Source organism: Gloeobacter violaceus PCC 7421 (assembly GCF_000011385.1).
Taxonomy (GTDB): domain Bacteria; phylum Cyanobacteriota; class Cyanobacteriia; order Gloeobacterales; family Gloeobacteraceae; genus Gloeobacter; species Gloeobacter violaceus.
This window is the reverse complement of sequence record NC_005125.1, coordinates 2,714,057-2,944,742: the sequence shown is the minus strand read 5'-3', so window position 1 is coordinate 2,944,742 and position 230,686 is coordinate 2,714,057. Positions and strand designations below refer to the sequence as shown.

The following is a 230,686-nucleotide window of genomic DNA, read 5'->3' as shown; positions in this document are numbered from 1 at the left end:
CGAGGGTTTTACCGTTTCGGGAGGCTACCGCACCGACCTGTGGAACAGTCTGGTTTCGGAAGGTAGCAACGCCGATTTTGTCGGTTCCCAATCGAGCGGTCCATCCAGCCTGAGCGACAAAAACCACGAGGGCCATCCCGGCTATTTTATCGACCAAATTGCAGACGGTATCGACGACTGGCTGCCGAAGTACAAACCGGAGACAGTGCTGTTGCTCATCGGCACCAACGACATCGAAAAAAACAACGATCCTGGCGGTGCACCGGGTCGATTGAGCGCCCTTATCGACCAGATTTTCGCGTTGCGCTCCTCTGTGAAGCTCTATGTCGCTTCGATCCCGCCTGCCGACGATAGCGCTATCAATCAGCGGGTGCTCGATTACAACGCCGCGATCCCCGGCATCGTAAACGGCAAGATCACCCAGGGTAAAAAAGTCGTCTACGTGGACATCTACAATGCCCTGACCACCGCCGATCTGGCGGATACGGTGCACCCCGACGCCGAGGGCTACGCCAAGATCGCCGATCGCTGGTTCGAGACGCTGCGGGTTGCAAGCCTCGCAGGCAGCCCTAAAAGTGATTTCAGCGGCGACGGCCAATGGGACATTCTCTGGCGCAACGGTGCCAACGGCAGGAATACCGTCTGGCTGATGAATGGTTCGGCCCGCTCCGCAGTCGTGGAACTACCCGCCGTTTCAGATCCCAACTGGCGGTCGGTCGGGACGGCCGATTTCGACTTCGACGGCAAGCCCGACATTCTCTGGCGCAACACCAAAACCGGCGCCAACTCCATCTGGTTGATGAACGGCACGGAGTACCGCGCGGCTATTTCCCTGCCCACGGTGGGCGATCCGAAGTGGCAGATTGCCGGGGCGGCGGACTTCAACTTCGACGGCAAACCCGATATCCTCTGGCGCAATCAAGCCACCGGTGCCAATTCCGTCTGGTTGATGGACGGAGCGGTCTACCGAGCGGCCGTCACTTTACAGGCGGTCGCCGATCTGGGCTGGCAAATCGGTGGCACGGGCGACTTCGATGCCAACGCCACCCCGGACATCCTCTGGCGCAACACGGCCACTGGTGCTAATGCCATCTGGAAGATGAACGGCCTTGCTTTTTTGAGCAGCGTTTCTGTACCGTCGGTGGGCGATCTGGGCTGGCAAAGCGCCGGGGCGGGAGACTTCAGTGGCGACGGCAAACCCGACATCCTCTGGCGCAACACGGCCACCGGCAGCAACGCCCTGTGGCAGATGGACGGCACTGTCTTCATCCAATCCCTCCCGCTCGAAGCGGTGGGCGATCTAGCCTGGCAGATCGGAGGACCGCGGTAAGAAGGCAAGTACGCCCGAGTAGGGTGATTACACCGAAATCATCCCGATTCGCGGCCACCAGGCGGCGGCCTGGTGCAGAAGTTCATCAAGCCGCAGCAGAGCCTCAGAGATGTGCACAGTATACATAAACTTCAATCTGCCGCCAGTTGACCGCTGGCAGGCATCTTCATAAATAGGCGTAGCCAACCACTGGCAGCTTCAGCCTTCGAGCTTGAGCACGGCCATGAAGGCTTCCTGAGGCACGTCCACCGAGCCGATCGATTTCATGCGCTTTTTGCCTTTTTTCTGCTTTTCGAGCAGCTTTTTCTTGCGGCTGATGTCGCCGCCATAGCACTTGGCCAGCACGTTCTTGCGCAAAGGGGCGATGTTTTCGCGCGCCACCACCTTCGAGCCGATGGCGGCCTGGATCGGCACCTGAAATTGCTGGCGGGGGATCAGTTCTTTGAGTTTGGCGGTGAGTTGCCGGCCCACCTCGGGCGCTTTGTCGGCGTGGGTGATGCAGGAGAGCGAATCGACCGGCTCGCCGTTGAGCACGATGTCGAGGCGCACCAGGTTGCCCTCGCGGAAGCCGATCAGCTGGTACTCCATCGAGGCGTAACCGCGCGAGCGCGACTTCATCTGGTCGAAAAAGTCGGTGATCACTTCGGCCAGCGGAATTTCGTAGATGAGCGTGGTGCGCGTCGGCGTCAGGTAGCGCATGTCCTTGAAAATTCCCCGCCGCCCCTGGCTCAGCTCCATCAGCGTGCCCACGAACTCCTGGGGGGTAATCAGTTCGACTTTGACGTAAGGCTCTTCGATCGAGGTGCGCAATTGGGACGGGGGCAAGTCGGCGGGGTTCTGGACCTCCAGCACTGTGCCGTCGGTCTTGTTGACCCGGTAGACGACCGAGGGGGCGGTGGTGACCAGATCCAGGTCGTACTCTCGTTCCAGCCGCTCCTGCACCACCTCCATGTGCAGCAATCCCAAAAAGCCGCAGCGAAAGCCGAATCCCAGAGCTCCCGAACTCTCGGGCTCAAAGTGCAATGCCGCGTCGTTGAGGCTGAGTTTGTCGAGCGCCTCGCGCAGGTCTTCGAACTGGTCGGAGTCGGTGGGGTAGAGCCCGCAGAAGACCACCGGCATCGCCTCCTGATAGCCCGGCAAGGGCGTGGCGGCGGGGTTGGAGACCAAGGTGATCGTGTCGCCCACGCGGGCGTCCTGCACCAGCTTGATGGCGGCGGCGATATAGCCCACTTCACCCGCGTGCAGTTCATCCACCGGCACCTGAAAAGGCTTCAGCACGCCGATTTCGTCGATTTCAAATTCTTTGCCGGAGGCCATAAAGCGAATTTTGTTGCCCTTTTTGACCGAACCGCTCATCACCCGAAAGTAGACGATTACTCCCCGGTAGGCGTCGTAGTAGCTGTCGAATATCAGTGCCTGCAAAGGCTCGGCCACCGTGTCCGCGGGCGGCGGAATGCGGTGGACGATAGCTTCCAGGATGTCGTGGATGCCGATCCCTTCTTTGGCCGAGGCGCGAATCGCCCCGGTGCGCTCAAGACCAATGATTTCTTCGATCTCGTCGAGGACGCGCTCCGGCTCCGCCCCCGGCAGATCAATCTTGTTGAGCACCGGGATGATTTCGAGGTTGTTCTCAATCGCCAGATAGACGTTGGCCAGGGTCTGCGCTTCGACGCCCTGGCTTGCGTCCACTACCAGCAAAGCCCCTTCGCAGGCGGCGAGTGAGCGCGAGACCTCGTAGGTAAAGTCGACATGACCAGGGGTGTCGATGAGATTCAGAATGTACTTCTCGCCGTCATCGGCGACATACTCCATGCGGGCCGCCTGCAGCTTGATCGTGATGCCCCGCTCGCGCTCCAAGTCCATGTTGTCGAGGTACTGGGCGGTCATATTCCGGTCGCTCACGGTGCCTGTCACCTGCAACAGCCGATCGGCCAGGGTGGACTTGCCGTGGTCGATGTGGGCAATAATGCTGAAATTGCGAATCTGCGAAACGGGAACGGCGGTCATGGCAAGTCACAAAAGTTTAAATTCGTCTCAGGTTCAATCGTAGCTTCTGTTGCCGACTGTAGGAGCAGGGATACCCGTGCAGCCGGAACAGCCCATCTTCCACATTACCAGCCGCTCCCAGTGGGAGGCGGCCCGGGGCGAAGGCGTCTACCGTCCCCCAAGCCTGCAGAGCGAAGGCTTTATCCACTGCTGTCGGGCTGAGCAGTTGGCCGGGGTCCGCGAGCGCTACTTTCGAGGCCAGACAGCTCTGATGCTGCTCACCATCGACCCCAGCAAACTCACTGCCGCTGTGCGTGAGGAAGACGCCCACGGCCGCGGCGAGACATTTCCGCACCTCTACGGGCCGCTCAATCTCAACGCCGTTGTGGAAGTTTGTGACCTTCCGGCAGCTGACACCTGATACATCACTCGAACAATGTACGCAGCATTTTAAGGGCGACAAACAGTTGGTCGAGTTGCGCTTCGCTCAGGCCCATAAAGCGCGCCTTGAGGTGGGCGACATGGGCCGGGAATATCTGCTCGAACAGTTGCTCGCCCTCGGGGGTGAGGGCGACGGTAAAGCTGCGGCGATTACCCTCGGTAACGGCGCGCTTGACCAGTCCTTTTTCTTCGAGCCGGTCGATGATTCCCGTGAGCGTACCCTTGGTGATGAGCGTCTTTTCTCCCAATTTGTTCATGCTCATGCCGTCGGTGTTGCCGAGGGTGCTGATCACATCGAACTGGGGCGGCGTGAGGCCCACCGAGCGCACGTGCCGGGCCGAATAGTTCGAAAATGCCTGGTAGGCTCCGGCCAATTCGCGCAGGGTGGGCATGAAGTTTTCCTGAGCCGCTCGAATCGTCTTGGAGGAGGAGGGGGGCATGGCGACTACTCTCCTTACCCGTTCTGTTGGGAACAATCCTACCGGGATGGGGGACTTTCTAGCAGAAAGCGACCGAAACAGGCACTATGGGAACACCAGCCCGCGATTCGGCCATGTCACAGCAAAAGATCGAGGCCCTTGAGCAAGAAATCGCCCAGCTGCAGGCCGAGGCCGATACCCAGGCAGCTGCTGAACAGTACCTTAGAAGCCAGCTCGCCCAGGCCCTCAGGGCAGTGGAGTTGGCCAAAAAGCAGCTGATGCTCCTGGAGATGCAGCAGCTGGAGATCCAGTCACTGCGCAACCAGTTGAGTACCCTTGGCCATCAAGTCGAGTTTGCGCGCGAGCGCGAGGCGCGGCTCGAACAGCGTCTGCAGGCTACCGAGGAGGCACTCGCCCTGGCGCGCCGGCAGCGCACTGCCGCTGCAAGCCAGCCGACCCGCTACGGCGGCAACCCGAGTCTGCCGGCCTTTTTGCTCAAGCCGGTAGCGGCGGTGGCGGTGGGTGGCGATCAACCAAGTGCCGACTAGGTTTGTTTTTCTTTGATCGTCGGCAGCGGCGTCTGCCCGGCAGCGTTCGGCACGGTTTCCGGCGGGGCGGTCCAGCGCCGCCAGAGTACCAACAGCAGCGCCAGACTCACCGGTCCGACGACAATGCCGATGGTGCCGAAGGCAAGCAGACCGCCCAAGACCCCAAAGAACACCAGCAAGATGGGGATACCGGTACCCTGACTGATAAACAGCGGCTTAAGGAAGTTGTCGATGGTGCCCACCACCAGTGCACCCCAGAGAAACAGGGCGACCGCCTGCCAGGTTTGGCCATTCGCCGCCAGCCAGATAACGCAGGGAAACCAGACCACCGGGGTGGGAATCTGCAAAATCGACAACAACGCCGCGAGCACCCCCAAGATCAGGGCAATTTCGATCCCCGCCACCCAGAGCCCAAGCCCGGCGAGCAATCCCTGGGCTGCCCCGGTGAGCACCAGCCCGAGCACCACCGCCCGCACGGTCGCCCCGAGCGGATCGAGCAGCGAGACGAGCGGTTCGCCTCCAAGCTTTTCGAGCGCCTCTCGCGTCTGACGGACCAGGTCCAGACCGCTCAGGTATAGAAAAAACAGCGTGAAAATGGTCAGGCCCAGGGTTACCAGAGCGCCGCTAATCGCCTGGCCGAACCCCGCCAGCCAGGTGAGAATGCGCCCGGCCCCGGAGCGCAACCACTGCTGAACTTGCACCAGATCGACCTCGCGCAGCCAGTTCTGCAGTTGGCCGCCCACCACAGGCACCCGGGCGACGGTCCGGCCGAGGGCGGCGTAGCTCTCCTTGAGGGCCGCGAGACTCATCGAGCCGTCGGCCTGCACGGTCCGATACAGCTCGACGGCATCGCTGGCCAGACTCGCGGCGATCAGCACAACCGGCAAGATCACCGACAGCGACACCAGCAGCGTCATCGCGAGCGCGGCGTAGATGCTGCGCTTGTCGAGGATTTCGTAAACTTTCTGGTACAACGGCCAGCTCACCAGAGCCAGGATCGCCGCCCAGGCAATGGCCGGCAGAAACGGGCCGAGTACCAGGTACGCCACCCAGGCGAGCACACCCGCAACCACCAGCATGGCCCACTGCTGCCTTGTCACCACCGCCTCGCGCTCGTGTTGCCCTATCAGCCTAAGGATGCTCGCTGCAGTTTGCTTGTACCCGAAGAACGAGACCAGGCGCCTAACTGCGCATCCGCAGAGAGAATCACCGGACTTTCGCCGATTTTACTCCTCCTTGCCCCAGCCCATGGCACGGGCGACGGTGCCCATGTCCTTGTCGCCGCGCCCCGAGCAGTTGAGCACGACGATTTGCTCCGAATGCAGTTGGGAGGCGAGGATACCCAGGTAAGCAAAGGCATGGGCCGTCTCCAGGGCAGGGATGATTCCCTCGGTGGAGCACACCAGGGAGAGGGCCGCGAGCGCTTCGCTGTCGGTGACGCTGTAGTACTCGGCGCGGCCGATGTCTTTGAGATAGCTGTGCTCGGGGCCGACGCCCGGGTAATCGAGCCCGGCACTGAGGGAATGGGCTTCTTGCACCTGGCCCTGCTCGTCTTGAAGCACATAGCTCATCGCCCCGTGCAGGACCCCCGCCCGGCCGGCGGTGAGGGTGGCGGCGTGTTTGCCGGTCTCGATCCCTTCGCCCGCCGCCTCGATGCCCACCAGGCGCACCGCCCGTTCATCCAAAAAATCGTGAAATAGCCCGATGGCGTTGGAGCCGCCGCCTACGCAGGCAATCAGCACATCGGGCAGACGGCCAAGGCGCTCCAGGCACTGGACGCGGGTCTCGCGGCCAATCACCGCCTGGAATTCGCGCACCATCAAAGGGTACGGATGGGGACCGGCGGCGGAACCCAGGATGTAGTGGGTGGTTTCGACGTGGGTGACCCAGTCGCGGATCGCCTCGGAGGTGGCGTCTTTGAGGGTGCCCGTGCCCGCGGCCACCGGACGCACCTCGGCTCCCAACAGCTTCATGCGGTAGACGTTGAGCTTTTGGCGCTCGATGTCGTGCACACCCATATAGATAATGCACTCCAGGCCAAAGCGGGCACAGACCGTGGCCGTCGCCACCCCATGCTGACCGGCGCCGGTCTCGGCGATGATCCGGCGCTTGCCCATGCGCAACGCCAACAGTGCCTGTCCGAGGGCATTGTTGATCTTGTGGGCGCCGGTGTGGTTGAGATCTTCGCGCTTGAGAAAAATGCGCCCCCCGCCCCAGTGGGCGGTGAGGCGCTCGGCAAAATACAGCGGCGTCGGCCGGCCGACAAAGTCGCGCAGATGGCCCGCGAACTCGGCGAGAAATTGCGGATCGTGCCTATACTGATTGAACGCGGCTTCCAGTTGCGCCAGGGCGCTCATGAGCGTCTCGGGGACATACTGGCCGCCGAAGCGGCCGAAGCGGCCCCGACTGTCCGGCAGGGCGCCCAGGGGTTGAGGGGCAGTAAAAGTCACGGTCTGTATTGTAAAGGACACATTTAGAATATCGCAGAGTTTAGACTGCCGACCCATGCACCCGCCCGCCCGCGACGACTAGGATGTGCAGTGCAAGACGGTATCTATCCCTAGCTGCCGGACATAGCTGTCGAGCCGTGCCCAGAGAGCCTCTTTATGTACTACCTCGCCATCGGTAACCCGCAGAAGCTGGCCACGCCTCTGGCCGAGCGCTACCAGCAGGTTCCCGCCGGTTTGCTGCCGGTGGTGCGAGATCTCTCGCCGCACCAACCGCATCCGAGCCGCGAGGAACTGCCCGCCGCGGGCCGCCCTTACCAGCGGCTCAACGACTGGCGCTGGGCGGTACCGGAGGTGTTTACCTTTTTGGAAGGTGCCGGGGAGCCCTGCCTGCTGTTGAGCAACGCACCCCTCGACGATGACGGAGTGCCCTGGGGCCATCTGGCCGAGCACTGGCCGCAGGCAAGCGCTCTGCAGCAATTGGGTTGGCTTTCACAGATCGCCAAACTCTGGGATCCGTGTGTCGAGCAAAAGGTGGCTTCGTCGCTGCTGTTGCCCGCCAACATCGGGGTGCAGGGCTGGCAAATGCGGCTGTTCTACCTTAAGGCCGACGCCGATGCCCCTACCCTGCGGCAGCTGGCCGCTTGCTGGCGTACCCTCTCACCCTTGAGCGCGCCGCTCGCCTCCCTCGTCGGTGCCGTCGAGGCGGGCCAGGTGAGCCGGGCGGCGGATCTCGTCGAAGCGCTCGAATCGATGGCGCTCCTCACGGCCACCGGCCGGGTGACCCAGATGAGCGCCGCCACCGATGTCGGTCGGCGCCGCAAGAACAATGAAGATTGCTTTGCCCACGATCCTGCCGGGCGCTACGCGGTGGTCTGCGACGGCATGGGCGGCCACGAGGGCGGTGAGGTGGCCAGCCGCATGGCCACCGAGAGCCTCGAGAGAGACCTGGGTGCGCTGGCCGGTCAGGGTTTGACGCCCCGCGAGATCCGCTCCCGCCTGGCGGAGGCGCTCGGCAAAGCCAACGCCCGGCTCTGGGAAACCAACCAACAGCAGCGGCGCAACGGCACCGGCCGCATGGGCACCACGGTGGTGGCTTGCTACCAGGACGGTGCACTACTGCATGTCGCCCACGTGGGCGACAGCCGCATCTATCTGGTGAATCGCAAGCACTGCCAGCAGATCACTGTCGATCACGACCTCACCCAAAAAGAAATTTCCCGCGCCCGCACCACCAGCGCCGCCGCCGCCCTCATCCCTACAGGCGGCACCCTCACCCAGGCCCTGGGTTTGATGCCGGAAGGAACACTCCAACCGATGGTCCAGAGCTTTATCCTGCCTGAGGAGTGTCTGGTGCTGCTCTGCAGCGACGGCCTGTGCGACGGCGATCTGGTGGAGCGCTCCTGGAAGAGCGCCCTCAGGCCGCTACTCGATCGCGATCTGGCCCCGGCGGCCCCGGCCCTTATCGATCTGGCTCTGCGCGAACTGGGGCACGACAACATCACTTTTGTGCTTCTGCGCTACATGCCGGGGGCTGCCCGCGCCGCCGATTCGCCGCCCACCATTCCCCAGCGGCCCCGGCCGCAGACCCAGCAGATCCCCGCCGCCGTGGTCGATGCCGCGGCGGCCAGGGCGGCCACGGCCAGCTCGATTCCGGCTGCCCGTCCCACTCCGCCCACCGGACGCAACCCCTGGCTTCCCATCGCTGCTGTGGCAGGGATTATAGCGGTGGCCGCAGGCGCCTACCTGTTGCTTCCCCAGCCCGCCGTCCGCCGCGAAGCACCCACCTCCACCACGGAAAATTCCGCCGTCCGCCCGGTGCCCGTACCCGAGACGAGTACGCCCCCACCGACACTCCCTGCCGCGAGCGTTCCTGCCAAAACGCAGGCTGCGGCCGTCGCCGCTCCCCGGCCTACCGGCGGCCCGGCTCCCAAACCTGCAAAGCCGGGCCTCACCACGCCCCCACCGCCTCCGGCAACCAATCCCGAGACTAGAGTTCCTGAACAAATGCAGGGGCAAACCCGGCTCCCGCCCGATGCAAAAAAATCCGGTATCGTCGAGCAAGCCGACGGGCAACCGGAGACCAAAGCGTCCGCGCGCAAGAAGCGGCGGGCGCGCAAACTCCAAGAGGAGAACAATTCCGGCGGTCTGGTGTTGCCCAAGGCTTCCGTCGGTGCGCAACCGGAAGCGACGACTGTGGCTGACAAGATTGCTCCCCAACCGCCCATCCTGGAGCGCTCTCTAATCGCCCCGCCCGTGCAACCGACGCGCAGCGAACCGGTTCTGCTCCCACCCAACACTTCAAGCACGCCATAGACCGGGTGTCCATCGCATCGGTACCGCGGTGCAGAGGACGATAGGCCATGCACTACACTGGTAGATACGAGAATTCTTGACAGAATACTCGTAAACTCGATCACTACAAAACAAGGCAAATGTGAATTACCACATAGACGATACAACTCCCGACGGCCAGGAACTATCCTCCTGCCAGGCAACTTATGGAGTGAGCAACCTCTCAAAGCCGGGTAGGGTCACCCTGCCTAGTGGCGACTGTCCGATCGGCAGTTTGCTTGTCGTCTCCAACGTTCGAGGAGAGATGTGTTCCATCACCGTTTTGTCGGCGCAAAATGAATCCCTCGATTTCAATGGCTTGAAAATTGACGAAATAGAAATACAACCCGGCATAATAGCCACCTTTTGCAGACGTTACCAGCGGTGGCAGGCCACCATTTCAGCTCGCTGAGCGTAGCCTGAATCTCCCATTTGCCCTGGCTGATTTTCCATAGCCCGCTTGTATCCTAACGGGGTGCAAAGATAGTGACCGCCATGGTCTTGCAGCTGACGACAGCACCAATCAAGCTTGCTGGAATACCGGCAGTCAGGCTTAATGTTTATCCGAATAAATATGAATTAAAATAGTAGCAATACTGGTATTCGATCGTGACAAAACAAACATACAAGATCTCCCTGGTTTCTCCTTTGAGGCTGAGCAGTTCTTCCTTTGAGAATGCTCAGCACATGCTCGGCTTCGGCTATTCAACAGATGACGGATATTCTTGCCTGATTCTTGCCGAACTGGACGAAGATCCGGGCTTTCACACCGATGACACAATCGTCATTGACAATTTCAAAATCGAGGAACAGAGCTACAGAATCAGAGGCCGCGTCACCAAAAGGCAAAAGTGGTTACTAATGAGCGACAATCCTGAAGAGGTACCTGTGATCAGTACCCATATCCTGATGGAAGCAGAGGACAGGGACATCGCCGTCAAAATCGCTAGACTTTTCCGGGAAAAGCATCCTGGCATATTTGTCAACTGATACGTCTTGGCCCTGCAACTGGGCGCTTTGCACAGTTTGGGGCACCTTGAATCCGATCCCCATAAGGCTGTATCTGAACTTTTCTTGCATCTCTACAGCTCGCCCGGCAGAGGTGCGAAGCCCTGGCGCTGGATGTTTTCCGTCACCGTCACCGGCTCGACAAATTGCAGCAGGTAGTCCGGTCCCCCCGCCTTCGAGCCGACGCCCGAAAGGCGGAAGCCCCCGAAGGGCTGCCGGTCCACCAAAGCTGCGGTGATCTTGCGGTTGATGTACAGATTGCCCACTTCAAAGCGCTCGCGCGCTTCGGCAATGTGCCTCGGGCTGCGCGAGAAGAGGCCGCCGGTCAAAGCAAAGCTGGTGCCGTTGGCAATCTCGATGGCGTGCTCGAAGTCGCGGGCTTTGATGACGGCGAGCACCGGGCCGAAGATTTCTTCCTGGGCCAGTGACGATTGCGGATCGACGTCCGCGAAGATGGTCGGCCCGATAAAGTACCCCTCGCCCAGGTGAGAGACATCTACCTCCAACACCAGGCGATGGCGACCCTTGGCATCTTCGATGACGCCACGGATGCGCTCGCAGGCGTCGCGGGCAATCACCGGGCCGGTGTAGGTGGCGGGCTGTGCGGGATTGCCCACGATGAGCGAGCGGGTGGCCTGGACGAGCCGTTCGATAAAGACGTCGTAAATCCCTTCGAGCACAATCAGCCGCGAACAGGCCGAGCACTTCTGGCCGCTGTAGCCGAACGCCGATTGCACCACCCCCACGACCGCCTGGTCGAGATCCGCGTCGCTGTCGACGATGATCGCGTTCTTACCTCCCAACTCCGCAATCACCCGCTTGAGGTGGCGCTGACCCGGACGCACCATGCTCGCCTCGGCCAAAATCCGCTGACCGACCGCAAGCGAACCGGTGAAAGCAATCAAATGCACCTGCGGGTGCGCCACCAGCTTCGCTCCGACCACCTCGCCCCTGCCCGGCAGGTAGTTGACCACCCCGGCCGCAAAACCGGCTTGCTCGCACAGCCGCATCAGTTGAGCGGCCACAATCGATGACTGCTCGGCCGGTTTCATGATCACGGTATTGCCTGTGGCAAGCGCCGCGGTGGTCATGCCGGTGAGGATGGCGAGCGGAAAATTCCACGGAGCGATCACCGCCGCCACCCCCCGCGAGCGGTAGTGGTAGCCGTTGGTTTCGCCCGGCACGTCGCGGTGCTGGGCCTGGGCGGTGAGCTTGAGGATTTGCCGGCCGTAGTAGCGGCAGAAGTCGATCGCTTCTGAGACGTCGGCGTCGGATTCGCGCCAGGGTTTGCCGGTCTCGTAGACGATCCAGGCGGTGAGGGCGGAACGCTGTTGTTCCATCAGTTCGGCGAGGCGCCCAAGCAGTCGGGCGCGCGCTTCGGGGGTGGTTTTGCTCCAACTAAGCCAGGCGGTGTGGGCAACTTTGACCGCTTCGTCGGCCAATTCAGCGTCGGCAAGACCGAGCGCTCCCAGGACGGTCCCAGGTTCAGCCGGGTTGGGGACCGAGAGCGTGGGCAAACCTCTGCGCGCTTTACCTCCCACCACCGGCCAGTACGTCTGTCCAAAACAGGTGCGCACCTCGGCCAGCCCAGCCGCCAGCTTCTCGCGCTCCGCCGCCACCGCAAAATCTCGATCCGGTGCATTGACAAATTCGCTGCCCATCAGGCTCGGCGCCGCCTCGCCGCTCGCAGCGGGGGGGGCCAGTAACCGCACCACATCGCTGCCCGGACGCACACTCTGGCGCAAAAACGACGTGTTCGCCGTGTTCTCCAACAACCGGCGAATCAGATACGCCATCCCGGGCAACAGCTCTCCGTAGGGCGCGTACACCCGCAATCGCTCTCCCTGCTGCGCCACTCCCGCCTTGAGGTGGTCCGCCATCCCGTAGAGCATCTGCACTTCAAAGGCCCGGCGCGGTACCCGGTTCCGGCGAGCCAGGGCAATCGCCAAAGCCACCGTGCGGGCGTTGTGGCTGCCCACCGCGATGTGCACACTCCGATGATTCTCCATCAGCAGGTGCAGGACTTTTTCGTACTGCGCGTCGGTATCGGCCTTGCGGGTAAAGACCGGCACAGGCCAGCGCTGCTGGGCTGCGCGGATGACTTCGCCGTCCCAGTAGGCACCTTTGACCAGGCGCACAGTGACCGGATAGCCGCGTTCTTTTGACCAGGCGATGACATTGGCCGCATCGAGTTCGGCGGAGCGCAGGTACGCCTGCAGACAGATACCGGTGTCGATCCAATCGCGAAAATCCGCTTCGACCATGACCTCTTTAAAAATCTGCAAGATCAGGTCTTTGTGTTGGGATTGCTCCATGTCGATGTGCACGAAGGCGCCCAACTCCCGCGCCTTCCGCAAAATCGGCCGCAGGCGCGCCTTGACGTTGCGGCCTGTAGTGGCGGGGTCGATAGCGTCGAACTGGCTGTAGAGCGAGGTGAGTTTGAGGGCGAAATGCACCCGGGGCAGCAATTGTCCGTCCGCCCGGTCGATTTGGTCGATCACCGGCCAGCGCGATTGGGCGGCGTGCAGATCGCTCAGCAACTCCAAGTAGCGCCGCTGATACACCTCGGCTTCCGCCTCCGAGACCACCGCCTCACCGAGCAAGTCCAGCGAGACGGCCATGTTCTGAGAACGCAACTTCTCGATCGTCTTGACGGCGGTTTTGAGATTCTCGCCGCAGATAAAGCGGCGGGCCATCTGGCTGATGCCCTGGCGCAAGCCCAACGTCGCCACCGCCGCCGCCGGAGAACCCGGGTCGGCAAAATCGAGCGCCTTGGCCAGCGGCCCGGGCAGCTTCACCGACCCCAGGTACTCCTGCAGGTGGGAAGCCACCTCGCGATTGGTCTTGAGGGCAGGCAGGCAGTCGATAAAGCGAAACAGCTGCACGCGCAGCTCGTCGTCCGCCATCGCCCACTCCAGCAGCTTCTCGTCCCAAAAAGAACGCTCAAAAAATGAAAAACGACTCTGCTGGGGGGCAGCGAGCAGCGATTGGCCGATGCGCTGGGTTTCGGATTCGATCGGATCGACGGTGAGCACGCGAGTTTCCTGGAATGGCGGCAATTCCATGGTAATCAAGAAAAAAACTGATTCTAAATGTCCCGCCGCGCTTAAGATAGTCTCATCATTCGCAGTTGGTTGGCCTGGAGGAACCCGATGAACACGCTCATCAGCCTGCTTTTGCTCACGCTTATCATGTTGGCCGGTCCGGCGGTGATCGCCCTGTGGTACTTCCGGGGGCGTCAGGTCTAAGTCAACCGGTTGCAAACGGCTCACCAGGGGCGGTACCACCGGTACCGCCCCTGGTTTTTGGGTGCAGGTCGCGGGCTGCCGGGAGGATCCGGGGGTCTGCCCTCTCCCTAGTGCTCAGGGGCAGGCTGCTCCTTCGGGTAGATCCGTCCCGACAAGCGCACCTGCACAGTGGATATAGTTGGCGCTAAAGCCAGGTTGGCACTCAAGCAGGACAGTTTTCTATGGAATGGCTATCGGATCCGAACACGTGGATCAGTTTTCTCACCCTGGCGGTGCTGGAAATTGTTCTAGGTATCGATAACATCGTCTTTATCTCGATTCTGGCGAGCAAGCTGCCCAAAGAGCAGCAGGCGTCCGCCCGGCAAATCGGTCTGTTGCTGGCCCTCGGCTCGCGCATCCTGTTGCTCTTCTCGATCAGCTGGCTTGCCACCCTCACCCAACCGTTGTTCGGGCTATTGGGATTCGAATTTTCCGGGCGGGACCTGATTCTCATCGGCGGCGGTCTGTTTCTCATCGGCAAAGCCACCTTCGAAATTCACAACAAGCTCGAAGGGGAGGAGGAGCACGCCAAGGTGGGTCCGGCCGCCTCCTATGCTTCGGTGCTCATCCAGATCATGATCATCGATTTGGTATTCTCCCTCGACTCGGTGATTACGGCGGTGGGTCTGGCCGAGCGGCTGGAGGTGATGATCGCCGCGGTGGTGGTCGCAGTGCTCTTTATGCTCGCCTTCGTCAACATTATCAGCGACTTCGTCGATCGACATCCAACCATCAAGATGCTGGCGCTCGCCTTCCTGGTACTCATCGGCGTGAATTTGCTTGCCGACGGCTTTGGTCAGCACATCCCCAAGGGCTACACCTACTTCGCCATGGCCTTCTCGGTGGGGGTGGAAATGCTTAATTTGCGCCTGCGCGGCAAAGCGGCACCGCAGCCGGTGCAATTGCGCAATACCCCCCGCGACGAGAGCCGCCCGGCCGAAGCCGCCACCCCGGGTGGGGGCAGTGAGAAAGCACCGTAGACCATCGGCCCGTCAGACTCTCGCCCGTGCGTACCGTTCAGCTTAAAAGCAAAAATCGAACGGACATCACGTGAAAAGGTACCCCGGCCGTTTGGAGGAAGGCCGGGGTACAGATAAGGATCGCTTGCGTCTTTCGGTTACTGTTCTACCGAGAACTGCCGAAGAAGCGACGAGTCACATATCTAGAACCCTCGCGCAATGCCAGGGTCGCTAGATTGGACATCACCGAGGCGACAAGGGTGTTTTTGCCAGTTTTTTCTATTAATTCTTTCTCTCGTTCCGGCTGCTTGGTGCGCGCGCTCGACGGGGATGGTCCGCGCTCTTCGCGTTGCCACGCGGGTAGAGCCAAACCTGCTAAAACACCTGCAACCACGGCGATACCCGTGAACTGCAAGGGGTTACGATAAATCCATGACTTGACGTTCATATTTCTCCTCGACTGCGGCTGGATTTTTATGCCGGTGTTTGTGAACTGTCTGCCGGCATTTCCGGTTTTGAGAACATACGATCTTGCTTGGCTTTTTGATGCTGCATTTCGTTACCGACCTTCGTGCGTTGCAAGCAGGCGTATGCTTTACTTACCTTTTTGCGATGCGGGAGAGGAAATAACCGACGCCGAGTGCGATACCGATACTTGTAAGGGGTTGGCGTTTAATGACATCCTGAAACTGTTCCAGGAGCCTATCGACGCTGGTCCCTTGAAGCGCTTGCGCACCGCGGTTAAGCTGCTCGGAGACTTTCTCGGTGGCTTGTCCCACGTTTTCACTTGCCCCACGGCCGTAGTCTTCAACCTTCTGGGCCAGATTGCGGAGCTTATCCGAAGTATCGTTGAGCGCACCATCAAGTTTCTCTTTCGCCTGCGATTGCCTACTATCCTTGCTTTGCTCCGCATTGTCAACCACAGCGCTGCCTTCACCACTGTCGGGGTTGGACAGAGAAGGGTTGCCGTCGACGGACATTTCCTGACTTTCCATACAGATATTGTTGCTCCTTGCTGATCTACTTTCACATCGAGAATAGGCAACCACGGAGTCAATCACACACTTCCTTGGAAAGAGCCAAGGCATGTCCCAGGACATATCTTGAGGGGCCCTTGGTGGTTCCAAGCCGCGAAAACCGCTTGAGACGCGTTTCCCAGGCTGCTAATCGGCGGCAGACTAGACTGAAGCAGAATCCACTTCGCCGGCTTCAGGAATGTCAACGGTACCGACCCGCGCTTTACCTTCGACATCGAATCGCAGTTCTTCACGCTGCAGAGTCACCTCAATCTGCTTCTTCTCGATGGTGGTGTGCCACTCAATCGAGACTGCTTCTTTGAGGACTTTTCTAGTCTGATAGGAGACTTGCTCCTCGCTCAGGACAATCCGTACCACCTCCTCCACCGGCGCCACCGCACCCGATTCGGTCGTAGGACGGCGCTCAACCACCAGCTCCTCCCGCGTGACGGGAACCTCAATGGTCCTGAGCTCTGTAATCGTCTCCTTGCGCACCGTAATCTCGCCTAAATAAACTCTCTCCTTGCGGATAAAAGCCCGTTCTGTAAGCAGCTCCAAGCGCTCCTGCTTCGGTGAATCGGTCTCGATGAAGGGGGCTTCTGCAGCAGAAAAGGGCAACGGTGGCTGCGATACTGCTCTCGGCCCCGTATCCGCGCCGTTTCTCTCAAGAATGGCAAGTGCTTCTAGAACCCTGCCGCCGGAGCGTATCGTCACCAGTGAAGCTCCGGAGCGTACACCGCTCTCCAAGTGTTGCGCTTCCGCCTCCGAAAAACCGGTGCCGACCAAAGCGCCCAACAAACTGCCGCCGGCCGCTCCAAGACCCAACCCGGCAAACACGGAGGCCAGCAAACCTCCGGCGACCATCGGACCGACCCCCGGCACACTCAGAACACCGATACCGGCAAGCAGTCCCAACAATCCACCCAACACACCGCCGCCGACCGCGCCACCTGTGGCCGTGACTGTGGGCAGATCCTGAAATTGCTTAGAATCCGACGCGGCCGACTCACCAGGAAACGCCACACCGATCTGCTCCTCGCCAAAGCCGGCTTCTTGCAAATCTCTGACTGCCTGTTCGGCGGCTTCGCGCTTGGCGAACAAGCCGGCAATAAGCCGCTGACCCACCGCTTGCGACGACGGCAGTTGGACATCGCCGTAGCTTTTCGCTGCTTCATGATCTTCCAACGAAGTCATTTTCTTCTCGATTATGCGTAGAACAGCAGCGAGTCGCCGGGCGAAGGGCCTCCGCTGTGCCTGCTGCTGCCTACAGCGTCTACGGTTCAAGACCGCGCCAAGAGGCGCGGTCTTGATGCATAGGGTTATTTGGCAGGGGGAACACGCCGTTTTTCGCTGTCCATAATTACCTCACCCTCGGTGTCCGTGCGCAGCTCTTCGTGCCGGACGGTATCGGTGACCTGCTCGGTTTCCTGGACATCGCGCTTGCCGACGGTGACTTCCTCAGAAACCACGGCGCGCTTGTCGACGATGACCCGCTCCTCGCTGACGGGCACCCGGATGGTCTCACCAGAGCCGATTTCGCCGACGGCCGCTTCCCCATCCGTAACCGTGCGGCGCTCAATGACGACTTCCTCGTGCATGAGTGGCACCTCGACTGTTTGCGTTTCGGAGACGACTTCCTTGCGCAGGCGGATTTCGCCGCTCTTCACGCGCTCTTTGTTGACGCGCAGCACTTCCTTGAGCAGTTGAATGCGCTGAGGCGCCTCGGTAGTCGTGTCAACGGCCTGACGCTTCGCGTCGGGTACGGGGGCGGTGTCGCCCTGCAGGTCCAACTGGGCCGGGGAGGCACCGTTGCGCTTGAGAACCTCAAGAGCCTCCATCGCCTTGTTGCCGGCGCGCAGAAGTACGAGCACACCGCCGCCTTCAATGCGGTCTTGAAGTTCTTGGGCGTCGTCCGCATCGAGGCCCATTGCTACTAAGCGATCGTAGGCGTTTGGCGCTGCCTGGACACTCCCGCGTGCGGAAGTGTCCCCAAAAAAGCCGGCTATTGAATCAAAAAAGCCGCCTTCGTTGGCTTTTGCGCCCTGTGGCGCAAAAAACTGCTCGATCTGATTGCCTGCAAAACCGGCGGCCTGCAACTCCCGAACGGCCACATCCGCACTGCGGCGGTCGTTGAACAAGCCGGCAACCGTTGCGTTGGCGGTTGGGGGCAGATTGGCACTTTGCATGTTTTTACTCCGTAATGTCGTGGGCGAAATGTTTAGGGATGCAACCAATCCAGTGGGCAAAGCCACAAAAAAAGAGGGCACCAAGGGGAAAAGTTCATCCTGAACAACAGTCTTGCACTGAGGTGCAGCTATTTACCTCCTCCCTAGGATGGCCTTTGCAGCGACCCCTTTACCTCGATCGGCGGAGCATGTTCGCACAGCAAAAAATATCTATAGTTCGCTCTGCACACAATTGCGCCTGTGCCCTCCTTGTTTGTTCTGCCCGACGCACGTATCTCTATCAGCGATAAAGCTCGACAATTTCCATCAAGAGCGAACCGATGAATGCACGGTTAAATTTTGAGTGGATATATATAGATAAACATTTTGACATGCGGGAAGTGTCAATCAAGAGTTGTCTCCAAGTCCGATGAAATAACAGTAGCTACAGTTTTGATAGACTGTTGCTTTCCCTGCCGAAGCCGCTTCCATGCGGATCTGTGCGAGCGTCTCTGAGTGCAGGAATCCTCACGAACGAATTCAAGTTCTCCGGACTGTCCTTGCAAAGTTCACAGGTGAACGTATCACATCGGCTCCATTCGTATGGTCACGCTTAGACGATGTGAGGTGTCAGCAGTGCATCCTGACACCTCACACCTGGAACCTTCGCCCAGCCAGACTTGTTCATCCGGATTCGATATCAGGTCTGGGGACGGGGATTTGACCGTCAAGCTCAACGCCCACGTTCGTCGACGATACGGTTGTCTTTCGAACCGACAAAGGCGCCGCCGAGGGCGGCTCCCAGGCCGAGCAGCGCGCCGATCGCAAAGGACCAGCCGCCCCGCGCGGCATTGCCGGCGATGTCGCGGGCCTGATCGGCACTCACTTTGGGCAGTTGGTTCGGGATGTTGCGCCCTGCGCGGTCGGTGAGATCCGGGTTGGTGCCCAGCACACCCAAAGCTCCCGAGACGCCGCTCGCGAGCAAATACGATCCCAGAGCCAAAGTCGTGGCCCAGAGAATGGCGCCGTTGAGCAATGCACCGTTGCGGGTGATCGGACCGCTGGTGCGCGCAGTCACCCAGCCGCCGGCGAACAGCGAAGCGAACAGGCTCAAAATCGTCCAGATGCCGATGGCACTGCCGATGTCGTCGCTGCTGGAGCGGGGGGCGTCCGAGGTGGCGATGGCGCTCAATCCCAGGGCCGCGCCCAGCGAACTGAGCACCAATTGGGTGCCGATGGCCACCACCAGGCCGGCGACGATCGGCCCCCAGCGTACGCGGTCGTGATACTCGATCACCTGGGTGGTCACTGGCTGAGCAGGGACCACGCGACCGGGACCCGGTTGGTCAACATAACTCATGGTCGGTTTCCTCGAAATTGGGTATTGAGAGGCGTTAGGCAGGAGTGCGGAACGCTCCGATGTCCTGCCGGGCACCGATGTCCACACCGTTGGACCGTTTGTTCTGCAGAGTCGGCCGTCGGACCCCCGACAGCGATTGACATAAGTGGCTAAATTCAGCAAACGAGGCGAGCACTCGCGCCTGTGCTCCGCCATCCTACGGCCGATTTGAGACTTCCAATCTCTGCCACGAGTACGGCCGATGCTTCTGCCCATAGACATAGATCCGTGCAGCCATACGTCCCTGGATTACCCACAGAGGCAGTATCCGGCCAAGGGAAGCCGATGGTGAGAAAAGCCATGTCTTTCGCTTTCCACCGGTGCCGCTCACGGCTTGGCTTGCCGCTGGGCCTCGCCCCCAAGGGGCAGCACGACGGTGAAAGCGGCTCCTTTGCCTTCGCCTTCGCTCTCGGCCTGCACCGTGCCGCCGTGGGCTTCGACGATGTGGCGTACGATGAACAGGCCCAACCCCAAACCTTTTTGTTCGCGCGTGCTCTTGGTATCCGCCTGCCGGAAACGCTCGAACAGGTGCGGCAAAAATTCGGCGGGGATGCCCACGCCGGTATCGCTGATGGTGAGCCGGGCCATCCCCCCGCCCGACTCCAGCCGTACCTGAACCTGTCCTCCGGCCGGGGTGAACTTGACGGCATTGGTGAGTAGGTTCCACACCACCTGCTGCAGGCGGGTCGGATCGGCGCTGAGCGGGGCTGTCGTCCGCAGCTGTTCGAATAGCTGCACTTGTTTTTGTTCTGCCAGTCCACGCACCGCTTCGAGGGCGCAAACAACGATGGCGGCCAGCGTTATGGGCTGGGGGGCAATGCGCAAGGAACCGCGCATGATCCGCGAAACATCGAGCAGGTCGTCGATCAGTTGCGTCTGCAGCCGGGCATTGCGCTCGATGATCTCCAGGGCCTGATCGTGTTTGTCCGGGCCGACCTTCCCGCGCCGGAGCATCTGGGTCCAGCCGATGATCGGATTGAGCGGCGTGCGCAACTCGTGCCCGAGGATGGCCAAAAATTCGTCTTTGGTGCGGTTGGCGGCTTCGGCCGCCTCCCGGGCCTGCTCGGCGCGCTCGAGCAGTTGTTCGCGCTCAGCCTCCAGCTGCTTGCGCTCCTCGATGTCGGTCGCCGTGCCGAACCACTTGAGAATGCGGCCCTCCCCGTCCATTAACGGCATGGCCTGGTGGAGGTGCCAGCGGTAAGTTCCGTCCGTGCGCCGCATGCGTCCCTCGGCCCGATAGGCGGCGACGGCTTTGATCGCCGCTGTCCATTGCCGCCGCAAACCCGGCACGTCCTCCGGATGCACCACCGACTCCCAACCGGACTTTTTGACCTGTTCGAGGGTGAACCCGGTGTACTGGGACCACCGCCCGTTGACATCCAAAAGCGTCCCGCCGACATCGGCCGTCCACACCAGCTGCGGGATCGACTCGGCCAGCAGGCGGTAGCGCTGTTCGCTCCCGGCGAGCGCCTGCTCGATGCGCTTGCGTTCGGTGATATCCAGGGCGGTGCCGATAAAATCGACCGCCCGCCTGCTCCCCGCTTCTGTCTGCTCAAAGAACACCTGCCCGTTGGCTGAGACCCAGCGCTCGCTTCCGTTGGGCCAGACGATGCGGTAGTCGATTTCGAGGGTGCCCGCCGAGGCCGGATCGAGCGCCGCGTCGACCGCCTGGGACACGCGCTCCCGGTCGGCCGGGTGGATGCGCTCCATCGCCTGCGCCAGGGATAGTTGGAAAGTATCCTCCGGCTCGCCCCAGATTTCGCGCATCCGCTCGTCCATGGTGGCCACGCCGCTTGTCGGAACGAAGCGCCAGGTCCCGAGCCTTCCTACCCGGATGGCCAAGCGGGCGCGCTCCTCGGAGGCGTGCAACAGGCGGGCAGTCTCTCCGCGCAATCGCGAAAGTTCCAGATTGGCCTTCACCCGCCCCAACAATTCCCGAGCGGCAAACGGTTTGCTCAGATAATCGTCCGCTCCCCTTTCCAGGCCCGCGAGCGTGGCCTCCTCCCCGGCCCGTGCCGACAGGACAATCACCGGCAGTGCGCGGGTGCGCTCGTCCGTCCGCAAAGCGGCCAGCAGACCGAAGCCGTCGAGCCGGGGCATCATCACATCGGTGAGCACCAGATCCGGCATCCGGCGCTCGACAGCGGCCAGCGCCTCGACGCCGTCGCCGGCCAGAACGACCTCGTAGTGAGCTTTAAGCAAGTTCGCGATGTACGCCCGCATGTCGGCGTTGTCATCGACCACCAGGACGCACGGACGGGGAGTGTCGGGGGCTCGCTGCTCTGCGTCCGGGGCAAGATTCGGAGGTGGCGGGAGCCATTCTTCGTGCCATCCGCTGGTCCACTGCGCTGCCTCATCGGCGAAGATGTCGGCAGCGACGGCGGTGGAAGCGAGCCCTGGGGCCACCCCAATGCGATCGGCAGGCAGGTGGGCCGTTCCGGTGGGCAACCGCACGGTGAAGGTGCTGCCCCGGCCCGAAACGCTTTGCACCGAAACCTTGCCGCCGTGGATCTCGACCAGTTCGGCCACCAGGGCCAAACCGATGCCGGAACCTTCGTGGGAGCGCCCCGCCACCCCCGCCACCCGATGAAAGCGATCGAAGATGCGCGGCAACTCGTGGGCGGCAATGCCGACCCCGGTGTCTTCGAGCTCCAGGCACACTTCACCGGTTTGCTGGCGCAGCCGGACGGCGATTTGCCCCCGGAGGGTGAACTTGAAGGCGTTCGAGAGCAGGTTGAGGACGATTTTCTCCCACATGTCGCGATCGACATAGACCGCTTCTGCGAGCGGCGGGCAGTCGATCACCAGGCGCAGACCGGCCTTTTCGACGGCCGAGCGGAAGACCGAGACCAGTTGCGCCGTGAGGGAGGCCAGGTCGGTGGGCAGAAAATTCGCCTGGATCCGGCCGGCCTCGATGCGGCTGAAATCCAACAGCGTATTGACCAGCTTCAGGAGCCTCCTGCCGTTGCGCTGGGCCAGGGTCAATTGTTCGCGCGTCGGTGCCGAAATACCGTCGCCGGCCAGCACATCTTCCAGCGGTCCAAGCAGCAGCGATAGCGGCGTGCGGAACTCGTGGCTGACGTTGGAGAAAAAAACGGTCTTGGCGCGGTCGATCTCGGCGAGCGCCTCGGCCCTGCGGCACTCCGCCTCGTAAGCCCGGGCATTGGCCAGACCCGCGGCAATCTGACCGGTCAAAAGATCGACAAAGCCTGCGTACTCGGCGTCATAACGGCGGTACGGATTGAGTGCCGCGACCAGAAAGCCGGCCGGCCGCTCCTGGCCCTGGCTTTTGATCGGGACGACGCTCACCTGGTGCGGCGGCTTGTCCCACCCTCCGCTCGGCGGATTCCCGCCCAATTGCCCCTCGAAATCGTTCAGTAAAATGGGCGGCGCTCCCTCCCAAAGCTTATGGGCCGACCAGGGTCCGCCGTAGGTTGCAGGGTCGATGATCGGCCGCGCCCCCGGATGTTTGGCTTCTATGCCCGTGGCCGCCGCAAGCCGCGCCCGGCCGCCCGCGTCGCTGTCGAACAGGTACATCAGCGTAAAGGGCAGATCTTTTGAATACTTGCCCACCTGCCTCTGGACGGCGGCGAACACTTCCTCCTGGGTCTGCGTCGCGGCCAGATCCGAGGCCAACTCGCGCAAAAGCGCCATGCGGCGCTCGCCGATGACGCGCTCGGTCTCCTCGGTGACCACGCACAGCATGCCGGCGACCTCACCGGCTTCGTCGGCCAGCGGGCTATAGGAAAACGTGTGATAGGTCTCCTCCGGAAAGCCGCTGCGCTCCAAAAACAACAACAGCGCCTCGTCGTAAGTGGCTTCGCCCGTCTTGAGTACGGTTTCGATGCGCGGAGCGATATCGCGCCAGATTTCCTTCCAGACTTGCTGTGCGGGGTGGCCGAGCGCCCAGGGATGCTTGATGCCCAACGTCGGGCGGTAGGCATCGTTGTAGAAGAAAGTGAGCGGCTCCCCCCAGCCCATCCACATCGCGTAGCGCGACGTGAGCAAGATGCGCAGGGCTGTCTTGAGGCTCTGCGGCCAGTGATCGGGCGCTTCGAGGGGCGAGGCCGACCAGTCCTTCGCCCGCATCAGCGCGCCCATCTCTCCACCGCCGGACAGGCACCCGTGCGCGGGGTGGTGCCGGTCCTGTTGCTTGTCTTGGCTGGCAGACGATATTGAACTCGAATCGCTGCGGGTCCCGCGTCTTACCATGGACATGCCGGATTTTGTCTATAGACAGGATATCCGACGAGCCGGTGTGAATAGGCCGCCTGGCGGTTTTTCTACCCGAGGACATAGGACTGGAGGAGGACGCCCCGGGACGCCGGCGCCGGGTTATTCCCGGTGGCGGTGGCGGCAGCGCACGGTGAGCACGTCGGCCATCTTGCCCATCTGGGCGGCGACTTGATCGAGTTGCTGCTTGCCGGTGATGTCGATTTTGAGGTCTACGATCGCCGTCGAATTGGGGTAGGTGCTCACCCGGGCGTCGCGCACGTTGATGCGCTCGCTGGCGAGGCGATCGAGCAGATCCTTGAGCATACCGATGCGGTCGATCACTTCTACCTGGATCTCGACCGGGTAGGTGTGGGGGCGGCCCGGCTGGGTATAGCTGCGGTTCCAGGAAACGGGAATCAACTGGTCGGGGTCGACTTTGGTGGCGTTCGGGCAACCGTGGTGGTGGATGCTGATGCTGCGGTTGATGCGGGTGACGACGCCGATGATCGGTTCACCGGGCAGCGGGTTGCAACACTTGGCCAAATGGTAGGGTATCCCCTCGATGCCCAGGATCGGTTTGTCGCTCGGGGTGGGCATCCCGGCGCTCTTCTGGGTGGGCAGTTCGACCATTTCGGCCGGGGTGGAGGTCGGGGTGCTCTCCTGGAGCTTGTTGAGCACGCTGGCCTGCGTCACCTCGCCGTACCCGAGGGCGGCGAGCAAATCCTCGACGGTGGTGAAATTGAGTCTTTGGGCGACTTTGAGCATGCGGTCGGATTTGAGCAGGTTCTCGAGATTGCCCTTGCCCAGTTCGCGGGCGAGCATGTCGCGGCCCTGCTCGATGTTCTGCTCGCGGGTGGAGCGCTTGAACCACTGGCGGATGCGGTTTTTGGCCGAAGAAGTAACGACGAAATTGATCCAGTCGAGGCTCGGGTGGGAATTTTTGGACGTGAGAATCTCGACGATGTCGCCATTTTTGAGTTGCGAATCGAGCGGCACCATCCGGTCGTTGACTTTAGCACCCACGCAGCGGTTGCCCACCTCGGTGTGGATACGGTAGGCAAAATCGACGGGGGTACCGCCGCGCGGCAGTTCGACCACATCGCCTTTTGGGGTGAAGACGTAGACTTCTGAATAGAAGAGATCTTCTTTGATCGTCTCCAGGTATTCGCCCGCGTCTTTGAGATCGCTCTGCCAGTCGAGCAGTTGCCTGAGCCAGGTAAATTTTTCTTCCTGGCTCGCTACCACTACCGAGCCAGCCTCCTTGTATTTCCAGTGGGCGGCAATACCGTACTCAGCGATGCGGTGCATGTCCACCGTGCGGATCTGCACTTCGAGGGGCTTGCCCTCGGGGCCGACCACCGCCGTGTGCAGCGACTGGTAGCGGTTTGGTTTGGGCAGGCCGATGTAATCTTTGAAGCGACCGGGGATCGGGCGGAATTTGTTATGGACGATCGACAGCGCCCGGTAACATTCCTCTTGCTGCTCGACGATGATCCGCACCGCCGAGACATCATAAATTTCGTGAAATTCTTTTTGTTGGCGCTGCATCTTCTGGTAAATGCCCCACAGATGCTTCGGCCGACCGGTGATCTCGCCATGAATGTGCTGGCGGTCGATCTCGGCACGGATGGTCTGCACGACTTGATCGATAAATTGCTCGCGCTCGGCCCGCTTCTGGGAGACGAGCTTCTGCATGTGGCGATAGGCGTCGGGATCGAGGTACTTGAACGCGAGGTCTTCGAGTTCCCACTTAAAGCGCCAGATACCCAGGCGGTTAGCCAGGGGCGCGAAGATGTCCATCGTCTCCTGGGCGATGCGACGCTGCTTGTGGGTGGGCAGAAAATCGAGCGTCCGCATGTTGTGCAGGCGGTCGGCGAGCTTGACGACGATGACGCGGATATCCTGGGCCATCGCCAAAAACATGCGCCGGAAATTCTCGGCCTGGCGCTCTTCTTTGCTGTCGAAGGTAAATTTTGAGAGCTTGGTCACTCCTTCGACCAGGAGCCGCACCTGTTCGCCGAAAAGCTGTTCGAGGTCTTCGGAGGTGGTGGCGGTATCCTCGATGATGTCGTGCAAAAAACCCGCCGCCACCATCGCGCTGTCGGAACCCAATTCGCGCAGCATCCCCGCCACCTGCACCGGGTGGAGGATATAAGGTTCGCCCGAGGCGCGGTTTTGACCGGTGTGCAGGCGATAGGCAAAGTCGAAGGCGCGGGCGATCAGGCCGCGATCGAGGCTCACGGTGCGCGGTGTGGTCAGGCTCGTCTCGCTGTTGGCGGTGGTCCACTCCTGGGTGCCGTGCGGATGATCCAGGCAATCTTTGAGCCAGTCAGGAAGCTGGAGCGTTTCGAACTCGGCTGAGACCAGATGCATACCGCCCACCACCCCTTTTCTCACATTAATAAGAGACCAAAGCAACTGCCGAAGGACCCTCCGGCAGTTTCGCGCGCCCATTGAGAAAGGTTAGCTCTATGATAAATCCGAATCCCACAACTGTACCCCCGGCCCGCTCGACCAGTTGGGCGGCGGCGACGGCGGTCCCGCCGGTGGCCAGCAAATCGTCGACCACCAGCACGCGGCTGGGGGCCGCAAAGGCGTCCTGGTGGATTTCGAGGGCGTTCTTGCCGTATTCGAGGGTGTATTCCTCTTTAAATACTGCCGCCGGCAACTTGCCGGGTTTGCGCACCGGCACGAAGCCGCAGTCCAGTTTGATCGCCAGAGGCGTACCGAACATGAACCCCCGCGATTCGATGCCCACGACATAATCGGCACCGAGGGAGCCAGTCTGTTCCGCCAGACTGTCGATGGTGTAGCGCAGGGCCTTGGGTTCGTGCAGCAGCGTGGTGATGTCGCGAAAGAGAATGCCGGGTTCGGGAAAATCGGGGACGGTGCGGATGTAGTCTTTGAGGTCCATGGTGAACACGCCTCGGTTGTGGCCAATGGTAGCATCTGCGACACCTATGGCCTTCGCAGAGGGCCGTCGGTTATCCGATGGATCCGCCCTCGGCTTGCGACGAGAAAAAACGGCGCCGGCGGTTGAAACCGGCGCCGTCGATACCGACCAACAAGCAAAAAAATGGGCCGACGCGGCTTCGGGGGCGAAGTTTAGTACTCGTCCTCCGGCACCAGGCCGTTGTCGTATTCTTCGACAAAATCCCCCGCGCCCCAGTCTGCGCCGGTCTCATCCGATGCGTAGGCACCGTCGTCTGCGCCGGGGAGCGACCCGCCCCCTTCGGCTTCGCCCGCCCAGATGCCCGAACTGTCGCTGCCGTCCTGCTCGAAAGGATCTTCACGACCGCGCAATTCGTTCGCGACCATGCCCAGAGCGATGGGACCCGGGTTGAGGATACCCAGCGGGGTGGTCGCAGCTCCGAAGCCGATGAGCAAATCGGCCGGGTTGTTTTCGCCGATTCCGAATTCTTCGTTGATGGCCTGGCCGAACCCATCGAAGTGGCCGTCGCCTTTGTAGTCCTCGTCCTCACACTTTTCGGCGTCGAAGGAGCCTTCTTCGCTAAACAAACCCTGATTGCGGGTGCCCAGGATGTCGGTGGTCATATCCCCCAGTTCCTCGGCGACCGGCTCCAGGGCTCCCTTGGCAAATTCACCGACCACAGGAATCTTGCCGACCAGATCCGGAACGAAGTTGTCGATCAAGCTGCCGTCGTGGTCGGAATCAATTTCATCTTCAATGGCTCTTGCCGAGTGCGTGACGCTGTCGAGGGCTTTGTTACCCAGGCGCTCGGCAGAGTCCAGAGCGTTATCTAGCCATTCCATCGTTTTCTCCTTTTGATTGCAGTAAGTGACTGGACCCAACTGTCATCTGAAGAAGATTACGAACCGCCGATGGCGACAGACCCACCCTACTGGCGAACATTGCGCCGAAGCGCAAGGGCACTGGCCCACACAGCACAAAAGCGGAGAGGAAACTTCCTCTCCGCCGAGATTGCAACCCGTTCGGTCGTTCCGTTACTCCTCGTCACTGCCAAAAAAGTCGATTACCGAGCCCCAAGCATCTCCGGCGCAATCCGCAGCGGTCTGGCCTCTGCTTAAACTACGAACCACCCCATGCAGCAGATCGGCTGTGGGGAAATGCCCTTTTGTCGGCTGCGATCCGTTCGGCTACCTGCGGCGTACTCACCCAAGGAGCACCCTGTGAAGCCGTGCGCTCAATCCTTTGCCGTATCGGGAGTCTTGAATCTCTAGACCGGAAGGTGGAGCATAGATCGCACACGTTCGAAATGCTGTCAAAGCACTTTTTTCGACAAAGTCTCCACAAAAACCAAGCGTTTGCGAACGTGTCGGACCACCCATTCGAAGGGTGGTCTCTGTCGGCTGATTTTCACGCTGGATCGTTTCTTTTTGGAGCCTGGCCATGATCACGGCTATCGTTCAGTTTTCGCTACCCAGAGCGCTAACCCGCGCGGAGGTCAAAGACCTCTTTGCCCAGGTGGCGGGGCAGTTTCGCGGCGTGCCGGGATTGGTGCGCAAGTACTTTTTGCTCTCCGAAGACGGCACGACCGGCGGCGGGGTCTACCTGTGGGAGTCGCGTCAGGCGGCCGAGCGCTTTTATGCAGGCGGCCTGCTGCGCCAGATCGCCGAGCAGTACGGTTCTGAGCCGTCGGTGTTCTACTTCGAAAGCCCGGTCATTGTCGACAACACTGTCGCCGAGCCGGTGGCCGTCGGTTGAGCTTTGGTGTCCGCCGATCCAACCTTTGCCTGTGCCTAGGAGGAATCCATGATCGCATCCCCCCCGAATCGGGAAACGGCCGCGTATCTGCCCGGCCTCAAGACAGCCCTCGAATTTCCGCTGTTTGAAGCGCTATTTGGCCGCCGCGCCCGGCGCTTCTCCCTCGGTACCACCGAGCACAGCAGCGATATCACTGAAGTGGATCTAGACGCGATTCTGGAGATTCACAGAAGCCGCATCCGCAAGATCGCGGCCGGCCGCCTGCACCTGCGGGCCGCCGAGCCCTACATGGAAGGGCACAACACCTGGTGCGTCAACCGCCCGGGCACTCTGCTGCTCGTTCCGGTAGGCGATATTGCCCAGCACCTGATTGCCATCCTCTGCTTTCTGGTGCAAAACGGCTACGGCATCCACGACGACGTCAATCGCGAACAGATCCCGGGCCTGGAGCGCTTCAAGCATCTGGTGGATCTGGACAATCTTTTCCCGCTGACCTACATGGAGCAGTACTCGCTCACTGAGTGCACCGCCGAACTGTCGACCAGTTGCTACGCGGGGATGCTGATGCTGCAGGCGATGGGTCTGGGAGGCTGGATGTTCGACGGCATCGACCGCATGACGATGCTCGGCGCGAGCGGCAATCCGGAGGTGCCCGGCCTGGGGTTTCGCTACGACAGCGACCCGCACTGGTCGCTGCCCAATCCCACTGGACTTCCCGGCGTCTTCGAAGCTTTTTGCCCACCCCACTACCTGGACATGTCCGCCGCCGTCGAAGCCTTTGCCCGGCGCAAGTTCGGGCCGGGCGGTCCTTTCTGCGCCGCCACCCCCGGTCCCTGGAAAGAGTCGTCCCGCATCCGCACCAGTGCCGAAGTGCACAGCGCCGAATTCAAAGCCTGTGTCGCCTTGATGGCCCAGTACATCTTCGATCGCTTCGGCAAATTTCCCGGTACGGTGCCCTCGGTGTTCGTCCTCACCTACCTGCAGGCCCACCATCTGGATCTGGAATTTTACGACGCCCACTTCCAGACGGGGGCGTACCTCGAAACCCACGCCCGGCACATGGAACTGTGGCATCCGGAACACCGGAGCACACCTGGCTGACCGGGGCTTATCCTTTCCCCTTGGAGGTCGTTACCCCCATGCAACCCAAAACATCCACACTGCTTGCGCTGCTGACCACCTTGGGGTTGTCGGCGGCCATCCCGACGCTGGTGAGCCCGCTTGGAGCCCGCCAGCCCGGCCATCACGCCGCTTCCCACACCGAGGCCAAGAGCACAGCGCCGCTGTTCAACAAGCTCGGCAACTATCACCATCCCGTTTCCACCCGCAATCCCCAGGCCCAGCGCTACTTCGACCAGGGGCTGATCCTGGCCTACGGCTTCAACCACGCCGAGGCGGCCCGTTCCTTCAAAGAAGCGGCCCGACTCGATCCGAATTGTGCGATGTGCTACTGGGGCTGGGCCTACGTCCTCGGTCCCAACATCAACGCCCCGATGGCCCCCGAGGCCGTTCCCGAAGCCTGGCGGGCGGTCCGCAAAGCCGTTGCCCTCAGCAAGGGTGCAAGTGTCAGGGAGCGCGCCTACATCCAGGCGCTGGCCAAGCGCTACGCCTCGAAGCCCCCGCAGGACAGAAAGCCTTTGGATCTGGCCTACGCCCGGGCGATGGGCGAAGTGGCCCGGCGCTATCCCGCCGATCTGGACGCCGCCACCCTGTACGCGGAAGCGCTGATGGATACTTCCCCCTGGGACTACTGGCAACCGGACGGCCAACCAAAGCCGCAGGCCAGACAGATTATCGCCACCCTCGAATCGGTCCTGGAGCGCAAATCCGACCATCCCGGCGCCAACCACTTCTATATTCACGCCGTCGAGAAGCAGCGCCCGGAGCTGGGGGTGGCGGCGGCGGACCGGTTGATAACCCTGGTGCCGGGTGCCGGCCATCTGGTGCATATGGCTTCGCACATCTATATCCGGGTGGGCCGCTACCCCGATGCGGTGCTCTCCAACCAGCGCGCCATTGAGGCGGACGACGCCTACGTCGCTTCCTGCCACGCCCAGGGCATCTATCCGCTTTTGTACAGGCCCCACAACCACCACTTTTTGTGGTTTGCCGCCTCGATGAGCGGCCAGAGCACCGTGGCGATGGAGGCGGCTCGCTTCACCGCCCGGGTCGAGCCTAAACTGCTGCGCGCCCCGGATCTGGCGGGCGGCCTGCAGCACTTCTCGACCATCCCGACCTACACCGCCGTGCGCTTCGGCAAATGGGACGAAATTCTCGCCACTCCCGCCCCAGAGGCCGATCTCAAATATCCGACCGGCGTCTGGCATTACGCCCAGGGCAGGGCGCAACTGGCCAAGGGTCAATCCGAGCAGACTGCCCAGCACCTGGACAAGCTGCGCACGATTGCCGAGGATCCCGAACTGGAGAAGCTCAAAATCTGGAGCTTCAGCCCCACCGGCAGCTTGTTGAAGATTGCTTCCGAGGTGCTCGCAGGCGAGCTGGCGGCGGGCAAAGGCAACTACGACGAAGCCGTTTCCCACCTGCAAAAGGCTGTCCAGATGGAAGACGCCCTGGTCTACACTGAACCGGCCGAGTGGTACCAGCCCACTCGCCAGGCGCTTGCTTCGATTTTGCTGAGGGCAGGCCGCGCCGAAGAGGCCGAGCGGATCTACCGCGCGGATCTGAAGCTCTATCCCGACAACGGCTGGTCGCTGATGGGCCTCACCCAGAGCCTGCAGGCCCAGGGCAAGACCGCCGAAGCCCAATCGGCGCAGCAGCAATTCTCCAAAGCCTGGAAAACCGCCGATGTGACCCTGAGCACCTCCCAGTTTTGAGCAGAGGTCCGCAGATCTGGGGGCAGGGTCATTGATATCCAATCGGCTTAAACTATCAGGCCAGATGTCCGGAGCAATGGATTGATACCTGGTTTTGCACGACGATCTGTGGGTGCGAGAGGTGGAACCCCCTTCGGGTTCCCCTCTCGCGCTCTCCTCCTCCCCGCGTCGGGGGGCTGCCAGCCCCCCGACACCCCCCGGACTGGAGGGGGCTGGGTGGGGAACGAACTTTGGTGGGTGGGATGGGTTTACTCTTACAGGGCCTGCACGCGTTGCGTGGCGACTGCGGCAAAAGGACCTGGCGGTCGTTGTGCCACTCAAGGCTATCTAATCGTTGTGCTCGCCTCGGGCATCCCTAGCCGCCTCACACAACAATGGGGGTTGGTAGAATAATCTGGTCTGTTGATAGTGTTGCCCCCGTAGCTCAGGGGATAGAGCATCGGGTTCCTAACCTGTGTGCGATGGTTCGAGTCCATCCGGGGGCGCTTCACAAGCATTTTTACTCACTTACACATGCCAAATTAGTATATCTATTCTATTGTTCTAACATCCTTTTGGGAATACAGAGCATAGGTTTCGTGACATCTTCCTGCTACAAACTTGCTAAAGCGTCCGGTGCAGTACAGAGCACGCGGTTCGTGACATCTGCCCTTTGCCGACGCTTCAGAGAGTTCAGCGCAGGTTTCCCGCCGGAGCGGACTCCGTCGAGCGTTTTTTACCAGGTCGTGATGACCCACCGCCCTGGCAATGGCGAAGTTGCGGATGTTGATGGCGGCGTTGTGGTCCCGGTGGAGGCGGATGCCGCAGGCGCACTCGTGCCATCGATCCGAGAGCTGCTTGGGAACATCGCGATCACAACGGCTACACCGCAAAGTGGTACCGGCTGGGTTCACCGCAATCGTGCGCACGCCAGCGTTTGCAGCTTTGCGCGTCAGAATGGCGATAAATGTGCTCCAACCGGCGTCGTAGATGCTCTTGGCAAGGTTGGTCCTCGCCATATTCTGGACGGTCAGGTCTTCATGGGCGATCACCTCGCTGGTTCTGATCAGTTGCCAGGCAGTCTTGTAGTGAAAGTCTTTGCGCTGATTGACTACCTTCTGGTAGGCGCGGGAAAGTTTGCGGTTGGCCTTGCGGCGCGCGGACGAGCCTTTGCGCGTGCGCGATTGGCGCTTGTGCAGACGGGCAAGTCTGGCTTCGGCCCGGCGGTGAAAGTGAGGAATCTCGACTCTGTCGGCTTTGTCGGTAACCAGGAAAGATTCGAGGCCCAGATCGAAGCCCGTCGTATTCTGGACGGTCGGGGTGATGACCGGCTCGGCTGTGGAGGCGTCTTTGTTTTCCAGCACAAAGGCGATGTACCAGTGATCGGCTTTGCGGGTGATTGTGGCGGTCTTCACCGCAAAGTCCGGCGGTAGTGGCCGGTGCATCCAGATTTTTAAGCAACCCAGCTTCGGCAGACGGATGCGGTTGCCCTCCAGCCAGCCAGCCAGGATCTGCGGGTAGGTGAACGAGCGGTAGCGCGACTGACTCTTGAAGCGAGGACGGCCGGAGCGGTTGCCGGAGGTGTCGTTTTTGACGAACCGGTCGAAGGTCTTCTTGACCCGCCCGATGCAGTCCTGGAGTACCTGGGAATAGATCTGCGCGTATTCGGGAAAGCGCTTTTTGGTCTCCCTCAGATCGCGCTTCTGGCTTGAGTAATCCGGCGCATCGGCCGGGGTGGCAATGCTGCAGGAGCGGATAGAACAGGCGTTGAGCGAACAGCGGTGGTGCTCCATCCAGTCGAAGCGCTGCGCCAATCGGTAGTTGTACTGTTTGCATAGAAGCTGCAACCAGCGCTCCATCGATTCGCTCTGGGCAGCCGTTGGCTTCAGGCGGTATTGGTATGTCATGAGCATATGGACAAATTATCATATTGCCCTGTTTTTGTCAAAGCGGGGAAATCACCCTATATAAACGAAAGACTGAGGTGAGATCTCGTGTGTTTGAGGGAAGCGAATAGACTGATAATCCTAAACTGCTTGTTTGGAGAGTTTTGTGAGCGTCTTTCTGCCGGGTACGGAAGTGCAGGCCCGTGGGTTGCGCTGGGCAGTGGTGACGGCCGATAGCCTCGGCCCACAGACTCTCTATCGTCTGCGTGGGTTGGAAGGTGCGGTACTGGGGCAGGAGCTGGATCTGTTGTCGCCTTTTGAGGAGATCAACCCGATTGAGCGCGATTTGCGCCCGGATAAAGCAGCTCCCCTGCGCAATTGGCTGGTTTATCACCAGGCTTTTCTACTGGAGCAGGCCCTCGGGCCGAATGCCCTGCTCGCTGTTCAGCCCGGTCGCCTGCGCCTGGAACCCTACCAGCTGGTTCCCGTGCTGCGGGCTATCCGCATGAGCCGTGTGCGGCTGCTGCTGGCGGATGCGGTCGGCCTGGGGAAAACTGTTCAGGCGGGTCTGGTGATTACGGAACTGATGGCCCGGCGCATTGCTCATCGGATCCTCGTGGTCTGTCCGGCGGGACCGCTGCTGGAGCAATGGAAGGTGGAGATGTCCGAGCGCTTTGGTTTGCGCCTGGAAGTGATCGACAGGGCAAAGCTGGAGGAGGTGCGGCGGGGCGCGGAGCTGGGCGCCAACCCCTTCGATCACATCTCTTTGGGATTGGTCTCCATCGATTTTCTCAAGCAGGAGCGCATCCTGGACCAGTTGGAGCGGGCCAGCTACGACGTGGTCGTGATCGATGAAGCCCACCACTGCATGGACCTGGGTTCCAATGAGCGCGAGGACTCCCAGCGCCGCCGTCTGGCCGAAGTCCTGGCCCGGCAGTGTGACGCTTTTATCCTGGCCACCGCTACGCCCCACGACGGCAGTGACCGTTCTTTTGCATCGCTGTGTGAACTGCTGGACCCCTCGCTGGTCGATGGCCAAGGCAGCCTGCGCCCTGAACGGTACCGCGCCCATGTGGTGCGCAGGTTGAAAAGCCACATCAAAGATGCCAGTACCGGCCAACCGCTTTTCCGGGAGCGTCAGGTGAAACCCTGCCCGGTGATCCCGCTGCCCAACGCACACTCTCGATTTATCGAATTGCAACGGGCCTTGCTGGAACTACTCGCCCCTCAGTTGCGCCGGGCGTTTAAAAACCGCAACTACAGCGACGTGCTGGCCTTCATCGCGCTGCTGAAGCGCAGCGTCTCCTCAGTGGCCGCCTGCAAGCGGACGTTGAGTGTGGTTGCCGAGCGATTCCAGGCGTTCTTAAGTGAGGGCGTAGAAAACCAGGAGCGCCGCCGCCAGCGCCTCAGAACCCTGCGCGACTACAACCGCAAGCTGGAACGCTTCGGATCGCTGAGTGCTGAGGAAGAAGAGGCGCAGTCGCTCCTGGAGATGGAAGATCTGGCGGAGCAGCTCGCTAGCCTTGAGCGCGAGGTGCGCGGCGGTTCACGGGAAGTCGCCAAGTTCTCAAGTCTGGTCGAAGCGCTGGACAATCTGGTGCACCTGGCCGGCGAGGCCCTTGAGCAAGATCCGAAGCTGGACCAGTTCATCCAGGTCATCCAGGCGATTCGGGCGGAGGAGCCGAGAGCGAACGTGCTCGTCTACACCGAATACATCGATACCCAGCAGGCGGCGGTACGGGCTCTCAAGCAGGCAGGCTTTCGAGATGTTCTGACGATGAGCGGCGAGGACGACGAGAAAATGCGGACTGGGACGACGGAGCGCTTCCGCAGTGAGGACGGCCTCATTCTGGTGAGCACCGACGCGGCGGCGGAAGGGTTGAACTTGCACCAGCGCTGCCACCAGCTCATCCACCTGGAGTTGCCCTTCAACCCAAACCGCCTGGAGCAGCGCAACGGCCGCATCGATCGCTACGGGCAGCAGCACGATCCGATCGTTCGGTATCTTTTCTTGCGGGGGACTTTTGAGGAGCGGATTTTGCTGCGTCTCATCGTCAAATACGAAAAGCAGCGGGCACGATTGACGTTCGTGCCGAACACGCTGGGCTTGAACACCTCCACCGAGGCCGGGGAGATTCGGTTGCTCAAGGGATTGATGGACGAGGACACGCGCCTGTTCGAGGCGGAAGATACGCTCTTCGACTTGACGGAGGCCAAAGAAGACGAAGGCGCGGACGAGGCGACGCGCGAACTGCTGGAGGAAGTGGACCGCAGCTTGAAGAGCTTCGAGAAGGCGGCGCAGACCAACACCTGGCTGGGCAATCTCGGCATGAACGCCGGGGAAGACCTGGTCCGGGAGGCGAGCGAAGCGCGCGCGCTGGGCCATCGGGCGGGCACGGTCGATCTCGCCCAGTTCGTCGCGGATGCAGTACGGCTTGGCGGCGGCAGCGTACAACCGACTATCCACCCGGAGATCCAGCAGATTCGACTGCCGTCGGACTGGACTTACGGCCTCGACGATCTCCCCGGTTACGACGCCGCTTCCCGCACGTTGCGCCTGACTACCAACCTCGATCTGATGCGCGATCCGGCCGGTCTTCCGGTCGGTTTTCTCGGCCGCGCCCATCCGCTGGTGCGACGAGCCTTGGATCGGGTGCGCAACCTATCTTTCGGACAAGATATCCACGTCGGCCAAGACCCGCGGGTCAGTGCCGTAAAGGGGAAGGTGAGCGAGCCGACGCTGCTGTTTACCTTCCTGGGCCGGGTGTCCAGCGGTGCCGGGCGGGAGTTTGAGAGGGTTCTGGCGGTCTGTTCAACCGCCAAGAGTGAGCCGGAGTTTTATCAGACGGCCGAAGACTGGCTCCCACTGGCGGACCCCGGCCAAGCCATTAAAACGACCGATGTCTACAAAAATCACTTCGTAGGCTGGTTCACAGCTGCCCAGGGCAAGGCGCGACGTGTTGCCAGTGAAGGTTTTCAACCGATGGCCCAGGTTTTCTCCGGTCAGCAGCAGCAGGAGACGCAACAGGAGCAGGAGCGCCAGCAGAGCTGGTTTGAGCAGCGGGTGAGCGAAATCGTCCCGCAGTTGCAGCAGGCGAATTTATTTGCCCCCCTCCGAACGGCGGCATCGGCGGCATCTGTACCCGCAGATCCCAACTGGGGATCTATGAGCGAGCCGGTCGCAAAACTGGCGGCCTTCGCGGCGGACGGCACCCAGCTGCCCCGCTTACGCAGCGAGGCCGAAGGCGTGCTGCGCCTTTACCGGCAGCGGCTTGCGCTCATCGATGCCCGCGCTACTCTAGGTGAACCCGAGATGGTACTTCTGGGAGTGCTCATGATTGTTCCCGAGACCGCCCATGCCCATTGATTTTCTGCAGGAGTGCTCCTTTATCGGCCCCGCTCTGCCGGAACCGTTTGTGCGCTTCGAGTTGGAGAAGGAACTGAATAGGGAGAAGCTTCTCTCCAAAGCGACCGGGACCGAGGCACAGGCGCTGCGGGAGTTTTGGGACGGTTACCGGCGCAAGCTGCGCGAGTTGGTCGGCAAAAGCGGCGCCATTCGAATTCGCAACCAGGTGATCGATCCGCTCCTCCCCCGGTTGGGTTACGACCGGCTGGAGGCAGCGGAGCCGGTTCAGACGCGAGAAGGTCTGGAAGCGGGCGGTCATTTGTTGATCAGTGCCGATGGTTCTTCCAAGTTGCGGATCTGGACCACAGATCTCGACATCGACCTGGATGCGCCCGCAAAACGGGGTGCCGCCTACCGCTTCAGCCACCTGCGCATCGCTCAGCGTGTGCTGCTCGCCTGCAGTGAGCGGGTGGGGCTCTTGACCAACGGTGTTGAGCTGCGGCTGTTGCTCTCAGATCCGGCCCGGCCCGACTCGCAAGTGATTATCCCCATCGACGCAAACTGGAAGCGCAGCCGCGAGGTGCCCGATTCTTTGCGCTTGCTGCTAGCTCTCGCTTCACCGGCCGGGGTGAAAGCGGTACCCGGTCTGGTGGATAAGGCCCGCCTGCAGCAGGCGCGGGTGACCAAAGATCTGCGCAAGCAGGCCCGCGAGGCGGTCGAGCTATTCGTGCAGGAGGTGCTGGATCATCCGGCCAACCGAGAAAAGCTCAGTGAGTTTGCCGACCGAGCGCGGCTGGCGAAGGAGTTGTGGCGCGAAGGGCTGATCACGATCTATCGGCTGCTGTTCATCTTGAAGCTGGAATCGAGCGACGACCCGGCCCGGTCATTCTCGTTCGCTTCGACCAGCCTGTGGCGCAACAGCTTCTCGCCGAGTGTGGCCCTGGCACGGTATGTGCGGATGGCGCTGGATGAGGGTGCAGAGACAGGGCAACTCTTGGAGCGGGGACTACGCTCGCTGTTCAGGATGTTTGCCGAGGGCTTGCAGTGCACGGAGTTGAACATCCGGCCTCTGGGAGGGTCGTTGTTCGGGGCGCACGCAACCCCAATCCTCTCGGATTTGGCCTGGGGAGAACGGGCAGTTGCCTACCTGCTCGACCGATTGCTCTGGACTTTGAAGAAGGGAACGGTTGCCCGAGAGCGGGTTCACTACGGCCCCCTGGATGTCGAAGATTTGGGCCGCGTCTACGAAGCTCTACTCGAACTGGAGCCGGGAATTGCCGATGAGCCGATGTGCCGGTTGCGGCGGCAAAAGCTGGAGGTCGTCGTTCCGATTGACCAGGGAGAGAAATACCGTGTCACGGCAGCAGTGAAGAACGATTCTGAGGACGAGGCGGAGGAAGAGGACGCAGAGGAAAGCCAGGAGGAGGAGACTTCCGGGCGTGGCAAGAAAACTAAAGTCGAGTGGATCGAGGCGATTGCGCCGGGCCGGTTCTATCTGCGGGTGGGCCTTGGCCGCAAGGCGAGTGGTTCCTACTACACGCCCCATTCCTTTGTTCGATTTTTAGTGCAGGAGACTTTAGGACCACAGGTGGCAGAGCGCAGTCCACAAAGCGATCCGAAACCCCTGGAAATCTTGAAATTGAAAGTCTGCGACCCGGCAATGGGGTCTGGGCATTTTCTAGTGGAAGCCTGCCGATTCTTGGGTGAGAAGCTGTATGAAGCTTGCCGTCTATGCGATGAATTAGCGATGGCAGCGGAGAAGCGAGCAGAAAGTGCGGAGGATGAGCAGCAAAGAGAGGCTGCACTTGAGGGAGCGAAGCTGTTTCAGCAGCGGGTGGCAGATTTGCCCGATCCAAATGATGAGCTGTTGAAATATTTGCCGAGCAGAGCGCCAGAGGGTTTGGAAATAGGTTTATCCCAACGGAAGGCAGAAGCAATGTGTCGACGACTCATTGCTGTTCATTGCTTGTATGGTGTAGACAAGAATCCGCTAGCAGTCGAACTAGCAAAACTGTCATTGTGGATAGAATCTCACGCGGAAGGCTTACCACTAACATTTCTGGATCATCGTTTGGTATTAGGCGATTCGCTAGCAGGTCCATTTCTTAAAGATTTACTAAGGTATCCAGGCTCTCAAAAGCAAATGGATGATTTATTAAGTATTGGGTTAAAAGAAGGTTTTACTAAAGCATTGAGCAATGCGTTAAGGCATGTACATGACTTAGAAGAAAGTGTTGGTGCAACTTTATCTGAAATTGAGGCAAAGCAGGCAGCAAAGACAAGGTTGGATAAAGCTTTAGAGCCATTCATGATCGTTGCTGCAGCTTGGGCTGGTGGAGGAATGCTTAGCGGTCCAGAATGTGATGACTCAGCTTACGCACGGTTGGCACATGCGGTTGCGTCTACTTCCGCTCTTCCTGCCGACATAAACAAAGAAGAAAGGCTGATAAGAATGATTGCCAAGGGTATGGCAATGCAAGAAAATCTAACAACAATCGAGGAAGTTTTTCAGCAAAAACATATCGAGAAATTGCCACTAGCCCTACCTTTCGATCTTACCTTTGTAGAAGTATTCTTTCCTCATAGCAACTGCGACTATCGAAATGGCTTTGATGTCTTACTGGGCAATCCACCTTGGAGTAAAAGCAACTTAGAGCTACCTGAGTACATGGGTGCTGTTGACTTTCGCTTTTTGGAAGTCACTTCAAGTGATGAGCGCATAGATCTCGAAGAAAGTTACAAAGGCTCATCAGCTTGGAATGCCTGGCTGCTAGCATCTCTAGAAGAAGACAGGATGGGGAAAATAATAAGCCTACTTAATCCAGATGCACAAAGCGACTTAGTAGGCTTTGGTTCTGGACACGCTGATATTTTTGCGTCATTTGTTGATCGTTTATTCAGCCTACTTAGGGTAAACGGTCTATTTGCAATGGTTTTACCTAGTTCTCTTCATGTCAGTCAATCATTGAGGCAATTGAGGCGCAAACTGCTGAACAAAGCAGAAATCCTAAGCTATTTCTCGTTCGAGAATAAGTATTCACTCTTCGAAATACATAAGAGTTGGAAATTTACACCCGTCATAATAAGAAATTCTGAGCCCAAAGAAAAGAAAAGGTTTCCTGCACAATTCTATCTTCATGATGATTCATGGTTATTTTCTGCCAATAAAGATCCATATTATTATTTGTACGATCCTAATATAATCGAGGTCATGGACTCGGAAAGCTTAATATTCCAGGAGTACACTAGTGTATCCGACATGAAATGCGCGGAAACGATTTTTGGAAATTCTATTAGCTGGAAAAAATATTCGGAGAATACATACTGGTCAATACGAAGAGAGTTAAATGCTACGGATGATCGTTGGCGAATCGAGTACAGCAAACCTTGTGGTCGAACGTGGTCTAAAGAAGATGAAGCGCTGATCCATCATCAGCCGGGAACCATCCATCAGTATACAGATTTATGGACTGGAGCAAAAACGTTAACTATACCTTTCAATAATCTTTATGATCGTCCCCGGGTTTTGGAGCTATCCAGATACTTCAGAGCCGCTTATCGCATGTCTGCGCGTGCAACAGATGAACGAACTTCGATATTCACCATACTTACACCAGGCACTACTGCGACTAACTCGCTACCCATTGAGGGATGCCCTCAAAAGCGTCCCAACCGTCTCTCTTTAGGCGCTGTAGCTGTATGCAATTCTTTTGTCTTTGATTGGTATTTGCGTTTGAGAGTTGGTAGCAAAACAATCTCTAAGTTCATAATGGATAATACACCAATTAGTGATTTAGCATCACAGAATAATTTATGCGTTCATTCTTCTCTTCGACTCGTTAGCAACCACCCTGGCTATGAGACTCTCTGGCACGAACAAGTATGCGATGAATGGCGCGAGCCCAAGCCCCCGTTCACTTGGCCTGTCCTTGAATCTGACGACGAACGCTGGGAAGTCCGCTCAGCAATTGATGCTGTAGTAGCTGATGCCTATGGTCTCGAGCGCGAACAGTATGCCCACATTCTCTCTAGCTTCAGCCACAGAAGCTATCCAAAAGCTCCCAAACTTTGCCTTGCCAAGTTCGACGAACTGCAGGAAATCGGCTTGGGAGCGTTCACCAAAAAATACGACCCTTACTGGGACATCCCACTCAACGAGAACCTGCCTCAACCCGTTATAGACATACCCTTGCTAGATCCTGCAGATAGCGAGACCACCTCGAATCACAAGGTTCTTCAGATCCCGGGCATGGATTCTTACCAAGGGGACAGAAGATCAGCGCCAAGAGCGGCTGAGTCTGGAAAAGCACGTCGGAAAAATCCCAGAAAAACCTCCTGAGAAGTACCCATGTTCTACTACAAAGACACGCTGCAAAAAACTGGCCCGGAGCTATACATGAAGAATAACCGTGTACTACACTGGAAAACCACCGGCGAACAACGTAGAGGCTCTTGGGGAGTGAACCTGAACCTTTGTAAAGAGGAGTTCAGCTATGCATACGTCGATGCAGTCGTTGCAGCTACCGGGTACTCCATCGTGAGGGCATCGAGGCTTCTTGACAATCAAGGCATCGATATACAGATTGCGGCACCGGGCGTCCACGGCACCAAGCGCAATCCGCACCTCAACGCCCAGGTGAAGTGCACCTGGAACGCCACCCTCTCCCAAACCCATGTGGTGTACAACAAGCTTGCAGTCAAAAATTACGAGGAGTTGATCGATCCCAGGCAAACGATTCCTATCATCCTGATCCTCGTCCTGGTGCCTGACAACGACGATCCCAGTACATGGCTGCAACATTCTGAACAAGCACTGTGCATGAAACGCTGTGGCTACTGGGAATCTTTGCGCAACTGGCCATCCACTCAAAATAGTGACGAAATAACAGTCAGGCTCCCACGCACGAATGTCTTTGATATCAACGGTTTGAAAGGCATTATGTCCCGCATTGTACAGAATGGGCACCCATGAAAGCGGATATTCTGGACACCAAAGTTCTGCAGTCGGTGCAACCGCATCAGGTTGTTGCCTATCTCGGCAAGAAACACTGGCACGAGCAACGCCACTTCGGCGAGAGGGCGACTATCTGGGTTCTTGGAAACGGTTCTCCTGAACAGGCGTTCGAAGTGCTGGTGCCTACTGATCCTGAAGCCCGGGATTTTTCAGATCGAATCCACGATGTTCTGCAGACCCTTGCAATTGCCGAGAATCGCTCACAAGAAGAGATCTTATTTGACTTGGTAACTGTCTCGGTTGACGTCGTTCGTTTCCGTGCGAACCATCCATTCGCTGCTGAAGACGGAAGCCTTCCTCTAGAAGATGGCATTAATCTCCACAAGCACGCCAGGAATGCACTTGCCTACGCTGCCTGCTCTGCCGTTGAATCGAAGGCTTTCCACGACCGCAAACCTCAACAGGCAAGCCAATACATCCGCAGATTGCGACTGGCGCAGCCTCAGGAAGGAAGCTACATTCTGAATATTATCTCCCCACTATCTTCAGCTCCAAGAGAGCTTTCTGCATCCACAGCCCATGCTTCCGTTCATGAAGCTTTCGAAAGACGGGTGACCGAAAAATTGATGAGTGCCCTGGCTGCTGTCGAGGGAGCAGCCAAGCAGGTGCGCACCGCACAAGATGCAGAAATTTTCTGGAAGGTCGTTAGGGCGGGTGTCAGCGCCAACCTCTGCGACGCAATTCTCGGGCTCAATGAAAGTGCGGGAAATCAGGGTGTCGAAGTGTCGCTGAATTGGTCTGCTTCACTCCCGCGACCGGACGCACCTCAGAAGGTCCACCTTTCTCCAAGTCTCATGCCTGCGATTGAAGCGGCTGCGAATTTACTGCGCAAAGGCATCTATGAAGATTTTGAGGTGCGTGGAAGAGTCGTAAAGTTGCAGTTGCCGGAGAATGAAACCATCGGCACGGTGACTGTGGCTTGTATCGTCGACGATAGACGGAAAAACGTCAAAATCAGTCTTTCTCTTAAAGAATACGAACTTGCAATTCGTGCACACGGATCTGACGCCGAGGTCATCTGCAGGGGCAATCTCTTGAAGGAGGGCTCCTCATATGTACTGCAAAACCCTCGTGGATTCGCACTGGTTCCTGGTCGGTAGCTGCGGGCTACCAGCCGTGCGATCACCCGTCAGGCACTCAATTAATCCCGCCATAGAAAATGCAGTCAACAGCGGACGACGCTCTGCGACTGCCGGTACTCTTTGTAAGAATATGCTAAAGTTTTTGGACCTTCACCGGCCGGTTCGCTAAGAATTCCGGTACATATCATCACTGCCAGTGCTCTCAACCTGGCATCGAGGGAGAACAGTATGCCTGCAACCCTGTGGGAAACGTCCTTTACCGAAACCTTCCTGAACGAACTGCTCAATGTTCCCCAAACCATTCAGGACAGGGTCAAACGCACCATCAAGCTCCTCAAGCGAGATCCGGTATCCGCCAAGGGCAACATCAAAAGGCTCAAGGACTTCAAGAACAACGTCTACCGCATCCGACTGGGTGATTACCGGCTCATCTACAGCTTCGGAAGCGGCTGGATCAAGCTTCTGAGTATTCGCAAGCGAGATGAGAGCACCTACGAACTGGGTTTGCCGGAGTTTGAAGTGCCCGGCGCACCTCCCGACCCGGCCCTACTCGAACCCCAGGCAACCGATGAGCCGGTGCTTGTCCCTGTTTATATTCCCGAGGAGCCGGAGTCGCTGCCGCAAACCGTTACCAGAGAAAACCGAGTCACTACGTCCCTCCCCTTCGAGCTGACGCCGGAGTTGCTCAAGCAATGGCAGATTCCAGAGGAGGACTGGTCCGAGGTGCTGGCGGTGCGCACCTCCGAGCAGATTCTCGATCTCCCCCTGCCCAACAACCTGATCAGCCGCCTCCTCGATAATCTCTACCCCCGCCCCATTGAGGAAATTGCCGTTCAGCCGGAGTTTGTGCTGCAACAGCCGGAGGATCTGGAGCGCTTCGTCGAGGGCGACTTGATTGCTTTTTTGCTCAAGCTCGATCCTGAACAAGAGAAGCTGCGGGACTTCGGGAGCAGCGGCCCTATCCTCGTCAAAGGAGGACCGGGCACTGGCAAATCCACCCTTGCACTCTATCGAGTCAAGAAATTGCTCGATGCCGGCCATAGTCCAGTACTTTTTACGACCTACACCAACGCCCTGGTCAACTACTCCGCACAGCTGCTCGAACAACTACTCGGCCAGAATGCGGCGACGGCAGGCGCGGAGGTAAGCACCATCGACCGAATGGCTTACCAGTATTTCTCCCAGACCTACGGCAAACCCCACATTGTCGAAGATAACGAGGCAGTCGTCCTGCTCGAAGAGGCGCTCAAAACAACCGCGATCCCTGCCACCAATGCTTTTGACCGTGGCGTTCGCCTCGAAGTGCTCAAGCGGCTCGGGGTGCCTTACTTGTTGAGCGAGATCCGGACGATCATCGAAGCCTGGGAACTGACAACCCCTGAGCAGTACCTGGAGATCGAGCGGCGCGGTCGCGGTACACCCCTGAAGGCCAACATTCGAGAAGCAATCTGGGCTGTCTATCAAACCTGGAGCCAACTGCTCGCCCAAAAGAAGCTCATCACCTGGGAGCAACTGCACTCCAGGGCGAGGGATCTGGTCGAAAGCCTTCCCCAGCCTCCTTATCAGGCCGTCGTTGTCGACGAAGCGCAGGATCTGCCGCCGGTGAAATTGCGCTTCATGATGAGCCTGGCCACCTCGCCGGGAGGTGTCTACCTGACGGCGGACGCCTCCCAGTCGCTCTACCATCGCGGTTTCAGCTGGAAGCAGGTGCATGCCGACCTCAAGGTGGCGGGCAGAACGCTGCTGCTCAAGCGCAACTACCGCAACACCGAGGAAATCGCCGGTGCCTGCATCGCCATCCTTCAGAACAGCGAAGCCGGGGACGAAGAATGCCTCTACCAACATCCTTCCCCTCACCGTGGCGATGCGCCTACCATTTTGCTGTCCGACGACTTCGAAGGCCAGGTAAGCGCAATCCGCGAGTTCTTGATTGCAGCAGCCCAAAAGTTCCGCCTTCCCCTCCACGGCAGCGCCGTCCTCTGCCCGAGCAACCACATGGGTATGGCCATCGCCAAACAGCTCGATAGCCTCGACTTGAACGCCAAGTTCGTATCACGCCGAGAAATCGACATCCGCAAGCCCTACATTAAGGTGATGACCCTTCATTCAGCCAAGGGATTGGAATTTCCTTTTGTCGTCGTGGCAGGCTTCGACGAAGGCAATATCCCTTACCTGGATGCCTACATCCCCCCCGACGAGGTGCCCACCGTCCTCGACGAGCAGCGCCGACTCTTCTACGTCGGCTGCTCGCGGGCAATGCGGGCCTTGATGGTGTGCGGCTCCCGCTCGACGCCGTCGCGCTTCCTCGATAGTCTCGTTGCTCCTTACTGGTGCAGACAGGAACTGCTATGAAACTCAGAGACCTCTTACAAAAAGGCGATGCGGCTCTGACTTCGGCCAGCCATCTGATGGGACAGGGTCTCGTCGTTCTAGATTGCACCGGTGTAGAGGCGCTTACCGAGAAACAGCTCACCTTACTTTTTTCGGACATTCCAGAGGGCTGGGGCTTTCTGGAACTCGCGGAGGTTCTCGATTCAGCCACCCTCACCGGCGGATTCGCAGACCAACTTTCTCAGGAGATTGTCCGGCGCAATGGCTCTGCGAGCGAGCCCAAGACTGCTCCTCGCCCCGAAGCCCTGGAGCCGCCGGAAATAGCGCCTGCGATTGTCAAGCAATCGGTTTCCCGGGCAACCGTCCTTCACCCGATCCGCGCCCTCGATAAAGTGATCGCAGGGTACCGCGACTACCTGCTCACAGAATTCCGTGCAAAAGACCCTGCACTCAAGCAAGCTCTGGAGAAGGCACTCGATGAGCCGCTCTTTTTAGCCCAAGAACCGTTTTTTCAAGCCCATCGGCCGTTCAAAGACGGCCAACGCTGGCGTGAACTGCCCATCGACCAGAAACTGGCTCAGGTGATGGAGAAGCGTTCCAATAACAAACGCGCCTACCTGCACCAATCCGAGGGGATCGCTCACTTGTTGGGACCACAGGCATCGCCGTTGGTCGTCACCACGGGAACGGGGAGCGGCAAAAGCGAGACTTTCCTGCTGCCGGTCATCCAGAACGCCATCGAAGATGCCGTTCACTTTAAACAACCCGGACTGACGGCGATCCTCGTTTACCCGATGAACGCCCTGGCCAACGATCAGCTCCAGCGCATCCGGCAGTACTTACAAGAATCGGGCTGGTCAGGAGCCGTCTCCGTCGAGCAGTACGACCGGGGGACCAAGCAAGCCGACCGGGAGAGACTCCGGCAAAATCCACCCCACATCCTGCTCACCAACTACATGATGCTGGAGTACCTGCTGGTGCGCCCGGCGGACAGAGATGCCATCTTTGCCAATCATCGCTGTCGTTTTTTGGTCCTCGATGAAGTCCATACCTACCGCGGCACGCTAGGAAGCAACATTGCCCTGCTGGTGCGTCGGCTTAAGACCCATCTAGGACGTGCCCGGCACGACTGGCTTGCCGATGTGGCCGCAGCACAGCGGGCAAGACGCTACCCCGAACTGCTGCCGGTGGGTACTTCGGCCACCATCAAAAGTGTGGGTGAGCAGGGACAGCTCCCCCGCGCCGAACTGGTTCGGCTCCGCGACGAAGCAGTTCAAGACTTTTTCAGCAAGCTGACGGGAGCCGAACCGCAAACCATTCGCGTCCTCGGTGAACAACTGCAGGATGTCGAGATTCCGGGGGAAGCACAGTATCCACTGCACTGGTCGGCTGTCGAGGAAGTCGATGTTTCGGACGCCGAAGCAGTCAGACAGGCACTATGTACCCTAAGCGGGCAAAACCCGGACACCCCTCTCGATCAAGCAACTCGTCGCTGTCGGCTCCTGTGGGATCTCAATCGGTGGCTTATCGGCTCTCCCATGTCCATCAGCCAGCTCGTGGCGCGCGTGCGAGTTGAGGTGCCCGAACGGAAGGGCTGCAGGGAGGCTGACATCGAGAGCGAGGTGCGAGCAGCCCTCAGTATTGGCGCGGCGCTACCTGAAAACATTCCCGGAGTGCTGAGGTTGCGTATACATCGTTTTGTGCGGGGTGGTTGGCGTTTCCATCGCTGCGTCAGCCCGACCTGCGGGAAGCTTTACCCGATGGGCGAGGAGCGTTGCGAATGTAGCGCATCCACTGCACCACTGTACCTGTGCCGTAACTGCGGAGCGGATTATCTGCGCTTTGTCGGTGGCAATCCCAATGATCCAGCTGCTGGACCACTGCAACCAAGTGCAAGCAATTCAGAGGAATATGAGTGGCTTCTCTACGACCCAGCACGATTTGAACTGACAGCGGATATTGAAGAAGAGGAAGAGGAAGCAGGCAACAACACACTACAGCGCAGTCGCAGCAGGCGTCAGCCCACTCAAATGCGGCAGCGCCTGGTGCGCGAAGGCTCTTTCGATCCGCATACCCTCGCTTTCAGCGTTGATACAACAACCTATCCACTCCGAGCAACCCTTGCCCCGGCCCGTACACAATGTTTGTGCTGTGGCGGTTCTGCCGGCAGCCGCAATGTGATTACCCCAGTTGCCCTAGGTACCTCTGCCGCGGTCAAAGTGATGGGAGAGGGACTGGTCGAGGCTTTAGCTGAAGAAAACAAGAACCGGCCGAATCATGATGGGAAGGAGCGGCTGCTGGTCTTCAGCGATAGTCGTCAGGATGCAGCTCACCAAGCTCGGTTTATCCATTTTGCCAGCCGTTATGATCGAATGCGAAGACGTATAGTCCGTCTACTTAATGGTCATGGAGTGCTGACTATTCAGAGAATGGTCGAATTGCTCGGCGAAGAAGGAGTTCGCGAACGGGACAATCCCTACGTCCCGGAGGAAAATAACTCCTGGCTGCCGGATGAAACACTGCAACGCATTCGTGTCTGGGAAGAAGCTCCACTGCTCGATGAGATTGCTGTCAACGCCGGTTATCGGGCCACACTGATTAACCTCGGCCTTGTCAGTGTCACTTACGATCGATTGAGTGAATACGTTCAGGCGCGTGGGAGTGCTCTGGCTAAAGCACTAGGCGTCACACTATCGCAATTGGAGCACATTTGCCGATGCTTGCTAGATGAGATGCGGGTGCGCGGATGCCTTTCGCGCGAACTGCTGCGCTTCCATCCGGCGCACCCGAGTTATCCAGCCTACATGCGCGCCGCCGAGTGGGAAAGGCGGGTCAAGCGGCCCCAGGGCTATGCAGCCACCTCGGAGGGAAATCCCGCAGCTTATTTAGATTCCACTCAAGTTGAATCGGGCATCAAACTCAATAATGCCTGGCGCAGACCGCGTATTGGAGGTAAAGGACCTAGCCTTGAACGCATTTTAAAGCATCTTATCAACTGCTTTGGCGGTGCCGCACCGACAGTGGATCGCATGGTCGAGCTCTTACAGTTTTTGAAAGATGGGAGTTATCTGGTTGCATTTGAACTGCTGGGTTATCGCGAACGTGCACGGCTGCTCCAGGTGCAAGCGGAACAAGTCCGGCTAAAACTTGTTACAGCTCATGTGCGTATGCATTGCCGTGTATGTGGATTCGTGCTTGCCGAGGCACCTGAGCGTTTTCCCTGTCCACGTTGTCATGGATACTTCATCCGATGGGTTGATGCCGAAGACAACCGAACGGTACGACGCATCTACTCGGAACAGTTCGTTCCACTAATAGCTCGAGAACATACCGCTCAGATTCCTGGCGATATCCGGGTTCAACTCGAAAACGACTTTAAAGCATCGGCAGAAGTCTCCAAAGTCAATCTCCTCGCTTGCTCGCCAACGCTGGAGATGGGCATCGATGTCGGTGGTCTCGATGCGGTCATTTTGCGAAACGTTCCACCCCGTCCTGACAACTACGCTCAGCGCGGAGGGCGAGCAGGCCGACGAACCCGTGTTGGTCTAGTGCTCGGCTATGCCCGCAGCACCCCCCACGACCAGTATTTTTATGACAAGCCTGCCGAGATGATCTCAGGCGAGGTACCAGCACCGGCTCTGGCCCTGGGCAATCGCGATGTTATTCTCCGCCACCTCAACGCCATTGCTTTTGGTACTGCCGAACCAGGACTGGCCGGCAAGATGGTCGAGTACGTGTCTCCGGCTGGCGAAATAAATCAGCAAGCCGTCGATGCTCTGATCGCATCAGTCACAGCCCAACAAGAGTATGCCCTCTCTATGGCGCAGGATGCTTGGGGAGTTGACATACTACCTGCTGCAATGCTCGACACTTCCCAGTTGCGCCATAACCTGAAATCTCTACGCGAGCGCATCCAGGATGTTGTGGAGCGCACAGCCAGACAAGTACAAGAACTCAGGAGAGCTTTAGATACTTATGCAGCAGCACTCACAGGTAGAAGAGCCGCTGCTCAAGCGGGCGATATGGTTGCCCGTCTTCTGGGGATCGAGACTGAACGACGACGCAATCAGCAAGAAGCAGACGATGGTTCGGCGGGGTATCCTTTGCGAAGGTTTGCCGAGTTTGGTATTCTGCCGGGCTACGAGTTTCCCACCCAGCCTGCGAGTTTGCGCTTACTGGGGGATCCGCACGAGGAAGATCCCGTAACAGTTGCCCGGAGGTTTGGGATTGCTCAGTTCCAGCCTGAAGCTCAGGTGTACGCCCGTACAAAGCGCTGGCAAGTCATTGGACTGGACAACGCTTCCCCATGGAATCCCAAAGACGAAGGACCGAACTGGGCTTATCGCCTCTGCCAATCCTGTCAATTACGCTACGATGCTGCGCATCCGCGCTGCCCCAGATGCCAGGCGGATCTGCCAGGGCAACCAATTCCAGCAGCTGAGTTTGGCGGTTTTCTCGCCAGGCCCAACGAGAACACAATCCTGGATGAGGAAGATCGTTACGCAACTGGCAACCTTGTAAAAACTTTTCCCCAATGGGACGGCGATGTGGTTGGCCGGTGGAGTGTAGGACCTGACTGGTCCTTACGGCTGAGCCGTGGAGAAGAGGTTCGCTGGCTCAATGAGGGCCGTCCTCCCACACCAAAAGAGATAGATGACGGAATGCCTTACTTGCATCCTGATGCAAAAGGATATCTGCTTTGTGGTAGCTGTGGGCGCTCGCTAACTCCCCAAAGCCTGCTTGATGCCGGCAGCAAACGACGCAATGTTCGCACCCGAGACTCTCAGCAAGATGTACATGGCCATCGCGAAGACTGTCCTCAGGCAGGAACAGCACTTCGTCCCCTTGCAATCGTCACTGCGCTGAAGGCTGAAGTATTGCGCTTGGTTATTCCTGTGCCCAGTTCAGTAGAACAACGGGGATTGCAATCATGGGGGCTTTCGCTGGGATTTTCACTGCGCACTGGAATGCGACACGTATACATGCTAGATGGTTCAGAGATTGAATTTGAACTGGAAGGTCCTTGGCAGGCTGTCAAGGATAACGCTCGCTTCAATTGGGTTTCTTTAAGCTTTATCGATCCTAGTATTGGAGGAAGTGGATATTTAAGCCGAATCGCGAGTGAATTGCATATTGTTGCTCGTGCCGCAATTGATCATTTGGACCATACGGGTTGTGAGACTGCCTGCTATCGCTGCCTCAAGTCTTATCAAAACCAGCGATTTCATGAATTATTACATTGGCCTCGGATAATTGCTGATCTCCACCAACTTGCCGAAGGGCCACCTATTAGACAAAATTTACAAATGAGTGACATTGATGATCCGCATCCTTGGTTAGAAGCTTACGCAGAAAAAGTCGGGTCGCCCCTTGAGTTGAAATTTCTTCGGCTTTTTGAAGAGTATGGCTTCCACCCTCGAAAACAAGTTCCGATAGCAGTACATGCCGGAGAGCCCCCCATTTCTTTGGCTGACTTTGCAGTTGCAGAAAAAAAGCTTGCTATCTACATCGACGGTGCCAGTTTCCACCAAGGACAGAACCTGCGTCGCGACCGTTTCATCAGGGAGCGACTTCGCGATGCTGATCCCGCCTGGAGGATAGTTGAATTAAAGGCGAATGATCTTGCACGCGGCGGCTCTCTGGTTATGCATCTTATGCAATTACTGGAGATCTCTCTTTGATGTAGTTTCCTAAACCTTGTGCGATGGTTCGAGTCCATCCGGGGGCACTTTTTAGGCTGTTTCAGTATCTAAACCGCAGGAGATTAGTAGCATGACTTCCGGGTGCAAGATTACTCTGTGGCCAACCGCGTCCGTCCCATTTCCTGTCTATCTACGTGAATTCGATATCAGATCGCAATTCCGTCCAGATGCTTGAGAATAGCCTACAGTTTCAACCTGGCCCTGCGTGCAGTTCGTCGGTCAGGTCGGCTCGACAGGTGGGCTGTCCTGGTCCTGTGGTACTGAACGGCGCCTGAGCCAGGCAGCAAAATCGATTTCCGAGAGCTGTCCTTCGGCCAGTGCCAGCACCTGGAACACGACTTCAGGTTGCGGGGCACGCAGTATCCAGCCATTGAGATAGAGAAATGCATGAGCGCAGTGGAAGGCGATGCGTTTGTTGCCATCGATATAGGGGTGATTTCTGGTAAAGGCAAAGGCGTAGCAGGCGGCTATTTCGAAGACATCCGCGTCCGGGTTGTAATGGCGGCGGTGGCGGGGACGAGCCAGGGATGCCTGCAGGGCAGCTTCGTCCCGCACACCGGATAGGCCGCCGAAATCGGCCAGCGTACTGAGATGCATCGCCTCGACCGCATTCTCAGGCAGGAAGTACAGTTCCACCGTTGCCAAGACAGTTACTGGGCAAGTTCATTGAGGGCGTCATGATACTCGCGGCTCGCCAGTTTATATGCTTGCATCGCCCTGGCGAACTGAGGGTCGCAGCGGGTGAGCAACAGACCACCCCGCGCCTTGACGAGGTGGAGGGTATCTCCCTCCTGAACGTTCAGCAACTCCAGCGCCTCCTTCGTGAGGGTAAGACCGAGGCTGTTGCCGACTCTGCGCACCTTTGCTTCCATCGCTTTTCCCTCCGCTCACCCACGTAATACAGATGTTATAACATACTCACTGTGCAGCCCGGCCGCCTTCGCCTGGAAACCTACCGGCTGGTTCCCGTGCTGCGCGCTATCCGCATTCGTGAACTGTGCCGCTACGATCGAGGCATGGATCCGAACGCCCTCTGCTCCGTCTGCTTTTTGACGCCCGCCGGACCGGTTTTGGTGCAGGCAAGCGCTGAAGACACCGTCGTGCGCGCCGCGGCCCGCGCCGGGCTTGCCATCCCGACCCAGTGCCGCCACGGCTTTTGCGCCACCTGCGAGGTGCATGTGCAAACAGGCCCGCAGCGGCGGGCGCTACGGGCCTGTGTCGAACTGGTGGAGCCGGGGATGGCGGTGATCTTGACCGACCGCTAGCTGGTGGGGAAGAACAGCGGGTAGTTGGTGAAGACGTTGGCGAGCACGAGCACGACCAGGCTGCCCACGATGAACAGCAAACCGGCGATGGGAGACCAGAGTTTCATAGAGTGGCGGCTCCTTGCTTAGCGCGGTGAGATGGTGACGCGGTCTTCGGGCACGCGGATCTTGCCGCTAATCAGCTCAGGGATCGCCTGCACCGGCCAGATGAGGCCCAACAGCAGGCACTTGATCGCCTTGGGAAGGTCGATGATGATCTCGTCCTCCGGTCCCTTCGATTCGGCCAGATACAGACGGCCCGCCCAGCCGAGCGCCCCGGCGATCCACAAAAACAGCACCGACGGGATCAAAAAGTCGCCCGCCCGGTCGAGCTGACCACTGGTGATGAGATGGGGATAGCCGTCCTGGCCGCAGTAGGCCGTGTCGTAGCGCTCGAACTTTTGCTTCGTCCCGGCCTCGTTAAAGGTGACTGGTTTGCCGTCGGCCTGGGCCTTTTGTGCGGCCTCGAGGCGCTGGGTTTTCAGCTCCTGGTAGGCCGGCACGTCCTTGCACAACTTGAGCGGATCTTTGACCTGGGTCTGGGCAAAGGCGCCAGTTTCAAACAGAAGCAACAGCGTCAGGATACCCAGCAACGCTGCTCCAAAGGGGACCCGTGATTGCTTATTCGACATGGAGCAATTCCTTACAACAAGCAGATAGGGCATGATTGCTGGCCTCATTTTAGCGGTGAACTTTAGCGCACTTGTTTTAACATTTGTTGCGGTTTTTATAAGGAAGCCGGGAGAAACGGGCCATTCTGGTCAACTGTTACTGAGCGTTTGGAAATGGACACGCATGGACTACAGCATCGAGCGCCAGTTGAGTGTGGCTCTGGAGAACCGGCCGGGGGTGCTGGCGGCCATCGGCTGGACCCTCGCCGGTGAACAGGTGAGCATCGAGGCGCTGTCGGTATTGGATACGATTGAGCAGGGTGTGGTGCGTCTGGTGACCAGCGACCCGCAGCGCTGCAAGGACATTCTGATGCGGCAGGGTTTTTATGTGATCGAGGCGGACGTGCTCGCCATTCGGCTGACCGACAGCCCCGGGGCGCTTGCCCGGTTGTGCCAGGCGCTTGCCGACGCGAGCGTCAACATCGCCTACGCCTACGGCAGCGTGCCCTACCCCGGACAGTTGACCCGGCTGATGGTCAAAGTCTCCCACCTGGAGCGGGCCTGCCAGGTGATCGCCGCCCTGGAGGTCTGAAACCTTGAGCACCCTCGTACCCGGCACCATCGGCATCCTGCCGCCCGGGGCGCTCGGGGTGAGCTTTTTTTATCACCTGAGTGCCCGCGCCCGTACCCTCGACGGCCGTGTCTTTCTCATCGAGCGGGCGGATTCGGTGAGCGGCCGCGCCCTGCGCGACGCCGGGGCAGTGCTGGTGGCGGAGCCGGAGAGTGTCCTGCGGCTGGAGAGCGGTGCAGTTTTGCGGCCGAATTTGCTCGAAAGCCAACGAGCCGGCTGGTTGCCGGAGGTGCTCATCGCCTGCCCGAACCCGGATCAGCTGTTGGATCTGGTCAGTACGCTGGTCGAACTGATGGTGGGGGGCCACCGCCGGGGCGAACGGTTCGAGGAGTCGCTGCCGCTGGTGGTCTTCAGCGCCAACGGCATCTACTTCCAGAGGCTGGTGCGGCTATTTATCGAAAAGATCGAAGAAGCGACGCTGTTCGGCCGCCTGCCGGATGTCTGGCCTGAGACCACCGGCCGGATTACCGGTCGTCTGATGCGCGGGGTGACGCTGCAGACGGGTCTGCGGGAGGGGGCCGGAGGCCAGACCCTTTACCGGCCCGGCCCGCCGGGGCGCACAATCATCGCCGGGGGATCGCAGGCTGCCCGCGAGCGCTCCCACGCCCTGCTGGCCCGCGAGCGCGGCGGCTGGTTCGAACTGGCCGAATCGACAAGCCCCACGCGCCTGGAATTCGACAAAGCGCTCATCAATCTCAGTTGCAATTTGCTCGGGCTCATCCACGCCATCGACGAAGCGGGCTGCTTTCGGCTGCTCACGGTGAGCGAAGTGTTCCGGCCCGAGTACTTTCCGGCCATCGAGGCGTTGACCCGCCAAGTCTATGCGGTCGGCCGGGCGGTGGGAGCCTACGGCGAATCCGACGAACCGGAAGCGCTGCTGGCCTGGGTTGCCAGAAATGCCGAGCTGCACCCGGGCCACGTGCCCTCTAGCCTGCAGTGGGTGGGCATGCAGCTGCGCTCCGGCCGCCTGGAGGCCAAGCTCTCCCCCACCGAGGCGTGGCTGGTCGAACCGCTCATCTACTACGCCAACGCCTCGGCCCTGGAAGAAACGGTCGCCTACTTCGAAGCACTCAAAGCGCAGCTCATCGACAAGCTCGCCGCCGCTATCGGCGCACACTCCCTCGATTCGGCAACAGCGTAGGGCAGGTGTCAGGGATAACCGCTGCCTGTCAGTTTTTTCTCGATACCCCCCAATGCATCTGCAGCCTAGCGACCAGCCAGCCCCTCCGCCGTAGTCGACACGCGTCGTGCAGGCCCTGGAAAAGTAAGCCCATCCCACCCACACAGTCTCGTTCTCACCTCGCCGTGAAGTCCGGGGGGTGTCGGGGGGCCGGCAGCCCCTCGACGCGGGGAGGAGGAGAGCGCGAGAGGGGAACCCGAAGGGGGTTCCACCTCTCGCACCCACAGATTGTCGTGCCAAGCCAACTGTCAAGTTTCAGGTTTCAGACAGCGGTGCAAGAAGGTAAAGGCGCGGTCGTAGATGCCTGCGCAGGTACTCGCGCGCGGTCCGGCCACGTTCAGGATGCGGATCGACTGCTCTCGCAGCCAGGAGCGCACCGGCTCAAAGTCCAGTGTGCCGGCCAGATCGACGACGAGATGAGGTTTTGCCAGCTCACAGGCAACGCGCACGGTAAGTGCTGTGCCCCCGGTCGGTTCGCCGACCGTCAAGATCAAAGTGCCGTCCGCATCGCGCACGTTCCAGGCAGTGCGCTGGGCAGGATCGCTAAGCGGCGTCGGGACGAGGGGATAGCTTTCAGATATTGCCCCGTCCTCGGCCCAGCGTCCGGCCGGACACCAGCCGCCGATTGCGATCCCCAGAGCGCGAGCGACATCGAGAGCGGCGCGGTCCACCCCCGTCTGCCCCCCCGAGACGATCCGCTCCACCGCCTACTCGGGCAGGCCGCTCTCGAGCAGACAGCCGGCCATCGAGTAGGAAAGCGCGTCGATGTAGAACAGGCATTGCTTCTGCAGCGCGACATCCTGAGCGTCCACATAATGGCTGAGCAGAATAAAACCGTTCTCGCCGTGGGTCCGCTCGACCTCGCCCGCGCGCGATTCGAGCCAGGCCGCTTCGCGGGGCGTCACCCCGTAGCGCTCGACAGAAGCCTTAAACAAAGGCTCGATCATATCCGGCACCAGCGCTTCGATACCGACGTTCAGGGCGGCGGTACCCACCTGCCAACCGAGATCCGTGCTGTAGATGGCCGAGCGCAACAGCGCGTCGTGATGAATCCAGACGCGGTGGGGCCGGTAGCTCCACGGGTCGGCCTCGATGAGATCGGCGGGGCCGCCGAAGGCGCGCACGATGCGGGCGAGAAGGTCGGCGTCGCCGTCTTTGTCTTCGCTCTGACCGTCCAATACCAAGGCCGCCTCCGGGGGGCGCTTGGCAAACAGGTGGGCGACGTGGGCGCCGAAGGCAAGCAGATGCCACATCAAACCCGAAAAATAGCGCTGGGCGTCCTCGGGCCGGGCGCTCCCCTGCTGCATCGCCAGGACAAACGGGTGGGCGAGCATTGTCCGGCGGCGCGGTTCGAGGATTTCGAGGCGGGCTTTTTCAAGCCAGGGAGCATCGGTTTTTGGGGTGGCTGAGGCAGCGGTTTGCATGGGTGATTAGAGGGGTCGCTTCCCCTGCATTTTGCCAGCATTTAGCGCCCGGTCGGGGCGGCAGCGGTGCCTACGAATTGCTCCAGCACCGCTTTTCGCAGCAGTTCCGGCGGCAGCAGCCCCTGCGCCAGGATAAAGTCGTGGAACTTGAGCGCCTCGAAGCGGTTACCCAGAAGCTTTTCGGTCTCTTTGCGCAGGTCCGTCAGTTTGGTGTAGCCGTAGAAGTACGACGTCGCCTGACCGGGCATGACAAAGGTGTAGCGCTCGACTTCCTGATTGGCAAAAGCTTCGGAGAAGACGACATCTTTTTTGAGCACCCGCAGCGCCTCCGCCGGGGTCACCTTGCCCAGTTGCAGTTCAGGGTCGAGAAAAGCGCGGGCCGCGCGCAACAGCCGAAACTGCAGCGTGAACAGCTGCCCCTGCGCCGGGATAAAAGGTTCTACGAGTGCCTCGGAGTAGAGTCCCCAGCCCTCGATGTTGGTGCTGTTGAAGGCGTAGATGGCCCGCGCCGAGGAGACGCCCTTTTCGATCAGCGAGGCAAACTGCAACTCGTGGCCGGGCCGGGCCTCATGGGCGGTGAGCGTCCAGGCGACCGCATCGAAGGTAAAATCGTCGAATTTTTGGGTGCTGCCGGCTTTTGAACCCGCGGCGGCCGGGATGTTCAAAGGCAAGACGAACTCGCCCTGCTCGCCTTTGTTGCCCACCAGGCGCGGTGGGCGCATGTTGGGGGCCGGAACGGCGGCACTCTCGGCGGGGCTGGCAATCCGGATGCGGGCGGGCCGTTCGGGCAAGGTGACCAGTTTTTCGCGCCGGATGATCGTTTCGAGATCTTTGAGCCGCTGCAGGTACAGCGGCAGGATCGCTTCACCCACTACTTGCTCTTTTTTTAGCTCGCGGATGACATCGCGGTAGTCGGTGGCGCTATAGCCTTTGGTTTGGGCCACCTGGAGCGCCACGGCCTGCATCTGCTTCTGGATGTCTGCGAAGGCGGCGCGCGCCTGGGCTGCCAACTGCGCCGGAGGGACATCGACACCCAACTGCTCCAGGGCGAAGGCGTAGCGCTCAGGCGGCAGGCGAAAATCGCCGCGCGCTTTGGGTAGCACCTCTTTGCGCACAAAAACGTCGTAGGCGGCCAGCTGCGCCTTGAGCTTCGCGTAATCGGCCTGGTAACCCTCCAGATTGTACTTTTTGAACAGTTCGCCGATGCCTTCGACAAAAAAGGCGTTCTGGGCCAGATCCTTTTCGACCTCGGCTTTGAACGGACCGGTCAGACCAGGGGTGGCAAGCTGCTCGCGCACCCGCTGCTCGGCCAGAACGGCTATCGGGGTATAGCCCGCTTCCGCGCCCGCATAGCGCCTCAGACGCACAAGCGCCGCCTTGCGCCGCTCGGCAGGCACCTGGTCGTCGAGGAGCACCCGCAGGCCGCCGAAGACCAGCTGCGAGACATTGACGTAAGCAATGTCGTACTTGCGGCGCAACTCCAATAGGCGCAGGTTGTCGCGGGCCGCCTTCAGCAAAATCTCCAGGTCCTGGCGCACCAGCGGATCTTTTTCGACCGCCAGCCGCTTTGTGAGCGTCTCGGCGGCCTGCACAAAAGCCTGGCGGTTGCGCTCCAGCACCCCCGCTCCCAGATCGGCAATCTTTTCGTCGTAACCGTCCACCCCCAGACCGCCCGCTCCTTCAGGATTGAAGCGCGCTTCGACGGCGAGCATGACGTCGGTATTTTTGTTGCTGCGCTCGACCCAGGCGGCGGAGGCGGTGCTCACCGGGGCACTGCCCGTCTGGGCGACCGTCGGCGCGGTGGGCAGGACAAGTAGGCAGGCGGTCAGGGCAACAGCGGCGGTACGGATGGGCAGCATGGCGATCCCGGCGAGTGGTCAGACGCAAAGGCAACGCCCACGATAGTACGACAGACTGGGGTCCACGGTCGCGCATTCAAAGTCCAAAAAGTTTCATGTAATTCAACTATTCGTCCCTGGCCGCCGGATGGGCGAGCAAGTAGGCTGGGTGCATGCTCGTACTGAACTGCCCGGACGGGGCTGTAGCCCGCGATGTGGCCGAAGTGCTGGCTTCCGCCAGGCTGCGCTTCAAGCCGGTGCGCGGCGGGGCGGGTAGTACAGGGGACAGCGGTCAGGTGCATCTAAACGTGTTGCGCGATGACGTGCGGGTTTACGTGGGCGATCCCCCCGGCACCGAAGTCCTGCACTGCGAGCTTTCGACCCTGGTCGTTCAACTGTTGCCCCGGCACCTGGTGGCGAATTTGACAATCGTGCCGTTCGAGTTGTCGAAGGGCGAGAATTCTTTATGAACGACGAGCTTTCGAGCAAGGCAAACTCCCACCCCGATGAGCCAGGCTCCCCAGACTCGGATGCCATGCTCAGCAAGTATGACTTCAGTCAAGCGAAAGGTCCCGTGCGCAGCAAATATTATGGTCGCTTTGACACTGGCCGCCGTGTGCGAGTTGCCCAGGATGGAACAGGGCAAATAGCGAACACTCAGGATGCTCTCAAGATCGTGCCTGAGCTAACTGCTGAGGTAGAGGGGCTGCGACGGCTGGAACAGGCTGTGCGTGAAGCAAAAGAAGCAGGACAGTGGTTGCCTGTCGGCGTACTGGCCGCTCTGGCTAATGTCGAACGCCGCCAAGATGCTTCCTGAAAGCTCCTTTTTGAAATCCGAAGTTCCGGAAATCGTGACATGCAGAGTTACATCAATATTGGTGGGGGTGATTGCTGTTAGGGACTCCACGAGCGTTGATCTTTCGGCAGATCGCCAATGGGATCGAGGACTTCCACCTGTCTTTCGGGTGCATCGTTCCATCGCCACAGCACGATGTTGATTCCGCCATTGAACTGGGCCGACGGCACCCGCACACCGCTGGCCCCGGCCGCAAACAGCTTGCTTGCGAGCGTCCAGGTCGGGGGAGTGTCCTTGCGAATAAGGGCGATTTCCCTCCACGCGCATGGCAAAGTTTCCTCGTTTACCCCAAGTTCAACGAGCACCGTGGGATCACACAGATCTACCACGCCCGCCACCAGAAGGCGGTAGGCGCAAAACGTGCCCGGTCGCACGTACAGTGTCTGCTGATACTCCGCGAACGCTGTGTCGATGGATTCGGAGAGATACAAAGCAGGCACGCCTTTGGGATTCCACCTGCCGCCATTGCGGGCCGCCCCCTCCCCCGAGAGTGGTTGATACGCCCATCTCGGGGCAAGGATGCGCCAGCACCTTTTCTCGTACAACAAGCAGGCGCGCAGGGGAAGGGCCGCTCCGGCTTCGGCACCGAAGTTCAAGCGTATACCCCGTCGTCAAGCATATCGAGGTAGGTCTCCACTGCATCAGCGTGCCCCTCAGCCACCAGTTGCGCCGCAGTTTTGTGGTCAAAGCCCGGTAGCGGCTCAAAGCGAAACCAGATCACAGCCCGGTTCGCCTCCCCCCCAATCATTGCGGCGGCGCGGGCGATGATCTTGGCCACCCGCCCGAGCCTGCTCTGCACCTCAGGCGATTGCGGCCGACGGCTGAGGGTGTTGCGGTGCAAGTGCACGATTTTCGCAAGGTCCGTCATCGGCAGCTTCATGGCCCCACTCATACGCTGCGGAGAGATCCATCCCGACCCTGGTTCCACTACGGCTTCCAGGAAAGGCGACAAAGCGACCATAAGCTGCTCTACAAGTGCACACTATGCTTATTGCTAGCACACAAGCCCACGAATAGGCAAAGAGCGCCCCTAGTCGGCCCGCTCCTGGGCCAGTTCCCGGCTCAGTTCGCGCGCCGCTTCCAAACTGGTGTGCCGCAGACGCTCGAAGGTGGTGAGGGCCTGCTCGGCCAGATCCCGCGCCTCGGAGCGGCGGTCGAGGCGGGCCAGAACCCGGGCAAGCCGAAAATGGCCTTCGGCCACCAGATCCCGGCGGTGGATGGCCTCGGCCAGTCCCAGTCCTTCTTGCAGCCAGCGCTGCGCCAGGGGCAGATCCTGCCGGTGCAGGGCGACCAGACCCAGGTTGAGGGCGATGCTTGCGCGCTCCTCCTGCAGCTTGTGGGCCTGGGCGTAGGCCTGGTGGTAATAGGCGTGGGCGCGATCGTACTCTTTGCGATCGCAGGCGACGCTGCCCAGGTCGTTGAGGACGGTGGCCAGCTGGCGCACGCTCCCTTGGGCGCGGCAGTAGTAGAGCACCGCCTGCAGGTGCACCTCGGCGCGGTCGTAATCGCCCAGCGCCCGGGCGCGCAGACCCTCCCAGCGCTGCCGGTAGACATCGACCTCGTCTTTGATGCCGCACTGGGCCGCCGCGTACAACAGTCGCTGCATCCAGCGCTCGGCCTCCTCCGGTTCGTTGCGCGCGTAAGGGCCGTAGACCCACACCAGGCACTGGGCGCACCACACCGCCCCCAGCCACTGCTCGGTGGCGGTGGCGAGGTCGAAGCCCTGTTTGCCGATCTGCACCAGCTCGTTCCAGTAACCGCGAAACCACAAAAACCGCCGCAGCGCTCGAATCAGCTCTGGCAGCATCGCGGCGGCACGCTTTTGCAAGGGTGTGAAGCCGTTGCCGCCCGTCTCCTGCAACCACATCAAGCAGCCTTCGAGGTTGGGCCACTCCGATTCCAGCCGCTCGTAACCGGCAAAATCCTCGGGATGGTCGCCGCCGTGGGCGCGGGCGAAGGCGAGCCAGGCCTGGGCGTAACGAAAGCCCGTCTCGGTGTCGACGCGGGTGCGCGCCAGGGCACGGGTCAGGGGCAACAGGTGAAAGCGCTCGTGCTCCGCCTCGCTCTCGGCGAGGGACAACTGCACCAACCGCTCGCAGGCGGTGCGCACCGTCTCGCCGTCCAGGCCGCTTGCCGCCGTGAGCAAATCCAGCGACGCCGGGGCGCGAAACAGCGCCAGGGCCGCGAACACCCGCTGGTCGGCCGGGCTTGTCTGCTCGAGCGCCTCGGCAAAGACAAAGCCGTGCAGGTCGCTGGTCATGGCGGCCTGGCCGAGCAGATCCAGTACCCGTGCGCAGCTGTAGTCTTTTTCGGTCATCAGGCGCACAGTCCAGCGCAGGGCCAGCGGCGAACCGCCCGCCGCTTCGTACAGTTTCTGGGTGCCCACTTCGCCCAGGGTGTCGACCAGTTCGCGCACGGCCGCATCGCCCTCGGCCAGGCGACCGAACAATTCCTGGGCCGTCTGCCAGGGCAGACGGTCGAGGCGGACGGTCACCGCACTCTCGCCGGAGCGGCGGCGGCTGGTGACGATTGCCTTGCAGTCGCGCGGCAGGCGCCTGAGAAATTCGCCCACCTCCTGGCGGTCCTCGGCGCTCAGCGTTTCGAGATTGTCGAGCACCAGCAGGGCGCGGGTTCCCTGCAAGGTGCGTTCCAGGTGCTGGCGCTTTTGTGCAGTGGAACTCAGCCGGTGCACCTCGGTGCCCAGCAGCCGGCCCAACTCGTCGAGCAGCGCATCGAGGGAAGTCGGAGCCAGGGTGTCCTTTTGGACGCCGCGGGGGGTGAGCACCGTCGTCTTGGCACTCACCCACAGGTAGGCGCCGAAGCAGCCTTCGCGGCGGCAGAAGTGAGCCACCGCGAGCGCCAGCGAGGTCTTTCCCAGTCCCCCCTGCCCGTCGATCACCACTCCCCAGCCGCGCTCCTGGGGGCTGAGCCCCTCCAGACACTGGGCAATTTCTGCCTCCCGCCCCACGAACAGGTCGCCGGGCGGTAAATTGTCGACCAGGGGGGCAAGGTTGGCGGCCGGAACCGCCGTCGCCGGGGCCAACCGTGTCAGGCAATCCTCCAGGCGGTCGCAGCGGTCGAGTTGCCGGTCCACGTCGATGAGCAGCTCTTTGAGGGCGGAGCTCATCGGATAGTCGGCGGCCAAGCCGTCCAGGTCATGCAGCAACACGCGCGCCAGGCGCAGCTGTCTTCCGAGTTTTTTGCTTTGATCGAGCAGGACCGGATGGCGCTGCTTTTCGATGTCGTCGATGGCGTCGTCCAGTTCGTCAAGCAACGCCCGCGCCCGCTTGTACTCGCGCGTCAGGTTGCCGAAAGCCTCTTGCATGGTCCATTCTCCAGTTCAAAAGCAGTGCCCGAATTCGCTTCGGGCACTGCGCGCATTGTCTGTCGGGGTTTAAGCGGCGTTTTCAGAAGGCACTTCGAAGACCAGGTCTTCGCCCAGGCGCCGGGATGCACCTCCTGGGGCGAATGTCGAGAGATCCAGCTGTGCCCCGGAGTCGATCAAGTTGACGTCGTAGGCGGCAATCGCCTGCTCCGCCGCCGAAAGCTCGCTGTCCGCCTCGGCCACCGCGAGCGATGCGAGCCCTGCCGCCGCCTGGAGGGCCTCTTCGAGCGCCTGCACGTTGGCGGGCTCCATCAGGGTTTTAAATTCGCTCAAAGCTGCATACTCGTGTCGAAGGGCGGCATGTTCGCCCTGCAGGCCGCTTAGGGCCTGTTGCGCCTGCTGAAACTGGCCGAGCAAATGCAAAAATTTGCGCTTCAGTTCGGTGTGTTCGTCTACCAGCGTGGTGTGGCGTTCGTCCAGTTGAATGTAAGCCTTGCTCAAGCGTAGGTACTTATCGCTCAGCAAATCCATGAATAAGGTGCTCCTGCGTTTTGGCCGGTGTGAAGTTGGGAACTGTAACAAATACTACTACAGCCCCATTGCGAAGTGCGTGGCGAGGCTCTGCTAGCATAGGGCCGCACAACGACCGGTCCATTGTATGAGCAATCTCCCAGTCTCCGGTGAGGAGCAGATCCTGGCGCAGGGGCCGCTGGCCGATTGCAGCGACGAGCAGTTGGTTGTCGGGGCGGGCGCATCGCCTCTGCACCTGTGCGCGCTGCACCGCCGCTTCGACGGCCTGGTGCGCAGGCTGCTTGCCGGGGTGGAACCGGGGCGGCGGCGGGAGGCCCATCAGCAAGTCTGGTTTGCCGCGTTTGCCGAGTTGGAGGCCGGGGCGGCACGGCCGCTGCCGGTGGCCGGGTGGCTGGAGCGGTTGGCCGAGCGGCCGGCCGAGAACGCCCCGCCGGTGCCGGGCGACGTTTTTTTGCCGGCGCCGCTTGCCTGGTATTTGAGGCGTGCCTGGCGGGAGTTGCCCGCGCCGATGCGGCTGGTGCTGGTGTTCGTCGAGGTGGAGCGGCGATCGCCGGAGGATATTGCCAGGTTTTTCAGCGAGCGGCAACTGCCGACCCATCCGGTCCAGGTGGCCATCCGCTACGAGCAGGCACAGCAGAAGCTGCTGGTGGGGATACCTGCGCCGGTGCGCGCGGTGTACCTGAGCGAAGCGCTCGACTGTTTGAGCCTGGTGCCCTGGCTTTATCCGAATACTGATGAAGAACTGGCCGCCTTTGAGTCCTGGCGGCGCGAACGGGAGGAGCGCGAGCAGGAACAGCAGCCCCAGTCGGCGGCGGTGCTCGCGCCGACCCGGCGCCCTCCTCGGCTGCCGGTTTGGCTGGGACCGGCGGCGGTGGCGGCCGGACTTTTGGCGGTGGGTGTGGTCGCGCTGCAAGCTCCCCGGCCCAGTGCAAATACGCCGTCGTCGGTTCCGATGGTCCCGCCCCCGGTGCAGCAACCGCCGCCGCTCATCGGTAAGTCTGCAGCTCCCTCCCCACCCGCTGCCGTCTCCCCGCCACCGCCCCCCTGGAGTGGAAGAACGTATCTACTGGTGGCCGATCCGGGGCCGGCCGGTCTGGCCAAATTGCGCCGCGTCGATCGCGGGATTTTCTACCGTCAGCACCGGGGCAAACCCCATGTACAAGTTGGTCTTTACAGTACCCGGGAAAAAGCCCAACCCGCCGCCGCAAAAGTCGCACAGCTGGGCTTCACTTCAATTCTGACCCCTGCCATCCTGCCCTAAAGTTCGGGCTCACCCCTGCGGTGTGGTAAAGCGCTCCTGAAGTCCGAATTTGTGGGATCTATGCTGTTGCACACGCGCGATCACTTGAGGAGCTAGGCAATGACCAGGCAACAGTGGGGTGGGATCACGCTGCTGCTGACGCTGCTGGTCATTTTGCCGGCGATTTCCATTTGATCCTGAAGACACTTGGCCTGTGCGCACCATGCATCCTGCGCTTGGAGGCACTGCCGCTAACTATCCGTCTCCCACAATTCGCGCATCTGGGGGCAGGTGGCAAGCAGTGTTGCAAGATCGCCCCGGGCAATCAGGCGGCCTGCGTCGACGAGCAGAATTTGGTCGGCCCGGCGCAAGGCGGCGCGGCGGTGGGAGACCACCAGACAGGTCAGATTCGTCCGCACGAACAGCCGCTCCCACAGTCGGCTTTCGGTCTCGACATCCAGAGCACTGGACAGATCGTCGAAGACGAGCACTTGGGCGTCGCGCACGAACATGCGGGCGGCGGCGGAGCGCTGCACCTGGCCGCCGGAGAGTTTGACGCCGCGCGGACCCACCACCGTCTCCAACCGGCGCTCCAGCCGCTCGACATCCTGCTCCAGGACCGCCGTGTGGATCGAGCGCGCGAGGCGGCCATCTTCCTGGGCGGAAAATCCTTGCAACAGGTTATCCTCAAGGGTCTCGCTAAATAGCCGCGGCACCTGCGGCGTGTAGGCGCAGCGCGGCGGAATGAGAAACGAGGCCGGGTCGGTTACCAGCGAGCCGTTCCAATAGATTTCGCCAGATTCGCGCGGCAGCAGGCCGAGAAGCACCCGCAGCAAAGTCGTTTTTCCGGCGCCGATGCGGCCGGTGATCACCGTGAAGGAGCCGCGCGGCACCGCGAAGGACATTCCCGCGATCCCCCGCTCGCTACCCTGGTGGCGGTAGGCCAGATCCCGCACCTCCAGCGACTCGAAAGTCTCGCAGCGCTCGGCCGGAATCACCGCGGGCAGCACCGCACCGAGGTAGACGGGGTCGGGGGCCACCAGCGCTTTGGGGTCCGTCCCGGCCAGCATCTCGGTGAGGCGCCCGAAGGAAACGCCCACTTTTTTGTGGTCGGCAATCGTATGGCCGAAGGAATACATCTTGTCGGTGAGGCGAATCAGATAGGAGACAAACAGGGCAAAGTCCCCCACGCTGAAAGTGCCTGTGCGCAGCGAGGAAGCGGCCAGAAGCAAAATGCAGCCGATGCCGACGTTGAGGACCGTCTCACCCAGCGAATCGAGCAGTTGCGAAAACAGGTTGTCGCGCAGACTGGCTTGGCGCCGCCTGTCGTTGATGAGCCCGAAGCGCCCAATGACCCGCTCCTCGGCTCCGGCGAGTTTCACCGCCTGCACGGCCGTAAAGATTTCACCCACAAATTCGGTGACCGTGCCGGTGGCGGCCCGGCTCTCGGCGCGGTAGCGGCGCAGGCGCTCTCCCAGCAGGTTCACCAGGACCAGAAAGCCCACCAGCGGCAGGATGACCGCCCCGGTGACCACCGGGTTGATGCTCAGCATCACCGCGAGGGCGAGCACCGCAAAGAGCGCTTCCCCCCACAGGTCCACCCAGCTTTCGAGGTAGTCGACCACCTCCTGCACGTCGTCGCGCAGACGGCTGATTGCTTCTCCCGAAGAACCGGGCAGCACCCGTGCACCCGGCCCTTGTACCAACCAGGCCAGGATGTTGCCCCGCAAAAGGGCCGCGATCGTGTAGGAAAGCGTTGCCCAGATATACCAGCCGCCCCAAAAAGCGCCCATGCGGGCGACCGCCAGGGCCACCAGCAGGGCGACCGGCGTCCAGACCGAGGCGGTGGCGCTCCGGCCTGCGCCCAAGGTGTCGAAAAACGCCTGGATCACCAACCCCGCCGCGAGCGGGAGCAGGTGAAAAGCTCCCCACACCAGGGCGTTGAGGATAAATAGCCCCCGCCGATAGCGCAGGATGTACCCGAAAAATCCCCAGGTGCTCATACCAGTACTTCCTCCAGATCGGTGGCCAAAAGCCGGGCGAAGCGCGAGCGGGGATCGGCCGCCAGTTCGGCGCGCGGACCCGATTCGAGGATGCGGCCCCGTTCCAGGATCAAAATCCGGTCGACGCGGCGGACGGTGCTCAGGCGGTGGGCGATGATGATGCCGGTGCGACCGGCCAATAGACGGTGCACGGCCCGCTCGATGCGCGCCTCGGTGGCCGGGTCGAGGCGGGAGGAGGGTTCGTCGAGGATGACCAATCCCGGCTCTTTGAGCAGCACGCGGGCAAAGGCCAATAGCTGCGCCTCCCCGGCCGAAAGGCCCCGACCGCCGCTTGCCAGTTCGGTGTCGAGTCCCTGGGGCAGACCCGCCAGCCAGATTCCCAATTCCGCCTGCTCCAGAGCTTCGCGAATGCGCTCATCGGGAACAGTCGGGTCAAAAAACGTGACATTGTCGCGCACGCTCGCCCGAAACAACTGCACATCCTGGGTGACCACGCCGATGCGCTCGCGCAGCGCCGCCCCACCCAGGGTGCCCACGTCCAGGCCTCCCAGCCGGACGCAACCTGACTGCGGTTCCCACAGCCTGAGGAGCAGCCGGGTGAGGGTGGTCTTGCCGCTGCCGGTGCGGCCGAGCAATCCCAGCACCTGTCCAGCGGGCAGCTCGAAGCTCAGTTGTTCGATTACCGGTTTGCCGGGGGCGTAGGCAAAATCCACGGCCTCGAAACGCACCGCGAGGGCACCGTCGCTCGGCGATCCTTTGCCCACGGCGGCTTCTACCAGGCGGCTTCGGATCTGCGAAAGTTCCACGATGCGCCCGAGGCTCGCCGCGGCCCGCTGCAGGTCCTGCAATTCGCTGGTCAGTTGATCGAGAGGGCTTTGCAACAGCTCGGTGTACTGAAAAAACAGATAGGCCGTCCCGAGGGTGATCGCTCCGAGCAAATACAAGTAAGCCCCCAGACCGAAGGCGAGCACCGAGCTGAGGGTAAAAAGTCCCAGGGTGATAAGCCAGATGAGCGAGCGGCGCATCGAAGCTCGCCGGCCGCGCACGAACAGCCGCCCCATCACCTGCCAGAAGCGGCGCATGGTGTAAGGACCGGCGCCGTTGGCACGCACATCGTCCAGTCCGGCGAGCCGCTCCTCCAAAAAGCCGAACAATTCGGCGCTCACCTGGCGTTCCTCGCGCACCGCCTCCACGGCGATGTCGCGGCTTCTGGCCAGGGCCAGGGCGCTGAGGGCGACAAACAGCGCGAGTGCAATCCCCGCGCGCCAGTCCTCCACCGCCACCACCGCCACCACTCCCACCAGCAACAGCGCCGAACCGACCACCTGCAAAAGAAACTGCGAAAAAAAGTTCGATAGCGCCGTGGCGTCACCGTCGATGCGCTCGATCAGTTCCCCCGGGGTGCGCTCGTGGTGAAAACCCATGTCAAGCCCCAGGCAGTGGCGGGTCAAATCGGCGCGCAGACGGTTGGTGGCAGTCCAACCGACGTTCTCACCCACCCAGGTGACCGCCACGGTGCAGATTTGCTGCACCAGCCCGACCGCCAAAAACACCGCCCCCGCCCCCAACAGCGTGGCCAGCGGTAACCCAGCCAGGGCCGCGTCGATAAAAAAGCGCACCACCTGGGGGCCGACAAGCTGCAATCCGACGCTGATCAGCAGCAAAGCGATCAACAGCAGCACCCGCGGCCACTGCGGCCACAGATAAAGCGACAGAAACTCCCGGTACTGCCGGAATGTCACGTTCATAAAATTCACCGATGGTATTTGCCGGGTAGGGCGCACCCGCGCGCAAAACGCCTGGGCCTGGAAACTATAGCCAGAACGCAATTCGAGGGCGGTCCGCCTGCGGTGCAAAAGCAGAAAATCGATCTAGCCGGGCGAATGGCTCCGCCCAGGCAGCGCGCCGCGAAGCCGGCCGTGCTGTGGATGGATTAACATTCGCTCCTCCTGTTCACGCCTGAGCGAGCGCATAATACATGTGTAGTATTGAGAATAACAGGGCGCCCGCTCCTCTGTCAATCGGCTGCGCATCGACGTCTGTCGCCAAACCTGGGAGAGCACCTGCTATGCTGCATCCGGATCTTGTCTCGCCATCGCCTCAGAAATTCCATCCACACCGCGCAGTCACGACCATACACAAGATCTGCGCCCCGCCCTGACCAGCCCGCCGCCCTGCCGGTCTCCACGACAGCGGTGGCGCACCCCGCTCGCCTTGGGATCGCTACCGACCTGAATAGCCTTCCACACCACAGGAAAACCGCTGATGAATCCCGTACAAACGGTCGCCCTGGGGCAGGCGCAGACTTCCCGCCGTCACGAACTGGACTGGCTCAAGGTAATCGTCACCTTGCTGGTGCTGGTCTTCCACACCGCCCGGGTCTTCGACAATGAGGACTGGAATGTCAAGAACGACCCGCTGCTGGAGCGCCAGGGTGCCATCCTGGCTTTATTCGAGCGCGGAAAAACTACGACCGCACCCCTCGCCACCCCCCGACAAATCGCGGATTTGACGGGTGCACGCCACTTCGATGCGGATCAGCGCGCATTTCTGGAACAAATCGCCCTCAACCGCGACCGCTTCGTGCGTTTCCCGGCTGAGATCCAGACGGGTTTCGTCTACCGCGATAAGGCCACTGCGGCTTTTGCGGCCCTGCGCGAATTGGCGGGGGACCGGCCGCTGGTCGCCCTCGCTCCCAATCCCGGCCTTGCCCGCTTGTTGCAAACGGAGACCCGGATCCCTTCCGCAGCGTTCGATGGCTGGATGGGACCGCGCCGGGGGGAGATCGTTCTTGTCGACTACGCGGCCATCCCGAGCGGCAGCGCGCTCGAACAGTTTTTGATGCGCGTCGAGCGCGCCGGGGGCCGCGCCCTGCTGGTAGGCCAGCCCCAGGCGCCCGCCGCCGATGTGTTGGTCGCTTTTTTGAACCAGTGGTTCATGCCGCTCTTTTTTGTGCTCTCCGGGGTGGGCACCTGGTTTGCCCTCGGTTTTCGCTCCGCCGGCCGCTATGTGGCGGAGCGCTGCAACCGGCTGTTGGTACCTTTTGTGTTCGGCTGTCTGGTACTCACACCGCCCCAGGTTTACTGCGAAGCGCTGCGCGATCCGGCTTACCGCGCCTCGTTTGCCCAGTTCTACCCGAGCTTTTTTACCTTCCTCGGCCCGGACGCCCGCTTCTCCTGGGGACATCTGTGGTTCGTCCTCTACTTATTCATCTTCTCGCTGGTGGCGCTGCCGATATTCCTGTGGCTGCGCTCCGAGCCGGGGCGGCGGTGGATAGCCGCCCTCGCCGGCTGGTGCGAAAAACCGGGGGTGATTCTGCTGGCGGGATTGCCCCTGGCCCTCAGCGAAGCCATCCTGCGCATCCGCTGGCCGGTGCGCAACAACCTCTACGACGACTGGGCCAACATCGCCTACTACCTGCTGTTTTTCCTGTACGGCTATTTGCTGTGCGCGGACCCGCGCTTCGGGCAGGCGATCGACCGGCACTGGCGGCTCGCCCTGGCTGGGGCAGTTGTGCTGATGGCAATTTTATTTACCTGGAGCTTCACCAACAGCGCTCCCCTGGAAGGCTACACGCCCTTGCTGGTAGGCGTCATGTTCGTGCGGGGGCTGCGCGCCTGGCTGTGGGTGGTGGCCATCCTCGGCTTCGCCCGCCGCTATCTGGCTTTCACCAATCCGCTGCTGCGCTACAGCGGCGAAGCGGCCTACCCGTTTTATTTACTGCACCAGACGGCGATTATTGTGATTGGCTTCTGGGTAGTGCGCTGGAGCACCGGGGCGTCCGAGAAATTTCTGATTATCGGCTTCGGTTCGCTGGCGGGGTGTCTACTTATCTACGAACTGCTGATCCGGCGCATATCTGTGACCCGCTATCTGTTCGGACTCAGGCCCAAACCTGCCTCACCAGTCACCGCGGTTCATTCCGGTTAAGTAGGAAGGGTTTATCCCTCTTCGCGCAACTGCTTCGAATTCTCGCTCATCCACGCCTGGAAGCTGGGGTAGCGGGCCGTCCCGGGATACCAACTCGCCAACTGCCAGCACTCCCACTCTCCGTCCGGTGTTACCACTTCCGGACACAGAAATAGGATCGAAACGTCTCCCCAGTCGCTATGCCTAACACAATCGCCGCCAGGTAATCGTCCGCTCGTCGGTATCGAACAGACCGCACACCGATGGGAAGCGATCGAAAAGCAACTGCGACGTGTTACCGCAGTTGAGGATGTAGTTGGCGTCGTCTCGATCGAGGGTGAAGGTGACCTGGGTGCGCTCGGTGCCTCGCCAGGGATCGATCTCTTCAAAGCTGCCGTCGGCGTGACGGATGTGGATGCGGGTGCGGTGGGTATGGCCGCTCAGAGTTACCGGAACCGGTGCGTCGGCGTGGATCTGTTCGATTACCGAGCGGGCGTATAAAAGGCCGTAGCGGTCGCGGTAGCAGGCGTGGACACAGTAGACACCGGGGGCCGCTTCGAGCGCGTCGGGCAGTTGGGCCAGATATTCACGGTTGGTGTCGGTGAGGCGCGGCTGGGTGAGGGAAGTGTGCAGTTCGGATTTGGGGTTGAAGAAGACCAGGCCCGGATCGCGGCCGTAGTGGACGGCGCCGTGATCGTGGTTGCCTCCCACCGTCGGGATGGCCAGAGAACGCACCAGGTCCACCACTTCGTTCGGCCGCTGACCGTGGACTACCAGATCGCCCAGGCACACAAGACTTTCGGCACCAAGCCGCTCCAGTGCTCTCAGCACTTTTTGAAGCGGCTCCAGGTCGCCGTGCACGTCTGTGAAGATACCGAGTTTCAAGCGCGCCCGCGAAAAGTGCCTGCGTCCACAATGCTAGCCGCTGTTCGGAGAAAAGATCCGGGCCGCCGGGGAGGGCCGCCGCGATTGCTCCTGCGGATTGCCTTTTGGGGTCTCGCCGCCCGGAGCCACCCGCTTGAGCCGGTATTTGACCACCTGATTGCCGCGAAAAATCGTCAGTTCCAGCACGTCCCCCTGCTGGTCGATGCGCACCTGGGAACCTTCTAGAGGCGGTCCAGAGAGCGCCTTGAGCTTTTGGCCGTCGTAATCGACCGTAAGCGAGACCGCCGCCCCCGTGCCGGGGCCGCTCACCACCTGGCCCGTGCCCTGCCAGACTTCGGCGTGCACAGGGGCAATACACACACTCATCCATACGAATACAATGGCCAGGACCCAGAAGCGAACGGACTGCAACATGTGGGGGAAGCAGAAACTGCTCCGCGTGCAAGCCCCTTTATCCTATCGTCAGGGTCTACCCCATCGGGGGGAATCGAGCCCACTGCCCTTTGCGCAAAGCCGTAGCCTTCGACCTAGAAAACCCGCCGGTCGAACTCGGCGAGCAAGTCGACCAAAAGCGGCAGCGACAGACCGACGACGTTGCTGTAGCAGCCGTCGATCTGCTCGACCAGGGCCGCTCCCAATCCCTGGATGGCGTAGCTGCCCGCCTTGTCGAGGGGTTCACCACCCGCCACGTAGGCGGCAATTTGTGCCGGGGTCATGGCGCGCAGTTTGACCCGGGTGGCGCGCTCGGCCACCCGCCAGCGCCGCTCCTCCACCAGGGCAATACCCGTATAGACCGTATGCCATTGTCCCTGCAGTTCGCCCAGCATGCGCCCGGCGTCCGCCGGTCCTGTGGGTTTGCCGTAGATGCGGCGGTTGAAGACCACCACCGTGTCGGCACCCAAAATTAACTCGGCCGGGGCGCGCTTCTGGACATTGAGGGCTTTGCCAAGGGCGTTCTGGACCACCAGCTGTTCGGGCGGCAAGGCCGGGTCCATGCGTTCTTCAAAAGCACTGGGCTTCACCTCGAAGGCTACGCCTATCTGAGAGAGCAGTTCGCGCCGACGGGGTGAAGCGGAAGCGAGCAGCAGACGCACCGTCATCGCTAAGCCAGACCCATCCAGCGCAGCAGGCTCTGACCCGTCTGCGCTTCGATAATCAGCGTGAGGACAAATCCGATCATGGCCAAGCGACCGTTCAACTGCTCGGCGAAGGGGGTGAAGCCAAACATTGGCTCCTTGGAAGGTTCGTCCTTGGGTTCAACCATCGGTCCGGGCCGCAAACATCCCTGAAACTAGCACATTCTCAGTGGTGGCCGGAATCGAGCCGCTGCTGCAACAAAGCGACTTTGCGCTGCAAATCGCGCAGGTTTTGAAACAGTTCCGGCAACCTGCGGATGAGCGCCGAGGTGCGCAGCCACAGGGCGTGGGGCAGGGCCGGGGAACCGGAGACGACGGTCCCCGGCTCCACATCGCTTGGGATGCCGCTTTGGGCCGAGACCACGGTGCGATCGCCGATCGCGGCGTGACCGGCCACTCCCACCTGCCCGGCCAGCACGACATTGCGGCCGAGTTTGACGCCGCCCGCGAGGCCCACCTGGCCCACCAGCAGGCAGTGCTCGCCGATCTCGCAGCCGTGGCCCACCATCACCAGGTTGTCAATTTTGGTGCCCCGGCCGATGTGGGTAAAACCGACCGAGGGCCGGTCGATGGCAGCGTTGGAGCCGATTTCGACTTGATCTTCGACGCGCACGTAGCCCGATTGGGGCATCTTGTGCCAGGTGCCCTCGGGGGTCGGAACAAAACCAAACCCTTCGCCACCCACCACCGCCCCGGACTGGACGATGCACTCGTCACCGATTTTGGTGCGCTCGTGGAGGACGCAGTTGGCATGAACAACCGTGCGCACCCCGATGCGCACGTCGTTGTAGATCGTGCAGTTGGGATAGATCACAGCTTCAGGCCCGATCGTGACATCGTCTCCAATGACGACGTAGGCCCCCAGGTGTACGTTCTCGCCCAGTTGGACGTTGGCACCCAGAATGGCGGTCGGGTGAATGCCCGGTGCCGGCCGGCGCGGCTGATAGAACAGTTCCAGGGCGTGGGCAAACGTGAGGCGCGGCTGCTCGCTGCGAATGCAGGGCACCTTGGAGACCGGGGTGCGCCAGTCGAGGATGAGCGCCTCGGCGCGGGTGAGTTTGATAAAGCGCGCGTACTTTTCGCTTTCGATAAAGCTGAGTTCGCCGGGCCCGGCCTGCTGGATCGAGGCCAGACCGCGAATTTCGACATCCGGGTTGCCCTCTACCGGGCAACCGAGGTGTGCCGCCAGTTCCCCAAGTTTCATCGCGCTGTTGTGTGGTGCTCAGGGGAATTGTGCCGTATTCGAGCCGACAACCGCAAGCATCCGGCGATCAGGCCGGCTGGCTGCCGGCCAGAGTCGCCGCGGCCAGATCGACAAAAGCGCGGGCGGCCCCGTCCGGCCCCATCGCCTGGCGCAACTCGCAGGCGACCGCCCGGCGGCGGGCCGGATCGTCGAGCCACTCTTCGACGATGGGCAACAAGTCGCCGGGGCAGAGGCGGCGGCACAGTTCCGGCACCAACATCCGCCCTGCCCGGATGTTGGGCCAGGCCAGAAGCCCCAACCGTCCGACCAGGCGCTTGTTGATGGCCGCGGCGATCGAAGCGCCCAGGCGGCCGGGTAGACCGCTCAACAGGCCCGGCACGCCGTCCCAGGCGCGCATCGCATCGAGGCGGTTGGTGGGGATGATCACGATCATCGGCACCCCGAGGATGCCCAGTTCGGCCGTATTGGCCCCGACCGTGGTGAGGGCCAGATCGCTCTGGGCCAAAAGGTCGTAGGCGGGCCGCTCGAACCAGAGGCGCACCTGCGCCCCGCCGGGGCTTTGCAGGTACTCGACGCCGCCCTGGTCGCGCACCAGCCGGCCGCTCAGACCCTCCACCAGAGACAGGTCCGGATTGCCGGGTCGGGCAAAGCGCTCAAGGTCGGCGGCGGCGAGCCCCGGCGCCACCGGCAGCACAAAGTGCAGCCCCGGCCGCCGCCGCGCCAACCCTTCGACAATCCCCAACATCAGGGGGATGCCCATCGAGAGCTTGGCGGGCTTCGAACCCGGCAGCAGGGCGAGCAGTTGGGCCGCATCGTCCAGTCCCAGGGCCCGGCGCACCTGAAGGCGGCCGCCGGCTCCCGTCGAACGGGCCGCGTCGATCATCAAGTCACCCACCACCTGAAACTGGCCCGCGAAGCGCTCGCGGCCCGAGCGGGCGCGTACCTGCTCCTCGCGCAAGCCGAAGCGATCGATAAACCGCGTCCAGCGCGCCTGCCACTCGGCGTAGGCGACGATCGGATAGCCCAACCGGCGGGCGACGATCACCGAGAGCCCCTGATCGCCTCCCAAGAACAGCACCAGACCGCGGCGCGACCAATCCCAACCGGCGGCGGTGCGGCCGGTGAGCAAAAAGCGCCCATAGGCCCGTGCCGGTTGCACGCGGGCGACGCCCGGTATCGAGAGTGCCATCTGTTCTTCCTTGCCGGAGCTGTTGCCGTCGGGGGCCAGGATCACCGACAGGCGGGCCTGCGGCCAACGGCGGACCAGTTCGGCCACCACCGGGCGCACCCAGGTGTTCAGTTCACCGGGGCCGTTCGACAGCAGCACGATATCGAGCGGTTCGCTCATGATTCAGGGCCGATCCCGGCGCAACTCGGCCATCAGGGCAGCCAGCGCCTCGGTGTTGCGGCGTGTGAGCAGGGCCGCCGCCTCGCTTGCCTCCGCCGCCCGGCGCACCCCCTCGACCACCACCCGGGCGGTATGGGCGAGTTCGGTGACGGCCCGCCCCTGCTCGATAAACCCGGCAGCCAACGCTTCGATGCTTTGGTGCTGCCGCTCGGCAGTCTCCGCCTGCCTTTCGCCCACGGCACAAAGCCGCAGCAGATGCGCCTCCAGTCGATCATCCATGGCCGCCTCCCAAACTTTGCTTCAGCCTAAGGGTGCGCGCGGACGCCTGTCCATGTTTCACGGAGCACTGTCCTCCGCCAGACGCGCCGCCAGACAGCGCAGCGTCTCCTCGGCCACTGCCGGCGGCAGTCCCGCCGCGCTCACGCGCACGTCCGCCTGGGCGTAAAGCCTGGCGCGCTCGCCCAACAGTTCGACCAGGCGCAGGTGCCTGTCGCCGCCGGCAAGCAGGGGCCGGGTGCCAGGTTCGTGCTCCACCCGCCCGAGCAGCGTCTCGATATCGGCGTCGAGCCAGACGACCACTCCGTGGTGCAAATAGCCCCAGTTGCGCCGGGCGAGCACCACGCCGCCGCCGGTGGCGACGACCAGACGGGTGTAGGCGCTCACCTCGGCGAGCACCCGGCTTTCGAGATCACGAAAAACCGCTTCGCCCTCGCGCTCAAAAATTTCGCCCACCCGCTTGCCGCTTACCTGTTCGATGAGCGCGTCGAGATCGACAAAGCCGTAGCCCAGCTTTTCAGCGAGCAGCCGGCCCACCGTCGATTTGCCGGACCCCATCATGCCGACCAGATACAGACTGACACCCTTCAGCATGGAGCGATCTTACTCCAGCGGGCGCTGCGGCCTACCCGCCCGCAGTCTGGGGGTAGTTGGTGATGAGCAACTCGGTGATGACGCCCCGGCGAGCGGCCCGGCAGTTGACCAGACGGCTGGCGTGCACCCGGCGGATCTCAAAGCCGGCGTAGGCCCGCTCAAAAAAATCATCCGCCGGATCGGTGTTGAGCGGATCGCAATTGCTGAGCATCAGCTTTGCCCCAGCGGCATCGAGGGTGCGATACAGCTGTGCAAGGCGCAACTGCTCGGCATCGTCGAAACCAAAAGCCGAGTAGGCGGTGAAGCGCGCCGTCTTGCTCAGGGGCCGGTAGGGCGGATCGAAGTACATAAACGTCCCCGGCCCGGCCAGCGCCGCGCAGTCGGTAAAATCGCCCCATTCGATGCGCGCACGGGCGAGCAGGGCAGCGACGGCCTTGAGGTTCTCCGGCATGCAGATACTGGGGTTGCGGTAGCGGCCGAAAGGAACGTTGAACTGCGCCTTGGTGTTCATCCGAAACAGGCCGTTGTAGCAGGTGCGGTTGAGGAAGATGATCTGGGCGGTGCGCTCCACCCAGCGCCCGTCGAAGTGGTCGTAGTCGATCTCACCCGCGAGCGTGTTGAACCGCTCGCGCACCCGGTAGAAAAACCCCCGCCGCTCGTCGCCGTCCAGGGCGTGGTAGTGCAACCCGAGCGCTTCGAGCTTTTCAATCAGATCGTCCGCCGCCCTCTGCAGGGTCCGGTAGGCCAGGATCAATTCGCGGTTGATGTCGAAGAGCACGAATTGTTCGACCGCATAGCGCTGGGCGACGTATAGAAAGACAGCGCCGCCGCCGATGAACGGTTCGACGTAGCGATCGATTTGGCCGTGTTTGAGGACCGCCGGGAAGCGCTCGGCGATCTGATCGAGCAGTTGGGTTTTTCCCCCGGCCCACTTGAGAAAGGGCCTTGCCCTGCTTGCAACCGTCATCGACGCCCCGACGCTTTGCATCAAGTGTAGTCTCCGCAGATGTTTAACTAAGGATGGCAACCTGTGTGGCTGGAGACGTCAATACCCGATAGTACCGACGATCCCGGCAATTCCGATGACAGACCCGAACCGCACCGACGAAGCCGCGCTGGTGGCCAGAATCGCCCGCCAGGATCAATCGGCGCTCTCCGAGCTTTACGATCGCTACGTCCGCATGCTGGCGGCGGTGGCGTTCAAGATCTTGGGCTCGCTCGAGGAGGCGGAGGAAGTGGTTCTCGATGTCTTCTGCCAGGTGTGGCGCACGGCCGCAAGCTACGACGCCCGCCGCAGCCGCGTCGATGCCTGGCTTTTTATGCTCACCCGCAGCCGGTCGCTCGACCGCCTGCGCGCTCTGCAGCGCAGCGCCCGTGCCCGGAACGCTTCGGTGCAAGAAGCGCACGTGCAGTGGCCGATTCGGGAAGCCGACACCGCCGAGCAACTCGATCTGATCGAATGGCGGGGCCGGGTGAGCGCCGCGCTCGAACGATTGCCGGACGAGCAGCGGCGGGTGCTGGAACTGGCGTACTACCAGGGGCTCACCCACACGCAGATCGCCGCCCAAACGGGTAAACCGCTGGGTACCGTCAAAACCCGCATCCGCCTGGGGCTCAACAAGTTGCGCGACGCTCTGGGAAATGGGGGCTAGGGCTCTGGAAAACCGCAAAATTAGTACAATGATGGCAACCCAGGCGAAACGCCATGAGCCCCGATCCCTGTTTTTGCGAACTTGCCCCCCTCCACGCCCTCGATATCCTCGATGAGCGGGAGCGCTTGCTGGTCGAGCACGAACTCGCGCATTTTCCGGAACTGGCGGCGGAACTGGCAGCTTACCAGAGGGCGGTAGCTGTCCTGCCCTACGGAGCACCCGCAGTTGCGGTGTCGGCGGATCTCAAAACCCGTCTTTTCGAGCGGCTTGACCTGGAAAAGCCGAAAACACCCGCCGTCTGCGTCCCAGCTGTGCCTTATTTCGCGCTGCGCGCCGCCGAATTGCCGTGGGAGCCTTTTATCGTGCCGGGAACGGCGATTGCCAGGCTGCGCGTGGACGAAGCGCGGCGCGAACTGGTCGGGGTGTTCCGTGCCGAGGCCGGCGTCAAATATCCGGATCACCTGCACGCCGGTTTCGAGGAGATATTCATGCTCGAAGGCGATCTGGAGATCGACGGCGAAATCTACGGTCCCGGCGATTACGTGCGCTCGCAGCCAAGCTCGATGCACGGGCCTTCGACGCGCGGCGGTTGCATGTTCTTGATTCGGACCTCGCTCGATGACACGTTTATTGAGACTGTTACCTGATCACAGACCCAACGTGCAGCGCAAAGCCATATCTATCCCCGATCGGTCGGACACTGGTGAAACGTTGATTGCTCGTGGGCTGAAACCCCGTGCTTTCGTTGAGAAGCCCCCGTTTGGCAGATCGATCAGGGATCACTTGTAATCCGCCCACTGGGTCTCAAAGATGGTCGTGCCGGGCACGGCGATTGGGTTGCCGCGCGAGACAATTTGCCGTTGCAGGGCGCGCAGCCGTTTGTCGGCGTCGGGGTTGACCGCATCTAACCCTGCCACGATCGAAGCTGGGGTGATATCGCGATCGAGCACAAAAGCCGCCGTGTTGCCCGCCGCCGCCCCGATTGCCCATTCGATCGGATGGACGCGGTAGGAGCCGTTGGTGATGTGGCTGGTGGCGATGTTCTTGGCTCCGGCAAGCAGATTGTCGATTTTTTGAGGAATCAGGGCGCGCAGGGGTAACTGGTAGGGGTAGCTGGCCGCAGGGGCTTCGCGCGCTTCGTAGGGCGAGGGCTCAAAATTTTCTTTGATGCAGGCGTGAAAGTCGATCGGGTACTGACCGATACCGACCGAATCGAGAAAGATAAAAGGCCGGTCGGGATTGAGCACCGGGTCCTGGTGGGCGCGGGAGATGTCGGTTTCGTAGATGGTGAATCCGTACGGATAAGCAATCGAGGGCCGTCCCACCAGCCGCCGTCCTTCGCGGATGTAGGGATAGCGCGACAGGCCGTGGGCGGTGCCCATCGGGCTGGCGGCGCCCGCCAGGTAGGTGTAGTTGGGATAGACCGGTTTGACGTAGTTTGGGTTGTTCTTTTGCAGCTGCGAATCGGTGGTGCCCGCCACCAACCAGTAAAAGTAGCCCAGGGCGTGCTCCTCGGCCATGGCGAGCGCCTCCGGGCGCAAGCCTCCCTGCCAGCCGCCTGAAGAGAGCTGTCCCTGAAGACGTAACTGCTCCTCGGTGAGGATCAAATTCGTGTTGGCGGTAGAAACCCGCCAATCGTTGCCCCAGGTCCAGTTCTGCATCGACTGATCTCCGGGGCGCATCGCCTCGAGGCCCATACCGTCCACGGTTCCGCGGATGCGGCGGTAGGTGAAGATCATCGGGAAATTGAAGCGCTCCGCCTCGTAGCTGTAGTAGCCGCCGTTGTAGAGCGAGTCGTACCCCGGCGGTTTGGTGTGGGTCCGGGGCGCGTCGGATTGCTCCATGACGAAGGTGTAGGTAAATCCCTGGGTGCAGTAGGGGTCTTCACCGTCGGGATGCGCGGAGGGTTCCCAGCGGTTTTGTCGGTCGGTGCCGACCCGGTAGGGCACGCCTGCCAGGGGCCACAGTTCGCCGGTCTCGGTGGCGTCAATCACCACCCACTCCACCTGTTTGCCCCGACGGGCAGCGGTGGGGACAAAGCGGGTGGGACGTTTATCAAAAAATTCCGAAGGCCGCGGGTCGTACCAGTCGCGATAAAAAGACGACAGCGGGCGGCTGTTGACTCCCTGGGCAGAATTTCTGGGGATGTGGGTGAGGGTGGTGAGGGAGCGCACCCGACCTCCTTCTACTTCGAGGGTCTTGACGACGGTGTCGGTCAACAGCGTCAGTTGCCCGCCGGCCCTGAACGGGGCAAGTCGCTCTTCGAGCACCTGTACCCCCACCTGGGGTGAAAAACACAGTTCGCTCACCCAGCAGCGGCCAGGGTTGTGCTCGCCGCCATATTTGGCGCGCACGGCCTGGCGAAACTGCTCGTAGCCGCGGGCAAACAGGTTGGGATTGTTGCGCTGCAGGGGCCGCTCATCGAGGGCCGAGACTCCCTGCTGGGTAACCTGGCCGCCGATCCAGTCGGTGATCTCGCTCATGCAGACTTTCTTGCCCAATTCCAGCGCCTCGATCGCCGCCGCCACCCCACCGAAACCGCCCCCGGCGATGAACACGTCGCACTCGACGGTGGCGGCAGGCAGATTCTGGGCGTAGACCGGAGCAGTGCAGGCCAGTCCCAGCAGCACGCCTGCGGGCAACCACGGGAACGGACGGACTTGGCGCATCGAAGATCCAGCAACAGACCGAATTGGATTGTGCCACAACAGTCGCGTGCCCGTAGCCCCGACAACCGGCAGGCGCCACCTCAGCTCGAGAGGAAACTAGCAATCAATACCCAAGCTCTTGGCGTTGTTCATCTGTCAAGGTGGTTCGCCGCTTCTGGAGCGTTTCCGCTGCTTCTTTGGGAGGCAGTCCTCGAACGACAAGCCCCAGGCGATGTTTTGCCTCACAGACACGCTCGGGCTGCCAACCAGCCAGTTCCTCTCGAATTTTCAACAAGGGCTGTTGCTTTTCCCACCATCCGGGTACTACTGCATCCAAAACCGGGTGCAGTGCGTCGAACAAATTGCCCAATTCACTCACGAGCGCGTACAGGCGGTCTTTCTGGGCGTCCTGGACGAGCACAAGTTGCTGTAATTCCTCAATATTTGCGGGTACCCAGGCGGGCATTTCAGAGGAGACAGGAGAACTGCTATCCATTTTCGTAGTTTCGTCGCTCAAGGGCAGTCGCCGTTCGGGCGCTGATAATTCGTATATTGTCGCCTGCCTAAACCCGGTCGGGCCGCAGCCCGCGGGCGCCGCGCAGGTAGACGTGCTGGATTTCCGGTTGGGGGTGGGGGGTGTTGATCTGCAGCAGCACCCGGATGCAGCGGGGAATGCTGCCCGGCACCTCCAGTTGGGCCAGATCCAGTAGGGCCACGTTCTCCCAGCCGCGCAGGTGGCAGCGGGCGGCCTGGGAAGGAAACAGCGCGTCGAGATCACTGGTGGCTGTGAAGATGACGCAGCCGATGTCCTGGGGTTCAAAGACGTTGCGCTCGCAGATCGAAGCCATCAATTCGACAACCGCCTGCTCGATCGCTGCTTTGCTGTTTTCTTCGACGGTCGTCGCTCCCCGGATTCCTCTGACGCACCAGCCCAAGCCCTATACCCCGCACCGCTGTTCGCCCCCGATTGTACCAGCGCCGTTAAATTTGCTAACTTGCCACTGATCCCTGGCTGCAGAATGTCATGGCAAGCAGACTGTCCACTGCCTCAAGACCCGTTACCTTCGGTGCGCTCCTGGCGATGGCCTCGGGGGTCTTTGGCCTGCTGCTGGCGGCCTATCTGCCCTTTATCGGTTCGCTGCATCTCTTTGATTGGGACGAGTTGATCTTCGCGGAAGCTGCCCGTGAGATGGTCGAGCGCAACGATTATCTGCGGGTTTTCGTCAATTACGTGCCGTTTTTTGAGAAGCCGCCAGGTTTTTTCTGGCTGCAGGCGCTGAGCTTTCACTGGTTCGGCGTCAGCGAAGGGGCAGCCCGGCTGCCGAGCACCATCTTCACCGCCGCCACCGGGGCACTGGTGTTTCTGGCCGGCAGTTTTATCGTCTCGCCCGGCTTCGGGTTTTTGTGGGCGGCTCTCTTTGGACTGGGGATTTTGCCCGCAGTACAGGGTAAGCTCGGCCTCATCGATCCGACCTTCAACTTTTTTGTACTGAGCAGCCTGGTGTGTCTATTTGCCTACGACGAGGGGCACCGTAGCGATTGGCTCGATCCGCCGATTCCCCGGCCCGGCCGGCTGCCGGGGGGCTATCTGGGGTTGGCGTCTGTGTGCCTGGGCTTTGCGGTGCTCGTCAAAGGACCGCTCGCCCTGGCCATCGTCATCCCTGGCTTTGCGATCTACAAAATCTTTGTCTCCAGACCGCGACTTTCGCCGTGGTCGGTGGGCCTGGGCCTGCTCGCGGCGCTCGCGGTGGCGGGTTCCTGGTTTGCCCTGGAGACCCTGGCCCACGGCCCGGCCTTTGTCGGCGAATTTGTCACCTATCAATTGCGGATCACCGGTACCAACGACGGCCACCCCGGCGTGCCCTTTTTCCACACCCTCGTCTTTTTACTGGGCTGTTTCCCGTTTTCGATTTTTCTGCTGCGCGGGATTAGCGAACGGGCTTTCTATCGCGAGCGGCGCTTTCAGATCCTGGCGATGGTGCTGTTTGTCCTGATCCTGGTGCTTTTTGAGGTTCTGGTCAAAACCAAGCTCATCCACTACGCCTCGCTGTTGCAGGTGCCGGGGGCATTTCTGGCCGCGCGCATTCTCTACCGGTTGCAGCAGGGAAAACTGCGCCCCCATCCGCTGGAACTGGCGGCCCTGGTGCTCGTGGCCCTGGTGCTGGCAGCCCCGATGCTCGCGCTGCCCTATATCGGCAACCACCCGGCGCTGCTGGAACCTTATCTGGACGATCCGTCCGCCCGCGCTTACCTCGATACCCCCGTCGATTGGGGCTGGTTGACCTACGGACCCGGCCTCTGGCTGATCGCAGCCACTCTGTTCACCGTCGTCTGCTTTGGGCTGGGGCGCGGGCGCCTCGCCGTTGCAGGACTGCTGGCCACCGGCGGCGTCACGGCCAACCTGGTCTGGATCGTCTTCATGGCCAGGGTCGACGCCTACGTCTCCACACCCCAGGTGCAGTACATCGACCGGGTGGGCCGCTCGCCGCTGGCGTTCTATGGACCGCTAACCTACCTGCCGCCTTTCTATGCCCGGCGGCGGGTCGCCAACCCCCGCTCTCCTGAGCAACTGGCCCGCCTGTTGCGCAGCGAGCCGAGTTTGTGGGTAGTGGCGCGGCAGTCGGAAGTCGGACAGATCGCCTCGCTGTCGCAACTGAAAGTACAAAACCGCTACGGGGCCTATCTGCTGCTGGGACCCGCCCAGACAGAGCAGCAAAGAGACGACCAGTTCGCCTCTTGGACCCCTCCCCCGCTAGGCAGGGGAGGGGAGTAAGGCCGGTGGGAGTTAGTTGGACTGGGCGGCGGTGGTGTCCACCGTCTCGGCCAGTTTGACTTTCACGACGCGCTGGGACTCGACTTTGGGCAGGGTGACGGTGAGGATGCCGTCGCTGTAGCCGGCTTGAACCGCTTCGGAGCGGATCTGGGTGGCCAGCTGCAGCGTGCGGCGAAATTCACCGTTGCCGAACTCGCTGTGGCGGACGGTGACCCCTTCCGGTGCGGCGAAGCGAATCTTGCCGCCCATCGACAGGCCGTAGGGAGCGGCCTGAATGTCCAGGCTCTCGCGGTCCAGACCGGGTACGAGCGCCTGGACGGTAAAGGCTTCGGGGCTCTCCCAGACGCGAATGGCCGGGGAAAGATCGCGGCCGCTCAGCGGACCGAGCAGCCCGCCGAACACGCGGTCGATCATGTCGCTGCGCAGAGCATCGATGTCGCGATCGGGATTGAAACGCATCATTACCATCGGTTTTGTCTCCATGGGCTTCATGTCTCTACGGTAATGAGCCCCCGGATCCGCCCCGGAGGAGAAAACCGTACCCGCCGTGGAGCGGTTTCCACACCTGAATTTTTTCAGCCGACGATATCGGGATCGAGGGCAATTCCCCGGGCCGCAAGCTGGCTGAGCCGCCCGAACAACAGCAGCGTGCCGACGATCACAACGAGCAGGGCGATTTTGCTGACGGCGAGCTTGCCGTAGTTGATCCGCGCCTGGAAGCGGGCCTGCTCCGCCTCCAGGCGGGTCTGGGCCTGGGCGGCTGTGAGCCGCTCGCGCGCCTGGGCCAGATCCAGACCCGCGGGCACATTCCCGCCGGCCACCGCCGCCTCCAGACGGGTCTGCTGGCGCTCGATCTTGGCGGCGGTGCGGTTTTGCTCCGCATCGACGCGCCCGGCGGCGTCGCGGTAGAGCCGCAGGCTGTCCACCACCAGAAGTGGCACGCACAGGGCGAACACCCCCGCCAGGGCGTAGGCGTAAATCTGCAGACTGCGAAAGCGCTCGGGTTGCTCGCGCAGGTAACGCCCCGCGCCTACAAGGGCAATCCCCACCAGCAACAGCGGCGCGTTGCTCACCAGGCCGCCGATGAGTTGCACCTCCCAGACCGGATCGAGGGGGCGGGGCGGGACGAATAGCGCCGCTGCGTTGATAAGAAAGATGCCGTTGCAGGCGTTCCCCGCCAACGAAAAAAACCGTTCCAGCGGATTGCCCGCGACGAACTTGCTCAGCACAACGAGGCTCCGGAGGGTTTACCCTGGTTCAGGCTAGGGTGCAAGTGACCTGAACGAATAATACGCGATGCAAGAAAAGTCTCGGCGGTTTGACTCCCGATGGGTGTGGTTTGCGCTGTTGGGGACGGCGCTGGGAAGTTTTGCGCTGCGCAGCGTCGTGGCCGGAAACCACATCAAAGTCGCAGAGGAGCCTTTGTACCCGGTCTTTGTGCTGCCTGCCCCCGCGGGTGAACTCTTTGTCGTCGAGCACAGCCGCAACCAGATTCTCAAACTCGTCCCTGGACGCTTACCTACGGTGATTGCCGGCAACGGCACAAGCGACTACTCGGGCGACGGCGGTCCGGCGACCCGCGCGGGGCTTTTTATGATGGGCATCGCCCGCGACCGGGCGGGCAACCTCTACATCGCCGATCACAACCACCACCGCGTCCGTCGCGTCGGTACGGACGGGCGCATCGAGACGATCGCGGGCACCGGCGAGGCCGACTACGGCGGCGACGGCGGCCCGGCAAAGCAGGCCAGATTCAACGATCCGGCCGGGGTGGCGGTGGACGCCCTGGGCAACGTGCTGGTGGCCGATACTTATAACCACCGCATCCGGACGATTGGGCCGGACGGGACGATTCGCACGGTGGCGGGCACCGGGCAAGCGGGCTACAGCGGTGACGGCGGCCCGGCGACGGCGGCCCGGCTCGATTTTCCCTGGGGGGTCGCCGTGGCGCCCGACGGACGGATACTGATCGCCGATACCGGCAACAACCGGATCCGCTCCATCGGGCCGGACGGGACGATTCGCACGGTGGCGGGCACCGGGCAGGCCGGTTTCGGGGGCGACGGCGGCCCGGCGGTGAAGGCCCGCTTGGAGCGGCCCCAACTGGCCGTAGCCGACCACCGGGGCAATCTCTTTGTGGCCGACACCAACAACAACCGCGTGCGCCGGATCGCACCGGACGGCACGATCTCGACGGTGGCCGGGGGCGAGCCGCCCGCCGCCGCCCGCTTGAACGACCCGTTCGCCGTCGGTGTGGACGAGCGGGGCCATCTGTACATCGCCGACACCGGCAACTTCCGCGTGCTCAAAATCGACGGTAGCGGCCGTACCGAGACGCTCACCCTGAAGTGAGCGCCCTAGAGATACTGGGCCAGCACCTGGTGGAAGTGAGCGACTCCCAGTTCGTGCTCACCTGCCAGGGCGCGCACCTGATAGGCCCGCGAGCCGATTCCCCGTTGCAGCAGGCGGCAGACGGAGAAGTCTTCCTCCATCACCTGCTGCCAGGATTCGGGAACGTAGGGGTCGGCGGCGTACTGGGCGGGGGTCTGGTAGGTGACCGTCTCCAGGCGCGAGCGCTCCGGTCCTAAAGCCGTCACCTGCCACACCGAGCAGCCGTTCTTGCCGGTGTTGATCATCATGTTGGGAAAGATGAAGCCCTGATAGGAAGGCACGTCCGCTTCCCAATGCTTGAGGAAGGCCGGGTCTGCGGGCGGCTCGGGCGTATAGGGCACCAGAATCGGGATGTGGCGGCCGGTGGGGGTGGTGCGGATATTCTGCACATCGAACAAAGGCACCAGGCTCCCCGCGTGGGCGGTGGCGAAATGGTAGTCCTCGACGTAGTTCTCGACGATAAATTTCCAGTTGATCGGTTCCTCGTAGACCGTGCGTGCCACCTCCCGCAGTTCCTCCCAGCGGTGCGGCCAGCCGCCCAGGTACTCGGGATAGCCCGCCAGGTACTCGGCGAGGGACTCACCTTCAGGGTCGGGATTGATGAACACGAAGCCGCCCCAACTGGCCACCCGCGCCCTGGCAAGCCGGACGGACGATTTGTCGAGATCCGGAAACCATTTGGGTTGGGAGACGGCCAGCAATTTGCCTTCGAGATCGAAGGTCCAGGCGTGGTAGGGGCATTGCAGGAACTTGCAACTGCCTTGCTTTTCAGGCAACAGCCGCGCCCCCCGGTGCGGGCAGACGTTGTGCATCGCCAGAAGCTCGCCCTCGGCGTTTTTGACCACGAAGATGGGTTCCTCACCCAGGATCGTCGTCAGATAATCGCCGGAATTTCTCAAATCCTCAAGCCGTCCGACCCACTGCCAGGTGGAGCGCCAGACGGTTTTCAACTCGCGCTGGTAGAAGTCGGGGTCGGTGTAGTAGCGCCCGGGCAAGCCCAGCCTGGTGGAAGTCAGTGGGAGGCTAATAGTCATCAGGATGGCCAAAAGTAAACAAACTCTTGCTTATCGTGTCAGACGGGACACTCTCAAGCAGTAGTTTTAACTACCTGGCCTTGGACAGGTGAGCGGCTTGCTTAAAGCGCCGGGTGCCGGGAGGCTTCTCGGGCCGAGGCAGACCCCAGGTGCATCCGCAGCGGTTCTCTTTAATCGCGCAAGCTGCTGAATTTACAATGCTTTGAGTGCAAACTTCAGATTCATCGTTGATTTTTTCATTTAAGTGACGTGAAAACTAACTAAGTAGAGTGTGCATAATCTGGTAGGCTTCGGACTAAATCAAGGTAGAGTCCAACGGATTTGACTTCGATAAATACATTGAAGTTGCAATCATCTTGATGCCTTGACAGGGTCTTCCAACCAACTTCGCTAACGCTCTCTAGCACCAAGGAGTATTTCATGCTTCGCGACTATTTAGCAAATCGTGTGGTGTATTCATGCGCCGCTACTTGCCTGGTAGCAGGGTTGCTGATGGGACAGTATTCGGCAGCATTCGCTCAAGAAGCAATTGAGAATAAAGCGCTTGAGCTCTATGGCACGGATGCCGAGTTGTCCAAATACTGGACGCCTGAACGGTTGCGCAATGCCAAGCCCATGCCTTTGCCAGCCCAATCGCAAAATAGTGAGATTAACCGCGATCGAGATGAGGAAGAAACTAAACCCTCGGCCACGCAAACACCCGCCTCCGGCGAGGGCAAGCCACCCTCCGAAGCTATCCGTTCTGAGAAGGGCCAAAAGCTGTTTGCACCCGACAAATCTTCCGCGATAGATAGCTCCACCCAGCCTGTGCCTCAAGACGTTGGTAATGGAGGCGCTTATTTTACCAGTTCACAACTGGTTCCTTTGTCGGCGGATGCGTTCTACCCTTACTCGACAGTGGGCAAATTCTTCTTCACCAAACCCGGTGTGGGAGACTTTGTTTGCTCAGCTTCGGTGCTCAGGCCGCGCGTGATCTTGACCGCAGGGCATTGTATTCACAGTGGAAATGGCTCCGTACAGGGTTACTACCAGAACTTTCTTTTTGTTCCTTCTTACAACAATGGATTTGCCCCCTACGGAGTCTGGAACTGGGCCTATGCCAACACGACGAGTTCCTGGTATTTTGGCGGGGGCTCTTTTCCAAACGCTGCGGATTTCGCCATGTTGCAGGCGGCTGACAACCCTGCCTTCGGAACGCTTACCCTGGGCAGTATCACCGGTTATTTGGGGTATCAGACCCTCAGTCTGCTCCCCAATCATGCAATTTCGCTCGGGTATCCCGGTACCTTCGACAGCGGCTTGCTGATGCATCAAGTGACCTCCGGTAGTTACCGTACCAATGTTCCCAACAGCGTCGAGTACGGATCGGACATGACCGGTGGTTCGAGCGGCGGCCCCTGGATTCAAAATTTTGGATTTTCCTCTTCTGGGCAATTCGGCGGTCTCAATGCCGGTCGCAACCGCGTGATTGGTGTTACCTCCTATGGATATGTCGATCCAACCATCCTTCTGCAGGGAAGTTCTGTCCCTGACTCGCAATTTCTTGATTTGCTCAATAACGTCTGCCTGAACCGGCCTGGCAACTGTTAGTACCGACCGCTCCTGTTTCCGCCTGCTCGCTCCCTGCACTATAGGAAGCGAGCAACCGCGCTTTGGGGTACACTGAGCCAGCCTGGCCGCCCTTCTAAGTTACTGGTTGGGACGTTTGGCGCTGTTGCTCTTGGCTCGACGATTTGACGGGAGAAAGTGAATGCGCAGTTGGATGGCGGGTGGCGCATTGTTGCTTTTGCTTGCGATATATGTCACTGCTTTACTCGCCAATCCGCAGTTTGGCCCCAACGATGATTACTATTTCCTCGACACAATCCAGGCGGGTCGGTGGCTGCCCTTTTCTACTTTCATGGGGGGTGGCCGGTTTTATCCGCTCAATGGCTGGGAATACAACCTGGTGGCACAAGTTCTGCCACCGACCCCGTGGTCCTATTACCTGTTCAACGCCGTCGAACTGGTGCTGTTCGCCCTGGTGTTCTATCTGCTGCTCAGGCGGGTGAATGGTAGCCGGGCCTTGTGCGTCGTCGTGGTCGCTCTTGCCATCACAACCTACGGATTTTTCCAGGCCTGGTTCCGGCTATTGGTCCCCGAGCGCGGCGAAATCTTCTGGTTTGCCGTATTTCTGCTTGCCTACCTTCACTTTTTCGATCGCCCCAGGTGGTTGGTAGGCGTCGTCGCCCTAGTGGCTGCGAACCTGGCCTTCTACCACAAAGAACCGGTTTTTTTGACGTTGGGGAGCTTTGTGCTTGGCCACCTGCTGCTGGGCTGGAAAACTTCGCTGCTGCAGGCCAAGGTACTCGACGGCCTGTTGCTGCTCAGTGCGGTGCTCTATGGTGTCCTCTATTCTGTCTTCGCCGGTGGGGGAGGTGCAAATTATGCCCAGATCCGCGGTGCCCAGAGTCTCGATCAGACCCTCGGGTACTTTCTGACCTGGGAACCGCTGCTGCCTTTGTGTCTGATTCCGGCTGTGCTGGTGCGGGCCTATCAGCTTCTGGCCGCCAAACGCCCGCTCCACCCGGTCTACGACCCGATGCTGGGCGCGGCCCTCGTCTATGTCGCGGTCTTCTTCTATCTCGGCATCACCGCCCAGTACTACCTGCTGCCCACCTACGTGTTTGCGCTCCCGGCGTGGGTGTTCTACCTGGGCGAATTCCGGCAGATCAAAGCCTCGCCGCTGCTGCCGGTGGGGGTGGCGATGGGGGTGGGGGCAGCGGCCTACTTCGCCTTTGCCGAACCTGCCAACCGCTTCGCGTCCATTTTTCCCAACTCGCTGGCGCAGATCAACCGGCTGCGCTACGTGCCCATCAACTACAACCTGGCGCTCGATTACCTGGTTCAGGACATTCGCCGCCACCCGAACAGGCGGGCCAACATCTACCTGAACACCAACCGCAACAGCGGCTTCGAGGCTTATCTGAGCTTTGCCCGCTTCTTGAAGTCGCGGGGGCTTTCAGAGCGGCAGTTCGACCTGCGCTCCGACGCGCCCGCGGACAGCCGCTACAACTTGTCGGTGCTCGACCCTTATTCGCCCTACAGCGTTTTTCGCTCCCCGCAGGCCACCGCCGTCGCTTCCGGCGACTATCTGGTGGTGCTGCCCACGGCCTTCTACGGTCCTCTGGTCGAATTTCGTCAAGACGCCCTGCTTCCCGATGACGACGGCCCTTGCGACGGGCGGACCACGCAGGACTACCGGCTGCTCTTTCGCACCGACAGTCCCCGCACCTTTCCCTGGAATCCCTGGGATTTGCAGGCGGTCTGGAGATGGTTGCGCGGAGAGCCGCAACCCTGGCTCAACCACTGCAAAAGGAATCTCAATTACTACGTGCTGATGCGCCGCTAGAGCGGTTCCGGCGGGGCCGCACTCACGCGGTGATTGGGATATGGCCCGCTTGAGCCGCAACCCGCGCAAGCCACGAGCGGACGGCCGGATAGTTCGCGAGGCTGAAATTCCCTTCCTCCGCCACGTGGGTATAGGCGTACAGAGCGATGTCAGCCACCGTGTAGCGCCCCGCCGCCAGAAAATCGTGCCGCGCCAGGTGATTTTCCATGACACCGAGGGCCGCGTGTCCCTTTTGCTGCTTCTGGGCAAGTGCCTCGGCGAACGCTTCGGCTTTTTGCAAGTAGGCGATCCAGAAGCGGGAGGTAGCGATGTTCGGTTCGTGCTCGTACTGCTCGAAGAACATCCACTCCAGCACCCGGGCGCGTTCCAGGCGTCCTGCGGGCCAGTAGGGCGTGCCCTCCGCCAGATAACACAGCACGGCGTTCGACTCGGTGAGTGTTTCGCCCGTGTCGAGCACCAATAGCGGCACCCTGCCGTTGGGGTTGAGCTGCAAGTAGGCGGGGGTGCGGCTTTCGCCTTTGAGGATATCGACGGTGACGCGCTCGACCGGGATGCCAAGTTGGGCCAGCAATAGCCGGATTTTGTAGCAGTTGCCCGAGGGCGGGTACTCGTAAAGTTTCAGCATGGCCGGTGAATGAAAAATCCCTATTCTGCCCTGGCGCGGGTGAGCCACGGGGCGGGCTATATTTTCTGAAGCCTACCGCGTAGGGAGCGATGGGTTGCACGCAAGCGGCTTCTCTTTTCGGCCGAGGCTAGGCTGGGGGCGCAACCATACCGAGGGGAGCACAGCCGTGCAGTACACACGCTTGGGGAATACAGGGCTGATCGTTTCCAGGCTCGCCTTTGGGGCGATGACCTTCGGTTCGGGCGAAGGGGCTTTTGCCTCAGTCTACAAGGTGGACCAGGCCGGGGCGGATCGGCTGGTCGCCCAGGCCCTTGACGCCGGGATCAATTTTTTCAACACCGCCGACGCCTACGCGGGCGGCCAGTCTGAAATCATGCTGGGCAAGGCCCTGGGCAACCGCAGGCAGGATGTGGCCATCGCCACCAAAGTCGGCATGCGCACGGGCGAGGCGCTGGTCCACTCGGGCCTCTCGCGCCGGCACATCATCGCTTCCGCCGAGGGCAGCCTCCGGCGGTTGGGTACCGACTATATCGACGTCTATCTCGTGCACCGCATCGACCCGTACACGCCTTTAGAAGAGACCCTCGAAGCGCTGGATTCTCTGGTACGCCAGGGCAAGGTGCGCTATGTGGGTTACTCCAACTGGCCGGCGTGGCTTGCGGCAAAGGCGGTCGGCCTGCAGCGCGAGCACGGCTGGGAGCGCTTTCGGGCCAACGAGATGTACTACTCGCTGGTCGGGCGCGATCTGGAGCACGAGGTAGTGCCCTTCGCCCTGGATGCCGGGGTGGGGATTACCGTCTGGAGTCCTCTGGCGGGCGGCTTCTTGAGCGGCAAGTATACCCGCGAGGACCCGGAAGGTGGTGGCGGGCGGCTCACCGGCTTCGACTTTCTGCCTTTCGACCGCGAGCGTGGCTACGCCGTGGTTGACAAACTCCGAGAAATCGCGGCGGTGCACGGCGCTACCCCTGCGCAGGTAGCACTCGCCTGGTTGCTGTCGCGCCCGTATGTCGCCTCGATCTTGGTGGGAGCCAGCCGCGCAAGCCAACTTGCCGACAACCTGGGTGCCGCCGATCTGGCGCTTACTACTGAAGAGATCTATGGCCTCGACGCGTCGACCGAACCTGTGGCCACTTACCCAAACTGGTTCAACGCCAAAGTTTACGACGGCGCAGTGCAGGACGCCCTTGGATCCGGTCATACCTGAGTAGGCCCGCGCACTCATCAATGTTTGATCTGTGCCACGGACACATCGAGAACATCAATGCTCCGCCTTTGCACTACTCGCGCCTAACCTAATCGCTGCGAGGCCAATGGCAAGTCCCCCAACCCAACACACAAGATCAAGGCAGAAAGCCTGTCTGCGAGGACTGGCCCCGGCAAGAAGAACTCGAATACGCTTACGTAAAAAGGATCGCCGCACCAGTGACCACGGAATGTCTTGCAGCATTTAGCAACTGGATACAAACGTATGATTCGATGCCGTATCTGTGCCATCCCGTTCCTTGACCTTGAGTTTTGCAGTTGTCATTCAATATGGCATCTTGCGGATCGATATCCGTTGGCAGGCCGATAGCCTCTGCAAGCGCCGTACATTCTCGTACCAGGACAGACGACGACCCGACTTGAAAACCCAAGAGACCAGTTTCATCTAAATCCAATAGAACTTCGTCGAATTCGACTGGGATATAAAATCCTTGTGCGTCGCTGTGGCATAACAGATGATCAAATCGCTTTTCTTCAGGTGATCGAGCATCCTGCATCGTTGCGATTGCGTCGTAACATTCCTGGTATACAAGATCACCTGTTGGATTCTCAACACACGGATCGGGAACAGTGCCGTTAACGAGTAGGTGCGCCGCGATCCGCCGCAGATAGTGGAGCCCTCCATACCCGTACATACCACAAGTGAAGATCGGTACATCTTCCGGTTCGTTGTGGGCAGGTAGGTTGTTCTTGTTCAGCAGAGCGTTGAGCAAATCGAATTGATTTCGAAAGTACTCGTAGCCCTCTTCATCGACCGTCTCTGTCTTGAGGTCAGCCAGTATTCCAACTTCGAGTCCTAATCCCATGACGTGCTCTCTACTGGATAACCAGCCCGTTACAGTGGAACGAATTTAGTTTAGGCGTCATGGTCATGTGACTCTCAAATCCTACTCGTAAATCTTGGCGGCCATCAACATGTCAGCGAACGTCCGCCAACTCGGCTGCGGTGCTACTCGGTCGCCCATGTCCTCTGTCCAAGCGTGCAACGCCCCAAGAAAGCGCCCAAGGTCAGGATTCTCCCAGCCGCGTGCGGCTGGGCTACATGGTGACGATGGCTGTGCGCTCTCCTCAGCACGCGATGTCTCCCAATCGGCGCGCAAAGCCCCAACGAACTCCAAGAACGTCTCCTTGGAATCCACGCGGTCTGCCATTTCGTGTAGCTCCATGGGAGTGACGTGCTAATGACGCCTGACGTCCGCGTTAGGCGACGCGCTGATGTGTTCTGAATGCTAGCACTTTATTCCTCCCGCGTTCGCTCCAACGCGTTGTTGGACGGCGACGACTTATCGAAGTGTACGTCTCCGGAAATGGGGTCAGTGATTCGTACAACGGCTGCGGTACTAAAGACGTCAACAACGTGGGGCACATTTGGCACGGGGCTAATGTTCGTCGTGACGTGGTATTCGGGATCGGCGAAGTCTTGGCCCCACGCGATATTGTGGACTGTTAGGATCCGCCTATCGTCAAGCGCCACAAGTATCGGCATGCCGCCTAGTTGCCGAAGCACCTCGATGATTTGCGCTGCAGTGGCACTTGGTGGAGGGGTCTCCATTCGCCGTCTAACGACCCAAGCTCAGCGACCCGGCTTGCGAGGGGATGCGCTTGCAACCAGGGTGCGATGGCCGGGTTCGCTGCGCCGCATGGTTAGACCGCTGGTGTGTTTTCATGCCAGCCTTCATAGTCAAAAAACGGATGCCCGTGTGCAATCGCCTGCGAACGAATCTCCGCAACCGTCCAGTAATGAGGTGAATACTCGTCCTGCGCAAGCCCGCGAAAAGTTCCCAGGACGGACTCCGTGAACCATCTGACCTCAGCCCCGCCTGGCACACGACCGGAAACATGAGCAATGATGCTTACGGAGGGCATCTGGTCCAACTCGGACGCCAGTGAATTCATCTCGCCCGGCTCAACCTCTCTCTCGTAATCGTCGTAGAACTGAATGTAGAGGACGGGTGCGGATGAGCGATGGGGATAGCGCCACTCGTCGCCGCTAGTATACTCGGCAATCTCAGAAAGCTGGGTGCGAACTGCTTCGCGCGTAGTGTCGGCAAGATGAATGACAATTGAGCGCATGTGTAAATGACCTGCCCCAAAACAGTAAGCTTCTACCATCGCCACGGCGTTGAAGAGTATTACCTTTACGACCCGGACGAAGGCACATTGGACGGGTTTGTACGCGAGGGAGCGGCATTGGTGGGTATCGAGCGGATGGAAGGCTGGGTAAGCCCACAGTTGGGGGTGCGCTTCGGCATGAGTCCGCCAGGGGAGCTGCGATTGTGGCGACCGGACAGTACATCCCTAACAAGTTGTTTGAAAAAAGATCTTGAACCGTTCCAGGTTCAACCTGTTGCAGGCAGAAACAATTTGGGTGTTACACCGGCAGGTCGCGCTTTTCGACTTCGAGCGGCGTTTCGTCTTCAAGACCGGCTCCTGTAGGCCGGGGCGGCACGCCCTGCCGCTCGCCCAATAATCCCTGGGGACGGATGAGCATCACCAGGATCATCGCCGCGCCAAATAACAGCAGCCGGTACTCGGAAAAGCCCCGGAGCGCCTCCGGCAGGACAATTAGGATCAAAGCCCCAAGGGCCACCCCGGGCACCGATCCCATCCCTCCCAGGACCACCATCGAGACGACCATCACCGATTCGATCAGGGTGAAGCTGTCGGGGGAGACATAGGTGAGCTGCACGGCAAAGAGCACCCCGACCATGCCGGCCAGGGCCGCCCCGGTGGCGAAGGCCAGGAGCTTGAGCTTGACGGTGTCGACGCCCATGGCGGCGGCGGCAATCTCATCCTCGCGGATGGCTACCCAGGCGCGGCCGACGCGCGACTGCTTCAGGCGGCTGGTCATCCAGTAGACAAAGGCGACGAAGGCAAGCGCGATGAAATAGAGTTGCAGCGGCTGATAGAGCGTGAGCCAGGTGAAGCCTTTGGCGCCTATCCAGGGGATCACGGGTGCGGGTACACCGCTGATGCCCGCCGGACCGCGGGTGAGCCAGTCGAGGTTGTTGAGCGAGATGCGGATGATTTCGCCGAAACCGAGGGTGACGATGGCCAGGTAGTCGCCGCGCAAGGGCAAAGTCGGTGCCCCCAGAAGCACCCCGAAACCGGCGGCAAGCAGTGCAGCCACCGGCAGGGCGAGCCAGAAGCTGAGGCCATGGGGCGCCCCGATGGCGTAGGTATAGGCGCCCACCGCGAAAAAGGCGATGTAGCCCAGATCCAACAGGCCCGCCAGGCCGACCACGATGTTGAGCCCCATGGCCAGCACCATGTAAACCGCCACGGTCACCGCGACATTGGCCAGGTAGCTCGGCTGGGAAGTGAGCAGCATCAATGCCGGGATGAGCAGGCCCACACCCAAAAGCCCGTAGCGCCTGAGCGGTGCCGGCAGGCGTTCGCTCCACTGAAAAATCGTTTGCCGAATGGGAAGCTGTGCCACCGAACCAATTGGACCCCATCGAAATTGGCTGGATTTTAGCATTCCCAGCCGTCGGGACGTTCAAGCTGTAGGTTTTTCCCCCGCGTGAGGATCCGCGCCAAGGATTTCGACGGTGCCCGCACCGCCGTCGACGCGCACCCGCTGGCCGTCGGCGAGCAGTGCTGTCGCTCCGATGACGTTCATCACCGCGGGCAGGCCGTACTCGCGGGCGACGATGGCGCCGTGGGAGAGCCTGCCGCCCGCCTCGCAGACGATGGCGCGGGCCTGGGCGAGCACCGGTGCCCAACCGGCGTCGGTGTAGGGCACCACCAGCACCGTGTCGGCATCGAGGCGCACCGTGGCGCTCACCGATTTGAGCACCCGCACCACCCCTTCGACCCGGCCGCGGCTGGCGGCGATCCCTTTGAGGCGTCCGGTGGCGGCTATGGTCTCGGGTTCGGCCGTCTGCTCGGGAATTTGCATACCGTAGACCACCCGGGGCACCCGGCGGCGGCACTGACGCTCGTATTCGGCCCGCCGCGAGGCCACCAGGGCACGCGGCTCACCCGCCAATTCGCCCCGCGCCAGGGCCAAGATTTCGTCCTGGGTCAAAAAGAAAATGTCGCCCTCGGATTCCAAAAGCCCGCCGGAGCGCCACTGCCGCTCCAGGGCCGTAAAAGTCCAGCGCAGGTACGCCAGAAGCTGGTCGTAGATCTCCGACACGCGGGCGCGGGTGCGGGCGCGCGGGCGGCACAGGGCGCTGCGCAGAGAGTCCCAGGGCCGCCGGGGCTGCGAGCGTTCGACCGGCTGCCGGGGAATCTGGACCATGGCGAGGAACAGATCGCGGATCGTCTCGGGATGCTCGCTCCAGGTGGGCACGGCGATGTCGGTGCCCACCTCGCTCAGGTAACCGAAGCGTTCGATAAATCTGTCGAGTTGGGCGGGGATCGGGGTGGTTTGCAGGGCCGCTTTCACCTGGGGGAGATCGCCCGTATCGGCCAAGTTGCCGAGCCGGGATCGCGCTTCTGTGGCCATAGCCCCCAGTTCTCTGACGGCGCGCACCTCGGCGGTCGCCTCCGTCCCCAGCCAGTCCTCGTTCACCCCCAGAAGCGCGCGCCGCAGCGATAGTCCCAAAGGTGCCAGGATGTTGAAGTAAGTGACCAGCCTGAGTCCCACCTGGATGCGCTCGGCCCGGCCGACCAGTTGTTTTGGAGTGAGGCGATCGACGTTTTCGTCCGCCAGGGTCGCCATGAGCGGCCCGAGCAAATCTTTGTCGGTGCGGCGAAAGTCGCCCTCCAGGCTCAGATCCCGGCCCAATAGGCGCAACAGCCCCGGCAGGTTGGCAAGAACGCTGCCCGGCGGCGGGCGGGAGAAGCGGCTGCCGCGGTAGAGAAAATCGAGGCTCTCCGGGGGCAGGCCCATGCGCAAGAAAATATCCCCGAGCAGCGTCGCGTTGAAGTAAGCCCAGCCGTCCAACAGCGTCGCCGTCTCGCCAAAGTCGATGCCTACCGCCCGCTTGCCCAGCACGATCGTGAAAATTTCGCCCCAGACGCCGCAGGTGAGGGGCCGGTTGATCGACCAGGTGAGGGGCCGGATGGTGCCGGGGATCACCTCCGCTGCGATCGTGCGGGTCCAGACCGGCTGCAGAGCGGTGACCGGCCGCGCCTGCAACAGCCACAGGCGCTCGCCGTCCCAGGTCCACTCGATGTCCTGGGGAACCCCCTCGAATAGTCCTTCCACCTTCAGGGCCGCCCCCTGGAGCGCTGCGAGGATCGGGTGGGGGATGGCGCTCGATTCGACAGCACCGCTCGCCCGGTCGATCACGGCCCGCTCGGGGGTGCGCTGACCGCCCACCACCGCCGCCGCCCCGCCGGGAAGCGCTTCGACGACCAGCACTTCGCTACCGTCCACTGGATCGCGGGTGAAGACCACTCCTGACCAGACTCCCCGGATCTGCGGCTGCACCAGCACCGCCATGCGGCCGTCGGCAATCTTCCGGTCACGGCGGTAGGCCGTGGCGGCAGGGATGTCGTAGCTCGCCCGCACCCGGGCTGTCGCTTCGATGAACCCGGCCGGGTTGGTCACATCCGCCACGCTCAGGTACTGGCCCGCCGCGGAATTGGCGACGGTGTCTTCGCCGGTGGCCGAGGAGCGCACGATCCAGGGTGCTTCGGGACTAGGAGCAGCGATAGCGAGCAACTGCTCGGGGGTATTTTCGCTCAGCAACACCCAGCCGCCGGGCACCGGCAATCCGGCTTTTTTGAGCTTGCTGAGGTTGGCGGCCTTCGGTCCCACTGCGCCGGGATCGAGGTCGAGATCGAGGCTCGGCGGCTTGCTGGATTGCCGGGTAAGCTCCATGTCGTCGGGCACGCGCAACAGCGCGTATCCCAGCCACAGCGAGAGTAAGGCCGCCGCCCCGGTGGTGAGGAGCTGGCCGCTTTGAAAGTAAAACGCCACCGGCAGGGCCACCAGGGTGGCAAGCTCGGCGCGGCGGCGGCCGGTGCGTCCGCGATAGATCGCCCAGGGCACCAACCCGACCAGGGTGACCAGGTAAGTGACCACCGGGGCGAAGACGACCAATCCCCACCAGGCGTTGGTGGCCCCCGCCGCGCGACCGATCCAGAAGCGGCCCGCCACCAGGGCGCTCAGGGCCAAAAGCGGCCACTCCGGCGCGCTCGAAAACGTTTGGGCTGCGAACACCGCGGCGATTCCCCGCGAAGCCTCCACGAGAGCGGCGCCAATTCCGACCACCCGCCCACCGTGCAAAAAGGCTGCCGCCACGCTGACGTTGCCGGTGCCCAGATTCCTCAGATCTTTACCCGTGGCGAGCCGGAAAAGCCAGCCGCTCAGGGGCACTCCCCCCAAAACAAAAGCAGCGATGAGCACCAGAACGGACGGCAGCATGGGCGCGCGACAGCGGGCGGGTTTGCCCTCAGGTTAACAGTCCGCAAGAACCGCCGTATCCGCCGCTCCCGCCCGCGTAAGATGATCGAATCTACCCAGCCCGCGACAAGACGCGGTTATCTCATGAAATTTCTGGTTGCCATCGACGGCTCGGAGACGGGCCTGAGCGCCCTGGCCAAGGCGCTCGAACTGGCCAAACCGACCGGTGCGTCGCTGCTGTTGCTCACGGTGGCCGAGCAGGCGAACGCCACTTTTTGGCCGGGGATGCTCCCGACCGGCGAACCGCTCTACCAGGGACCGCCCCTTGCCGAACTTGAACAAATCGCCCGCTCCGTCGGCGAGGCCGCCCTCGAAAAAGGCGCCAAACTCTGCGAGGCGGCCGGAGTCGATTATCAGACCCGCCTGGAATTCGGCCACGCCCGCGACACGATCTGCGAAGTGGCCGAGCAAGAAAAACCCGACATCCTGGTCATCGGCTCGCGGGGCCTGGGTAGCGTCCAGCGCCTGATGCTGGGCAGCGTCAGCGACTACGTCATCCACCACGCCCACTGCCCGGTGTTGGTTGTGCGGTAGTTACTTGGATTTTTCGACAAAGTATTTAAGGATGTTCCTGGCATCAAGGAATTCTGGTCCGTACCAGTTGAGGCCATCAATTTTCGGGGGTGGGAGGATTTCTGGAGGGGAAGACTCATGTGCCCCTTGAGAAATGCTCCGGACGGCCCAGGGAAAACATCGACACCGACACGACATTGCTTCACAAGAACCTGGGAACCCAAGGACTGCACGCACCGCAGGCATCCCCCGGAAATTGATGGCCTCATTTGCTCAAAGTCGACGAGGGGGTCGACGGGGACGGCGAATGAGAGTGCATACCCAAGTCGCCTAGTAAAAGTGGTAGCAAGCTAGGCTGGAATGGAGGCAAACTCAGTCGATCCGTCAACTCAAGGAGTCGGTCGTGCTCAAAGAACAGGTATTGGCCCGCGTGGCAGCGGTGACGGATCCGAGACAATTGATCGTGCAGGATCCCCGGCTATTGGGCGGCAAACCCGCCATTTACGGTACCCGGTTGGGCGTCGAGTGGTTGCTCGACAAGCTCGCCGCCGGGCAGACACGCGAGCAGATGCTCGCCGACTATCCGACTCTGTACCCCGAGGGCATTGACGCCGCGCTGGCCTTCGCGGCGGATTTCGATGAGCACCATTCGATTGCCCGGCTGCTCGCCGAGTACCGCGGGCTTCGCCAATAAGTGGACTTTGTGGCCGACGAGAACATTCATCCCTTGCTGATTGCACGTTTGCGTACTGACGGCCACGGCGTCTACTCGATCTATGAGACGGACCGCGGCTTGCCTGACGAGGATGTATTGGCTGTCAGCAATCGGCTCGATGCTGTGGTTGTCACCGAGGACAAGGATCTGGGCGAGCTGGTGGTGCGCCAGCGGTTGCGCTCAGCGGGGGTCTTGTTGGTGCGCACCAACAGCAAGGGTGTCACCAACGAGCAGCAAGCGGAACTGGTCTCCAGGGTGATAGCAGAGCTTGGAGGACGGTTGTGTGGAGCGTTGACGGTCGTCAAACCCGACGGGGTGCGCAGCAGACAATTGCCTCCCGAACGCCCCCGAATGGAATTGTGAGAAGCGTCTTGGATCACCAAAAGGCAACAAGAGCCCAAATAACTTGATACTCGAAATTCAGCGGCCGGGGTGGTTCCCCCGGCCCTACCGGTCTTCGGTTCGCCGCAGCGCCTCTGGCGCTCATGGGGAGACCAAAGGCCACTCGCGGAAGAGCCGCTCGGCATACGCCATGATCTCGTCTTTGGCTAGCCGCACCCCAGGCTTCTCGCGCGGGTAGAGGCTTTCGACCGCCCGGGCGTCTTGCTCGACGACCTGACTGGCCGCCGCCAGTAACGACTTACGCAGGAGGCGCTTCAGTAGCGAGTTTGCGATCCGTCCGTAGAGCAGGATAAACGTGCGCGTCCTATTTGCCGTCTCGGGATAGACGATGTGCACCTGGGCAAGGCGACCGAACGGGACGTCGGCAAACAGGACCGTGGTGGAGGGGAAGGCGTATTCGAGGGTGTTGCTCATCTGCTTTGGCAGCAGGGCAAGCGCCGGGTTCTTTACGAATTCGGCGGCGGTGTTGGCGGCGCGGATCAATTGCATCTCGACCCGGGCGCGGTGCCCGTCCTGCTCAAATTTAGGGACCGTGCAGGAGACGACCCGAAACATTTCCCGGTGGGTGCCGTTCTGGTGGTTGAAGTCGTAGTTGACAAGTAGGCTCGCCAGAAAGTCCGCCTGCAGGCTCCGGTCGCCCGCGACGCCCAAAAACTCGTAATCCCGGGCAAGGCAACCGTGCAGTTCGGGGACGGGCAGCCGTGGCAGCGAGCCGCCGTAGGTCCAGATGCAGTCATCGAGGACGAAGATCTCCAGGGGACGCGCCACCACCGCTCCAGGGCGTCGAATTCGAGGGTGTGGAACGGGCAGGTGATCCGCCCGGCACAGACCCAGCCCTCGGAGAGGGGTGCCTGCATGTGGGGGCAGACGTTGTCGAGGGCGAAGACCTCGCCCTGCCGGTCCTGCCACAGCACGTAGTCGCGGCCGTTCAACGTAATCCGCCGCGGCCGCTCTTTGTCCAGCATCGAACGGTGGGCGACCAGCCAGGGCGCCCCGGGAAGTAATGGTTCCATCAGCACTCTCCAGGCCCGGCGCCGTGGCTGTAGCCCTCAAATTGCCCGGCTGACGGGATAAGATCTTGACGCAAAGCTCGCTTACGGAGCCACAATACGACGAGCACGTCACATTCGTCAAGTAGATCAGACCCCGCCGGTCAGTTGCGCCGCACCCCGAAACAGGAGCGCGGTCGACAGCGCGTCGAGCGGATTTTGCTGGCTGCCGCCGAGGTGTTCTCCGAAGTGGGCTACGAGGCGGCTACCACCCACGGCATCGCGGAGCGCGCCGGGACCGCCGTCGGTTCGCTCTACCAATTTTTTCCCGACAAGCGGGCTCTCTTTAAGGCCCTGGAACAGCGACACATCGAGCGGGTACACATCGCCTGGGCACAGCTGGACGCCCTACCCCTCGAGAAATTGGGTTTCGAGGGGTTCATGCAACAGCTGCTCGCGACCTACGCAGGGATCTTCGCCGACGCGACCTCCCGGGTTGTCTTTGTGCTCTTCTACACGAGCCGCCAGATTTTCCAGAGCATCGACGAAGGTTTTACCGCCGATGCCGTCCGCTTCACAGCGAAACTCCTGACCCGCCGCAACCCGCGGCTCGTGGCCGAGGAAGCCCACCTGCTGGCGGAAGTCTGCGTCCACGCAGGCAATGCTCTGGTGCTGCGGGCCCTGCAAAGCGACGAGGACCATGGCACCCGTCTATTCGCCCAGATCCCCGAATTGCTCGGGGCGTACCTTCGCCCCCACGTCGGGGAAGCGTGCGGTGCGGATCAGGTAATGAAAGTAATGAAATGCCCCCGCTGTGGCTCCGAGCGCCTGTCTCGCAACGGGCACCGCCATGACCGACAGCGGTTGCTGTGCAAGGACTGCTCCCGGCAGTTCTTGCTCCCGGTGGGGCAGAGCGCGTAGAAACTCGGCGTTGCATAATGGAGGCTTTGTCGCAAAAACTGAAAAGCGACAGAACTAAGTAGGCGGAGCTAATTAAACGCCAGGTCGTGGAGGATGCTAAAAAGCCCCTAGCCCGAGACTCAGCCGCGGCACCTTGTGTTTATTCAGCTTCGGCTACTTAGGAAGTGCTCAGCAAGCCGGTACAGTAGGCACCCCCGTTGGGTAGGCGGAGGCAAGTTGTTCGTTGATGACGTTCTACTCGCGGCGCACGCACTGCAACATCGACGTCTTGAGCGCACTGGGAGCGGCGGCATTCACCCGAATCTTGTCGCAGTACTCCTATGACGCAGCACAGGTCAGATGGATGACCACGGTCTTACCCGACACCTACATCAGCTCTACAGTCAGTAATTCTCCGAGATCGAAACGGTCAGCAACTTGCGGAAAACCACTTTGTCTTCGCCAGCCTGGTAATACTCGCGAATCCGGGCTTCTTCTTCATAGCCGCATTTCTGGTAGAACGCCCGAGTGCGCGCGAAGCTCGGCAACCCAGAGGTCTCCACCAACAAGACGCGCTCGCCGCGTGCCGCCAAAGCCTGTTCAACGTGGCAGAGCAGAGCAGAGCCGCGCCCCTGCCCCTGCCGGTCGGGGTCCACAGCGATCAACAACAGGTTCCACGTCCCCTGGGTCATCCGCTCCGGCGCGTAGTACGCGACCGCCACCGGCCCGCCGTCGTCGCTGGTAAGCCAGAAGTCGTCGCTGGCATCGCCGCTGAAATAGCCAGCCAACATGTCGTCCAACATGTCCGACGGGAACAAGCCGTTCGCATCGATTACAGTCTTCAGAGCCGGCACATCTTCGTGCGTGACAGGTCGGATCGTGCCAGATTGTCTCGCGGGGCGGGCTTGGTCGGTGTCAACTATCACTTGTGCTCCAGTCTTGTAACGACTGACAGCGACGAGCCAGCCTCGTATTAGGTGCAATATGCACGTATTGTGCACAATGGCGTTGGCAGTGTCAACAGGGAAGGACCGCAATGACCAAACTGAGAACGGCGAATCTGTTGGGCGCTTTGGCGGGCGCGGTCGTCGAGCGCCTTGAGGCACGACTGAAGAGTCACCCCAATCAGACCGGCTCGGCGGCCGCCGCGCTCAATCTCATCGCCCTCTATGAGGGCTGCTCCAACGTCGCGCTCAGCCAGGCGCTGAGACTATCGCACCCAGCGACAGTGCGGCTGGTGGACAAGTTAGAAGCGACCGGGCTGGTGGAGAACCGGCAGGGCAACGACCGGCGCGCGGTCGCGCTGTACCTGATGCCTGCGGGACGCGAGCGCATGCGTGCAGTCCTTGAGGAGCGATGTCTGACACTTGATGCGATCATCGACGTCCTCTCGCCCGATCAGCGACAACAACTCGATGGGATCGCTGAAACCCTCCTACGCGTCTTCGCCGCGACCCCATTAGAGTCCGTTCATATCTGCCGACTCTGCGATGAGAGCCGCTGTCCAGCCGATCTCTGCCCGGTGCATCAACAGGCTCTAAGCTTGTTAGCGAAGGGCTAATTATCTCGTACTCCAGAAGCGAATATGCACCGGGGCAGGGAACTCGAAAGGGCTACCTTTTGGAACATTTCCTAGGCAGGAGGCCACCAATTTCCGGGGGGTGGCTGTACTTTCCAAGCCGAATTCCCATCGCCGATGAGTTGGGCGGAGTGTCAAAAGCGCGATCAAAGTCCGGTTGCTCAGGTCCACTGGAGTGTCCAGTTGCAGGGAGTACCCTCTGGAATTAGCGCGTACTTAAAGTCTATTGAGCAGCGGGTTTCAACCTCTGCTGCCTGACCTCGTTGCGCATCTCGTGGGACGGGGGGTGAGCGAACGGAAGCTGTAACGAAGTGCCACGTAGTATTGCTATTCTCAATCTAAACCGCTAGAGCAATTGTACAGATGGGGTTACAGCTTCCGTTCCCTGACCCCTGACAGTGCCCGGTCCTGAGCCTTCCCTGGCCTCAAAAAGCGCTTCAGCCGCTCGGGATTGTCGTCGAGTCGATGAGCCGCCTCTTAAGCGGCGAGGAGACCACAATACAGGTGGTCACGTTGCCGTAGGGAAGCAACCGATCCATCAGGTCCTCCAGGTGCGCCACGGAAGCAACGTTTGCCCGGAGCATGAAACAATCGCTGCCTGTGACCCGGTGGCACTCCATCACCTCACTCAGCGAACAGGCGAAGGCACCGAGCTGGGCGCTTTTCTTTCCCGCCGTATTGATGCGGATGAACGCCGCGATGGGCAGGCCCAACTTTTCAAGATTGACCTCGGCCCGGTAGCCAGTGATGATCCCAGCTTCCTCCATCCGCCGCACCCGCTCGGCCGCAGCGGGCGAAGATAGCCCCACCCGGCGCCCGAGTTCGCTGAAAGTGAGGCGTGCGTTCTCCTGAAGCGCCTCCAGGAGCTTCCAGCCCACCTCGTCCATCAGTTTTTCATCATTTAAAGCCATTTAACTGTTCTTAGATAGATTATTAAAGCTAAAAAGCCGAATCGCTTTAATTGAGCTATTCAATCTTGACAAAATTTACCATAACATGAGGAGACAAGAGGCAGAAGGCAATTCCGCACCGTCTTGCTTCTTACCCAGGAACCCCCATGAGTACCACGGCTCTGTTTTCTGTGACTCGCCTCGCTCCCCACCTCGGGGCTGAAATCACCGGGCTAGATCTCTCCAGACCGACTGTGCCTAAGACACTCGCCTTGATCCGCTATGCCCTTGTCGAGCACCAGTTGTTAGTTTTTCCTGGACAGACCTTGACCCCCATTCAGCAAATAGCCCTTAGCCGCGCCTTCGGCGAGGTGGAAATATTTTCTCCTCACCCCGCCACCGCGGACTTTCCCGAGATTTTCCCCGTCTCCAACGACCCTCGGCGCGGCCACCCCGATGTCGGCCGTTACTGGCACCACGACGGTTCGTTCCGTAAACAAGCGACCCGCCTGTCGTTCTTTTACTTTCGGGAGGCCAGCGAGTGGGTGGGCGATTTCTTGTTCAGCAACTCGTACCTGGCTTACGAAAGTCTTGACCGCGACGTTCAGCAGAGCTTTGAGCCACTGATCACGGTTCACAGCAACGGGGTGAGACACGCCCTCGTGCCTACCCACCCACTCACCGGCAGGAAGCTGCTATATATCAACCTGGGGCTGACAGCCGGTGTGGTCGGCATGGCAAAGCAGGATTACATCAAACTGGCCGGATTCATCAACCGGCACTTAAGCAGACCCGAATTTACCCTACGCCACAAGCCCAGGCCGGGCGATCTGATCCTCTGCGACAACCATTCGGTCGCCCACAACGCCACCTATGCCCCGCCCGACCAGTTGCAACTTCAACACCGCACGACCGTGTACGGGACGGTCGAATTCTAAAGCGAACGAACCCGAGGATTCGTCTCAGGCCAAGTGTTCCGGCGATGCGCTCCCTACCTTCTGCAGCGGATCTGCGACACTGACAACGTCGAGGTGCTCTACTCGGCGACGGTGACCCGTTTGGTCGGCGAAGGCTCGTTGCGGCAAATCGAAATCACTGACGGGACCGGCGGGACGGCCAGCCTCGTCGACACGCAACGTCTGTTCGTCTGCATCGGTGGGGCACCGAACACCGAGTGGGCCAGGGACACAGACATCGTCCGCGACAAAAGCGGGTACCTGGTGACCGGACCGGACTTGTTCGATGGAGGACGTCCCCCGGAATGCTGGTCGCTCGATCGCGCTCCGTATTTTCTCGAAACCAGCGTCCCGGGTTCCTTCGCCGCCGGGGACGTCCGGCACGGATCGGTGAAACGGGTCGCATCGGCAGTCGGCGAGGGGGCGATGGCCGTCACTTTCGCGCACAAATACCTGGAGGAAACGGCTTAGGTGTAGCCAAACTTCACTTGCTTTTCCTTGCTGCTTTGGGTTTCTTGGGCTTCGGTTCAGGAAGATCGCGGGCTGTTGCTGCCACTAGGCGCGCAAGCCAGTCCTTGTCATCAAGGCGGTCTGTGACGAGGTACTGAGGCTTCGCACCAGGATAGGGAATTGCTTCGACGGGATTGCCGATTGCGGTTTTCCCTGTAGGCGTCGGTTTAATGAATAGCTGGTTGTCGCATACGAGGGCAACCACTTTCACGCCGTAGTAAATTGCGTACTCGCCGAACATCTTGCGCGAGGAAATATGGCCTGCACCGGCCATCTGATCACAGACGTAGGTCACAAAACTTTCATCTGAGGCCATGCTGGCAGTCCTTTGCCACTCGTTAATCTAGCTTACTTGCCTGCACCAACCACATTGGGGTAGTGGAACGGAAGATACGGTATTGAAAGTCAAGTGGGTCTTGAAAGCAGTTTGTATTCTTTTTCTCACCCATTGGCAGGCCAAAGTGGCACTGTCAAGTTGAGGGGGTGGCCGTCAAGGGCCGTCCTCAGGCAGGGTTGAGCGATGATTACACCCGACTCCCGCTACCGTGGCCACCGCTTTCCACCCGAGATCATCGCCCACTGCGTCTGGCTCTATTTCCGCTTCCCCCTCAGTTACAGGGACGTGGAGGAGATGATGGCCGTGCGCGGCGTCCAGCTTACCTATGAAACTGTGCGGGCCTGGTGCCGCAAGTTCGGCCAGACCTACGCCAATCAGATCCGTCGTCGTCGGCCACGACCCGGTGACAAGTGGCATCTCGACGAAGTGGTCCTCAAAATCAACGGCCAGACCTCCTACTTATGGCGGGTGGTGGACCAGCAAGGCAACGTCCTCGACATCCTGGTCCAGAGTCGGCGCAATAAAGCAGCGGCTAAAAAGTTCTTTCGCAAACTGCTCAAGGGTCTGCGCTACGTGCCGAGAGTGCTCGTGACCGACAAACTGGCCAGCTATGGAGCAGCCAAGAAAGAGATCTTGAAATCCGTGGAACATCGTCAGCCCAGGGGCTTGAACAACCGGGCCGAGAATTCTCATCAACCGATACGAGAACGAGAACGGCGAATGCGCCGCTTCAAATCGGCCGGTCATGCCCAAAGGTTTCTCTCAGCCTACGGCCCGATCCGCCAGCATTTTTGTGCTCGCCGCCACCGACTGTGTGCCGAGGCGTATCGCCAGACACTGCAGCAACGGCTGGCCAGTTGGCGGGAGATCGTTGGGATCGCTGAGGTAAGTTGAGCAAGAACCGGCCCGATCTATAGGGAAGATGCGTGCCCAGAACCTCTGCCTGCCAGCTCAGAACGTTAAGTTGACAATGCCGCTCATTTTACCCCTCTTGGTTGTCAAGGTGGACTGAACCCCTAAGGTGAGACAATCTTCTCAGCTCTGTTAAGTGTGATGGATAACGGAGATGCATATCATGTCTAAGTCCCGTCGTTCCTTCACAGCTGAATTTAAACTCCAGGTTGTCCGAGAAGTCGAGGCCGACGCCACCGTTGCTTGTGTCGCCCGTCTGCACCAGCTCCACCCCAACCTCATCTCCCACTGGTGCACGCAATACCGTGCCAACCCGCAGACGGCCTTTCGCCAATCTGCTCGTGGGCAACAGCAAGAAGCCCAGCGGGTGGCCGAACTGGAGCAGATGGTCGGCAAACTCACGATGGAGAACCAGTTTTTAAAAAAGGTCTTGGAGCGCTTAGAACGGCATGCGAAGGAACGCAATACTCCACATTGATCTACCGGGTTATTGCCGAACATTCTGGAGAATATTCTGTGGCTTCCTTGTGTGACCTGGTCGGGTTGCCCCGCAGTAGCTTTTATCGCCAGTCGGTCTTTAAGGTTTTGGAAGACCAGGAATGCGAGACGGAGTTACGTCATCAGATGCAGTTGATATGTTTAGAGATGCCTGGCTATAGTTATCGTCGAATTACAGCCGAATTGCACCGCCGGGGTTGGCCGGTTAATCACAAACGGGTGTTGCGCTTGATGCGGCAAGACAACCTACTGTGCCTGAGGCGCAAAGCTTTCGTGCGAACGACCGACTCGGAGCACGGATTTCGGGTGTATCCGAACCTGGCGACAAACCTGATGCCGAGCGGTCTCAATCAACTGTGGATATCGGATATTACTTACATTCGTTTGCAAGAAGAGTTTGTGTATTTGGCGATTATTTTAGACCGCTACAGCCGCCGGGTAATCGGCTGGTCTCTAAGTCGTCATATTGACATGGAGTTGAGTCTAAGTGCTCTGCGGATGGCGCTATCGAATCGGGAAGTGTTACCTGGGCTGATTCACCATTCGGACCGAGGAGTGCAGTATGCATCGAAGGCGTACATCGAACTGTTGGAGGAGCACAAAATCGCGATTAGCATGAGTCGTCGTGGCAATCCTTATGACAATGCATTTGCGGAGTCGTTCATGAAAACTCTGAAGTACGAGGAAGTGTTGTTGAACGAGTACGGAGATTACCGAGAAGCTCAAGGGAACATTGCCAGGTTTATCGAGGAGGTTTATAATCGCAAGCGGTTGCACTCGTCGATAGGCTATCTACCGCCAGTAGAATTTGAAGCCAGAGTCGAGCATGAGATAAGTCCAGCAAGCCATCCCACTTAAGAATGTGAGAAAACTGTCTCAGATCTGGGGTTCACTCCAGTGACTACATCATCCACTACGCCCACTGCCCGGTATTGGTTGTTCGCTGACAAAGCTCGTAGAAGCAGAGGAGACGTGAAGCGATCATGGACACACCACCGATTACTCCTACCCGGATTGCTGCCTGGCTTCGACTTTGGAATGCACTCGTATCGCTGGTTGTCGGAGCGGCTACTGGCGCACTGGTGGCGTTGTTTGGTCCTTTGCTGTTTGTATCATTATTGTCTTTGCCTGTGCGGCTTGCAGAGGGACCCATTGTTTTGGGGATCTTGGTCTTTTTTTTATTTGGGTTTCTGGTCGGTGCACCGATTGCCCTGGCGTGGGGACGGCGTGGGGGTGCAAGCCTCGCCGTTGGGTTTGTGGGCGGCCATGTCTGCGTGACCACCTGGTTTGCCACCGCATGGCTTTCAATTCTGCATCTTCTCGATTCTCCCTTTGATGTTTCACAAGCTGCCGGTTGGATAACTCTTTTTCTGCAACGCCTGAGCGCACCGTTTGTGGTTACTGGCGCAATAGCTGCACTCGCTGCAAAAGTCTGGGATCACCCAGCCAAAGTGGACAAAAATTTGTAAGCACAAAGCGCGCAATTGCCGCTAACCAAAGGAAAGAGAATTTTTCTAAAAGAAACCACTTTACAGGTCAAGGATGTACTGCATAGCTGCTCCGTCCCCTTCTGCCTGTCCACGGTGCAACGCCTCTTCCAAAACCACCGAACTTAGACCGGGCAGGACACGCGAACGCTCCAACTCAGTGGCGACGTCGCCCGGCTGAGAAAATCCGAACATCAGCACCCGCCCGGATTGCGTATCCACCACCCAGTACTCCTGCACCCCCAGTTCGCCGTATAACGCCCGCTTGGTCGTCAGGTCGTCTTTGAGAGAGGTGGCCGCCACTTCGATTGTCAGGCTCGGTGGGGCATAGCGGTCGAGGTCGATGGGGCTATTGGAACGGGAGGGGAAGGGCGGCAACTGCGCAACATTGCCCAGGTAATATGCCAGGTCCGGCTGGGCTTCCTGCGAGCCGCTCTTTCTGAGGGTGACATTGACGTAGCTTTTGAAGCGCAGGCCACAACGAAAAGCAAATAGACCCACCACTTGGGCGATCAGGCCATTGTCCTCGGCGTGGGCAGGACCGACAGGAGACATCTCGACGCGCATCCAGCCGTGGTGATAGTAGAATTTGCTCCGCTCGTAGACCGGCTCACTCTGCAGAGCAAGGAAACTCTCCCAATCCGTTCGCACCCAGGTATCTTCGCGGATTGCCGGTATCGCCATCACAGACCGCCCTTGCACGATTCGACGCACTTTTTCATTGTAAGTTCGCGATCTCTCCGGCAGAATCCCACAGGGCAAGCAAATTGGGCTCTTTCTTCCACTGGTCAAGAGATTTGGACGCCGCTGTACTACAATGTAATTAATACGTACTACAGAGAAAGATAGCCATGGCGTCCTTGCGGGATGTGCTTGGATTTTATCGCCCTTATTGGCCGCTGTCGGCTGTGACGATTGGGGCAAGCAGTGTGCTGGAAGTGGTGGATCTGGCGGTGCCCTACGCGACCGGTCAGATCCTCAACGTGCTCTCGCGCCAGCCCCTCGACGGCCCGGTGCAGCAATGGGTCGAAGATCTGGCGCGCTGGACGGGCCGCTCGGCGGACGGGGTTTTGGCCCTCGCGGCGCTGATGGGGATCATCTTTGTAGTGACCGTGGTGCGCGCACCCATCCAGCCCTGGCTCGGCCAATGGTTCCACTGGGACATCTCCTTGCGCGCCCGCCGCGACAACTTTCGCCAGGCCCTCGAAAAACTGTTGCGCCTGCCGCTGGAGTTTTACGACGAAAACAACCCCGGCCGCATCGCCGGGATGGTGGCCCGGGGGGTGTCCAACCACACCTGGACCTACCCGGAGGTGGCCGGTCAACTGATTCCCAAGCTCTTTCGGGTGCTGGCAATTTTTGTGGTGATCTGGCTTATCGAGTGGCGCATCGCCATTGCCTTCGGCGTCTCCTTTGCGCTGATTCTGGGCCTCACCTTCTGGAAACTGAAGCGGCTGGTGGCCATCGAGGAGCGGCTGGAGCGCTACGAAGAAGACACCGAAAGCCGCACTTCAGAAATCATCACCAACATCAAGACGGTCAAAGCCTTTGCCACCGAGCGATCCGAACTGGCGCGGCAGAATCGCCGCTTCGAGCGCGAGTTGCTGGTAATCGACTACCGCATCCACCTGGGCTACGTGCAACTGAGCACGCTGCGCGCGACGCTCGTGCAGGCGAGTATGTTCGGCGTGCTGGGCTTTACCCTCTGGGAGACGCTCGCGGGGCGCATCTCGCTCGGGCATTTCGTCACGACCCTTACCGTTTCGAGCATGGCCTACTCCGAAGTCTCCCCTATCGGCGAACTGGCGGAGGTCTTTGCCCGCCGCTACGCTTCGATGATCCGATTTCACGAATTTATGGCCACCCCGGAGGGCACCGACACCGTCTCCCTCGTCCCGGCAGCGACAACGGTACCAGTGGTGCAGCCATTTGCGGGCGAGCTGACCCTTGAGAACCTGAGCTTCGGCTACGACCCGAACCGGCCGGTGCTCGAAAACATCGATCTCAAGATTCTTCCGCGCCAGACGGTCGCCCTGGTGGGCCGCTCGGGATCAGGAAAATCGACCCTCGTGAAGCTGCTCTTTCGCTACTTCGAGCCCACCCGGGGGCTCATCCGCATCGACGGCCAGGACATCCGCGAACTGGATGTGGCCGGTTACCGCAGGCGCCTCGCCATCGTGCACCAGGAAGTCGATGTTTTTAACGGCACCTTGCTGGAGAACCTGCTCTACGGCAACCCCGCCGCTACCCCCGATCAGGTGCGCGAAGCCTGCCGCATCGCCCGCGTCGACGAATTCGCCCTGAAGCTGCCCAGAGGCTACGCCACGGTGGTGGGCGAGCGGGGCTTGCGCCTCTCGGGCGGCCAACGCCAGCGCCTCGGTATCGCCCGCGCGCTCATCGCCGATCCGGACGTGCTGATTTTCGACGAAGCCACCTCCAGCCTCGACTACGAATCGGAGCGCGCCATTCAACTGGCCATGGGCGACGTGTTCGGCACCCGTACCACGCTCGTGATTGCCCACCGCCTGAGCACCATCCGCGAGGCGGACGCGATTGTCGTCCTCGACGGCGGCCGGATTGTGCAGGTGGGCAGTCACCAGGACCTGCTGACGCAGCCGGGGCTTTACCGACGACTGCACACCCTGCAGGAGACAGGAGAACTGGTGGGCTGATGGGAAGGGGCCTGCCCGTTGCAGAGGAAGGGGCAAACCCCTCCTCTGCAAAATACATGTCTCGTTGTGATTTGGACGACAGACGGGGAGTATTCCTTCTTATACTGTCGATAGTGAAAGAAGGTGAATAAGTCACTATCGACCCCTTTCCTTCGGCTTCTCGTTTAACAATCAAAGAAAGTTTGTTGAACGACCTTTCTGAAATTAATTCTTCTCCATAGCGAATTGTGCCCTGTGCCTGCTTCGGGCAACACAAGGTAGATGCAACTTGGGTTTTTACCATTTGAAACGCTGGACTGTTTCTGTAGGAAATTGGTCTGAATTTTCTTTTGAGGAGAGCGGTGTATGGGCTTTGACGACGCGACGTATAGACCTTGTGCCTGTTGCCAGGCTGTTTGGTACCAGCGAATTCATGCTCTATGGAGAGCAAGAGGAAAAACGAAATGCGATGCATTGATCGCACAGCGTAAGCGGATTTATTTTGAATCTCTACAGGGCAATGTGCTCGAAATTGGTCCAGGTACAGGCCCCAACTTGTCTTATTATCCCTCGGATATTCAATGGATTGGCATCGAACCGAACCAATACATGCATCCATACCTGAAGCAGGCCGCGGCCCAACACAAAATTCAGGCTCAAATCCATTGCGCCACAGCAGAACAGCTTCCGAATGCAGATGCAAGTGTCGATGCCGTCGTGAGTACCATGGCGCTCTGCACCGTCACCCGCCTGGCGGATACATTCAACGAAATCCTGCGAGTGTTGAAACCCGGCGGTCGTTTTATATTTATCGAGCACGTGGCTGCCCCGAACGGTACAGCCTTGCGGCGCATACAAAACATGGCCCAGCCGCTCTGGCACGTCGTGTATGCCGGTTGCTATCCCAATCGGGAACTGTGGACGGCGATCGAACGGGCCGGTTTTGCCGACGTGCACCTCGAGCACTTTCGGTTGCCCATCCTGGTTGAGTCGCCGCACATCGCGGGGGTAGCAATCAAGCATGGGTAATGCACCGTCGGAAAATGTGCCTGTCCAGGGTCCGTCCATAACCTGCTCGCCTCAACAGGGCACCACAAGCACTGACGAAGCGTTTGCGGCGTCCGCTGCGATTTTGGGCAGGACGGCCGAGTTGGCGGCCAAATACGTTGCCAGCCTCGCGCAGCGGCCGGTCGGCAAGCCGGTATCGGTTGTGCAACTGGCCGCTGCCCTGGAGGAACCGCTGCCGGAGCAGGGCACGCCGCCGGCTGCCGCAGTCGAAGAGTGGTTGAGCCGGGCCGAACCGGGCATTGTTGCCTCTGCTGGACCACGTTACTTTGGCTTTGTGATCGGTGGAACCACAGCTGCTGCCCTGGCCGGGGACTGGCTGGCCTCCGCCATTGACCAGAACGCTTGTCTGTGGGCAACCAGCCCGGCTGCCGTTCAAACCGAGCTGGTCGTGATGCGGTGGCTGAAAGAACTATTTCAGTTGCCCGCCGACTGGGTAGGAGCGCTGACCAGCGGCACTTCAAACGCTCATCTTATCGGTCTGGCGGCTGCCCGCCAGTGGGTCGGTGCACAGCTGGGCTTCGATCCGGCCCGCGACGGGCTGAGCGGCTTCGAGCCGGTGCCGGTCGTCTGCAGCACGGCAACGCACGTCAGTACTACAAAGGCGCTTGCCACTCTGGGATTGGGCCGCAGCACAGTGCGCCAGGTGCCTGCGCCCGGCGGGGTGATCGATCTCGGTGCGCTCGCGGCAACGCTGCAGACCATCGGTGGTCCTGCCATCGTGATCGCCAACGCCGGCGAGGTCAACACCGGTGCTTTCGATCCGCTCGACAAGATCGCCGATCTGTGTCAGTTCCATCCTGGGGGTGCCTGGCTCCACGTGGATGGTGCCTTCGGTCTTTGCGCCCGGCTTTGCGATCGTCTTGCGCCCCTGGTGCAGGGTGTGGAGCGGGCCGACTCGCTCGCGTCCGACGGGCACAAGTGGTTGAATTTGCCCTACGACTGCGGCTTTGTCTTCGTGCGCAACCCGGAGGCACTGCGCTCGGCCTTCAGTGCCGACGCCGCGTATATCGCTCCGGAGCCCGATGCGGGCTGGGACCCCACCAGCCACATGCCCGAACTCTCGCGCCGCTTTCGGGGGCTTGCTGCCTGGTGCGCCATCAAAGCTTACGGCCGGATTGGTTACCGGGCGCTGGTGGAGCGGTGCGTCGGCTGGGCCGACGAGTTCGGGCGGTGGGTGCAAACGACGCGCAGCCTCGAACTTGTAGCCCCCGTTTCGCTCAACATCGTATGCTTTCGGTATATCCGGGCCGGCCTCAGTACCGTCGAACTCAACGCTCTCAATCGTGCGGCCGACGCCGCGCTGCGGGAGGATGGTCGGGTCTTTCTCAGCAGCACCGTCTGGCAGGAAAAAGTCGCTTTGCGGGCGGCTTTCAACAACTGGGCCACAGGCCCCGAAGACCTCGCACTTTTGAAAGCCGCTGTGCAGAGTGTGGCGCGAAATCTAGAAATCTGTAATGACTAATTCGTTGCAGAAGTGACAGTTGCCGGGTTCGCCCGGCAACTGAGCAATGGCGCTATTCTTTGGGTTCGGTGATGCGCTGGAACAGATAGCCGGTGCCGCGGGCAGTGAGGATCAGTTCCGGGTTGGACGGGTCGTCCTCGAGCTTGGAGCGCAGTCGCGAGATGTGCACATCGACCACGCGGGTGTCTACGTGGCGCTCGGGCGTGTAGCCCCAAACTTCTTGAAGGATCTCCGAGCGCGAAAAGGGCTCGCCGGAGCGGCTGACCACCAGCTCCAACAGCGAAAATTCCATGCCGGTCAGGCGAATGCGCTCGCCGCGCTTGTAGACCTGGCGCTTGTTGGTGTCGATCTTGAGATCGCCCACGTGAATGACGCCCGAACTCGGGATGCCGCTCGCGGTGTCGCGGTCGGCCCGGCGCAGGACCGAGCGGATGCGCGCCTCCAGTTCCTTAGGCGAGAAGGGCTTGACGACGTAGTCGTCCGCTCCCAGCTCCAGACCCGTGATCCGGTCGGCCACGTCGCCCAGGGCGGTCAGCATGATAATCGGGACGTCGGAGTCCTTGCGCAGTTCCTGGCAGACGCCGTAGCCGTCCAGCTTCGGCATCATCACATCGAGCACGACCAGGTCCGGGTGCTCGCGGCTGAAGACTTCGAGCGCCTCTTCACCGTCGGCAGCCGTGACCACGTCGTAGCCAATCATCGACAGACGGGTCTCCAGGATGCGGCGGATGCTGGCCTCGTCGTCGACAACAAGAATCTTTTCTTTGCGGTTGTCCAAGTTGCCCACCACCCATTAATAACTTTTGATGACTTTTGTTTAGTCTATCAGATTGTTGTAAACTCCATGTTCAACTTTTGTTTCTTTTAACACTTTCTCAAGAAAGCCGGGACGCATTGGCCGGAAGCGGCCAACGTTGCTATAGCTGGCGATCCCCGTTCGTAAGCAATTGTGCTTAGCGCGTCAATACACCCGATCCGGCAAAGCGATTGCCCACAGGATCGGGCTTGATGCTAACGAAATGTAAACGAATCCTAGAATGCTACAGGGCGCGTTGCAACAGCGTATGCAGCTGGCCGGTGCCTTTTTTGAGACGGCGCGAGACGGTCATGGGCGAGACCCCCAGGCGGCGGGCGGTCTCGCTCTGGGTGCGCTTCTCAAAATAGACCTGCCTGACCACGACCTGGGTCGCCGCTTCCAGTTGGGCGAGGGCACGGGCGAGGTGGGCGCGCTCCTGTCCTTCCGGTGAGACTTCCGGTGTGTCCGGCCCCGGCAGCAGCTCGACCAAGGGCGGGGTGTCGGGGTGGGGGCCGGCGGGCGCATCGAGGCTTACGAGGGTGCGGTTGGCGCGCGCCAGGCGCATCTGGAGCCACTCCTCGGCGCTGATATCGAGGGCCGAAGCCACCTGCCGCTCGCTGGGGGTGCATCCGTGCCGCTGGCTGAGGGCGTGGGCCGCCCGGCGGGCGCGACTATCCAGCTCAAGCAATCGGCGCGGCAGGCGCACGCTGTGGCCGTGGTCGCGCAGGTAGTGCTGCATTGCTCCCCGGATGCAGGGGGTGGCAAAGGAGCTGAAGGCGTGGCCCAAAGACGGGTCGAAGCGCTCGACGGCGCGCATCAGGCCGATGGCGCCCACCTGCACGAGGTCTTCCAACGGCTCGCTGCTGCCGCGGGCCAGTTGGTGGGCGATCTTGCGCACCAGGCCCAGGTTGCGGCAGACCAGTTCGTTGCGCAGTGCGGTGGAAGGAGATTCGCCGTAGGCGCGCAACAACAGCCGGGTCGGCCCGGCAAATTTCGGGGTGCCTGTCATAAAAGCCTTGGGTTATCAAGGTGGTCGTGGACCGCATCCTACCGGGGTGCCCGGCCCGGCCGGGTCGATTGCGCCTCCAGGGCGGCCCGGTTTGTTCGGCGCCGCACGGGTGAGAAACCGGCACCGTCGCGGGGTACGCTCTGTTTGGCGTTTACCCGGATTGGGTTCATGGCATCCGCCCAGCGATTGTTCGAATTGAAGATCCGCTACGGCGTCGCCGCCTTCGACCCCGGCGGGGTCGATCCGGTTCGCCTGCGGCGGTTGGTCGAGAGCTGGCTATCTATCGAAAGTTGCGCCCACTACCGGCTGCTGCCCGTGCGCGAGGAGGAGGGGGTGCTGGCCGTGGCGATGGTCGATCCTGAGCGCCTCGAAGCCCTCGACGAACTGCAGCGGCGGGGGCGGTTGCGCGGTCTCGCCCTGCGCCGTCTTGCCATCGACGCCCAGGATTTTGCCACGTTGCTTGCAGCCTGCCAGGCAGCGCCGATGGGGACGGATCCGGAGTCGGCGGCGGGCGAGCTGGAGGCGCCCGTGGTGCGGCTTTCCTCCCAGATTCTCGATCGGGCGGTGGCGGAAGGGGCCTCCGACATCCACATCGAACCGCAGCCCGCCGGGGTGCGCGTCCGCCTGCGCAGGGACGGTGTCCTGCACGAGGCCGGCGAACCGCTGAGCGCCGAGCTGGGATTGGCGCTGGTGTCGCGCTTCAAGATCCTCTCGGAACTGGATATTGCCGAGCGCCGTCTGCCCCAAGACGGCCGTTTGCACCGCCGCGTCGGGGAGCGGGCCGTCGATTTTCGCGTCTCGACGTTGCCGGGGCGCTTCGGAGAGAAAGTGGTGCTGAGGCTGCTCGACAACGCCGCCACCCGCTTGGGGCTCGACCAGTTGATTGGCGAGGCCGGGACGCTCACGGCGGTGCGCGAATTGATTCGTCGCCCCCACGGGCTGTTTCTGGTCACCGGTCCCACCGGCTGCGGCAAGACGACCACCCTCTACGCGGCGCTTGCCGAGCGCAACGAGCCGGGGGTCAACATCGCCACCGCCGAAGATCCGGTGGAGTACACCCTGGCGGGGATCACCCAGGTGCAGGTAATCCGCGAGAAGGGCCTCGATTTTGCCCGCATCCTGCGCGCGCTGCTCCGCCAAGATCCCGACGTCGTGCTGGTGGGGGAGACCCGCGACCGCGAGACCGCCCAGACCGCCATCGAAGCGGCCCTCACCGGTCACCTGGTGCTCACCAGCCTGCACACCAACGACGCGGCCGGAGCGGTGGCGCGCCTCAGGGAGCTGGGGGTGGCCCCCTATTTGATTGCCAGTGCCCTGGTGGGCGTGCTCGCCCAGCGGCTGTTGCGCCGGCTTTGCGGCGAATGCAAAGAGGCGTATGTACCGCCTCCTGAGCGCCTCGCCCGCTTTGGCCTCACAGGCGGGACGTACTTTCGAGTGCGGGGGCAGAGGGGAGCAGCCTGCCCCGGCTGCGGCGGCGTAGGTTATAAAGGGCGCGTCGGAGTTTACGAAATCATGTCCCTGGGAGAACACCTGCGCCAACTGATCGGCCGCGAAGCCACCACCCAGACGCTGCGCGAGGCGGCGGCGGGGGGCGGGATGCGTTCGCTGCTGGCAGGTTCTCTAGATCTGGCGCGCGCGGGGGTGACCAGCCTGGAGGAAGTCGAGCGCGTCACCCTGTCCGACACCGACCAAGCGGGAAGCCCCGCGGCCGCGAGCCACCCCATCTGCCGCGGCTGCGGCGGCGAGTTGCACAGCGAATGGCCCGCCTGTCCCTACTGCACTTTGCCCCGGATCGATTAGCCAGCGAGAGTTTCGGAGGAACGCCATGCCCGTACCGACCATCCAGCAACTGATGCAGACCGTCGTCGACTGGTCGGGATCCGACCTGCACATCGCTGCCGGGATGCCGCCGTGCATCCGCGCCGGGGGCAAATTGCGCTTTGCGGGTGAATCGCCCCTCGCTCCCGACGACACCCAGGCGATGATCTTCAGCCTGCTCACCCCCGGCCAGCGCCAACACCTCGAAGCGCACTGGGAATTGGATTTCTCCCACGGTATCGGTGCCACCCGCTTTCGCATCAATGTCTACAAGGACAAGGGCCACTACGCCGCCGCCCTGCGTGCCCTCAGCTCGAAGATCCCGGCCATCGACGAATTGGGCCTGCCGCCGGTGATGCGCGATATCGCCGACCGGCCCCGCGGATTGGTGCTGGTCACCGGTCCCACCGGCTCGGGCAAGACGACCACCCTCGCTTCGCTCATCGACTACATCAACACCAGCCGATCCGAACACATCCTCACCGTCGAAGATCCGATCGAGTATCTGTTCGTGCCCAAAAAGTCCTTTATCAACCAGCGCCAGTTGGGCGAGGATACCAAGAGTTTTGCCAACGCCCTGCGCGCCGCCCTGCGCGAGGATCCGGACGTCATCCTCGTCGGTGAGATGCGCGATCTGGAGACGATCCAGCTGGCGATCACCGCCGCCGAGACGGGCCACCTGGTCTTTGCCACCCTGCACACCTCCTCCGCCGCCCAGACGGTCGACCGCATGGTCGATGTCTTCCCGCCCGCCCAGCAGCAGCAAATCCGCGTACAGCTTTCCAATTCGCTGGTGGCGGTCTTCGCCCAAACGCTGATCCCGCGCGCCGACGCCGGCAGCGGCATCCAGTCGCGCTGCCTGGCGCAGGAGATCATGATCGTCACCCCTGCCATCGCCAACCTCATCCGCGAGGGCAAGACCAGCCAGATCTACTCGGCCATCCAGACCGGCGGCAATCTGGGCATGAAGACCCTGGAGACATCCCTGCGCGACCTGTACGCGGCGGGCCGGATTTCCTACGAGAACGCCCTCGCCCGCACCTCCAGGCCCGAGGAGTTCCAGCGCATAGCCGGAGCCCCCCCGGCGGCGGGCCGTCCGGCCGTCGGCCCCGGCGGCGGCGGTGGTTCCCGCCCCTCGTTCACCCAGCCCATCACCAACCGCTAAGCTGCCTTTGAGCGACCGCTATGCCGCAATTCAAGTACCGCGTGCGCGACTACCGGGGGACCGCCATCGAGGAGACCGTCGAGGCCGACAGCGCCGTCACGCTGCGCACGCGCCTGCGCGAGCAGGGCATGTACGTGCTGCAGATTGCCGAGGTCCAGCCGAGCGCCCTGCAGGGGGCTTTTTCGCTGGAGGCGCTCCAGACGGCCACCACCCGCATCACCATCCGCGACAAGTCGCTGTTTGCCCGTCAGCTCGCGGCGATGACCAGCGCCGGCGTCTCGCTGGTGCGCTCGCTGACGGTGCTCGAAGAGCAGTCGACCAACCGCAAGCTCAAAAAAGTGCTCACCCAGGTGAGCTTCGACGTCCAGCAGGGCAGCAGCCTTGCCGCCTCGATGCGCAAGTTTCCCCAGGCTTTCGACAACCTGTTCGTGGCGATGATCCAGGCGGGCGAAGCCGGGGGGCTGCTCGATCAGGTGCTCGACCGGCTCTCCAAGTTGCTTGAAGACCAAGACCGTCTGCAGCGGCAGGTGCGATCCGCCCTCGCCTATCCGGTTACGGTGCTTATCCTCGCGGTGATTATTTTCCTGGCGATGGTGACGTTCATCCTGCCGGTCTTCAAGGACATCTTCAAGCAACTCGGGGGCGAATTACCCGCCTTTACCCAGACGTTGATGGGCCTGAGCGAACTGCTGCAAAACCCGTTTGCCTGGGCGTTTTTGATTGTCGCCGGCAGTGGGATCACCTGGCTGTACCGGCGCTACAACAATTCCCCCGGCGGCAGGCGGGTGGTCGACCGCATCAAGCTTGCTCTGCCTTTGTTTGGCGATTTGATTCAAAAAGCCTCGGTGGCTCGCTTCTGCCGCACGTTCGGCTCGCTGGTGCGATCCGGGGTGCCTATCCTCAGTGCCCTGGAGATCGTCCGCGACACCGCCGGCAATGCCGTGATCGCCGACGCCGTGGATGAAGCGCGCCGGGTGATCCGCGAAGGCAGTCTGATTAGCCCCACCCTCAAAAAAGAAAAAGCCTTTCCGCCCATGGCAGTACAGATGATCAGCGTCGGCGAAGAGTCGGGCGAACTCGACAGCATGCTGATGAAAGTCGCCGATTTCTACGAATCGGAAGTCGAGCAGGCGGTCAAGGCGCTTACCAGTTTGCTGGAGCCCATCATGATCGTGGTACTCGGGGGACTGGTGGGCTCGGTCATTCTGGCGATGTACCTGCCGCTGTTTACGGTCTTCGACTTGATCAAGTAGTGCGCCCAGAACCGGAGCTCTCGGCGTACCGGGAGCGGTCAAGCCGGAAAAGCATCCAGGCCGTATCTACGGAATCCCAGAAATAGAGGGTGTTGGTTCACAGACGTGGCCGGTGGCGCTTTTTGAGTCACAATCGACTCAACTGTCAAGGAATCGGGTCGGTGGTCGCTGTATCGGAACGCCGTTTTATGGTTGCTGAGTATCACCGGATTCTCGAAGCCGGGGTGTTCGGACTGGACGAGAACATCGAACTGCTGCAAGGACGCATCCTGTCTATGCCCCCGCAAGGCCCACTGCACGCCGCGGTGGTGCGGCGTCTCCTGCAAGCGCTTCTGGCCCTGGGCTACCCACTCGGTCAACTCCTCTCCGAGCAGCCGATCGCTTTGAGCGCGGACAGCGAACCTGTCCCGGATGTGTTTCTGGTCGAGCCCGACCCGGAAGGACTGGATTACGAAGGTGGACACCCTACTCCAGACCGGGTGCTGCTGGTGATCGAAGTTGCGGCCTCCACTCTGGCTGCAGACCTCTCGATCAAGGCCCGCGCCTACGCAGCGGCGGGCATCCCGCGCTACTGGGTGGTGGATGTCGAAAACGCCAGGCTTTACGAACACACGCTGCCTGTCGCCGAAGGCTACGCAAATGTGGTAGTTCGCAACCGTCAGGAATCCCTCGCACTGCCCAATGGCGCCCGTCTTGAGATGGGCCTCCTGTTCAGGCGCTAAATGAACGCCGACAGAGAGATTCACAATCAGGACATGGGTTTGATTTTGAGAGGCGGCACCTAAATTCGAACTGGGGAATCACGGTTTTGCAGACCCTGGGGCAATCCTTCAAACTCGAACACGGAGGAGTTTAGCACACCCGTTTTTGTGCTTGGCTCAGGGCTTGACTGCGGTGGGGCGCCAGGGGCCGCCCGGCGGCCAGCACAGCTTGAACGGAGCTGTTTGCGATCCGGCCAGCGCCGGAGGCATGAGAAACCGCTCTAGTTCACAAGCCACTTGAGCCAACTCCTGCGGTTGCATTCTTAAGCGTCCCTTTTTGAGGAATGCTGCCCATTGGGCCTTCTTGGCCACATCATCCGTGAACTGCCTCGTCAGGGCCAGAGGTGTGGCAACCGGCAGCGCTGTATCGCGTCGCTCGAAAGTCCCTTTGATTGCCAAGCGCAGGGTTTCTCCTTCAAATTGGAAGTCTCGGCACAGAAACCACAGATCGTAGAAGTCTTTCATCCGGCTGTTACCGATACCCAACTCCACCATTGCCTGGAATTTCTCCGCTACCACGGTTTCAGCCGGGTAGGCGCGAAGGCGGGGTTTTGCAGATGTCGGAAGGATTGTCGGGTACTCAGTGGATTGAGGAGAAGGATAAACGTGGTCTCCAAAACCGATGTCAATCTGGATAGGGATCCGGATTTTTCCCAGGCACGCCTCGAACTCCAGCCTTACCCCTTCGTACTTCTGTCCTTCTTTGAGCACCCGTGAACGAACGGTATTCGCCTTCAAGTCGAGGCCATCCGCTTCCACTTCCAGCGTGCAAATTTCCCGGAAAACCTCCTCCAGATGGGCGGTCGTGTTGTCTCCAGACCCCAACAAGTCCACATCCTAGGTGGCCCGGTGCGGTTCGTCGGCCCAGATGGCAAAGAGCATCGCTCCTTTGAGGACGAAGCTCTCGACGTGCCGGGAGCGGCCAAGCCGGTAAAGCACTCGCTCCAGGGCGTAGCGCGTCACAAGAAACTGAAACTCCTCTCCCCGACGCCGGTGCTCCGCGTACAGGCGGTCGCGCACGGAGGCGGCCATGTCCTTCATGTTTCCGCCAGCGCCTCCAGGTAGGGGCGCATGACGTTTGCCACCCGGCAGATACGGGCGTAATGCCACAGCTCATCCATCGAGCAACGCCCCTCACGGCGGCATTCACGAAGGGCTTCGAGAGCCACATCCAGGCCGATCTTATTGCGGTACTTGAAGCAATCGGTCACGGTCTTGGCCAGACAGTACACCCGCACCGGCACTCCTTCCACCACATACTCTTCAACACCGGAGGTGAATGCCTCGCCGGAAAACCAAACAACCCGCAGAGGGATCGCCAGGTCGGCGGGACGATAGGCTTTGTGGTCAATGGCCATCCAGACTTCAAAGGGCGCCTGGGTGGTCAGTTCGTGAAAGCGCAGAGCCGACAGCAGGCAGACGATCCCGCGGTGAACTAGCGTAGAAGCGACTGCCAGGCTGTGGTGGGTGGTGATGTCTGCCCTGGTGTTCCTGTAAATGCCGCGGGCAATCTGCTCGATCTGTCCTGCTTCCTCCAGACGCCGCAGACTAGATCGATGGAGGCCGGAACCATTGAGATCCTTGAACCTGAAAATAGCCCGGTTCTGCAGGCATTCACGGGACGCTGAAACAGAGTCAGTAGCCATGATGCCAGCCTAGCAACAAAAACACGGCAAAAGTTCAAATATGCCGAGATTTTGTACTTGTAGAACGGTTTGCTAGAGAGCGCCAAAGCTGCGCAAGTCCTGGTCCAAGATCCCAGGCAGCAATTACAGGAGCAATGGATACAGATTCGGTTTTTTTTGCCCACGAGGCGTGGGGTAGAGTTTGGGCAGCAAGATCATCCTTGCATGCAGTGACTTCTTGCCACACTGCTGGAGGAACCTGGATCTGGATTCTGGATGAAGAGCTCGGGCAACAGGAATACCAATTGGCTCTTGCAGAGCGTGATCAGGGGCGAGGCGTTGACCACGACGCGCTCAGTCGGCATCACTCAGTTCTCTTGCCAGTTCAGCTTCGGTGTACTGGCAAGGAGAGACTTGATAGCGAAAGAGGGCATTGATGAACTCGGCACGGCTCAGACCGGCGATTTCTGCTGCTTTACTCTGGGAGATCTGACCCAGTTCATACCACTTGATAGCAGCCGCGACGCGCATTTCTTGAGCAAATTCATCGGGGGTTTTCCGAAGTGCAGAGAACACAGTTTCAGGTAGATCAACGGTGATGTGAGTCATCCTCGGGGCTCCAATATGCGAACAAATTACACATTATTAAGTTAAGCAGGTCTTAATCGGAAAAACTCCTTAGACAGGACAGTTTTTCTTGCATATCGAGGTCGTCTGGGCAGTTTTGAAGATATGTCTCAAAAGCAACTAATGCATTCTGCAAGAACAGGCTAACAGAATCAGACAGGCTAAGGTAACTCGAAAGATAAACAGCTTCAAACAAAGCCAAACCCTTCATTTTAATGCAGTTTATATTATTGGGAATGCGCTGCAAAGCTTCGCTATACGCTTCAACAGCTTCATTCAATCTTTGCAGCGCCTCAGGATATCGATCCATTTTCAAAAGATTACGATAGCTAGCGAACAAAGTATTGCCTTTCGCGAAATAGCCCCCAAAATAATCGGGTGACAGTTCAAGTGCTATGTCGTAGTTGATAATAGAACTTACAAAATTTTCCTCAGCCCCAGCGCAATCATTTAGCAGAGATTTCCATCTTGCAAGATTGTCAAATGTAACAGCTCTATTTTTGTAGCCGTTGAAATTCTCGGGCTGAAGCTCTAACAGCCTGTCATACGTAGAGATGGATTCATTGTATATATCTTCTGGGTTGGATAATTGAGGCTCGTGTTCGGCCATTCGGGCGAGATGATCTAGAATGAGACCGCTTCGAAAAAGTACACTGGTGAAATCAGGGAATATGAGTAACGTTTCTCTGCACAATAACAACGCTTCATTGAGCCTTTCCTTGGCTTCGAGAATGCTGACGTACTTGAGCAAAACAGCCAAGTCGAACAATCCTCTAAGCTTATTGACTGTTAGGTATTTATCATCGTCCGTTGTATTTCCTAACCCAGATTCTAATGCATTTTCGACGACAGCTATGGCTTGACGTAAAACTTGAATTGCCTCGTCAACACCAACCGTCCTCGCTTGGATATCGGCAAGGTCCATCAATGCAGAAGATTTGTTTACGACAAAAGACACATTCTGAGGCTCCAATGCAAGAAGTTCGTCGGAAACATCGATGGCTTCAGTAAACCTGCTCCTGGCTTCGTCAAGTTGGCCAAGGTTTGCAAAATACAGTCCAACACTCAATAGAACAGTGACTTTGTCTAACCCTGATATATCCATCAAAACCAAGACGTCCAGCAGGTTGCGACACAGCTCATAGTTTCCGAATCTTTCTGCCCTTAGAAATTCCGGCCACCAACTGGCTATCCCTTGCTTTTGATCCAAGCAATAGCAGTGGTATATGGACTCAGCAAGATTCCCTTCTCTTTGGTAATAATCGATCAAGAGTTCGTGCGCACGACGAGTCAACTCCGTATCAAATTGGGTATTGAGCCGCCTCATAAGATCATGAATACGATACGAACCATTACGGTTTTGGGTCGGCCACACGAATGAATATCTGCAAAGCACTCGAAAAGTAGCGTCGTCGGTGTCAAAATTTAGGCTCTGCCCGAGTACACGGAAGACACTGAGATCAAACGATCGACAAGCACTCAAGGCTTCTAGGATATCCAGCAGCTTCTCGTTCGCATAGTGGGTTAGTCTTTCAAGCAGTTCGCGAGGCTTATTGGTTTGCGAAGCACTTTGTGCAAACGTGTCTGCTTGGATCTCCTCTTCTTGGTTTCGCGCTGCTAATACTAAGTCCGCACAGAGCGCGAGGTAAAGGGGGTGGATCTCGCCATCTCTCACACTGGCGTAACGAAGCATGCTCGATTGCAGTGTCGGTGTCGATATGTTTAACTTTTGCAAGTACTCGCGACCGTCTGCTTCTGTCAGGTGGCCGACAAGCTCAGATTCTAGATGTTTGCGAGAAATCGGATGCCGACTCGCTTCGGACCATCGAGGAGGCTCCCGGCTTGCAACGACTACCACAATGCCGCCAGCGAGATCCAAAGAGAGAAGGAAACGGCGGAACCACTCGTCGCGTTGGTGATAGCTTCCTGGTGCAGCGTCTTGTTCAGTGCCCCAGAAAGCTTGGTGAGCATCAAAAAGCAGGACGATCCTGGCTTTGGGGAACCGAGCCATCGCATCATTGATATCCTTGGCGAGGAGTTCCGGCAGTTTCGGTAATAAATCGCGACGTGGATTCCTCTGGCAGAGCTCACGCATCCAGTGTTCGTCTAGTTGGCCCTCGAACTGCACACGCAACTGTTGTTCATCGGTAGGCAATGTGTAATTTGCAATGATTCTTCGAACGGCATTTCCAGCAGTGGCAATCGGAATTCCGATTGCGCTGTCAACGATAGCTGCTACAAAGTCAAAAACTGCGTCTGTCGGAAAAAGAGGACGGATTTCTTGTTTTGATTTCCCCGTTCGATGTAAGGACCATGCGATTGCAAAGGAAAAACGCGGAAATACGAAGCAGTGCTTTAAGCCCCTAGTGATCGCAGCTTGCACAAGGGCGTTGTGGATCATGAGGGTTCCATAAAGGTCGTGCTGGGGCTGTTCTTCGTTGCAACCAGGTTGGCCAAAGTCGTGAAATACTGAGAGGATCGGTAGGTAGTGAGAGTTGGGTAAAGCCGTGAGTCTGTTTACGAAGTCGCGATCGTCGTCGTTGGCGTTAGCTTGTTCCCAGTCCTGAAAGAGCTTGCAAGCACTCTCATACCAGTAGCGCAATAGCAAAGACTTGCCGTTGCCCCCATCACCGTGGAGACAAAGCACAGTCTGGGGAGTAGGATTGCTGTGAAGCCGTGTGGCAAAACGCCGAGTGAGCGAGTGCCGATTTGTGAAATGCTGCAGGGCAAAGTATTCTTCGGTGATTCCGTCGGGCATTCCTTCTTTCTTCCTCGCCAAACGACTACGACTTTATCGAAAATTCTGAACAGGCTTGTTGCCCTCAGTCAGACCTAGCGGAACCAGGACTCAGGATTGGTCCGGTAGATTGGCATTGAGCGCGGTACTGACCGATAGGGCTTTCCCTATGGAGGCGCTCGGATTCATCGATCAACGCCTGAAGCTGCTCTGACCACTGGCGCAACGCTTCGGTATGTTCGTGCAGTTCCTGCAAGTGCTGTTGATGGGTCAGCCAGTCTGCTTTCAACTCGGGTTGCTCAGCCATCAAAGCCTCCAATCTCGGCGGATTTCCTGAATGCTACGAACCATGGCGTCAAAGCGTTGCTGGACTTGTGTGTAGCTCCGCCGCAACATGTCCGTTGTAGCGGTGGCTTATTGCGGTTCATCCTCGGCAATTCTGACCAGTAGCCCGGTCCGCCACTACCGAATTGTGGTTTGCAGCCAAGCAATACTGTATTCGAATTCCCGGGCGGCACACATCTGCGAGAAGTTACGGGCATCCCGTCGGCAGAGATGCCTTTGTGCGCGATTCCGAATGGTGTGCTGTGTAATCGAGAGGCGGCACCCAGATTCGAACTGGGGGATCAGGGTTTTGCAGACCCTTGCCTTACCGCTTGGCTATGCCGCCCTGGACGGTTTTATCCGGCTATTCATCATAGCGAACGCTCCGGGCTTTCGGAAAGAGCCGGGGGCAGCAGCGCGCCCACGGTGCCAAGGGCGGCTTCGACGGTCGCCTCCAATAGCCGCGGATCCACCTGCTTGTCTCCGGGCTGGTGGTAGTTGGGATCCTGGCCCCGGTGGAAAAAGAGTACCGGTACCTTGGCCGCGGCAAAGGAGGCGTGATCGCTGGCGTTGCTCGGGCGCACCTTCTGCACGGCGCTCACCGATTTTTCGACAAGGGCGACCAGTTCGGGGGTGCCGCCCACCAAGAGCTTTTCGTTCACGCCCACCATGTCGAAGTTGAGCATGCCGCGCAGTGCTTTGATCAAGGGCGCCGAAGCGGAGCGCACGAAGTGGCGGGAGCCCACTAGTCCCTCTTCTTCGGCGTCGAAGTGCACGAACCAGGCACGACGGGCCAGGGGCGTACCGGCCAGCCGCCGGGCGCTTTCCAGCAGTACGGCGGAGCCGCTGGCGTTGTCGTTGGCTCCGGGCGCACCTTCGACCGAATCGTAATGGGCTCCGAGCAAGACCTGCGGCGTGCTCACCCCGGCAAGGCGGGCGATCACATTGCGGCCGGTGAGCGAGACGACTTCGGTGCGCACCTCCAGTTGCACGGGTTTAGGAAATTTGCCCGCGAGCAACGCGCTCCCTTGTTTACCCGAAAGACCGAGGACCGGGATAGCGGCTTTGCCTCCCAGGGTGCCCATCAGGGGGCCATCCTGGGAATTGACGACCACCAGGCCCACCGCCCCGGCCTGAGCCGCCTGGCGCGCTTTTTCGAGAAACGGGATTTTGCCGCGGCGGACGATGGCGACGGCTCCCTTGACATCGACGCGGGCGAAATCGGCAGATTCTCCTACGCCCGGCACCACCACTGCAGCGGTAGCAGCATTCCCGGCTATCGATCCGGACAGGGCGCGTCCCTTTAGCCGCTCGTCTTCAACGAGCAGCGACGAACCGAGATCGTTGAATTTCTCGAAGGAAAAGGGCTGGATTTCGACTTCATAGCCCGCCGCCCGGTACTGCTCACCTAGATAAGCGCTCGCCCGCTCGGCGGCGGCCGATCCGGCCACCCGCGGCCCCCCGGCGAGCAACGCCTGCACATCGGCCCCGAGCCGCTCGGCGAGGGGATAAACCGGTTGGGCAAAAACCAGCAAACTGATCGCCAGCAGCACAGCGCCACCGGCCCGCCAGGGTTGCACCATAGAGAGCCATCGCAAGGATATGCTTTCCAGACGCGCCGTCGGCTCGCGCGTTCCTGACGGCTGGGGTAAGCTGTTATCCACCGTTTTGCTTGGGAGCATCCAGTTTATGACCAGGGCGCGCATGTACTACGACGAGGACGCCGATCTGTCGGTACTCGACAACAAGACGATCGCCATCGTCGGCTACGGATCCCAGGGCCATGCCCACGCCCTGAATCTCAAAGACTCGGGAATCGACGTGATCGTGGGTCTGTACGAAGGCTCGCGCTCCTGGGCGCGCGCCGAAAACGAGGGCCTTGCCGTCTATCCGACCGCTGAGGCGGCGGCCAAGGCGGATCTGGTGATGATTTTGTTGCCCGACGAAGTGCAGCGCGAGATCTACAACCGCGACATCGCCCCGCACCTGGGCACAGGCAAAACCCTCGCCTTCGCCCACGGCTTCAATATTCATTTCTCCCAGATCGTCCCTTCCCAAGAGGTGGACGTGCTCATGGTCGCCCCCAAAGGTCCCGGCCACCTGGTGCGCCGCGTGTTCACCGAAGGCAAGGGGGTACCGTGTCTGTTTGCCGTCGAGCAGGATGCGAGCGGCCGGGCGCGCGCCACGGCGATGGCCTACGCCCGGGCGATCGGCGGCACGCGGGCGGGCATTTTGGAGACCACCTTTCGAGAAGAAGCCGAGACGGACCTCTTCGGCGAGCAAACCGTGCTCTGCGGGGGGCTGACCGCCCTCATCAAGGCGGGCTTCGAGACGCTGGTGGAGGCGGGCTACCAGCCGGAACTGGCTTACTTCGAGTGCCTGCACGAGGTGAAGCTGATCGTCGATTTGATCGTCGAGGGGGGACTGGCCAAGATGCGCGACTCGATCTCCAACACGGCCGAATTCGGCGATTACACCCGCGGCCCGCGCATCGTCGATGAGCGCACCAAGGCTGAGATGAAAAAGATCCTGGCCGAAATCCAGAACGGTGAATTTGCCAAACAGTGGGTGCTGGATAGCCAGGCCAATTACGCGAGCTTCAAGGCGATGCGCCGCCGCGAAGCCGAACACCCGATCGAAGAGGTGGGGGCGGATCTGCGCAAGATGATGTCCTGGCTACGCCCCTGAATGCGCTTGAGAGCGGAGCCGGCCGACTGAAAATCCCAATTCGCCCAAACAGCCAATCGGAGCGCAGACAAAAACCCGCGGGCAGAAGGACTCCGCCCGCGGGCAACAATGACTGCTTACTTGATATACGTCTTTCGTTTGTGAGAAGACCCAAAAGCCTTCTCGGGGGGAAGCTCAGGAGTCTTTGATCCGCTCCGCAAAGGAAGGAGACCGGTAGAGCCTCCCTCTCAAAGTCGAAATACTAACCGCCCACTTTAGCGGTGCTGACCGCCACCGGAGCCGACTCCGTCCCGGCCAGATCCAGCGGGAAGTTGTGGGCATTGCGCTCGTGCATCACTTCCATGCCCAGATTTGCCCGGTTGACGATGTCCGCCCACGTGTAAATCGCCCGGCCCTGAGAATCCACGATGCTGCTGTTGAAATTGAAGCCGTTCAGGTTGAACGCCATCACGCTGATACCCAGCGAGGTAAACCAGATGCCGATCACCGGGAAGGCCGCCATGATAAAGTGCAGCGAGCGGGAATTCGCCCCCCAGAACGCGAAGTACTGGAAGACGAGCCGACTGATGTAGCCGTGGGCAGCAGAGATGTTGTAAGTCTCCTCCGCCTGGCCGAACTTGTAGCCGTAGTTCTGCGACTCTTCGTAGGAAGTCTCGCTCACCAGCGAAGAAGTGACCAGGCTGCCGTGCATGGCCGAAATCAACGCCCCGCCGAACACCCCCGCCACCCCCAGCATGTGGAAGGGGTGGTTGAGGATGTTGTGCTCCGCCTGAAAAACAAACATGAAGTTGAACGTGCCCGAAATGCCCAGGGGCATCCCGTCACTGAAGCTGCCCTGGCCGATCGGGTAGACGAGGAAAACGGCGGTCGCGGCGGCCACAGGAGCGCTGTAGGCGATGCAGATCCACGGACGCAGGCCCAAACGGTAGCTGAGCTCCCACTCGCGGCCCAGGTAGCAAAACACCCCAATCAAAAAATGGAAGACCACCAGCTGGTAGGGGCCGCCGTTGTAGAGCCACTCGTCCATCGAAGCCGCTTCCCAAATTGGGTAGAAGTGCAGGCCAATGGCGTTGGAAGACGGGATCACCGCCCCGGTGATGATGTTGTTGCCGTACAGCAGTGAGCCCGAGATCGGCTCGCGGATGCCGTCCATATCCACCGGCGGCGCAGCCACGAAGGCAATCACAAAACAGATGGTGGCCGAGAGTAAGGTGGGGATCATGAGCACGCCGAACCAACCGACGTAGAAGCGGTTGTGGGTGGAGGTCACCCAATCGGCGAAGCGATCCCACAACCCCTGCGCCTGACGGCGCTCGAGAGTTGCAGTCATAGCAGCACTCCAAAATAAGGGTTTCGTTGCAACCGGATAGGCATCCGGTCGCCTGACAGTTAACAGTCTGTAACAGCGCCCCGGCCGCTTCCAGGCAAGTTGTCGTCGTTAAGTTAGAAACTTACGGCGACGTTTGGCAAAGCTCCGGTTGCCATCGCACCAGGGACTTGATCTCCGCTTGCGTCCACCGGCAATTCACCGGAACGATAAGGCGGAAAGATAAGCCAAACGTCCGGTTGCGGACGTGGCAGCGTTGCCGGACGGGTTTGCAGCATCTACTGTTAAATGGACGCAGTTTTTCGTAACAATTGGGTGGTCGCGGACGATGTCCCAACACCAGGTAGATCTACTGAGAAAACGGCGGCGCGGCGTCGTCTTGAGTGAGCGGGGTCTGCAGAAATTGCGGCGGGCGATTGCCGCAGCGGAGCAAGAAGAACTCGAAGGCTGGCGCTACACGCTGGAAGCGCTCAGCGCCCGCATCGGGCTTACCGCCCGCACGATCGCGCGGGTACTCGCCGGTCGGGAGGGGCTCGACCGCAGCACGCTGGAGCATTGTTTTTCGCGCTTCGGGTTGCAACTGGAAGCGGCCGATTACACCAGCCTGCCGCTGGAAGCACTCGCGGTGGTGCGTCCCCATACCCACCAGTACTGGGGTGAAGCGGTCGATGTGTCGGTATTTTTTGGCCGCGAGCGGGAATTGGCCACACTCGAAAGCTGGCTGGTGGAGGAGCGCTGCCGGTTGGTGGCCATCCTGGGCATGGGGGGAATGGGCAAGACTTCGCTTTCGGTGAAACTGGCGCAGCAGGTGCAGGCGTACTTCGAGTGGGTGATCTGGCGCAGCCTTGCCGATGCACCACCAATGAGCGAACTGTCGGCCGAGTGGGTGGCCCTGATGGGCGGCGGCGGGGTGGAGCTGCCCGACACTGCAGGAGCGCAGATCTCGCTGTTGTTGCGGTACTTGCGCGCCCATCGCTGCCTGCTGGTACTCGACAACTGCGAGACGATTTTGCAAGGGGGCGGGGAAGCTGCCGGTACTGCGGGGCTGTGTAGGCCGGGCTTCGAGGATTACGGGGAACTGCTGCGCAGGCTTGGCGAGGTGCCCCACGACAGTTGTCTGGTGCTCACCAGCCGCGAAAAACCCGAGGCCGTAGCCCGCCAGGAGGGCAGCCGCCTGCCGGTGCGTTCGCTGGCTCTGGGAGGGCTGTCCGCCCCCGAGGCGAACGCGCTGTTGCTGGTGAAGGATTTGCAGGCCACCCCGAGTGAGTGCGTCCGCCTGGTGGATCTGTACCTGGGCAATCCGCTGGCGCTCAAAATTGTCGCCGCCACCATTCGCGATACCTTCGCTGGCAGCCTGACGGGTTTTCTAGCCCAGGGGGCGAGCGTGATGGGCGGCATCCGCACGTTGCTGGACGAGCAGTTTACCCGCACCTCGCCGATGGAGCAACAACTGCTCTTCTGGCTTGCCATCCACCGCGAACCGGTGCCCATCGACCGCTTGCGCACAGCCCTGGTGGAACCCTGGGCCACCGAGCGGCTGCTGGGTGTGCTCGAATCGCTCTCGCGCCGCTCGCTGATTGAACTGCGAACCGAGCGGCCGGGCGCAGAGGGAGGTGGCTTCGCGCTGCAGCCGGTGGTACTGGAATATCTGGTCGACCGACTGGTGGAGGCGGCCTGTCGGGAAATCTGCACCCTCACCCCGGCGGTCCTCCACCGCCATGCCCTGTTACAGGCCCAGACCAAAGATTACCTGCGCGCCACCCAGGAACAGCTTCTCCTCCGGCCGGTGCTGGAGGCGCTCATCGTGGCCCTCGGCTCCCCCGCCGCCGCCGAAGAGCAACTGCGGACGCTGGTTGCGAGCCTGCGCCGTTCGAGTGTGGGGCGCGGCTACGCCGCCGGCAACGCCCTCAACTTGCTGGGCCATCTGGACGCGGACCTGAGCGGAATGGACCTTGCGGGGCTCGCGGTCTGGCAGGCGTACCTGCCGGAAAGGCGCCTGTGCCGGGTCGATTTTACCGGCGCGGATCTAAACGGCTCGGTGTTCGCCCGCGTCTTCGCGCTGATCGTGGTCCTTGCTTTTCATCCGCGCGGGCACCTGCTTGCCTGCGGTGATTCGACCGGCAAAATCTATTTGTGGCAAACGGACAACGGCCGGCAGGTCGCCTGCTTCGAGGCCCAACCGGAGGCAGTCTGGGGACTGGTCTTTACTCCCAAAGGCGATACGCTCGTCTCGGCGGCCGGGCGCGGCGTCGATGCGGCAATTCAATTTTGGGACGTGGAGAGCGGTCGCTGCCTGCGCTCCCACAAAGTGCACACCGGCACGATCCCGACCCTGGCCATCTCCGCCGACGGCGAGTACCTGGCAAGCGGCGGAGCGGACGGTCAGATCCACCTGTGGCGCCGCGCGGACGGCTACGGCAACAGTTGCGTCCTGGTGGGATTATCCCGGACGATCTACGGATTGGCCTTCAGCCCCGACGGACGGTGGCTGGTTTCCGCCGGGGCCGACTGCCTGTTGCGGGTCTGGGATGTCGAGAGCAGCGTCTGTCTAAGGGTGCTGGGAGGCCACACCGACTGGATCAAATCGGTGGCCTTCAGCCCCTCGGGACACCTGGTGGCAAGCGCCGGCATCGACCGCACCGTGCGCCTTTGGGATCCGGCCGGCGGTGAGTGCGTGGCCGTCCTCGAAGGGCACACCGGCCCGACCTTGAGCGTGCTGTTCATCGACGACACCACGGTGGCGAGCGGCAGCACCGACCGCTCCATCCGCTTCTGGGATGTGGCCACCGGTCGCTGCACCCGGCTGATTGCCGCCCACGACAACAACGTCATGGCTTTGGCCCTCAGTCCCTGCGGTACCCGGCTTGCCAGCGGCAGCGACGATCAGGCGATCCGCCTGTGGGAAGTGTCCACCGGCCGCCTGCTGCGCACCATCTGCGGGCGGATCAACTGGTTGACCTCGGGCACCTTCAGCCCCGACGGGCGCTTCGTAGCCGCCGGGGGCGAATACGATCTGGTGCTTTTGTGGGACCGCATCGCCGACCGGCAGTGGCGGCTGGTGGGCCACACCGGTGCTGTGGGTGCCGTCGTCTTCAGCCCCGACCGGGAGCACCTGGCAAGCGCCAGCGCCGACGGGACGATTCGCTTGTGGTCGCTTACTTCCCACCGCCAGGTGGCAATCTTCGAGGGGCACACCGCCGCCATCCGCGGCCTGGCATTTAGCCCCGACGGCGCGCTTTTGGTCAGCTGCGGTTACGACAGCGGCGTGAGAGTCTGGCAGGTATCCACCGGCCACCTGCTGCGCAGCGGCGGCGAACAACTCGTCGACAGCGTCGCCGTGGCTTCCGACGGGAAGCGGCTGGCGGTGGGCCTGATCGACGATCGCGCCGAGATCTGGGATTTAGAGACGTTCGAGAAGCTGCAAATTTTTCCGGGCCACCGCGAATGGGCCTGGCAGGTGGCCTTCAGCCCCGACGGCCGGATTTTGGCCTCCGGCAGCCACGACGGCACCGTCCGCCTCTGGGACAGCGCCGAGGGCAAGTTGTTGCACACGCTGGAGGCCCACCGTGGCTGGGTGTGGCGGGTGGCCTTCAGCCCCGACGGTCAATTTCTCGCTTCAGCGGGTACCGACGCGAAGGCGGCGGTATGGGAGGTGGCCACGGGCCGCCGTCTGCGTGCCTGGCAGGCGCACAATAGTTGGGTCATCTCGGTCGCCTTCTCGCCGGACGGCCGGATCCTACTCACCGCCGGCATCGACGTCATGCTCAAACTCTGGGACCGCGAGACGGGCGAGTGTCTCAAGTCGGTGCAGGTGGAGCGGCTCTACGAAGGCATGAACATCGCCGGGGCAACGGGTCTCACCCCGACGCAGGTGGCGACGCTCAAGGCGTTGGGAGCTGTTGAGACCTGAGTTTTTGCCCGGACATCAGGACTTTGCGTGTGTGCGTCACTACTCGGTCAAGCGATCATGTTCTTGCGAAGTTGTTTTTCCTTTCCACGGTTGCTTGACAGCCAGAGCCACGCCTGAGAGGATGCTTAACCCGATTGCTGCTGCCATCAATGTTGCGCCTACCGCTTGCCACAATTCCCCACGGCTGGCAAGGCCTTTGAAAAGATCTGGAAGGCCCCAAATACGAACAATGCTGACGCCAAGAACGCCAGTCAGGGAACCAACAAGCCACTGGAAGTTTGATGACTTTCTGCGCCACTCCGGCGTCACGGCATTAGGAGCATGCGAAGCGATAAGTTCAGTAAATTCAGCGATGGAACGATCGATTTCGTACCAATAAATAAGAAGGTCAGACTTGAGATTTTTGCCAGTCCATTGCATCAGTTCTTCCAGGTTTTTGGCCGCGATCACTTTCCTTATCTGCAACCAATGCGACGGCATAAATAAACACTCTACAAGAACGGCTACTTTCAGAGCATTAAATTGCTTTCCTTTAATACTTTGAGCGCTGCCTAGTAATCCTTCCTCAAGAAGATTGAGACCGATATAACTATTTGAATGTCGAATTGCTTGAACTTTATTCCACCCAATTGAGAGGACTCCATCATCGAATATCTGTTCGATTTTGCTTGTCGAAATCAATAGTCTTGGTGCAGGAATAAGTAGCCTTATCAACACCGATGAGATTGACATACTAAATAAAATAAGGGCTCCAACACCGGTAGCCACATATCCTATGTTGCTCGTACTGATAAGAAGTGAGCAGATCAAGAACACACACACTGAAGCGAGTAACGAAAATGTGATCTCTCGTCTTCGATTCGGCTTTATCTCATATCGCGCTTCGTCTTTCAATGCTTACCGCTCCCTCTGCAATCGGTGTTTTTATGGAACGCGTCCATTATCCGGAGGCAAGCCCATTTCTTTGCAAGCGTCCTCCCAGGCATCGACCTTTCGTTTTCCTTCCAAAGCCATCTGAGTGATCACAGCACCACCCACCGTACCTATACCTTCACCAAGCTTGTCCGCACCTGGAAACTTGGATGCTGCCCCTGCTGTTTTGCCCAGTTGCCCACCAAGCCAACCACCAGCGGCTGTCCAGCCAATCTCGCTGACACGCTGATCGGCCTCCGCATCCGCTAGATCAGGCTTAGGCTGCCCTTTGTGTGCTTGGTACAGCTCATCACAGCGCTGTTGGTTGCGAGAAGGAGTACTCTGCTCCAAAGATTCCAGATCTCGGGCTAGCAGCTCTGCGTCTGCGCCACTGGTGGTTTCCAGTCCGTTGGAGCCAAAGTAGTCTGGCTGCTCCACAAAAACGCTTGAAGCAAGATAGGCCGGCTGATCGTCGCCATTCCAAGTAACAAAATCGCTCTGTTCCTGGGGTACTACATCACTGCCATCCGATTGAGCAGAGACAGCTTCATAAGAGATTGCACCATCGAAACCAATGAGCGTAGATTCCTCAACCAGGCTGGAGCCGTTATTTTGCCTGTTGGATAGATCAAAGTGGCTTTCCAGATCTTCTCCTGTAAGGTTTGCGTCTACCTCAGCGGTCTCCCAATAGTCGAAGAAGATGATCGCATCTGCGGATGAATAATCGTCTCTCTCTACACTCTCCGGTAATTCCTCATCCGTGTAGAGAGCGATGTCAACATCATCGTCGTGGACACTACTGCCAACGCCTGACTCATCAAGCCACTCCAACGAGTCGTACTTTTCGTCTCGCTCCATCGTCTCCTCGGCAGCGAAAAGATGTTTGCCATTCAATCCATACAAATCTTACATGAAAAGCGTGATAAGTCAAACATTCTGAACATCCAGCTGCTGTTGCAAAGACAAAAAATGGACCGGCTAAGGCCGGTCCATCTTGAGAGAAACAAGTCTCAGAACTTAGTTGAGGGTGCGCTTCTGGGTGACCATGCGGAAGCACTCGATCAGATCGCCCGGTTGCCAGGAGGCGAATTTGTCGGAGCCGACGCCGCACTCGAAGCCGGTGGCCACTTCCTTGGCGTCCTCTTTGAAGCGCTTGAGCGAATCGACGTGCCCTTCGAAGACGACTTCTTTGCCGCGGCGCACTCGCATCTGGGCGTTGCGCAGCAGCTTGCCCTCCTTGACGTAGCAGCCGGCCACCTGGCCTTTGCCCACCGGGAAGACCTGGCGCACCTCGGCCCCACCGAGGGCTTCCTCGACCAGTTCAGGGTCCAGCAGACCTTCCATCGCCAGTTGGATATCTTCGAGCAGCTTGTAGATGACGTCGTACTCGCGTACGTCCACACCCGCCTGCTCCGCCGCCTGGCGCGCACCGCTCGCCAGGGTGGTGCTGAAGGAGAGGATGACGGCGTTGGAAGCGGCAGCCAGGTCGATGTCGGTCTCGGAGACCTCGCCCGCCGCCGCCTGCAGGACGCGCAGTTGTACCTTGTCCTGGGGGAGCTTCTCCAGAGAAGCCCGGATCGCTTCGACCGAGCCCTGCACATCGGCGCGGATGATGAGGGCGAGTTCTTTGAGCTCGCCTTCTTGCGCCTGGGCCGAAAAAGCCCCGAGCGAGACGCGGCGCGAAGCCATCTGCTGTTGCAGGCGGTTTTCGCGGGCCTTGGAAGTGCGCTCGTCGGCAATGCGCCGGGCCTCGCGCTCGTCGCTGTAGACCTCGAACTCGTCGCCCGCCTGGGGCACGTCGGTCAGGCCCAATACCTCGACGGGCATCGAAGGGGGTGCTGCGTCGACCCGGTTGCCGCGGTCGTCGTAGAGCGCGCGCACCTTGCCGAAGATCGAGCCCACCACGATGATGTCGCCCACGTGCAGGGTGCCGTTTTGGACTAGGGCGGTCGCCACCGGACCGCGGGCCTTGTCCAGGTTCGCTTCGATGATCGTGCCTTTGGCCTGGCGGTTGGGGTTGGCCATCAACTCCAGTTCGTAGTCGGCCACCAACAGCAGATTCTCAAGCAACAAGTCGAGGTTGAGCTTTTGCTTGGCGCTCACCGGTACCATCACCGTCTTGCCGCCCCACTCCTCGGGGACCAGATCGTACTCGGTGAGTTCCTGCTTGACGCGCTCGGGGTTGGCGTCGGGCTTGTCGACTTTGTTGATGGCGACTAAAATCGGCACCCCGGCAGCCTTGGCGTGGGAGATCGCTTCGATGGTCTGGGGTTTGACGCCGTCGTCGGCCGCCACCACCAGCACGGTGATGTCGGTGACCTTGGCGCCGCGGGCGCGCATCGCCGTGAACGCCTCGTGGCCGGGGGTGTCGAGGAACACCAGCTTGCGCGGGCCTGCCTCGGTGGGCACCTCGATCTGGTAGGCGCCGATGTGTTGGGTGATGCCGCCCGCCTCGCCCTCGGCGACCCGCGCCGAGCGGATGGCATCCAATAGCGACGTTTTGCCGTGGTCGACGTGGCCCATGATCGTGACAACCGGCGGGCGCACCTCCAGGCTCTCGATATCGCCGACATCGAGCATTTCGGTCTTGGTGGCCTGGGCGACGGCGGTCTCGGCCTGCACTTCGTAACCCAGTTCGCGGGCCACCAGTTCGGCGGTGGCCTGATCGAGGGTCTGGTTGATGTTGACCATGACGCTCTTCATAAAGAGCGTCTTGATGATTTCGGTGGTGGGTACGTGCATGCGCTGGGCCAGATCCTGCACCGAAATGTTGCCGCTGAGCAACAAGATCTTGGGTTGCTCATCGACCACCGCCGCCTCGCGCTCGTCGCGGCGGCGCATCGGGCCGCCGGGACGGCCGCCGCCACTGCCGCTGCCGGCCTTGGTGATCGCCCCTTTTTTGGCGATGCCGGAACCGGAGCGGGTCGGGGTCTGGGGGGCGGGCTGAGCCGGGACCGGCCGGGTCGGCTGAAGGCCTCCCCGGTTGGGAGCGATCAGCGGCCCACCGCGCTTTTCGGGGCGGCTCGGCGGTTGGGCGGGCGGTTGAGGCCGGCGCGGCTCGGACGGTTGCTCGGCGGTGGGCCGGGGCGCCGGAGCCGGGGCCGGGGTGGGCTTGGCCGGAGCCGGGGGAGCGGGCGGACGCACTGGTTGCGGCGCTTCGGCGGCCGGGGCGGGAAGCGGCGTCGGCTCCGGCTCCGGCGGGGCGGCCTCGCTGGTCGGAGCGGCAGGAGCCTCCACAACGGTCTGGGCGATCGAGATTGGCATCGAGTCTTCGTCTGCGGTGTAGTTGTCGGCTTCAACGTCCGCCGCGTCGATAGGCAACGGCGAGGTGACTGGACTCACGGCGATCGGCTCGACCGCCTCCTGGACGCTCGGCGCGGCCGCCTGCTCGGCGACCTGTTCGGGGACGGGTAGTTCGGGGAGGGTGGGAATGGGTAAGGGTTGCGCTTCGGTGGGGACTGCAGGGGTGACGGTGGAGACCAGAATCTGGGAGACCTCGGTGCGCACGGGCGGCTGGTAACCCACCGGCGGCCGACGCACCTCGAGGATTTGCTGCTTGTTGGCGGCGGCAGCCCCCTGCTGCTGGATCTTCGCCTTTTTGCGGCCTCCAGGGGGCAGTCCGCGCTGAAATGCTTCGCGGATCGAATCGGCTTCTTGCTCGGAGATCGTGCTGCTGTGGGTTTTGTGAGCAATGCCCAGTCGCTGGCAAACCGCCATCACATCTCGATTGTCCCGTCCAAGGTCGCGAGCCAGGTCGTAGATCCTAATTTTTCCTTGCATGTTCGCGTTGGTCATCCACTGGCCCTCCACTAGATTCCGATGAGGCGGTCGCCGACGCCTTAGGCTTTACGATCTTAGCCAGTTCGCTGCGAAGCTGCTCGTAGACAGCCTCGTCGACACGAGCCTTGAGCGCCCGAGCGAGCCGATTTTTGCGCTGTGCCAGACGCAAACATTCCTCGCGGGGACACAGGTAAGCCGAGCGACCCATTCCCTCATTCAATTGTATCTGCCAGCCGGGGTGGACCCGGACGATCCGCCAAAAGCTCTCGCGCTCACCCGTGCGCCGGCAACTGACGCAGCGGCGCTGATTTTTCTTGGGATTGACGGCGGCGGGGTTCGAAATAAGGCGGATCCTACTCGGCGGGCTCCTTCTGTTGTAGCTGCTCAAGGGCGGTCTGGGCCTTGGCGTTGTTGGGATCGAGTTCGACGGCAAGCTTCAGGGCGTCGAGGGCCTCGGCGTTGCGACCGGCTCCCATGTGGCCGAAACCGACAATCGAGATGGCGAAGGACTTTTCGATCGGATCGCTGGAAAGTTCAAAAGCCCGGTTGGCTTCGCGGATCGCCCCTTCGTACCAGTCGTCGCTGTAGAACGCCTGGGCCAGACTCAGGTGGGGCCGCACCCAGTCGGGCCTGAGTGCCGCCGCCTGCCTGAGGGCGCGCTGGCCGTCCAGGGTCTGGGGGGCCGTTTCGCCTGTGAGCAGATAATATTCGCCCAGCATCTGGGTGCCGAAGCGGGCGAAAGCGCCAAAGCCCCCGAGCAAGGTGAAAATAGCCCCCAGTACCAACAGCTGCACCCACTGCCGCCGGCGGTAGGAGGCATTGGCCAACCAGTAGAACGCCCGCTCAGCCATCGCCGCCGTCGTCTTTGCAGGCGGCGCGCCCGGAAGGCTCGATGGTCTCGCCGCGCAGGACGCGCAGGATGTCCTCGCCGTAGAGCGATTCGCGCTCCAGTAGGGCCGCGGTGAGCCGCTCGTGCTCGTCGCGGTGCGCTTCGAGGATGGTGCGCGCTTCACTTTTGGCTTCGCGCAGGAGTTTTTCGACTGCGAGGTCGAGCCGTTCTTTGGTGCGCTCGGAGATCACGCGGCCCCCCGCCGCCGCCGCCGCCATCTGCGCGTAGTCGGCCAAAAATTCTTCGCCCATCCCCAACTGCCAGACGTAGCGGTGGGCGAGGTGGGCGGCCCGGGCCAGATCGGCGCCCGCCCCGGTGGTGACGGTGCCGTAGAACAACTCCTCCGCCACCCGGCCCCCGAAGAGCACCTGGATTTCGGCGCGGATCCCCTCGCGCGTCTCAAAGGAGAGTTGCTCCTCGTCTTGAATCGACCAGCTGTACCCGGCGGTGCCCTCCAGATCCGGGCTGATCGTCAGCTTGTGCAGGATGCGCCGCGGGCGGGCATGGTACTCGACCACGGCGTGGCCCGCCTCGTGGAGTGCGGCAAGGCGCCGGTCCTCGGCGTTGACCTTGCGCCGGGAATTGAGGCCAAACAGCACCCGCTCGATGCCCTGGTTGAGGTCGAACTGGGTGACCTGCCCGCGCCCGTCGCGCACGGCGATGAAACTGGCTTCGTTGACACTCGCCGCCACCTCCGCCCCCGACATGTTCCAGGAGGCGCGGGCCAGTTGGCGGCAGTTGATCCCGACCACCGCCTGCACCCTGGCCAGGTAGTGTTCAAAAAGCCGCTCGCGCGCATCGAGATCCGGCAGCGGCACCGCCACGGTGCGATCGAGCCTTCCGGGCCTCAGCAGGGCCGGATCGAGGGTGTCGAGGCGGTTGGTGGCGCCGATGGTGAGCACGTTGGATCGGCCGAAGCCGTCCAGTTCGACTAGAAATTGATTGAGGGTGCGGTCGGCTTCGCCGCTCGAATCGAGTCCCCGGCGGGCGGCAAGGGCGTCGATTTCGTCGATGAAGACGATGGCCGCCTTGTGCTTGCGCGCCTGGCGGTAGACCTGGCGGACGCGGGAGGCTCCCAATCCCACCCAGACTTCGGTGAAATCGGAGCCGGACAGGGCATAAAAGGGCACCCCCGCCTCGTTGGCGATCGCCTTGGCGAGCAGCGTCTTGCCGGTGCCGGGCGGCCCCACGAACAAAAAGCCCCTGGGCACCTTGGCGCCAATGCGGCGATAACGATCCGGGGAGCGCAAAAAATCGATAAATTCCTGCACCTCGCCTTTGGCTTCTTCGCAGCCGATCACCTCGGCCAGCCGCACGGCCAGATCGCCGGAGCGGCCGATGATAAAGGTGCCGCTCCGGCGTTCGAGGGTGGCCGAAACCTTGTCGACGGCGGTAGTGAGGTCGGACTCGGCAATCTCGACCCGTCCGCCGCGCACCGCGAGCAGGCCCGCCTCGTTGACCGCCCGGCGAATTTCGGCGGGGGTGAAGTTGACGGCGAGCTTGGCGGCGGCCGCCGGGTCGGCGGTATTGCAGGTGCGCTCCAGGTAGAAGCGAAACAGTTTTTCGCGGTCGGCCTCCGCAGGCGGACCGATATAAATTTGCCAGTCGAGGCGACCCGGGCGCATGACCGCCGCGTCGACTTGATCTTCGAGGTTGGTGGCTCCGATCGTGATCACCCCGGGGTTGATCGCGAAGCCGTCCAGTTCGTTGAGAAAGGCGTTGAGGGTGTTGCTGTCGCCCTCGAAGGTGCCGAGGCCCGTGCCGCGCGCTTTGGCGAGCACTTCGATTTCGTCGATAAAGACGATCGCTCTGGGGTGGCGGCGGGCGGTGCGGTAGATCTGGCGAATGCGCTGGGAACCGACGCCCAAAAACATATTCGCAAAATCCGCCGCCGCCAGGCTATAGAACGGCACCCCCGCCTCGTTGGCGATGGCGCGGGCGATCATCGTCTTGCCGGTGCCCGGCGGTCCTACCAGCAGCACCCCCCGGGGCGGTTCGGCCCCCACTACCCGGTAGGATTCGGGGCGCTTGAGCACGTCTACCAGTTGTTCGAGTTCCTGCTTCGCTTCTTCGAGGCCGACGATGTCGCAGAAGCGCACCTCCCGGTCGCGCTCGCCCTCGCGGTAGCGGCCCAACCAGCGTGCCAAAGGCCCGCCGCTGCTTGGGCGGCGCGCTTTGGCCCCTTTTCCCAGCCCCGTGCCGCCTACGAAAATGAGCAGGTAGGCGAAGGCAAAGACCATCCCCTGCACGAGGATCAATAACAGGAAACCCAGGAAGTTGACAAAGCTCTGCAGGATCTCAAAGGCGAGCATAGACCGGCGGCAAAGTTGTCCCTATCCTACTGCAGCGCCGTATCGAAGGCCGAGCGCAGGGCCGCGTAGGCGCCCCGGGCGGCCCGCTGCTGGGCGAGCTTTTTGGACGGCCCTTCGCCGCTACCCCACAGGCGGCCCAACGCCCAGACTTCATAGCGAAAGGGCGGCCCCGGATCCACCAGTCGGTACTCGGGCAACTCGCCGGCGGCGAGCTTCTGGGTCAGCTCCTGCAGCGCCGATTTGTGGTTGCCGCGGGTCGGGTCGGCCATCACCGATTCGGCAAGGTGTGCCAGATGGGGCAAAAGCCACGGGCGAATCAGGCCCAAATCGCCGGTGCTCAGATACAGCGCCCCGATCACCGCCTCGAATCCGTCCGCCAGTCGTGTGATCCGACCGCGCTCGTCACCGCTCGCGGAGCGGCCCACCACCAGAAATTCCCCCAGGTCGTAACCTTCCGCCAGCTCGGCCAGGGCCACATCGCTCACCAGCACCGAGCGCACGGCGGTCATCTCGCCCACCGTCAGTTCCGGGTCGGCCCGGTACAAAAATTCCGCCGCCAGCAGCCGCAGGATTTCATCGCCCAAAAATTCGAGCCGGTCGTTGTCCTCGCCGCCTTCCTGGGCGGACCAGCTCGGGTGGATGAGCGCCCGGTGCAACAACTCCCAACTGAGGGCTTCCGGTTCACTGAGTGCGAAGCGGGCGGCAAAACGGCGCAGTTGGGCCAGTCGCAGGGGAGTGAGAGCCGATTCAGCCATCGCCCCCGATCCGGATGCGGTACTCGAAGCGGTTGCCGGGGGTGCTGCCGGTGCGCTCAAAACCTTGGCGCTCGTAGAAGCGGACGGCGCCGACGTTGGTGGCAAGCACCGTCAGGGTGCACACCCCCACCCCGATTGCGGCGAGCTTGCTGTGGACCAGGCGCCACAGGGCGGAACCGATACCTAGGGCCTGCACCTCGGGAGCCACGTAGAGGCGGACCAGATGCGCGACCCGCCCGACCGCCAGCACCTGGGTAAAACCCACCAGGGCGCCCCCCGGCGCCTCCGCCACCCAAAAATGGCCGTCCGGGCGGGCGGCAGCCCGGCCAATCGCTTCGAGGCTGTAGGTGTGGCCCACGAACGATTCGATATATTCCTCTTCGAGCAGGCCCCGGTAGGTCGCCCACCAGCAGCGCACCGCCAGATCCCTGAGCGGCGGGTGATCCGCCGGGGCAAGGGGTCTGAGATCCACCGGGCCGAGGGCAGTGGCCACCACGGCCCGTTCCACGACGCGCTCGACGCCCCGCGCCGAAACCTCGGCGCCCAGATCGGCGACGCGCTTGTCCGTGAGCGGATGGCGCCAGTCGGGAGCGATCTGGGCCAGCGGCACCAGCACGAAGGGGCGCTCCTCCAGGCGCGGATGGGGCAGCGTCAGGACGGTATCCGCCTGCACCCAGTCGTCGTACCACAGCAAATCGAGATCTAGCGTGCGTGCCCCCCAGTGCACCTCGCGCGTCCGCCCGGCCGCCGCCTCGCGCTGCTGCAACTCGCCCAACAGGCTCACCGGGGCCAGCTCGGTCTGGAGGGTTAGGCAGCCGTTGATATAAAGCGGTTGCACCGGACCGACCGGTTCTGTCTCGTACCAGCTGGAAATTGCCGTCACCGCCAGACCGTCCCCAGGACGGTGCAGCGAGCGCACCGCCCGGGTAAGCGTCTCCAGGCGCTCCCCGAGATTGGCGCCCAGCGCGATCGCTGCTCTGGCCATGGCTGTTGCCCTCTCTTTTCCACCAGGATATATTTCGAGAGAATCTTTCTTCAGCACCGCTGAAGCAGCGAGCTGCATGTGTCACTTTTGGTAGATCTCTTTTTGACGGCCAAACCGATCATCGGGGTCGTTCACCTGTTGCCCTTGCCGACTTCGCCGCGCTGGGCCGGCTCCCTCGACGCGGTGATGGCCCGCGCCGAACAGGAAGCCACCGCCCTCGCCACCGGCGGCGTGGATGCGCTGATTGTCGAAAACTATTACGACGCCCCTTTTGTGCCCGGCCGCGTCGATCCGGCCGTGGTGGCGGCGATGAGCCTGGTGGTCAAGCGCATCATTCACCTGGTGCCGGTGCCGGTGGGCGTGAACGTGCTGCGCAACGACGCCCACGCCGCCCTCGCCGTCGCCGCCTGCACCGGCGCCCAATTTATCCGGGTGAACATCCTCACCGGCACCATGGCCACCGATCAGGGCATCATTCAGGGTGAGGCGCACTCGGTGCTGCGCTACCGGCGCGAACTGGGAGCCGAGACGCGCATTTTCGCCGATGTTCTGGTCAAACACGCTTCGCCTCTGGGGGCCGGCGATCTGTTCCAGGCCTGCCGCGACACCGTCGAGCGGGGGCTGGCGGACGGCATCATCGTCTCGGGGGTGGCCACCGGCAGCCCGCCCCGGCGCGAGGATCTGGTCACCGCCCGCGCCGCTGTACCCGACGTGCCGATCTTGATCGGTTCAGGGGCCGACCCCGCCAATGCCGGTGATCTGCTGGGCCTCGCCGACGGCGTGATCGTCGCCAGCGCCCTCAAGCGCTTCGGCAAACCCGAACAGCCCATCGACCCCCACCGCACCCGCCAGTTTGTCGATGCTGTGCACCTTGCCGCCGACGGGGTCGGCAAGTCGCCGCTGCTCGAACTTGAAGAAGTCGAAAGTTTGTTCTAAACAGGTCTGTGAACGACGGCGACGCCGTCGGCAGCCGGTTTTGCGCACCGAGGAGCGCCGTGGACGGTAAAGGGCACGACACATTTTTCCCCCATTTAGTGATAGATTCCGGGTGCAAGGTGCCCGTAGAGTTTGACCTGTAACCCTCTATCCGCCCGATTGCCCCGTCCAGCAATCGGTGAACGCCATCGGTTTTTGATCAGCTCCTAAGTGCCCGTTTCGAACGATTCCGCTCGAAAGTTTCCGCCTGCACTGACCCACGCAATCTCTATCGAGGATTCGACCATGAACGATGTTTCACTGGCCGCCGCATTGCTGCGCGGCTTAATGGTATTTTGCTGTATATTTATTGGTTCGAGCGCCTGGGCGGCCGAGTGTCCGCCCGGCAGTTACACCCAGCGGACGGTCACCGGCGGCATCGGCTGCGTCATCCAGCCGAGCCGCACCGACCCGGCCATCCAAGACGCCGGTTCCAACAGCAAAGGCTACGGCTACCACGTGGTCGGCATACCGGCCGATCCGACCCAGATTCAAGGGGTCTACGTGCACTTTATGGGTTCGGGGGCCAGACCCTACGACCAGACCACGGGCGGTTACTCCGTGGGACAGATTCTCGAAGACGCCCTGGCGCGCAACTTTATGTTTATTGCCCTCGCTTACGTCAACCCGGAGACGATCGGCCAGTTGTGCGGCGGCGACAGCGCCTGCTACGGGCTTGCGCGCCAGGAGGTCATCTACGGCGATGCGGTTTCGCCGGAGGTGAGTGTGGACACGGCCAACGGCATTTTGAACCGCATGGACGCGCTGGTGAATTTTTTGGAGGAAAACTTCGAGCCGGCATCGGCCCTGCCGGCAGCCTTCGCGGGCGCTGCGGTCGACTGGAGCCAGGTGCGCGTCGGGGGCGGCAGCCAGGGGGGCGGCCACGCGGGCTATATCGGGCGGGATTTTCTGACCGAGCGGGTGTGCTTTATGGCCTCGCCGGAGGACACCGTCACCCAGAAAGATTCTTTAGACGACCCGGGGGTGATCGTTTCGGCCGCCTGGCTGACCGAAGGCACCTGGAAAACACCGACCGCTTCGCTCAAGGGCATCGTCCACGAGGATGAGGACGGCTACGAGAAGATCACCACCAACTTCGCCGCTTTGGGCATGGTGCAATCGACCAGCGAGACCCAGCCCAACAACGACTGGGTCAAGATCACCATCCCCGTAGAGAACCCCCACACTGCCCCCACCACCGACGAAGCCCTTTCCTACGCGCGCGACTGGGCCTGTTTCTCGGGCGGTGACGGTTCGCCGCCGCCACAGCCTTTGCCCGTGGTGACGAGCTTCAGCCCCACCTCCGGCAAAGTCGGTACCCGGGTGACCATCCGCGGCAGCAGCCTGGAGGGCACCACCGCGGTCAAATTCGGCGGTGTGTCGAGCACCCCGACCTCGGTCTCCAGCCGTTCTGTGCGCGCGGTGGTGCCCACTGGGGCGGCCAGCGGTCCAATCACCATCGTCACCCCCAGCGGCAGCGCCAGCAGTGCCACCAATTTTCAAGTGCTGCCCTGAGTCCGCAGCGGTTCCGTGGGTGAGAAGTTCCTAGTGGGGGTTCTCGCCCATGGGACCGCTCTGGGTGAGGCGGGCTAGAAGCGAGCGCAACTGCGTGCGCGGCAGATTCGGCCAGTTGCCCTGTTGTTCCATCTGCATCAGCAGGTCGAACAGTTCCTGGCGATTGGTGGGCAGCGCTTCCATGTAGTAGGTGTCCCGCAGCCAGTGGTGGAAATTCTCTAAAAACCGCAGCATCTGCAGCAGTTCGACGGCGTTGCCCCGGCGCTTTTCGGCGATGGCCAACAGCTCCTCGCAAACAGGTTCAAGCTCGGCAGGCAGCGGATCGGGAAAGGTGGGGCGCGCGGGGGCCATGGGCTGACCAGAATCGGGACATCGCCGTTATTATGACCTCTGGAGGGCTGAATCCACCGTTCACCCAGATGGCTCCCGTGCAAAGGTCACCCGAATATCTGCTTGAAGTGGCCCGGCGCACGGCTTGGGGGGCGGCGGATATTTTGTTGGACTATTACAGGCGACCGCTCAAGATTCGCCAGAAAAACGGCGGCCCAGTCACCGACGCGGATCTGGCCGCCGACCGCTTTATTTTGAGTGAGTTGCGCTCTGCCTGCGGCAACGAAGCGTTTGCGTATTTGAGTGAGGAGACGATCGGTGGTCTGGAGCGCTTCGAGCGCCCCTTTTTGTGGGTAGTGGATCCGCTCGACGGGACGCGCGATTTTATCGACCACACGGGCGAATTTGCTGTGCACATCGCGCTGGTGGAATCGGGCCGGCCGGTCCTGGCGGCGGTGGCCTGGCCGGTGCGCGAGCGCGTCTACTTTGCCCGCAAAGGGTGCGGGGCTTACTCTGAGAACCGCGCCGGGGTGCGCGAACGCCTACAGGTCAGCCAGATCAGCCAGCTCGACCAGTGCCGGATTATCGTGAGCCGCGTCCACCGCGACTGGCGGCTCGACGCGCTGTTGGCGCGGTTGCCGAAAAGGGAGCGCATCGTCCACGGTGGCTTGGGCTGCAAGCTGTGCGCCATCGCCGCAGGTGAGGCGGAGATGTACGTGGGGCTTTCGGGGCGCAGCGCCCCATGCGACTGGGATCTGGCAGCACCGCAGATCGTCTTGACCGAGGCGGGCGGTGCGATGAGCCGTTTCGACGGCGGCGATTTGCTCTACAACCAGCCGGACTTGCACCTGTGGGGCGGTCTGATTGCCGACAACGGTGTTACCCACGGCAGTTGGTGCAAGCTGTTGCCGGATGTGCTCTCCCAGGTCGAACAACTAGATTGAGCGGCCGGGTCTGCGGATGCGCTCGACAATAGCCGTGGTCGATGTTTTCCAGACAAAGGCAATCAGTTCGACCCGACCGCCCACGGCTGCTACCGCCGCGGCCTCCGGCAGCGTTTCAGCGGTGTAATCGCCGCCTTTGACGTAGATGTCGGGGCGCAAGGCCGCCACCAGTTCGGCGGCCGTCGGTTCGGCAAAAATGACGACGGCATCGACCGCGCGCAGGGCAGTCAGCACCGCCGCCCGTTCACCCTCGCCGTTGAGGGGACGCGACTCGCCCTTGAGGCGGCGCACGGAGCTGTCGCTGTTGAGGCCCACCACCAGGGTGCGCCCCAGGGCGCGCGCCCGGGTCAGGTAATGGACATGGCCCGCGTGCAGGATGTCGAAGCAGCCGTTGGTGAGCACCAGCGGACGCCAGCGCTCGGGCTCGGCTGCAAGAAGCTGCTGGAGCGCCCCGACGCTCAAAACCCGCTCGTCCACTCCAGCTCCTCGAGGTGGGCGTGCAGTTCGTCGGGGTGGGTGGTGGCGGTGCCAAGGCGGCGCACGACGATGCTCGCGGCCAGATTGCCCAGGATTGTTGCCTGGTAAGCGCTGCCGCCGCTCACCAGCGCCAGGGTAAATGCCGCCACCACCGTATCGCCCGCACCGGTCACATCGAAAACCTGGGTGCGGTTAAAAGCCGGGATGTGCCGCGCCTCGGCCTCCCCGGCGCTAAACAAGCTCATGCCTTCTTCGCCGCGGGTGATGAGCATGTGCCGGGCACCGGTGCGGATGAGCAGCTCCTGCCCTGCCCGCAGCAGCGTACCCGCATCCTGGATCGGGTAGCCCACTGCCGTCTCCGCCTCCGGCAGATTGGGCGTAAAGACCGTGGCGCCGTGATAGCGCTCCGGGTGCAGGTGGGTATCGACGACCACGCACGGGTGCAGGAGGGACGCAGCGATCGTCTTGTCGGAGAATACGCCTTCGGAGTAGTCGGAGCAGACGACGGCGGCGCAACTGCCGGCCAACTCGCCAATGCGCTCGGCCAGTTGCCGGGCCAGTGGCGGCGGCAGCGGTCGGTCGGATTTGCGGTCGATGCGCACCACCTGCTGGGTGACCGACTGGCGACTGTGGGCTGCGATGCGGGTCTTGGTGACGGTCGGACGCTCCGCATCCGTCACCAGGCCGCTCACGTCGATACCGGCCTCGGCGAGTAAGGTTTTGAGGGCCGCCGCCTGGCTGTCCTGGCCGGTTACTCCGGCAACCGCCACCTGCGCTCCGAGCCGGGCAAGATTGTAGGCGGCGTTGGCGGCCCCTCCGGGGACTTGGCGGGTGTGTTCGTGGCGCAAGATGAGCACCGGCCCCTCGCGCGAGATGCGCTCCGCAAGCCCGGTCATAAATTCGTCGAGGGTCAGGTCTCCCACCACCAGCACCCGCCGACCGGCAAGGCGGTCGATGAGTCGATGCAAATCGTCTCTTAAGCCCAAACGTCCTACCCCGAAACCCAGACAAATCTATCACGCCCGCTGCGCACCGCGAACGGCGGTAGCGAGAGACCACCCGGCGGTACATACCGCCGGGTGGACAAGATCGCCATGAATGATTTACCGCTGACTTTCTAACAGAATATTACGGGCCAACGAAGGTGCGTTCGGCTTTCTCCGGCAGGACCGGGAACGCAGAACCTATGGATTTACAGTGCGCGGCGGCCGGTCACGAAGCCCACCACAGCCAGCACAACGGCTGCCACAATCAAAAACCAGGCAACGCTTTGGAGCGAGGAGACAACGCCGCCGAAGCCCAGTAGTGCAGCAATGACCATCAAGACGACCACAAGCCAGAGCAGATTCAACATCGCTTTCCCTCTCGAATCAATTGTCTTTGATTGCATCTTAAAAATTTAGAACCGCGCTTACATCCCCCAGCTGAAATAAGCCTGGAGATGAGGAGCCGATTGCGGCCGTTCCGTTGCGGCCCTTGCAGGCTTGGCGTCGGCTTATCGGGCCGCCGGGGGGTGAAGGGGAGCACGGGACTTGCTGAGCGGTTTTTTCCCGTGCGATACTGGCAGTCCGTGCTGCAAAGATCATGTTCGAATCGCTCAGTGAAAAGCTTGAAGGTGCCTGGCGGAAGCTGCGCGGCCAGGACCGCATCACCGAGGGCAATATCGACGAGGCGTTGCGCGAGGTGCGCCGCGCTTTGCTCGAAGCCGACGTCAATTTTCAGGTGGCCAAGGAGTTCGTCGCCGACGTGCGCGACGACGCGCTGGGCGCCGAGGTCGTCAGCGGCGTCACTCCCGACCAGCAGTTCATCAAGATAGTCCACGACCAACTCGTCGCCCTGATGGGCGAGCAGAACGTCCCCCTAGCCGAGCCGCGCGCCAAGGGTCGTCCGGCGGTGGTGCTGATGGCCGGTCTGCAGGGTACCGGCAAGACGACCGCCTCCGCCAAGCTCGCACTCTATCTGCAAAAGAACGGCCAGAAGCCGCTGCTGGCTGCTGCCGACGTCTACCGTCCCGCCGCCATCGACCAGTTGCAGACGTTGGGCGGCCAAATTCAGGTACCGGTCTTCACCCTGGGCAAAGAGGCCGATCCGGTCGATATCGCCCGCGCTTCCCTGGAGCGGGCCATCGCGGACCGCCACGACGTGCTCATCGTCGATACGGCCGGGCGGTTGTCGATCGATGACGCGATGATGGCCGAACTGGAACGCATCAAGGCGGCCATCGACCCCGAAGAAATTTTGTTGGTCGTGGACGCGATGACCGGTCAGGAGGCGGCCAACCTCACCCGTGCCTTCCACGACCGGCTGGGGATTACCGGGGCCATCCTCACCAAGCTGGACGGCGATACCCGCGGCGGGGCCGCCCTCTCGGTGCGCAAAATCTCCGGTCAGCCCATCAAGTTCGTGGGCGTGGGCGAAAAAGTCGAAGCGCTGCAGCCTTTCTATCCCGAGCGGATGGCCTCGCGCATTTTGGGAATGGGCGATGTGCTCACCCTGGTTGAAAAAGCCCAGGAAGAAATCGATTTTGCCGACGCGGCCAAGATGGAGCAGCAGCTGCTCACCGGGCAGTTCGACTTCGAAAGTTTCATCAAGCAGATGCGGATGATCAAGAACATGGGGCCTCTGGGCGGTGTTCTGAAGATGATCCCCGGCATGAACAAGATCAGCGACGACCAGATTCGCCAGGGCGAAGTGCAGCTCAAAAAAGCCGAGGCGATGATCGGTTCGATGACCACCCAGGAGCGGCGCAACCCGGATCTGATCAATCTCTCGCGCAAGCGCCGCATCTCCAAAGGTTCCGGTGTCTCCCTCGAAGATGTGGGCAAGTTGCTCAACGACTTTGGCAAGATGCGCCAGATGATGAAGATGATGGGCGGCGGCGGTCCTTTCGGGGGCGGCATGCCCGGGGGGGGCCTGGGCGGCATGTTCGGCGGCGGCGGCCGACAGGCCCAAAGCGCCGGTCCCAACCCGGCTTTTGGCCCCGGCTGGCGCGGACAGTCCGCTTCCGGATCTCGAAGACCCAACCCGCCCAAGCCGCCCAAAGGCAAAGGCAAGAAAAAGCGCAAGGGTTTTGGGTGATAATTGAGTTTTTTGTAACCTACCAAGGAGGTGAACAGCAATCGCTGTTGCAATTCGCTTGAAGCGCATTGGCGCCAAGAAAAAGCCGGTCTACCGCATCGTGGTGACCGACTCGCGCTCCCGCCGCGACGGTGCGGTCATCGAGGAAATCGGCTTTTACGATCCTCGCGCCAACACCGAGAAGGGCCTGCCCGAGGTCACCCTCGACGTCGAAGCCGCCCGCAGGTGGCTCTCCCACGGCGCCCGGCCGTCCGAAACGGTCCAGGGCCTGCTGAAGCGCGCCCAGGTCTACGCATCCCCGTCCTCTTCTACGCCCGACAGTGATTAGTTCCGAAGCCGACAAGCCGCCCAGTTATCGAGAACTGGCCCTCTTTTTGATCCAGCCGTTGCTCGATACGCCCGAAAAACTGGTCATCAGTTCCGAGACGACGCTGGGGGGTCGCAAGATTCGCCTGCGTGTCGCCTTTGCCCCCACGGACAAAGGCCGGGTATTCGGCCGCGGCGGCCGGACGATCAACGCCGTGCGGACGGTCCTGGAGTGCGCGGCCCGGGCTGCCGGTCAGGACGTCGATCTGGAAGTTTACGAGTAAGGGCGGCCATCGGTCGCCCGTCGTCATGGGGAAGGAGGTGAATTTAGCGATGACTGAGGTTCGCCTGGGAGAAAACGAATCGATCGAGTCGGCCCTCAAGCGCTTCAAGAAAAAAATCCAAAAAGCCGGGATTCTTTCTGAAATCAAGCGCCGCGAGCGCTACGAAAAGCCGAGCGCCCGCCGCAAGCGCAAAGCCGAAGCGGCCCGCAAACGCCGCCGCTAGCTTATGTTTATTGCCTTCGACTCCGCCTGGAATGCAGTCCGGGCGGGGTTTTGTCTATGGGAGCCACCCGAGAAGCGGGTTATGCTAGCATCTTGAAACAGCAAACCTGGAGAGGTGGCTGAGTGGTCGAAAGCGACGGATTGCTAATCCGTTATAGGGCAGGTAACTCCCTATCGAGGGTTCGAATCCCTCCCTCTCCGCTAGCACAAGGATCACAGCCCTCGAAGCCGCCCAATCGACACTTCGTGGCCGGATTTGACGATGTTCCTGTGGGCCCCCGGCAAAGTCTGGCAGGTGGCAGGCTCACCGGTCTGAAAATCAGCAGCGGGGCAACCGTTCGTTCAGCCCATCTCCCGCAGGCGTCTTTCGAGGAAACGCCGCTCAGCTTCCTGTTTCACCCAAGCGCTGCCGCCAGCCGTTGCTCACCTGCTGTCGATACCACCCTGTGAATGGGGCTGCTCAGGCGCCACCGGACGTTAATCGAGACATAAAGCATCGTGAGCCTGGCATTCGGTCCAGTCAGGTGATATTTCTGTAGAGAACCGCCTGACCACCAACGATGACCACCAGCAACGGCCAGCCCCCGGACTTCCCCTCCAGGCTCGATCGTATCGAAGCGCTCGTCGCGACCAACAGCGAACAGATCGCCGCCAACATTTCCGCCATTGGCCGCCTGGAAGTATCGGTCACCGCCAACACCGTCGCCATCACCCGGCTTGAGGCCAATCAAGCGGCGATGAGCGAACGGGTCAACATCATGGCCGAACGGGTCGATACCCTGGCGGAGTCGATCCGCCTGCTGGTGCCGATTATCCAGTCGATCCAGTCGGATGTGCGCGGCTTGCAACTGGAGAACCGGCGCATCCTCGATATTCTGCAGCAGCGCGGGGAAAATGGGTGAAGTGCCGGAATTCAGCTTTCATTTCAGCAATGCTACCGCTGAGATCCGCTCCGGACAAGGATCGCTAATCCGTTGTCGGGCAGGTAACTCCCTATTGGCTATCAGCAAGCCGGTTACAGCCCCCGCAAGCCCACCGAGCAAGGTTAATGAAAGAATCGCCCGCTCGTCGACCATGACCACCAGCCACGGACAACCGCCAGAATTCTCCACCAGGCTCGATCGGATCGAGGCCATCGTCGCTGCCAACAGCGAGCAGATCGTCGCCAACGCCAGTGCCATCGGCCGTCTGGCACTGGCGGTCGCCGCCAATACTGCTGCCATTACTCGCCTCGAAGCCAATCAGGCTGCGTCGAGTGAACGGGTCGACATCATGGCCGAACGGGTGAACACCGTGTCGGAATCTGTGAATCAGGTTTCCCATATCGCTCTGGCCACTTTGCGGCGCATTGACGCGATGCAGGTAGAGATTCGAGGGCTGCAGACGGAGAACCGGCGCATTCTGGAGCTCCTTGAGCAACGCGGGCAAGGGGGCGGGGACAGCGCATAAGGGCATCCCCGCCTTCACTCTGGGGCTACATCCGGCCTTTTTGCATCACTTCCTGCAGGTGGTGGCGGATTTCCTGAGCGCACTCGATGTCCATTTGCTGCAGTTTCTCGAACAGTTGGGCACAGGGTTGGGAGTTGGCCTGTCGGGCGTCGCGGATGTAGACGTCGTAGGCTTTGATCGCCTCGGCTTTGTTCTGAAGCACCGTGAGCAGATTGTATTCGAGGTCGCTGACGGCTCGCCGGGGAGTCTGGGTTTCCATGATTTGTCTCCAAAAAAGCTTCCAACCAATCTGACCCGAGCGGCGGGCCGGTTCCTCTGCCGAAGGGATCAGAGGACTGGTGGTTTCGTCATCCGGCATCGTTGGTCTATAATTACGGATCGTGCGACAGCAATGAGGGCGCAGGAGCGCAACACATGGGTACGAAGATCGTTCTGAAAAAAGATGTGGACACTCTGGGCAAAGCAGGCACCCTCGTCGAGGTGGCACCCGGTTATGCACGCAACTATCTGATCCCCCAGGGGTTGGCCGTCAAGGCCACCCCTGGGCTCGTCAAAGAAGCCGAATTTCGCCAGGCCAAGCGGCGCGAAATCGAAGCCAAGCACCGCGCCGACGCGCTTGAGACCAAGAAGACCCTCGAAGCGTTGGGCTTCTACGAGGTCTTCGCTCCGGTCGGCGAGGACGGCAACCAGCTGTTCGGTACGGTGACCAACCAGGACGTGGCCGAGGTGGTCGCAAGCAAAGCCGGCATTACCATCGACCGGCGGGAGATCACCATCGAGGAGCCGATCAAGCGCACGGGCGTCTACACCGTCAAGGCGCGCATCTTCCAGGACGTGGTGGCCACCCTCCGCCTGCAGGTCAACGCCGCTGGTTGATTTTGAACTGCCGGAGGAATTCTGGCGGGGGCTCGAACAATTCAATTCGGGCCAGTTCTACGCCTGCCACGATACGCTGGAGGCGCTCTGGATGGATGCGCTGCATCCGTTGCGGCTTTTTTACCAGGGCATCTTGCAGCTGGCGGTGGCCTACTATCATCTGGGCAACCGCAACTGGCAGGGTTGCGTGATCTTGCTGTCCACCGGCATCGAGCGGCTCGATTACTTCGCCCCGGAGTACCTCGGGGTAGACATAGAGACATTACTCGAACAGAGCACTGCCTGCCTGGAGACGCTCCAGGCCCTCGGACCCGAGGGTGTCGCAGCTTTCGATCCGGCCCAGATCCCAAAGATTGCTTATATCCGTGCGAGCAATCCGTAGCAGTGCTTGTAACGCCTGTCACCAACCATCTATAAATTACAATGGAGCGCATTAACTTATATAAATAGTTGCAACTCCCGCCTACGGTGTCGGGCATAATCCTTGAAAAGCCGTGCTGTCTCTACAGGGCTCCGCTTTCATGCTGTCTGAATTTATCGGTCGATCCGCAGATGCATCCCAGGCGTCCGGAGCTTCTCCAGGGCGCGTTTTTGTCGGACATCCCGAGAAGGGCCTCGCACCGAGCTTTCCGGCGGTCACCCCGGCGCAGGAGTATCCCGAGACGGCGCTGCCCGATATTCAACCCCTGCACAGTTTGTCGGCCTCAGGGGCGCGCAAGGAAGTGGCAAGGCGGTTGGCGGCGGCGGCCTTGCTGCCCGAAAGCCGGGACAATGTGCTTGAGGTGGTCGGTGTGCTGCACAGCTACAGCTTTGTGCTCGAGGCCTATTCGCGCAACTTGCTGTTCATGGCCGAGCGGCAGTTTTTGCATGCATTTCCTCTGTTCAAGTACCTCAACGGCGAAATCCATCCGCGCAAACTGCTGGCCCACTGGTCGCAGGATCGCCTCAACTACGAATACGCCGAGTACTGCGCCAAAACCATGTACTGGCACGGCATTCCCAAACTGCACGATTACTTGCAAGGCAGTGAATTCAAAGTCCTGGCCGAGCGGGCCGTCCACGCCCGCCTGCAGGGCAACCGCGCCGCGCTGTTCGCCCACAAGCTCTGCCCGGCTTTTCTAGAGGAACTCGTGCGCCGGACGTGCTACTACCATGTGCTGGGTCAGTTCTGGCGGGTGATGAGCCGCATCTTCAGTACCCTCGCCGAGCGCTACGCCCACGGTGAGATCCGTTCGATCCCCGATATCGTCCGGCACATCGCGGCCGGGTTGGGAGCGGCGGCGAACCTACCGCTCACCTACTCGGTACAGTTTGGGGACGAGGAGTATGAACTGCTCCCCGCCCGGGCGGGACTGCACTGGCTGGCGGACGCGGCTGTGCCTTACGCGGAAATCGTCTTTTTCCGGGCCGCCCCCCCAAAGGGGGTGTTCTCCTACGACGCGAGCGCCGGTCTGCCCGGCGAACTGGCGGATTTTTGTTTCGGCGTGCTCTATGCCAACCCGATGACCCTGGGTGTGGCCGGTGTCGCTCCGACGCTGCTGATTCGCGATTTGCACCGCCACCTGGGCGCTCCCTTGCTAAGCCACTACGAGGGACAGGCCGGCGACGCGGCCGCTCTGGTGGTGGCGATCGGCAAGAGTTTTCAAAAGGCGATGTTCTGTGTCACAAACGCCGCCGTGTTGGGTCTGGCCCCCGACGAGGCGGCCGGGCGCCGCGCCCACTTCGATGGGTGGGCCGCCCGTATTCTCACCACCCGCATTGCCGAGTGGGAACCGCAACCTTAATCCCAAATACGGGTAAATCTCAAAAAAGTTGAATATTCATTGTTGCAGGTCAAGACCAAGGTGGCTGGCACCGGACTGGGAAGTGGGTTTTATTTGGACTGCGACCGCCACTTGTGCCAGATTTTGGGGCAGGCGATGCGGAGTGGACGGTGGACGACCAGAAACTGGGTGAGGCCCTCAAGCGGCATTTTGGCCACGAGCGCTTTCGGCCCGGCCAGCGCCGGATCGTCGAGCTGGCCATCGCCGGGCACGACCAGCTCATCTTGATGCCCACCGGGGGCGGCAAATCGCTTACCTACCAGCTGCCTGCCCTGCTGCTGCCGGGATTGACGGTGGTCGTCTCGCCGCTGATCGCCCTGATGCACGACCAGGTCGACCGCCTGCGCGAGAACGGCATCGCGGCCACCTTCCTTAACAGCACGCTTGCCGCCGGTGAGCGGACACGGCGCGAACAGGCAATTGCCCAGGGCCGCATGAAGCTTTTGTACCTCTCGCCGGAGCGGCTCTTGAGCGAGGAGTGTCTCGCATTTTTGGAGTACGTGCAGCGCCAGGGGGGTCTATCGCTTCTGGCGGTGGATGAGGCGCACTGCGTGAGCGAATGGGGGCACGACTTTCGGCCCGAGTACCGCCAGCTGGCGGCGGTGCGCGAGCGCTTTGCGGCCCTGCCGACGCTGGCGCTCACCGCCACGGCCACCGAGCGCGTCCGCCAGGACATTCTGGTGCAGCTGAAGCTGCGCGATCCGCACATTCACATCGCCAGTTTCGACCGGCCGAACCTGCACTACGCAGTGCTCGCCAAGGACAAAGGGGCCTACGCCGAACTGTTGGGACGCTTGCGGCGGCTGGATGGGGCGAGTGCCATCGTCTACTGCCAGAGCCGCCGGGCGGTCGAAGCCCTGGCCGAACGGCTGGTGGCGGACGGTCTGAACGCGTTGCCGTACCATGCCGGGATGGCGGCGGAGATGCGTTCTCGCCACCAGACGCAATTTTTGCGCGACGACGCGCCGGTGCTGGTGGCGACGGTGGCCTTCGGTATGGGGATCGCCAAACCCGATGTGCGCGCGGTGTTTCATTACGAACTGCCCCGCAACCTCGAAGGGTACTACCAGGAGTCGGGCCGGGCCGGGCGCGACGGCCAACCGGCCGATTGCGTGCTGTTTTTCAGTCCGGGCGATCGGGCCAAAATCGAGTATCTGGTCGCCCAGAAGTCCGACCCGCACGAACAGCGCCTCGCCCGCTCGCAGCTTGCCCAGATGTTGGCCTACGCCGAGAGCACCGTCTGCCGACGGCGCATTCTGCTGGGCTACTTTGGCGAGGCGCTTGCCGAAGCGGACTGCGGCGGCTGCGACAACTGCCGCAGTCCGGTAGCCACCCAGGACCGGACCGTGGACGCTCAGAAATTGCTTTCCTGCGTGGCCCGCTGCCAGGAGCGCTTCGGGCTTCGGCACATCGCCCAGGTGCTGCGCGGGGCGAACACCCAGAAAATCCGTACCCAGGGGCACGACCGGCTTTCAACCTACGGCATCGGCGCCGACCTTAGCCAGGCCGAATGGCTGCATCTTGGCCGCACCCTGGTGCACCAGGGGCTTTTGATCGAGACCACCGACGGCTATCCGGTACTCAAACTCAACGCCCTGTCCTGGGAGGTGCTGCGAAGGCAGCGGACGGTGACGGCGGCCCGGCTTCCCGCCCGCCCGACCTCGCCCCAGCCCGCCGATGCGGCGGCGGACGACGCTGCGCAGGGACTGTTTGAGCACCTGCGCCGGTTGCGCAAGCGCCTGGCCGACGAGCAGAACGTGCCGCCCTACGTCGTCTTCGCCGACGCCGCCCTCAAAGCGATGGCCCAACGGCGCCCCCAGACGATGGCCCAGTTTCTGGCCATCCCGGGGGTGGGTACCCGCAAAGCGGAAGCCTACTTCACCCCTTTTACCGCCGAAATCCGCACCTACTGCGAAGCGCTCGCTCTCGCCCCAGAACCGGCGCACGGGGAAATTTCACCACCGGAGCCGCCGCGGCGAGCCCGCAGCCCGCAGCCCGCCGAAGTGATCCCTTCTACCTGCGCCCTGACTTTGGATCTGTGGCGGCAGGGCCTGACTGTCGAGCAGATTGCCGAACGGCGCAGCCTCAGAATCGAAACCATCGAAGGGCACCTGGCCGAACTGGTCGAATCGGGTGAGGACATCGCCATCGAACGCCTCGTCGGGCCGGACCGCAGACGTACCATCGAAGCCGTCCTGCTCAAACTCGGAACCGCCGTGCTCAAACCGGTCAAAGAGCAACTCGGCGACGAGTACTCCTACGGCGAAATTCGTCTGGTGCGGGCGCAGCTGCTGGGCGGGCACGGCGATTTTTGATCGCTTGGGTCGCCGGCTTCGCTCCAGGCGACGTCCGTTTCGAAATCTTTGTCCGGTGGTCGCTTTGCCCATCGCGCGCCTACAATGGGCCGCGGATTTCTCATAAAAAGGACAAAGGCCGATGACCAGGTTTAGGCGCGCAGCGGGCAAAGCACGGCGCATCTTGCGGATGGTGGGATGGTGTCTGGCGATCGGGGCCGTGGTGCCGTCGGGGGGACGCGCCGAGGAGGGCATGTGGACCTACGACAATTTTCCGTCCGAGCAGGTGGCCAAAAAGTACGGTTTCAAGCCGGATGCGGCCTGGCTTGAACGGGTGCGGCTCGCCTCGCTCAGGCTGGCGGGCGGCTGCTCGGGCTCGTTCGTCTCGCCCAACGGGCTGGTGATGACCAACCACCACTGCGCTGCCACCTGCATCGAGGAACTGTCCACCGCCCAGCAGAACTATATCGAAAGCGGCTTTCTAGCCCGCCGCCCCGAAGCGGAACTCAAATGCCCGGATGTCGAACTCAACCAGTTGACAGCCATCGAAGACGTCACCGAGCGGGTTAAAAAGGCGACCGCGAACTTGAGCGGCCAGCAGTTCAGCGACGCCCAGAAAGCCGAATTTGCCCGCATCGAGAAAGCCTGCGCCGATGCAACCGGCCTGCGCTGCGATGTGGTGAACCTCTACCAGGGCGGCCTCTACAACCTGTACAAGTACAAGCGCTATCAAGATGTGCGGCTGGTCTTCGCGCCGGAATTTCGGATCGCTTTTTTTGGCGGCGACCCGGATAATTTCAACTTTCCGCGCTACGACCTGGATGTGACTTTCCTGCGCGCCTACGACAAGAGCCAGCCGGTCAAAACCGAGCACTACCTGCCCCTCAGTCCCACCGGCCCCAAGGCGGGGGAACTCGTCTTCGTCTCGGGCAGTCCCGGCTCCACCTCGCGACTCTTCACAGTGGCACAGCTCGAATTTCTGCGCGATGTCGTTTTCCCTGAAAGCCTCAAGCGGCGCGCGGAGTTGCGCGGCGTGCTCACCCAGTTTGCCCGCCAGGGACCGGAGCAGCGCCGCATCAGCCAGGAAACGCTCTTTGGCGTCGAAAACAGCTTCAAGGCAATCAACGGCCAACAGCAAGCGTTGCTCGATCGCGAATTTTTTGGGCGCAAGGTGGCGGCGGAGCAAAAACTGCGCGCCGCAGTCGCCCGCGATCCGGCCCTGGAGCGCAAGTACGGTAAAGCCTGGGACGAAATCGCCCTGATTGAGAAGCGCTACGAGACGTTCTACCGGCCCTATTTGCTCGTCGAGCGCGGGGCGGCCTTCAACTCGAAGCTGTTCGACATCGCCCGCACGCTGGTGCGCGCCGCCCAGGAGCGGCCCAAACCCAACGAAAAGCGCCTGCGCGAATTTCGCGATTCGGCTTTGCCCTCCCTCACCCAGAGCCTCTTCTCCGAAGCGCCCATCTATGGCGACCTCGACGAGGTGACTTTGACCTTCTCGCTCACCAAGCTGCGCGAATACCTGGGAACCGACGATCCGCTCGTGCGCCAGGTGCTCGGCAAAGAGTCGCCCGAAGAAGTCGCCCGCCGACTGGTACAGGGCACCAAACTGACCAACGTCGCCCTGCGCAAGTTGCTCTGGGAAGGGGGCGCGGCGGCCGTCGCGGCGAGCAGCGATCCGATGATCCGCTTTGCTGTGGCCGTGGATCCGGCCGCCCGCGCCCTGCGGTTGCGCTACGAGCGCGAAATCGAGGGGCCGGTGAACCAGAATAGCGAACTGATTGCCCAGGCGCTGTTTGCCCAGACGGGCACCAGCGTCTACCCGGATGCGACCTTTTCGCCACGGCTCTCCTACGGTGCGGTTGAAGGGTACGAGCACAACGGCCGGCGCGTCGAGCCGTTTACCGACATGGCCGGTGCCTTCGAGCGGGCCACCGGCAAAGACCCCTACGCCCTGCCGCCGAGTTGGCTTGCAGCCAAAGACCGTCTGAACCTCGCCACACCCTTCAACTTCGTCACCACCAACGACATCATCGGCGGCAACTCCGGCAGCCCCGTCATCGACAGCCGCGCCCAGGCGGTGGGTCTCATCTTCGACGGCAACATCCACTCCCTCGGCGGCGCCTTTGGCTTCGACGCCGCCCTCAACCGGGCGGTGGCCGTCGACAGCCGCGCGCTCATCGAAGCGCTGCGCGCCGTCTACGGAGCGGGCGCGCTGGTGGACGAACTGCAGCCCAAGGGCCGCTCCGCCTTCACCCTGTAGTCGAGACACTGACCAACCGACTTTCTGCCCTGCGGTCAGTCCCGCTTCGCCCGAAGGAGGCAGGACCGACCGACGACAGAGGGAGCCCGAGTTCTTACCGGGGCGGGAGGCGTCGGGCCCGCACATCGGGGTGAATGGACTTGGGAAACATCCAACAAATCGGCGATTTGCGGTGTGTTGTCCCACATAAAACAATGCATCTTTCCATGGTGCCTATCCGTGGAGCGCTTCTGTGAAAACACCCGAAAACGAAAACGTTTCCAAAGCAGAGTTGACGGCGCAGCTTGTCCAGCTGCGGCAAGAGGTTGAAGCGTTGCGCTTCAGCGCCCAATCGCACCGCGAGGCAGTCGAAGAGTGCGACCGGCTCAAAGCTCAGCAAAAAATCGCCGCCGAGCGTGCTCATTTTTTGGCCAATGCCGTGGCCATCCTCACCTCTTCCCTCGACTACGCCACCACGCTGGCCACGGTCGCCCAGCTCGTGGTGGCACGGTTGGCCGACATCTGCATCATCGATTTGCTCGGAGACGATCTGACCATCCGGCGGCTGATTACCGCCAACGCCGCACTGCGGCGCACAGGACTCGCCTGGGAAGTCGAGCGGCGCTATCCGTTTATTTCCGGCGCTCTGTACGGCCCGGCCCGGGTGGTAAGCACCGGCCTACCGGAGATCGTACCGGTGGTCGAAGACCGGTTTGCCGCCGCCCACGGTATCGGCTGCGAGCACCCGGAGCTGCTCCGGTGTCTTGAATTGGGTTCCTGCATGTGCGTACCCCTGGTGACAGGGGAGCGAATCCTGGGAGCGCTCACTTTTGTCAGCGGCAGCACTTCGCGGCCCTACGGCGGTGACGATCTGGCGTTGGCGCAGGAACTGGCCAATCGCGCCGCCCAGGCGATCGAAAATGCCCGGTTGCACCAGGCCGAGAGCCACGCACGCGCCGAAGCCGAGGCGGCCAACCGCGCCAAGGACGAGTTTCTGGCCACCCTCAGTCACGAACTGCGCACTCCCCTCAACTCGATCATCGGCTTCAGCCAGTTGCTGCGGCGCGGCCGGATGAACCCCGCCGCCATCGAGCAGGCCGCCGAGGCGATCGAGCGCAACGGCCGCCTGCAGGCCCAACTGGTGGACGACCTGCTCGATGCGTCCTACATGCTGCGCGGCCAGTTGCAGTTGCACTGCTGCCGCGTCGATCTGCGGGCGGTGGTCGAAAACGTGCTCACTTCCATGCGGGCGCTAATCCGCGAGAAGGGCCTGGTCCTCAGAACCCGCGTCGCCCAGAACCTCGAACCGTTCTGGGGAGATCCGCGCCGCCTCAAGCAAATTGTCGCCAACCTGGTTGCCAACGCCATCAAATTCACGCCCCCCGGGGGAATGATAAGCGTACAGCTGGAGGCGACGGCAGGTCAGCTGCAGCTGACGGTGCGGGACACGGGCGTGGGAATCGACGCCGAATTTCTGCCGCACGTTTTTGAAGTGTTTCGTCAAGCCGACGGCACCTCCACCCGTCGCCACGGCGGCTTGGGGTTGGGGTTGAGTTTGGTGCAGCATCTGGTGCACCTGCACAGCGGCACGATCGAAGTGCAAAGCGACGGCAAAAACTGGGGCAGCAGCTTTACGCTCCGCCTTCCCCTTGACGCCAGGCGCAGCGCCGAGGCGGAAGCCGCCGAGGATGGGGCAGCTGCTGCAACCCTGAGGGGTTTGCGTCTGCTGTTGCTGGTGGAGGATGCCGAACTGCGCCGCACACTCCACGCCGCGCTTGCCGCTCAAGGAGCGCGGGTGCTGACTGTCGATCGCGTCGAAGCGGCCCTGGAGCAGTTCGAGGGTTACCGCCCGGATGTGCTCATCACTGCCGCTCCCACCTACAACCGCGAGGGGCTCTGCTGCTCTCTGGTGCGCAAGCTCGGCGAGCAGGAGGAGCCTTACCCCGCGGCGGAAATCGAAGCACAGGAGCGCCGGATGATGCTTGCAAGCTTCGCTATCCAACCTCCCCGGCCCGTCGAGCCGGAGGACCTCGCCTCGGAGGTGGCGCGGTTGGTCGGCAGGCAGGTGATCACCCGCATGCCGGGCGAATCGAGCACGGCCCCGAGTTGCCTATTGCGGGGAGATTAGCCGGCGTTCGCGGTCGGAAGGCGGTTCGACATTGAGCGCTCCCAGTTCGATGAGCCCCGAGGCCCAGGCCGGATCGAGTTCGCGGCATTCGTAAAAATCGGCCCCCACCGCCTCGCCGGTCTCGTCGAAGGCCGCGCCCCGCAGGCAACTGCGGCTAAAATCCGCCCCCGCCAGGTTGGCGGCACTCAGGCAGGCTTCCTCCAGGCTGCTGTCGCGCAGATTGGCGCCGCGCAGGTCCGCGCCGCGCAAGTTTGCACCGCGCAGGTCCGCGCGCGAAAGGTCCGCCTCGCGCAGATTCGCCCCGCCCAGGTCCGCCCCGCGCAGGTTCGCCCGCGAAAGGTCCGCCTTTTCGAGCACCGCCCGGCCGCCGCTGACAGCAGTCAGGTCCGCGTCGCGCAGGCAGGCAGCTCCCAAATCCGTCTCCTCGAGCACCGCCCCGACCAGGCTGGCTCTGTGCAGATCCGCTCCTGTAAGCCTCGCTCCGCGCAGGTTGGCGAGCACCAGAGCAGCCCGCTCCAGGTTTGACCCCACCAGATTGACACCCTGCAGGTCTGCCCGCAGCAGGTCCGCCTCGGACAAGTCGATTAAAGGTGCCTCGCCGGAGCGGATCCGCTCGATCAAGGCCGTTTTTGCCGATGGATGACCCACGGGTTTGCTCCAAAATGGGGATAACCGCTGTCCATTGTACGATTTTGGTCTCCTTCGGTCCTTCAAGGTGTCGGCAGCAGCGTCCGCGCCCACCCGAGACAGCGATAGGCTTGCTCGGTCCAGAACTCGCTATCCCAGTAGACATAACAACTCGTCTCGCAGACCAGCAGGGCGTGGGCGGCCTGCTCCAGCGCCCATTCGTCGCGGGGGGACGCGCCCAGGCGCGCCTGGGCGACGTCGCGGCTAAGTTGCTCGACCGCTTCGAGTACCTGCACCCGGCGTTCTCCCGCTTTCCAACTGTGGTGGCCGCCAATCCAGGAGCCGCCCCCGGCCGCAAGTCGTACCTGCGAGGTCGGGCCGTCCGGCAGGTATTTGTCGAGGTACTGGCTCACGGTCAGAAATTCGACCTCCGGCCAGTGGGCCTGGTTTTCGAATAGCGGCGCAAACCCGTTCGGGAAGAACTCGAACATCATCACATTGCCATTTTCGCCGTCGGAGGTGGGCACCACCAGGGCGGGAGTCTGCGTGTTCGTCTGTTTGAGCGCTGCACCGCGCTGGCGGGCGGTGCCGATGCAGCCGTCGGCGTTCTGGCCGCTCTGCTGGCGGATGCCCATCTCGGTGTCGCGCACGACGCAGAGGATCTCCTCGCCCTCGCCCTCGGCTGCGATCACCAACCGGTGCACTTGATTTTCAAGTTGCACCGTCGACCAATCGGCGGGTCGCTCCAGGGCGGAGGCGGGCAAGATCACCCACTCGTAGCCGCACTTTTTAATCAGACGCACCAGACGCAATGCCTCGATGCCGTCCCCGAGCATGCCCATCTCCGGCAGCCAGAAGCCGCGCACGCGCGCGAGGGCTTTTTCGCCGAACAATTCGGCAAAGACCGCCCGCCACTCCATAATCTGGGCCTCGTGGTCGCGCTCGGGTGTCGCCGGGAAATAACAGTGGCTGTAGGCCGTCCCGGCAAATTCGACCGCCTCGGGATACTCGGCAAGCATCTTGCGCAGTTGGGCAATGACGTTGCCCAAGGGTTCGCCCTGCACGTGGTAGTTGGCAAAGGTGCCGTCGTGGGAGAGTTTGTCGAGTTCTTCGAGCAGCACCCCCGAGTAATCGAGCATCAGCCGGGGCGCGTAGCCCTGTGCGCTCAGCCGTTGCACGTAGTGGGCCGGGTTGAGGTAGGCTCTGGCGTACCAACCGGCGTTCCAGCGCTCCTCGGAATTTTCCGGACCGTGGAGCATCTTTTCGAGATTGCCGATGAGCCGTCCTTCTTCGCCTTCTCCCACCCAGATGGGCGGCTGGTGCATATGCAGCCATGGAACGAACACGGCCAGCGGCTTTGTAATCATGACTCCCCCCTGCGCTCGTCGAACAATGTCTCACCAGTATCCCGTTTCTACTGCCGGTTTACAAAATATGTCATTGCTAGTAGTAGGGCCTCCTCGCGACTCGTTGCTGGACTTGTCAGCAAAGATTAGTAACCTCATTGCATAAACCACAGTGTTAGAAGCTATTGGCCTGTAAGTCTTACAGAACGGGACTGCAACTTTTACTCTTTATATTGATAAAGGGGCTTGTCTTTTCATGGATCCGGGATTCCGCAGGTAGATAGAGCGGCTGAAGTATTTTGGTTGGATGAGCCAGCCTCCTGCTGAAATCCAGGTCCACAATCTCGACCACCTCGGCATCGTCGCTGGAATCATCGACTCTATCGGCCTGGTTGAGGAAGTTGACCGGCTGCTGGGCACCCATCCGCAGGAGCATGTGAGCTGCAAAAAAGGATTCACACAATGTAGTGTGAAGATACCTTTGTGGGCGCTCTACTCCCTGAAAGCTGGAGATCTTCTTGATTTGGTAACAAAGCCGGCAACATGGAGTGAACTACCAAAGCTTTTCTCGGCCAAGAGTTTTCAAGATCTTGCAAGGTGGAGGCATCGTGCTTTCGGCTATGAAATCAAGCTTGGAGAGTGGCTTTACCGGCTACTGCACTTATTACAGCTGCTGTTGGTGGAGGCATTTACGCTATCAGCATGCTGCGAGGAAGTCAATCTAAGCAAAAGTCTCTGAAGTCCACATCCAGATCGCCCGATCAACTATCAGATTAAGGTGCTGGATCGTAGGAGAGCTTAATCTACTTCTCGGCAGGGCAGGTAGTAGCCCGTTTCATCGCGCAGGTGGCACTCGCGGGTGATCGAACGCATCAGCGACCAGGAAAATTCGGTCTCGTGCATGTAGTCCGACCAGTGCGCCTTGAGGGCGGTGTGCGCTTTTCTGAGGTTGTAGCTCGGGATCGCCGTCGAGACATGGTGGGGAATGTGGACGTTGATATCGTGGCAGAGAAATTCGACCCAGGCCGGGTAGACGCAGTGGATAGTCGAAAACAGCTGACCGGTCACCGGCGTCCAGGTGGCGGCGGGATAAAAAGGAATGTCCGGGTGGGTGTGGTGGACGAGCGTAAAGGTGCTCATCCAGAAGTGATAGACCAGCCAGGGCATCAGCCAGAACTGGATGACCGCCCAGGGGCCGCCCATCCACAGTAGGGCCGGAAACAACACGCAGGCAAAGGCAATCACTGCCGTGGATGAGAGCCGGATATCGGCTCGGTCCTTGGGCTTGAATAGCGACGGCTTGAAGTGCAGGTTGAGCTGGTGCACCGCCGAGGCGAACCACCAACCGATGCCGCGGGCAAAGCGATAGCCTGCCCGCACCCCCGGCGAAAGCGCGCGGTACTCCGCCACCGACATCGGCCGCCAGGCATTGTCCATCTCGATCTGATTGGTGAAGGTGTGGTGCTGGTTGTGCTTGATCCGCCAGCCATGGAACGGATAGAGCAACGGCAAGAGCATCACATGCCCGACGATGTCGTTGATGCGCCGCCGCGTCGAGAAGCTGCGGTGGCCGCAGTCGTGGGCGATGACGAAAAAGCCCGTCAGTGCCGTGCCGGTGAAAATCCATAGAGCCGGCAACAGCCACCACCAGGGGTTGAGAGCAAGAGCCGCGTAGCCTAAGACAACCAGCAGCACATTGACAACCAATCTTGCCCAGGCTTTTGCCGGGCTGATCCGAAAACAGTCTTTGGGTATGGTCTGGATGACATCGCCGAGGGAAGCCTGTTTTTCCAGGGCGGCAATCCGTTGACGGTCCAGGTCGCGGCCTGTCCCCTCGAAGCTCTGTCGCTGTACCATGCGGGCTCCTACTGAATGTTCACCCCTCGCAAGGCGGATCCGGGAAGCCCCAAGCCCACGTCTGGAGAGTGCCTCCCGGGATCGCTCGCTAAGGACCGCCCGCGCGAGTACTGCAATGTAATGTAACAGAATTTGACGGTTTCGGCCCCGCCCGCTGCTTTTCTCCAGTACCGCCGCCGCGCCTGCTCGCAGGCAAAAGTGTTCATTCTAAACATTTCTTGCCCGGGGGCTGCGGGCCGAAGCCGCACGGCCTGACTTGGCACAAGTACCTACACTTTGCTCGACACGCCCCGGAGCTTTCTGGGGGCTGTTGGCGTGCCCATGAGTGTCTGGCATCAAACTTGATGAAGAATCTTTACACAATGCCGGGCTTTTCCCGTCTGGAGAAGGACGATCCTGCATGATTTATGTACCCAGCCGCCCGACTGGGTGCGGTGCATCTCGCTCTCCATCCCGTATGGGTGTAGGATGCGCTATTGACTGGCAAGTCATCACAATCTCGTGAAAGGATACGTGCAGCCTATGCTCGCCCATCTTCCCACGCCATCACTCGCCCGCATTGTTCCTCAGAGCTTGAACGGTCGCACACTTCTGAAGCTTGTCTACGTGGTGCTTGAACCCCAATACCAGAGCGCGGTGGCGGCGGGAGCCGAGCTCATCAACCAGACCAACCCGGTGCTCGCGGTCGAGGTCAAAGGTTACCTCATCGAGGATCTGCGCGAAGCGGAGCGCTACGCCGAATTTTGCGCCGATGTCGCTCAGGCGGACGTTTTCTTTGCCTCGATGATCTTCATCGAGGATCTAGCGAACAAGATTGTGGCGGGGGTGCGCCCACACATCGACAGGCTCAAAGCCTCGGTGATCTTCCCGTGCATGCCCCAGGTGATGCGCCTTTCGAAGGTGGGTTCATTTTCGATGGCCAATATGGGCCAGTCTAAGAGCGCCATCGCCTCCTTTATGCGCAAGCGCAAGGAGAACAACAAAGGCGGCAGCTTCCAAGAAGGCATGCTCAAGATGGTCCAGACGTTGCCCAAGATCCTCAAGTACCTGCCCATGGAGAAGGCCCAGGACGCCCGCAACTTCATGCTCAGCTACCAGTACTGGCTGGGGGGCTCCGCCGACAACATGGCCAACTTGCTGCTGATGCTCTCGCATCATTACTTCCCGAACCTGCGCAAGCTCGAATTCAAGCCGCCCATCGAGTATCCCGATTTGGGCATCTGGCACCCACTTGCTCCCAAGATGTTCGAGGACATCCGCGAATATTTGACCTGGTACAACAACCGCCGCGAGGTGAGCGAGGAGTTGCGCGATCCGCTGGCACCCACCGTCGGCCTGATTTTGCAGCGCACCCACCTGGTGACCGGCGACGACGGCCACTATGTGGCGATGGTCGAAGAACTCGAATCGCGCGGGGCGCGGATCATCCCGATTTTTGCCGGTGGGCTCGACTGCTCCAAGCCGGTCGAGAAGTACTTCTACAACCCCATCAACAACCAGCCCCTGGTGGACGCGGTCGTGTCGCTGACCGGTTTCTCGCTGGTGGGCGGCCCGGCTAAGAACGACCCCGAAGCGGCGATCGCCGCGATGAAGAAGCTCAACCGCCCCTATATGGTCTCGCTGCCCCTGGTCTTCCAGACGACCGAGCAGTGGGAAAGCTCCGATCTGGGTCTGCACCCGGTGCAGGTGGCCCTGCAGGTGGCCCTGCCGGAGTTGGACGGAGCCATCGAGCCGATTATCCTCTCCGGCCGCGACGGGGCTACGGGTAAGGCGATGCCGATGGCCGACCGCATCGAATTGGTGGCGGCCCGCGCCCTCAAGTGGGCGAACCTGCGCAAGAAGCCCCGTTTGGCCAAAAAAGTGGCGATCACGGTCTTCTCCTTTCCGCCGGATAAGGGCAACGTCGGCACCGCCGCCTACCTGGACGTGTTCGCTTCGATCTACAACGTCATGCGCCTGTTGGGCGACAACGGTTACGACGTCGAGGGACTGCCTGCCGACCCGCAGGCGCTGCTTATGGAAGTGCTCCACGACGTCAACGCCCAGATCCGCTCCAGCGAAATCAACGTCGCAGCCAAGTTGACAGTCCAGGAGTACGAAGCGCTCACTCCGTTTAGTGACCGGCTGGAGGCCAACTGGGGACCGGCACCGGGGCCGTTCAACAACGACGGCACCAACTTGGTGGTCTACGGCAAGCACTACGGCAATTTGTTCATCGGCGTGCAGCCTTCTTTTGGCTACGAAGGCGACCCGATGCGCCTGATGTTCTCCAAGTCCTGCTCGCCCCACCACGGCTTCGCCGCCTACTACACCTACATCGAAAAAGTCTGGGGAGCGGACGCGGTACTCCACTTCGGCACCCACGGGGCGCTGGAATTTATGCCCGGCAAGCAGATGGGCATGTCCGGCAACTGCTACCCCGACCGGCTCATCGGCACGCTGCCCAATCTGTACTACTACTCGGTCAACAACCCGAGCGAAGCGACGATCGCCAAGCGCCGATCCTACGCGTCGATCATCAGCTACCTCACCCCGCCCGCCGAGAACGCCGGCCTCTACAAGGGCCTCAAGGAGCTGCAGGAACTGGTGGCCTCCTACAAGCAACTGCGCGAGAGCGAGCGCGGCGAGACCATCTGCGAGACCATCGCCGAGAAGGTGCGCCAGGTCAACCTCGATAAGGACGTAGCCATTTCCGCACTGGATAGCCTGGATGCGCGCGACGCTTTCGTGGGCCTGATCTACCGCTTCTTGATGGAGATCGAAGACCGGCTGGTGCCCTGCGACCTGCATGTCGTGGGCACTCCCCCCACCGCCACTGAGGCTATCGACACGCTGGTGGGGGTAGCAAGCTTCGACCGGCCCGAAAAAGAGATGGAAGGTCTCGACCGGATGCTCGCCACTGCCCGCGGCTGGGATATCGAAGCGCTCCAGCGCGATGCTGAGACCGGCGGGATCGAATCGCTCGACCGGCTGCGGGCAATCAAGGCCGCCGCCAAGGCCGCCGTGCGCTCGCTGGTGGACGCCCAGACCGACGCGGGCGGGCGCGTCTCGCGCGTGTCGCTGCTCAATTTCTTCAACATGGGCACCACCGAACCGTGGGTGGAGGCGCTCAAGGGCCATGGCTTCATGCTCGATGCCAAAGCCCTCAAGCCGCTGTTTGCCTTTCTAGAAGAAGTGCTGGAGCGCATCGTGGCCGACAACGAACTGGGTGCCCTAGTCAAGGCGCTCGAAGGCGAATTCACGCTCCCCGGACCGGGCGGCGACACCGTGCGCAACCCGATCGTGCTGCCCACCGGCCGCAATATCCATGCCCTCGACCCGCAATCGATCCCGACGGCGGCGGCGGTCAAATCCGCCCAGATCGTCGTGGACCGCATGCTGGCCCGCCACCGCGCCGAAAATAACGGCGCCTGGCCCGAGACGATCGCAACGGTCTTGTGGGGCACCGACAACATCAAGACCTACGGCGAGGCGCTTGCGCAGATCCTCTCGATGATTGGCGTGCTGCCGGCCCCCGATTCGATCGGCCGCATGAATTGCTTCAAGGTGATCCCGCTGGAGGAACTCGGCCGGCCCCGCATCGACGTGGTGGTCACCTGCTCCGGAATATTCCGCGATCTGTTCCCCAACCAGATGGAACTAATCGACATGGCGGTCAAAACGGTCGCCGAACTTGACGAGCCTCTCCACCTGAACTTCGTGCGCAAGCACGCCCTCGATCAGGCGGCGGCCCTTGGGATTAGCCCCCGCAAGGCGGCCACCCGCGTCTTCTCCAATGCCTCGGGATCCTACGCGGCCAACGTCAACTTCGCGGTCGAGACCGGCGCCTGGGAAACCGAAGAGCAGCTGCACGAGATGTACCTGAGCCGTAAGTCCTACGCCTTCGGCTCCGAGGTCAACAACGAGCAGCAGCGCGAAATTTACGAGGCGGCCCTCAAGACGGTCGACACTGCCTTCCAGAACCTCGATTCCAACGAGACGAGCATTACCGACGTCGATCACTACTTCGATTATCTCGGGGCGGTGACCGGCGTGGTCGAGAAGATGCGCGGCAAGCGGCCCTCGGTCTATATGGCCGACACCACCGCCGCCCAGGCGCGCATCCGCAGCATCGAGGAGATGGTCCGCCTCGATTCGCGCACCAAGATGCTCAACCCCAAGTGGTACGAGGGCATGCTCAAGCACGGCTTCGAGGGCGTGCGCGAAATCCAGTTCCGCCTCACCCACACCTTCGGCTGGTCGGCCACCGCCCACGCCGTCGACGACTGGGTTTACGACGAGACTGCCGACATCTACATGAACGACGAGCAGATGGCCGAGCGGCTCAAAAAGCTCAACCCCCATGCCTACCGCAAGATGGTGGGCGTGTTGCTCGAAGCGAACGGCCGCGGCTACTGGCAGACCACACCGGAGCAACTGGACCGGCTGCAGGAATTGTACCAGGATCTCGAAGACGACATCGAGGGGGTCAATCTGCCGCCCCTGCAGCGTCCGCCGCTGCTGTAGATTGCTCTGTCAATGCAGGCCCTGCACCAAAAGTTCTGGGCCTGCATTGTCTACCATTTACCCGAGTTTGCTAAACTACTTTCGACAAGCAAATACACAACCTTTTTGGTAAGCCTATCTTCAAGTAAGAGTTGTGAGTTACAACAAACGTAGAAGGACTTGCACCAGCGATTCAAAAACCATGGCTCTACTTGAACAAGACCAGCAAATCATAAGACGAACGTTTACAGTCTCAGCTGTGGTAGTGGCTTTCGTTTCTGCAGTACTGGTGGTTGCGCTGGCACTGTTTGTTACTGGTTCGCTCTCACAAGTCAACTGGTTGATCTGGGCTGCTGCTGGGGTCGTAACCAGTGTATTACTTGAGTGGCTGTTGAGTGGAGTAGCTAAGTGGCAATATTCCACTAGAGCAAGAAAACTACAAAAACTGCAGTTTCAGCTGAAGCAACTCAAGCTTTATGCAAGCTCAACAAAGGAGTTTGCACTTTTTATTTCTGAATCAATACTCATGTTTCTTATTTTTACAGGAATAGCTTCTTTTTTCTTAATTCAATTGTCTTTAGTACCAAAAAATGGCTCCAACACCATCTGGCATTTTCTTCAGGCCTGTGTTTACATCGGGATATTTGTTTTTGGAATGCACAGGGGGCTGAACGCACTTACAACTATTAGACAAATTCGAAACTACTCGCCGAGTGTTGCAAGTCTCCGGAAAGAAATAAAGGAGCTAGGGATCGCGACGCATCCCGTGGATGTGGCCAGTACTTCTGGGGAAGACGTTCTATTATCGGCAGCTGATTCAGGTAGCCTGATTGTTAAATCTGCTGACATCAAAAATGGTAGCGCCCGTATTGCTGAAACTGGCGTGACCGTGAAAAAGATCGTCAGTTACTACAAACTGGGTTTGGATCCACAGGAAATCGTGAGATAGGCATGAGAATTTGTCCCTGGCTCAGGTTTTCGCTGCCTTAACTTACTACCAGCTCAACCGTTTCCAACTCGATGAGGAAATAGAGTTGGAAGCAGAGGAGTACAATCGGTTAGAAGAGCAGTATAGAAAGACAAAGTAGTTGTGAGCTGGCTGTGCTTGTATGTAGATGAAGACGCCGGAGATAAAGCTGTGGTTCGTGCCTTGCGAGAGAGGGGGGCCGACGTAGTCACCTATATTGACGTGGGAATGATCCAGCATAGCGATGAGGAACACTTGCTGCGTGCAACGGAGTTAGGTTGCGCTCTTTATTCATTTAATCCGGGATTCCGCAGGTAGATAGAGCGGCTGAAGTATTTTGGTTGGATGAGCCAGCCTCCTGCTGAAATCCAGGTCCACAATCTCGACCACCTCGGCATCGTCGCTGGAATCATCGACTCTATCGGCCTGGTTGAGGAAGTTGACCGGCTGCTGGGCACCCATCCGCAGGAGCATGTGAGCTGCGGACAGGTACTCAAGGGCCTCATTCTCAACGGTCTCGGCTGCGTTTCGGCACCGCTGTACCTGTTCGAGCAGTTCTTTGTCGGTAAAGCCACTGAGCACCTGATTGGTCCAGGCGTGCTGCCCGAGCATTTTAATGATGACCGGTTGGGCCGGGTGCTCGCTAAGCTTTACGACGAGGGCACCACCAAAGTCTTCGTCCATCTGGCCCTCAAGGCGGCCCGGCAGTTTGGCGTCAAGACCGGCAGGGTGCACCTCGACTCGACCTCGTTCCATGGTGACGGCGAGTACACTGCGGGTGGACGGGTGGTCCCCCAAGCAGAAGACGAACCTCAGCCGATTGTCATCACCCACGGCTACAGCCGGGATCATCGCCCCGACCTCAAGCAATTCTTGTTGTCGATGATTACCAGCGGCGATGGGGAGCTGTTGGGGGCTTCCATCGACAAGGATGGGCTGCGGGGGGCCGATTTGCGCGGGGCCGTCATGCCGGATGGAGCGGTGCACTCGTGAGCAGGGGCGGTTTCAGTTGGTGCGGTTTTCAGTCGGAAGTGAACGGCACAGCGACCGAAAACCGCCAGCTTCAAGCTTCACTAGTTAAGAGGTGCATGCCTCGCATGTAGATGAAGTAAAGACAAAAGTTCTGAAAATCCGAGCAGACCCTCTGCTTCTTTGCGTTCGCGGGCCGTCAACTCCTCACCCGCCTCCTGGCGGGACAATAAAGTCTGCAGACGTTGTTGAGCCGTCTCAGGCAACTGAAAGCGGGTGGATTCAAAGGGAATACCTAGGTTTTCCATCGGGTGACTGCTGGGTTTGGTCTTTATGTAGGATAGCGGCAAAATGACTTGTACTTGAAATACCGACCGCGGAGAAACAGCGGATTTTCGGGGGCGGTTTGCCGCGCGTCAGAGCTCGCTACGCATCCTGTTGCTGAAAGCCCGGTATTCAGGGGTATCAAGGCGTTGCTGCACCGTACCGAGCACCTGGGCCAGATCGCCCGCCAGCAGCGCAGAGACGGCCAGACACAGTCCCGGAAAAATCCGGCTGCACAGGGTGCCCTGCTCATCAGGGCTGAGAAGTGCGTACTCCCCTTGCTCCAGATAGAACCATTCGAGGCGTTGCTCCTCGACCAACCAGAGCAGATACTCCTGCACCCCATTGCTCCGGTAGGCGCACAGTTTTAGATTGCGCTCGTAAGAAGCGGAGCTGGCCGCAATTTCCACCACCAGTTCCGGCGCCCCTTCCACATAGCCGTCGCCGCTCAGCCGTGAGCGGCCTCCCACGGCCGGGTCGAGCCGCAGCAGGGCATCGGGCTGGGGCTCATTGTCACCGTCAAGCCGGACCGTCGCGTTGTCTCCGAGCCGGACACCCGGCGTGGCGGCCCGGTACACCCCCAACCAGGTGATGAGCAAGGCATGGGGTTCGGCATGGGACGCAAACCGGACGGCTGAGGACAAGTGGACTACTCCTTCGATCAATTCCGCCTTCTTGAGGTGAGGCATCGCTGCGTAGCGTCGCTCAAATTCCACACGGTTCAAATGGTCGCCGTTTTCTAGAGGGAGAATTTTTTGATCCGAAGGTAGGAACATAGCACTTGGCTTCTTGGCCTCGGGCCGCACGCCTGCCGCCATTGTCGCATCGGCCCGGGTGGGACGACTGCCGGCAAAACCGTCCCGGCGGGTCGGTGCCGACAGTACGTTAAGAATGCTTATTGCGCTACCGGCAAATGCGCGGCTCAAGTGGCATTTGGTAAAATCTTCGCGGGAAGTTTTGGCGTAAATGCCGATACGTAGCTATTCCCGTAGTCTGCGCAGGAGGACCAGAATGGTTGTCGGGGAGTACGACAGTGTGTTCAACAGCACCGCGGTGAGCACCGAACCGTTGAGCGCCAAGGAGGCGAAGCTGGCCATCGGCGCACTGGCGATGTTTAGCGACGGCGTTGTCCAGACCGAAGAACTGGGGGTAATGGCAGACCATCTGCTCGACGCCGAATTCGATGCCGCCGCCATGCAGGCCGCCAGTACCAAGGTCAATCGCATCTACCAGGAAGAAGGGGCGGGGGCGCTATTCAACGGAGCGGTGCGGGCGCTCGCCCCGGACGAGATGGAGCCCGCCTTCGAGCTGGCGGTCCGGACCGCCCTGGCCGACCGGGAGGTCTCCCCGGAGGAGCGCGATTACATGGTGGCTCTGGCCCGGGCGATGCGCATCGCTCCTGAGAAGCTCCAGCAACTGCTGGCCGACTACACCGGCAATCAGCCGGAACTGTTCCACGGTTGAATCCAGGGCATGAACATTTGACCAGGCTTGCTAGAATAACGTTGTCCGTGTTCCCGGCAACTATGTTTCAGTACGACCCGCTGCGGTGCCTGCCCTCTTCGGCGGAACTGCCTGATTCCGACGAAACGCCTGTGGACAACGAACTGCAAGATCTGGTCCCCGCCCTGCTGCGCTCGATCCTGGTGTTGCTGTGGGCTGAGCGCAACGACTGGTTTTTTGCCATCGACATGGGCATTTACTTCGACCCGCTGCAGCCGCCCGTCGTCCCGGACGGTTTTTTGAGCGTCGGAGTGGAGCGGCGCGTCGAGCCGACCGGTCGGCTCAGCTACGTGCTGTGGGAAGAAAACGGCACCGTCCCGATTTTTGTGCTCGAAGTAGTCTCCCAGACTTACCGCAGCGAGTACGACCGCAAGATGGAGCTGTACCGTCAATTGGGCGTGCTGTACTACGCGATTTACAATCCGAAGCCCGGACGGCGCAAACCCAAACCCCAGCCGCTCGAAGTCTACAAACTCACCGACACCGGCTACGTGTTGCAGCCCGGCGAACCGGTGTGGCTGCCTGAATTGCAGTTGGGTCTCGGCCGCGCTGAGGGCGAATTTGAAGGCTGGCAGCGCGAGTGGCTCTACTGGTACGACGCGCAGGGACAGCGGCTGCTGCCGGCCTGGGAGCGGTACAGACAGGCCGAGGAGCGTATCGCCCAGGAGCAGCAGCGCGCCGATCAAGAACGGCAACGCGCCGAACAGGAGCGCCAACGGGCCGAACGGCTCGCCGACTACCTGCGCTCTCGGGGCATCGATCCCGATGCCCTGGGTTGAAACCTTACTCCCACTCGATCGTGCCGGGCGGCTTGGAGGTGATGTCCAGCACCACCCGGTTGATGCCCGGCACCTCGTTGACGATGCGGTTGGCGATTTGCTCCAGCAGGTCGTAGGGAACCCGCGCCCAGTCGGCGGTCATGCCGTCTTCGCTGGTCACAAAGCGCAGGGCGAGGGCGTAGGCGTAGGTGCGCCGGTCGCCCATCACCCCCACGGTCTTGACCGGCAGCAGCACCGCAAACGACTGCCAGTAGTCGTTGTAGCGGCCGGAGCGGTTCACTTCCTGGCGCAAGATGAAGTCGGCCTCGCGCAGGATGTCGACTTTGTCCTTGGTGAGTTCTCCCAGCACACGGATGGCAAGACCCGGTCCTGGAAAAGGCTGGCGCTGGACGATTTCCTCCGGCAGCCCCAGGGCGCGGCCCACCTGGCGCACTTCGTCTTTGAAGAGTCGCTTGAGCGGTTCGACCAGCTTGAAGCGCAAATTTTCGGGCAAGCCGCCGACGTTGTGGTGGGATTTGATCTTGACGGCCACCCGCTCGCCGGTCTTCGGGTCGATATTTTCGCCCGCCGACTCGATGATGTCGGGATAGAGCGTGCCCTGGGCCAGATAGTCAAAAGGCCCGAGCCGCTGGGACTCCGACTCGAATACCCGGATAAATTCGGCGCCGATAATCTTGCGCTTTTGCTCTGGGTCGCTCACCCCCTCCAGCCGGACAATAAAGCGCTCGGCCGCATCGACGTAGGCCACCGGGATGTGGAACTGTTCTTTGAAAAGCTTGACCAACCGCTCGGGCTCGTTCTTGCGCATGAAGCCCTGGTCGATGAACATACACGTCAAGTTGTCGCCGATCGCCCGGTGCAGCAAAAAGGCGAGCGTCGAAGAATCGACCCCGCCGGAAAGGGCGAGTAACACCCGTTTGTCGCCCACCCGGGCGCGCACCTCGCGGATCGCCTCCTCGATAAAGGCGGCGGTCGTCCACTCGGGTTCGCAGCCGCAGATGTGGTAGACGAAGTTGCGCAACAGGGCCATGCCGCCGCGCGAGTGGACCACCTCCGGGTGGAACTGCACACCGTAGAGGTGGCGGCTGTGGTGGGCGATGGCGGCGCAGGGGGTGTTCTCGGTGTGGGCCAACAGCTCAAAACCCTCGGGCATCCGCAGGACCGAGTCGGCGTGGCTCATCCACATGGTGGTGCCGTCTTCGACGTTGGTGAACAGGTCCGTCGGATCGTTGATAAACAGCGAAGCTTTGCCGTACTCGGCCCGCTCAGCCCGCTCGACCGCCCCGCCCAATTGCTGGACCATCAGTTGCATCCCGTAGCAGACGCCCAAGATCGGAATGCCCAGCTCCCACAGGGCCGGATCGCACTGGGGCGCGTAGGCCTCGTAGACCGAATTGGGACCGCCGGAGAGGATGATCCCCTTGGGGGCCAGGCGCCGGATTTCGGCGATTGGCGTCTGGTAGCTCAGCACCTCGGAGTAGACTTTGGTCTCGCGGATGCGGCGGGCGATCAACTCCGAGTACTGCGAACCGAAATCGAGGATCGCGACCATCTCGCGGGCGAGCCCAGGGCGCTGGGCGGTTCCGCTTTCGACCTGGGTCGGCACGGTGGGGGCGGCTTCCCCTTCGGTCCGTGCAGCGGCGGTCGGGCTGGAGGTCATGGTAGTGCGCTCACCGAAAGATTATTCAGCACATCATAGCGACTGGTTGGCCCGATTGTGAAAAGCCGTACCCGGATCTGTCCGCACCGCGGGCGACACGGCCCGCTCGGCAAAGGCGCGCACGCGCGCGTCGAGGCCCGTCAGAGCGGTGCCCACCACCACCGCCCGGGCGCCGCGGGCGAAGGCAAGGGCAACTTGCTCGGGGCTTTGCACCCCCCCTTCGCACCAGACCGGTACGGTAAGCCGTCCGGCCAGCGCTCCCACCAGGTCCAAAGCTGGAAGCGGTGTGCCGAGGGTCGCCTCGGTATAGCCGCACAGGGTCGTGACCACAATATCGGCACCGAGGCGGGCGGCCGTTTCGCCCTCGGCCACGGTGGCCACATCCGCGAGCACGGGCCTGTCCAGTTCGCAGTGGATGCGCCCAATGAGCTCCGCCAGTGACTCGCCCCCCGGCCGGGGTCTGCCGGTGGCGTCGATGGCGACAATATCGGCGCCACTTTGGGCCACCGCCGCCGCATCGCCAAAAGTCGGGGTGATGTAGACGGCGCTATCCGCGTAGGGGCGCTTCCAGAGACCCACGATCGGCACATCCACGCGGGCGCGCACCGCCCGGATGTGTTCGGGCGATTCGATGCGCACGGCGACAGCCCCGTTCAAACAAGCGCTCGCGGCCATGGCGGCGATGATCGTCGGGTCGCGCAGGGGAGAACCCTCCGGAGCCTGGCAGGAGACAATCAGCCCCCGCAGGGCGATCACGGCGTTCATCCCGGGCGGGAGACGGCGAGGAGGGCGGGGGCGGTGTCGAGCGAACCGGTGGTCTTGGCGCGCTGATCGCGGGGGACGTAGACAAGGGCGATGTAGATGAGCCCCGCCAACATGATGATGAAGGTGATCGTATTAAAAATACCGGCGCGGTACTGAAAGGCGGTGTAGGCCCACAGCCACGGAAAACGGCCCGCCAGGTGGGCGCGCAGATTCTCGTCGGACCCCCCCTCAAACGGCCCGCGCGGGAAATCTTTGATCAGAATTTGTTTGGCCAATTCCCGGTCGCCGCCGCTCAGCTGCACCCACATGTTGTAGTCGCCCACCAGTTGGGCGCGGGCTTTGGCCACGGTGTCGTCGTCGCTGGTCAACCAGGGAGGATCGCCGTAGGATGGCCGATTGGACTCGCTTTCCTGCATACTGTCACCGGACGGTAACGGCATCGCCGCTTCATATTTCACAATCAACGTTAACACCGATCCCGCCGCCGGGAACCCCCGCGCCACCCAAGGAGAACGCCCATGTCCAGTCTCGCTTCCCCCGGCCGCATCGCCCGCGTTTTTGCCGCCTTGCACGCGCGGCGGGAAGTCGCCTTTATCCCGTTTATCACCGCGGGAGACCCGGATCTGGAGACCACCGCCGAGGCGCTGCTCACCCTCGACCGCAACGGTGCCGATCTGCTGGAATTGGGCCTGCCTTACTCCGATCCGCTCGCCGACGGACCGACCATCCAGGCGGCGGCCACCCGCGCCCTCGCCCGGGGCACCACCCCCGGCGCCGTGTTGGATCTGGTGGCCCGCCTCACCCCCGAGTTGCGCGCACCGCTGATTGTCTTCACCTACTTCAACTTGATCCTGGCGGTGGGAATCGAAGCATTTGTCGAGCGGCTCGCCGCCAGTGGCGCCAGCGGCCTGCTGGTGCCGGATCTGCCCGTCGAAGAAGGCGATGCGCTCCAGACGGCCGCGAACGTCCAGGGGCTCGACGTCATCTGGCTGGTGGCACCGACCAGCCCCCCCGAGCGGCTCAGACGGATCGCCGAGCGCACCACCGGCTTTGTCTATCTGGTGAGCACCACCGGGGTGACCGGCGCGCGCACCCAGGTCGCCTCCTCGGTGCGCACGTCCCTCGCCCAGTTGCGCGCCCTCACCACCCGTCCGGTGGCCGTGGGTTTTGGCATCTCCACTCCTGAGCAAGCCCACGAAGTGGCTTCCCTGGGCGCCGACGGCGTCATTGTCGGTTCCGCCTGCGTGCAACTGCTGGCCACCGCTGCCCCGGAAGAGCGCCTCGGGCAGCTCGCTGAGTTCTGTCGCCAATTGAAAAAGGCCAGTCAAACTCTTCCTGTAAAAAGTTAAGGAACATTAAGCGGGCTCACGGCGAAAAGCCCCGCCGTGTATTCTCGGGGCAGAGGGAAACACGACAGAGCTCAGTCGGGATATGTCCGATTGTCCAGGGGGGAATTTCTGGGCTCTCTTCTTAATCCACCCAGCCCAATAGACCGTCCGCCGCTACTGCGCCAGCACGAAGCGTACCAGCGTGCGCACGCCGAAGCCGGTACCGCCCCGGTTGGTGTAGCCTTTCTGCTTTTCGGTCCACACCGGACCGGCGATGTCGAGGTGCACCCAGGGGGTCTTCTCGACGAACTGCTTGAGAAAGAGCGCCGCGGTGATCGTGCCGCCTTCGCGCGAGCCGGTGTTGCGCATGTCGGCCACCACCGACTTCATCCCTTCGAAGTAGCTCTCTTCCATGGGGAGTTGCCAGAACTTCTCGCCGCTCGCCTCACCCGCCGCGCGGATCTGCCGGGCCAGTTCTTCGTTTTCGGTGAGCAGCCCCGCGATGTCGTTACCCAGGGCGACGACGCAGGCGCCGGTAAGGGTGGCCAGATCGACAATCGCATCGACGCCCAGTTTCTCGGAGAAGACCAGTGCGTCCGCCAGGGTGAGCCGTCCCTCGGCGTCGGTGTTGTCGACTTCGATGGTCTTGCCGTTGGAGGCGGTGAGGATGTCGCCGGGGTGGATGGCGTGGCCCGAGACCATGTTCTCGGTGGCCGCCACGATAAAGTGCACTTCGATGTCGGGTTTGAGCTGCCCCAGGACCTTGGCGGCTCCCAGGGCGGCGGCGGCCCCGCCCATGTCGACTTTCATCAATTCCATGCCCTTGGCGGGTTTGATGGACAGTCCACCCGAGTCGAAGGTGATGCCCTTGCCGATGATGGCGATGCGCTTGCGCGGGGCGCTGTGGGCGGGTTTGTAGGTGAGGTGGATGAATTTGGGCGGCAAATCGGTGCCCTGGGCCACTCCCAGGTACGCACCCATGCCCAGCCGTTCGCAATCTTCTTTTTCGAGAATCTCGCACTCCAGGCCGTTCGCCTCGGCGATCGCTGTCGCCTGCTCAGCCAGGGTGACGGAGGTGACGTAGTTGGCGGGGGCGGAGACCAGTTCGCGCGCAAAGATCGTCCCTTCGGCCAGGATATTGCCCCGGCGGACGGCCGCGGCGTAGTCGCCTTCGCCCGCCACCACCAGGCTCACTTTGGTCAATTTGTTCTCGCCGCCGTTGTTGCTGTTGCCGTTTTCTTCGCTGTCCGATTTTTTGGAGCGAAAGCGCCTGTCCTCGTGCAGGGCCAAGCGGATCGCCTCGACGAGCGCTTCGACGGTCGCCTCTTCGCCGCCCTCGCCCAGGGGCGGTACCCACACCCCGGCGGTGGTCGCCTTGATCGCCTTGAGGGTGCGGGCACCCTCGCCGATGCACTGGCGCAGCGACTCGGGTTTGTACTTGGCCTGCTCGCCCAGACCCACCAGCACCACCTTGCGCAGGCCGGTATCGCCGCCCACGCGCACCGTGAGCTTCTGGCGGCTTTTCGGTTTAAATTCTTCTTCGGAAATGACTTCGAGCACCACCGCCGCCACCGCCGCATCGAGGGCGGCCAGGGCCAGGGCCGGTTCCGGCCCGTCCTGGAACAGGCCCACCAGCAGGGCGTCCCCCCGATATTTCCCCGGAGAGATCCGGACCGCTTCAAATTCCATGCCTTGACTCCGTTGCTTTGCTGATTTCTCTAAGTTAGCTTCGCCAGGGGATCGCCGTGGCGGCGGGCGGGGCATTGCTTTACCATCGTTGCGGTGGTTTTGGACGTGTCTGCATGCTTCGACTGTGCGCTTCAGCCCTCGCCTTACTTCTGGTGATTCCCGGTCTTGCTCTGGCGGCGGACCCGCCTTCCGGGCCGATCCCGGCCGCCGCTTCGCCCGATCGGATCAAAACTCTGCCCCAGCTTACTTCCAAGGCCTACGTCAAGCTCGACACGACTAAAGGAGCGATTGTGCTCGAACTGGACGGTCCGAACGCCCCGGTCTCCGCCGGTAATTTTTTGGATCTGGTGAAGCGCAAATTTTATGATGGCCTGGTCTTCCACCGGGTGGTGCCCGATTTTGTCATCCAGGGCGGCGATCCCAAAGGCAACGGCACCGGCGGCTTTATCGACCCGGCCACCGGCCGCGAGCGCACGATTCCGCTGGAAATCAAACCCACCGGTGCCAAGGAGCCCGTCTACGGCCGCATCGTCGAAACGACCACCCCGCCGGTGCTCACCCACAGCAAAGGTGCGCTTGCCTGGGCACGGGACAATAACCCCAATTCCGCCAGCTCCCAGTTCTATATCGCCCTTTCCGACAACCCCTCGATCCGCGCCCTGGATGGCCGCTACGCGGTCTTCGGGCGGGTGGTGAGCGGCATGGAGGTAGTGGCCGCTATCCGGGCGGGCGACAAGATTCTCAAGGCCGCAGAGACCTCCGCACCACCCGCCGGAGCCGTCCCCAAGACTCCCTAGCCAGGCGAACCGCAGTGGCGCAGGAGGTAGGCTCCTAATTCACGAAACAGGGTTTTCGCCGAGAATTTCGAGAAACTGGACGGCACTGACTATCTTGATGTTCTGATACATGTCCAAAGCCAAAAGGTCCGACTTGTCGCCGCTCACAAAATAGTCGGCGCCACCAGCCGCTGCTCTTGCCAGTAAAACCGCATCTGCCGGATCGGAGATGGTCGGCAACGGTCCTGCTTGACAAACGACCATAGACGTTTCGCTCAGTAGCAAAGCCAATATTTGCTCCAACGCCTCGACTGCGTGGGGATAGCGCTGCCGGATCTTCGGGCGTCCAAAGACTGAGACGATTTCTTCGGCCAGCTCAACACAACTAACCAACTCAAAGCGTCGCTCGCGTAGGGCGTGCAAGATCCGCCCCGGCGATCCGTTGGGAGTGATTACCCCACTGACAACAATGTTCGTGTCCAGAAAGACGCGCACTTACGAAGAAGCCCGCTCCTCGCGCACTTCGCGCAAAGCCTCGGCAACATCGTCTTCGACGGCATGCGGCTCAAAATTTTGTCCCCGCTGCCAGGCTTGATCTATACCGGGCCAGGGATCTATGCCTGCAATGGCCCGGTGCAGCATTCGATTTTCTGTGACGATGTCCCCAACCGACTGCTCACCGCACACAGACCGGCTATCTAGTACGACGAGCCGAGCGCGTCCTATCTGCTCCAATAATTCCGAAATCGATAAACCGAGTTTTCCAGCCACAGACTCTAATCCCACCCAACCCGCAGCACTCATAGAAACTCCGTGGCGGGTCTTTGTCCGGTCGCCGGGAACCCTTCGGCCCGCGGAGTGCAAGCTTTGCTGCGAACTTTCGATGTCCTTCGAATCGACCGGATACTCGCCCATGGGGCCAGTCTAAAGCATTTTGCAATTGCTTTAGTTTCAATCCCGGCCGGTCCAGCCCAAGATGCGCTGCCAGTCGGCCACCGGTTGCGCTTCCAGCGGTGGCTCAGCCTGCGGCTTTTCAAGCTCGGTTTCGACAACGGCGGCAACGACCGAAGCTTCGCGCTCCTCCGGCACTATAGCCGGCCCGATTTGGGGGGAAGGCTTTTTGGGTTGCTCGGGAGCCACCGCCAGCGCCGCGCGAGCCGCCGCCTTTGGTTGCGTGCGGGGGGCTTCACTGTGCACTTCGCGCTCGGGCGCGAGGAATCCGTCAAACATCAACAGATTGCGGAACCAGTTGCTAGACATTACAAAACTTCATAGTGTATTTCCATCCTACTGCGCTTGCGGGGGCTCGATCCCACCTGCCGTTCGTTGCCCCATCGATTAGATTGAAGGCGGTCGCTTCGGATTGTGGCCGTGGCCGTCTATGCCTTGCTCAGCGCGATTGCAGCAGTTCTAGTTGTGCTGGCTGTCCCGGCGGTGGCCCAGAGCGGCGATGCCAATGGCGACGGCCGCTTCGATGGAAAAGATATCGAGACCATCGACGCTTACCTGGCGGGGACGGCACTGTTGCAGGACGAGCAGATCCGGGCGGCCGACGGCGATGGCGACGGCCGCATTACCGGTGCGGATCGCGAGAAGTTGGCCGGGCGGTTGATGGGGATGACCCGCGGCCAGGGGCCGGGTGAAATCCAGGCCGAGAGCGCCGACAGCGGTGTGGTGGTCGATCGGGCCACGGGCAAACCGCTCGCGGGGGTGGAAGTGTCGCTGCCGGATGAAGGGGTGAGCGTGCGCACCGACAGTGAGGGCCGCTTCAAGCTACCTAAATCGAGCGCTGGCAAGATCCTCACCGCCAAGGCCGACAACTACGCGCCTTCGGCCGCAGCGGGCGGCAAGCGCCGGGGGTTCCGCCTGGAATTAGAGCGGCTCTCGCCGCGTCTGGTGGTGCTCGACGACCGGGTGCACCACCTGGGGGATGACAAGTACGGCTATGGTTCGGCCAACTACAGCGAATTTCGTCTCCAGGCCCAGGGGCCGCGCCTGGAGCGCGCCTTCGAGATCGACGGCGAACCTGAGGATTTGACGCTGCGCATCGGTTCGCTGATCGGCCTCGATACGGCCCACTCCGTCGCCGCCGGCCAATCGGCCCTCAGCCAGTTTGCCGGCAGCCGCCCGGACGGCTTGCGCATCTATCTCAACGACCGGCCGCTGCAGAAGATTTATCTCAACGGCGACAACATTGCCGTCAGGCTTCCCGCCGCCCTGCTGCGCCGCGGCGAGAACCGCCTGCGCCTGGAGACCCACCCGCTGCGGCTGCCGGGGGCGGCGGGCGATGAGTTGGAGGACTTGCGTCGGCGCTTCGGCCTGGTCAACTACGACGATGTCGAGCTGGCCCATTTGCTGCTGGTGGACAGCAGCGCCTCCGCTCGCCGCATCCGCGTGCGCGGCGACGTGGTGCGCACCCCCAGGGCGGGCAACGACGGAACCAATCCTTGATCGCAGCGGACCGGCCGTGCTCGACTGGTGTGCCCGGGAGCGCTCCGGTTTTCGATCAAAGGCGAGCCGCAGGCGCTTTGCGGGGCCTTACGATCGGACTGTGAACTGCGTGAAGGTGTGTGTATGGAAATAATCGGCGCGGGTTTTGGCAGAACGGGTACCCTGTCGCTCAAGATTGCCCTGGAGATGCTTGGGTTTGGGCCTTGCTACCACATGGTGGAGGTGCTGGACGGGCAGAAAAATCCCGGCCACCTACAGACGTGGGAGGACGCCTCCCAGGGCAAACCGGTCGCTTGGAAAGCGCTGTACCAGAATTTCCGCTCCTCGGTGGACTGGCCGACCTGCGCGTTCTACCGAGAATTGATCCAGGTCTTCCCGGCGGCGAAGGTGCTGCTGAGCGTGCGCGACCCCTACAAGTGGTACCAGAGCGCCTTCGAGACCATCTACAGTTCCGGTAAGCCCCCGATTTCTGAGCGGACCCAGTTCAGCCGCATGGTGGATAGGATCATCTGGGAGGGCACCTTTGGTGGTCGTTTCGAAGACCGCGAGCACGCCGTGGCGGTGTTCAACCGCCACATCGAGGCGGTCAAAGCCGCGGTTCCCGCTGAGCGGCTGCTGGTCTTCGAAGTCAAGGAAGGTTGGGAACCGCTCTGCCGGTTTTTGGGTGTGGCCGTGCCGGAGGCACCATTTCCCCACGCCAACGACACCGCCGAATTCAAGGCGCGCATCGCCACCTTCAGCGGCGGCGGCTGAGGATTGCCTCTTTACTTCTTGCCGGGATTCCCTAGCGTGGAGCGACCTGCCTGATCTGTCGGCACTCCCCAGGAGCGGGCGACCAAGGGTATCTGGGCCGGTCAGGGCTGTGATTGGAGGGAAGTATGGCCGGACCCGAGGAAGCGAACGAACAGGAAAATCTCAACGAAGACCAGGAAGCCACTCTCGCGCAGATGTTTCTGGAGGAGGTGCCCGAGGGAAGCGACGGCAACATTCTGGGCCTGGATCTCGATACGGGCGACGGCAGTTTTTGGGGTTTGGACGGCGAAACCTGGGGAGCAATCGGCATCGGCGTCGGTGTCGGCGCTTTTGTGCTGGCTACGGGAGGCATCGGCGCCGCCCCGGCCGCCGCAGCCTACGGCTTGATCGGCGGATTGGCCGCCAACGAAATCTTCGACTCGCACGAGGAAGCGGTCTACTCAGAAGATTCCTGCGGCGCGTCGGAAAGATACGCACAGATGCCCTGCGGCGAAGAGGACGATAGCACCGCGTAGCGTCTCGCGAACCCTGAGGCAGTGGTTTGCGGCTGCCGCAAACTGTGAAGACGCGGGTTACGATCGGTTGCACAACTGCAAGCTAAGGATCGGCGATGAATTGGGTCGTCCGCACTGCAACAGCTTCAGCCCTGGCCCTGGCGGTCGGCGCTTCGGCATTGTCCTTCGCCACTGCCAAAGAGATGCTGCCCCAGCCCTTTGCCACCCCCTCCGCCACCAAGCGCGCCGAAGCAATCGGCTGGCCGGAGGGTCGCACCCCTGTCGCCCCGGCGGGTTTTCGGGTAAGCCGCTTTGCCGGGGAACTCGACAATCCGCGCTGGCTGTACGTGTTACCTAACGGCGATGTGCTGGCGGCTGAGTCGCGCACCCCAAGGTACGGTCCCTCCGCCAACCGTATCACCCTGCTGCGCGACGGCAATGGCGACGGCACCCCCGAGGTGCGCTCGGTGTTTCTAAGCGGCCTCAACCTGCCCTTCGGCATGCTGGTGTTGGGCGACAGTTTCTACGTGGCCAACACCGACGGCCTGCTGCGCTACCCCTACAAAAGCGGCCAACTGCGCATCGCCGCGCCAGGAACCAAGATCGTCGATCTGCCCGGCACCGGCTACAACAACCACTGGACGCGCAATCTGACGGCCGGCCCCGACGGCAAAAAAATCTATATCTCCGTGGGATCGGCCACCAACGTCGATGAAGAAAATATCGACGCCAAAGATCCGAGGCGGGCGGCGATTCTGGAGGTCAACCCCGACGGCAGCGGCCTGCGCGTGTTTGCCGGCGGCCTGCGCAACCCGGTGGGCATGGACTGGCTGCCCGACAGCAACAGCCTCTGGACAGTCGTCAACGAGCGCGATCACCTGGGGGACGACCTGGTGCCCGATTATCTCACCCGCGTGCGCGAGGGTGCCTTCTACGGCTGGCCCTACGCCTACTTCGGCCAGAACGAAGATCCGCGCCAGAAGGGCAAGCGCCCCGACCTGGTGGCCAAGGCCGTCGAGCCGGATTTTGGCCTGGGTGCCCACACCGCCTCGTTGGGGCTCGCCTTCTACCGGGCGCGCACTTTTCCGGCCACCTACCACGGCGGCGCCTTTATCGGTCAGCGCGGCTCCTGGAACCGTTCGCGCTTCGCAGGCTACAAGGTGCTTTTTGTGCCGTTTCGCAACGGTCAGCCCACCGGTCCTGCCCAGGACTTTTTGACTGGTTTTATCGCCGATGAGGCCCGCTCCGAAGTTTACGGGCGGCCGGTGGGGGTGACCACCCTCGCGGACGGATCGCTGTTGGTGGCCGACGACGCGGGCAATACCGTCTGGCGCGTGGCGTACACCGGCCGCTAAGCGCTCAGGCGGCAGTGCTGTACTGCCCGCCCGCCAGTGCGTTCGCCGTGAAGACGAAGGCGTCGCGCACTCCCCGGCCCGGCTGCTGCACCCGGATAGGCGAGGTGTAGTGAAACAGCTCGCGGTCGTTGATGACCAGCAGTTCGCCGGGATTGAGCGTCCAGCGCAAAATCGGCCTGCCGTGCTTCTCGCGGTACAGAAGCGTCTCGCCCCCCTGCAGGTTGTCCACACCCACCACGTAGATGCCGATCACCTGGAAGCCGTCCTGGTGGATGCCCTCGGGAGCGGGATAGCCCAAATGACCCTCGCTGCAGCTGATCTCCAGCTGGTGCACGCCGATTTCGACGGCCTCGCCGCGCAATGCCGACAGGCGGGCGAACGTTTGCAACAGTTGAGCGAAACTCGCCAGTCCGGTCAACTCATCTGCCAGAGGTTGATAGGAGCGCACAATCCCTCCCAGCTTGGGATTGTAATCGCTGCTCTGGTAAAAATCTTGATGGGGTAGTTTAATCAGCCCCGCAGTCGACAGTTTGAAGCAATCGAACCGGCGCGTGCGATAACCGCCGGGCGTGTACTGATCGGCCGGAAGCGATGCAAAATAGGTACGAATTTCAGAGACATCAAAATCCAGCCGCTGCAGGGTAAACAACTGTTCCATGCGCGCTTTCCTCTGCTGCGTCCAGACCCATTATAAATCGCTCCCCAATTAAAATGTAGCGTAATAAACATTTTTTACAGAGGCCAGGGCCTGCGACACTGCCATCCGGGATAGATTGGGAAAGGCGCTCAGCAAACGCAATATGAATAATGTGCTCGATCTCGATTTTGTGCGGCGGCAGTTTCCGGCGCTGATGGGTGAGTGGACTTTTTTAGACAACGCGGGCGGTTCGCAGATTCTTGGCCGGGTGGTCGAGCGGATTGCCGATTTTTTGCTGACCACCAACGTGCAGATCGGTGCCTCCTATGCGATCTCCGAGGCGGCCACCGCCCGGCTCGACCTGGCCCGCGCCCGAATGGCCGCCTACTTGAACGCCGAATATCCCGAAGAGATCGTCCACGGCTCCTCCACCACCCAATTGCTTTCCAACCTGGCAGCGGCGATGGCTCCCAGCCTGCAGCCCGGCGATGAGATCGTCGTCACCGACTGTGACCACGAATCGAATATCGGACCCTGGGTGCGCCTGGCCCACCAACGGGGGCTCGCCCTCAAGATCTGGAAGATCAACCCCGAGACCTGGACGCTGGAACCGGAAGATCTGGAGATGTTGCTGGGTGAGCGCACCCGGCTGGTGTGCTTCACCTACGCTTCCAACGTCGTGGGCACCATCCAGCCTGTAGCCCAGATCGTTCGGCTGGCCCACCGCTACGGAGCGCGCGTCTGCATCGACGCGGTCGCCTACGCCCCCCACCGCGCCATCGACGTGCGCGCCACCGGTGTCGATTTTCTGACCTTCAGCACCTACAAGACCTACGGTCCCCACGCGGCGGTGCTCTACGGCAAGCGCGACTGGCTGTTGGAGCTGGCGAGTCTCAACCACTACTTCATCGGCAAAGACGACATTCCCTACAAGTTGCAGCCCGGCAACGCCAACTTCGAACTGGCCTGGGGGATGAGCGGCCTGGTCGATTATTGCGAAGAGCTGGCCGCGCTGCACGCCCAGATACCGGCCGACACCGTCCACGGCCGGGTGGAGCAGGCTTTTGAACCGATTGCCCGCCACGAGGAGTACCTGGGCGCCCGGCTGCTTGCCTATTTAACCAGTAAGCCAAACGTGCGCATCCTGGGTCTGCGCGGGGCGGACCGCGAGCGGCGCGTTCCGACGGTGAGCTTCTGGATTCCGGGCCGTCACGCCTCGGAGATCCCGACCCGGATCGATCCGCTCAAGATTGGCATCCGCTGGGGCGACTTTTACGCCCGCCGCCTCATCGACAGCCTCGGTCTCACCCCTGCCGGGGGGATCGTGCGCGTCTCGATGGTCCACTACAACACGCCTGCAGAGATCGACCGGCTCATCGTGGGGCTGGAGAGCATCTTGTAGAGTGCTTCAGGCGCGCACGGCCAGGCACTGGCGCACAAACTGGCCGAGACGTTCAACGCCTTTGTAGATGGTGTCGAGGTCGGTGGCGTAAGAAAGGCGGACGTGGCTGTCCGAGCCGAAGGCGATGCCGGGCACCGCAGCGACGTGGAATTGGTCGAGCAGTTGTTCGCAGAAGGCCGTGGAATTGAGGCCCGTGGCGGAAATATCCGGCAGCAGATAGAAAGCCCCCTGGGCACGGGCACAGCGCAGACCCGGGATCGCCGCCACCGCATCGTACATGGCGGTGCGCCGCTCGGCGAAGACGCGCACCATCCGCTCCACTTCGAGCGCCACCTGCGGATCTTCGAGGGCCGCCAACGCCCCGGCTTGGGAGTAGGCGGCGACGTTGGAGGTGCTGTGGCTCTGAATGGCGCCGGCGGCCCCAATCAGGTCCGTGGGACCGGCCAGGTACCCGAGCCGCCAGCCGGTCATCGCAAAAGCCTTGCTGAAGCCGCCGCTGGTGATCGTGCGCGCAAACATTTCGCGCCCCAGGCCGCCGATGCTGTGGTGCCGCGCGCCGTCGTAGACGAGTTTTTCGTAGATTTCGTCGGAGAGAACCATCAGGTCGTGGCGCAGAACCACCTCGGTAATCGCCTCCAGTTCGGGGCGGCTGTAGACCATGCCCGTCGGGTTGGAGGGGGAATTGAGGATGAGCAACCGGGTGCGGGGGGTGATGGCGGCCTCCAGTTGCTCAGGCGTGATCTTGAAGCCGGTCGCCTCGGTGGTGGGCAAGAGCACCGAGGTACCGCCCGCGAGCGAAACCATCTCCGGGTAGCTCAGCCAGTAGGGGCTCGGGATGAGCACCGCATCGCCGGGTTCGATGAGGGCCATGATCGCGTTGTAAAGGCCCTGCTTGCCGCCGTTGGTGACCAGAATCTGCTCGGGGGTGTAGGGTAGGCCGTTTTCGCGCTCCAACTTTCGGGCAATCCGTTCGCGCAGGCGCGGCTGCCCGGCCACCGGTCCGTACTTGGTCTCACCGCGGTCGAGGGCCGCCTTGGCCGCCGCCTTGATGGGAGCAGGAGTATCGAAATCGGGTTCCCCGGCGCTCAGGCCGCACACATCGACGCCGCCCGCCGCCAGCGCCTTGGCTTTGGCGGCAATGGCAAGCGTGAGCGATGGAGTCAGCGAAGCGACGCGGGTGGCCAGGCGGGACATGGCGAAAGTTCTCCAGATAACGATTGGCACAAATTGGCCGTTTTCCCAGCTTGACACACAACCGTGGGCGGTGGGATCGAAGCGACGGCGATCGGAGCCGGCTTAAGGGCGCCCATGGCAGCTGCGTGTCAGCTCGTGCTGGAGGCTGAGACCAACCTGGCCTTTTTGCTCACAGGACACTAACGCGCTGCAACCTGCAGTACTGCCTTGCCGCTGAAGCGGCGGTCCATCAACCTCAATGGCAAGGGCTACTACTACCTGCTCACCGCGAAACAGCAGCAAAGCCACACTTTTAAAAGACTTTAATCGGCCAATTTGCAGGACGGTCCCGCTCAGCGCATTCCGACCATTACGCCCAGGGCGATCACCGAGACGAAAATCACCAGCAGATAGAGCTGCGCCTTACCGGTCTCCAGGTACTTGAGGCTCTCGCCGCTCAAGAGCGTCACGGCACTCACCAGGTTGACGATGCCGTCAACCACGTTGCGGTCGAGCCAGGCGACAACCACGGCGATGCCCGCCAAGCCGTTGCCGAAGGTTCGGCTGTAAAAGTCGTCGATGTAGAGACGGTTCTCGAGGGCGGCGCGCACGGGTACGAGCGCCTGCACCACGGACTTGGGCACCAGATTGAAGACGTAAACGGCGAGGGCGACGGCGAAGCCGACGGTGACCACCCCCGAGGAGAGGACAAGAAGCGTCGTGTCCAGTTCTTCTTTGAGGAACCACTCGTTACCCAGCCAGCCCGCCGCCGCCGAAGGAACCGCCAGGATCACCAAGGGCAGGGACATCGTCCAGGTCGACTCGTGGGCGCGGCTCGATTTTTCAGAAGGCTTGCCCAAAAAGACCAGGATGTACTGGCGGGCCATGTAGAAGGCGGTCAGACCGGCGGTCAACAGCCCCATCGCAAAGACCGGATACAGTTCGGCCTTTTCGAGGGCGTGCAGGATAGCGTCCTTTGACCAGAAACCGGCGAAAGGAAAGACACCGGCAAGCGCCAGCACACCGATGCCGTAGGTGAAGGCCGTCACCGGCATTCTGCCCATCAGACCGCCCATCTCGCGCATGTCCTGGGTGTGGGCGCCGTGGATGACCGAACCGGCCCCGAGAAACAGCATCGCCTTGAAAAAAGCGTGGGTGAACAAGTGGAACATCGCCGCCTCGGTGTTTCCGACGCCCAGAGCCATGAACATGTAGCCCAACTGGGAGATGGTCGAGTAGGCGAGCACCCGCTTGATGTCGTTTTGGGCCGTGGCCATCAGGGCCGAACCCAGGGCGGTGATGGCGCCGGTGTAGGCGACGACCATGAGGGCCGTGCTCGAGAGGGCAAAGACCGGTTCGAGGCGCGCCACCATGAACACCCCGGCGGCGACCATCGTGGCGGCGTGGATGAGGGCCGAAGCCGGGGTCGGACCTTCCATCGCGTCCGGCAACCAGACGTGCAGCGGGAACTGGGCCGACTTGCCCACCGGACCCGCGAACAGCAATAGCACGATCAGCGTGGCGAGGGGAGCGGCGATCGTGGCCGTTTCCGCCCATTCGCCCAGGGCCGTAATTTCAAGCGTTCCGGCGTTGACGTAGAGCAGCAGAATGCCAATCAGCAGCAAAAAGTCGCCGACGCGGGTGGTGAGAAAGGCTTTTTTGGCGGCGGCGGCGGCGGCGGGCTTTGACCACCAGAAGCCGACCAGCAGATAGCTCGACAGGCCCATCAACTCCCAGAAGCCGTACATGGCGAGCAGGTTGTCGGAGAGCACCAGCCCGAGCATGGCCATGGTAAAAAAGCTGAGCAGGCCGTAGTAGCGGGCCAGCCGCGGCTCGTGGTCCATGTAGCCCAGCGAGTACAGTTGCACCAGCAGGCTCACCCCCGCCACCAGCACCAGTGTGCCGGCGGTGAGCGGGTTGATCAGGCCGCTCACCTCGATATTCAGCGTTCCAAAATCGATCCATGGAAAGCGAAAGGTGCCGCCCGCTCCAGCCAGGACCTCGGGCAACATCAAGCTCGCGTGCAGCAGCGCCAACCCGGTAAAGAACAGTCCGCCGAAAGCTGCAATTCGCTGGCCTTTCGACTGGGTGAGCGCCCAGGGTAGGGAAAACAGGGCGCCCGCCAAACAATAAAGTGGGATCAGCCAACCGAACTGCACAAGGCTTTCCATACGTCGCGCAACCGTCCTTCCCGCCAAGGGGGAAATTGTATGTGCCCAGAAGCCCCGTAAACAACTTCTTTGAAGGCATTCCGCACATTCTTCACCTTTCTTTACTTTACTCCGTTGGCTCGGACGGAGTCTAGTAAAAAATGCCTAGGCTAAGGAGATTCTCATGGACCCGCGTTTGCAAGAATGCTTGCAGGTGGCGATTGGCGGCCGGGATCCGGGGCCGGAGGCGTGGGAATGGCTCGGCGAGGCGACGCGCTCTGATATTTGGCAGGCCGAGGCAACGCCAATCGAAAGCCGGGTGGAGCTTTTGACGGCCGGCTGGCCGCGGTTGAACGCACCGCCCTCGGCCTTGGAGGCGGCCTGGCGGTTGTGGGTGCCGCTGGCTCTCGATATCGATCGGCGCTGTCGAAGCGGCACGTTGTTTTGCCAGGGGATTCTTGGTCCCCAAGGCAGCGGCAAATCCACCCTCGCGGGGGCGCTCACGGTCTTGCTCGCCCATCTGGGGCGGCGGGCGGTGGACCTGTCGATCGACGATCTGTATCTCACGGCCCCCGAGCGGCGCAGGCTGCGCACCGAGCGGCCCGCCTTGCGTTGGCGCGGCCCACCCGGCACCCACGATCTGGCGCTCGGGGTACGGACATTGGAGGCCCTCCGAAGCGGGCCGGCGCCTTTTTGGCTGCCCCGCTTCGACAAAGCCGCCGGGGGCGGCGAGGGAGACCGCTATGCCTGGGTGAAATTGGGCGCAGAAATGACGCTGGCCGGACCGGTGCGCGAAGGCTGTTTCTTTCTGGAGCGTTGCCGGGTACAGGGGCTTGACCTGCCGCTTCCCGAGAACATGGGCAGCCCCGTGCCCCTGAATTTTTTAGAGGCACCGGAGGACGGATGGGCTGTGTGGTCGTGCGAGGCGGGTGAAGCGCGGCTACACCTGGCGGGGCTCGTCTACTCGGTTGCGGTGGACAGGCTGCCGGTCGGATGGCAGGTCTTGAGCGCCCGGCCCGACGCAGTGATCTTCGAAGGCTGGTGCGTGGGGGTTCGACCGGTGGCGCAGGACTTACTCAAAGATGACCTAGCTGGGCAATCCAATCGGGAATTGCCCGCCTACGAAGCGCTCTGGGAGTTTCTGGACCGGCTGCTGGTGCTGAAGCCCGGGGACTTGGACTGGAGCAGGCAATGGCGATGGACCGCTGAGCAGGAGCGCGTCGGGTGCGCTCAGGGTGGGATGACCGCTGCGGAGATTGCTGAATTTGTCGAGTATTTCCAGCGCTCGCTGCCGTGGGCCGTATTCGTCGAACCGCTGATTGCCGCCGGTTGCTGCAATCTGGTGGTCGAGATCGACGCAGCGCACCGGCCGGGGCGGATATGGCGGCCTGACGAATCCGGCGGGTCACCCTGCATCAAGCCGGGGGGGCGGCGAACTTTTTGATGCCGGGCAGTTGCTTAAGCGCCTGTACCGTGGCACCCCCCAACTGCCAGCCCTGCTCGACACCGTTGCTGAATAGCAACTGCACCTTCAAGGTGCGATTGGGCAACCCGGCGATTTGCTTTTTGAGAGCCGCCAGATCGAAGCGGGTACTGCCGGCGCTGCACTTGATTTCGGGAAAATACGAGCCGGGATCGACGACGTACCCGCCGTAGAAGCCGCCGTAGAGGCCGCCCACCACCACCGGCGGATTGTAGCGGGCCGGGCGGGCCTGTTTTTCGCGGGCGCGCTGGGTGTCAAGCACCCTGGAGATGCGCACCAGGGGCCGGCTGCCATCCAGAAGAACCATCTCGGCCAGGAACGCCTGGTCGCCGGAGACGTCCTGTTCGGGCACGCAGTAGCGCACGGCGACTTCGAAGGCTTTTTGCGCCGGGGCGTCGATCCAGAGGCTAAAAAACTGGATGTTCGGCTCGCTGGGGTTGTAGTCTTTGTCTTTGACAAAAGCGGCTTTGCCGACCGTGAAGACTTTGCTGAAGGGAGCTTTGCGCACTGCGGCGGCGGCCGCTGCGGCCGATTGCTCCTGGGCCGAAGCGGCGAGCGGCATCGACAACGCTGTCCCAACGGCAACCGCCAGGCATCCGGCCAGGACGCGGCAATGAATTTCAGGCATCGTGCACTAGCTCTCCAGCCATCGTTATAAGCACAAGATTATCCCGCCCATCTGCCGCCGCAAACTTGCGTCCCAATCGACCGACAGGGTGCAAAAATAATTTCATACCGGCCCCGACCGTCCGGTGGTTTGGAGGAATCTATTGCGATGAAGTGCAAACCGGCTACAAGTTTCGCCCTCGGTCTGCTGCTCCCGGTCGCCCTCGGTGCGCTGTTGCCCGTATCGACCCTGGCCCTTACCTGGGGCGAGGTGATCGGGATTGGCGCGGGGGTCACCGCCGTCAACACCATCCGTGCCAACAACCAGACCCGCGGCGGCTACTATCCGCCGGAAGCCGAGTACGGCCGGGGGGTCAACGACGGCCTAAAACACCTGCGCTACGACAACCCGCGCAACTCCTCCGCCTACGACCAGGGCTATCAAGAAGGCATCCGCCGCGCCTCCGGCGGCCGCTAGGGCGATCGCGCGCCTCAATGAACGCTGCCGCTCCATGCACGCAAGCGGGGCTTTCGGGTTAGGCTAGGAAAAACGCACAAACCGGAACAGGCACCTGTGGTCGCCTCCGCCCAACTCGATCTACTGCAATTATTTCCGTTCGACCTCGACGATTTCCAGCGCGAGGCGATTGCCGCTCTCGATGAAAACGAATCGGTGGTGGTCTGCGCCCCCACCGGTTCGGGCAAGACGGTGATTGCCGAATATATGGTCTACCGCGCCCTCGCACGCGAAAAACGGGTCTTCTACACCACGCCCCTCAAGGCGCTGTCCAACCAGAAATTCCGCGATTTTTGCTCCCAGTTCGGACCGGAGCAAGTCGGCCTGCTCACCGGCGACATTTCGCTCAATCGCGACGCGCCGGTGGTGGTGATGACCACCGAGATCTTCCGCAACATGCTCTACGGCATGCCCCTGGGCGAGATGGGCACGACTTTGGCGCAGGTGGAGGCGGTGATCCTCGACGAGTGCCATTACATGAACGATTCCCAGCGCGGCACCGTCTGGGAGGAGTCGATTATCTATTGCCCCGCCAATATCCAGCTGGTGGCGCTCTCGGCGACGATCGCCAACGCCGGGCAGCTCACCGACTGGATCACCCGCGTGCACGGCCCGACCCGGCTTATCTACTCGGACTTTCGACCGGTGCCGCTGGAAATTCACTTTTGCTCGCCCAAGGGGCTTTTTCCACTGCTCGATCGGGGCAACCAGCGGATCAATCCCCATTTCAAGAACATCAAAAAGCATTTGCGCGGCGAGCGCAATCTGCAGGCCGATGCCCCCAGCCACAAGTACGTCATCGGTCAGCTGGCCCGCCGCGACATGCTGCCGGCGATTTATTTCATCTTCAGCCGCCGCGGCTGCGACCAGGCCCTCGAAGAACTGGGCGATCTGTGCCTGCTCGACGCGCACGAGCAGGAGCAACTGGCCCGGCAGGTGGACGATTTTGTGCGCGAACACCCCGAGGCGGTGCGCACCCACCAGCTTTCTCAGATCTACAACGGTCTGGCGGTCCACCACGCCGGCGTCCTGCCCGCCTGGAAAGCGCTCATCGAGGAGCTGTTTCAGCAGGGGCTCATCAAGGTCGTCTTTGCCACCGAGACGCTGGCCGCCGGCATCAACATGCCGGCGCGCACGACGGTCATCTCGATGCTCTCCAAGCGCACCGACAGCGGCCATCGGCCTTTAAACGCGTCGGAATTTTTGCAGATGGCCGGGCGGGCCGGACGGCGCGGTATGGACGAGGTCGGCCATGTGGTAACCTTGCAAAGTCCTTTTGAATCGGCGCCGGAAGCTGCCGCCCTGGCGTTGTCCCAGGCGGATCCGCTGGTCAGCCAGTTCACCCCGAGTTACGGCATGGTGCTCAATTTGCTGGAGCGCCACTCGCTGGAGACGGCCCAGCGTCTGGTGGGCAACAGCTTCGGGCAGTACCTGGCGACGTTGCACCTGGAGCCGGTGCGCCGCGAGCATGCCGAGGTGAGTGCCGAACTGGAGGCGCTCGCGGGTGGCGACGCCCCGGTGAGCGAGGCGGAGCTCGCCGCCTACGAGAAATTGCGCGGCCAACTGCGCGAGGCGCGGCGGCTGCAGATGATCCTCAAAGAACAGGCCGACCGCGAGCGCGAGCAAGCGCTTGAAGGTCAGCTCAAATTTGCCCTGGTCGGGTCGCTGGTGGTGTTGACCGACCCGCTCGACCGGGTGGCCAAGACGGCTGTACTGGTGCGCAAGGTGCCCGGACCGCCGCTGATGCTCGTTTGCCTCACCGCCGACAACCGCTGGGTGGTGACCGGCGTCGGGGGGGTGCTCGACTTTCAACCCCACTCGGGGCGCTTCGACGAAGCCGAGGGCCTGTCCATTCCTACCTACCTGATGCTGCGCCCCGGCGGTCACATCGCGGGCGGCTCCGAGAGCCTGGATCTCAGCTGCCGGTTGCCCTCGCTGCCGGTGCCCGAGCCGCCGGAGGCGGTGACGGCCCAAAAAAACGAGGTCGAGCAGTTGCGCCTGGCCCAGGAGAATCATCCGGCCCACCGCTGGTCCGGCCGCTCCGCCCACCAGCGCGCCCAGCACCACCGCGAAAAACTGCTGAAGCGCCACCAGCGCCTGGCGGAGCAGCTGAGCGGCGAATCCGATCGCTACTGGCAGGAATTTCTGCGCCTGGTGCGCGTACTTGAGAAGGTCGAATTTCTCGACAACCACAAGCCCAACGCCCTCGGGGCGGTGGCCGCCGCCATCCGCGGAGACAACGAACTGTGGCTTGCCCTGGCCCTGCTCAATCCGGAAGTCGAAAAGCTGAATGCCGTGCAGATGGCGGGGCTGGCTGCCGCCCTCGTGAGCGAACCGCCGCGGCCCAACACTTGGGCGACGGTCACTCCTTCGCCGCAGGTGGAAGAAGCGATTGCCGCCCTGCAGCAGACCCGCCGCAACCTGGTGCGCCTGCAGCGCCGCCAGCAGGTGCTCATCTCGGTCTGGTTGGAGGAGCGGTTGGTGGGCCTGGTCGAACTGTGGGCCAAAGGTGTCGACTGGCAGACGTTGTGTGGAAGCACAAACCTCGATGAGGGCGATCTGGTGCGGCTTTTGCGCCGCACGGCCGATCTGCTCAGGCAGGTACCCCACGTTCCCTATTTGACCGACACCGTGCGGCAAACCTGCGCCGAGTCCCAGCGGTTGCTCGATCGCTTCCCGGTCAGCGAAGCGGTCTAACCCCGGGCTCGCGCTACACTTTTGGCATGCTGCCAGTGCTCACGATCGTCGGTCTCGGTCCGGGTTCGCCCGACCAGCTCACCCCCCAGGCGCTCGCGGCGCTGCGGGGGGAAGCCCCTGTTTTTTTGCGCACCGCCATCCATCCGGTCGTACCGGCGCTTGCAGATCTGGGGGTGCGCTTCGAGAGTTTTGATCACCTCTACGAGCGCTGCGAACGCTTCGAGCAGGTGTACGAAGGCATCGTTGCGGAGCTGCTCCAGGCGCTCGCGGTGCACCGCGCCGCAGTCTACGCCGTGCCGGGGCATCCGCTGGTGGCCGAGGCGACTGTCCAGGCACTGCTTGCCGGGCGCGAGCGCTACCGGGTGGTGCTGGTGCCGGGGCTCAGCTACATCGATGCGGCTATGACCGCCCTGGGTCTCGATCCGAGCGGCGGGCTGCAACTGCTCGACGCGCTCAAGCTGCCCACTTCCCTCAACCCGCGCCAGCCGCTACTGATAAGCCAGGTCTATTCGCCACAGGTTGCCAGCGAGGTGAAGCTGCAACTGCTGGAGATCTATCCCGAAGATCATCCGGTGCAGCTGTTGCATCACCTGGGTACCGGCGAGGAAGCGGTTGCCCGGTTGCCGCTGGTGGAATTGGACCGGCAGGCGAAGATTGATCACCTGAGCAGCCTGTTCGTGCCTGCTCTGAGCGACCTGCCCCCCGAGTCCTACGCGCTCACCCGGGCGGTGAGCGACCTGGTCGAGGTGATCCGCCGTCTGCGCGACCCGGTGGGAGGTTGTCCGTGGGATCTGGAGCAGACGCCCCGCACCCTGTGCAGGTACATCATCGAGGAAGCCTACGAGACGGTCGACGCGATCGAATCGGACGATGCGGAAGATATCTGTGAGGAACTGGGCGATCTGCTGTTGCAGGTGGTGCTCCAGGCGCAAATATTCAGTGAAAGCGGTGAATTTACGCTCGCGGAGGTGGCGGGCGGCATTACGTCCAAGCTCATCCGCCGCCACCCCCACGTCTTTGGCGACGCCCAGGCGCCCACGGCTGAAGACGTGCGCGTCAACTGGGAGGCGATCAAGGCCCAGGAAAAGCCCGCGCCTGCCACGTTGAGCGCGAAACTCGAAAAACTTGCCCGTCAGATGCCGGCGCTGGACGCTGCCGCTGAGATATCCAAAAAAGTCGTCAAGATCGGTTTTGAGTGGCCCGACGCCCCCGCCGTCTGGGTGAAGCTCGAAGAGGAACTGGCCGAATTGCGCCACGCCATTGCCCATGAGAGCTCCGAGCGTCAGGCGGAAGAATTGGGGGATGTGCTCTTTACGCTCATCAACGTCGCCCGCTGGCAAAAAATCGATGCCGAGGCGGCCCTCAGAGAAACCAACCGCCGCTTTCTGGCGCGCTTTGCCCTGGTCGAGCAACTGGCGGATCGGGATCTGGCCAGCTATTCGATCGACGAACTGGAAGCCCTCTGGCAAAAGGCCAAGCGCCGCCTCTACCAGCCGTCATCAGTTGTCGAGCCGCACACTCCCTGAAGGGTCGGGGGCCGTGGGTACCGGCTGGGCGAGGGTGCGCATCAGCGCGGCGGCTTTTGCCCCGGCGGAGCGGCCCGAGAAGTGGGCCTGGAGGGTGAGATCCCGGTCCAGGACAAAGACCTGGGCGTAGCTTCTGAGGCGCTGTTGTTCGCGCTCGGTGCGCTCGCGCTCGAAGCGGCTGCGCGGGTTACCTCTGAAGACCGCGTACTCGGGATCGGGGCTTGCCTGCAGCCAGGCGAGGGTACGTTCGCCGCTCCAGTCGGGCAATTGCAGTTTGACGCCGGGGGCCAGTTTCTGGCCGGACAGTTCCAGGCGGCCGGCCAGATCGCGATCGGCCTGCTCCAACCGCCCTTCGATGATTCCGACAGCCACCTCCCGGGCAAAGTCGGGGACCACGCCCAGGTCCATAATCGAAACAAAGACGTAGCGGTCGCGATCACTATTGAGTGCCGCGAGCAGTTCGCGGCTGACTGCTGAGATTTCCTGCTCGTTGTCCTGGCTGGAGAGGACTACCGCCGTCACTTTGCCCTTCAGGGGCTCCAGGCTGACGGGGTTGTCCTGTAAATCCGCCTCGGGCAGGGGAGCCGGGAGGACCGGGGCCGGGGGCGGCTGCTCGGGCGGCGTCTGCAGAGGCGGCGGAACCTGGCCCGGTAGCGAAGCGAGCGATCCTGACCACAGCCACGCACTTAACCCAAGGACAATCCAGACACCGTGTTTGTTCTGCACCGTACAACCCCGCGTCCGCAACGCGATTGTACTGAATCAGCCCGCCAGGGTGCGCATCGCCTCGATCGCCCGTGCCCCGGCCAGCCGTCCCGAGAAGTGGGCCTTGAGGTTGAGGGCCGGGTCGAGGACGAACACCTGCACCTGGCTTTTGAGGCGCTGCTGGTCGCGCTGGAGTTTTTCGCGATTGAAGCGGCTCAGGCCCGCCGATTGCTGCCGGAAGATGGCGTAGTCCGGGTCCGGGATGCTCTGCAGCCAGGCGCGGGTCGCTTCGCCGCTCCAATCGGGAAGCCCCAGGCGCAAAGGCGGCTGGAAGGTCTGTCCGGTCTTTTGAAGGCGCTCGATGATGTCGCGGTTGGATTGCTCCAGGCGGTTTTCGATGATCGGCATCGTCAGGCCGCGGGCAAAATCGGGGATGCCCTGCAAATCGAGAATCAGCGCAAAGGCGTAGCGATCGGGGGTCGGATTCATCGCCATGACGATCTCGCGGCTGACGTCGGTGGCCTCCTGGTCGCTCGCCTGGTTGGCCAAAATCACGATCGACACTTTGCCGCGCAATTTTTCGATCGATACGGCGCTGCCGGTCAAATCGGCCGACGGCAGTTCCGGGAGTGCCCGGGCCGGTGAAGCGATTACGGTTGCGCAACCAAGCCAGAACGCCAGACCGATGCTGAGCGATTGTTCTATCGAAGCCATGTCATTGCCGATTGAAAACGTACATTCAAAGTACGTCTTTTAAGATACGGCAGTCGCGCCCAGCGTCATCAGGTCGCGGGCGTGCTCGGTGTGGCGCGCGAGGGTGGTCTCGCCTAGACCCGAGCGCAGGTGCGCCCAGGGCAAGTCTCCGGCGTCGGGCCAGTGGGCGTGGACGTAGTGTTCCAGAGGCGGCAGCCGGCCTTTGAGTTCTTTGAAGGCGCGGCGGAAGCTGCCCAGGGTGCTGCCGTGGTGGCGGGCCAGTTCCAGCACCCGCGCCACCCGCCGGTCGCCGCGGGAGATCAAAGCCTGGATGACCGACCAGTTGTAGCTTTCGGGGCGAAAATCGATGCCCTGGGGTTTGAGTTGCTTTTGCAGCTTTTGCAGCTTTTTTTCGGCGGAGGGATCGACGCCGTAGCGCTGAAAGGGGGTATGGGCCTTGGGTACAAAGGTGCTGCAGCCGAAAGTGAGCCTGAGGCGCGGGTTTTGTTTCTTGAGGGCGGCGAGCATCCGGGCGGTCGCCTCCAGATCGCTCTCCAGTTCGCCCGGCACGCCGCACATGCCGTAGAGTTTGAGCCCCTGCAGGCCGGAGGCGGCGACGGTCTCGGCGGCGGCGAATATCTCGTCGTTGGTGAGCTTTTTGTTGACGATGCGGCGCAGGCGCTCGGAGCCGCTTTCGACCGCAACGGTCACCGACTGGCTGCCGCGCGTGGCGAGGGTTCCGCAAAATTTGGGCGTGAGGGTGTTGGTGCGCACCGAGGAGACGCTCAGGCGCACCCCGGCGCGAGCGGGGTGGGCCAGATAGTCGATGAGCGTCTCGAACTCGGGATGCTGGGTCACCGAAGCGCCCAATAATCCCAGACGGTCGGTGACGGCGAGGCCCTTCTCGATGGCGGGCAGGAGCGATCCTTCCAAACTGGCTGTCCGAAAAGGCAAAGTCAGGTAACTCGCCAGGCAAAAGCGGCACAACTCGGGGCAGGAGCGCGCCACCTCGACCATGAAGATGCCCGGCCAGGCGGAGCGCTCGGTGACGACCGCCGAGTGCGACAGCTGTTCGCCCCGAAAGGTGCGCCGCTCGATAACGGCCGGGATGTCGGTTTCCACCGGCGCAAGGGTAATGTCACCGTCGCGGTGGTGCACTTCGTAGAGCGAGGGCACGTAGACACCCGGGATGCGGGCGAGCCGGCGCAATTTTTCGCTCCGCCCGGCGGTGCGCACCGTCTGGTAGGTGGCCATCACCTCGGGAATCAATTCTTCGCCGTCGCCCATCAAGAAAAAATCAAAAAACGGCGCAAAAGGCTCCGGATTGGCAGTAAAGACCGGACCGCCGCCAAACACCAGCGGCTCGTCTTCGCCGCGCTCAGAAGCCCAGAGCGTCAGGCGCTGCTTCTCGATCAGATCTAAGACATTGCCGTAGTCAAGTTCCCACGAAAACGAGAAGCCCAACAGCTCCGGTCGGGCCGGCAAGGGCTCGTGGATATCGGTGAACAGCCGCGCGACCCGCACGCCGGGACAGCAAGCCAAAAGCCGCCAGACTACCTGGTAGCCGAGGCTGGTGATGCCAATGTCGTACGTATTTGGAAAGGCAAAAACCACCGGGACCGCATCGGCGCCCCCAGTAGGCAGATCAAATAAGCGAATTTCGTCGGCAAACACTCCTCGAATCTAGCACCAGGGCCGCAGGCGGCCCGCCTAGAAACCCAGGTCTTCGCGCATATCGGCCAGATCGCTGCTCAGGTGTTCGAGCTTCGGCCACAATTCCAACAGTTCGCACAGGGCAAGCACAAAGCGCGCCCGCTTGCCGTTGTTCGCCTGATCCGCGCACCACTCGCGGTAGTGCGACAGACACCGCTGCTCCTTTTGCTGTACGAGGTTGAGCCCCTGCAACAATTCCCCCTCGACGTAGCGGCCCAGGCGCTCCAGTTCTTCGTCGTGCGTTTGGTGAACCGTCCAGCACTCCGAATCGGTCGTCACCTGACTTGAAAGCATGTCTACCACCTCCGCAAACGGAAAGTTTGCCAGCAGTCCGTCGAGATTAGCACCTCGAACGGTAGCGGTCAAAAGTGAAGTCTTAGAGAAGCGAAGCGCAAAAACGGCCGCTATTGCGGCAAATCGAACAGCACCGTGCGGATGTAGCGCTCGGCCCAGGCTTCGTCGAAGGCCTGCGCCAGGATTCGGCGGGTCTTATCGTTTTGTTGCTGTTGCTCGCAGTAGTGCCGCTGGCCTGCCAGGATTTGCGCTTCGGTGGCGGTATCGACCGCTTCGGCACGGGCGGCCTGCTCGCAGTGAAAGCGCAGATAGGCGCGGCTGATCTCCATGAACAGGTCGGCTTCGGTGGGGGTGACGACGCGGGCAAACACGCAGCGCGGCGAGAAGATCGTTCCCCAGGGGGGCAGATTGCGCAACTGACCAAAATCGGTGCAGCGCGCGAAGCTGGGCTCCAGTCCTGCAAGGTAGGCCGGCGGCAACTCGCCGCGCACGGGCGAGAGATCGACGATGGCGGCACTGACCATTTGGGTGCTCGCCACAATGTCGGTGCCGTAGATGGGCAGGTCGAACTGGGGGCGCGGGTACATCACGCAGTGCAAAATGTCCAAATTCGGCCCGATCGTGGCGAGCTCCAGGTGCAGTTTGCGAAAGACGCGGCTCTGGTAGCAGCGGTTGACGATGGTGAGCCTGTCGCCTTCGAGCTGACCTTCGACAAAACCCAGATCCGCCGGCAGGTGATACGGCTCCAGCTGCAGGTACTCTCCCCAGGTGCTCACCAGCAATTCGGCCAGGCGGCTCACCAATGGGTGCCTGGGTTTGACGGTCTTCGCTTCCATGCGCATCGGTCGTGGACTCCGGTTGCCTTCGTGCATCGTAACGTACCGTGGGCCTAGAATCGGGGCCGTTTCATCGCTAGAAGCAAGAGCCTTTTCGGGTGGCCGAGCCATGCCTGAATCTTCGACGATGTTTGGAACGCTTGCGGGCGAATTTACCGACAGCGCCCGCCGGGTGCTCGACTGTGCCCGCACCGAAGCGCAGCGGCTGGGTTATCAGTTTGTGAGTACCGAGCATCTGCTGCTGGGACTGCTCGCGGAAGGCCACAGCGAAGAAGCAAAAGTGCTCACCGAAATGGGCCTGCACCTCGATGCGACCCGTCGCCTCGTCGAGCGGCTGATCGGCCGCGGCTCCGGGCTGGTGCCCAAGGAGATGCCCTTCACGCCGCGCGCCCGCTACGCCTGGGAGATCGCCTTCGATCAGTCCGAGCAACTGCGCCACAGCCACATGGATACCTGCCATATCTTTTTTGGGCTGGTGCGCGAATGCCTCTTTGCCGGCAAGCGCGGCGGCGGGGCGGCGAGTGTTTTTCGTCATCTCAACATCGACCTGCGCGAACTTGAAAAACGGGCGGGCATCCTGGTGGCCGCTTTCGGTGCAGCCGCCACCCAGACTTTGAACCGGGTAGCAGCGGACGATGAGGACGAGTGGAACGAACCCATCGTGATCGCTGCCCAGAATCACCCGCCGGTGTTGGTGCATCCGTTGTCCGCCCCGGCTCTGGTGCAGGAGATCTATCCGGCCCAGATCGCGGCGGGGGAAGTGCGCACGCGGCTGAGCGCGGCTCTGCTGGACTGGGTGGAAGCGCACCGCCTTGGCCACGTCTCCACCACCAGCCCCATCCTGGCCGGCAGCGATGTGCTGGTGGCCGATGTACTCTATTTTTCGCGCGAGCGCTTGTACGCGGGCAATTCGCGCGTCCCGGATCTGGCGGCGCTGGTGGTGGAACGGCCCGATGACACGAGGCAGTTGCGCGTCCTGGCGGCGAAGATGCGTCTATTGCTGGAGTTGGGGGTGCAGGTGGGATGGATGGCCGATCCCCACGGACGCAGTATCAGCGTTTTTTATCCCGGCAAGCACAAAGCGGCGATCCTCAAAGAGGACGATGTGTTGCGGCTGCCGGAGTTGCTCGCGGGCTGGGAGGTTCCCGTCGCCCGCCTCTGGCCGTCCAATTAGGAGTCAGGCGTGGGCGATGGGCATTCGCCAGCCGATGCCGAAGGCGCGCGGCGAGACGCGCAGACCCGGCGGCAGTTGCTTGCGTTTGAACTCGGCCCGGCGCACCATGGCGAGTACTTTTTTGATCACTTCTGGGTGATAGCCTTCGCCGGCGATCTCCTCGGGGGTGCGCCCACCTTCGAGGTGGGCGCGTAGAATGCCGTCGAGCACGTCGTAGGGCGGCAGGATGTCGGAGTCGCGCTGGTCCGGGCGCAACTCGGCGGAAGGAGCCTTGGTGAGGATACCCTCGGGAATCACCGCGCCGTCCCGGTTGAGCCAGTGCGCCAGGCGGTAGACTTCGCCTTTGTACAAGTCGGCAATCACGGCCAGTGCCCCGGCGGTGCAACCGTAGAGGGTGTTAAAACCGACGGCGGTCTCGGACTTGTTGCCGGTGATAAATACCAGGCGGTTCCACTTATTGGACAGCGCCATCATCAAGGTGCCGCGGATGCGCGCCTGCAAATTCTCCTCGGTGACATCGGCGGCCAGATCCGCAAAGGCCGGAGCCAGAATCTGATCAAAAGCCGCCATTGCCGGAGCGATGGGCAATTTGAGCGTCTCCACCCCCAGATTGGCGGCGAGGGCCAGACTGTCGTCGATGCTGCCGGCACTGGAATACGGCGAAGGCATCATCACCGCGAGCACGTTCACAGGCCCCAGGGCGGCGGCCACAATCGCCAGGGTGAGGGCCGAATCGATGCCCCCGGAAAGGGCCACCAACCCCTGCTGAAAGCCGCACTTGCGGGCGTAATCGGCTGTACCCATCACTAACGCTTCCCAGATTTCCGCTTCGCCTGTGGGTTGAGGCTCGATGCGCCCGGCGAGCGAATCCAAATCCACCAGCAGCATATCCTCGGCAAACGCCCGCGCCCGCGCGGTCAGGCGGCCCTCCCCGTCGAAAACGCAACTGCGGCCGTCGAAGAGCAATTCGTCGTTGCCCCCCACCTGATTGACGTAGAGTACCGGCAGGCGGTGGCGGCGGGCCGCATGGGCCAGAAGCCGTTCGCGCAACTGCTGCTTGCCCGCATAAAAAGGCGAACTGGAAAGATTGAGCAAGTAGCGCGCCCCCTGCCCGGCCAGTTCCTCCACCGGGTCGCGGCGGTAGCGCGGCCTTGGCCAAAATTCGCGATCGTTCCAGATGTCCTCGCAGACGTGCACCCCCATCGCCACCCCGGCAATCTCGATCGGATAGGCACGCTGCCCCGCCTCGAAGTAGCGGTCCTCGTCAAAGATGTCGTAGGTAGGAAGCAGACCCTTGAGCACCGTTTCCCGGCACTCTCCCCCTTCGAGCAGCAAAGCCGCGTTGGCCAGGGGCCGCCCCACCGCGCTCGGCACCGCCGTACCCACCAACACCGGCACCACCCCGGCAAGCGCATGGGCAAGCCGCTGCGCGGTCTGCTGGACATCGGCCACAAAGGCCCGATCCAACAGCAGATCCCGGGGCGGATAACCGGGCAGGGCCAACTCGTGGGTGATCGCCAGATCCGCCCCGGCGGCGGCAGCTTCCCTCGCCGCCCGCTCGATGCGCCCGGCGTTGCCGACCAGATCCCCCACGGTCGAATTCAGTTGCAAAAGCGCCACTCGCATGGGTTCGCCCTCGGCTGGTCCCCGATTGATCAATGTTCTTCCAAGCGTAACAGCGGCTTGCAGCCCGACCTTCCCCTGATCCGCGACAAGGAATGCCATCATGAAGAAATGATAGCGACCATACCTGCAAGTACCGAAGCTTTCGCGGGCCGTATCCGCACCCTGCCCAACGGGCTGACTTTGATCGTTCAGCAGATCCCGACTGCCGCCGCCGTCACCTGCGATATCTGGGTGCGCACGGGGGCCCGTACCGAACCGCTCCAGTTGTCGGGCGTCTCGCATTTTCTCGAACACATGATCTTCAAGGGCACCGAGAAAGTCGGTCCCGGCGTCTTCGACAGCGAAATCGAAAGCCGCGGCGGGGTGACCAACGCCGCCACCAGTCAGGATTACACCCACTACTTCATCACCGTCGCCAACGAGCACTACGAAGCGTCGCTTCCCTATCTGGCGGAACTGGTCAACGCCGCGGCGATCCCGCCTGCGGAATACGAGCGCGAGCGGCTGGTGGTGCTCGAAGAGATCCGCCGCAGCAACGACAGTCCCGACCGCCGGGCCTTCGAGATCCTCACCCGCACCATGTACCCCGAGCATCCCTACAGCCGGCCGGTCCTGGGCACCGCCGAGAGCCTGCTCGCGATGACGGCCGATCAGATGCGTACCTACCACCGCGAGCGCTACCGGCCCGCCAACACTACTGTTGTGATCGTGGGCGGCGTACCGGAGGAGCAGATGCTGGCCGCCGCCGAGGCATTGTTTGCACCCCTGGGCGAAGGGCCGACAGGCGAAGTGCCGACGGTGCCGCATCCGGCCGCCCCCACGCCGGGGGTATCCACCCACACCCTGGCCCGCCTGGAGCAGCCGCGCCTGATGCTCGCCTGGTTGGGTGCTGCGATCGAGCAGATCGAAGATGCGATCGCCCTCGACGTGCTCGCCACCGTGCTCAGCGAGGGGCGCACCTCCCGGCTGGTGCGCTCGCTGCGCGAAGAAAAAGGCTGGGCGCGCTCGGTGAACGCCTACTTTATGCCCCAAAAGCACCCGGGCCTGTTCATTGTCTCTGCCCAGGCCGACGCCGAATGGCTCGAACCCATCGAGGCCGAAGTGCGCGCTCAAGTACGCGCCCTGGTTGACGAACCGGTGCCGGACGGCGAATTCAACCGCGCCCTGCGCATCTTGCGCAACGACTTTATCTTCAGCACCGAGGCCCCGGCCCAGTTGGCGAGTCTCTACGGTTACTACAGCACCGTGGCGAAACTCGAGCTGGCCCTCGCCTATCCCGAGTTGCTGCAGCGCGTTCAACCGGCCGACCTGCAGCGCGTCGCCCGCCGCTATCTCGAGCCTGATCGGGCGGTGGTCCTGCGGCTTGTGCCCGAAACCCCCTGAGGATCTATGTTCCGTACCACGCTTGCCAGCGGCCTTCGCGTCCTTGTGCTCAACAACCCGGCCGTCGATATTGTGAGCGCCCGCTTCTTCCTGCGGGTCGACAGCCGCACAGATACCCCGCCGGGGCTGGCCCACCTGGTCAGTGCCGTGCTGACCAAGGGTACCGAGGCGCGCGATTCGATGGCTATAGCCCAGATTGTCGAATCGCTCGGGGCGATGCTGGGTGCCGACAGTACCCCCGATTATCTGCAAATTGCCCTCAAAAGCCTGGGCGAAGACTTTCCGACCCTGCTTGCCCTTGCCGCCGAACTGTTGCAGCGGGCGACCTTTCCTGCCGAGCAAATCGAAATCGAACGAAAAGCGACTCTGCAAGCGATCCGTTCCCAGCAGGAGCGGCCCTTCACCGTCGCCTACAACCAGTTTCGCGCGGCACTCTACGGCAACTCCCCCTACGCCTATCCGGAGTTGGGCACCGAGGAGAGTGTGTTGGCCCTGCGGCGCGAGGATCTGCTGAATTTTTACCGCGCCCATTTTCGGCCGGACAACGCCGTGTTCGTGGCCGTCGGGCCGCTCGAGCCAGAGGCGGTTGTCCGCTTGCTCGAAGAGCATCTGGGCGGCTGGAGTGTACCTGAGACACCACTGTTGCGTACGGCGCTCCTAAAGCCGACCGATGCTTTTCCCACCGCTACCCTGCGCACGGTGCAACCCACCCAGCAGAGCACAGTCCTGGTGGGCTATCCTGCAGCACCAATCCACTCGGAAGATTTTGCGGCCCTCAAACTGATCGGCACCTACCTCGGCAGCGGGCTTTCCAGTCGCCTGTTCACCGAACTGCGCGAAAAGCGCGGCCTTGCCTACGAAGTCTCCGCCTTCTATCCGACCCGGGCCTCCACTTCCCACTTCGTCGCCTACATCGGTACCGCCCCCGAGAACGCCCGCACCTGCGAAGCGGGCCTGCGCACCGAAGTCGAGCGCCTGGCGAGCACGCCGCTCGGCGACTCCGAACTGCGCACGGCCAAAAACAAGCTGCTGGGCCAGTACGCCCTCGGCAAGCAGACCAACAGCCAGGTGGCTCAGCTGCTGGGCTGGTACGAGATTCTGGGCGTCGGTGCCGACTTCGACCGCGAGTACACCCGCACCGTCGAGCAATTGACGAGTGCCGACTTGCTGGCGGTGGCCGAGCGCACCTTCAAAGCACCCATCGTCTCGCTGGTGGGGCCTGAGGACGTGCTTGCAACGGTCTTCTAAAACGAGCGCTGCGAGCCGACAATATCGTCGTAGGCCACGGCGATGGCGCTGTAGATAATCGGAAACGCGACCAGCAGCCCGAGCCCCAGGGGAATCGCCCCGACCAGAAAAATCAGGCTGAGCACCAAACCGAAACCAAAGACAGAAAACCAGCGCTTGCTCACAATCTTGCGGCTGGTTTCCATCGCCTCCCAGGGCTCCAGTCCCCGGTCGATGATCAGCAGATTGGTGAACATGTAGGCGACCATCAGGTAGATCCCTGGAAGGACCAGCAAAATCGTGCCCACGCTCACGAGCAGACTGGTGATCATCCCGGCCAGCGCCAGGGGCACAAAATCATCGAAGCCTTTGAGAAAGTCGGCGAACTGGGTAGGTTGGCCGCGCTTGAGCTTGAGCGCCACGATATAAAAACCGGCGCTCAGCGGAGCGGCGATGGCGGCGGTGACGAAGTTGATGACCAACTGCTGCTTGGTGAGCAGATCGAGTGCCCAGTTGAGCCCGGCACCCGCCACCAGCACGATGAACGCATAGCCCGCAAAAGCCCCAGCGTTCCTGGCGAAAATGGCCCAGCTGTCGCTCAGATAGTCGCCGATTTTGACGCTGTAGCCCTCGCGGATCACCTTTACGATGTCGCGGCCCCCGGGCTGCATATCCATGGTGGTTTCTCCACTTTGCGATCGGCGAACGGTTCTACCCACATGATAAGTTCTGCACTTCGCCAGCAGCCCTCGACACGGGTGCAGGCGCATTCGATTGCGCAGAACTTATGGAAAATTTACACCACTGGCAAGCAATGGGCATGTACCTATGCTAACTTTAATCCGCTATACCCTTTCGAGAGGAGCGAGCCCTATGGCAGTGGTTTGTCCCTGCTGCACCGGTGTGCAGGTGAAACGCTATCCAATGCTCTACGAAGAAGGCACAGCGAGCATTGTGGGCAACGTCGGGTTCGGTGGATTGTCTCGCGGCGGCCTGTTCGGCGGCGGCGGAAGTTTGTCTGGCACCCAGCAATCTCTCGCAGCACTCAAGGTCGCTCCGCCTGAGAAAAGAATGATCATCCCCGTCAGAAATCCGCTTGGAAAATTTGTGATCGGCTTCATCGTTTTCTCGTGGTTGATCAGCAATCAGTTGCTCTTGCAGGTGTTTGCCCTGGGACTGATTGTTTGGCGGTTGTTCACTGTTTACCGGTGGAACCGCGAGCAGTGGCCGAAGCTGTTGGGCGATTGGCAGCAAAAGTGGTACTGCAGTCAGTGCGGCACCACCTTTAACCCCTGACTTGGTGGTGCCACAGCCCGGTTCGCTTGCCGGTACACTATGGTGAGCGCAGTGGGAGTGCAAGCTATGGGTCTTCTGGTGAACTTCAACGGCACCATCGCGCCGGAAGCCAGAGTTTCGGTCCTCGACCGCGGTTTTCTCTACGGCGACGGTGTCTACGAGGTCGTGCGCACGATCGGGGGAAGACCCTTCGCTTTGCAGGAGCACCTCGACCGGCTGCGTGCCTCCGCGAACTATCTCTATCTCGACATTCCCTGGAGCGACGCGCAGATTGCCGCCGAAGTCGAGCGCACCCTGGCCGCCGCCGGCAGCGGCGACTTTTACATTCGTATCGTCGTCAGCCGCGGCGCGGAAGAAGAAATCAGCCTGCTGCCCGGGCCGCAACTTGTCCCCGATCTGGTGATCATCGTGCGGTCCATTTCTTCCCAACTGGCTTTGAACGAGCAGGGGGTGCACCTGGCAGTGCTGCCCCGCTTGCGCAACGACGCGCGGGCGCTCTCTCCAGCCGCCAAGACCGGCAATTATCTGAACAACATCTTGGCGCTCATCGAAGCGCGCCGCCTGGGGGCCGACGACGCCCTGCTGCTCAACAGCCGCGGCGAGGTGACCGAGGCCACCACCAGCAATCTCTGGTTGGCCAAAGGCGGCACAGTTTATACCCCTGCTGTCGAAGCGGGCATCCTGCACGGCATCACCCGGCATTTTTTGCTGAAGTTGCTGGGTGATTGGCAGATTCCTTGCATCGAGACTGCACTTACCAAGACAGATTTGTTCGCTGTCGAAGAAGCCTTTTTGAGTTCGTCGGTGCGTCTGATCGCTCCGGTGCGCCGCATCGATGATTATGAACTGCCCTACTGTCCGGGGGCGCTTACCCGCCGACTGTTCGATGGGTTGGTCGTGCTGATGCAAGATGCCGTCGCAGCCCCGAAGGTGCCAGTGTAGTACCGCCTCTAAAATGGAGTGCGCCGATTGAGGCAGACGAGTGGCTCTCAGCAAAGATCCCGGCCCGATGAGTCCCGAGCAATTCTTGCGATGGGAGCGCGAGCAACCTCAGAAGTACGAGTACCGGTACGGCCGCATCTTCTCGATGGCAGGCGGCAGCAAGTCGCACAACCTGATCGCCGTCAACGTCACCGCTGCCGTCCACGGCCACCTGATAGACAGCCTCTGCCGTGTCTTCAACTCGGATCAGAAAGTGGCCTGTAGCCCGGCCGGTCCTTTTTACTACCCGGAAGTTTCCGTCAGCTGCGACGATCGCGAAGAACCGACCGGCTACATGCTCCAGTACCCGTGCCTGATTGTCGAAGTCCTTTCGAAGAATACGGCCGAGTTCGATCGCTCGGTGAAGTTTCGCGACTACGGCAAGATTGAGACTTTGCAGGAATACCTACTGCTCGATAGCCAGGTGGTGGCGGCAAGTCTCTACCGCAGGCAGGGCATAAATCTGTGGCAGGTGCAACTGTTCGAAGAGGCTGAAGTTCTCCATCTCGATTCCATCGCCATGGAGTTGCCCCTGCGGACCATCTATTCAAAGGTCATCTTCAATCAGCCGGTGTGAGCCAGTCTCGCCACCTCGCCCACGACGATCACCGCCGGAGGCTCGAAGTGGGCCGCGCGCACCCGGGGGGCGATCGTAGCGAGGGTACCGGTCAGTACCTCCTGACGAGGAGTCGTTCCCCAGCGAATCAGCGCCACGGGCGTCTCGGGGGCGCGCCCCGCCGCCAACAACCGCTCGACGATCGATTCAATCTGCAGCACGCCCATATAGATCACCAGCGTCTCAGCCCCCCGGGCCAACTCTCCCCAACGGATCTCCGGACGGTAGGTCTCGACGGCCTCGTGGCCGGTGACAAAGGCCACCGAGGCGCTCATGTCGCGGTGGGTGAGCGGAATGCCCGCGTAGGCCGGAGCGGCGATACCGGCGGTAATGCCGGGGACCACTTCTACTGCGACACCGGCGGCGCGCAGGGCGGCGACTTCCTCGCCCCCCCGGCCAAAGATGAACGGATCGCCGCCTTTGAGGCGGACCACGCTCGCGTGCCGCTCCACCAGGGCGATGAGCCGCTCGGTAATTTCGTCTTGCGTCAGCGAGTGACGCCCGGAGCGCTTTCCTGCGTAGAGGCGCTCGGTACGCGCCGGGATGAGCGCCAGAATTTCAGGGCTGACCAGCGCGTCGTAGACAATCGCATCGCAGTGCTCGATGAGGGTCTTGCCGCGCACAGTCAAAAGTCCGGGATCGCCCGGTCCGGCCCCCACCAGGTAGACTTTTCCTCTAGGCGATGGCAAAAGCGGACTCCAGTGTCTTTTCCACCAGATCCTGCATCAGCGGCAGCAGGTGATTATCCGGTCCCAACACTGTATCCAGTTGCAGGTCGAATTTGGGAAATTCGTTTGCGAGTCGGTCGACTTCCCAGGTGATGCGGTCGGTCATGCCGCCTTCGAACAAAAAATAGGGCAATATCAACACCCGCCGGATCGAAGGGTGCACCAGTTCGCGCAGCGTGTGGCGCAAATCGGGCTGGATTTTCCAGAAGGCGGCGGTCACCAGAGGGCCGCCCAGGTTCTCCCAGACGCCGTCGGCGATGTCCTGCACCAGGCGGTTGGCCTCCTCGCGGCGGCTGCCGTGGGCGAGGATCACCACGGCGGTGTGCTCGTCGGTGCGTCCGGCCAAGCGGCGGACCCGCTCGCTCAAGATTGCCTCCATCGATTCGTGCTCGCCCAGGCAGGGGGTGTGCAAAAAGTTCACCTGCGGATGGGCGCGGCGGGCACGGCGGAGCGCTTCGGTCAGATCCTCCCCGACGTGCATCCCCGGGGCCAAAAACAACGGCAACAGCACAAACCGGTGGCCCGGCGCAACCTGCAGGGCAATCTGCTCATCGAGCAGCCGCTCGGAAAATTCGAGCGTCCCCGAGACGATCCGGAAATTGGAGTAGCGCCGGAAGCGCTCGACCAGCTCGCCAAAGGCAAGACAGGAGCGCCGGTCGGAACTGCCGTGGCCACACAAGAAAACCGTCGTCGGCGTCGAAAGTGCTGCATTCATGTGCAAAACCCCAGAGCTGGCGACGCCAGCCATGCGCCACCGATCCCCAGCCTACCCCAAGGCCCGAATCCGTTCAGCTACACCCGGATACAACCCGCCCCAAACTCGCCTGCAAAGCCACTTTGTTGTAGAAACCGGAGCCAGGAGTTAAGTTAGATTAAGAAGCTAATCCTTGGGTAAGCAGCAGATGAAATTTTCCTGGAAAACGCTCTTACTGGGTGCCATCCCCCTGATTTTGATCGGGGTTTTGCTCTGGCAGAGTTTGCCGAACGGCGCGACCCGGGGCGATTCCCCGAACATGGCCACCGCCAACCTCTCCTACACCGAGTTTTTGAGCTACATCAGGCAGGGCAAGGTGGAGAAGGTCGATATTCTCGAAGGCGGCCGTATCGCCATCGCCATGCTCCCCGACCCGAGCATTCCCGATACCGCTCCGCAGCGCTTTCGCGTCAACCTGCCCACCTCCGACCTCGACGAGCTCTATGGGCTGATGCGCGACAAGAAAGTCGATTTTGCCTCCCTGCCGCCCAACAACAGCGGCGCGTTTTTGGGGATTTTGGGCAACCTCTTTTTCCCGATTTTGCTGCTGGGCGGCTTGTTTTTGCTGCTGCGCCGCTCGAGCAACTCCAACGGCCCCGGCCAAGCGATGAACTTCGGCAAGTCGAAGGCGCGCTTCCAGATGGAAGCGAAAACCGGCGTCAAGTTCGATGACGTGGCCGGCATCGACGAAGCCAAAGAAGAACTGCAGGAAGTCGTCCAGTTTTTGAAGCGTCCCGAGCGCTTTACCGCGGTGGGCGCCAAGATCCCCAAGGGCGTGTTGCTCGTCGGTCCTCCCGGCACCGGCAAGACCTTGCTTGCCAAGGCGATCGCCGGTGAGGCGGGTGTGCCCTTCTTCTCGATCTCGGGTTCGGAGTTCGTCGAGATGTTCGTGGGCGTGGGGGCTTCCCGCGTGCGCGACCTCTTTAAGAAGGCCAAAGAGAACGCCCCCTGCATCGTGTTCATCGACGAAATCGACGCGGTCGGCCGCCAGCGCGGCGCCGGTATCGGCGGCGGCAACGACGAGCGCGAGCAGACCCTCAACCAGCTGCTCGTCGAGATGGACGGCTTCGAGGGCAACACCGGCATCATCATCATCGCGGCCACCAACCGCCCCGATGTGCTGGATGCGGCGATCCTGCGCCCGGGCCGCTTCGACCGGCAGATCACCGTCGACCGCCCCGATATGGCGGGCCGCCTGGAGATCCTCAAAGTCCATTCGCGCAACAAGAAGCTCGCCCCCGACATCGACCTCGATGTGATCGCCCGGCGCACCCCCGGTTTTGCCGGTGCGGATCTCTCCAACCTGCTTAACGAAGCGGCGATTTTGGCCGCCCGCCGTCGGCAGACCGAGATCACCATGCGCGAGATCGACGATGCCACCGACCGGGTGATCGCGGGCCTTGAGAAGCCGCCCCTGGTAGACAGCAAGAAGAAGCGGCTCATCGCCTACCACGAAGTCGGCCACGCCCTGGTGGGTACGCTGCTTGCCGAGCACGACCCGGTGCAGAAGGTGACGATTATCCCCCGCGGCCGGGCCGGTGGTCTCACCTGGTTCACGCCTTCTGAAGAGCAGATGCTCATCACCCGCAACCAGCTTCTGGCGCGCATCACCGGTGCACTGGGCGGCCGGGCGGCTGAGGAAGTGGTCTTCGGCGAAGACGAAGTCACCACCGGCGCCTCCTCCGACCTGCAGCAGGTCTCCAACCTGGCCCGCCAGATGGTCACCCGCTTCGGCATGTCCGAACTCGGTCTGCTCTCGCTCACCGGCGGCGGCGAGGTTTTCCTGGGCCGCGACCTGATGCAGCGCTCCGACATGTCCGAGGATGTCGCTTCGATGGTCGACGAGCAAGTGCGCGCCATTGTCAAACAGTGCCACCGGCAAGCCGTCAGCATGCTCACCGAGCACCGCGCCCTGATGGACCGCATCGTCGATGTGCTGCTTGAAAAAGAGACCGTCGACGGCGAGGAGTTGCGCCGCATCGTCAGCGAGGTGGTGCCGGTGCCGATGAAGGATCAGGCTCTGCCGGTTCTCAGCTCGTAAGCCGTTACAACCCAAGCGTTCCGTCCCCCCGTTCTCCTGGCAGAGCGGGGGGATTACTATTTTGGTTGCGAAGCCGGTTGTGAATTTGCCGGGAAGATTGCGTGGGTTATTGTGCGACAGGCATAGCCAGTTCCAGATGAAGACGCTCCGTGGATTGACACTGATTGTGCGGCAGTGATACGTTAAACAGGTCTCTTGACTTATCCAGAGCAGGCGTAGGGAACAGGCCCGGTGACGCCACGGCAACCGCCCACTAGCAACGGGAAAAGGTGCCAATTCCTGCGGTTCCTCACGAACCGGAAGATAAGTCAGGCATCCTGATTCTGCAATGATTGCAAGCCAAGAGACGCATCTACCCATTTCATTCGGGAGGGGTTTCTTGTCACGCTACTTGTTTTCCTCAGAGTCGGTCACTGAAGGTCATCCGGACAAGATCTGCGATCAGATCTCCGATACCATCCTCGATGCGCTGTTGACCCAAGATCCCCGTTCGCGGGTGGCGGCCGAGGTGGTCGTCAACACCGGCATGGTGGTGGTCACCGGCGAAATCACCACCACGGCCAACGTCAATTTCACCAAACTGGTACGCGACAAAATCCGTGAAATCGGCTACACGGAGGCCGACAACGGCTTTAGCGCCGATTCGTGCGCGGTGTTTCTAGCCCTTGACGAGCAGTCGCCGGAGATTGCCCAGGGGGTCAGCTGTGCCCTGGAGGTGCGCACCAGCGAGGAGGATGCCCTCGACCGTATCGGGGCGGGGGATCAAGGCTTGATGTTCGGCTTTGCCTGCACCGAGACGCCGGAGTTGATGCCGCTGCCCATCAGCGTCGCCCACCGGCTCACCCGCCGCCTCGCCCAGGTGCGCAAGGACGGTACCCTTGCCTACTTGAAACCGGACGGCAAAGCCCAGGTGACCGTCGAATACGAGCGCAAGGACGGTGTCGATCGGCCCGGGCGCATCGACACGATCTTGATCTCGACCCAGCACGCCGCTGTGATCGACGATCTCAGCGACAACGACGCGGTGCAGGCGCGCATCAAAGCCGACCTGCAAACCCACGTGATCGGCCCGGTCTTCGCGGATCTTGACATCCGCCCCGACGCCCAGACCCGCTTGTTGGTCAATCCCTCCGGCCGGTTTGTAATCGGCGGTCCGCAGGGAGACTCGGGGCTCACCGGCCGCAAGATCATCGTGGATACCTACGGCGGCTATGCCCGCCACGGCGGCGGCGCCTTCTCCGGCAAAGATCCCACCAAGGTGGACCGCTCCGCCGCCTACGCGGCGCGCTACGTCGCCAAAAACATCGTGGCGGCGGAACTGGCCGACCGCTGCGAAGTGCAGGTGGCTTATGCCATCGGGGTTGCCCGACCGGTGAGCATCTTTGTGGAGACCTTCGGCACCGGCCGCGTCTCGGACGAGGCTTTGATGCTTCTGGTGCGCGAGCACTTCGATTTGCGCCCGGCGGCCATCCTCCGCGACTTCGACCTGTGCCGCCTGCCCGCCCAGCGCGGTGGCCGCTTCTACCAGGACGTGGCTGCCTACGGCCACCTCGGTCGCCCCGACCTCGACTTGCCCTGGGAGCACACCGACAAAGCGGCGACCCTCAAGCAGGCGATCCAGACCGCGGCGGCGGTGTAGCTTCCGGTTTTATCTCGATGGCCGCAAATGATTCAATTTGCGGCCATTTCTCGTTTGCTAAGGTATGGTCATGTATCGTCTGCAAGCAAGAGACACCAGCCTTGAGATGGAGCGCTTCTTGATCTGCGCCCTGCGGGATTTGCCTGCGCATCAAAAGGCAAAACGGGTTCAAGGGCTCACCGTGGGACTGCAAAGGCTCTGTTACGCCGGTATCTGTCAGCAGTACCCCGACATAGAGAAGCTGGAGCGACGTCAGCACTACGCTCTACGATGGTTAGGTGGGAACTGGGCGATCAAAGTAGTACCTCTTGGAACCGGTTGGATGGTTGGAGATCCGATTACTTTTGCTTTAGAAATAGCCGATATTCTAGACAGATTAAAAATTCCCTATCTGGTCGGCGGCTCTCTGGCGAGTTCCATTTTGGGAGAGCCGCGCGCGACCATGGACCTCGATGTGGTTGCGGATTTGCAGGGACAGCAGGCTGCTGCTCTCATCGAAGCCTTCCAATCCAGTTATTACATCAGTGAGAGTGCAATTTACGCAGCCTTGGGCGCGCAGGCCGACTTCCCATCCTTCAACGCCATCGAGCTGGAGACGCTCCAGAAGCTCGATGTTTTCGTTCTTGGTGAGCAACCCTTTACAAGAGCAGCCATGGAGCGCCGACAGCGGGTCGCCGTTCGCGAGAACCCACCTGGATATCTGTGGATCTATACCGCAGAGGACATCATCTTGCAAAAACTGCTCTGGTACCGGTTGGGAGAGCAGACATCCAGCCAGCAGTGGCGCGACGTGTTGGGAGTTCTAAAAATTCAGGCTGAAAAACTGGATCGATTGCATCTTGACAGCTGGTCACAGAGCCTGGGCCTTTCAGAGATGCTGGCTCGGGCTATTCAAGAAGCCGGATTAGCTGATACTCAGGAAGGCCAATTGTGACCGCGAATAAACCTAGTAACTAAACTGGAGGCAGGTAGCGAGGGCCACTATGTTTCAGTCCAACCCTGCCGAGCCGTTACCCACCGCTGAGCAGTTGCCTGACTCGGACGGAAAACCCTTGGACAATGAGCTTCAGGTGGAAGTGGCCAGTTTGCTGTCCGCGATTCTCTCGCTGGCCTGGGCCGCTCGCACGGACTGGTTTTTCGGTGCGAACCTGGGCCTTTACTATGCTCCTGATGAGGAGCCGGTGGTCCCAGACGGCTTCCTGAGTCTGGGAGTGCAACGCCACAAGGGCGAGTACGGCCGCCCCAGCTATGTCGTCTGGGAGGAGGGTGCTCTGCCGGTACTCGTGTTGGAAATCGTCTCCCGGACGTATCGGGGTGAATATGGCAGCAAACTGGCGCTCTACCAGCAGTTGGAGATTCCTTACTACGTGATTTACAACCCCATGCGCCGCCGTCAGCAAAGTCCCTTTGCCGCGTACCGGCTTGTGGGCGGCAATTATCATCGGCAGGAGACGGAGCCCTTCTGGATGCAGGAAGTGGGCCTGGGTCTCGGACGCGGCGAAGGCACTTATAAAGGCTGGCAACGCGAGTGGCTTTACTGGTTCGACCAAGACGGTCGCAGGCTGCCCACTCCTGAAGAACAGATGGAGCAAGAGCGGGCAAAGATTGCCGCTTTGGAGCAGCGGTTGCGGCAGTTGGGCGAGGCTCCTGGAGGGCTATGAAACCGCCGATCAGGGCACGCCAGTTGTTACAGGTCGAACTGTTCGCCGTCCAACGGCAAGCGGTACTCGGTTTCAAATACTACCTGCCAGCTCAATTCCCGCTGCTTGGCCCGGACTCCCATTTCGTCCTCGGCTTCACGCAAGGCCGCCGACAGACACCGCGCCCAAAGTTCTTCCTCGATCACTTTTCGGGTAAGTGATGGCGTATCTTCGCAAAGATCCTCGATTTCGCGGCGGCTGCCGTGGATAGTGACAAGCCAGCTGCGTGTGCGGCGCTCGGGTTGAGTTTCCCACTGGATGATGTGCGCCATCAATCGAATCAGCTGTGAGCGCAAGGCGCGTCTGTCCGAGCGGCTCATCGCCTCGGTAAGGGCGGCGATGCCTTCGCGGGCCGCCTGGAGGTCGCCATCTTCGAGGGCATGCTGGATCTCCACAGCCGTCAGATAGTGCGACGTGCTTGCCAAATGGGACCAATCTTGAGCCATCGGATTGGCAGCGCTTGGGCGTCTTTCTCGAATTATGGCCTATTGAACCGGCAGCCACCCGGCCGTCGGTAGCCGCCAGTTGCGCCCGTCGCCGCCGTAGGTGACACAGTCCATCGCCGCCCAGGTCTTCAGATGCAGCGGCTCGTAAAATTCGAGCACCGGGCCGCCGGTGCGGCGCAACAGAAAATAGTCCTGGCCGTTGGCGACGTAGTAGCGCTCCTTTGCTCGGGCCACCGGCTGGGCGAAGGCGTCGGCCAGACAGCGGGCCGTTCTCAGTTCGGAGCCGGCCAACGCTTCGATCGCTTCTTCCGCCTGCTCGCGCCGACCCGCTTGCCGCAGCGCCAGGATGCGCACACCCGCCGCCCGCCCGGCCGTGACGCGCCAGGGCAGGCGCAGGGCGATGGGCATGTCGGGCTGGACCGTCTGGGTGGCAGGCATTGCATTCAGGCTTTGGAGGGCCTGCTCAGGGCGACCGAGCCACAACCAGAGCGTCGAGCGCAGGTAGAGAGCGTCGTGCTCCATCGGATAGCGCGCCAGAAGCCGGTCGTAGACGGTAAGGGCCTCGCGGGCGAGGCGGGGAGCCAGGGCGCTCAGTGCCCCGGTGTGCCAGCGCTCGTCGGTCCACTGATCCGGGAAGAGCAACAGCTCGGCTTTGAGGTGCGGCAGGGCCGCCTCGGTTTCGCCCTGGGCCGCCAGGGTCAGGCCGAGGCCCAACCGCAGCGTCGCGGTGGTCGTCGGGTCATAGCGCAACGCCTCGCCAAAGCGTCCGGCCGCCTGGGAAAGTTCTCCCCGGTAGTAGTGCAGCCAGCCGGAGGCGGTCAGGGTAAAAGGGTCGGTGGGCAATAGCCGGACGGCCCGCTCAGCGGCCCGATTGGCGACGGCGATCCACTGCGCCCGGCGCGGGTCCGCTTCCTCCAGCCTGCGGGCGGCAAAAAGCAGCGTCTGGGCCGTTTGCAGCGGATAGTAAGGCTGGCGGGGATCCAGGCTTTCGGCCTGCCGCATCGCTTCGATAAAGGCAGGAATGTCGCCCCGGCGGCGCAAGGCAAAGGCCTGGTCCGCTTTTTGCCAGCCCCGGTCGATGCGCACCCAGCCCGAGAGCACGGCGGCGAGCAGCAGGACGGCCAGCGGTCGCAATCCAGGCACAGCCAGGGGCGGTTCGGGATGGCTCAACCGCACCAGTTCGGCAGCCAGCAGCACCAGTGTCAGCGCAATCGCCGGGTTCTCGAGCTGAAAGTCGGTGAGGCTGGAGACGGCATAACCCGCCAGAGCACCCGCCAGGGCGGCGGCGGCAGTCCGTTCGCGGCTGAGCAACCGTCCAATCGCCAGCGCGCAGCCCCCCAGCCACCCCAGGTAAGCGGCCAGACCTGCAAGACCGGTTTCGGCGAGCAGATGTACGGGGGTGCTGTGCAGTTGTTGGGCCGTGCGGGCCATCCAGGGGTCGATCTCGCTGCGGTAGCCCGGGAACAAAAAACCGGTCACCCCCTGGCCTACACCAAACAGCGGGTGATCGAGCCACAGGCGCACCCCCGTCTGCCAGAAAACCCACCGCTGGGCGGCGCTGATGTCGCGGCCCTGCAAAAACAACTGCGATTTGGTGCTGGCAAAGGTGAGCGACAGCATGCCGACGGCAAGGAGCACACCGCCTGCCGCCCCCAGGGCAAGCCAGGCCCGCCGGTCCAGCCGGATGAGCAGCCCACAGACGAGGACACAACCGGCCAAGGCCCCCAACCAGCCGCCGCGCGATTGGGTCGAAAAGAGCAGCGCCAAACCCAAAAGCCCCGACAGTCCCCACAACCACCGCCCTTTGCCGGGTCGAGCCAGGGCGAGCGCCAGCGTCACCGGCAGCGTCAGCGACAACAAACCGCTGCCAAAATTGTGATGGCCCAGCGGGTAGACGTTGTTAAAAAAGTGAAAAGGCGGTCCAGCCTGCCACTCGGGAATCACCACCAGCAGCGCGTACTGGTAAAGACCCGCGACGCTGACCAGCACCTGGGCGAGGGCAACGATGCCCAGCAGCGGGACTCCCCGCGGCCAGCGGCCCGAAAAACCGTAAAGCAGCGCAAAGTAGCCGCCCGCCATCGTCGCGTACCACCAGCTGCGCTCGGGATCCGGGGAAAGCGCGGCACTGACCACCAATGCCGCCACCGTCAAACCCACCAGCGCGTCAAACGGCTGCCCCAGCCTCCGACAGTGAACAGTCGCCTGGAGCGCCCCCAACAGCAGCAGGCCCTGGGGCAACAAGCACCAGGGCCAGCGGGCGATCTCAGAATAGGAATTGCGCAGAGTAAGCAACACCGCGTAGCCGATCGCCAGCAATCCAAGATCCAGTCTGGACAGCGCCGCTGCGACGCTCGTCCAACCGGGTTTGAATGCACGAGCGCCCATGGACTCCTAGCGGATGTACTCCTTGAGGACGCTGTTGCGGTTGGGATGGCGCAGCTTGCGCAGCGCCTTCGCCTCGATCTGGCGGATACGCTCGCGGGTGACGTTGAACAGCTGGCCAATTTCTTCGAGGGTCTTCATGCGGCCGTCGTCGAGGCCGTAGCGCAACCTGAGCACGTCGCGCTCGCGTGGCGAGAGGGTGTTGAGCACCGCCTCAAGATCTTCGCGCAGGAGGTTCTTGGCAACTTTGTCCTCGGGGGTCTCGCCGTCCGCTTCGATAAAATCGCCCAACCGGGAATCTTCTTCTTTGCCGATCGGGGTCTCCAGGGAGATGGGCAACTGGGCGGACTTGGCGATGAAGCGCAATTTCTCGATCGTCATCTCCATGCGGGTGGCGATCTCCTCTTCGGTAGGCTTGCGGCCCAGCTCCTGCGAGAGCAGCTTGGTGGTCTTCTTGATGCGGGAGATGGTCTCGTAGAGGTGCACCGGTAGGCGGATGGTGCGCGATTGGTCGGCGATGGCGCGGGTGATCGCCTGGCGGATCCACCAGGTGGCGTAGGTGGAAAATTTGTAGCCCTTTTCGTGATCGAATTTTTCGGCGGCGCGGATGAGTCCCAGCGAACCTTCCTGGATGAGATCTTGAAAGGACAGACCGCGGTTCATGTACTTCTTGGCGATTGAAACCACCAGACGCAAATTGGACTGGACCATCTTGTCTTTGGCCCGCCGGCCGTAGGCGATGCGGTCGCGAAATTGTTCGTAGGCAATGCCCGCCGCTTCTGCCCAGCGCCTGAGTTCTTGCTCACTTTCGGTGACTTGATCGCCCGAAGCAAGCAGATTCTCGGTCAGCAGATCGTCGTCGCCCAGCAAATCGGCCACATCGCTGTGCATGTCCGTCCCGGCAGCTCCCATGCGGGCGCGCAGGCGCTCCAGGGTCAGCAAATCGGCGATCTGGCGGGCCAACTCGATTTCTTCGTCGGCGCGCAACAGGCGAATGCGGCCAATTTCCTGCAGGTAGACGCGGATGGAATCTTCGGTGTAATGCGCACGCTGGGCGCGGCTGCGGCGCCGGGCCGGGCGGGCGGCAGCCGCATCGGCGGCTTCGGCCGCCTGGGCTGCGTAAGGGTCGTCCTCCTCGGCCATCAAAGCCAGAGCCTCCAGTTCCATCGCCGGCTGCTGGAGAGCGTCCAGAACGTTATTGGCCTGCGTCATGCTGCACTCCTCATAAATAGCGGATCCAGAACAGACAAACCGTGTCCTTTATACTCTTCCGTTCGGAAGAAAAATCGTCGCACGCACCGGATGCAAGGTTGATCGGTCCCCTTCAGGGTAGTCCTGTTTAAAAGGTGGGAGCGAAGCAACTGCCTGACACGCTCACACGCTATCAAAAATAGTCAAAATCCACAGATTTGACTAAAAATTCATGACCCTCTCGAATCTCCCTGATTGTAGCGCCTCCAATTGGATCTGGGTGGAAGTGGCATCGGTATTTCGGTCCATTGCGGCAGATAGCGAACCGGCCGGGTGCAGGGCGCTCAAGCGGCTCAAAACCGCTATCCGCGTCCGCCCCGGCGGATGACGATCCGCCCGATACCGACGTACATCGAGCGCGCCATTGCCCCCGGCGGAAAGGCATTTACCTCAAACAAATAGTTGCCGTCCATGCGCGGATTGCGCACCGGACCCCACTCGACGGTGACGACGTTGCCGGGTCCGACCGGCGGGTCGAAGACGACGCTGATCACTTGCTCACTCACCCTGGCGCTGACCGGCAGGACCCGTTCGGGATACTGGGGCGCCTGGACGTAGGGCTGGGTCGGGATGAAGGCGCGCACCTGGGACGGATTGGGCAGATTGAGCCCGAAAGGACCGTACTCGGTGGGCAGGCCGATATCGAGGCGGGCCAGCGGTTCGTCGAGGCTACCGGGCGCTTCGACTGCGAACTGGTAGTACGCCGGATAGTCTTCGATCGTCACCTGGCTGACCGCCGAGCGCAAAAGCCGCAGGGGTCCGTTGAAGGCCGTCTCGCCCGAACTGAATTGGATGGCGGCGGCGGCACCGGCGCCGCAGAGCAGCGCGCAGGCGGCCGGAAGGATCAGGTGTTTGCCCAGAGACATTCCATCGACTCCCTAATAAACACGGCACAGGCAAAGGGTCGCCTCCAGCTTGCCCCAGACCAAAGCGGACGCGGGAATTGTTACAGATTGTGCTACATTGCGAGCGAAGGTATCTTGACGGCACGCCATGGTAACAACGACGGCAAAAAACGTTGGCTATATCACCCAGATCATTGGTCCTGTGGTCGACGCAGAATTCCCGGAAGGCGATTTGCCTGCCATCTACAACGCCCTACTTATCGAAGGCAAGACCGACTCGGGGCTCGACATCCGCCTGACCTGCGAAGTGCAGCAGCTGCTCGGTGACAAGAAGGTGCGGGCGGTCTCGATGAGCACGACCGACGGCATGGTGCGGGGCATGAAGGCGATCGACACCGGTGCCCCGATCACAGTTCCGGTGGGCAAGTCGACTCTGGGCCGCATCTTCAACGTGCTGGGCGAGCCGATCGACGAGTTGGGGCCGGTCGAGATTGTCGATAAGTTCTCGATCCACCGCTCCGCTCCCAAATTCACCGACCTGGTGACCCAACCGGAGATTTTCGAAACGGGCATCAAGGTCATCGACCTGCTGGCTCCCTACCGCAAGGGCGGCAAGATCGGCCTGTTCGGCGGCGCGGGTGTGGGCAAGACGGTGCTCATTCAAGAACTCATCCACAACATCGCCAAAGAACACTCGGGCGTGTCGGTGTTCGGCGGTGTGGGCGAGCGGACCCGCGAGGGCAACGACCTCTACAACGAATTTAAAGAATCGAACGTGCTCGGGCAGGTGGCGCTGGTCTACGGCCAGATGAACGAGCCGCCGGGGGCGCGCATGCGCGTGGGTCTGACGGCCCTCACCATGGCCGAGTACTTCCGCGACGTGAGCAAGCAGGACGTGCTGTTGTTTATCGACAATATCTTCCGCTTTGTGCAGGCGGGTTCTGAAGTATCGGCGCTCTTGGGCCGCATGCCCTCGGCGGTCGGCTACCAACCGACTTTGGGCACCGAGATGGGCGATTTGCAGGAGCGCATCACCTCCACCAACGAAGGCTCGATCACCTCGGTGCAGGCGGTCTACGTGCCGGCGGACGACCTGACCGACCCCGCCCCCGCCACCACCTTCGCCCACCTCGACGCCACCACGGTACTCTCACGGCAGTTGGCCTCTTTGGGCATCTACCCGGCGGTGGACCCGCTCTCCTCCACCTCGACGATGCTGCAACCCGCCGTCGTCGGCGAAGAGCACTACAACATCGCCCGCGGCGTGCAATCGACCCTGCAGCGCTACAAAGATCTCCAGGACATCATCGCCATTTTGGGCCTCGACGAACTCTCGCCCGAAGACAAGCTGGTGGTCAACCGGGCGCGCAAACTGCAGCGCTTTTTGTCGCAGCCGTTCCACGTCGCCGAGATCTTCACCGGCTCCCCCGGCAAGTACGTCTCCCTGGATAAAACGATCGCCGGCTTCAAGCGCGTGCTGCAGGGCGAATTCGACGATCTGCCCGAGCAGGCTTTTTACCTGGTGGGCGACCTCGACGAGGCGCTCGAAAAGGCCAAAAAGCTCAAAGACGAAGGTAAGTCGTAAAGACTTCTGGCTCACCCGAACCGCCGCCGCCGCACCGCCGGGGGTGGCGGTTTTTTAGAAGCGGAGATGATAGTATCTGTTGTGATTTGTTACGCAGACGCCGATGATACGCGAAGTCACGATGCCCGCCCTGTCCTCGACGATGACCGAGGGCAAGATCGTCACCTGGAAGAAGCAGGAGGGAGATGCGGTCAGCCGCAGCGACATCCTGCTGGTCGTCGAGTCCGACAAGGCGGACATGGATGTCGAGTCTTTTGACGAGGGCATCCTCGCGAACATCCTGGTAAGCGACGGCGGCAGCGCCCCGGTAGGCTCGGTGATCGCCCTGATTGCCGAGACCGAGGCGGAGGTGGCAGAGGCAAAAAAACGGCCCCCAAGCGGCACTGCCGCCGCACCACCTGCGACGGTTCCCACCCCGGCACCGGCGCCGAGTGCTCCTGCCCCGGTGGCGGCCGCCACAACTCCAGTCTCCTCCGGCAGCAACGGCGGCCGGATCGTCGCTTCTCCCAACGCCCGCCGCCTCGCTGAACAACTGGGGGTGGATCTGGCGAGCATCACGGGCAGCGGTCCCGGTGGCCGGATCGTGGGTGAAGATGTCGAGCGCGCTGCGGCAGGCGCCAAGGCTCCGGCCCCCGCCCCCGCCGCCAAACCGGCGTCCGCCCCTGCCCCGCTCCCGGCTGCGGCGGCGAGCGGTCAGCCGGTGGCCTTCAGCGCCCTGCAGCAGGCGGTCAACCGTAACATGGAAGCGGCCCTGGCCATCCCGGCTTTTCGGGTCGGTTATACGATCACGACCGATGCTTTCGACGAACTGCACAAGTCGGTCAAATCGAAGGGCGTGACGGTGACCACGATGCTGGTGAAGGCCGTGGCCATTACCCTCGCCAAGCACCCGCTGCTGTTTGCCGCCTACACCGAATCCGGCCTCCGCTACCATTCGGCGGTCAATGTCGCAGTGGCGGTGGCGATGGAGGAGGGGGGGCTGATCACCCCGGTGCTGCGCGCCGCCGACAGCAAAGATCTCTATACCCTGGCGCGCGAGTGGAAAGATCTGGTGGAGCGCGCCCGCCTCAAGAAGCTGCAGCCGGAGGAGTACACGAGCGGCAACTTCACCCTGTCGAATCTGGGCATGTTCGGGGTCGACCGCTTCGATGCCATTGTGCCCCCCGGCACCAGCGCCATTCTGGCTATCGGTGCCGCCAAACCGACGGTGGTAGTTACCGAGGCGGGCCACATCGCCATTCAAAAACAGATGCAAGTCAACTTGAGCGGCGACCACCGGGTCTTCTACGGCACCGACGGGGCGCGCTTCCTGCAGGATCTGGCCAAGCTCATCGAGCAATCGCCGCAGCAGTTGACGCTTTGATGATCGATTGTCCGGACGCCGTTTTGCGAGGAGAGAGTTGCCATGGCTTTGCAGATTAAGATTGTCGCTCCCAACAAAGTCGTCTTCGACGACCAGGTCGATGAGGTGGTGTTGCCCAGCGTCAGCGGCCAGCTGGGTATCCTCACCAACCACGCCCCGCTGATCACCGGCCTCAGCAACGGCGTGATGCGGGTGCGCAAGCAGGGCACATTCATCCCGATCGCCGTGCTCACGGGCGTGGCCGAAGTCGACAACAACGAAGTCAGCGTCGTGGCGATGGCCGCCGAACTCGGCAGCGGCATCGACGTGGATCGCGCCCGCGCCGCCCTTGCCCGCGCCGAGCAGACCCTTGCCACCAGCCAGAACAAAACCGAACTGCTGCAGGCACAGACCGCCCTGGAGCGCGCCAACGCTCGCCTGCGCGCCGCGGGCGCCCTCTAAGCCCAGCCAAATTGCAGCATTTGCTACCGCCTATAATGCGGGGAAGGCATTCGCGGGGGCAGGGCCATGGCCGGCTATTTCATCCCGGATCGTTTTCGCGACCGGATTATTTTGCACATCGCCAAAAACTACGCGGCGCTGCCGAAGGTGCAGACGCCTTTGATATTGGGCATCCACGGCCCGAAGGGCGAGGGCAAGTCCTTCATGGTCGACCGGGTGCTGCAGGAGTTGCAGGCGAACGTGATCGTCATCTCCTCCTCGGAGCTTGAAAGCCCGGATGCGGGGGAACCGGGGCGGCTCATCCGCCTGCGCTACCGGGAGGCGGCGGAATTGGTGAAGGTGCGCGGGCGGGTGGCGGCCATCGTCATCCACGACATCGACGCGGGCGCGGGTTTCTGGAGCGCGACCACCCAGTACACGGTCAATACCCAACTGGTCAACGCCGCTTTGATGGCGATCGCCGACAACCCGACCAACGTGCAACTGCCGGGCAGTTACGACCCGACGCCGCTGCCGCGCATCCCGTTTGTGGTTACGGGCAACGATTTTTCGAAGCTCTACGCACCGCTGGTGCGCGACGGGCGGATGAGCAAATTCTCGTGGGAACCCACCTTCGCCGAAAAGTCCGAGATCGTGGCACACCTGTTTGCCGAGGACGGCGCCGCCCTCGGCCGCTACGACCTGGAGCGGCTGATTCAGCGCTTCGGCGCTCAGCCGGTCGATTTTTTTGCCGCCATCCGCTCGCGCGCCTACGACGACATGCTGCTCCAGCAGGTCAAAGCCTGGGGACTGGAGAACGTCAGCCGCAATCTGGTCAACCATGGCGGTCAGCCGCCCCGCTTCGAGGCGGTCCGCCTCGATCTCGATCGCTGCTTGCGCTGGGGTGAGCAGATCATGAGCGACCAGCAGGCGATCGAGAGCGGATTGGTCGAAGCGTATACGCGCCGCTAGCGGCTGCCGTTGGTGGGCAGGTCGAGATCGAGCACCAGGCTGTCGTCGGCCAGGTAATGGGCCAGGTGGAAGGCCCGCTCCTCGGTCTTGAGCAGTACTTCCTTGAGGTAGTGCTCGGTGCCGTAGTCGCCGAGGCTGCCTGCCGCGGCAATCTGCTGGCGCAGCAGCTTGATGATCGACTGCTCGGCACCCAGGTCGTTGACCAGCATCGTGCGGCAGTCGAACACGCCGTCGTCCTCGGGCTGGAAGCAGGACATCTCCTGCAACCGGGCGGGACGGCTCACGGGTACCGCTCCAAGCCCGTCGATGCGTTCGCCCAAGTCCTCGGCGTAGCCGCGGGTCTCACCGGCGTAGTCGTCGAAGGTTTCGTGCAGCTGGCCGAATTCGGTGCCTTCGACGACCCAGTGGTGTTTCTGGTACTGGTGATAGAGCGTGTAGAAGCTGGCCAGCAGGTGATTGAGCCCCTCGGTGACAGGCTCGGTAATGCTGCGCTCGAGACCGACGGCGTTGTCCTGCAGTTGGCCGAAAGCCTGGCGTAATTGATGGCGAAGAGCAACCATAGGGCGAATCTCAGAACTGGTTCATAGCCAACCATTGTACTCGCAGTGTAAATCTCACCGGCAGTACCGCCGGGGGGAGTGCTAGGTTGAAAACAGCGCTGCGAGGATACCGCATGGGCGAACTGCGAACGCTCGAAGGGGAAGTGACGGCCTACCTGCCCGGCAAGCGGGGCCTGGTGAACCGCTGCACCCTGGCGACACCCGAAGGGGAGATTGTCGTGAAGTTTCCAAAAGAATGGGCCTACCGCGTGACCCAGACCATCGTCGTGGGCGAGCGGGTGCAGGTGCGCGGCAAGCTCAAATTCGACGACGACGGCGAGACGTATCTTAAAGCGACGGTGCTGTTGCACCTGAAGGCGACGGTGAATGCCGCCCAACCGCTCACTGTACCGCTACCCGTCCCCCCGAACCTCCCCGAACCGGCCAACTCCCCCGAAGCAGCGTCCCCGACTTTGCCCAAGACCCGCGTGCTGGTCTGCGAGAGTTCCGACTGCTGCAAGCGCGGTGCGCGCAAGCTCATCCGCAATCTCGAAGAAGCGGTCGAGCGCTACGGCCTCGCAGACCGCGTCCAAATTCGCACCACCGGCTGTATGAAGCATTGCAAGCAGGGACCGAATCTGATGATTACCCCTGCGAAGACCCGCCACACCTACGTCGATCCCGCGCAGGCACAGGAACTGCTGCTGCGCGAATTGCTTCCTAAACTGGAGTAGGCCTGTGTTTCAGGTACAGCGCGAGACGGGGCCATTCGGTGAGTGCCGGTTGGTGGATAGCGAATCCGACGCGACCGTACGCGTCGCCCCCGGCCGGGGCGGCATGGTGAGCGGTTTCACCCTCGCCGGTCGGGATCTGCTCTACCTGGACCCGGAGACGTACTACGACCCCGCCCGCTCGGTGCGCGGCGGCAACCCGATTCTCTTTCCCATCTGCGGCAACCTGCCCGACGACACCTACACCGTCGCGGGCCGGCCCTACACCCTCAAACAGCACGGTCTGGCGCGGACGATGGCCTGGCAGGTGGTTGAAGAATCGACCGTGGGCGCCGCCGGCCTCACCCTCGAACTGACTAGCAACGAAGCCACCCGCGAGCGCTACCCGTTCGATTTCACCGTGCGCTTCACCTACTTGCTGCATGGGGGCGAGTTGACCATTCGCCAGGAGTACGAAAACCGCTCCGAGCGTCCGCTGCCGATGTACACAGGTTTTCATCCGTACTTCCCCTGCACGGACAAATCGAAGCTGCGGTTCGACCTGCCCGCTGCGCGCTACATCGATCAAGTCACCGGCAAGCCCGGTAGTTTTCAAACGGGTTTTCCTTTTGACGCCCCGTCGATCGACTGGATCTTTACCGACGTGCACGCCCAGGAAGCGGCGGCCACCAGCCCCGCCGACGGTTACCGAATCACCCTGCGCTACGACCCGGTATTTGCCTTTCTGGTGTTCTGGACGCTCAAGGACAAACCCTTCTACTGCCTGGAACCTTGGATGGCGCCGCGCAACGCCATGAACACCGGCGATCACCTGCAACTGGTGCCCTCGGGTGGCCGGTTGCGTGCGGATGTTGCCATGGTAGGCGAGTTACTCTAGACCTGTCTTTTGACGCACAACGTTGCGGTACCTATGATCGCTTTATGTAAGGCATTATGACTGTATCGCTACTCTCCACCAGTTGACGGGGTGACAGAGGGCTTGAAAAGCTTGCCCTGCATGGCTTCGATGCCTCTATCCTAAGAAAGAAGGGCTTGCCACTGTGGGCAAACCCCCCATCAATCAAATGTTGCCTCCATTCTACCAGCAGTTCCTTTACTGCCTGCCTGCGTCTCAAGCGCAGTGAATGGTTGCAGTCGTCCGCACCATCGGACTGGCAATGTTTAGCAGACTTGGTGCTGAAGCCCGGCCAGTCTCTGTGGTTCAAAGGAGCAAAACTGGTCAAGCGCAAGCCGTTTGGGCCTGTAAACATCGCCGGGAAACTCGGATTCCAGCCAGGCAAAAAAGAGGCTTATTGTGAGCCCTGGTGGCTGTTGACTAATTTGTCGACACCGCAAGAGGCCATCACTTGGTATCGTTGCCGCTGGGGCATCGAGGAGATGTTCCGCGACTGTAAAAGTGGCGGGTACAATCTGGAGAAATTGCGTGTCCAGCCAAAGCGATTCAAGCGGATGCTGATGGTGCTTGCGATGGCGATGAGTTTGTCTGTGATGCACGGCAAGCAACTGAAGCGTCAGGGATTGCAAAAGTACGTGTCACGGGTAGCGGAGCCAGGTAGAGTGGTCAAACGGCGAAGCACATTTCGAGTCGGTCTACAAAGTGAAGTCTGGTCCCAAGGGATGGAGCGATGTCGCCAATTGGTGGAAAAGCTGATGAGCTTGCGGCGCAGATGGCTGAAACAATATCGTCAGGGTCAACGGGCTCTGATGCTTCGGCGGGTCTGTAAACTAAATTGTGTAAGTGGTCGCAGCAAAGAAAGTACAATACTCTCTCAGGCAGGAGGAGCTGATGACCATCCGCAAAGAGATTCTTGACGAACTACTCAAAGATTACGACGGCACCGACCCGCAAACTATCCTCGGTGAGGGCGGCCTCCTCAAGCAACTGACCAAGGCCGTCATTGAACGCGCTCTCGAAGCCGAGATGGAAACTCACCTCGGTTACAAGAAGCACGAAGCCGCCGGCAAAGGTACCGGCAACTCCAGAAACGGCAAAAGTCAGAAGACCCTCCAGGCCGAATGCGGTCCAGTCGAACTCCACATCCCCCGCGACCGCAACGCCGAGTTCGAGCCGGTCGTTGTGCGCAAAGGTCACACCCGTTGGATCAACGGGTGGTCAGACACGCCTGGCGGGACTCGATGAGAAGATTCTGGCGCTGTATGCGCGCGGAATGACGACCCGTGATATTCAAGCCCAACTGCAGGAGATGTACGGGGTCGAAGTATCCCCAACGCTGATCTCGAACGTGACCGATGCGGTGATGGACGAGGTGCGGCAATGGCAGAATCGTCCACTCGAAACCGTCTACCCGATTGCTTATTTTGACTGCCTGCAGGTGAAGGTACGCGACAACGGTCGGGTGGTGAATAAAGCCGTCTACCTGGCTCTGGGCGTAGACCTGGAGGGACGCAAGGAGCTTTTAGGGCTCTGGCTTTCGGCCCATGAAGGGGCAAAGTTTTGGTTGGGGATCCTGACGGAACTGAACAACCGGGGCCTGAAGGATATTTTGATTGCCTGTGTGGATGGACTGACCGGTTTACCGGAGGCAATTGAATCGGTTTATCACGGTTGCTTGGTGCAGTTGTGCATGGTACACATGGTGCGCAATTCGTGCAAATATGTGTCGTGGAAAGACCGCAAATCATTGTGTGCAGACCTACGGTCTATCTACAGTGCCGCGACGGAAGAAGAGGCGGAGTTGCATCTGGGGGGCGTTGTCCCAACGCCCCTGGAACTTTTGAGTGAGAAGTGGGACAAGCAGTATTCAAGCGTCAGTCGGATGTGGCGAGAGAACTGGGGGTCGTTGCCCCAACGACCCTGGGTGCGGGTGATCCCGATATTCCGGTTTGGTGAGGACATTCGAAAGGTGATTTACACGACGAATGCGATAGAATCACTGAACATGACGATTCGGAAGGTGAGTCGCAACCACCACATCATGCCGAATGACGAGTCGGTAATGAAGATGGTGTATCTGGCGATCCAGAACCAGATGAAGAAATGGACGATGCCGATCCGGGATTGGCGTCCTGCACTAAACCGGCTGACGATTGAGTTCGAGGGAAGGCTAAAGGTATGACAAATTCACTTACACAA

198 protein-coding genes, 3 tRNA genes, 7 pseudogenes and 1 riboswitch (1 of these 209 only partly in view) are annotated in these 230,686 nt (G+C 61.4%); of the genes and pseudogenes, 101 read left to right on the top strand and 107 right to left on the bottom strand.

Annotated elements, in window-relative coordinates:
* A protein-coding gene (locus GLL_RS14250; RefSeq protein ID WP_164929101.1) for an FG-GAP-like repeat-containing protein crosses the window boundary here: on the top strand, nt 1-1,330 show its 3' portion. Its footprint begins 23 nt before the window's first position; only the last 1,330 of its 1,353 coding nucleotides appear in the window; its start codon lies off the left edge, out of view; the stop codon is at nt 1,328-1,330.
* Nucleotides 1,331-1,528: 198 nt separating this feature from the next.
* On the opposite strand, the gene lepA is transcribed toward GLL_RS14250, so the two are convergent.
* A complete protein-coding gene (gene lepA / locus GLL_RS14245; protein WP_011142757.1) occupies nt 1,529-3,337 on the bottom strand; it encodes a translation elongation factor 4 in 1,809 nt (602 codons plus the stop codon).
* A gap of 76 nt (nt 3,338-3,413) precedes the next feature.
* Between lepA and GLL_RS14240 the strand changes: the two genes are divergently transcribed.
* Nucleotides 3,414-3,737 carry a DUF952 domain-containing protein gene (locus GLL_RS14240; protein WP_011142756.1) on the top strand — a complete coding sequence of 108 codons (324 nt, stop codon included), beginning with the start codon at nt 3,414-3,416 and terminating at the stop codon, nt 3,735-3,737.
* A gap of 4 nt (nt 3,738-3,741) precedes the next feature.
* On the opposite strand, the gene GLL_RS14235 is transcribed toward GLL_RS14240, so the two are convergent.
* Nucleotides 3,742-4,197: a MarR family winged helix-turn-helix transcriptional regulator gene (locus GLL_RS14235; RefSeq protein WP_011142755.1), complete on the bottom strand. Its 456-nt coding sequence runs from the start codon at nt 4,195-4,197 to the stop codon at nt 3,742-3,744.
* 113 nt (nt 4,198-4,310) lie between these two features.
* Between GLL_RS14235 and GLL_RS14230 the strand changes: the two genes are divergently transcribed.
* Nucleotides 4,311-4,724 carry a hypothetical protein gene (locus GLL_RS14230; protein WP_164929100.1) on the top strand — a complete coding sequence of 138 codons (414 nt, stop codon included), beginning with the start codon at nt 4,311-4,313 and terminating at the stop codon, nt 4,722-4,724.
* Here the strand turns inward: GLL_RS14230 and GLL_RS14225 are convergent.
* Together GLL_RS14225 and trpB are read right to left on the bottom strand one after the other, a co-directional pair.
* The gene (locus GLL_RS14225; RefSeq protein WP_164929099.1) at nt 4,721-5,824 is read right to left on the bottom strand and encodes an AI-2E family transporter; all 1,104 of its coding nucleotides are present in this window, start codon (nt 5,822-5,824) and stop codon (nt 4,721-4,723) included. The two genes, GLL_RS14230 and GLL_RS14225, sit on opposite strands and share 4 nt — an antisense overlap.
* 126 nt (nt 5,825-5,950) lie before the next feature.
* Complete coding sequence (trpB, locus tag GLL_RS14220) at nt 5,951-7,195, bottom strand: tryptophan synthase subunit beta (RefSeq protein WP_011142752.1); 1,245 nt, start codon at nt 7,193-7,195, stop codon at nt 5,951-5,953.
* A gap of 135 nt (nt 7,196-7,330) precedes the next feature.
* On the opposite strand from trpB, the gene GLL_RS14215 reads away from it, so the two are divergent.
* Together GLL_RS14215 and GLL_RS14210 are read left to right on the top strand one after the other, a co-directional pair.
* Entirely contained in the window at nt 7,331-9,487 is a 2,157-nt protein-coding gene (locus GLL_RS14215) for a protein phosphatase 2C domain-containing protein (protein WP_011142751.1), read from the top strand.
* 627 nt (nt 9,488-10,114) lie between these two features.
* Nucleotides 10,115-10,495 (top strand): hypothetical protein, encoded by a 381-nt coding sequence (locus GLL_RS14210; RefSeq protein ID WP_011142750.1) that lies wholly within the window; start codon nt 10,115-10,117, stop codon nt 10,493-10,495.
* A 92-nt stretch (nt 10,496-10,587) separates the two neighbouring features.
* On the opposite strand, the gene GLL_RS14205 is transcribed toward GLL_RS14210, so the two are convergent.
* Nucleotides 10,588-13,578, bottom strand: a complete 2,991-nt coding sequence (locus GLL_RS14205) for a proline dehydrogenase family protein (RefSeq protein ID WP_011142749.1) — start codon at nt 13,576-13,578, stop codon at nt 10,588-10,590.
* A gap of 87 nt (nt 13,579-13,665) precedes the next feature.
* On the opposite strand from GLL_RS14205, the gene psb30 reads away from it, so the two are divergent.
* Together psb30 and GLL_RS14195 are read left to right on the top strand one after the other, a co-directional pair.
* Complete coding sequence (gene psb30 / locus GLL_RS14200) at nt 13,666-13,761, top strand: photosystem II reaction center protein Ycf12/Psb30 (RefSeq protein WP_164929097.1); 96 nt, start codon at nt 13,666-13,668, stop codon at nt 13,759-13,761.
* 221 nt (nt 13,762-13,982) lie between these two features.
* A complete protein-coding gene (locus tag GLL_RS14195) occupies nt 13,983-14,780 on the top strand; it encodes a TerC family protein (RefSeq protein WP_011142748.1) in 798 nt (265 codons plus the stop codon).
* 145 nt (nt 14,781-14,925) lie between these two features.
* Here GLL_RS14195 and GLL_RS14190 read toward each other — a convergent pair whose 3' ends face one another.
* The 9 genes from GLL_RS14190 to GLL_RS14150 all read right to left on the bottom strand — a co-directional run bounded on the left by GLL_RS14190 (nt 14,926) and on the right by GLL_RS14150 (nt 27,328).
* Complete coding sequence (locus GLL_RS14190) at nt 14,926-15,207, bottom strand: hypothetical protein (protein WP_164929096.1); 282 nt, start codon at nt 15,205-15,207, stop codon at nt 14,926-14,928.
* Nucleotides 15,208-15,358: 151 nt separating this feature from the next.
* Nucleotides 15,359-15,754, bottom strand: coding sequence for a hypothetical protein (locus GLL_RS14185; protein WP_011142747.1), 396 nt, complete (start codon nt 15,752-15,754; stop codon nt 15,359-15,361).
* A 183-nt stretch (nt 15,755-15,937) separates the two neighbouring features.
* A complete protein-coding gene (locus GLL_RS14180) occupies nt 15,938-16,969 on the bottom strand; it encodes a YsnF/AvaK domain-containing protein (RefSeq protein WP_164929095.1) in 1,032 nt (343 codons plus the stop codon).
* A gap of 125 nt (nt 16,970-17,094) precedes the next feature.
* Complete coding sequence (locus GLL_RS14175; RefSeq protein ID WP_164929094.1) at nt 17,095-17,961, bottom strand: YsnF/AvaK domain-containing protein; 867 nt, start codon at nt 17,959-17,961, stop codon at nt 17,095-17,097.
* 712 nt (nt 17,962-18,673) lie between these two features.
* On the bottom strand, nt 18,674-19,300 hold the full coding sequence (locus tag GLL_RS14170; RefSeq protein WP_164929093.1) for a hypothetical protein: 627 nt from the start codon (nt 19,298-19,300) through the stop codon (nt 18,674-18,676).
* Between the two features lie 366 nt (nt 19,301-19,666).
* Nucleotides 19,667-23,440: an ATP-binding protein gene (locus tag GLL_RS14165; protein WP_164929092.1), complete on the bottom strand. Its 3,774-nt coding sequence runs from the start codon at nt 23,438-23,440 to the stop codon at nt 19,667-19,669.
* A gap of 234 nt (nt 23,441-23,674) precedes the next feature.
* Nucleotides 23,675-25,927, bottom strand: a complete 2,253-nt coding sequence (locus tag GLL_RS14160) for a RelA/SpoT family protein (RefSeq protein ID WP_164929091.1) — start codon at nt 25,925-25,927, stop codon at nt 23,675-23,677.
* A gap of 25 nt (nt 25,928-25,952) precedes the next feature.
* A complete protein-coding gene (locus GLL_RS14155; protein WP_011142741.1) occupies nt 25,953-26,468 on the bottom strand; it encodes an adenine phosphoribosyltransferase in 516 nt (171 codons plus the stop codon).
* A 191-nt stretch (nt 26,469-26,659) separates the two neighbouring features.
* Nucleotides 26,660-27,328, bottom strand: a complete 669-nt coding sequence (locus GLL_RS14150; protein ID WP_011142740.1) for a hypothetical protein — start codon at nt 27,326-27,328, stop codon at nt 26,660-26,662.
* 598 nt (nt 27,329-27,926) lie between these two features.
* On the opposite strand from GLL_RS14150, the gene GLL_RS14145 reads away from it, so the two are divergent.
* From GLL_RS14145 to GLL_RS14130, 4 genes are all read left to right on the top strand, one after another.
* Nucleotides 27,927-28,241 (top strand): YdhR family protein, encoded by a 315-nt coding sequence (locus GLL_RS14145; RefSeq protein WP_011142739.1) that lies wholly within the window; start codon nt 27,927-27,929, stop codon nt 28,239-28,241.
* A 48-nt stretch (nt 28,242-28,289) separates the two neighbouring features.
* Nucleotides 28,290-29,342 carry a hypothetical protein gene (locus GLL_RS14140; protein WP_011142738.1) on the top strand — a complete coding sequence of 351 codons (1,053 nt, stop codon included), beginning with the start codon at nt 28,290-28,292 and terminating at the stop codon, nt 29,340-29,342.
* Between the two features lie 38 nt (nt 29,343-29,380).
* A complete protein-coding gene (locus tag GLL_RS14135; RefSeq protein WP_164929090.1) occupies nt 29,381-31,075 on the top strand; it encodes a tetratricopeptide repeat protein in 1,695 nt (564 codons plus the stop codon).
* A 413-nt stretch (nt 31,076-31,488) separates the two neighbouring features.
* A tRNA-Arg gene (locus GLL_RS14130) sits at nt 31,489-31,560 on the top strand.
* 45 nt (nt 31,561-31,605) lie between these two features.
* Here GLL_RS14130 and GLL_RS14125 read toward each other — a convergent pair.
* On the bottom strand, nt 31,606-32,961 hold the full coding sequence (locus GLL_RS14125) for an RNA-guided endonuclease InsQ/TnpB family protein (RefSeq protein WP_197530008.1): 1,356 nt from the start codon (nt 32,959-32,961) through the stop codon (nt 31,606-31,608).
* Nucleotides 32,962-33,106: 145 nt separating this feature from the next.
* On the opposite strand from GLL_RS14125, the gene GLL_RS14120 reads away from it, so the two are divergent.
* From GLL_RS14120 to GLL_RS14095, 6 genes are all read left to right on the top strand, one after another.
* Complete coding sequence (locus tag GLL_RS14120; RefSeq protein WP_011142735.1) at nt 33,107-36,307, top strand: helicase-related protein; 3,201 nt, start codon at nt 33,107-33,109, stop codon at nt 36,305-36,307.
* Nucleotides 36,297-40,625, top strand: coding sequence for an Eco57I restriction-modification methylase domain-containing protein (locus GLL_RS14115; protein WP_011142734.1), 4,329 nt, complete (start codon nt 36,297-36,299; stop codon nt 40,623-40,625). Before GLL_RS14120 ends, GLL_RS14115 begins: the two co-directional genes overlap by 11 nt.
* 9 nt (nt 40,626-40,634) lie before the next feature.
* Nucleotides 40,635-41,258 (top strand): DUF4365 domain-containing protein, encoded by a 624-nt coding sequence (locus tag GLL_RS14110; protein WP_011142733.1) that lies wholly within the window; start codon nt 40,635-40,637, stop codon nt 41,256-41,258.
* Nucleotides 41,255-42,400: a hypothetical protein gene (locus GLL_RS14105; RefSeq protein ID WP_011142732.1), complete on the top strand. Its 1,146-nt coding sequence runs from the start codon at nt 41,255-41,257 to the stop codon at nt 42,398-42,400. The genes GLL_RS14110 and GLL_RS14105 overlap by 4 nt, the downstream gene beginning before the upstream one ends.
* A gap of 210 nt (nt 42,401-42,610) precedes the next feature.
* Nucleotides 42,611-44,734 carry a 3'-5' exonuclease gene (locus tag GLL_RS14100; protein ID WP_011142731.1) on the top strand — a complete coding sequence of 708 codons (2,124 nt, stop codon included), beginning with the start codon at nt 42,611-42,613 and terminating at the stop codon, nt 44,732-44,734.
* Nucleotides 44,731-50,394, top strand: coding sequence for a DEAD/DEAH box helicase (locus GLL_RS14095; RefSeq protein ID WP_011142730.1), 5,664 nt, complete (start codon nt 44,731-44,733; stop codon nt 50,392-50,394). The genes GLL_RS14100 and GLL_RS14095 overlap by 4 nt, the downstream gene beginning before the upstream one ends.
* 240 nt (nt 50,395-50,634) lie before the next feature.
* On the opposite strand, the gene GLL_RS14090 is transcribed toward GLL_RS14095, so the two are convergent.
* Together GLL_RS14090 and GLL_RS14085 are read right to left on the bottom strand one after the other, a co-directional pair.
* The gene (locus tag GLL_RS14090) at nt 50,635-51,051 is read right to left on the bottom strand and encodes a type II toxin-antitoxin system death-on-curing family toxin (RefSeq protein ID WP_011142729.1); all 417 of its coding nucleotides are present in this window, start codon (nt 51,049-51,051) and stop codon (nt 50,635-50,637) included.
* A 14-nt stretch (nt 51,052-51,065) separates the two neighbouring features.
* Nucleotides 51,066-51,287 carry an AbrB/MazE/SpoVT family DNA-binding domain-containing protein gene (locus GLL_RS14085; protein ID WP_011142728.1) on the bottom strand — a complete coding sequence of 74 codons (222 nt, stop codon included), beginning with the start codon at nt 51,285-51,287 and terminating at the stop codon, nt 51,066-51,068.
* 51 nt (nt 51,288-51,338) lie between these two features.
* Here GLL_RS14085 and GLL_RS14080 point away from each other — a divergent pair, with 51 nt between their 5' ends.
* Complete coding sequence (locus tag GLL_RS14080) at nt 51,339-51,680, top strand: 2Fe-2S iron-sulfur cluster binding domain-containing protein (protein ID WP_011142727.1); 342 nt, start codon at nt 51,339-51,341, stop codon at nt 51,678-51,680.
* Between the two features lie 125 nt (nt 51,681-51,805).
* Here the strand turns inward: GLL_RS14080 and GLL_RS14075 are convergent, their stop codons facing one another.
* Nucleotides 51,806-52,351 carry a photosystem I reaction center subunit III gene (locus GLL_RS14075; protein ID WP_011142726.1) on the bottom strand — a complete coding sequence of 182 codons (546 nt, stop codon included), beginning with the start codon at nt 52,349-52,351 and terminating at the stop codon, nt 51,806-51,808.
* Between the two features lie 163 nt (nt 52,352-52,514).
* Between GLL_RS14075 and GLL_RS14070 the strand changes: the two genes are divergently transcribed.
* Nucleotides 52,515-52,922 (top strand): hypothetical protein, encoded by a 408-nt coding sequence (locus GLL_RS14070; RefSeq protein ID WP_011142725.1) that lies wholly within the window; start codon nt 52,515-52,517, stop codon nt 52,920-52,922.
* Between the two features lie 4 nt (nt 52,923-52,926).
* Nucleotides 52,927-54,102: a hypothetical protein gene (locus GLL_RS14065; RefSeq protein ID WP_164929088.1), complete on the top strand. Its 1,176-nt coding sequence runs from the start codon at nt 52,927-52,929 to the stop codon at nt 54,100-54,102.
* A gap of 287 nt (nt 54,103-54,389) precedes the next feature.
* Here GLL_RS14065 and GLL_RS14060 read toward each other — a convergent pair whose 3' ends face one another.
* The 3 genes from GLL_RS14060 to GLL_RS14050 are packed head-to-tail and all read right to left on the bottom strand — an operon-like array spanning nt 54,390 to nt 57,424.
* Nucleotides 54,390-54,845 carry a putative molybdenum carrier protein gene (locus tag GLL_RS14060; protein WP_011142723.1) on the bottom strand — a complete coding sequence of 152 codons (456 nt, stop codon included), beginning with the start codon at nt 54,843-54,845 and terminating at the stop codon, nt 54,390-54,392.
* Nucleotides 54,846-54,848: 3 nt separating this feature from the next.
* On the bottom strand, nt 54,849-55,565 hold the full coding sequence (locus GLL_RS14055) for a hypothetical protein (RefSeq protein WP_011142722.1): 717 nt from the start codon (nt 55,563-55,565) through the stop codon (nt 54,849-54,851).
* A 41-nt stretch (nt 55,566-55,606) separates the two neighbouring features.
* On the bottom strand, nt 55,607-57,424 hold the full coding sequence (locus GLL_RS14050; protein ID WP_011142721.1) for a DUF885 domain-containing protein: 1,818 nt from the start codon (nt 57,422-57,424) through the stop codon (nt 55,607-55,609).
* A gap of 152 nt (nt 57,425-57,576) precedes the next feature.
* On the opposite strand from GLL_RS14050, the gene GLL_RS14045 reads away from it, so the two are divergent.
* Both GLL_RS14045 and GLL_RS14040 read left to right on the top strand, forming a co-directional pair.
* Nucleotides 57,577-57,873, top strand: coding sequence for a hypothetical protein (locus GLL_RS14045; RefSeq protein WP_011142720.1), 297 nt, complete (start codon nt 57,577-57,579; stop codon nt 57,871-57,873).
* Nucleotides 57,870-58,220 (top strand): hypothetical protein, encoded by a 351-nt coding sequence (locus GLL_RS14040; protein WP_164929087.1) that lies wholly within the window; start codon nt 57,870-57,872, stop codon nt 58,218-58,220. Before GLL_RS14045 ends, GLL_RS14040 begins: the two co-directional genes overlap by 4 nt.
* A gap of 77 nt (nt 58,221-58,297) precedes the next feature.
* Here GLL_RS14040 and GLL_RS14035 read toward each other — a convergent pair whose 3' ends face one another.
* The 4 genes from GLL_RS14035 to GLL_RS14020 all read right to left on the bottom strand — a co-directional run bounded on the left by GLL_RS14035 (nt 58,298) and on the right by GLL_RS14020 (nt 62,115).
* On the bottom strand, nt 58,298-58,855 hold the full coding sequence (locus GLL_RS14035) for an RES family NAD+ phosphorylase (RefSeq protein ID WP_011142719.1): 558 nt from the start codon (nt 58,853-58,855) through the stop codon (nt 58,298-58,300).
* Nucleotides 58,852-59,220 (bottom strand): antitoxin Xre/MbcA/ParS toxin-binding domain-containing protein, encoded by a 369-nt coding sequence (locus tag GLL_RS14030; protein ID WP_011142718.1) that lies wholly within the window; start codon nt 59,218-59,220, stop codon nt 58,852-58,854. Before GLL_RS14030 ends, GLL_RS14035 begins: the two co-directional genes overlap by 4 nt.
* Before the next feature lie 69 nt (nt 59,221-59,289).
* Nucleotides 59,290-61,584, bottom strand: coding sequence for a tetratricopeptide repeat protein (locus GLL_RS14025; protein ID WP_011142717.1), 2,295 nt, complete (start codon nt 61,582-61,584; stop codon nt 59,290-59,292).
* Between the two features lie 69 nt (nt 61,585-61,653).
* On the bottom strand, nt 61,654-62,115 hold the full coding sequence (locus tag GLL_RS14020; RefSeq protein ID WP_011142716.1) for a hypothetical protein: 462 nt from the start codon (nt 62,113-62,115) through the stop codon (nt 61,654-61,656).
* Nucleotides 62,116-62,242: 127 nt separating this feature from the next.
* Here GLL_RS14020 and GLL_RS14015 point away from each other — a divergent pair, with 127 nt between their 5' ends.
* A complete protein-coding gene (locus tag GLL_RS14015) occupies nt 62,243-63,376 on the top strand; it encodes a hypothetical protein (protein ID WP_011142715.1) in 1,134 nt (377 codons plus the stop codon).
* A gap of 230 nt (nt 63,377-63,606) precedes the next feature.
* On the opposite strand, the gene GLL_RS14010 is transcribed toward GLL_RS14015, so the two are convergent.
* Together GLL_RS14010 and GLL_RS14005 are read right to left on the bottom strand one after the other, a co-directional pair.
* Nucleotides 63,607-65,358, bottom strand: a complete 1,752-nt coding sequence (locus tag GLL_RS14010) for an ABC transporter ATP-binding protein (RefSeq protein WP_011142714.1) — start codon at nt 65,356-65,358, stop codon at nt 63,607-63,609.
* Nucleotides 65,355-67,106 carry an ABC transporter ATP-binding protein gene (locus GLL_RS14005; RefSeq protein ID WP_164929086.1) on the bottom strand — a complete coding sequence of 584 codons (1,752 nt, stop codon included), beginning with the start codon at nt 67,104-67,106 and terminating at the stop codon, nt 65,355-65,357. Before GLL_RS14005 ends, GLL_RS14010 begins: the two co-directional genes overlap by 4 nt.
* A 517-nt stretch (nt 67,107-67,623) precedes the next feature.
* Between GLL_RS14005 and GLL_RS14000 the strand changes: the two genes are divergently transcribed.
* A complete protein-coding gene (locus tag GLL_RS14000; RefSeq protein WP_011142712.1) occupies nt 67,624-69,288 on the top strand; it encodes an acyltransferase family protein in 1,665 nt (554 codons plus the stop codon).
* A gap of 183 nt (nt 69,289-69,471) precedes the next feature.
* On the opposite strand, the gene GLL_RS13995 is transcribed toward GLL_RS14000, so the two are convergent.
* The 9 genes from GLL_RS13995 to GLL_RS13960 form a co-directional block, all read right to left on the bottom strand.
* The gene (locus GLL_RS13995; protein WP_011142711.1) at nt 69,472-70,152 is read right to left on the bottom strand and encodes a metallophosphoesterase family protein; all 681 of its coding nucleotides are present in this window, start codon (nt 70,150-70,152) and stop codon (nt 69,472-69,474) included.
* 33 nt (nt 70,153-70,185) lie between these two features.
* On the bottom strand, nt 70,186-70,518 hold the full coding sequence (locus tag GLL_RS13990) for a hypothetical protein (protein WP_164929085.1): 333 nt from the start codon (nt 70,516-70,518) through the stop codon (nt 70,186-70,188).
* 161 nt (nt 70,519-70,679) lie between these two features.
* On the bottom strand, nt 70,680-71,252 hold the full coding sequence (locus tag GLL_RS13985) for a Maf family protein (protein WP_011142709.1): 573 nt from the start codon (nt 71,250-71,252) through the stop codon (nt 70,680-70,682).
* Between the two features lie 2 nt (nt 71,253-71,254).
* Nucleotides 71,255-71,416: a hypothetical protein gene (locus tag GLL_RS22855; RefSeq protein WP_011142708.1), complete on the bottom strand. Its 162-nt coding sequence runs from the start codon at nt 71,414-71,416 to the stop codon at nt 71,255-71,257.
* A 38-nt stretch (nt 71,417-71,454) separates the two neighbouring features.
* On the bottom strand, nt 71,455-72,492 hold the full coding sequence (gene lpxD / locus GLL_RS13980; RefSeq protein ID WP_011142707.1) for a UDP-3-O-(3-hydroxymyristoyl)glucosamine N-acyltransferase: 1,038 nt from the start codon (nt 72,490-72,492) through the stop codon (nt 71,455-71,457).
* A 67-nt stretch (nt 72,493-72,559) separates the two neighbouring features.
* Complete coding sequence (locus tag GLL_RS13975) at nt 72,560-73,840, bottom strand: hypothetical protein (RefSeq protein ID WP_011142706.1); 1,281 nt, start codon at nt 73,838-73,840, stop codon at nt 72,560-72,562.
* 3 nt (nt 73,841-73,843) lie between these two features.
* Nucleotides 73,844-74,119, bottom strand: a complete 276-nt coding sequence (locus tag GLL_RS13970) for a hypothetical protein (protein ID WP_011142705.1) — start codon at nt 74,117-74,119, stop codon at nt 73,844-73,846.
* 57 nt (nt 74,120-74,176) lie between these two features.
* A complete protein-coding gene (locus tag GLL_RS13965) occupies nt 74,177-74,710 on the bottom strand; it encodes a shikimate kinase (protein WP_011142704.1) in 534 nt (177 codons plus the stop codon).
* A gap of 31 nt (nt 74,711-74,741) precedes the next feature.
* On the bottom strand, nt 74,742-75,677 hold the full coding sequence (locus GLL_RS13960) for a DNA adenine methylase (RefSeq protein WP_011142703.1): 936 nt from the start codon (nt 75,675-75,677) through the stop codon (nt 74,742-74,744).
* Between the two features lie 115 nt (nt 75,678-75,792).
* Here GLL_RS13960 and GLL_RS13955 point away from each other — a divergent pair, with 115 nt between their 5' ends.
* Complete coding sequence (locus GLL_RS13955) at nt 75,793-76,362, top strand: sigma-70 family RNA polymerase sigma factor (protein WP_011142702.1); 570 nt, start codon at nt 75,793-75,795, stop codon at nt 76,360-76,362.
* A gap of 53 nt (nt 76,363-76,415) precedes the next feature.
* Nucleotides 76,416-77,009 carry a cupin domain-containing protein gene (locus GLL_RS13950; RefSeq protein WP_011142701.1) on the top strand — a complete coding sequence of 198 codons (594 nt, stop codon included), beginning with the start codon at nt 76,416-76,418 and terminating at the stop codon, nt 77,007-77,009.
* Nucleotides 77,010-77,141: 132 nt separating this feature from the next.
* On the opposite strand, the gene GLL_RS13945 is transcribed toward GLL_RS13950, so the two are convergent.
* The 3 genes from GLL_RS13945 to aroH all read right to left on the bottom strand — a co-directional run bounded on the left by GLL_RS13945 (nt 77,142) and on the right by aroH (nt 79,945).
* Entirely contained in the window at nt 77,142-79,031 is a 1,890-nt protein-coding gene (locus GLL_RS13945) for an FAD-dependent oxidoreductase (protein WP_011142700.1), read from the bottom strand.
* 103 nt (nt 79,032-79,134) lie between these two features.
* Complete coding sequence (locus GLL_RS13940) at nt 79,135-79,527, bottom strand: hypothetical protein (RefSeq protein ID WP_164929084.1); 393 nt, start codon at nt 79,525-79,527, stop codon at nt 79,135-79,137.
* A gap of 46 nt (nt 79,528-79,573) precedes the next feature.
* Complete coding sequence (gene aroH, locus GLL_RS13935) at nt 79,574-79,945, bottom strand: chorismate mutase (protein ID WP_011142699.1); 372 nt, start codon at nt 79,943-79,945, stop codon at nt 79,574-79,576.
* Between the two features lie 89 nt (nt 79,946-80,034).
* On the opposite strand from aroH, the gene GLL_RS13930 reads away from it, so the two are divergent.
* Nucleotides 80,035-81,783, top strand: a complete 1,749-nt coding sequence (locus GLL_RS13930; RefSeq protein WP_011142698.1) for an ArnT family glycosyltransferase — start codon at nt 80,035-80,037, stop codon at nt 81,781-81,783.
* A 12-nt stretch (nt 81,784-81,795) separates the two neighbouring features.
* Here the strand turns inward: GLL_RS13930 and GLL_RS13925 are convergent, their stop codons facing one another.
* Nucleotides 81,796-82,251, bottom strand: coding sequence for an Hsp20/alpha crystallin family protein (locus GLL_RS13925; RefSeq protein ID WP_164929083.1), 456 nt, complete (start codon nt 82,249-82,251; stop codon nt 81,796-81,798).
* A 107-nt stretch (nt 82,252-82,358) separates the two neighbouring features.
* Nucleotides 82,359-83,012 (bottom strand): HpsJ family protein, encoded by a 654-nt coding sequence (locus tag GLL_RS13920; RefSeq protein WP_011142696.1) that lies wholly within the window; start codon nt 83,010-83,012, stop codon nt 82,359-82,361.
* 67 nt (nt 83,013-83,079) lie between these two features.
* Here GLL_RS13920 and GLL_RS13915 point away from each other — a divergent pair, with 67 nt between their 5' ends.
* Nucleotides 83,080-84,135 (top strand): hypothetical protein, encoded by a 1,056-nt coding sequence (locus tag GLL_RS13915; protein ID WP_011142695.1) that lies wholly within the window; start codon nt 83,080-83,082, stop codon nt 84,133-84,135.
* Nucleotides 84,136-84,140: 5 nt separating this feature from the next.
* On the opposite strand, the gene GLL_RS13910 is transcribed toward GLL_RS13915, so the two are convergent.
* The gene (locus GLL_RS13910; protein ID WP_011142694.1) at nt 84,141-85,208 is read right to left on the bottom strand and encodes an aromatic ring-hydroxylating oxygenase subunit alpha; all 1,068 of its coding nucleotides are present in this window, start codon (nt 85,206-85,208) and stop codon (nt 84,141-84,143) included.
* 420 nt (nt 85,209-85,628) lie between these two features.
* Here GLL_RS13910 and GLL_RS13905 point away from each other — a divergent pair, with 420 nt between their 5' ends.
* Both GLL_RS13905 and GLL_RS13900 read left to right on the top strand, forming a co-directional pair.
* Entirely contained in the window at nt 85,629-86,798 is a 1,170-nt protein-coding gene (locus GLL_RS13905) for a trypsin-like serine peptidase (protein ID WP_011142693.1), read from the top strand.
* Nucleotides 86,799-86,958: 160 nt separating this feature from the next.
* Nucleotides 86,959-88,599: a hypothetical protein gene (locus tag GLL_RS13900; protein ID WP_011142692.1), complete on the top strand. Its 1,641-nt coding sequence runs from the start codon at nt 86,959-86,961 to the stop codon at nt 88,597-88,599.
* A gap of 22 nt (nt 88,600-88,621) precedes the next feature.
* On the opposite strand, the gene GLL_RS13895 is transcribed toward GLL_RS13900, so the two are convergent.
* A complete protein-coding gene (locus GLL_RS13895) occupies nt 88,622-89,224 on the bottom strand; it encodes a glutathione S-transferase family protein (protein WP_011142691.1) in 603 nt (200 codons plus the stop codon).
* Nucleotides 89,225-89,390: 166 nt separating this feature from the next.
* On the opposite strand from GLL_RS13895, the gene GLL_RS13890 reads away from it, so the two are divergent.
* A complete protein-coding gene (locus GLL_RS13890) occupies nt 89,391-90,428 on the top strand; it encodes an aldo/keto reductase (protein ID WP_011142690.1) in 1,038 nt (345 codons plus the stop codon).
* A 193-nt stretch (nt 90,429-90,621) separates the two neighbouring features.
* Here GLL_RS13890 and GLL_RS13885 read toward each other — a convergent pair whose 3' ends face one another.
* The 4 genes from GLL_RS13885 to GLL_RS13870 all read right to left on the bottom strand — a co-directional run bounded on the left by GLL_RS13885 (nt 90,622) and on the right by GLL_RS13870 (nt 96,809).
* The gene (locus GLL_RS13885; protein ID WP_011142689.1) at nt 90,622-91,293 is read right to left on the bottom strand and encodes a hypothetical protein; all 672 of its coding nucleotides are present in this window, start codon (nt 91,291-91,293) and stop codon (nt 90,622-90,624) included.
* Nucleotides 91,294-92,131: 838 nt separating this feature from the next.
* A complete protein-coding gene (locus tag GLL_RS13880; protein WP_164929082.1) occupies nt 92,132-92,560 on the bottom strand; it encodes a hypothetical protein in 429 nt (142 codons plus the stop codon).
* 298 nt (nt 92,561-92,858) lie between these two features.
* Nucleotides 92,859-93,926, bottom strand: coding sequence for a branched-chain amino acid ABC transporter permease (locus tag GLL_RS13875; protein ID WP_197530006.1), 1,068 nt, complete (start codon nt 93,924-93,926; stop codon nt 92,859-92,861).
* A gap of 60 nt (nt 93,927-93,986) precedes the next feature.
* Nucleotides 93,987-96,809 (bottom strand): glycerol-3-phosphate acyltransferase, encoded by a 2,823-nt coding sequence (locus GLL_RS13870; protein WP_011142684.1) that lies wholly within the window; start codon nt 96,807-96,809, stop codon nt 93,987-93,989.
* Nucleotides 96,810-96,932: 123 nt separating this feature from the next.
* Here GLL_RS13870 and GLL_RS13865 point away from each other — a divergent pair, with 123 nt between their 5' ends.
* The 3 genes from GLL_RS13865 to GLL_RS13855 all read left to right on the top strand — a co-directional run bounded on the left by GLL_RS13865 (nt 96,933) and on the right by GLL_RS13855 (nt 98,439).
* Entirely contained in the window at nt 96,933-97,382 is a 450-nt protein-coding gene (locus tag GLL_RS13865) for a universal stress protein (RefSeq protein ID WP_164929081.1), read from the top strand.
* A 382-nt stretch (nt 97,383-97,764) separates the two neighbouring features.
* On the top strand, nt 97,765-98,055 hold the full coding sequence (locus GLL_RS13860; RefSeq protein ID WP_231848231.1) for a DUF433 domain-containing protein: 291 nt from the start codon (nt 97,765-97,767) through the stop codon (nt 98,053-98,055).
* Nucleotides 98,056-98,064: 9 nt separating this feature from the next.
* Nucleotides 98,065-98,439, top strand: a complete 375-nt coding sequence (locus tag GLL_RS13855; protein WP_011142681.1) for a DUF5615 family PIN-like protein — start codon at nt 98,065-98,067, stop codon at nt 98,437-98,439.
* A 120-nt stretch (nt 98,440-98,559) separates the two neighbouring features.
* Here GLL_RS13855 and GLL_RS23285 read toward each other — a convergent pair whose 3' ends face one another.
* Both GLL_RS23285 and GLL_RS23750 read right to left on the bottom strand, forming a co-directional pair.
* The gene (locus GLL_RS23285) at nt 98,560-99,246 is read right to left on the bottom strand and encodes a hypothetical protein (protein ID WP_231848230.1); all 687 of its coding nucleotides are present in this window, start codon (nt 99,244-99,246) and stop codon (nt 98,560-98,562) included.
* 71 nt (nt 99,247-99,317) lie between these two features.
* A pseudogene (locus GLL_RS23750) lies at nt 99,318-99,443 on the bottom strand (Rieske 2Fe-2S domain-containing protein); the annotation flags it as partial.
* A gap of 192 nt (nt 99,444-99,635) precedes the next feature.
* On the opposite strand from GLL_RS23750, the gene GLL_RS13845 reads away from it, so the two are divergent.
* The gene (locus GLL_RS13845) at nt 99,636-100,388 is read left to right on the top strand and encodes a TetR/AcrR family transcriptional regulator (protein WP_164929080.1); all 753 of its coding nucleotides are present in this window, start codon (nt 99,636-99,638) and stop codon (nt 100,386-100,388) included.
* Nucleotides 100,389-100,771: 383 nt separating this feature from the next.
* On the opposite strand, the gene GLL_RS13840 is transcribed toward GLL_RS13845, so the two are convergent.
* A complete protein-coding gene (locus tag GLL_RS13840; protein ID WP_011142677.1) occupies nt 100,772-101,293 on the bottom strand; it encodes a GNAT family N-acetyltransferase in 522 nt (173 codons plus the stop codon).
* Nucleotides 101,294-101,403: 110 nt separating this feature from the next.
* Here GLL_RS13840 and GLL_RS13835 point away from each other — a divergent pair, with 110 nt between their 5' ends.
* Nucleotides 101,404-101,928 carry a MarR family winged helix-turn-helix transcriptional regulator gene (locus GLL_RS13835; protein WP_011142676.1) on the top strand — a complete coding sequence of 175 codons (525 nt, stop codon included), beginning with the start codon at nt 101,404-101,406 and terminating at the stop codon, nt 101,926-101,928.
* 455 nt (nt 101,929-102,383) lie between these two features.
* Here the strand turns inward: GLL_RS13835 and GLL_RS13830 are convergent, their stop codons facing one another.
* Nucleotides 102,384-102,857, bottom strand: coding sequence for an Lrp/AsnC family transcriptional regulator (locus GLL_RS13830; RefSeq protein WP_011142675.1), 474 nt, complete (start codon nt 102,855-102,857; stop codon nt 102,384-102,386).
* A gap of 146 nt (nt 102,858-103,003) precedes the next feature.
* Here GLL_RS13830 and GLL_RS13825 point away from each other — a divergent pair, with 146 nt between their 5' ends.
* Together GLL_RS13825 and GLL_RS13820 are read left to right on the top strand one after the other, a co-directional pair.
* Nucleotides 103,004-103,774: a TauD/TfdA dioxygenase family protein gene (locus GLL_RS13825; RefSeq protein WP_011142674.1), complete on the top strand. Its 771-nt coding sequence runs from the start codon at nt 103,004-103,006 to the stop codon at nt 103,772-103,774.
* A 54-nt stretch (nt 103,775-103,828) separates the two neighbouring features.
* Nucleotides 103,829-104,263 (top strand): annotated as a pseudogene (locus tag GLL_RS13820) (NAD(P)/FAD-dependent oxidoreductase); the annotation flags it as partial.
* Between the two features lie 13 nt (nt 104,264-104,276).
* Here the strand turns inward: GLL_RS13820 and GLL_RS13815 are convergent.
* The gene (locus GLL_RS13815) at nt 104,277-104,618 is read right to left on the bottom strand and encodes a TfoX/Sxy family protein (RefSeq protein ID WP_011142672.1); all 342 of its coding nucleotides are present in this window, start codon (nt 104,616-104,618) and stop codon (nt 104,277-104,279) included.
* Between the two features lie 207 nt (nt 104,619-104,825).
* On the opposite strand from GLL_RS13815, the gene GLL_RS13810 reads away from it, so the two are divergent.
* The 3 genes and pseudogenes from GLL_RS13810 (at nt 104,826) to GLL_RS13800 (ending at nt 107,518) form a co-directional block, all read left to right on the top strand.
* The gene (locus GLL_RS13810) at nt 104,826-105,533 is read left to right on the top strand and encodes an IS6 family transposase (protein WP_407919996.1); all 708 of its coding nucleotides are present in this window, start codon (nt 104,826-104,828) and stop codon (nt 105,531-105,533) included.
* A gap of 181 nt (nt 105,534-105,714) precedes the next feature.
* Nucleotides 105,715-106,907, top strand: a pseudogene (locus tag GLL_RS13805) (IS3 family transposase).
* Between the two features lie 125 nt (nt 106,908-107,032).
* On the top strand, nt 107,033-107,518 hold the full coding sequence (locus tag GLL_RS13800) for a hypothetical protein (protein WP_011142668.1): 486 nt from the start codon (nt 107,033-107,035) through the stop codon (nt 107,516-107,518).
* A gap of 60 nt (nt 107,519-107,578) precedes the next feature.
* Here the strand turns inward: GLL_RS13800 and GLL_RS13795 are convergent, their stop codons facing one another.
* A complete protein-coding gene (locus GLL_RS13795; RefSeq protein ID WP_164929078.1) occupies nt 107,579-108,220 on the bottom strand; it encodes a Uma2 family endonuclease in 642 nt (213 codons plus the stop codon).
* Between the two features lie 167 nt (nt 108,221-108,387).
* Between GLL_RS13795 and GLL_RS13790 the strand changes: the two genes are divergently transcribed.
* From GLL_RS13790 to GLL_RS13780, 3 genes are all read left to right on the top strand, one after another.
* A complete protein-coding gene (locus GLL_RS13790; RefSeq protein WP_011142666.1) occupies nt 108,388-110,208 on the top strand; it encodes an ABC transporter ATP-binding protein in 1,821 nt (606 codons plus the stop codon).
* A gap of 345 nt (nt 110,209-110,553) precedes the next feature.
* Nucleotides 110,554-111,216 (top strand): class I SAM-dependent methyltransferase, encoded by a 663-nt coding sequence (locus GLL_RS13785; protein ID WP_011142665.1) that lies wholly within the window; start codon nt 110,554-110,556, stop codon nt 111,214-111,216.
* Nucleotides 111,217-111,337: 121 nt separating this feature from the next.
* Entirely contained in the window at nt 111,338-112,717 is a 1,380-nt protein-coding gene (locus GLL_RS13780; RefSeq protein ID WP_197530004.1) for a pyridoxal phosphate-dependent decarboxylase family protein, read from the top strand.
* 52 nt (nt 112,718-112,769) lie between these two features.
* Here GLL_RS13780 and rpaB read toward each other — a convergent pair whose 3' ends face one another.
* Together rpaB and GLL_RS13770 are read right to left on the bottom strand one after the other, a co-directional pair.
* Entirely contained in the window at nt 112,770-113,495 is a 726-nt protein-coding gene (gene rpaB / locus GLL_RS13775) for a response regulator transcription factor RpaB (protein WP_164929702.1), read from the bottom strand.
* 262 nt (nt 113,496-113,757) lie between these two features.
* Nucleotides 113,758-114,522, bottom strand: a complete 765-nt coding sequence (locus GLL_RS13770) for a sigma-70 family RNA polymerase sigma factor (RefSeq protein ID WP_011142662.1) — start codon at nt 114,520-114,522, stop codon at nt 113,758-113,760.
* A gap of 168 nt (nt 114,523-114,690) precedes the next feature.
* Between GLL_RS13770 and GLL_RS13765 the strand changes: the two genes are divergently transcribed.
* The 4 genes from GLL_RS13765 to GLL_RS13750 all read left to right on the top strand — a co-directional run bounded on the left by GLL_RS13765 (nt 114,691) and on the right by GLL_RS13750 (nt 119,480).
* Nucleotides 114,691-116,322: a GspE/PulE family protein gene (locus GLL_RS13765; protein WP_164929076.1), complete on the top strand. Its 1,632-nt coding sequence runs from the start codon at nt 114,691-114,693 to the stop codon at nt 116,320-116,322.
* Nucleotides 116,323-116,347: 25 nt separating this feature from the next.
* On the top strand, nt 116,348-117,505 hold the full coding sequence (locus tag GLL_RS13760; RefSeq protein ID WP_011142660.1) for a type IV pilus twitching motility protein PilT: 1,158 nt from the start codon (nt 116,348-116,350) through the stop codon (nt 117,503-117,505).
* 20 nt (nt 117,506-117,525) lie between these two features.
* A complete protein-coding gene (locus tag GLL_RS13755) occupies nt 117,526-118,758 on the top strand; it encodes a type II secretion system F family protein (RefSeq protein ID WP_011142659.1) in 1,233 nt (410 codons plus the stop codon).
* A gap of 161 nt (nt 118,759-118,919) precedes the next feature.
* Nucleotides 118,920-119,480, top strand: a complete 561-nt coding sequence (locus GLL_RS13750; RefSeq protein WP_011142658.1) for a Uma2 family endonuclease — start codon at nt 118,920-118,922, stop codon at nt 119,478-119,480.
* Between the two features lie 156 nt (nt 119,481-119,636).
* Here the strand turns inward: GLL_RS13750 and GLL_RS13745 are convergent, their stop codons facing one another.
* From GLL_RS13745 to GLL_RS13715, 8 genes are all read right to left on the bottom strand, one after another.
* Nucleotides 119,637-120,347 carry a nucleotidyl transferase AbiEii/AbiGii toxin family protein gene (locus tag GLL_RS13745; RefSeq protein ID WP_197530003.1) on the bottom strand — a complete coding sequence of 237 codons (711 nt, stop codon included), beginning with the start codon at nt 120,345-120,347 and terminating at the stop codon, nt 119,637-119,639.
* Between the two features lie 9 nt (nt 120,348-120,356).
* A complete protein-coding gene (locus GLL_RS22990; RefSeq protein ID WP_011142656.1) occupies nt 120,357-120,560 on the bottom strand; it encodes a hypothetical protein in 204 nt (67 codons plus the stop codon).
* On the bottom strand, nt 120,557-121,165 hold the full coding sequence (locus GLL_RS13740) for a type IV toxin-antitoxin system AbiEi family antitoxin domain-containing protein (protein WP_011142655.1): 609 nt from the start codon (nt 121,163-121,165) through the stop codon (nt 120,557-120,559). Before GLL_RS13740 ends, GLL_RS22990 begins: the two co-directional genes overlap by 4 nt.
* Nucleotides 121,166-121,498: 333 nt before the next feature.
* Nucleotides 121,499-121,753, bottom strand: a complete 255-nt coding sequence (locus GLL_RS13735) for a UPF0175 family protein (protein ID WP_011142654.1) — start codon at nt 121,751-121,753, stop codon at nt 121,499-121,501.
* A gap of 52 nt (nt 121,754-121,805) precedes the next feature.
* Nucleotides 121,806-124,529 (bottom strand): tetratricopeptide repeat protein, encoded by a 2,724-nt coding sequence (locus tag GLL_RS13730; protein WP_011142653.1) that lies wholly within the window; start codon nt 124,527-124,529, stop codon nt 121,806-121,808.
* Nucleotides 124,530-124,593: 64 nt separating this feature from the next.
* Entirely contained in the window at nt 124,594-124,815 is a 222-nt protein-coding gene (locus GLL_RS13725; RefSeq protein WP_164929075.1) for a hypothetical protein, read from the bottom strand.
* A 291-nt stretch (nt 124,816-125,106) separates the two neighbouring features.
* Nucleotides 125,107-125,178: transfer RNA gene (locus GLL_RS13720), tRNA-Cys, on the bottom strand.
* A 25-nt stretch (nt 125,179-125,203) separates the two neighbouring features.
* Nucleotides 125,204-126,415, bottom strand: coding sequence for a M28 family peptidase (locus tag GLL_RS13715; protein WP_164929074.1), 1,212 nt, complete (start codon nt 126,413-126,415; stop codon nt 125,204-125,206).
* Between the two features lie 106 nt (nt 126,416-126,521).
* On the opposite strand from GLL_RS13715, the gene ilvC reads away from it, so the two are divergent.
* Nucleotides 126,522-127,520 (top strand): ketol-acid reductoisomerase, encoded by a 999-nt coding sequence (gene ilvC / locus GLL_RS13710; protein WP_011142651.1) that lies wholly within the window; start codon nt 126,522-126,524, stop codon nt 127,518-127,520.
* Nucleotides 127,521-127,761: 241 nt separating this feature from the next.
* Here the strand turns inward: ilvC and psbA are convergent, their stop codons facing one another.
* Nucleotides 127,762-128,850, bottom strand: a complete 1,089-nt coding sequence (gene psbA, locus GLL_RS13705; protein ID WP_011142650.1) for a photosystem II q(b) protein — start codon at nt 128,848-128,850, stop codon at nt 127,762-127,764.
* A gap of 325 nt (nt 128,851-129,175) precedes the next feature.
* Between psbA and GLL_RS13700 the strand changes: the two genes are divergently transcribed.
* Entirely contained in the window at nt 129,176-132,757 is a 3,582-nt protein-coding gene (locus GLL_RS13700) for an NB-ARC domain-containing protein (RefSeq protein WP_011142649.1), read from the top strand.
* A 39-nt stretch (nt 132,758-132,796) separates the two neighbouring features.
* Here GLL_RS13700 and GLL_RS13695 read toward each other — a convergent pair whose 3' ends face one another.
* The 8 genes and pseudogenes from GLL_RS13695 to folK form a co-directional block, all read right to left on the bottom strand.
* On the bottom strand, nt 132,797-133,651 hold the full coding sequence (locus tag GLL_RS13695) for a hypothetical protein (protein ID WP_164929073.1): 855 nt from the start codon (nt 133,649-133,651) through the stop codon (nt 132,797-132,799).
* A gap of 30 nt (nt 133,652-133,681) precedes the next feature.
* Complete coding sequence (locus GLL_RS13690) at nt 133,682-134,563, bottom strand: hypothetical protein (RefSeq protein ID WP_164929072.1); 882 nt, start codon at nt 134,561-134,563, stop codon at nt 133,682-133,684.
* A gap of 123 nt (nt 134,564-134,686) precedes the next feature.
* Nucleotides 134,687-137,464 carry a translation initiation factor IF-2 gene (gene infB, locus GLL_RS13685; RefSeq protein WP_011142646.1) on the bottom strand — a complete coding sequence of 926 codons (2,778 nt, stop codon included), beginning with the start codon at nt 137,462-137,464 and terminating at the stop codon, nt 134,687-134,689.
* Nucleotides 137,465-137,528: 64 nt separating this feature from the next.
* A pseudogene (locus tag GLL_RS23555) lies at nt 137,529-137,792 on the bottom strand (YlxR family protein); the annotation flags it as partial.
* A 10-nt stretch (nt 137,793-137,802) separates the two neighbouring features.
* The gene (locus tag GLL_RS13675) at nt 137,803-138,300 is read right to left on the bottom strand and encodes a hypothetical protein (protein WP_011142644.1); all 498 of its coding nucleotides are present in this window, start codon (nt 138,298-138,300) and stop codon (nt 137,803-137,805) included.
* On the bottom strand, nt 138,293-140,650 hold the full coding sequence (locus tag GLL_RS13670; RefSeq protein ID WP_011142643.1) for an AAA family ATPase: 2,358 nt from the start codon (nt 140,648-140,650) through the stop codon (nt 138,293-138,295). The genes GLL_RS13675 and GLL_RS13670 overlap by 8 nt, the downstream gene beginning before the upstream one ends.
* Nucleotides 140,651-140,676: 26 nt before the next feature.
* Nucleotides 140,677-141,405, bottom strand: coding sequence for a ribonuclease III (gene rnc / locus GLL_RS13665; RefSeq protein ID WP_011142642.1), 729 nt, complete (start codon nt 141,403-141,405; stop codon nt 140,677-140,679).
* Nucleotides 141,398-142,390, bottom strand: a complete 993-nt coding sequence (gene folK, locus GLL_RS13660; RefSeq protein WP_164929071.1) for a 2-amino-4-hydroxy-6-hydroxymethyldihydropteridine diphosphokinase — start codon at nt 142,388-142,390, stop codon at nt 141,398-141,400. Before folK ends, rnc begins: the two co-directional genes overlap by 8 nt.
* 78 nt (nt 142,391-142,468) lie before the next feature.
* Between folK and btpA the strand changes: the two genes are divergently transcribed.
* Nucleotides 142,469-143,326, top strand: coding sequence for a photosystem I biogenesis protein BtpA (gene btpA, locus GLL_RS13655; RefSeq protein WP_011142640.1), 858 nt, complete (start codon nt 142,469-142,471; stop codon nt 143,324-143,326).
* Between the two features lie 285 nt (nt 143,327-143,611).
* Entirely contained in the window at nt 143,612-144,880 is a 1,269-nt protein-coding gene (locus GLL_RS13650; RefSeq protein ID WP_164929070.1) for an IPT/TIG domain-containing protein, read from the top strand.
* A gap of 30 nt (nt 144,881-144,910) precedes the next feature.
* Here GLL_RS13650 and GLL_RS13645 read toward each other — a convergent pair whose 3' ends face one another.
* Nucleotides 144,911-145,231, bottom strand: a complete 321-nt coding sequence (locus GLL_RS13645) for a hypothetical protein (RefSeq protein WP_011142638.1) — start codon at nt 145,229-145,231, stop codon at nt 144,911-144,913.
* A 77-nt stretch (nt 145,232-145,308) separates the two neighbouring features.
* On the opposite strand from GLL_RS13645, the gene GLL_RS13640 reads away from it, so the two are divergent.
* Nucleotides 145,309-146,154, top strand: coding sequence for a 3'(2'),5'-bisphosphate nucleotidase CysQ family protein (locus GLL_RS13640; protein ID WP_164929069.1), 846 nt, complete (start codon nt 145,309-145,311; stop codon nt 146,152-146,154).
* On the opposite strand, the gene rfaE2 is transcribed toward GLL_RS13640, so the two are convergent.
* The 3 genes from rfaE2 to GLL_RS13625 all read right to left on the bottom strand — a co-directional run bounded on the left by rfaE2 (nt 146,146) and on the right by GLL_RS13625 (nt 147,985).
* Nucleotides 146,146-146,631 carry a D-glycero-beta-D-manno-heptose 1-phosphate adenylyltransferase gene (gene rfaE2 / locus GLL_RS13635; protein ID WP_011142636.1) on the bottom strand — a complete coding sequence of 162 codons (486 nt, stop codon included), beginning with the start codon at nt 146,629-146,631 and terminating at the stop codon, nt 146,146-146,148. The genes GLL_RS13640 and rfaE2 overlap by 9 nt on opposite strands.
* Nucleotides 146,613-147,617, bottom strand: a complete 1,005-nt coding sequence (locus GLL_RS13630) for a bifunctional heptose 7-phosphate kinase/heptose 1-phosphate adenyltransferase (protein WP_011142635.1) — start codon at nt 147,615-147,617, stop codon at nt 146,613-146,615. The genes rfaE2 and GLL_RS13630 overlap by 19 nt, the downstream gene beginning before the upstream one ends.
* Before the next feature lie 206 nt (nt 147,618-147,823).
* On the bottom strand, nt 147,824-147,985 hold the full coding sequence (locus GLL_RS13625) for a DUF1328 family protein (RefSeq protein WP_164929068.1): 162 nt from the start codon (nt 147,983-147,985) through the stop codon (nt 147,824-147,826).
* Nucleotides 147,986-148,215: 230 nt separating this feature from the next.
* On the opposite strand from GLL_RS13625, the gene ffh reads away from it, so the two are divergent.
* The 7 genes from ffh (at nt 148,216) to GLL_RS13590 (ending at nt 151,970) form a co-directional block, all read left to right on the top strand.
* Nucleotides 148,216-149,709 carry a signal recognition particle protein gene (ffh, locus tag GLL_RS13620; RefSeq protein ID WP_011142633.1) on the top strand — a complete coding sequence of 498 codons (1,494 nt, stop codon included), beginning with the start codon at nt 148,216-148,218 and terminating at the stop codon, nt 149,707-149,709.
* Nucleotides 149,710-149,749: 40 nt separating this feature from the next.
* Nucleotides 149,750-150,037, top strand: a complete 288-nt coding sequence (gene rpsP, locus GLL_RS13615) for a 30S ribosomal protein S16 (protein WP_164929697.1) — start codon at nt 149,750-149,752, stop codon at nt 150,035-150,037.
* Nucleotides 150,030-150,299: a KH domain-containing protein gene (locus GLL_RS13610; RefSeq protein WP_011142631.1), complete on the top strand. Its 270-nt coding sequence runs from the start codon at nt 150,030-150,032 to the stop codon at nt 150,297-150,299. Before rpsP ends, GLL_RS13610 begins: the two co-directional genes overlap by 8 nt.
* 49 nt (nt 150,300-150,348) lie before the next feature.
* A complete protein-coding gene (rpsU, locus tag GLL_RS13605; RefSeq protein ID WP_011142630.1) occupies nt 150,349-150,522 on the top strand; it encodes a 30S ribosomal protein S21 in 174 nt (57 codons plus the stop codon).
* Nucleotides 150,523-150,630: 108 nt separating this feature from the next.
* Nucleotides 150,631-150,722, top strand: a tRNA-Ser gene (locus tag GLL_RS13600).
* Nucleotides 150,723-151,081: 359 nt separating this feature from the next.
* Nucleotides 151,082-151,423, top strand: coding sequence for a hypothetical protein (locus GLL_RS13595; RefSeq protein ID WP_011142629.1), 342 nt, complete (start codon nt 151,082-151,084; stop codon nt 151,421-151,423).
* On the top strand, nt 151,416-151,970 hold the full coding sequence (locus GLL_RS13590; protein WP_011142628.1) for a hypothetical protein: 555 nt from the start codon (nt 151,416-151,418) through the stop codon (nt 151,968-151,970). Before GLL_RS13595 ends, GLL_RS13590 begins: the two co-directional genes overlap by 8 nt.
* 25 nt (nt 151,971-151,995) lie before the next feature.
* On the opposite strand, the gene GLL_RS13585 is transcribed toward GLL_RS13590, so the two are convergent.
* On the bottom strand, nt 151,996-152,229 hold the full coding sequence (locus GLL_RS13585; protein ID WP_164929067.1) for a hypothetical protein: 234 nt from the start codon (nt 152,227-152,229) through the stop codon (nt 151,996-151,998).
* Nucleotides 152,230-152,384: 155 nt separating this feature from the next.
* Here GLL_RS13585 and rplI point away from each other — a divergent pair, with 155 nt between their 5' ends.
* The 6 genes from rplI to GLL_RS13555 all read left to right on the top strand — a co-directional run bounded on the left by rplI (nt 152,385) and on the right by GLL_RS13555 (nt 161,333).
* Nucleotides 152,385-152,846: a 50S ribosomal protein L9 gene (gene rplI, locus GLL_RS13580; protein WP_011142626.1), complete on the top strand. Its 462-nt coding sequence runs from the start codon at nt 152,385-152,387 to the stop codon at nt 152,844-152,846.
* Entirely contained in the window at nt 152,839-153,228 is a 390-nt protein-coding gene (locus GLL_RS13575) for a DUF309 domain-containing protein (protein ID WP_164929695.1), read from the top strand. The genes rplI and GLL_RS13575 overlap by 8 nt, the downstream gene beginning before the upstream one ends.
* 139 nt (nt 153,229-153,367) lie before the next feature.
* Entirely contained in the window at nt 153,368-154,630 is a 1,263-nt protein-coding gene (locus tag GLL_RS13570; protein WP_164929066.1) for a CO2 hydration protein, read from the top strand.
* Nucleotides 154,631-154,779: 149 nt separating this feature from the next.
* On the top strand, nt 154,780-156,984 hold the full coding sequence (gene recQ / locus GLL_RS13565; RefSeq protein WP_164929065.1) for a DNA helicase RecQ: 2,205 nt from the start codon (nt 154,780-154,782) through the stop codon (nt 156,982-156,984).
* Between the two features lie 121 nt (nt 156,985-157,105).
* The gene (locus tag GLL_RS13560; protein WP_011142622.1) at nt 157,106-159,226 is read left to right on the top strand and encodes a S46 family peptidase; all 2,121 of its coding nucleotides are present in this window, start codon (nt 157,106-157,108) and stop codon (nt 159,224-159,226) included.
* 232 nt (nt 159,227-159,458) lie between these two features.
* Nucleotides 159,459-161,333 carry a hybrid sensor histidine kinase/response regulator gene (locus tag GLL_RS13555; protein WP_011142621.1) on the top strand — a complete coding sequence of 625 codons (1,875 nt, stop codon included), beginning with the start codon at nt 159,459-159,461 and terminating at the stop codon, nt 161,331-161,333.
* On the opposite strand, the gene GLL_RS13550 is transcribed toward GLL_RS13555, so the two are convergent.
* Together GLL_RS13550 and GLL_RS13545 are read right to left on the bottom strand one after the other, a co-directional pair.
* Nucleotides 161,316-161,981: a pentapeptide repeat-containing protein gene (locus GLL_RS13550; RefSeq protein ID WP_164929064.1), complete on the bottom strand. Its 666-nt coding sequence runs from the start codon at nt 161,979-161,981 to the stop codon at nt 161,316-161,318. The two genes, GLL_RS13555 and GLL_RS13550, sit on opposite strands and share 18 nt — an antisense overlap.
* A 62-nt stretch (nt 161,982-162,043) precedes the next feature.
* Nucleotides 162,044-163,327, bottom strand: a complete 1,284-nt coding sequence (locus GLL_RS13545; RefSeq protein WP_011142619.1) for a glycoside hydrolase — start codon at nt 163,325-163,327, stop codon at nt 162,044-162,046.
* Between the two features lie 286 nt (nt 163,328-163,613).
* Here GLL_RS13545 and GLL_RS23745 point away from each other — a divergent pair.
* Nucleotides 163,614-163,748 (top strand): annotated as a pseudogene (locus GLL_RS23745) (DUF4277 domain-containing protein); the annotation flags it as partial.
* 356 nt (nt 163,749-164,104) lie between these two features.
* Here GLL_RS23745 and GLL_RS13535 read toward each other — a convergent pair.
* On the bottom strand, nt 164,105-165,163 hold the full coding sequence (locus tag GLL_RS13535; protein WP_011142617.1) for a fatty acid desaturase: 1,059 nt from the start codon (nt 165,161-165,163) through the stop codon (nt 164,105-164,107).
* A gap of 522 nt (nt 165,164-165,685) precedes the next feature.
* Between GLL_RS13535 and GLL_RS13530 the strand changes: the two genes are divergently transcribed.
* The 3 genes and pseudogenes from GLL_RS13530 to GLL_RS13520 form a co-directional block, all read left to right on the top strand.
* Nucleotides 165,686-169,669 (top strand): magnesium chelatase subunit H, encoded by a 3,984-nt coding sequence (locus GLL_RS13530; protein WP_011142616.1) that lies wholly within the window; start codon nt 165,686-165,688, stop codon nt 169,667-169,669.
* A 181-nt stretch (nt 169,670-169,850) separates the two neighbouring features.
* A complete protein-coding gene (locus GLL_RS13525; protein ID WP_164929062.1) occupies nt 169,851-170,597 on the top strand; it encodes a DUF433 domain-containing protein in 747 nt (248 codons plus the stop codon).
* A 363-nt stretch (nt 170,598-170,960) separates the two neighbouring features.
* Nucleotides 170,961-171,524: pseudogene (locus tag GLL_RS13520) on the top strand (IS1634 family transposase); the annotation flags it as partial.
* Between the two features lie 164 nt (nt 171,525-171,688).
* Here GLL_RS13520 and GLL_RS13515 read toward each other — a convergent pair.
* Together GLL_RS13515 and GLL_RS13510 are read right to left on the bottom strand one after the other, a co-directional pair.
* Nucleotides 171,689-171,892, bottom strand: coding sequence for a hypothetical protein (locus GLL_RS13515; protein ID WP_011142613.1), 204 nt, complete (start codon nt 171,890-171,892; stop codon nt 171,689-171,691).
* Nucleotides 171,893-172,000: 108 nt separating this feature from the next.
* A complete protein-coding gene (locus GLL_RS13510) occupies nt 172,001-172,726 on the bottom strand; it encodes a Uma2 family endonuclease (protein ID WP_011142612.1) in 726 nt (241 codons plus the stop codon).
* Between the two features lie 193 nt (nt 172,727-172,919).
* Between GLL_RS13510 and GLL_RS13505 the strand changes: the two genes are divergently transcribed.
* Nucleotides 172,920-173,372 carry a tellurite resistance TerB family protein gene (locus tag GLL_RS13505; RefSeq protein WP_164929060.1) on the top strand — a complete coding sequence of 151 codons (453 nt, stop codon included), beginning with the start codon at nt 172,920-172,922 and terminating at the stop codon, nt 173,370-173,372.
* Between the two features lie 62 nt (nt 173,373-173,434).
* Nucleotides 173,435-174,190 (top strand): Uma2 family endonuclease, encoded by a 756-nt coding sequence (locus GLL_RS13500; RefSeq protein ID WP_011142610.1) that lies wholly within the window; start codon nt 173,435-173,437, stop codon nt 174,188-174,190.
* Nucleotides 174,191-174,194: 4 nt separating this feature from the next.
* Here GLL_RS13500 and guaA read toward each other — a convergent pair whose 3' ends face one another.
* From guaA to GLL_RS13485, 3 genes are read right to left on the bottom strand one after another with little or no spacing between them, the layout of a single operon-like run.
* Nucleotides 174,195-175,850 (bottom strand): glutamine-hydrolyzing GMP synthase, encoded by a 1,656-nt coding sequence (guaA, locus tag GLL_RS13495; protein WP_011142609.1) that lies wholly within the window; start codon nt 175,848-175,850, stop codon nt 174,195-174,197.
* 33 nt (nt 175,851-175,883) lie between these two features.
* A complete protein-coding gene (locus tag GLL_RS13490; RefSeq protein WP_011142608.1) occupies nt 175,884-176,615 on the bottom strand; it encodes an N-acetylmannosamine-6-phosphate 2-epimerase in 732 nt (243 codons plus the stop codon).
* Nucleotides 176,612-177,031, bottom strand: a complete 420-nt coding sequence (locus GLL_RS13485) for a type II toxin-antitoxin system YoeB family toxin (protein WP_164929059.1) — start codon at nt 177,029-177,031, stop codon at nt 176,612-176,614. The genes GLL_RS13490 and GLL_RS13485 overlap by 4 nt, the downstream gene beginning before the upstream one ends.
* A gap of 102 nt (nt 177,032-177,133) precedes the next feature.
* On the opposite strand from GLL_RS13485, the gene trpA reads away from it, so the two are divergent.
* Nucleotides 177,134-177,964, top strand: coding sequence for a tryptophan synthase subunit alpha (gene trpA, locus GLL_RS13480; protein ID WP_011142606.1), 831 nt, complete (start codon nt 177,134-177,136; stop codon nt 177,962-177,964).
* Between the two features lie 153 nt (nt 177,965-178,117).
* On the opposite strand, the gene GLL_RS13475 is transcribed toward trpA, so the two are convergent.
* Nucleotides 178,118-179,632, bottom strand: coding sequence for a leucyl aminopeptidase (locus tag GLL_RS13475; RefSeq protein WP_011142605.1), 1,515 nt, complete (start codon nt 179,630-179,632; stop codon nt 178,118-178,120).
* Nucleotides 179,633-179,745: 113 nt separating this feature from the next.
* Here GLL_RS13475 and GLL_RS13470 point away from each other — a divergent pair, with 113 nt between their 5' ends.
* Entirely contained in the window at nt 179,746-180,429 is a 684-nt protein-coding gene (locus GLL_RS13470; protein ID WP_164929058.1) for a peptidylprolyl isomerase, read from the top strand.
* Between the two features lie 39 nt (nt 180,430-180,468).
* Here GLL_RS13470 and GLL_RS13465 read toward each other — a convergent pair whose 3' ends face one another.
* The 3 genes from GLL_RS13465 to GLL_RS13455 all read right to left on the bottom strand — a co-directional run bounded on the left by GLL_RS13465 (nt 180,469) and on the right by GLL_RS13455 (nt 181,668).
* Nucleotides 180,469-180,903 carry a putative toxin-antitoxin system toxin component, PIN family gene (locus tag GLL_RS13465; RefSeq protein ID WP_011142603.1) on the bottom strand — a complete coding sequence of 145 codons (435 nt, stop codon included), beginning with the start codon at nt 180,901-180,903 and terminating at the stop codon, nt 180,469-180,471.
* A complete protein-coding gene (locus tag GLL_RS13460) occupies nt 180,904-181,212 on the bottom strand; it encodes a hypothetical protein (protein ID WP_011142602.1) in 309 nt (102 codons plus the stop codon).
* 147 nt (nt 181,213-181,359) lie between these two features.
* The gene (locus GLL_RS13455; protein WP_011142601.1) at nt 181,360-181,668 is read right to left on the bottom strand and encodes a hypothetical protein; all 309 of its coding nucleotides are present in this window, start codon (nt 181,666-181,668) and stop codon (nt 181,360-181,362) included.
* Nucleotides 181,669-181,779: 111 nt separating this feature from the next.
* On the opposite strand from GLL_RS13455, the gene GLL_RS13450 reads away from it, so the two are divergent.
* The 4 genes from GLL_RS13450 (at nt 181,780) to GLL_RS13435 (ending at nt 185,461) form a co-directional block, all read left to right on the top strand.
* Nucleotides 181,780-182,859 (top strand): dockerin type I domain-containing protein, encoded by a 1,080-nt coding sequence (locus GLL_RS13450; protein WP_231848228.1) that lies wholly within the window; start codon nt 181,780-181,782, stop codon nt 182,857-182,859.
* A 123-nt stretch (nt 182,860-182,982) separates the two neighbouring features.
* Entirely contained in the window at nt 182,983-183,612 is a 630-nt protein-coding gene (locus tag GLL_RS13445) for a sulfotransferase family protein (RefSeq protein ID WP_164929057.1), read from the top strand.
* A gap of 125 nt (nt 183,613-183,737) precedes the next feature.
* Entirely contained in the window at nt 183,738-184,127 is a 390-nt protein-coding gene (locus tag GLL_RS13440; RefSeq protein ID WP_011142598.1) for a hypothetical protein, read from the top strand.
* A 95-nt stretch (nt 184,128-184,222) separates the two neighbouring features.
* A complete protein-coding gene (locus GLL_RS13435) occupies nt 184,223-185,461 on the top strand; it encodes a PQQ-dependent sugar dehydrogenase (RefSeq protein WP_011142597.1) in 1,239 nt (412 codons plus the stop codon).
* A 4-nt stretch (nt 185,462-185,465) separates the two neighbouring features.
* Here GLL_RS13435 and GLL_RS13430 read toward each other — a convergent pair whose 3' ends face one another.
* Nucleotides 185,466-186,119, bottom strand: a complete 654-nt coding sequence (locus GLL_RS13430; RefSeq protein ID WP_011142596.1) for a 2OG-Fe dioxygenase family protein — start codon at nt 186,117-186,119, stop codon at nt 185,466-185,468.
* A gap of 142 nt (nt 186,120-186,261) precedes the next feature.
* Here GLL_RS13430 and GLL_RS13425 point away from each other — a divergent pair, with 142 nt between their 5' ends.
* Nucleotides 186,262-187,500 (top strand): cysteine desulfurase-like protein, encoded by a 1,239-nt coding sequence (locus GLL_RS13425; protein WP_011142595.1) that lies wholly within the window; start codon nt 186,262-186,264, stop codon nt 187,498-187,500.
* Nucleotides 187,501-187,506: 6 nt separating this feature from the next.
* Here the strand turns inward: GLL_RS13425 and GLL_RS13420 are convergent, their stop codons facing one another.
* Nucleotides 187,507-188,694, bottom strand: a complete 1,188-nt coding sequence (locus GLL_RS13420; protein ID WP_011142594.1) for a pyridoxal phosphate-dependent aminotransferase — start codon at nt 188,692-188,694, stop codon at nt 187,507-187,509.
* 332 nt (nt 188,695-189,026) lie between these two features.
* On the bottom strand, nt 189,027-190,844 hold the full coding sequence (nuoL, locus tag GLL_RS13415) for an NADH-quinone oxidoreductase subunit L (protein ID WP_011142593.1): 1,818 nt from the start codon (nt 190,842-190,844) through the stop codon (nt 189,027-189,029).
* A 163-nt stretch (nt 190,845-191,007) separates the two neighbouring features.
* Between nuoL and GLL_RS13410 the strand changes: the two genes are divergently transcribed.
* Entirely contained in the window at nt 191,008-192,267 is a 1,260-nt protein-coding gene (locus GLL_RS13410) for a hypothetical protein (RefSeq protein ID WP_011142592.1), read from the top strand.
* On the opposite strand, the gene GLL_RS13405 is transcribed toward GLL_RS13410, so the two are convergent.
* On the bottom strand, nt 192,239-192,934 hold the full coding sequence (locus tag GLL_RS13405) for a hypothetical protein (RefSeq protein ID WP_011142591.1): 696 nt from the start codon (nt 192,932-192,934) through the stop codon (nt 192,239-192,241). The two genes, GLL_RS13410 and GLL_RS13405, sit on opposite strands and share 29 nt — an antisense overlap.
* A 147-nt stretch (nt 192,935-193,081) precedes the next feature.
* Between GLL_RS13405 and GLL_RS13400 the strand changes: the two genes are divergently transcribed.
* The 3 genes from GLL_RS13400 (at nt 193,082) to mazG (ending at nt 197,652) form a co-directional block, all read left to right on the top strand.
* The gene (locus GLL_RS13400) at nt 193,082-193,390 is read left to right on the top strand and encodes a hypothetical protein (RefSeq protein ID WP_011142590.1); all 309 of its coding nucleotides are present in this window, start codon (nt 193,082-193,084) and stop codon (nt 193,388-193,390) included.
* A gap of 96 nt (nt 193,391-193,486) precedes the next feature.
* The gene (locus GLL_RS13395) at nt 193,487-196,126 is read left to right on the top strand and encodes a DEAD/DEAH box helicase (RefSeq protein WP_011142589.1); all 2,640 of its coding nucleotides are present in this window, start codon (nt 193,487-193,489) and stop codon (nt 196,124-196,126) included.
* Nucleotides 196,127-196,152: 26 nt separating this feature from the next.
* A complete protein-coding gene (mazG, locus tag GLL_RS13390; protein ID WP_011142588.1) occupies nt 196,153-197,652 on the top strand; it encodes a nucleoside triphosphate pyrophosphohydrolase in 1,500 nt (499 codons plus the stop codon).
* On the opposite strand, the gene GLL_RS13385 is transcribed toward mazG, so the two are convergent.
* The 5 genes from GLL_RS13385 to GLL_RS13365 all read right to left on the bottom strand — a co-directional run bounded on the left by GLL_RS13385 (nt 197,626) and on the right by GLL_RS13365 (nt 201,929).
* Nucleotides 197,626-198,378: a hypothetical protein gene (locus GLL_RS13385; protein WP_011142587.1), complete on the bottom strand. Its 753-nt coding sequence runs from the start codon at nt 198,376-198,378 to the stop codon at nt 197,626-197,628. The two genes, mazG and GLL_RS13385, sit on opposite strands and share 27 nt — an antisense overlap.
* A 36-nt stretch (nt 198,379-198,414) precedes the next feature.
* Complete coding sequence (locus tag GLL_RS13380) at nt 198,415-199,071, bottom strand: hypothetical protein (RefSeq protein ID WP_011142586.1); 657 nt, start codon at nt 199,069-199,071, stop codon at nt 198,415-198,417.
* Nucleotides 199,072-199,110: 39 nt separating this feature from the next.
* Nucleotides 199,111-200,724, bottom strand: a complete 1,614-nt coding sequence (locus tag GLL_RS13375) for a B12-binding domain-containing radical SAM protein (protein WP_011142585.1) — start codon at nt 200,722-200,724, stop codon at nt 199,111-199,113.
* A 36-nt stretch (nt 200,725-200,760) separates the two neighbouring features.
* A complete protein-coding gene (locus GLL_RS13370) occupies nt 200,761-201,057 on the bottom strand; it encodes a hypothetical protein (RefSeq protein WP_164929056.1) in 297 nt (98 codons plus the stop codon).
* A 110-nt stretch (nt 201,058-201,167) separates the two neighbouring features.
* Complete coding sequence (locus GLL_RS13365; RefSeq protein WP_011142583.1) at nt 201,168-201,929, bottom strand: phycocyanobilin:ferredoxin oxidoreductase; 762 nt, start codon at nt 201,927-201,929, stop codon at nt 201,168-201,170.
* A 73-nt stretch (nt 201,930-202,002) separates the two neighbouring features.
* Here GLL_RS13365 and GLL_RS13360 point away from each other — a divergent pair, with 73 nt between their 5' ends.
* Nucleotides 202,003-203,067: a Uma2 family endonuclease gene (locus GLL_RS13360; RefSeq protein WP_164929055.1), complete on the top strand. Its 1,065-nt coding sequence runs from the start codon at nt 202,003-202,005 to the stop codon at nt 203,065-203,067.
* Nucleotides 203,068-203,070: 3 nt separating this feature from the next.
* Here the strand turns inward: GLL_RS13360 and GLL_RS13355 are convergent, their stop codons facing one another.
* Entirely contained in the window at nt 203,071-204,693 is a 1,623-nt protein-coding gene (locus GLL_RS13355; RefSeq protein ID WP_011142581.1) for an NAD+ synthase, read from the bottom strand.
* Nucleotides 204,694-204,801: 108 nt separating this feature from the next.
* Between GLL_RS13355 and GLL_RS13350 the strand changes: the two genes are divergently transcribed.
* Together GLL_RS13350 and GLL_RS13345 are read left to right on the top strand one after the other, a co-directional pair.
* The gene (locus tag GLL_RS13350) at nt 204,802-206,076 is read left to right on the top strand and encodes a M16 family metallopeptidase (protein WP_011142580.1); all 1,275 of its coding nucleotides are present in this window, start codon (nt 204,802-204,804) and stop codon (nt 206,074-206,076) included.
* 6 nt (nt 206,077-206,082) lie between these two features.
* A complete protein-coding gene (locus GLL_RS13345; RefSeq protein WP_011142579.1) occupies nt 206,083-207,324 on the top strand; it encodes a M16 family metallopeptidase in 1,242 nt (413 codons plus the stop codon).
* Here GLL_RS13345 and GLL_RS13340 read toward each other — a convergent pair.
* The gene (locus GLL_RS13340) at nt 207,321-207,980 is read right to left on the bottom strand and encodes a hypothetical protein (protein WP_164929054.1); all 660 of its coding nucleotides are present in this window, start codon (nt 207,978-207,980) and stop codon (nt 207,321-207,323) included. The two genes, GLL_RS13345 and GLL_RS13340, sit on opposite strands and share 4 nt — an antisense overlap.
* 247 nt (nt 207,981-208,227) lie before the next feature.
* On the opposite strand from GLL_RS13340, the gene GLL_RS13335 reads away from it, so the two are divergent.
* From GLL_RS13335 to GLL_RS13325, 3 genes are all read left to right on the top strand, one after another.
* Nucleotides 208,228-208,599, top strand: coding sequence for a hypothetical protein (locus GLL_RS13335; protein WP_164929053.1), 372 nt, complete (start codon nt 208,228-208,230; stop codon nt 208,597-208,599).
* Between the two features lie 66 nt (nt 208,600-208,665).
* Nucleotides 208,666-209,541, top strand: a complete 876-nt coding sequence (locus GLL_RS13330; protein WP_011142576.1) for an aminotransferase class IV — start codon at nt 208,666-208,668, stop codon at nt 209,539-209,541.
* Nucleotides 209,542-209,581: 40 nt separating this feature from the next.
* Nucleotides 209,582-210,157, top strand: coding sequence for a Uma2 family endonuclease (locus GLL_RS13325; RefSeq protein WP_011142575.1), 576 nt, complete (start codon nt 209,582-209,584; stop codon nt 210,155-210,157).
* Here the strand turns inward: GLL_RS13325 and cobA are convergent.
* A complete protein-coding gene (gene cobA / locus GLL_RS13320) occupies nt 210,145-210,885 on the bottom strand; it encodes a uroporphyrinogen-III C-methyltransferase (RefSeq protein ID WP_011142574.1) in 741 nt (246 codons plus the stop codon). The genes GLL_RS13325 and cobA overlap by 13 nt on opposite strands.
* A complete protein-coding gene (locus GLL_RS13315) occupies nt 210,872-211,639 on the bottom strand; it encodes a sirohydrochlorin chelatase (RefSeq protein ID WP_164929052.1) in 768 nt (255 codons plus the stop codon). Before GLL_RS13315 ends, cobA begins: the two co-directional genes overlap by 14 nt.
* Before the next feature lie 187 nt (nt 211,640-211,826).
* Here GLL_RS13315 and ftsH point away from each other — a divergent pair, with 187 nt between their 5' ends.
* From ftsH to GLL_RS13295, 4 genes are all read left to right on the top strand, one after another.
* Nucleotides 211,827-213,719: an ATP-dependent zinc metalloprotease FtsH gene (ftsH, locus tag GLL_RS13310; protein WP_011142572.1), complete on the top strand. Its 1,893-nt coding sequence runs from the start codon at nt 211,827-211,829 to the stop codon at nt 213,717-213,719.
* 197 nt (nt 213,720-213,916) lie between these two features.
* Nucleotides 213,917-214,029: riboswitch (SAM riboswitch) on the top strand.
* Nucleotides 214,030-214,098: 69 nt separating this feature from the next.
* Entirely contained in the window at nt 214,099-215,358 is a 1,260-nt protein-coding gene (metK, locus tag GLL_RS13305; protein ID WP_011142571.1) for a methionine adenosyltransferase, read from the top strand.
* 64 nt (nt 215,359-215,422) lie between these two features.
* Nucleotides 215,423-216,292 carry a hypothetical protein gene (locus GLL_RS13300; protein ID WP_011142570.1) on the top strand — a complete coding sequence of 290 codons (870 nt, stop codon included), beginning with the start codon at nt 215,423-215,425 and terminating at the stop codon, nt 216,290-216,292.
* A gap of 49 nt (nt 216,293-216,341) precedes the next feature.
* A complete protein-coding gene (locus GLL_RS13295; RefSeq protein ID WP_011142569.1) occupies nt 216,342-217,019 on the top strand; it encodes a Uma2 family endonuclease in 678 nt (225 codons plus the stop codon).
* A 26-nt stretch (nt 217,020-217,045) separates the two neighbouring features.
* Here GLL_RS13295 and GLL_RS13290 read toward each other — a convergent pair whose 3' ends face one another.
* From GLL_RS13290 to GLL_RS13275, 4 genes are all read right to left on the bottom strand, one after another.
* Nucleotides 217,046-217,504 (bottom strand): DUF29 domain-containing protein, encoded by a 459-nt coding sequence (locus tag GLL_RS13290; protein ID WP_011142568.1) that lies wholly within the window; start codon nt 217,502-217,504, stop codon nt 217,046-217,048.
* A gap of 39 nt (nt 217,505-217,543) precedes the next feature.
* Nucleotides 217,544-219,889, bottom strand: a complete 2,346-nt coding sequence (locus GLL_RS13285) for an O-antigen ligase family protein (protein ID WP_011142567.1) — start codon at nt 219,887-219,889, stop codon at nt 217,544-217,546.
* 6 nt (nt 219,890-219,895) lie between these two features.
* A complete protein-coding gene (rpoD, locus tag GLL_RS13280; protein WP_011142566.1) occupies nt 219,896-221,098 on the bottom strand; it encodes an RNA polymerase sigma factor RpoD in 1,203 nt (400 codons plus the stop codon).
* Between the two features lie 341 nt (nt 221,099-221,439).
* The gene (locus tag GLL_RS13275) at nt 221,440-222,003 is read right to left on the bottom strand and encodes a DUF2808 domain-containing protein (protein ID WP_011142565.1); all 564 of its coding nucleotides are present in this window, start codon (nt 222,001-222,003) and stop codon (nt 221,440-221,442) included.
* 127 nt (nt 222,004-222,130) lie between these two features.
* Between GLL_RS13275 and atpD the strand changes: the two genes are divergently transcribed.
* The 4 genes from atpD to GLL_RS13255 all read left to right on the top strand — a co-directional run bounded on the left by atpD (nt 222,131) and on the right by GLL_RS13255 (nt 226,322).
* On the top strand, nt 222,131-223,567 hold the full coding sequence (atpD, locus tag GLL_RS13270; RefSeq protein WP_011142564.1) for a F0F1 ATP synthase subunit beta: 1,437 nt from the start codon (nt 222,131-222,133) through the stop codon (nt 223,565-223,567).
* 103 nt (nt 223,568-223,670) lie between these two features.
* Nucleotides 223,671-224,930, top strand: a complete 1,260-nt coding sequence (locus GLL_RS13265; protein WP_011142563.1) for a dihydrolipoamide acetyltransferase family protein — start codon at nt 223,671-223,673, stop codon at nt 224,928-224,930.
* A gap of 42 nt (nt 224,931-224,972) precedes the next feature.
* Nucleotides 224,973-225,371 carry an ATP synthase F1 subunit epsilon gene (gene atpC, locus GLL_RS13260; protein ID WP_011142562.1) on the top strand — a complete coding sequence of 133 codons (399 nt, stop codon included), beginning with the start codon at nt 224,973-224,975 and terminating at the stop codon, nt 225,369-225,371.
* 66 nt (nt 225,372-225,437) lie between these two features.
* Nucleotides 225,438-226,322: an AAA family ATPase gene (locus GLL_RS13255; protein WP_011142561.1), complete on the top strand. Its 885-nt coding sequence runs from the start codon at nt 225,438-225,440 to the stop codon at nt 226,320-226,322.
* Here the strand turns inward: GLL_RS13255 and dpsA are convergent.
* On the bottom strand, nt 226,319-226,882 hold the full coding sequence (dpsA, locus tag GLL_RS13250; protein ID WP_011142560.1) for a DNA starvation/stationary phase protection protein DpsA: 564 nt from the start codon (nt 226,880-226,882) through the stop codon (nt 226,319-226,321). The genes GLL_RS13255 and dpsA overlap by 4 nt on opposite strands.
* Nucleotides 226,883-226,995: 113 nt before the next feature.
* On the opposite strand from dpsA, the gene GLL_RS13245 reads away from it, so the two are divergent.
* The 4 genes and pseudogenes from GLL_RS13245 (at nt 226,996) to GLL_RS13230 (ending at nt 230,669) form a co-directional block, all read left to right on the top strand.
* Complete coding sequence (locus tag GLL_RS13245) at nt 226,996-227,595, top strand: (2Fe-2S) ferredoxin domain-containing protein (RefSeq protein ID WP_011142559.1); 600 nt, start codon at nt 226,996-226,998, stop codon at nt 227,593-227,595.
* Nucleotides 227,596-227,599: 4 nt separating this feature from the next.
* Complete coding sequence (locus GLL_RS13240; protein WP_011142558.1) at nt 227,600-228,469, top strand: hypothetical protein; 870 nt, start codon at nt 227,600-227,602, stop codon at nt 228,467-228,469.
* A gap of 296 nt (nt 228,470-228,765) precedes the next feature.
* On the top strand, nt 228,766-229,404 hold the full coding sequence (locus GLL_RS13235) for a transposase (protein WP_011142557.1): 639 nt from the start codon (nt 228,766-228,768) through the stop codon (nt 229,402-229,404).
* Nucleotides 229,379-230,669: pseudogene (locus GLL_RS13230) on the top strand (IS256 family transposase). Before GLL_RS13235 ends, GLL_RS13230 begins: the two are co-directional and overlap by 26 nt.
* The last annotated feature ends 17 nt before the right edge of the window (nt 230,670-230,686 follow it).

Excerpts from the sequence above, each read along its gene's own strand:
- GLL_RS13965 (WP_011142704.1), bottom strand. The coding sequence starts at position 74,710 with ATGCTGAAGGGTGTCAGTCTGTATCTGGTCGGCATGATGGGGTCCGGC.
- GLL_RS13470 (WP_164929058.1), top strand. The coding sequence starts at position 179,746 with ATGCTTCGACTGTGCGCTTCAGCCCTCGCCTTACTTCTGGTGATTCCC.
- GLL_RS13485 (WP_164929059.1), bottom strand. The coding sequence starts at position 177,031 with ATGCAGGAAAGCGAGTCCAATCGGCCATCCTACGGCGATCCTCCCTGG.
- GLL_RS13510 (WP_011142612.1), bottom strand. The coding sequence starts at position 172,726 with ATGGCGGCAGGCGTGCGGCCCGAGGCCAAGAAGCCAAGTGCTATGTTC.
- GLL_RS13735 (WP_011142654.1), bottom strand. The coding sequence starts at position 121,753 with ATGACTCACATCACCGTTGATCTACCTGAAACTGTGTTCTCTGCACTT.
- lpxD (WP_011142707.1), bottom strand. The coding sequence starts at position 72,492 with ATGAAACTTGGGGAACTGGCGGCACACCTCGGTTGCCCGGTAGAGGGC.
- ftsH (WP_011142572.1), top strand. The coding sequence starts at position 211,827 with ATGAAATTTTCCTGGAAAACGCTCTTACTGGGTGCCATCCCCCTGATT.
- GLL_RS13315 (WP_164929052.1), bottom strand. The coding sequence starts at position 211,639 with ATGAATGCAGCACTTTCGACGCCGACGACGGTTTTCTTGTGTGGCCAC.
- GLL_RS13490 (WP_011142608.1), bottom strand. The coding sequence starts at position 176,615 with ATGAACGCCGTGATCGCCCTGCGGGGGCTGATTGTCTCCTGCCAGGCT.
- GLL_RS13880 (WP_164929082.1), bottom strand. The coding sequence starts at position 92,560 with ATGCGCTCAATTGTCATTCATCTTGCCGACACTACGCGCGAAGCAGTT.
- GLL_RS13825 (WP_011142674.1), top strand. The coding sequence starts at position 103,004 with ATGAGTACCACGGCTCTGTTTTCTGTGACTCGCCTCGCTCCCCACCTC.
- GLL_RS14095 (WP_011142730.1), top strand. The coding sequence starts at position 44,731 with ATGAAACTCAGAGACCTCTTACAAAAAGGCGATGCGGCTCTGACTTCG.
- GLL_RS13445 (WP_164929057.1), top strand. The coding sequence starts at position 182,983 with ATGGAAATAATCGGCGCGGGTTTTGGCAGAACGGGTACCCTGTCGCTC.
- GLL_RS13425 (WP_011142595.1), top strand. The coding sequence starts at position 186,262 with ATGAATAATGTGCTCGATCTCGATTTTGTGCGGCGGCAGTTTCCGGCG.
- GLL_RS13790 (WP_011142666.1), top strand. The coding sequence starts at position 108,388 with ATGGCGTCCTTGCGGGATGTGCTTGGATTTTATCGCCCTTATTGGCCG.
- psbA (WP_011142650.1), bottom strand. The coding sequence starts at position 128,850 with ATGACTGCAACTCTCGAGCGCCGTCAGGCGCAGGGGTTGTGGGATCGC.
- ffh (WP_011142633.1), top strand. The coding sequence starts at position 148,216 with ATGTTCGAATCGCTCAGTGAAAAGCTTGAAGGTGCCTGGCGGAAGCTG.
- GLL_RS14155 (WP_011142741.1), bottom strand. The coding sequence starts at position 26,468 with ATGGACCTCAAAGACTACATCCGCACCGTCCCCGATTTTCCCGAACCC.
- GLL_RS13800 (WP_011142668.1), top strand. The coding sequence starts at position 107,033 with ATGGACACACCACCGATTACTCCTACCCGGATTGCTGCCTGGCTTCGA.
- lepA (WP_011142757.1), bottom strand. The coding sequence starts at position 3,337 with ATGACCGCCGTTCCCGTTTCGCAGATTCGCAATTTCAGCATTATTGCC.
- ilvC (WP_011142651.1), top strand. The coding sequence starts at position 126,522 with ATGACCAGGGCGCGCATGTACTACGACGAGGACGCCGATCTGTCGGTA.
- GLL_RS14075 (WP_011142726.1), bottom strand. The coding sequence starts at position 52,351 with ATGTCGAATAAGCAATCACGGGTCCCCTTTGGAGCAGCGTTGCTGGGT.
- folK (WP_164929071.1), bottom strand. The coding sequence starts at position 142,390 with ATGGCCAGAGCAGCGATCGCGCTGGGCGCCAATCTCGGGGAGCGCCTG.
- trpA (WP_011142606.1), top strand. The coding sequence starts at position 177,134 with ATGTCCAGTCTCGCTTCCCCCGGCCGCATCGCCCGCGTTTTTGCCGCC.
- GLL_RS13335 (WP_164929053.1), top strand. The coding sequence starts at position 208,228 with ATGCTCTACGAAGAAGGCACAGCGAGCATTGTGGGCAACGTCGGGTTC.
- GLL_RS13430 (WP_011142596.1), bottom strand. The coding sequence starts at position 186,119 with ATGGAACAGTTGTTTACCCTGCAGCGGCTGGATTTTGATGTCTCTGAA.
- GLL_RS13925 (WP_164929083.1), bottom strand. The coding sequence starts at position 82,251 with ATGGTAATGATGCGTTTCAATCCCGATCGCGACATCGATGCTCTGCGC.
- GLL_RS13545 (WP_011142619.1), bottom strand. The coding sequence starts at position 163,327 with ATGATTACAAAGCCGCTGGCCGTGTTCGTTCCATGGCTGCATATGCAC.
- GLL_RS13515 (WP_011142613.1), bottom strand. The coding sequence starts at position 171,892 with ATGGAAAACCTAGGTATTCCCTTTGAATCCACCCGCTTTCAGTTGCCT.
- GLL_RS13535 (WP_011142617.1), bottom strand. The coding sequence starts at position 165,163 with ATGGTACAGCGACAGAGCTTCGAGGGGACAGGCCGCGACCTGGACCGT.
- rpoD (WP_011142566.1), bottom strand. The coding sequence starts at position 221,098 with ATGACGCAGGCCAATAACGTTCTGGACGCTCTCCAGCAGCCGGCGATG.
- GLL_RS13405 (WP_011142591.1), bottom strand. The coding sequence starts at position 192,934 with ATGCCTGAAATTCATTGCCGCGTCCTGGCCGGATGCCTGGCGGTTGCC.
- GLL_RS13755 (WP_011142659.1), top strand. The coding sequence starts at position 117,526 with ATGCCGCAATTCAAGTACCGCGTGCGCGACTACCGGGGGACCGCCATC.
- GLL_RS14045 (WP_011142720.1), top strand. The coding sequence starts at position 57,577 with ATGCTCGTACTGAACTGCCCGGACGGGGCTGTAGCCCGCGATGTGGCC.
- GLL_RS13675 (WP_011142644.1), bottom strand. The coding sequence starts at position 138,300 with ATGGCTGAGCGGGCGTTCTACTGGTTGGCCAATGCCTCCTACCGCCGG.
- GLL_RS13530 (WP_011142616.1), top strand. The coding sequence starts at position 165,686 with ATGCTCGCCCATCTTCCCACGCCATCACTCGCCCGCATTGTTCCTCAG.
- GLL_RS13585 (WP_164929067.1), bottom strand. The coding sequence starts at position 152,229 with ATGGAAACCCAGACTCCCCGGCGAGCCGTCAGCGACCTCGAATACAAT.
- GLL_RS13560 (WP_011142622.1), top strand. The coding sequence starts at position 157,106 with ATGACCAGGTTTAGGCGCGCAGCGGGCAAAGCACGGCGCATCTTGCGG.
- GLL_RS14100 (WP_011142731.1), top strand. The coding sequence starts at position 42,611 with ATGCCTGCAACCCTGTGGGAAACGTCCTTTACCGAAACCTTCCTGAAC.
- GLL_RS13255 (WP_011142561.1), top strand. The coding sequence starts at position 225,438 with ATGGCCGGCTATTTCATCCCGGATCGTTTTCGCGACCGGATTATTTTG.
- psb30 (WP_164929097.1), top strand. The coding sequence starts at position 13,666 with ATGAACACGCTCATCAGCCTGCTTTTGCTCACGCTTATCATGTTGGCC.
- GLL_RS14015 (WP_011142715.1), top strand. The coding sequence starts at position 62,243 with ATGAGCAATCTCCCAGTCTCCGGTGAGGAGCAGATCCTGGCGCAGGGG.
- GLL_RS13955 (WP_011142702.1), top strand. The coding sequence starts at position 75,793 with ATGACAGACCCGAACCGCACCGACGAAGCCGCGCTGGTGGCCAGAATC.
- GLL_RS13595 (WP_011142629.1), top strand. The coding sequence starts at position 151,082 with ATGACCACCAGCAACGGCCAGCCCCCGGACTTCCCCTCCAGGCTCGAT.
- GLL_RS14010 (WP_011142714.1), bottom strand. The coding sequence starts at position 65,358 with ATGAGCACCTGGGGATTTTTCGGGTACATCCTGCGCTATCGGCGGGGG.
- GLL_RS14115 (WP_011142734.1), top strand. The coding sequence starts at position 36,297 with ATGCCCATTGATTTTCTGCAGGAGTGCTCCTTTATCGGCCCCGCTCTG.
- GLL_RS13905 (WP_011142693.1), top strand. The coding sequence starts at position 85,629 with ATGCTTCGCGACTATTTAGCAAATCGTGTGGTGTATTCATGCGCCGCT.
- GLL_RS13760 (WP_011142660.1), top strand. The coding sequence starts at position 116,348 with ATGCCCGTACCGACCATCCAGCAACTGATGCAGACCGTCGTCGACTGG.
- GLL_RS14000 (WP_011142712.1), top strand. The coding sequence starts at position 67,624 with ATGAATCCCGTACAAACGGTCGCCCTGGGGCAGGCGCAGACTTCCCGC.
- GLL_RS13970 (WP_011142705.1), bottom strand. The coding sequence starts at position 74,119 with ATGGATGATCGACTGGAGGCGCATCTGCTGCGGCTTTGTGCCGTGGGC.
- GLL_RS14050 (WP_011142721.1), bottom strand. The coding sequence starts at position 57,424 with ATGCTGCCCATCCGTACCGCCGCTGTTGCCCTGACCGCCTGCCTACTT.
- GLL_RS13815 (WP_011142672.1), bottom strand. The coding sequence starts at position 104,618 with ATGGCCTCAGATGAAAGTTTTGTGACCTACGTCTGTGATCAGATGGCC.
- GLL_RS14025 (WP_011142717.1), bottom strand. The coding sequence starts at position 61,584 with ATGCAAGAGGCTTTCGGCAACCTGACGCGCGAGTACAAGCGGGCGCGG.
- GLL_RS13400 (WP_011142590.1), top strand. The coding sequence starts at position 193,082 with ATGAAGTGCAAACCGGCTACAAGTTTCGCCCTCGGTCTGCTGCTCCCG.
- GLL_RS14040 (WP_164929087.1), top strand. The coding sequence starts at position 57,870 with ATGAACGACGAGCTTTCGAGCAAGGCAAACTCCCACCCCGATGAGCCA.
- GLL_RS14180 (WP_164929095.1), bottom strand. The coding sequence starts at position 16,969 with ATGACTTCGTTGGAAGATCATGAAGCAGCGAAAAGCTACGGCGATGTC.
- mazG (WP_011142588.1), top strand. The coding sequence starts at position 196,153 with ATGCTGCCAGTGCTCACGATCGTCGGTCTCGGTCCGGGTTCGCCCGAC.
- GLL_RS13345 (WP_011142579.1), top strand. The coding sequence starts at position 206,083 with ATGTTCCGTACCACGCTTGCCAGCGGCCTTCGCGTCCTTGTGCTCAAC.
- GLL_RS14235 (WP_011142755.1), bottom strand. The coding sequence starts at position 4,197 with ATGCCCCCCTCCTCCTCCAAGACGATTCGAGCGGCTCAGGAAAACTTC.
- GLL_RS13700 (WP_011142649.1), top strand. The coding sequence starts at position 129,176 with ATGTCCCAACACCAGGTAGATCTACTGAGAAAACGGCGGCGCGGCGTC.
- GLL_RS13275 (WP_011142565.1), bottom strand. The coding sequence starts at position 222,003 with ATGTCTCTGGGCAAACACCTGATCCTTCCGGCCGCCTGCGCGCTGCTC.
- GLL_RS13265 (WP_011142563.1), top strand. The coding sequence starts at position 223,671 with ATGATACGCGAAGTCACGATGCCCGCCCTGTCCTCGACGATGACCGAG.
- GLL_RS13830 (WP_011142675.1), bottom strand. The coding sequence starts at position 102,857 with ATGGCTTTAAATGATGAAAAACTGATGGACGAGGTGGGCTGGAAGCTC.
- GLL_RS13330 (WP_011142576.1), top strand. The coding sequence starts at position 208,666 with ATGGGTCTTCTGGTGAACTTCAACGGCACCATCGCGCCGGAAGCCAGA.
- GLL_RS13990 (WP_164929085.1), bottom strand. The coding sequence starts at position 70,518 with ATGAGTGTGTGTATTGCCCCTGTGCACGCCGAAGTCTGGCAGGGCACG.
- GLL_RS13525 (WP_164929062.1), top strand. The coding sequence starts at position 169,851 with ATGGCTCTACTTGAACAAGACCAGCAAATCATAAGACGAACGTTTACA.
- atpC (WP_011142562.1), top strand. The coding sequence starts at position 224,973 with ATGGCTTTGCAGATTAAGATTGTCGCTCCCAACAAAGTCGTCTTCGAC.
- GLL_RS13785 (WP_011142665.1), top strand. The coding sequence starts at position 110,554 with ATGGGCTTTGACGACGCGACGTATAGACCTTGTGCCTGTTGCCAGGCT.
- GLL_RS13360 (WP_164929055.1), top strand. The coding sequence starts at position 202,003 with ATGCCTGAATCTTCGACGATGTTTGGAACGCTTGCGGGCGAATTTACC.
- GLL_RS14070 (WP_011142725.1), top strand. The coding sequence starts at position 52,515 with ATGGACTACAGCATCGAGCGCCAGTTGAGTGTGGCTCTGGAGAACCGG.
- GLL_RS13300 (WP_011142570.1), top strand. The coding sequence starts at position 215,423 with ATGGTCATGTATCGTCTGCAAGCAAGAGACACCAGCCTTGAGATGGAG.
- GLL_RS13455 (WP_011142601.1), bottom strand. The coding sequence starts at position 181,668 with ATGTCTAGCAACTGGTTCCGCAATCTGTTGATGTTTGACGGATTCCTC.
- GLL_RS13500 (WP_011142610.1), top strand. The coding sequence starts at position 173,435 with ATGTTTCAGTACGACCCGCTGCGGTGCCTGCCCTCTTCGGCGGAACTG.
- infB (WP_011142646.1), bottom strand. The coding sequence starts at position 137,464 with ATGACCAACGCGAACATGCAAGGAAAAATTAGGATCTACGACCTGGCT.
- GLL_RS13715 (WP_164929074.1), bottom strand. The coding sequence starts at position 126,415 with ATGGTGCAACCCTGGCGGGCCGGTGGCGCTGTGCTGCTGGCGATCAGT.
- GLL_RS14195 (WP_011142748.1), top strand. The coding sequence starts at position 13,983 with ATGGAATGGCTATCGGATCCGAACACGTGGATCAGTTTTCTCACCCTG.
- GLL_RS13440 (WP_011142598.1), top strand. The coding sequence starts at position 183,738 with ATGGCCGGACCCGAGGAAGCGAACGAACAGGAAAATCTCAACGAAGAC.
- GLL_RS14125 (WP_197530008.1), bottom strand. The coding sequence starts at position 32,961 with ATGACATACCAATACCGCCTGAAGCCAACGGCTGCCCAGAGCGAATCG.
- rpsU (WP_011142630.1), top strand. The coding sequence starts at position 150,349 with ATGACTGAGGTTCGCCTGGGAGAAAACGAATCGATCGAGTCGGCCCTC.
- GLL_RS14190 (WP_164929096.1), bottom strand. The coding sequence starts at position 15,207 with ATGAACGTCAAGTCATGGATTTATCGTAACCCCTTGCAGTTCACGGGT.
- guaA (WP_011142609.1), bottom strand. The coding sequence starts at position 175,850 with ATGACCTCCAGCCCGACCGCCGCTGCACGGACCGAAGGGGAAGCCGCC.
- GLL_RS14105 (WP_011142732.1), top strand. The coding sequence starts at position 41,255 with ATGAAAGCGGATATTCTGGACACCAAAGTTCTGCAGTCGGTGCAACCG.
- GLL_RS14185 (WP_011142747.1), bottom strand. The coding sequence starts at position 15,754 with ATGGAAAGTCAGGAAATGTCCGTCGACGGCAACCCTTCTCTGTCCAAC.
- GLL_RS13915 (WP_011142695.1), top strand. The coding sequence starts at position 83,080 with ATGCAAGAAAAGTCTCGGCGGTTTGACTCCCGATGGGTGTGGTTTGCG.
- GLL_RS13350 (WP_011142580.1), top strand. The coding sequence starts at position 204,802 with ATGATAGCGACCATACCTGCAAGTACCGAAGCTTTCGCGGGCCGTATC.
- GLL_RS13865 (WP_164929081.1), top strand. The coding sequence starts at position 96,933 with ATGAAATTTCTGGTTGCCATCGACGGCTCGGAGACGGGCCTGAGCGCC.
- GLL_RS13795 (WP_164929078.1), bottom strand. The coding sequence starts at position 108,220 with ATGGCGATACCGGCAATCCGCGAAGATACCTGGGTGCGAACGGATTGG.
- GLL_RS13645 (WP_011142638.1), bottom strand. The coding sequence starts at position 145,231 with ATGGCCCCCGCGCGCCCCACCTTTCCCGATCCGCTGCCTGCCGAGCTT.
- GLL_RS13365 (WP_011142583.1), bottom strand. The coding sequence starts at position 201,929 with ATGCACGAAGGCAACCGGAGTCCACGACCGATGCGCATGGAAGCGAAG.
- GLL_RS13355 (WP_011142581.1), bottom strand. The coding sequence starts at position 204,693 with ATGCGAGTGGCGCTTTTGCAACTGAATTCGACCGTGGGGGATCTGGTC.
- GLL_RS13900 (WP_011142692.1), top strand. The coding sequence starts at position 86,959 with ATGCGCAGTTGGATGGCGGGTGGCGCATTGTTGCTTTTGCTTGCGATA.
- GLL_RS13985 (WP_011142709.1), bottom strand. The coding sequence starts at position 71,252 with ATGACGGTGCGTCTGCTGCTCGCTTCCGCTTCACCCCGTCGGCGCGAA.
- GLL_RS13725 (WP_164929075.1), bottom strand. The coding sequence starts at position 124,815 with ATGGCTGAGCAACCCGAGTTGAAAGCAGACTGGCTGACCCATCAACAG.
- GLL_RS13435 (WP_011142597.1), top strand. The coding sequence starts at position 184,223 with ATGAATTGGGTCGTCCGCACTGCAACAGCTTCAGCCCTGGCCCTGGCG.
- GLL_RS13770 (WP_011142662.1), bottom strand. The coding sequence starts at position 114,522 with ATGACAGGCACCCCGAAATTTGCCGGGCCGACCCGGCTGTTGTTGCGC.
- GLL_RS22855 (WP_011142708.1), bottom strand. The coding sequence starts at position 71,416 with ATGGTTGAACCCAAGGACGAACCTTCCAAGGAGCCAATGTTTGGCTTC.
- GLL_RS13740 (WP_011142655.1), bottom strand. The coding sequence starts at position 121,165 with ATGGCTACTGACTCTGTTTCAGCGTCCCGTGAATGCCTGCAGAACCGG.
- GLL_RS14030 (WP_011142718.1), bottom strand. The coding sequence starts at position 59,220 with ATGGTCGCTTTGTCGCCTTTCCTGGAAGCCGTAGTGGAACCAGGGTCG.
- GLL_RS13420 (WP_011142594.1), bottom strand. The coding sequence starts at position 188,694 with ATGTCCCGCCTGGCCACCCGCGTCGCTTCGCTGACTCCATCGCTCACG.
- GLL_RS13340 (WP_164929054.1), bottom strand. The coding sequence starts at position 207,980 with ATGGATATGCAGCCCGGGGGCCGCGACATCGTAAAGGTGATCCGCGAG.
- GLL_RS14140 (WP_011142738.1), top strand. The coding sequence starts at position 28,290 with ATGATCGCATCCCCCCCGAATCGGGAAACGGCCGCGTATCTGCCCGGC.
- GLL_RS14160 (WP_164929091.1), bottom strand. The coding sequence starts at position 25,927 with ATGCATCTGGTCTCAGCCGAGTTCGAAACGCTCCAGCTTCCTGACTGG.
- GLL_RS14170 (WP_164929093.1), bottom strand. The coding sequence starts at position 19,300 with ATGAGTTATGTTGACCAACCGGGTCCCGGTCGCGTGGTCCCTGCTCAG.
- GLL_RS14165 (WP_164929092.1), bottom strand. The coding sequence starts at position 23,440 with ATGGGCGCGCTGATGCGGGCGAAGGACTGGTCGGCCTCGCCCCTCGAA.
- nuoL (WP_011142593.1), bottom strand. The coding sequence starts at position 190,844 with ATGGAAAGCCTTGTGCAGTTCGGTTGGCTGATCCCACTTTATTGTTTG.
- GLL_RS14020 (WP_011142716.1), bottom strand. The coding sequence starts at position 62,115 with ATGGATTTGCTGAGCGATAAGTACCTACGCTTGAGCAAGGCTTACATT.
- GLL_RS13960 (WP_011142703.1), bottom strand. The coding sequence starts at position 75,677 with ATGACGGTTGCAAGCAGGGCAAGGCCCTTTCTCAAGTGGGCCGGGGGA.
- GLL_RS13570 (WP_164929066.1), top strand. The coding sequence starts at position 153,368 with ATGCTGTCTGAATTTATCGGTCGATCCGCAGATGCATCCCAGGCGTCC.
- GLL_RS13895 (WP_011142691.1), bottom strand. The coding sequence starts at position 89,224 with ATGCTGAAACTTTACGAGTACCCGCCCTCGGGCAACTGCTACAAAATC.
- GLL_RS13650 (WP_164929070.1), top strand. The coding sequence starts at position 143,612 with ATGAACGATGTTTCACTGGCCGCCGCATTGCTGCGCGGCTTAATGGTA.
- GLL_RS13730 (WP_011142653.1), bottom strand. The coding sequence starts at position 124,529 with ATGCCCGACGGAATCACCGAAGAATACTTTGCCCTGCAGCATTTCACA.
- GLL_RS13290 (WP_011142568.1), bottom strand. The coding sequence starts at position 217,504 with ATGGCTCAAGATTGGTCCCATTTGGCAAGCACGTCGCACTATCTGACG.
- GLL_RS13460 (WP_011142602.1), bottom strand. The coding sequence starts at position 181,212 with ATGAGTGCTGCGGGTTGGGTGGGATTAGAGTCTGTGGCTGGAAAACTC.
- GLL_RS13870 (WP_011142684.1), bottom strand. The coding sequence starts at position 96,809 with ATGCTGCCGTCCGTTCTGGTGCTCATCGCTGCTTTTGTTTTGGGGGGA.
- GLL_RS13475 (WP_011142605.1), bottom strand. The coding sequence starts at position 179,632 with ATGGAATTTGAAGCGGTCCGGATCTCTCCGGGGAAATATCGGGGGGAC.
- GLL_RS14005 (WP_164929086.1), bottom strand. The coding sequence starts at position 67,106 with ATGAACGTGACATTCCGGCAGTACCGGGAGTTTCTGTCGCTTTATCTG.
- GLL_RS13910 (WP_011142694.1), bottom strand. The coding sequence starts at position 85,208 with ATGACTATTAGCCTCCCACTGACTTCCACCAGGCTGGGCTTGCCCGGG.
- rplI (WP_011142626.1), top strand. The coding sequence starts at position 152,385 with ATGGGTACGAAGATCGTTCTGAAAAAAGATGTGGACACTCTGGGCAAA.
- GLL_RS13885 (WP_011142689.1), bottom strand. The coding sequence starts at position 91,293 with ATGGGATTAGGACTCGAAGTTGGAATACTGGCTGACCTCAAGACAGAG.
- GLL_RS13590 (WP_011142628.1), top strand. The coding sequence starts at position 151,416 with ATGGGTGAAGTGCCGGAATTCAGCTTTCATTTCAGCAATGCTACCGCT.
- GLL_RS22990 (WP_011142656.1), bottom strand. The coding sequence starts at position 120,560 with ATGAAGGACATGGCCGCCTCCGTGCGCGACCGCCTGTACGCGGAGCAC.
- GLL_RS13295 (WP_011142569.1), top strand. The coding sequence starts at position 216,342 with ATGTTTCAGTCCAACCCTGCCGAGCCGTTACCCACCGCTGAGCAGTTG.
- GLL_RS13370 (WP_164929056.1), bottom strand. The coding sequence starts at position 201,057 with ATGCTTTCAAGTCAGGTGACGACCGATTCGGAGTGCTGGACGGTTCAC.
- GLL_RS14145 (WP_011142739.1), top strand. The coding sequence starts at position 27,927 with ATGATCACGGCTATCGTTCAGTTTTCGCTACCCAGAGCGCTAACCCGC.
- atpD (WP_011142564.1), top strand. The coding sequence starts at position 222,131 with ATGGTAACAACGACGGCAAAAAACGTTGGCTATATCACCCAGATCATT.
- GLL_RS14110 (WP_011142733.1), top strand. The coding sequence starts at position 40,635 with ATGTTCTACTACAAAGACACGCTGCAAAAAACTGGCCCGGAGCTATAC.
- GLL_RS13410 (WP_011142592.1), top strand. The coding sequence starts at position 191,008 with ATGGACCCGCGTTTGCAAGAATGCTTGCAGGTGGCGATTGGCGGCCGG.
- GLL_RS13505 (WP_164929060.1), top strand. The coding sequence starts at position 172,920 with ATGGTTGTCGGGGAGTACGACAGTGTGTTCAACAGCACCGCGGTGAGC.
- GLL_RS14150 (WP_011142740.1), bottom strand. The coding sequence starts at position 27,328 with ATGGAATGGCTAGATAACGCTCTGGACTCTGCCGAGCGCCTGGGTAAC.
- dpsA (WP_011142560.1), bottom strand. The coding sequence starts at position 226,882 with ATGGTTGCTCTTCGCCATCAATTACGCCAGGCTTTCGGCCAACTGCAG.
- GLL_RS14230 (WP_164929100.1), top strand. The coding sequence starts at position 4,311 with ATGTCACAGCAAAAGATCGAGGCCCTTGAGCAAGAAATCGCCCAGCTG.
- GLL_RS14205 (WP_011142749.1), bottom strand. The coding sequence starts at position 13,578 with ATGGAATTGCCGCCATTCCAGGAAACTCGCGTGCTCACCGTCGATCCG.
- rnc (WP_011142642.1), bottom strand. The coding sequence starts at position 141,405 with ATGGCTGAATCGGCTCTCACTCCCCTGCGACTGGCCCAACTGCGCCGT.
- GLL_RS14085 (WP_011142728.1), bottom strand. The coding sequence starts at position 51,287 with ATGGAAGCAAAGGTGCGCAGAGTCGGCAACAGCCTCGGTCTTACCCTC.
- GLL_RS13765 (WP_164929076.1), top strand. The coding sequence starts at position 114,691 with ATGGCATCCGCCCAGCGATTGTTCGAATTGAAGATCCGCTACGGCGTC.
- GLL_RS13975 (WP_011142706.1), bottom strand. The coding sequence starts at position 73,840 with ATGAGCGAACCGCTCGATATCGTGCTGCTGTCGAACGGCCCCGGTGAA.
- GLL_RS13945 (WP_011142700.1), bottom strand. The coding sequence starts at position 79,031 with ATGCGCCAAGTCCGTCCGTTCCCGTGGTTGCCCGCAGGCGTGCTGCTG.
- GLL_RS13670 (WP_011142643.1), bottom strand. The coding sequence starts at position 140,650 with ATGCTCGCCTTTGAGATCCTGCAGAGCTTTGTCAACTTCCTGGGTTTC.
- GLL_RS13950 (WP_011142701.1), top strand. The coding sequence starts at position 76,416 with ATGAGCCCCGATCCCTGTTTTTGCGAACTTGCCCCCCTCCACGCCCTC.
- GLL_RS13835 (WP_011142676.1), top strand. The coding sequence starts at position 101,404 with ATGACCAAACTGAGAACGGCGAATCTGTTGGGCGCTTTGGCGGGCGCG.
- GLL_RS13285 (WP_011142567.1), bottom strand. The coding sequence starts at position 219,889 with ATGGGCGCTCGTGCATTCAAACCCGGTTGGACGAGCGTCGCAGCGGCG.
- GLL_RS13245 (WP_011142559.1), top strand. The coding sequence starts at position 226,996 with ATGGGCGAACTGCGAACGCTCGAAGGGGAAGTGACGGCCTACCTGCCC.
- GLL_RS14055 (WP_011142722.1), bottom strand. The coding sequence starts at position 55,565 with ATGCAAACCGCTGCCTCAGCCACCCCAAAAACCGATGCTCCCTGGCTT.
- GLL_RS14135 (WP_164929090.1), top strand. The coding sequence starts at position 29,381 with ATGCAACCCAAAACATCCACACTGCTTGCGCTGCTGACCACCTTGGGG.
- GLL_RS14175 (WP_164929094.1), bottom strand. The coding sequence starts at position 17,961 with ATGCAAAGTGCCAATCTGCCCCCAACCGCCAACGCAACGGTTGCCGGC.
- GLL_RS13930 (WP_011142698.1), top strand. The coding sequence starts at position 80,035 with ATGGCAAGCAGACTGTCCACTGCCTCAAGACCCGTTACCTTCGGTGCG.
- GLL_RS13625 (WP_164929068.1), bottom strand. The coding sequence starts at position 147,985 with ATGTTGAATCTGCTCTGGCTTGTGGTCGTCTTGATGGTCATTGCTGCA.
- GLL_RS14215 (WP_011142751.1), top strand. The coding sequence starts at position 7,331 with ATGTACTACCTCGCCATCGGTAACCCGCAGAAGCTGGCCACGCCTCTG.
- GLL_RS13380 (WP_011142586.1), bottom strand. The coding sequence starts at position 199,071 with ATGGCTTCGATAGAACAATCGCTCAGCATCGGTCTGGCGTTCTGGCTT.